The sequence below is a fragment of the Gluconacetobacter dulcium genome, from assembly GCF_014174165.1.
Lineage (GTDB): Bacteria > Pseudomonadota > Alphaproteobacteria > Acetobacterales > Acetobacteraceae > Gluconacetobacter > Gluconacetobacter dulcium.
The window spans coordinates 1-230,686 of the sequence record NZ_JABEQN010000002.1 but is presented as its reverse complement, the minus strand read 5'-3'; the positions used below and the strand labels follow the sequence as shown (position 1 = coordinate 230,686).

The following is a 230,686-nucleotide window of genomic DNA, read 5'->3' as shown; positions in this document are numbered from 1 at the left end:
CCCATGATCACCCCATCCTCGGTATGCGCCGTGGCCACAAGGTCGGGCGGCAGCGTACCGGGTTCGACCGTCAGGCTGTGATAGCGGGTCGCCATAAAGGGATCGGGCAACCCTTCGAACACGCCACTGCCATCATGAAAGACCGGGCTGACCTTGCCATGCATGGGCACCGGTGCCCGGACCACAGTGCCGCCGAAGACCTGCCCGATGGCCTGATGCCCCAGGCAGACGCCGAAAATCGGTACATGACCCGCCGCGCGGCGGATCAGGTCGCAGCAGATCCCGGCTTCGTTCGGCGAACGCGGGCCGGGCGACAGGACGATTGCCTCGGGCTTCAGCGCCATTGCCTCGTCAACCGTCAGCGCATCGTTGCGCCGTACGTCGCACCGTTCCCCCAGATCGCCCAGATAATGGACGAGATTGAAGGTGAAACTGTCGTAATTATCGATCAGCAGGATCATGGCGACATGATGGCCTGCTGTTCCAGCCCGGTCAAACAACAGTTCAGAATTTCATCGAAATAATACGTACCGTCCAAAATTGGATCGTTTGTTACGAACATCGGGCGAGAACGTATAATTTTATAACAAAATAGACAGTGCGGTCAGTCCGCATTGCCTCCGCGCGCGAACCGCACCGCCGCTTCGGCCGCGCGGAACAACGCGCGGGCCTTGTGCTGGGTTTCCTCGTATTCCGCATCGGGCACGCTGTCGGCGACCACGCCGCACCCGGCCTGCACATGCATCTGCCCGTCCTTGACCACGGCCATCCGCAACCCGATGCAGGTATCCATTTCGCCATTCGCACCGAAATAGCCGATGCAGCCGGCATAGGTGGCGCGGCGGGTCGGCTCGACCTCGTCGATGATCTCCATCGCCCGGATCTTCGGCGCCCCGGTCAGCGTGCCGGCGGGAAAACCCGCGACCAGCGCATCCAGCGCCTCCAGCCCCGGCCGCAACGCGCCTTCGACATTCGACGAGATATGCATGACGTGGCTGAACCGCTCGATCACGAATTTCTCCGTCACCTTCACGCTGCCGACCGCGCAGACCCGCCCGACATCGTTGCGGCCCAGATCGATCAGCATCAGATGCTCGGCCAGTTCCTTGGGGTCGGCCAGCAGATCCCGCTCCAGCGCCAGATCCTCCTCCGCCGTGCGGCCACGAGGCCGGGTGCCGGCCAGCGGCCGCACCGTCATCCGCCCCTCGCGCAGGCGCACCAGGATCTCGGGCGACGACCCGACGAGCGTGAACCCGTCGAAGGCCAGGTGGAACAGGAACGGCGCGGGGTTGATGCGGCGCAGCGACCGATACAGCGCCAGCGGCGGCAGGGTGAACCGGGTCGAGAAACGCTGGCTGGGCACGACCTGAAACGCATCGCCGGCCGCGATATAGTCCTGGATGCGCCGAACCATCGCGCAGAACGCCTCGCGCGTGAAGTTCGAGCGCGGCGGCTCCAGCGGGCCGGTATAATCCGGCCGGGTCTCATGCAGCGCCAACGGCTCCGACAGCGTCCGCCGCGCCAGCGCGATCAGGTCTTCCGCCGCCTGCCACACCTGTTCGGGCGCGCGGTCCGGGCTCGGGCGCACCGGCGCCGTCAGGATCAGTTCGTCCCGCACCGTGTCGAAGATGGCGAACAGGCCGGGGCGGATCATCACCCCCTCGGGCAGGTCCAGATCGTCGGGCGGGCTGTCGGGCAGATGCTCCATCTGCCGCACCATGTCGTATCCCAGATAGCCGAACAGGCCGGCCGTCATCGGCGGCAGCCCCGCCGGCAACCCCATCCGGCTGTCGCGGATGATCGCGCGCAGCGAATCCAGCGGCGCCTCCGCAACCGGGACGAAACCGGCAGAATCACGGTCGGGCGCACGATTGACCGCCGCCTTCCCGTCATGGCAGCGCCAGATCAGGTCCGGCAGCAGGCCGATCACCGAATAGCGGCCCCGCGCCACCCCGCCCTCGACGCTTTCCAGCAGAAAGGCGTTGCGGGCCGGACTGGCATCGGTCGCGCCGGCCAGCCGGGACAGGCGCATATAGGCCGAGACCGGCGTCAGCAGATCGGCGGCCTCCACACTCCAGACCACGCTGCCCTCTCCCCGTCGCAGGGCGGACAGCGCCGCCTCGCGTTCCTCAAGGGTCGGCGCGGCGGGAATGGTCTGAACGATGGTCGTCACGGGCTGGTCTCTCCGGCGCCGCCAGTCCCGCTCACCGAGGCCAGGGCCGATTTCAGGGCACTCATATTGGTCTTGGGCTTGACCACCTGCTGAAGGGCCGCGGCGTAGGACATCCCGATATCATCCGCCAGCGCCTGCGACATGGCGCTGCGGATACGCCCGACGCGCATCGCCTCCTTGTCCGGCGCGGGATGGGTAATCGCGGTCAGCGTCGCGACATAAAAACCGTCAGGCCCATCCAGCATCATCGTCTGCCCCGTCTTGTCGAGGCGGAAAGCCAGTTGCGCCAGTTCTTCGGGCACGCCCTCCACCGCCTGTCCACGCGCCAGCGGCGCCGGATGCTCGACCGTCTGGCCGGCGGCAGCGGCCGCAGCCGCGACACCGCCATGGTCCTTGGCCGCGACATACAGCGCGGTGGCCGCGACATTGGCCGCATGGCGGCGGGCCTCGTCGTCCCAGGCGGCGCGCACCTGCGCGGCGGCCGCGTCGAAGGGCTGGACCTGCGCCGGTATGATGCTGTCGATCGCGACCGCGTACCAGCCATTTTCCGGCCCCTGGACCAGCGTGGGGTTCGCCCCCTTCGCCTGGCTGAAGACCCTCTCGATGATCGCCTTGCGCAGGGCGGGCGATGCCGGGATCGGCGCGGTCTCTCCCCCCTGGGTCATGCCCTGCGCGTTCAGCGTGCCGGCGATGGCCGCCGCGCCGAGATTGTCGGGAATATGGTCCAGCCCGCCGCCGGCGATCGCGTCCTGGAGCTTCTGCACGCGCTGGCCGACCAGTTCCGCGGCCTGACCATGGGCGATCTGCTCGCGCAGTTCCTGCCGGGCGGCATCGAACGTGGTCACATGCGGCGGCGTAACCAGCGTGACCCTGAAGACGACCCAGCCGGTATCGACCTGCACCGGCCCCTGAAGGTTGGCGAGCGGAGCGGCGAAGACCAGCTTGGCCAGCCCCACCGAGGGAATGCCCACCTGGCGGACGTCATCCATCTGCACCGTGGCGGAATCCTTGGCGTCGGCCTGGATGCGGTCCCAGTCGGCGCCGGCTTTCCACTGGTCGGCGATGGCCTGCGCGCGTGCCTGGCTGGGCGCGGTCACGATCTGCACGGTACGGGTTTCCGGAACGTTGTATTTCGCGGCCTCGGCCTCATACAGCCGCTTCAGTTCGGCATCGGGGATCTCGACCGACTGCGCCACGCTGTCGGGCGACAGCACGACGATGCGCGCATGGCGGTATTCGGGCGTCTGAAACAGCCAGGAATGATTGTCGTAGAAGCGATGCAGTTGCGCCGCGTCGGGCGTCGGAACCGCCTGCGCGGTCAGCGGAAAGCGCACCATGTCGATGGTCCGGGTCTGGGCATCGAAATCGAACACGTGGCGGACCATGGTTTCCGGCGCGCGGGCACCGTTCTGGAGCGGTTCGACCAGCGCGCGCACGGCAAGGTCGGCGCGGATCAGATCGAGCAGGCGCTTTTCGGTCATGCCGATCTGCTGAAGGCGCGAATCGAACAGCTTGCGGTCGAATCGGCCGTCCGGTCCCTTGAAGGCCGGCAGCCCGAACACTTCCGTGCGCAGCGCGTCATCCGGCACGGTCACGCCCAGCCGCTCCGCCGACAACGTGATCTCGGACTGCATCATCAGCCGCTGCAACACCTGCTCCGCCGCCTGTCGCCGTGTCGCGACCGGCAATTGCGCCGGGTCGGTCATCCCTGACTGGCGGGCGACCTGCTGCAATTCGTTCTGCACGGCCGAGAGGAAATCCTCGGTGGTCACGGTCTGACCGCCCACCCGCACGATGACATCGGCGCGCTCGCTGCCGATATTCGACAGAACGTCGCCCACGCCCCAGCCGACAAAGGCCAGGAATAACAGGCCGGCGATAACGCGCCCCAGCCAGGAATCGACAAAGACGTGACGCAGGAAGGAAATCATGAACGGCAATATCCGGGCGAAGGCGGCACAAGCGACTATGGCGACCGGATGGCCGCCTTATTCGGCCGGGCACCATAAGGATACGGCCCGCGATTGACCAGAACCCTGTGCGCGGGTGCCGCGTTGGCGCGTGGCCATTGTGCTGACGCGGCGCGCATGGTGTACGGTAACGGCGACCGGGCGGCGCACACGGCCCCACAATACAAACAAGGGATCAAGCCACATGAGGCAGATGATCGTCGGCAACTGGAAGATGAACGGGCTCACAGCCCCGTCGCGTGACCTCGTGAGCGCGATCGCACAGGGTCTGGAAGCCATTCCCAACCCGCCGCCGGTGGTGGTCTGCCCGCCCTTCACCCAACTGGCGGCCACCGGCCCGCTACTGAAGGGCACCGGCATCGCGCTGGGTGCCCAGAACTGCCATCACGCGCCGTCGGGCGCGCATACCGGCGATATCTCGGCCGCCATGCTGGCCGAACTGGGCGTGGAATACGTCATCCTCGGCCATTCCGAGCGTCGGCGGGACCATGGCGAGCTCGACGAAACGGTGCGCGAGAAGGCCGTGGCCGCGATGGAAGCCGGCCTGACGCCGATCGTCTGCATCGGCGAGAGCGCCGACCAGCGCGCCGCCGGCGAGTATCAGGACGCCGTCGGCTGGCAGATCAAGGGCTCGCTGCCCGACAATTTCAACGGCATCGTGGCCTATGAGCCGATCTGGGCCATCGGCTCGGGCGTGCCTGCGTCGACGCAGGACATCGCGGACATGATGGGCTTCATCCGCGCCGAGCTCATGCGCCAGTTCGGCGAGGCCGGAAAGACCATGCGGATTCTCTATGGCGGGTCGGTCAATGGGCGCGAGGCCCCCGCCATTCTGCCGATCGCCGAGGTCGGTGGCGCGCTGGTGGGCGGCGCCAGCCTGAAGGCGGACGCATTTCTGCCGATTGTCCGCGCCGCCATTGACCTGTAAACGGTCGGTCTGCGCCGCCCTATCGGAAGTCGAGAATGATCACCGTCCTGCTTTTTCTGCACCTGTTCGTCACCCTGGCCCTGATCGGCACCGTCCTGATCCAGCGCAGCGAAGGCGGCGGCCTGGGTATCGGCAGCAGCCAGGGCATGGGCAGCTTCATGTCCGGGCGCGGGACGGCCAACCTGCTGACGCGCACCACCTCGGTCCTGGCCGGCATCTTCATGGTGCTGTCGCTGACCCTGGCGGTCATGAACCGGGGTGCGGCGACCGGTGGCGGCCATGACATCCTGGCCCAGCCGCCCGCTCCGACGGCCCCCACGCCCGCTCCGGCCGCCCCCCCGGCCCTGCCGGCGGCGCCAGCGGCCACGCACTGAAGAATGGGCTGCCTTCCCCACGGAAGGCAGCCTTTTTTTATCTCGGCAAACGCGATGGTTATTCGCTTTGCCCGGCAGGTCGAAACGGTGTAGGGAGGCCATCCATGACGCGGTTTGTATTCATCACTGGCGGCGTGGTCTCCTCTCTCGGTAAAGGCATTGCCTCCGCAGCCCTCGCGGCGCTGCTGCAGGCACGCGGTTACCGGGTCCGGCTACGCAAGCTCGACCCCTATCTCAACGTCGATCCGGGCACCATGAGCCCGTATCAGCACGGCGAAGTCTTCGTAACCGACGACGGCGCAGAGACCGACCTCGACCTCGGGCACTATGAACGCTTTACAGGCGTGCATGCCACCCGGGCCGACAACGCCACCACCGGCCAGATCTACTCGGACGTGATCGCGCGCGAACGGCGCGGCGATTATCTGGGTGCCACGGTGCAGGTCATCCCCCACATCACGGACGCCATCAAGGAAGCCGTGGTCGCGGGCACGGAAGACCTGGATTTCGTGCTGGTGGAAATCGGCGGCACGGTCGGCGACATCGAAAGCCTGCCCTTCCTCGAGGCCATTCGCCAGTTGCGCAATGACCTGGGCGCCGGGCAGACGATGTTCGTCCACCTGACCCTGCTGCCGTGGATTCCCTCGGCCGGCGAACTGAAGACGAAGCCGACCCAGCATTCCGTGAAGGAACTGCAGAATGTCGGCATCCAGCCCCAGATGCTGCTCTGCCGCTCGGACCGGCCTATCCCGGATACCGAACGCCGGAAGATCGCCAATTTCTGCAATGTGCGCCCGGAAGCCGTGATCGCGGCGCTGGATGTCGACACGATCTATGCCTGCCCGATCTCCTACCATGCCGAAGGCATGGACAACGAGGTGCTGCGCCATTTCGGCCTGCCCTTCGACCAGGAGCCCGACCTGTCACGCTGGCACCGGGCCCTGGACGCGATTCGCCACCCCGAGGGCGAAGTCCGCATCGCGGTCGTCGGCAAATACACGGCCCTGCTCGATGCCTATAAATCCCTGATCGAAGCCCTGCTGCATGGCGGCATCGCCAACCGGGTGCGGGTCAAGCTGGACTGGGTCGAGGCCGAGACGTTCGAAAAGTCGGAAGACGCGCTCGAAGCCCTGCACGATGTGCATGCTATTCTGGTGCCCGGCGGATTCGGCGAACGCGGCGCGGAAGGCAAGATCCAGGCCGTGCGCTTCGCCCGTGAGCATAACATTCCGTTCCTGGGCATCTGCTTCGGCATGCAGATGGCGGTCATCGAATGCGCCCGCAATCTCGCGGGCCTCCCCGATGCCTCCTCCACCGAGTTCGGCCCGACCGACGAGCCGCTGGTCGGCCTCATGACCGAATGGGCCCGCGGCAACGAATTGCTGCGCCGGCGCGAAGGCGGCGAGTTGGGCGGGACGATGCGCCTGGGCGCCTACCCCGCCAAACTGGCCGAAGGGTCGCGCGTCGCGGAAATCTACGGCCGGACCGACATCCGCGAGCGTCATCGCCATCGCTACGAGGTCAATGTCCATTACCGCGAGAAGCTGGAACAGACCGGCATGCGATTCTCAGGCATGTCGCCCGACGACATCCTGCCCGAAGTGGTCGAATACCCCGATCACCCGTGGTTCGTCGGCGTGCAGTATCACCCCGAACTGCTCTCCAAGCCGTTCGATCCGCATCCGCTGTTCTCCGGCTTCGTCGGAGCGGCGGTCAAGAAGATGCGCCTGGTATGACAGCCCCCCGCTCGCTCGCGATCGGCGATCTGCCGGTCGGCAATCACCTGCCGTTCGTCCTGATCGCCGGCCCGTGCCAGATCGAATCCGAAGCCCACACCATGGAAATGGCCGAGGCCCTGTGCGCGATCGCGCGCGAGACCGGGGTCGGACTGATCTATAAAAGCTCGTTCGACAAGGCGAACCGCACCAGCATCGGTGCGGCGCGCGGCGTCGGCATGGCCAGGGGGCTGGAGATCCTGGCCCGTGTGCGCGAGCGATTCGGCATACCGGTCCTGACCGACGTTCACGCGGCGGAGCAATGCGCAGCCGTGGCCGAAGCCGTCGACGTGCTCCAGATCCCGGCCTTTCTCTGCCGCCAGACGGACCTCCTGCTGGCGGCGGGCGAGACCGGGGCCGCGATCAACGTCAAGAAGGGGCAGTTCCTGGCGCCGTGGGACATGAAGAATGTCGCGGCCAAGATCGCCTCGACCGGCAACGAGCGGATTATGCTGTGCGAGCGCGGCACCAGCTTCGGCTACAACACGCTGGTCAACGACATGCGCGGCCTGCCGATCATGGCCGAGACCGGCTACCCCGTGGTGTATGACGCCACCCACTCGGTCCAGCAGCCCGGCGGCCTCGGCGGGTCATCGGGCGGCCAGCGTGAATACGCTCCCATCCTGGCCCGCGCGGCACTGGCGATCGGGGTGGCAGCCGTCTTCATCGAGACCCATCAGGACCCGGACCACGCCCCCAGCGACGGCCCGAACATGATCCCGATCAGCGAGATGAAGCCCCTGATCGAGCGCCTGGCCGGCTACGACCGCCTGACCAAGACTTTCTGAGCAATCCGGCCGACACTGGGCGCGGGCGGCGAGTCCGCCCGCGTGCAGTGCCGAAAGACTGTCAGGACAGACTGACCAGCATCGCCAGCCCCAGGCAGGCCATGAAGACGGCGGTAAGCCACAGCCGCAGGGCCAGATAGCCCGAAGGCAGTTCTCCCCGGCGCCACGCCGCCCGCTCTGCCAGAAACAGCCCGAAAAATCCCGCCAGCAGCACAGCCAGCCCGAACGGGACATGGCCCAGAAAAGTTGCATGGCAGGCCAGCCAGCCGACCGGCAAGGGCAAAGCCCCCATCAGCAGCCGCCGATTGTCAGGCCCCGCGTCCAGACGCGTCCCCATGATCACCATGGGTCGGTCCAGCGCCAGCCCCCAATGCACGGCGCCGCTGAAGGCCAGCACCAGGGCTGCATATTCCACCAGCCCCATGGTCATGCCCGGCACCGCGTCGGAGGAAAACAATCCTCCGACCGCGAAGACGATGGCTGGAATCGGGCTGACAATTCCCATCAGAACCGTTGGAAGCGGCAGGCGTTTCATGTTCATCTTCCTCCTGCCCTGCTATTATCGCTTGGCTCGCCGCCTGCCCATGATACCGATCACAGGCGGCAGGAGAATTTTGCCTGGCATGTCGGGATAGCCGCGAGGACATCCCGATCACCGTTGCACGTCGCGGCCGATCTGCAACGGGCCCAATAGTCATAAACCGAGGAAGCAGACCCATGAGTGCTATCGTCGATATCGTCGCGCGCGAAATCCTGGACAGTCGCGGCAACCCGACCGTGGAGGTCGATGTCGAACTGGCGTCCGGCGCGAAGGGCCGGGCCGCCGTCCCGTCGGGGGCATCGACTGGCGCGCACGAGGCGGTCGAACTGCGTGACGGCGACAAGTCCCGTTACGGCGGCAAGGGCGTGCTGAAGGCGCTGGAGAATATCGAGGGCGAAATCCTCGAAGCCCTGCAAGGCGCCGAATCGGCCGATCAGGTCGCGATCGACGAAGCGATGATCGATCTCGACGGCACCCCCAACAAGGCCCGGCTGGGTGCGAACGCGATCCTGGCCGTCTCGCTGGCGGTCGCCAAGGCGTCGGCCGAGGAATTGCAGGTTCCGCTCTATCGCTATGTCGGCGGCGTGTACGCCCGCACCCTGCCGGTGCCGATGATGAACATCGTCAATGGCGGCCAGCATGCCGACAACCCGATCGACATCCAGGAATTCATGATCCAGCCGGTGGGCGCGCCCACGCTGGCCGACGCGGTGCGCGTGGGGTCCGAAATCTTCGCCCAGCTCAAGAAGAACCTGTCGGCGGCCGGCCACAACACCAATGTCGGCGACGAAGGCGGCTTCGCCCCCGGCCTGAAATCGGCCGACGAGGCCCTGGGCTTCATCACCAAGGCCGTGGAAGCCGCCGGCTACCGTCCGGGCGAGGATGTCACCTTCGCGCTGGATTGCGCCTCGACCGAATTCTACCGCGACGGCCGCTACGTCATGGAAGGCGAAGGCAAGAGCCTGGATTCGGCCGGCATGATCGGCTATCTGGCCGACCTCGTCGCCCGCTACCCCATCGTGTCGATCGAAGACGGTCTGGCCGAAGACGATTGGGAAGGCTGGGCCGCCCTGACCGCCACCCTGGGCAAGACGGTCCAACTGGTCGGTGACGACCTGTTCGTGACCAATCCGGAGCGCCTGCGTCGCGGCATCAAGGCCGGCGTCGCCAATTCGCTGCTGGTCAAGGTCAACCAGATCGGCACGCTGAGCGAGACTCTGGAAGCGGTCGAGATGGCGCATCGCGCGGGCTACACGGCGGTGATGAGCCACCGTTCGGGCGAGACCGAGGATTCGACCATCGCCGACCTGGCGGTGGCGACCAATTGCGGGCAGATCAAGACCGGCTCGCTGTCGCGCTCCGACCGGACCGCGAAATACAACCAGCTGATCCGGATCGAGAACGAACTGGCGACCGCCGCCCGCTATGCCGGCCGCACGATCCTGAAGACCGCCTGAAGACTTCGGCCCGATTCGGCGGCATGGCGCGGAAAACAGTTTCCCGCCGCCGCCGAATCGGGAATAGTACAATACTGACTGGTAGCCTGCTGAGATGGGAGAACGACTGACCATGCAGATCGGCCGGATTGTGCGGCGGACCCTCCGTATGGTCGTCCCCCCTTCCCTGTTCATCGGCCTGACCGCCTATTTCGGCGTCAACGCCATGCAGGGCGACCATGGCATTCACAGCTATCAGGCACAGTTGCACCTGCTGGACGAGGCCCGCGCCGCACAGATGGACGCGGTCTCGGAACAGAATGCCTGGACCCGCCGGGTCAGCGGGTTGAAGGAAAAGGCGCTGGACCGCGACACGCTGGACGAACGGTCACGCGCAATGCTCAACTTGGCGCGCCCCGACGAACTCGTCATCCCCTACGGCCCGCACGACCGGCTGTTCTAGCCGGCTGTCTGCAACGTCATCCCGCCGACGATCCTGGGGTGAATTTTCCGCGCTTCGCAGCATTCTCGCTCGGCGGGCCGGCTGGTCGAACAGCCGCAACCAAGCGCATGCGCGAACACAGGCCCTGAAACAAAAAAGGCCGGCCACCCCGCAGGGTGCCCGGCCTTTTTTCGACCTATCCCACGCGAAACGCGCGGAATAGAGCGGATTATTTGATCTTCGCTTCGCGGAAGGCCACGTGCTTGCGCGCAACGGGGTCGTATTTCCGCATCTCGAGCTTGCCGGTCTGAGCACGGGCATTCTTCTTCGTGACGTAGAAATACCCGGTGTCCGCCGACGAGACGAGCTTGATCTGAATGGTGTTGGTCTTGGCCATGGAATCCTCAGCACTGCTCCGCCGCTGCTGGAACAATCAGGTGCAGCAGTGGTTCAAGTCGGCGGAAAATGCGCATACAGAGCCCCCAGGTCAAGCGTTAGTCGCACGAATCGAGCAGATATGTGTGCAGGCCCGTCGAATAAGGGAGAATTGGGACCGATGCTGAGTGTCGCCGAAGCCCAGGCACGTATCCTGGCAGACCTCGTACCCACGGGGCCTGAACTGGTACCCCTGGCTGATTCCTGGGGGCGAATCGTCGCTGCCGACATCGTGGCCCGGCTGGACAACCCGCCGGCCGATGTCTCGTCCATGGATGGCTATGCGGTGCGGGCAGCCGATTGCGCGCCGGGCGGCGTCCTGTCGCTGGTGGGCGAGAGCCCGGCGGGCCATCCCTTCGCCGGTCAGGTCGGCCCCGGTGAAACCGTGCGGATCTATACCGGCAGCCTGGTGCCCGATGGCGCCGACGCGATCCTGATCCAGGAAAACGCCCAGGAGGATAAAGGCGCGGTCACGGTCACCGTTCCACCGGGTTCCGGGCAGTATATCCGCCGCCGGGGGCAGGATTTCGCCCAGGGGAAGGTCGTCGTCCCGGCCGGACGGGCACTGACGGCGCGGGATATCGGGCTGGCGGCGGCGGCGAACCATGCCTGGGTTCCCGTGCGCCGACGCCCGGTCGTGGTCATCCTGTCCACAGGCGACGAAATCGCGCTGCCCGGCGAGCCGATCGCGCCGGGCGGCATCGCCAATTCCAACACCCCGATGCTCGCCGCCCTGGTGCGCGCCTGCGGCGGCGTTCCGGTCATGCTCCCGTCCGCACGGGATACCGCATCGGATATCGCCCGTCTGGCCCAGGGAATCGAAACCGCCGACCTGCTGCTGACGGCAGGGGGCGCCAGCGTCGGCCGTTACGACCTGGTGCAGCAGGGGCTGGAGCAGATCGGGCTCTCGGTCGATTTCTGGAAGATCGCCATGCGTCCCGGCAAGCCGCTGATGCATGGCCGGATCGGCCGGGTGCCGGTCCTGGGGCTGCCGGGCAATCCGGTGGCCGCCCTGGTCTGCGGCCTGGTCTTCGCCCTGCCGGCGATTCGCACGCTGGCCGGGCACACGGCCCCGCACCTGCCCGAGGATATGGCGATCCTGGGCGGCGACCTGCCGGAGAACGACCGGCGGGCCGATTATCTGCGCGCCACCCTCTCCCGCGCGCCGGATGGCGGCCTGATCGCGACGGCCTTCAGCCGCCAGGATTCGGCCATGCTGCACACACTGGCCAGCAGCGACGCCCTGATCATGCGTCCCCCTCACGCCCCCTCCGCACGCGCGGGCACGCCCTGCCGGATCATCAGGCTGGACACACTCTCGATCTGACCACCCATTTCCATAACGGCAATGATACGGCAATGATATTGACGGACGGGCGGGAACCAATATAGAACACAACAAGGCGGTTTCCTGTTTGTTCCCTTCTGTTGACAACGGATTGGCCGACTGACGGAACGACTGGGTCACGGGGTGCCAATGCTGACGCGCAAGCAACATGAACTGCTGCTGTTCATCGACCGGCACCTGAAACAGACGGGGTTCTCCCCCTCCTTCGATGAAATGAAGGATGCGCTGAACCTGCGATCGAAATCCGGCATCCACCGGCTGATCTCGGCGCTGGAGGAGCGGGGTTTCCTGCAACGTCGCCATCACCGCGCCCGGGCGCTGGAAGTCCTGCGCCTGCCGGAAATGGCCTCGCCCGCCACGCCACGGGAGCCTGTCGGCGCCCCCATCGCGACCAGCCCGGCGCCAGAGGCGGTCGATCATTCTTTCGTGCCCAATGTCATCAAAGGCGATTTCGCCGGCCGGCTGGCGGGCGCCCCCATCGCGACCGATGCCGAGGCGGTCGGCCTGCCGTTCTACGGCCGTATCGCCGCCGGTCAGCCGATCGAGGCATTGCGCGAGACCGGGGCTCAGGTCTCGGTACCGATCAACCTGCTGGGCCGTGGCGATCACTACACGCTGGAAGTCGCCGGCGATTCGATGGTCGAAGCCGGGATTCTCGACGGCGACACCGTCATCATCCGCCGGGGCGACACCGCCGATAACGGACAGATCGTGGTCGCACTGATCGACGATCAGGAAGTCACGCTGAAACGGCTGCGTCGACGTGGCAGCACAATCGCCCTGGAACCCGCCAACGCCCGTTACGAATCACGCATCGTGCCGTCCGACCGGGTGCGCATCCAGGGGTCATTGGTGGGTTTGCTGCGCCGTTATTGATGACGGTGTTAAGCAGCCTTTGAAATATCGGCGGCAGAGCCTCGGGCCTGCCGGCTCTGGCAAATTGTCAGGCTTCCCGAACCATCAAACAAAGACCAAAGAAAACACCACAGACCTGCCGCGCGAAGCGGCAGGTCGTCAGTGTGGTCAGTAAGGAGCCGGTCCCATAGGTCCCGCTCCATAGGCGTTCGCGATCACGTTGGAAATAATGCCCGTCGCCAGGGCCGTCAGCAGAAACTGGTTTCCATACTGGACCCAGTAATATCCGGGCGGCGGCGCATAAAGGCCGCGATAACGCCGCCAATCCTGCACCTGCCACATGCCCGAACGCGGGCCGTCATAGCGGTCCCCACGTCTCCACATCCGACCGCCGCCATATTGCGGACCGCGACGGTCATAGCCAGGCCCCCTGCCCGGCCCGCCACGTCCATCATACGCACCAGGCCCACCACGACCGCGATTGTCACCCCGATCGCCCGGCCCGCCGCGCCCGTCATATGCGCCAGGCCCACCACCGGGGCCACCACGACCGCGATTGTCACCCCGATCGCCCGGTCCGCCACGCCCGTCATACGCGCCGGGCCCACCACCGGGACCGCCACGACCGCGATTATCACCCTGGCCGCCCGGCCCGCCACGCCCGTCATATACGCCCGGCCTGCCACCAGGACCGCCGGGACCATCCGGAGCACGCTGCGCGTCAGCAGTAACCGACGCGCCCACAATCAGACAGCCCAGAACCAGGCCGGTCACCAATTTTGCTTTCACCGGATTCTCCTTTTACTGGCACGGATCATGTTGCCGACTTGTGGCGAAATCCAGACGCAATCCCGCATCCCGCGTTACAAGATGTCTGGAAAAAAGCGTGGCACAGCCACCCCGACCGTCACGTCCGCCCACACGCCCGGCACGCGGCCGGGATCGCCCAGCCGATCGGCTTCCCGATATCAGAGCGCCGCGAACGACGGCAGCAGCCTGGCCAGTTCATCGACCTGCGCCGGGCCGATCCGGTCCAGATGGGGAAATTCCGCCAGCACCCGCGCGCCGCCGAACAGGGTAATGGCGCGTCGCGCCTCGGGGGACGGCGGCCCGTTCAACACCACCCCGGCAATGGCAATTCCCCGCCGACGCAGGGCCTGCAAGGTCAGCAGCGTATGGTTGATCGTCCCAAGCTGGCTGCGCGCGACCAGTACAACCGGCAGCGCGAAGCGGGCGATCAGGTCGATCATCATGCACGCCGGCGCAACGGGCACCATCACGCCCCCCGCCCCTTCCACGACCAGCGTCCGCTCGCCCCGCGCGGCGGGCAGGCGCAACGCGGCCGTATCGAGCACGATATTTTCCCGCTCGGCGGCGTCGAAAGGCGAAAGCGGCGCGGCCAGCACCGCGGCGGGTGGATGAAGGCGCGCCGGCTCCAACCCGGCCAGCGCCGCCACCGTCACGCTGTCCGCGATGTCCTCGGCAATTCCGGTCTGGAACGGCTTCCAATACTCAGCCGCCCAGGCACGAACCAGACAGGCGGATACCAGCGTCTTGCCGACACCGGTATCCGTGCCCGTCACGAAGACTCCCTTGCGTGCAGGCGTCCGAAACAGGCCGTAGCCGACCCCGTACGTCACCGTCACGCCCGACGGCGTCTCCAGATCGCGCAGCAGGCGGCGCATCATACCCGGCGCGACCGGCCGCACCCCCTCACGCGGCAGCGAGGCGCCGATCTGGCGCAGTTCGCGCACGAAGGCCAGCGCCGTTTCCGGACGATCGAGAATCGTCTCGACTTCCCAAAAACCCTGCCCCCCGCGCGGCCAATCCTCCGCCAGCCGCTCGGGGGCCGGATAGGCCGGAATCGCGCACTCCTGGCCCGCCGCCGCATGGACACGCCGCCACTCGTCGAAGCTGCCGGCGCAGAGGGTGGAGAACGCCATCATGCCGCCGGGCGCCAGCATGGCGGCCAGTCGCGCCAGAGTCGCGGCGCGGTCCGTAAACCACTGCATCGACAGGCTGGAACAGATCAGGTCATACCCCTCGCCTGCCGCTTCCGGCGCCTCGGCATCCAGCACCAGGGCGCGCACGTCGCCCTGCCCATGCTGGCCCTCAAGACGGCGAAGGGCACGGTCGCGCATTTCCGGTGCCAGATCGCTCACCGTCAGGTCCGCATCGGGAAACAGGCGGCGCAGATGCTGGCTCAGAAACCCCGTGCCGCATCCCAGTTCCAGAATGCGCGTAGGCGCGCCGCCGGCGGCGGCAATCCGTTCGGCCAGCCGCGCGGCCACCAGCCGCTGCACCCGCGCCGCATCGTCATATGTCTCAGCCGCACCGAAACGGGCGGCGATCCGCTGCTTGCGCACGCTCATGGCCGGCCCGCTTCCGCCATCAGGCCAGCGATCGCGGCGGCGCATCGGTCGGGATGGGTCAGCGGCAGCAGATGCCCGCCCCCCTCGATCCATTCGACCGGTATATGGTCGCGGAAGCCAGCCTCGACCATCGCGGGCGGGGCAATCGGGTCTTCCCCGCCGGCCAGCACGCGAATCGGCGGCAAAGCGGCACCCGCCTCCCCGTCCAGTACGCCGCGCGCGTCGGCATCCCGCAGCAATTCCAGCGCCCAGTCCAGCCGCGCCGCCCGCGCCGGACCCGGTGCTGGCGTCGCGATTCCCGCGCGCCCGCGAAAGGTCGCGACCACATCATCTGGATGCTGCTCCAACCCGCGCATCATGCGCTCGATCACACGACGCGGAATGCCCTGCGGATAATCGGACGCGGCGCCGAACCGGGCGAAACCGTTGATCAGCAGCATCCCGACGCAATCGGGGGACGGATTCAGCAGCAGCCACAACGCACCCAGCGAATGGCCAACCGCCACATGCCGTCCTGCCGGCCGCGCCGTCATGTTCTCAGGCCCGAAGAAGCCGAAATCCAGCATCGTCGTCTCGACCCGGCCCAGCCGCGCCCGGACAGGCTGCCAGAAATCCGGCGTGAACCCCCAGCCATGGACAAGGAACAGCGCCGTCGGCGCCGCATCATCATCGGACAATGCCATGCTCCCGCGCCCCTTCGTCGAGCGCCCGTAGCAGACGGTCGAGCATCCCCTCATCATGCGCCGCACTCAACGCCAGCCGGATACGGGCCGTCCCAGGCGGCACGGTCGGCGGCCGGATCGCGCCACCTAGAATGCCTTGCGCGGCCAGCGTGCGGGCCAAGGCAAGCGCCTGCCCGGCATCCCCCACCATCACCGGCACGATCTGCGTGGAGGACAGGCCGGCGGACCAGCCCCGCCCCCTCAGTTCCGTCCGCAAATGCGCCGCCAGAGACGCCAGATGGCTGCGCTCCGCATCCAGTGTCGGCACCAGATCCAGCGCGGCGTCGATCGCGCCCAGCAGGGCGGGCGGCAGCGCGGTGGTATAGATAAAGCCCGAACACGTACTGACCAGCCAGTCGCACAGCGCGCGCGAGCCCGCGACATAGGCACCGAACCCGCCCAGTGCCTTGCTGAAGGTGCCCATCACCAGATCCACACCGCCGGCCTCGGCGGAAAGGCCCCTTCCCTCCGGCCCCAGCACGCCCGTCGCATGCGCCTCGTCCAGATACAGGAACGCCTCATACCGACCGGCCAGCGCCTTCAGGGCGGCGACATCCGCCCGGTCGCCATCCATGCTGAACACGCTTTCGGTGATGATAAAGCGCAGGCCCTTCCGGTCGCGATGCCGCTCCAGCATCTGTTCCAGATGGCCGAGATCGTTATGGGCAAACCGGATCTGACGGATACCGGCTGCCTGACAGCCATGATGCAGGCTGGCGTGGTTCAGCCGGTCGGTAAACACCACGGCCGGCGCGCCGGTCGCTTCCACCGACAGCCGGAACAGGGCCGGCAGGATCGCGGCATTGGCCTGCCACCCCGATGCCAGCAGCAAGGCGGCCTCGGTCCCCTTGAAGCGCGCGAGTTTGTCCTCGACCAGCCGATGCTGTTCGCTCGTTCCCGTCACCAGGCGTGACGCCCCGCTGCCGGTACCGAACCGCTGCGTCCAGTCGATGGCACGCGCCGTCAGCGCCGGATGGACGGACAGGCCCAGATAATCGTTGGACGAGAAATTCAGCAGCGTCGCGCCATCACGCCGGACCAGCACGGGGCCGTCGCGCTCCACCGGCCGCAGATCGCGCCGCAGATGCGTGCGGGACAGTCCTTCCAGCGCGGTCTGGAAAAATGCATCGAAACGGGTCATGAAGCGATGGTTTGTGCCGGACCCTATGGGCCGGGTCAATTCCAGTCTGCCGTCCGTTCCCCAAGGAGAACATGCCCCATGACCGGACCGGACTGGTTCGACGCCGGCCTGCCGCATATCTGGCTGCCCTACACCCAGATGCGAACGGCCTCGCCCCCCATACCCGCCATCGCGACGGACGGCTGTCGGATCAGCCTCGCCGACGGGCGCGAACTGGTGGACGGAATCGCCTCGTGGTGGACCGCCTGCCATGGCTACAATCACCCCCATATCCGTCAGGCCGCCATCGACCAGCTCGCGCGCATGCCGCACGTCATGTTCGGCGGCCTGGTGCACGAGCCCGCGTTACGCCTGGCCCGGCGCCTCGCGGACCTGCTGCCGGGCGATTTGGAGCGCGTCTTCTTTTCCGATTCCGGTTCCGTCGCGGTCGAGGTCGCGATCAAGATGGCGATGCAATACTGGCTGAACCGGGGCCAGTCAGGCCGAACCCGCCTGGTCGCGTTTCGCGGCGGCTATCACGGCGATACGCTGGCCACCATGGCGGTGTGCGACCCGGAGGAAGGCATGCACAGCCTGTTCGCCGGCATCCTGCCCCAGCATTTCATCACCGACCTGCCGCGCGACGACCACACGACCGCCGCGCTGGAACAGTTGATGGAAACCGAAGGGCAGCGCGTGGCGGCAATCCTGGTCGAGCCGCTGGTCCAGGGCGCGGGCGGCATGCTGTTTCACGACCCCGCGACCCTGCGGCGCCTGCGCGACCTTGCGGACCGCCACGGCGTGCTGCTGATCCTGGACGAGATCTTCACCGGTTTCGGCCGCACGGGTACCATGTTCGCGTGCCAGCAGGCGGATATCGTGCCGGATATCGTTACCCTGTCGAAGGCCCTGTCCGGCGGCACGGTGCCATTGGCCGCCACCGTGGCGCGGGCCCATGTCTTCGCGGCTTTTCTGTCGGATGACCCGATGCATGCGCTGATGCATGGCCCCACCTTCATGGCCAACCCGCTGGCCTGCGCCTGCGCCAATGCCTCGCTGGACCTGTTCGAACGCGAACCGCGCCTGGAACAGGTCGCGGCGATCGAAGAGCAGATGCGCGATGAACTGGAGGCATGCCGCCACCTGCCCGCCGTGCGAGACGTGCGGGTCATGGGCGCGATCGGCGTGGTCGAACTGGACCGCATAAACGACATGAACCGCCTGAAAGCCAGGCTGGTCGACCAGGGCGTGTGGGTGCGCCCGTTCCGTTCGATCGTTTATCTCACACCGGCTTTCACGGTGACGAAGGCGGAACTGGCCCGGCTGACGGGCGCGATCCGCACCGTGCTGGCCGAAGCCCCCTGAGAGCCTGACCGAACATGCGCGCTGGCGGCGTGTCCCCCGTGCGTGTCCTGCGCTTCGGTGCTCATGGCCATCAGGGCCACTCCGCTCCGATGCTCGGAAACACATTTCGGGCGCGGCCCGAAACAGGCCGCTCTCGCTCGCCAGCCCACATGTTCGGTCAGGCGCTGAGAGGGTAAAGGCACGGACCGGCGTTTACCGCCGGTCCCCGGATCAATCAGGCTTCGACGGGAGCCAGTTCGGAATCCGACCCCGGACGGTTTTTCTCGACCGTCGCTTCCTCGCCGCCATCCTCGGCCGCTTCGTCGCCATCCGTCACCGCCATCGGGCGCTGGCGGACATGCCGCTCCTGGCGTTCCTGCTGGTTCTGCTGCGCCGCCTGGGTCATGGCGTTCAGAATGCGGAAATAATGTTCGGCATGCTGGAAATACGCTTCGGCCATAACGCGGTCGCCCGAACCGCTGGCATCACGCCCGAGTTGCAGGTATTTTTCAAACAATTGCTGGGCGGTGCCACGAATACGCAGATCCGGCCCATTACTGTCGAACACATGGTTACGATTGAGGGGGATCTGGCCGTTCTGCTGGCGTACACTTCCGCCATTGCTGCCGCCCGAACGATGGTGCCGGCCCCGCATGCGTTTCATGTTCATAAGCTGTCGCAGCACTTTCCTGTTAACGGTCGCTCTTTGCCTGCGCCCGCCGGGGCCAACCATCCCCTATTGTCATTCTGAGTGCCTGGCGTGCAGCCCGGCATCTGATCCTGCGGCATCATGCAACGACCCAGGTCCCTGCACGCACCCGTGCGGTCATTTCCGTTTTCATGCATTCAGGATCGGTATGCGGCATCTCGGAAAGGTAAAAACCCCCGTCCGCATTCCATCGGTAATCTATGCCCTTATATCCGCTCTGCCAAATGGTTTTTTACTCCATGGCAGGGGAGAAAACCGGTTTGACGGCGATCCGGCGCGCATTCCCCATGCATCGCGAATGCCTCTCCACCCAGTCCGCTCCGCTCCGATGCCCGAAACCACAGGGCGACACCCCCATCGCGCGGCATTCCCGCCCATCGGTCCCTCTTCCCGAAAAACCGCTCACGTCCGCCGATGCCGCATCACGACCGCACGCGGAATCCCCCCCAGATCGGCGCGAACATCCACGATTTCCAGCCCTGATTGCCGCGCCAGCGCCGGCATGCTGTTGTCCTGCCCGATCCCGATTTCGAAAACAGCAACCCCATCATGCGCCAGAAGCATGGGTAAGGCACCGGTCAGCAACCGATAGGCATCCAGCCCATCCGCGCCGCCATCCAGCGCGCGCGCCGGCTCATAATCCCGGACATCCGCCATCAGGCCGGCCAGATCGCCCTGCGGAATATAGGGCGGATTGCTGAACACCACATCGAACACGCCGCGAATCGACGCGGCCCAGTCCCCGGCCAGCATCGCGCATCGCCCCTCCAACCCGGCCCGCCGGGCATTCCGCGCGGCCAGGCGGGCAGCGTCGGGCGCGATATCCACCCCTACCCCCCAGGCCGCGCCATACTCGCTCAATGCCGCCAGCAGCAGGCAACCGGTCCCGGTTCCCAGATCGAGCACGCTGCGGACCTGCTCGCGATCGGGGCAGTGATCCAGCAGGGCCTCGATCAGCGTTTCGCTATCGGGGCGGGGAATCAGGGTCGCGGGCGAGGTCTCCAGCTCCAGAGACCAGAAACCGGCGCGTCCGGTAATGTGCGCCATCGGTTCGCGCGCCGCACGGCGCCGCACGGCCGCCAGAAAACCGGCCCGCTCGGAAGCGGTCATCCGCGTGCGCGCCAGCAGGCCCGCCAGATCGGTGCCAAGAACGTGGGCCATCAACAGCCGCGCCTCGCGACGCGGATCGTCCACGCCGGCATCGCGCAATCGCGCCCCACCCCAGCCAAGCCATGTCCGCAGATCCGCCTCATCGCCCGGCACCGCCAGCGCATCCTCTTTCATTTCAGGCGAAATCCGTCCTACTCTGGCACCATGATGCCGCAGTCCCGTTCATGGAAAATCCTTATCTTTCTTGGCGCGGGCGCGGTCCTGGCGTCAGCGTCCCAGCCTGCGCTGGCCGGCACCTTCACCGTCGTCGACGGTCGCGCGGACAATGAGATTTCCGAAATCTCCCGCCTCTATGTCGATGAACAGCTCGCCGCCACGATCCGGCTCGACGCATCGGCGCCGCAACGGGCCGTTCACGTCGAAACCGCCGCCGGGCGCCTCAACCACACCTATGCGTTATGCGGCGAAATTACCATACGCACGCCCGATGGCCGGACGGAAACGCACGAGGTCAATGGCGGCGGCATCCTGCACCATCCGGAAGGGCGCACGCTGAACGCGCTGGGCACTCGCAACTTCACCGAATTCTATCTGGCCGACCCGGACGACCCCTCGGTGGTCGAGCGCCAGCCCGGCCGCTCTGAAATCTGCTCGGTCCCAACGTCCTGAACCCCTGCTGAAACTGCGCGCAGGCACCGATCCGACGTGTGTTTCAAGCCAGATCCTGCAACGTCGTTATAGGCCCTCGGCGGCCAGCAGGCTGGCCTGCTCGTCCTGGATCAGGGCGTCGATGAATTCATCGAACTCGCCCAGCATCACGCGGTCGATCTTGTAAGCCGTCAGGTTGATCCGGTGGTCGGTCACGCGGCCCTGCGGGAAATTGTAGGTCCGAATCCGTTCCGACCGGTCCCCGGTCCCCACCTGCGACTTGCGGTCGGCGGCGCGGCTGGCATGGGCGGTGGCACGCTCGCGCTCGTACAGCCGCGACATCAGGATCTTCATCGCCTTGGCACGGTTCTTGTGCTGGCTCTTTTCCTCCTGCATCGCCACCACCACGCCGGTCGGCAGATGGGTGATGCGCACAGCACTCTCGGTCTTGTTGACATGCTGCCCACCGGCACCAGAAGCGCGATAGACATCGATGCGCAGGTCGCTGTCATTGATCTGGACATCGACCTCGCCCGCTTCGGGCAACATGGCCACCGTCACGGTCGAGGTATGAATACGGCCCTGACTTTCAGTCGCCGGCACGCGCTGCACGCGATGCACGCCCGATTCGTATTTCAGGCGGGCGAATACCCCGCGCCCCGCGATGGTGGCCATCCCCTCGCGCAGGCCGCCCAGTTCCGATTCGTCAAATTCCATCACTTCAAAACGCCAGCCACGCAGGGCGGCATAGCGGCGATAGGCATCGAACAGTTGCGCCGCGAACAAGGCGGCCTCGTCCCCCCCGGCGGCGGGGCGGATTTCCAGGATGGCGCTGCGCTCGTCGGCCTCGTCGCGCGGCAGCATGGCAATGCGGATATCCTGGCGCAGTTCCGCGATCCGGCCGCGCAGATCGCCCAGTTCGGCCTCGGCCAGTTCGCGCATTTCCGGGTCGGCCAGCAGCGATTCGGACTGAATCGCTTCCCGCTCCGCCTGACGCAGCGCACCGATCCGGCTGACGATGGGCTCCAGTTCGGCATATTCGCGCGATGCCTTGCTGAACGCCTCACCCACCAGCCCCTGGGCAAGCATGTCCTGCAATTCTTCCGACCGGCCAACGATCCGGTCCAGCCTGTCGTCAAGACTCATGGTTCAGCAGCCAACCGCCCCGGCCAGATAGGGCGCGACCGCGTCCAGCGCCAGTTCGTTCTGCGCCCCTTCATCCAGCGCCTTCACCTGGGCCACGCCGCGCGCCACTTCGTCATCGCCGATCAGCACGGCATGGGTGGCGCCGATGCGGTTCGCCCGTTCCATCCGGCGCTTGGCATTGCCGCGATAGGCGATTTCCGCGCGCACACCATGGGCGCGCAGGGCCTGCAACAGCGTCACCGCCGCACCGTTGGCGCCCTCGCCCAGCGGCACCACCGCCACGGGGCGCGGCGCTGCCGGCGCGCTGTCCAGCAGCAGAGCCAACCGTTCGATCCCGCCGGCCCAGCCGATGGCCGGCGTGCGCGGGCCGCCCATTTCGGCCACCAACCCATCATAGCGGCCACCCGCCAGCACCGTGCCCTGGGTGCCCAGCTTCTCGGTGACGAATTCAAAGGTCGTGTGCCCGTAATAATCCAGCCCGCGCACGATGCCGGGATTCTCGCGGAACGGCACGCGCAGCAGATCCAGCGCCGAACGCAGATCATCCCAGAACGTCCGGGCTTCATCGGTCAGGAAGGCGCCGATCAGCGGCGCATCGGCCACCAGCGCCCGGTCCTGCGGCGCCTTGCTGTCCAGAATGCGCAGCGGATTGCGCTCCAGCCGGGCGCGGCTGTCATCGGACAACTGGTCCTTGAATTCGGTAAAATAGGCGATCAGCGCGGCACGCCAGGCGGCGCGGCTCTCGGTATCGCCCAGCGTGTTCAGTTCCACCACCGTGTCGTCGGCGATACCCAGCGCCTTCAGGATGTCCCGCCCCATGGCGATCACTTCCGCATCGGCCAACGCCTCGGCCGCGCCGATCAGTTCGGCGCCGATCTGGTGGAACTGCCGATACCGTCCCTTCTGCGGGCGCTCGTAGCGGAACATCGGCCCGGCATAGAACACTTTCTGCGGCAGGGACTGGGTCAGGCCATTGGTCACCAGCGCGCGGCACACCCCCGCCGTGCCCTCGGGCCGCAAAGTCAGGGATTCACCGCCCCGGTCCTCGAACGAATACATCTCCTTCGACACCACGTCGGACGTATCGCCCAGCGAGCGCGCGAACACCCGCGTATCCTCGAAGATCGGGGTAGACCATTCATCGAAGCCGTACAGGCCCGCGATGCGCCGCGCGGTATCCACCACATGGGCATGGCGCCGCTGCCCCTCGCCGATCAGGTCATGGGTACCACGGACGGGTTGCAGGCTGCTCACGGATCGATGTTCCTGTTTTCTGAATCACTTATGTGTTCCGCCCCAAACGGGGCGGAACACAACAAAGGACGGTAAATCTTCACCCCCCGACCCGCCGGGGTCGGGCGCGTCCTTACTGGGCGGCGACGACCGCCTCGGCGGCCTTCGCGGCCTCTTCCTCGGCACGCAGGATCTCGGCCTTCTTCTCGACCATCTCCACGATGTGCTCGATCATCGAATCCGCCGCGATCGTATGGTCCTGCCGGCCGGCGGCGTAGACCATGTGGCGGCCCGAACCACCGCCGGTCACGCCGATATCCGTCATCAGCGCCTCGCCGGGGCCGTTGACCACGCAACCGATGATCGACAGCGTCAGCGGGGTCTGGATATGCGCCAGCCGTTCTTCCAGCGTCTGCACGGTCTGGATCACGTTGAAGCCCTGCCGCGCGCAGGACGGGCAGGAAATGATCTTCACGCCGCGATGGCGCAGACCCAGCGACTTCAGGATGTCCCAGCCGACCAGCACTTCTTCCTCGGGCTCGGCCGACAGCGACACGCGCATGGTATCCCCCACGCCGGCCCACAGCAGGTTGCCCAGCCCGATGGACGATTTGACCGTGCCGGCCCGCTTGCTGCCTGCCTCGGTGATGCCGATATGCAGTGGGTGGTCGCACACTTCGGCAAGCTGCTGATAGGCGGCCACGGCCATGAAGACGTCCGACGCCTTCACGCTGATCTTGAATTCGTGGAAATCGTGATCTTGCAGGATCTTGGCATGTTCCAGCGCGCTTTCGACCAGCGCCTCCGGGTTAGGTTCGCCATATTTTTCCAGAAGATGCTTTTCCAGCGACCCGGCATTCACGCCGATACGGATCGAACAGCCGTAATCCTTGGCCGCCTTCACCACCTCGCGCACGCGCTCGGGGCTGCCGATATTGCCCGGATTGATGCGCAGGCAGGCCGCGCCGGCCTGCGCGGCCTCGATCGCGCGCTTGTAGTGAAAATGGATGTCGGCAACGATCGGCACATTCACCTCGCGCACGATCTCGGCCAGCGCGGTGGTGCTTTCCTCATCGGGGCACGACACGCGGACGATATCGACGCCCGCCAGTTCCGCCCGCCGGATCTGCGCGATCGTCGCCTCGGCGTCGGTCGTCAGCGTGTTGGTCATGGTCTGGACGGAAATCGGCGCGTCGCCGCCCACCGCCACCTTGCCTACGTGAATCTGCCGCGACTTGCGCCGTTCGATATACTGATAGGGACGATAGCTGCTCATTGTCTGCCCTCCGGATGAGGCGATGATAACATTGTTCTATCCGCCGGCATGACGGCGCGCCGCCTTTCCGTGCATGCTTCCTGCCAAAAACCGGTCCATTTGGCCAGACCGGACGCGACCGCTCCCGGCCCTTTCACTGTCCGCCGGCCGCTGGCGGCGGCTTGGGCGCCTGCGGCTTCACGGCACTTTCAGCCGGCCGAGGCGGCGCGGATTTTGCCGGCTGCGCCGCCGGAGCCGGCACCGATGCCACGATCGCGCCGCTGCGGACGGCATCGCGCGTCAGCGGCAGGTTGCGCCGCACCGCGCCATTCCGTCCCAATGGCTGCGTCGTCACGCCATCGGCGCTGACCACCAGCCCCCCGGCATTACCCACCGTCAACAGAAGATCGGTCTTGTCCTGCGGCACGGACCAGCTCTCGCCTGCCTGCAGGATATGGTCATAGATCACGGACCCGCCAGCAACCCTGACCTGCACCCATGTCTGGGCCGAGGCCGTCAGAACGATCTGGCCAGGCGCCGTTCCCGCTGCCGGAGCCGCAGGAACGGGCGCCGGGGCCGTGCCCGGAGCAACCGGCTGCGCCACCGCAGGCGTACCGGCAGGCGCCGCGGCATCATCCGGGCCGCCAGGCGTTGCGGCCGGTGCACCCGGCTCGGCATGACTCCCCGGCACCGGCGTGGGTTCCGCGGGGAGATCCCCATCGGTGATCGCCGATTTCTCCGCCCCCGTCAGCGGCCGTGGCGGAATGGGCGCCCGTTCCGGCGGCAGGACCGACGCCACCTGCGGCGAAGTCGCCGCCTGGCGCGTCATGCCCGGAATGGCCGAAAAAACGGAAGGAACAGGTTGCGGCGGCGCGGACTGGCCACCGGTCATGCGGTACCAGCCGATATAGGCCAGCACGATGATCACCCCCCCCAGCAGCACCATGACGCCGACCGGCATCGCACCGCTGGCGGCCGGAGCCGGAAAGGACAATTCGGGCTTGCAGTCGATTGTACCCCGCGCTTCGCTTTTAAAGCGCGCGACCAGCGCCTCGGCATCAAGGCCGAGCGCCTGGGCATAGGTGCGCAGAAAGCCGAGCGTATAGACGTTCCCCGGCAGGTCCTTCACCCGGTCGTCTTCCATCGCTTCGAGAAAGGCCAGCCGTATTCGCAGCCAGGCTGCCACATCGGGTAACGCCCAGCCAAGCTGCTCGCGCCGTGCCCGCAGCGTCGGGCCGACATTCCCGGCGCCTGCCGAGGCCCGCGCGCCGGAATCGTTCAGCGTCGTCCGGCTGTCCTCACCACTCACGACTCACCCGTTACCCTGTCACGCCGAACGAGGGCATCGACGGCCTGCTCAACCAGTTCGGCAATAATGTCCGCAACCGGCTGGACCGAGGTAATCATTCCAACCGACTGCCCCGCCATGACCGAGCCGTTTTCCACATCGCCCTCGATCACCGCCCGGCGCAGCGAACCGGCCCAGAAATGTTCAATGTCGAGCTGGGCGGCCTCTTTCGTCAGGTCGCCCTCCAGATAGCGGCGAATCGTCTCGGCCTGATGGCGCAGGAACGCCCGCCCCCCCTCGTTCGACAGTCCGCGCACGGGAATGACGGGAAAACGCTCGTCCAACTGCACCGATGTCACCGCGTCCCGCGCGTTGGCACGGACGAAGGCGGCCTTGAAGCGTTCATGGGCGATGCTTTCCGCCGACGCGGCGAAACGGGTGCCGAGCTGCGCGCCGGCCGCCCCCTGCTCCAGATAGGACAGAATGGCCTCGCCCCGCCCCAGCCCGCCGGCCACGAACACCGGGACCGAGCGAATGTGCGGCAGCACTTCCTGCGCCAGCACGGTCAGCGAGACCGGCCCGACATGCCCGCCGGCCTCGGCGCCTTCGATCACCAGCGCATCGACGCCCATGCGGACCAGCCGCTTGGCCAGCACCAGCGCCGGCGTGAAGGCAATGACTTTCGCGCCCCCGTCTTTCAGCGCGCGGATCGCCGGCCCCGGCGGAATGCCTCCCGCCAGCACCACATGCGACACCCCTGCCGCCAGACAGACCCGGACCAGATCGTCCAGACGCGGATGCATCGTAATCAGGTTGACGCCGAACGGGCGGCTGGTCAGCGCCTGTGTCGCCGCGATTTCCTCGGCGAGCCGATCGGGCTCCATCGCACCGCAGGCCAGCACGCCGAAGCCGCCGGCATTGGAAATGGCCGAGACCAGATGCCGCTCGCTGACCCACGACATGGCACCGGCCATGATCGCGACCTCGCTCCCGAGGAAGGCCGTGCCGGCCGCCCACAGTCGGTCCAGGCGGGCGCGGGCGGCCGCCCGTTCCGTGGCGTCGCCCGGCGATTGCGTCACGAGGGTTTCCATCGCCATCAGGCCGCCGCGTCGAGGCCGTAGGCCGTGTGCAGCGCCCGCACGGCCAGTTCGGTATATTCCGACGCGATCAGCACCGAGACCTTGATCTCGCTGGTCGAGATAACCTGGATATTGATGTTGCGGTCGGACAGGGTGCGGAACATCAGGTTGGCCACCCCGGCATGCGAACGCATGCCGATCCCGACCACACTGATCTTCACCACGTCGTCATCCGTCACCAGTTCGCCATACTGAATGACATCCCGCGCGGCTTCCAGCGACTGGATGGCCCGCGCCAGATCGCTCTTCGACGTGGTGAAGGTCATGTTCGTCAGGCCGTCGGCGCCGGTGCTCTGCACGATCATGTCGACATTCACGTTCGCCGCCGTCAGCGGGCCGAAGATCGCGGCCGCGATTCCGGGCCGGTCCGGGATCCGCCGCACCGACAGCTTCGCTTCGTCGCGCGAATAGGCAATGCCGGCGACCAGTTCCTTTTCCACGATCTCGTCCTCATCCACCACTAATGATCCGGGCAGGTTGTCTTCCGACGGGGCGGGGCCATCGACGAAGCTCGACAACACCTGCACGCGCACCCGTTCCTTCATTGCCAGTTCGACGCTGCGGGTCTGCAACACCTTGGCACCGACCGACGCCAGTTCCAGCATTTCCTCGTAGGTGATCTTATCCAGCTTCCGCGCCCTCGCAACAATGCGCGGGTCCGTGGTGTAGATTCCATCGACATCGGTATAGATGTCACACCGGTCGGCCCCGATGGCGGCCGCGATGGCGACGGCCGAGGTATCCGATCCGCCGCGCCCCAGCGTCGTGATCCGCCCATCGGCGGCAACCCCCTGGAAGCCGGCAATGACCGGCACCTGGCCGGCCTGCATGCGCACCACCAGCGCCTCACCGTCGATCGAGGCGATACGCGCCTTGCCATGCGCCGCATCGGTGCGCAGCGGGATCTGCCAGCCCAGCCACGACCGGGCCTCGACCCCGATGGTCTGCAACGCGATGGCCAGCAGGCCGCTGGTAACCTGCTCGCCGGTCGCGACGACGGCATCATATTCCCGCGCATCGTGCAGCGGCGACAGTGCCTGGCAATAGCCGACCAACTGATTGGTCACGCCCGACATGGCCGAGACCACCACCGCGACCTCGCACCCCGCCTCGACCTGTTTGCGCACTTTTTCCGCCACCGCGCGAATTCGGTCCAGATCGGCCACAGAGGTGCCACCGAATTTCATGACGATCCGCGGAGTGTGACGGGACATCGAAAGGGCTCTCCAGTTCGGCGCGCGGGCCGTTCCAGCCCATCCGGGGCCTCTGGGGCGTCGGACGGGGCATTGCGGTTATCTGCAAGGCGCGTCACATACCCTTCCGCCGCTGCGCCGTCCAGCGGCAGAAGCCAGATGGAGAGGTGCAGACGCCATGCAGGTCAACGATTCGGTCCATTCAGACGGCCCGTCCGTCGTTCCGGACGAAATCGCCCGCTTCAGCGCCCTCGCCGATCGCTGGTGGGACCCTTCGGGCCCGATGCGGCCCCTGCATGCCATGAACGGCCTGCGCCTGGACTGGGCGCGGCGCCATCTCCCCGCCCCGCGCGCCGGGGAATCCGCGCCCGTGACGCGCCTGCTGGATATCGGCTGCGGCGCCGGCCTCGCCAGCGAGGGCCTGGCCCGCATGGGCTATGATGTGCTGGGCCTGGATGCTTCCGATGCCGCCATCGCGGCCGCCCGCGCGCATATGCTGGCCCATCCGCTGCCGCCGGGCGCAGGCCCGCTCGCCTACCGCGCCGGCAGCGCCGAGGATCTGGATGCCGAGGGCACGCGCTTCGACGCGATCACGGCGCTTGAAGTCATCGAACACGTCGCCGATCCCGCCGCCTTCCTGCGTCTGCTGGCCGGCATGGTCGAGCCCGGCGGCGTCATCATCGTCTCGACCCTCAACCGCACGCTGCGCTCGCTGGCGACGGCCAAGATCGGGGCGGAATACATTCTGCGCCTCCTGCCGGTCGGCACGCACGAATGGCGCAAATTCATCACGCCGGCCGAACTGGGCACCTATGCCGGCCAGGCCGGATTGCGGGTGTCCGACATCGCGGGCATGGCCCCCGGCCTCAGCGGCTGGCGCGAAAGCCGGGATCTCGGTGTCAATTACATCGCCAGCCTCGCCGTGCCGGAATAAGCCGTCAAAGCTGGAGGAAAGCAAACGTCGTCGGGCTGCCCACGGCGGTGAAATGCCAGGTGAAGTCCAGCGCGCCGGTTACGGGATCGACCCGGAACGACGTGACGGAATCGCTGCGCTGGTTGGCACAGAACAGAAACGTGCCCGACGGGTCGAACATCATGGCCCGTCCATAATCCGCATGCATCCACACTTCGTCGATCAGCGTCAGCAATCCGTCCGGACCCACACGGAAAACGGCCATGGAATCCCCCAGCCGGTTCGACGCGTACACATATCGTCCATTGGGTGACAGCAGGATTCCCGCCGCCAGCGTGCTGCCCTGGAAATAGGACGTGACGGTGCTGACCCGCTGCTGCGGCGTGATCACGCCGGTCGCGGGATCGAAGCTGGCGACGACGATCTTGGAATCCTGTTCGCACAGAATGTAGAGCGTCCGCCCGTCATGGCTGAAGGAGAAATGGCGTGGCGCCGACCCCGGCATCAGGGAGAGGAAAGGCGTCGCGGCCGGTTTGAGCTTGCCCGTCGCCAGATCCAGCGTCCAGACATAGACCCGGTCCAGCCCGGCATCGCAGGCCAGGACGAACTTTCCCGACTGGTCGCTGGCCACCATATGGACATGCGGCCCCGAATGGTCGCTGACCGCGAAATTGCCGGGCGGGTTGTCCTCGGCCCGTTCGGGCATGCGCGGACCGGAATTCTTCACGATGTCCGTCGGCTCGCCCAGGCTGCCATCCGGCCGGATGGGCAACACGCCCACGCTGCCGCCGACATAGTTGGCCACCAGGACATACCGGCCGGAATGATGGACGCTGAGATGGGCCGGCACCGCCCCACCCGAGGATACGACATTGAGCCGGGTCAGTTCACCCGACAGCCGATCGACCGCGAACGCGGTGACGCTACCATCATGCCGTCCGTTGAAATCGTCGATCTCGCTCAGCGCGTACAGGAAACGGTTATCGGCGGAGAGCGTGATGAAAGACGGGCTGGCAATGTCCGTAAAGGTCGAGATCGGTGCCAGCGCGCCGGTCGCGGGGTTCATCTCGAACAGCGCGATGCCCTGCCCGTTCCCCGCCCCGCCAGGCGGCGCATGTTTGTTGTAGCCGCCGATATAGCACAATGTCCGCGCCCTGGCCGGAATGGCGGCCCTGACGGGCCACGATGCCGCAAGAGGAATACCCGACGCGGCCAACCCGGCCATCAGGCCGCGTCGTGAGATGATTGAGGTCATGTCGCTCACGAATCCAGTTGAGAAAGAGACGGCTCACTGCATCAGGCAGCGCGCTCCGATCGCGCCGTCATAGCGTGTCCATGTATGGGTTTCGCCAAACAGGGGAATGCCCACATAGCCTCGGAGTTTCAGTACGCCGTCACGCGGCGACCAGATCTGGGCCTGGTAGACCTTCCCGCTGTCCGGATCGAGGATATGCCCGTTCCAGCGGCCGGCATCGTCGGGATCGGGAACGAATCCGGTCAGCATCAGCAGGCCGCATTCCGATGTCCCGTCCTTGGCCTTCGGAATGTCACCGGTATAGCGCATGCCGACCAGCCGACCGCAGAGTTCACCGCCGCAGGCCCGGATATCGAAGACACCGTCGCGCTCGCGGGTAACCCATTGCCCCAGCACGGGCGAGGGATCCCGCACCGCGACACTCTCAGCCGCAGACGCAGCCGCCGAAAGCGGATGGCCCGCCAGCAGGCCCAACATTCCCATCATGGCGCCCAGGGCGGCCAGCGACCGCACGCCCCGGCGCTTCCCCTGCGGGGAGCGGGTCACGTCGGCCCGTCGGCTTGTTCTGTCATGCATGCGTTCCACCTCGACTTCCGGCCTCCGGGCCCGGCTCCCTTTCCAGCGTCCGATCAACCGTCCGCACGCGGGACCCACGGTATGGCCATGATCTCCACGCCCTCCTCGACCAGGCGATCACAATCCTCTTCCGATGCACGTCCGTAAATGCCGCGCCGTTCGCCATCTCCTTGATGGATCTTCAACGCTTCCTCGGCGAATTTATCGCCCACATTCTCACATCGTTCCTCGACATACTGCCGGACGCGCTGCATCGCGGCCATCATCGCGGCCGGAATGGCAGCCCCGGCCGGAGGCGCCGGCCGCGCCGTTTCCGGCACGCGCGCCGGCGCGGTCCGCACGGCCGGCGCCATCAGCGCCCGCACAACGTCCGACGTGCCGCATTGCGGGCAGGAGAGCAGGTTGCGGCGCGCCTGATCGTCGAACGCGGCACTGCCGGGAAACCAGCCCTCGAACTCATGCCCCGCGTCACATCGCAACTGATAACAGATCACGCGCGCCCCCGGTGTCCGATCAGGCCGCCTGCAGCAGCGGATCAAGGTCTCCCTGCCGTTCCAGCGCCATCAGGTCGTCGCAGCCGCCGATATGCCGCCCGTTGATGAAGATCTGCGGCACCGTTGTCCGACCGCCCGAACGCTCGCGGGCCTCGGCCCGCTCGGGCGTGCCGTGCAGGGCGCGGATCTCAGTGAATGGCACGCCCTTCTGTTGCAGCAGGCGCACCGCGCGCACGCAATAGGGGCAGCCTGGCTGGGTATAGATTTCGATGCTGGGCATTCCGACCCCCGAAAAAGAAAAGTAACCGATTCTGAAGACATAGCGCATTTGTGCCGTGGCACTATACCGTTCGCATCATGCGCCGGTCGTTCTCCCGCCGTCCGATCCCATCCGCGCGGGATCGGACGCACGGGCCGCCACCAGCACGTCCACCGAAACCGCGCCCGCCGCCAGAACCGCCCGCGCACAGGCGCCCAATGTTGCTCCCGTCGTCATCACGTCATCGACCAGGATGACGCGCCGGCCTGCCAGCCGCTCCCGACGCGACGGGCGGGCGACGATCGCCCCGCGCAGCACCTCATGGCGCGCCGCCGCTCCCAGGCGGGCCAGCGCGGGCGTCCCGCGCACGCGCTGCAAGGCATCCGGCACCACCGGCAGATGCGCGATCCGCCCGATCGCCACCGCCAGCAGCCCGGCCTGATTATAGCGGCGACGGAACAGCCGTCCCCTGTGCAGCGGCACAGGCACCAGCAGATCGGCTTCGGCCAGCAGCTCGCGTCCGGCCCGCACCATATGCCGGGCCAGCAGCGGCGCCAGATCGGTACGATCGGCATATTTCAGCCGCAGGACCAGCACGCGCGACCGTTCGTCATAGATCATGGCGGCCCGGCCGTTCCGCCATGACGGGGGATGGTCCAGACACGGCGCACAGCTACGCCCAGCACCGCCAGGAGCCGACGCCGAAAAGGGCTGGCCACATCGCGCGCAGCATGGCTCGGCGATAAAGCGCATGGCGCGGAAGCAGTCGGGGCACAGCAGGCCGGCACGATCGACCGGCTGATGACAGGCCGGGCAGTCAGGTGGCAGAAGAAGGTCGAGCATACGGGCCGCCATGCGCCGTGGCAGACCACGCGCCTCGCCATGCGCCGATCGGGTTTCCCCCGCGTCCCGTGTCGTGCCAACCATCACGCAATGGTGCCATTGGCATCGCCCATCCGGAAGGGCACATGCGAGCCATGAACGATCCCGTGATTTTCGACCGCGCAGCCGTGCGCCGTCATCGCGATCGCGCCGCCCCTCTGGTGCACGCGGTCGCACCGATCCTGCAGGAAGCCGCGGACCGGCTGCTGGACCGGCTGGACGACACGACCTACCGCTTCAGCGCGGCGCTGGATATCGGCGGTCGCGGCGTGGTCGCCCCCCGGTTGCGCGCACGCGGGATCGAGCGCGTCGTGTCCTGCGACCTGTCGCCCAGGATGGCGCAGGTCAATGGCGGAACCGTCCTGTGCGCCGACGAGGAATGGCTCCCCTTCGGCCCCGGCTCCTTCGACCTGGTGGTCGCCAACCTGTCGCTGCACTGGGTCAACGACCTGCCCGGCGCGCTGGCGCAGATCCGCCACGCGCTGAAGCCCGACGGGCTGTTCCTCGCCAGCGTGCCCGTCCTGCCGACCCTGGCGGACCTCCGTCGCGCCCTGACCGAGGCCGAATGCACACTCACCGGTGGCGCTGCCCCAAGGGTCTCGCCCTTTCCCGACCTGAAGGACTGCGCCTCCCTGTTGCAGCGCGCAGGCTTCGCCCTGCCGGTCGCGGATGTGGAAACACTGACGCTCGCCTACCGCACGCCCATGGCCCTGCTGCGCGACCTGCGCGCCGCCGGCGAGACCAACGCCCTGAAACTGCGCAGCCGCCAGATCCCCGCGCCCGCCCTGTTCGCCGCCGCCCTCGCCAGCCTGACGCCGGAGGCAGACGACGCCCTTCTGTCCGTTCCCCTGCGCGTTGCCATCATGACCGGCTGGGCACCGGCGGCAAGCCAGCCCCAGCCACTCCAGCCCGGCGCCTTCACGATCTCGCTTGAGAGATGCGATCAAGAAAATTGAATAACAAACTGAATTTATAATAAATTCAATCCGCGCATGTCCTCATCCGGCTGGCCGCCCGTGCAAACAGCCTCCTATCCGCCGGTCACGCTCATGTGCCGGCGCATGGCGGCGGGATCATCCGCGCGCCGCCCGATGACGAAATCATGGCCCTTCGGCTTGCGCAGGATCGCCGACTGCACGAGGTGCAGCAGGTCGGCATCGCTGGCTCCGTCCCGCAGGGGTTGCCGCAGGTCCGTCGCCCCTTCATCCCCCAGGCACGGATAAAGCTGCCCGGTGCAGGACAGACGCACCCGGTTGCAGCTTTCGCAGAAATTATGGGTCATGGGCGTGATCAGCCCCAGCCTGCGCCCGGTTTCGCGTACGCGCAGATAGCGCGCCGGCCCGCCCGTGCGCTCGGCCAACGGCTCCAGCGTCCAGCGCCGCGACAGGTCGGCCCGCACGGCGGAGAGTGGCAGATAGCGATCGGTGCGATCCTCGCCTGTCTCGCCCATCGGCATGGTCTCGATCAGGCAGAGATCGGCGCCGATTTCACCACACCAGGCCAGCAGCGTGTCGAATTCATCGTCATTCACCCCCGCCATCGCCACGGTATTGATACGGATCGCCAGCCCCGCCAGCCGTGCCGCGCGCACACCCGCCAAGGTCTGGTCGAGAGTCCCGCGCCGGGTAATGCGATGAAATTTTTCAGAATCAAGGGAGTCGAGGCTGATATTGACACGCCGTACACCCGCGCCGGCCAGCATCCCGGCATGCTCGGCCAGCCGCGAGCCGTTGGTCGTAACGGTCAATTCATCCAGATGACCATTCCCGCCGGACCGGTGCAGCCATTGCCCCATGGCCTGGAAAAAATCGCCGACATCCCGCCGCACCAGCGGCTCTCCCCCGGTCACGCGCAGTCGCGTCACCCCGCTGCGGATAAAGGCGGCACAAAGCCGCTCCAGTTCCGCATAGGTCAGGATCTCGGCCTTGGGCAGAAACGACATGGTTTCGGACATGCAGTACACGCAGCGCATGTCGCATCGGTCAGTGACCGAAACCCGCAGATAGGTCACAGTCCGACCGAGAGAATCGAGGAACGGCGTACCCATGCCAACCCTTCAGGAAACGACCGTCAGCATGACGACCGACGCATCGATCAGCATCTTGCCCTGATCCTCGAAATTGACCGTCACCCGATGGGCAATGGCCGACTGCACCTGCCCCAGCCCCCATTCCGGATGATCGGGATGGCGGACGAACTGCCCAGGCTCCAGGAAAGAACGGAAAGGCAGCGCATCGGCCATGCGGCAAGAACCTCCGGAAACCAGCCGCCAATCCGGGCCGAAGGCAACACATGGCGGCAAAGATGGCCAAACAGGATACCAGCCTGAACCGGGATATTCAAAGACCGCGTAGCGCATACGGCCGGTTCAGTGGCTTCCGCCGGAAAAATCGGGCGCCGCCACGCCTGACCGTTCGAGTTGCACGGTCAGGGCCGCCTTCAGCCGATCCAATCCCTCAGGACTGGCGCTTTCCGCCCGCGCGACCAGCATGGCCTGGGTATTGGAGGCCCGCAGCAGCCACCATCCATCCGCGCCAGTCACCCGCACGCCGTCGATCGTCGTCATGTCGGCGCCTTCGTCGGCCAGTCGCGCCGCAACGTCTTCGATCACCACAAACTTGCGGGCATCGGCGCAATCGAACCGCAATTCGGGCGTACTGACCATCTTGGGCAGCGCGTCATGCGCCGCCGACAATGCCGTCTTCATCCGGGCAACGACGCCAAGCAGGCGAACCGCCGCATACAGCCCATCATCGAACCCGTACCACCTGTCGGCGAAGAAGAAATGGCCCGACATCTCGCCGGCCAGCGGGGCACCGGTTTCCGCCATCCGCGACTTGATGGGCGAATGTCCACTGCGCCACATCATCGGCTGCCCACCAGCCCGGCTCACCTCATCGAACAGAACCTGACTGGCCTTCACATCGGCGATGATCATGCTGCCCGGCCGTGCCTCCAGCACGTCACGGGCCAGCAGGGCCAGAATCTGGTCGCTCCACCAGATTTCGCCCCGATCGTCCACCACGCCGATCCGGTCGGCATCGCCATCGAAGGCAATCCCGATATCGGCGCCGATATCCCGTACCGCAGCAATCAGTTGCCTCAGGTTCCGGGGAATCGTCGGGTCGGGATGATGGGCCGGAAAACGGCCGTCGATCACACCGTTCAGAATGGTATGCTCACCCGGAACATGCCGCACCAGTTCGGCCAGAACCTCGCCAGCGGCACCATTTCCGTTGTCCCAGACGATTTTCAGCCGCCGCTCGCCGCCATCCCAGCCACGCGCCAGCCGCTCGACATAGTCCGCCTGAACATCGACATCGCGCACGCTGCCGACCCGCTCCGGCACCACGTCGCCGCGCGCGGCCATGTCGCCCAGTTCGCCGATACGGGGGCCGAAGAAGGACTGCCCCCCCAGGATCATCTTGAATCCGTTGTGATCGGGCGGATTATGACTGCCGGTGACCATGACCGCCCCGTCAGCCTTCAGGCTGGCGGAGGCGAAATACAGCATCGGCGTCGGCCCGCGACCGACACGCAGCACCTCGACCCCGGAAGCGACGGCCCCATCGACCAGGGCCGCCTCCAGTTCGGGCGAGGATAATCGGCCATCATATCCGACAGCGACGGTGCGCCCCCCCTCACGGGCCACCACGCTGCCGAAAGTCCGGCCAATCGCATAGGCGTCGCGCGGACCGAGGGTCGCGCCCACGATCCCCCTTATGTCGTATTCGCGCAGGCTCGTCGGATCAAAACCGTGCGCGAACGCCTCCATCAGCCAGTATAGTTCTTCAGGAACGCCCGCACGGAATCCCCAAGATCCGGCCGGTCGATCGACATCGCGATCTGCGCTTCCAGATAGCCCAGCTTGTTGCCGCAATCGAAACGCTGCCCTTCATAGCGCAGCCCGTGGAACGGAACATGCCCGATCGTCTTGGCCATCGCGTCGGTCAACTGCACTTCACCGCCCGCGCCACGCTCCAGCTTGGACAGATGCGGCATAACGTCGGCCGTCAGGACATAGCGCCCGATGATGGAAAGGTTGGACGGCGCTTCTTCGGGCTTGGGCTTCTCGACCAGCCCCGTCACCTCGACCACACGACCATCGTCCTTGCCGGTCTTCAGGATACCGTAGCGGCTGGTATGCTCGCGCGGCACCTCGGTGACGGCGACGACATTCCCCCCGGTCTGGTTATAGGTTTCAACGAGCTGCTTCAGGCACGCCACATCGCTCTTCACCAGATCGTCGGGCAGCAGGATCGCAAACGGGTCGTCGCCGATAAAACTGCGGGCACACCAGATCGCATGGCCCAGGCCCAGCGGCTCCTGCTGGCGGACGGCAATCAGCGCCCCGGCTTCGATGGTGCTGGGTGCGAGAGCGTCCAGCGCATCCTGCTTGTTGCGCTCGCGCAGCGTCGTCTCCAGTTCGAAGGCGACATCGAAATAATCGATCAGCGAGTCCTTGCCCCGTCCGGTAATCAGGCAGAACTCCTCGATTCCGGCGGCACGGGCCTCGTCGATGGCGTATTGGATCAGCGGCTTGTCGACGACCGTCAGCATTTCCTTTGGCATGGCCTTGGTCGCCGGGAGGAAACGGGTGCCGAGACCGGCGACCGGGAGTACGGCTTTTCGCAAGGGTTTGATCACAAGCGTCACCTTCGATCCATCGTTGAAAATCAGAACATTCGAACACGTCACGACTGTACGCGGCGCATGAAACAACGACCGCGCTCACAATTCGTTCTAACCGATAAACGGGAAAAAAAAATGACTTAAGTGAGGCAAAATAACATGATGGGTCAAAAGGATGCCGATGACGATGCGTGCGGAAACCCCATGCGGGCAGCCATTGCATCACCTGTGCGGGCATAAAATCAGCGCGAGCACCCGGCCCCGGCGAATGGAGCCAGCGTTTCGTTTGCCCTGTTTTCCGTTCTGATTTTCATCATAAAGCCAATCGAGCCGGGCTGGCCGGCCTGTCGATTGGTGCGGTCGAGAAGACTCGAACTTCCACGGGGTTACCCCCACAAGCACCTCAAGCTTGCGCGTCTACCATTCCGCCACGACCGCACCGTGACATCGGTTACCGCCTGAGCGATACCGTGTTGACGGAAGGCCGTATAGACGATGCAGGTTCGAGGGGCAATGACCGAAAAGACAATTCTGTGGAATTCGAGCCGGGTGCCGGTTCCCTACCCCGACGCGATCGCCGGGATGGAGCGACAGGTGGCGGGAATCCGCGACGGCAGCCTGCCCGAGCGGGTCTGGCTGCTGGAACATCCTCCCACCTACACGGCCGGCACGTCGGCCAGGGACGCGGATCTGTTCAATCCGTCCGGCTTCCCCACCCACGCCGCCGGCCGGGGCGGGCAATGGACCTATCACGGGCCGGGCCAACGGGTGGCCTATGTGATGCTGGACCTCACCCGGCAGCAGGGCACGGTCCCCCCGCGCGACCTGCGGGCCTATGTCCACGCGCTGGAGGAATGGCTGATCCGGACATTGCGCCATTTCGACATCACGGGCGAACGGCGCGCGGACAGAATCGGCGTCTGGGTGGTCGATCCCCTCACCGGGTCCGAAAGCAAGATCGCGGCCCTGGGGGTGCGCGTCACGCGCTGGACATGCTGGCATGGCGTGGCCCTGAACGTGGCGCCCGACCTGAGCCATTTCGAGGGCATCGTGCCCTGCGGCATCCGCGAGCACGGCGTCACCAGCCTGCACGCCCAGGGCCGCACCGTAGACATGGCAACGGTGGATGAAGCCCTGCGCGCCGAATGGCAGGGGCTCTTCGGCAGCATCCCAACCCCGATCAGCGCACTCTGACCCCGACCGGACGCGCTAATTACAGCGGCGCGTCCAGCGAGAAGAAACCGGGGGGGAAGTCCGTGCCGGTCCGCACGTCGGTCAGATGCAGGCGCGTGCTGTTATGGCGCGCGTCCAGCAGGTCGATCGCCACCAGCGACAACTCCCCGGCGAAATCGGCAAATCCCAGCGTCAGCAGTCCCTGCGACGGGTTGTCACTGCGGGCCATCGAAATCTGCAACACATTGGCGCCGTGCCGAATCGCGGTGACCTCCACGGCCCCCCCCAGATGCACCGGCGTGGCCAGCAGCAGCCCCAGGGGCTGGTGCGAGAGGTTCATGCGCGTCACCGACTGGCGCTGCGCGTCGCGAAACACCAGGTGCCCCCCCGCCGCAACCAGCCGCATGGTATGCGGCGTCCGGTAATCCAGGCGCAGATTGCCCGGATCGTAGGAGAGCGTGCCCTCCCCGACGCCGCCATCCGGCCAGGTCTGGACAACACTGGCGGTCAGGCCGCGCGTGGTGTTCAGATACCGCTCGACCCGCGCCACGTCATGCCCGTCCACGACGCCCGGCGATGCCTGACAGGCCGCGACGGCCAGCGGCGCGGCCAGGAACAGCCGGCGCGAAAGCGTGCCGCCACCGCTCATGCGCCGGCGATCCGGGCCTGCTCGGCGGGGGTGCGCAATGTCAGCGACAACGCATGCAGGCCCGAGGCGAATTCGGGCGCCAGCAGGTCATGCACCAGGCGGGAGCGCTGCACCCGCGCCTGCCCGTCGAACGCCGCGCTCACCACCAGCACATTGAAATGCGTCTCGCCCCCGGCAGCGGCACCGCGCATTCCGGAATGGCCGGCATGACGGCCGCTATCGTCCTCGATTTCGATCAGGCTTGGGGCCAGGTGCGTGCGGATCGCGCGGGCGATCCGGTCCACCCTCTTCTCCTCGGCCGGAGAAGGTGCCACATGCGGATGGTCTGTGCCGTTCACTGTTCCCGTTCCCTCTTGCTGCTGACGCGCTTGGCTCTTGCACGAATACGGTTCGAACGCACATAACGCCAGATGATGACCCGAAAGAACACACGTCACCGGGCTTTCGACCCCGATCCGGATGCGCCGGCCCGGTGCTGCGACATGGCCGGCTGTGACGAGAGCGCCGGCTACCGCGCGCCGAAATCACGCGACGCGCTGAACGAATATTTCTGGTTCTGCCTGCCCCATGTGCGCGAGTACAACGCGCGGTGGGATTTTTACAAAGGCATGTCGCCCGGCCAGATCGAGGCGCATATCCGCGATGACGTTTCCTGGAACCGCCCTTCCTGGCGGCTGGGCCAGCGCGCCGGCCGCCTCGGCCCGGACGATTTCATCGACCCGATGGATCTGATGGACGGCGCGCGCCGTCCAGGCCCACGGACCGGCACCCCGGCCCGCCCCGAGATGCCCGAGGCCCTGCGCCAGCCGCTGGACATGATGGGCCTGGACTGGCCGCTGTCGATGGACGCACTGAAAATGCGCTACAAGGATCTGGCGCGACGGCACCACCCCGATGCCAATGGCGGCGACCGCCAGTCGGAAGAACTGCTGAAAAGCATCAATGTCGCCTACACCACCCTGCGCGCCCACCTGACCTCGGCGCGCGAAGCCGATCTGGAACGTACCGCGTAGGCATGGCCTTGCCGGCGATAGCGTCTATAGTGGCACCGGAAACGTCGAAAGAACGCGTCAGGCACCGGAAACCGGGTGTCGAAGACAGGAAGCCAGAGACCAGAACAGGATGCGGGACAACGCCACATCATGGCGTGTCCGGACCTACCAGCCGTGACGGATGCACCCCCAATGAATGACCTTGCCACCCTGACAGCCGGCGCCGTGGACGAGAACGGAGAGGCGCTGCCGCCGATCTCGGCCCTGTCCGGCGCGCCCGACCTGATGGTTTCGGCCCGCGAAGTATTCGGCATCGACAGCGACCTGCAAGTTCCCGCCTTCTCGGTCCGCACCGACCATGTGCCGGATGCCGACCCCACCTACCGTTTCGACCATGACACCACGCTGGCGATCCTGGCCGGCTTCGCGTTCAACCGCCGGGTCATGATCCAGGGCTATCACGGCACCGGCAAGTCATCGCATATCGAGCAGGTGGCCTCGCGCCTCAACTGGCCGTGCATCCGCATCAATCTCGACAGCCACATCTCGCGCATCGACCTGATCGGCAAGGATGCGATCGTGCTGCGCGACGGCAAGCAGGTGACGGAATTCCGCGAGGGCCTGCTACCCTGGGCCCTGCAACGTCCCTGCGCCCTGGTGTTCGACGAATATGATGCCGGCCGCCCCGACGTGATGTTCGTGATCCAGCGCGTGCTTGAAATCGAAGGCCACCTGACGCTGCTGGACCAGAACCGCGTCATCCGCCCGCATCCGTATTTCCGCCTGTTCGCCACCGCCAACACGGTCGGCCTGGGCGATACGACGGGCCTGTATCACGGCACCCAGCAGATCAATCAGGGCCAGATGGACCGCTGGAACATCGTCACCACGCTCAACTACCTGCCCCACGCCCAGGAAACGGCGATCGTACTGGCCAAGATGGGGATCGACCCCAACGATGCGCCGGCCCGCAAGCGGGTCGAAAGCATGGTGGCGCTGGCCGACCTCACGCGTTCGGGCTTCATCGCGGGCGATATCTCCACCGTCATGTCGCCGCGCACGGTGATCAGTTGGGCGGAGAATTACCGGATCTTCCAGAACCTGGAATTCGCGTTCCGGGTCACCTTCCTCAACAAATGCGACGAGGCGGAGCGGCAGACGGTGGCGGAATATTACCAGCGCTGCTTCAACGTCGACCCCACCGGCACCGCGCCGCGCGCGCGCTGATCGGCCAGCGCCATGCGCGACCGCAAGAACGACGCCCTGTCCGCCCGTCAGGCCGCCGCAGAACGGACGGATGCGTTCAAGCGCGCGACCGTCGGCGTGCTGCGCGCGCTCGGCGGCCGCGCGGATGCCGATGTTATCTTCCAGAGCGGCCCGATCCCGGCCGCCGCCGCCGTCAGCGGCGAGCATGTCCGCCTCCCCCAGCCCGGTCCGACCCTACAGGAAGCGGATATCGACCGCGTCCGGGGCGCGGCCGACGCGGCGGCCCTGCGGCTGCGCCATCACGACGCAGCCCTCCATGCCGTCACCCGGCCCGAACCGGCCGATGCCCGGGCGGCGTATGAGGCGCTGGAACAGGCCCGCGTGGAAAGCGTCGGCGCGCGCCACATGGCCGGCGTCGCGGCCAATCTGCGGCACAAGGTCGAACGCGACTATCGCGACAGCGGCTATGACCGCGCCGACCGGCGCGAGCAGATCCCCCTCCCCGTCGCCCTCTCCCTGCTGGCGCGCGAGACGCTGACCGGCGAACCGGTGCCCGATTCCATGCGCGCGATCGCCGATCAATGGCGCACGCATCTCGGCCCCTCCGCCCAGCGCGCCCTGGCCGACATGGCGGCCGCGCAGGACGACCAGCGTGCCTTTTCCAAGGCCGCCCGACGGCTGCTGGTAGCCTGCGACCTGATCGAAGGCGAAGCCGAGATCGAGGAAGACCCGGACGGCAGCGACAACGCGTCGTCCGACGAAACCGACGACAAACCTTCCGATTCGCCCGAGGACCAGTCCCCGCAGAACAAGGAGGATACGTCCGGACTGGAAGAGGACGAATCCGGCCTCCAACCCCAGTTGGCCGAGGGAACAGGCACGGGCGACGAAGATGCCGACGACACCGAATCCGGCGAGGCGGCCGGATCGGAGGAACCCGGTGGCCCACGGGGCGCCGAAGACCACACGGCTGGAGACGCCACGACCGCCTACCACGCCTTCACGACGCAGTTCGACGAAGAGATCCCGGCCGAGGACCTGTGCGACCCGGAGGAACTGTCGCGCCTGCGCCAGCAGCTCGACCAGCAATTGCTGAGCCTCCAGGGCGTGGTGTCGCGCCTGGCCAACCGCATGCAGCGCCGCCTGCTGGCCCAGCAGACCCGCGCGTGGGAGTTCGACCTCGAGGAAGGCATCCTCGATGCCGGCCGCCTGTCGCGGATCGTGGTCAATCCCACCCTGTCCCTGTCCTACAAGCACGAACGCGACACCGATTTCCGCGATACGGTCGTCACGCTGCTGATCGACAATTCGGGCTCGATGCGCGGCCGCCCCATTTCGGTGGCCGCCATGTGCGGCGACATCCTGGCCCGCACGCTGGAGCGGTGCGCGGTGAAGGTCGAAGTCCTCGGCTTCACCACCCGCGCCTGGAAAGGCGGCCAGAGCCGCGAACGCTGGGTGGCGCAGGGCAAGCCCCCCAATCCCGGCCGGCTGAACGACCTGCGGCACATCATCTACAAATCGGCCGACATGCCGTGGCGCCGGTCGCGCAAGAATCTGGGCCTGATGCTGCGCGAGGGCCTGCTGAAGGAAAATATCGACGGCGAAGCCCTGCTCTGGGCATGGAAGCGCCTTCAGGGTCGGCCGGAAAGCCGCAAGATCCTGATGGTGATTTCCGACGGCGCCCCGGTCGATGACAGCACGCTCTCGGTCAATCCGGGTTCGTATCTGGAGACGCATCTCCGCCAGGTCATCGCCCAGATCGAAAATCGCAGCGGCGTCGAACTGGTGGCCATCGGCATCGGCCATGATGTCACGCGCTATTACCGGCGCGCGGTCACGATCTCGGATGCCGAGGAACTGGGCGGCACGATGATGCAGGAACTCTCCGACCTGTTCGACGAACGCGCCCCCACCCGCCGCCGCGCCTGACGGCGCAGCCGGCGGAAGGCCCTATACCGGACCGGACGGCCCGGTATAGGCGCCCGGCGGCGGCCGGTCGATCGGCGGCGCCACCATCAGCGCCTCATGGCCCGCCAGGGACGAGACATGGGCCAACCGTTCGCGCGGCAGCGCCTCCGGACATTCGTCACGCATGAAGACGATGATCTTCTCGCGGATCTCGCACCGCAGGTCCCAGCTCACCAAGGCCGACCGCGCACTGGCGATGACCCGGATGGTCATGACATGGGCGCTGCAATCGGCCACCTGAACGTCGAACACCTTGCCGTCCCACAACGCGCTGCCATGCACGATCTCACGCAGGCGCGCGCGGATACGGTCCATGGGCGCGTGAAAATCGACATACAGAAACACCACCCCGATCAGCGCCGCCGAATTATGGGTCCAGTTCTGGAACGGATTTTCCAGGAACCATGAAATCGGCACGATATGCCGCCGCCAGTCCCACACCCGCAGCACGACATAGGTGGCGGTGATTTCCTCCACCCACGCCCAGTCGCCATTGATGATGATCAGGTCTTCCATGCGGATCGGCTGCGTCATGGCGATCTGCATGCCCGCGATCAGGTTCGTCAGCAGCGGCCGGGCGGCGAGGCCCACAACCACCGAGGCCGCACCCGCCGAGGCAAACAGGCTCAGCCCATATTCCCGCACCGATTCGAACGTCATCAACGCCGAGCCGACCGTCAGCAGTCCCACCAGGATATCCGCCATGCGCCGCAGCACGCGCACCTGGGTCATGTGGGTGCGCAGCAGGATATCGTCACGGTCGTCCGTGCCGGTAATGCGCGCCAGATAGGCATCGGAGAGAATGCGCATCGCCACGATCGCGGCATACCCCACCATCAGCACGAACAGCACCAGCAGCGCATGGCCGCCCCATTGCATGGTGCGGTACGAAAAGCCCGAGGCCGGCAGCGCCGTCGCCACGAAGACGATCGCCAGCATCACCCGCGCCGGGCGCTGCATCGCCATCGTGAACAACCGGATGAACGCGCCCTTCTTCTGTCCGGGAATGCGCAGGACCAGCTTGGTCATGATCCGACTGCATATCTCGGCCATCAGCACGGCCGCGCACAGCACCACAATCGAGGCCATGGTGCCGGGCAACCAGTCAAAGGAGATACGAATCTGGGTCAGAAGGTCGATAAAGGCGTTTTTCACGAATCCGGGTTCACTCTTTCCATGGGGGCGACGCGGGCTGGCGATGGCCTGAATGGCGCCATATCAATGGGGACGAGGTGCTTCTTTAACCACGATGGGAAGCCTCACTTCAAACGTCATCCGTGGGTTGACTTTGCCCGGACGGGGCGATATTTCCCACGTCACCGACGCGATGGCGGCGTAGCTCAGCGGTAGAGCAGGGGAATCATAATCCCTTGGTCGGCGGTTCAAATCCGTCCGCCGCTACCATCGGTCGGTCTTTCCCTTTCCTGCGGTGCCTGTCTCAAAGCGCCAGTGATGAACCGCCGCACAGCATCAGCTTCGCGGCCGCCCGTGATATGCAGTATCGCATTGGCCGGCACCAGAAAGCTATGCCGGGCGCCGCGCATTGGCAGGCCCGGCATGCAACCTCGTGGCCTCCCCCACTCAGGGCGAAACGCCCCCCCGAGCAACCGCGACATCCCGGGCCGTCACATGGCCCTCCCGATTCCCGAAATGGCTGATGGCATAATTCGCGATGTCGGCCAGATCCTGGTTCCGATATTCCGGCCCGAACGCCGGCATGACCATCGCGCCATGCGCGGTTTGCAGAGTCCCTCCCTCGACCATGGTCCGGACCAGATTCCGCCCGTCGATCTCGCCCAGGCTGCGCGCCCCCCACAGGGCGGCGAAATCGACCTGCCGTCCATGCCCGTCCGTCAGATGGCACCCGGTGCAGGCCCCGGCAAACAGCCGCTCGCCATTGCTGTGGATCGGCGCCAGTTGAGCCAGCGTCTCGGGCGAAACGACCCCGATGGTCTCGTCCGACCGCCGCGCCGGCAGGCTGCGCAGATAGGTCACCATCGCCGCGACATCCTCGGGCGTCAGAAACCGCAGGCTGTGACTGACCACATCCGCCATCGGCCCGACGGCCGTCCCCCGCCCGTCGGCATGGCCCGTGGAGAGATACGCCGCCAGTTGCGTATCGCTCCACGCCCCAATGCCGCTATCGACATCCGACGAGATATTATAGGCCAGCCACCCATCGATCATGGCCCCGGCATAGGATTTCGTCATCGATAGCGCCTGGAGCATGGTCCGGGGCGTATGGCATTCGCCGCAATGACCGGCCGCCTCGACCAGATAGCGCCCCCGGTTCCAGGCCGCCGTCCGCGCCGGATCGTCCGGCAGCGGGCCGGACGGGCGATAGAGCAGGTTCCACCCGATCATCGCCAGGCGGATATTATAGGGAAACCGTACCTGATTGGCCGGCGCCGGCGCATGGACCGGGCGCAGGCTCATCAGATAGGCGCGAATGGCGCGGACATCCTCCGCCGTCATCTTCGCGTAGGACGCATAGGGCATGACGGGATAAAGATGCCGCCATCCCGGCCCCACGCCGCGCCGCACGGCCGAATCGAACTGCGCGTCGGTATAGCGCCCGATTCCGGTCTCCGCATCGGGCGTGATGTTCGGCGCATAGAGGGTGCCGATCCCCGGCAGGTCGAACGCGCGCCCCCCGGCGAAGGGCACGCCCCCCGGCTTCGTGTGGCAGACCTCGCAATCCGCCGCCTGTTCCAGATAGGCGCCACGCCGCACCAGATCGGCATCCTGCGCCTGCGCCGTGCCCGCCAGCACAATCCCGGCCAGCACCGCCGCGCCGGCCACCCGGCGCCCGAAGCGCATCACGAAAGCACGGCTCATGCTTGCGGCCCCGTCAGCGGCAACCGGCGATAGCGGCGGCCGGTCGCGGCGGCCATCGCATTGGCCAGAGCCGCCGCGGCCGCGGCGGTTCCGGTCTCGCCAATGCCGCCGGGGTCCTCGGTGCTGTCGATCAGATGCACCTCGATGGCGGGGGATTCGTTCATCCGCAGGACCCTGTATGTGTTGAAGTTCTTCTCCCGCACCCGCCCGTTTTCCAGTGTCACCTCGTTGAACAGTGCGGCACTCAGGCCGAAGATCAGCCCCCCTTCGATCTGCGACACCACCTGATCGGGATTGACCACCCGCCCGCAATCGACGGCCACCACGGCACGACGCACCCGCACGGTACCCATCGTCGACATTTCGACTTCCATGACCGTGGCGAGGTACGACCCGAAGACATATTGCAGCGCCACGCCGCGCCCGACGCCCTCCGGCAAGGTCGTCCCCCATTCCGCCTTCTCGGCCGCGAGGTCCAGAACCGCGCGCGCACGCGGTCGGTCCCCCGTCATGCGGCGGCGGAACGCCACCGGATCGACCTTCGCGCTGGCCGCCAGTTCGTCGATAAAGCTCTCGATGACGAAGACCCCGCGCGTGCCGCCGACCCCACGCCACCATGCCGTCACCACGCCCGGCGTCTCGCGCCGCGCGTAATCCAGGAACATGGCCGGGATGGCGTAGGGCGTCTCGACGGTGCCGACCAGCAGATCGTCATCCACGCCATTCGGCAGCAGGGCCTCGGGCGCCCAGCGGGCAACGACCGCCGGCCCCACGATGCGGTGCGACAGCCCGACCAGTTTCCCGTGGGCGTCCAGCCCGCCGACCAGATGATCGACATAGGCCGGGCGGTACCGGTCCATCGTCAGATCCTCCTCGCGACTCCAGATCACCTTGAGCGGATAAGACACCTGGCGGGCAAACTGCACCGCCTGCGTGACATATTCATGCTCCAGCCGCCGCCCGAAGCCACCACCGATATACTGGTTGTGCAGAAAGACCTTTTCCTTCGGCAGGCCCGTCACCTCGGCCGCCGAATCGCGGGCGCGCATCGGCACCTGGGTCCCGACCCAGACATCGCATCGCTCGGGTGTCACATGCACCGTGCAGTTGATCGGCTCCATCGGCGCATGCGCCAGCAGCGGCTGCTGATACACGGCCTCGACCCGCGTCGCGGCCCCCCTGATGGCCATCCTGGCATCGCCCTTGGTGTTGGCGACGATGGCCGGCCCTTGCAGCGCTTCATGCAATTGCCGATAGACCGTCCCGGTGGACACGGTGGCATTGACGCCTTCATCCCAGGTGATCGCCAGGGCCTCAAGCCCCTTGCGCGCCGCCCAGTAATGGTCGCCGACCACACAGACCGCATTGCCGATCGTCAGCACCTCCCGCACGCCCGGCACCTGCCGCGCCGCGCGGTCATCGACATGCAGCAGCACACCCCCCATCACCGGGCAGGCCGCGACGGTGCCGATCTTCATGCCCGGCTGCTGGATGTCGATGCCGAAGGTCGCCGTGCCGTTCACCTTCGCCGGCCCGTCGAGCCGATGCTGGGCATGGCCGATCAGGCGAAAGGTCGAGGGGGCGCGCAACGCAACCGGGCCGGAGGGAACCGGCAGCGCCGCCGCCTCCACCGCCAGCTCGCCATAAGTCAGGGTCCGCCCGGTGGGCACATGCCGCACCACGCCAGCCTCGCTCTGGCACGACGCCGGCTCGACCACCCACCGATCGGCCGCCGCCCGGATCAAGAGCGTCCGCGCCACCGCGCCGGCCTCGCGCAGGCTCTTCCAGGTCGCGATCGTCGAAGTCGAGCCGCCGGTGGCCTCCGTCCCCAACGCCTTGGTGACATACGCCTCATCCGCCGGCGCGGCCTCGATCTGGATCTGCTCCAGCCCCACATCCAGTTCCTCGGCGATCAGCATCGCCTCGCCGGTATAGATCCCCTGCCCCATCTCCACATTCGGCAGGATCAGGGTAATGCTGCCATCCGGCGCAATCCGCACGAAGGCATTGGGCGCGAACGGGCCGGTCTGGTCCTCCACGATCCGCGTCACCGTCGCCGCGCGCGACCGCGCGCGCGGCAGCACCACCGCCATCAACAACCCGCCGGCCCCGGCCAAAGCCCGGCGGCGCGAAACGGCAATCGTCGTCATCGCCATCAAACCGCTCCGGCCACGTTACGAATGGCCGCCCTGATCCGCCGATAGGTACCGCAGCGACAGATATTGCCCGACATCGCCTGATCGATCTCGTCGTCGGAGGGGTGCAGATTGCTTTTCAGCAGCGCGATGGCCGCCATGATCTGGCCGGGCTGGCAATAGCCGCACTGGACGACATCGATCTCCAGCCAGGCTTTCGTCACCTCCGCCGCCACCTCGTCCTCGGCCAGCCCCTCGATCGTCGTGACCGGCCGCTGGCCCACCAGCGAGGCCGGCAGCGAACAGGCCCGGACCGCCTTGCCGTCGACATGCACGGTGCAGGCCCCGCACTGGCCGATCCCGCAACCGAACTTCGTGCCCGGCAGCCCCAGCACATCCCGCAGGACCCACAGCAGCGGCATGTCATCGGGAACATCCACCTGATGCGCCGTACCGTTTACCTGCAATGTCAGCATACAAATCCTCCGGACCAGACAAACCGGGGCACGGACTGGCGATTACCCACCAGTCCGCCGCACCGCCATCAGAACAGTATCGAAACGACCATATCCCCGCATCCCTTGAAATCAGGGAGACGGCCCCTGCTGATGGTCCGGCCTGTCGGCCGATTCGGGCAGCGCGTCCGCCAGGTCGGCCGTCGCCAGCGCGATCGCATCGTCAGACGCTCTCACAACGGCGCTGTCGCCCGGCAGCAACGCGACGCCGGAGCGTTCGGTCGTATGCCGCTCCCGCGTCAGTTCATCGAGGTTGGCCAGAATGTCGGGGTACTCGGCCACCAGCCGGCGGAAACGGCGCGTGCTGATGGTCAGGAACTGGCCGAACTGCAACGACCGCGTCACCGCCCGCGCCGGCATGCGCGACAGGGCTTCCTCCGCCCCGATCACATCGCCGGCCCCGAACCGCACGTCATGTTCGGGAAAATGGGTTTCCGCCAGCCCGGCACTGATGAAATAGACGGTTCGCACCCGCCGCCCACGCCGATACAGCCGCTCGCCCGGCGAGGTGAAATGGATAGAAAATTGCGGCGCGATCGCATGCAGCACTTCATCCGACAGGCCATGGAAAACCGGCAGCGCGCGCATCCGCGCCTCGATCCCCGCCTTGATGTCGAAGACCAGCGGCGCACCCAGATGTCCGCGCCGCCGCTCGACATCGCGATGAAGTTCGCGGTGCAATTCGTCGCTGATCAGAGACTCCGATAGAAGGGAGTCATATTCCTCTCCTTCCAGCCGCAACGAGACCTGTTGCAGCAGGCGCATTTCCAGCGCCTCCGAATAGCCCTGATAATGCAGCCGCAGCGTATGCAACGCCTCGTTCAGCAGCTTGCGCTGCCGCTCCAGCACCTCGCCGACGATTTCGCCGATGCGGCTGCCCAGCGTCGGCTCCATGCGCGTGCGCATGAAGCGGATCAGCGACAGCGAGACGAAATAGCTGATCATCAGCATCTCGAACCGCTCGGTCATGCACGACATCAGCGGCTGGTCGAAATGGAAGCCATGATGGATCGCCTGCGCCAGCCGGAACCGCAGCGACGGCCGCAGCCGCCGGCGCAGCGCGCGCACATAGCCGAAACGCCCCTCCAGCCGGGCACCATCGACCATCGCTTCGGCCGAGCGTAGCAATGTCTCCATCACCGGGCGCGACAGGCCCTGGATGCGGAACAGGTCCAGCAGGATCGAGCGTTCGCGGTTCGCGATCACGATCAGCGCCAGTGTCACCCTCTGCCGGTCGCCCAACGCGGTGTCGAACGTATTGGCCTGCTCCTCTTCCTCCACCTGCCGGCCAAGCTGGCTGATGACGGTGTCCGACACCGCGCGGGAGAAGCCCAGTTCCTCGGCGACCTCGCTGGTGCGGTCGCGCACCTCGCCCAGCCCGATGCCCAGCACCTGATGCCGCAACGCCTGGTCGATCGGCGAAAGCTGGTCGAGCTTCAGGAACAGCACCAGATACCGCAGCGTGGTGCCGTTGACGAACAGCGTAATCAGCACGAACCCGGTCGCGATGATCCCGATGAAATGCGCGACCGGGGTCGAGACATGCTGGTTCTCGGTCACCGCCAACGCCAGCGCCAGCGTGATCGCCCCCCGCAACCCGCCCCAGACCATCGTGATCTTGAAGGGCGTGGGCACCGGCGGCGACAGGCGCGTGGCCGCCAGCAGCGGCAGCAGGCCGAACACCACCGCGCCGCGCGCCAGCAGCCCGGCCCCCGTCGCCAGCAGGATCAGCACGCAATCCCAGCGCGTCATGCCCACCAGCAGCCGGGGCACCAGCATCGACGCCAGAACGAACACCAGCGACCCGGCCCAGAACACAAGCTGCTGCCAGAGTTCGTTGAGAAAGCGCCATGTCTGCGGCCGAAACGTCGAAGGTCCATAGACCGACATGGTCAACCCCGCCGACGCGGCGGCCACGACGCCGGAGAACCCCAGAAACTCGTCGCAGAGAATATAGACGATATAGGGCAGCGCCACGGTCAGCGTAATCTCCGCCGCCGGCGCCGCGCCGATGGTGGTGATCATCAGCAGCGTCAGCCGCCCGAACAGCACGCCCATGACGATGGCGCCGATGAACGAGACCAGGAATTCCAGCAGGGCGCTGCCCGGCGCGATGCTGTGATGCGAGGTCACGGCCGCCAGCAGCAGCGAGAAGATCGAAATCGCCGCCGCGTCGTTCAGCAGCGCCTCCCCCTCGACCAGACGGGTCAGCCGGCTGCTGGCCCCGATATCGCGAAAGATTCCCGCCACCGCCGACGGGTCGGTGGTCGCCACGATCGCCCCCAGCAGCAGGCAGACCGAAAGCGGCAGCCCGGCAAAGGGAAACAGCGCAAGCCCGATGGTCGCGGTCGAGACCACCACCGCCACCACCGCCAGCAGCAGCACGGTCGCCGTCTCATGCGCCAGACGGCGCACATCGATGGCCAGCGCCCCCTGAAACACCAGCGCGGGCAGGAAGATCAGCAGAAAGGCTTCACTGTTCAGCGGAAAATCCAGCAGGGTCTCGGCCGCGCCGTTGAACAGTTCGGTATAGGACGACCGCAACACCAGGTCGGCGCTGCCACCCAGCACGATTCCCGCCAGCGCCAGCAGCACCGTTTCCGAGATTTCCAGGCGTCTTGCGACCGGCTGAACCGCGCTGACGACCACCAGAAGCGCGGCGATCGCCAGAAGAACCGCAGCCAGACCTGTCACCGCCATCCGTTAACTCCCTGTCGTCCTACGCCCGGCCCATTCATCATGGCCCGAGAGTATGACATTCCGATGGCCTTCCGGCCCCGCGATGCGGCGCCGGTGCCCTCGCCCGTGCTCATGCCCCGAAAAAGCATACCGGCCGGTTACCGGCAACGGCACCAGACGGTCACGTTATGCTGCCGTCCTGAAACACGGCGCCCTCAGCCGTGGCCGCCAGCCACGCCCGGACCTGCGCCTCGGGGTCCGGCTGGCCGATGAAGTCGGACACGGCGGAAACGCAATCCGCCCCGGCCGCGATGCAGGATGCCACGCGCGCCAGCGTAATGCCACCGATGGCGACCAGCGGCACCGACCCGACCAGCCGCTTCCACTCCCTCAGCCGCTCCACACCCTGCGGCCCCCAGGGCATCTTCTTCAGCCGGGTCGGCCAGACCGGGCCGAGCGCGACATAATCGGGCCGCACCGACAGGGCACGATCGAGTTCACCGGTGGAATGGGTACTCACGCCCAGACGAATCCCACCAGCCCGAATCGCCGCCAGATCGGCATCGTCCAGATCTTCCTGGCCCAGATGAATGAAGTCGATTCCTTCATCCAGAGCGAGGCGCCAGTAATCATTCAGCACCAGGCACACGCCATGGCGCGCGGCATGGGCACGCGCGGCGCGGATCTCCCCCAGCAGCACGGCGCCTTCCAGATCCTTGACGCGCAACTGGATCAGCCGCGCCCCGGCCCCGCCCAGACGATCGACCCACACCGCCCGATCGACGACCGGATAGATCCGTGACGGCAGGCTCATGCCAGCACCGCCCGGCCCAGCACAGGGGTCGAAGGCGCCGCCATGTCGCGCTGCTCCATCGGGTCGGCGGCCCGCGCGATCAGCCCGGCCTCGACCGCCAGCCGAAACGCCGCCGCCATCCGCGCCGGATCGCCCGACTGCGCCACGGCGGTATTGATCAGCACGGCGTCATAGCCCAGTTCCATCGCCTGGGCGGCGTGAGACGGCAGGCCGATCCCCGCATCCACCACCAGCGGCACATCGGGAAAATGCGCGCGCAATGCCCGCAGGCCGAACACATTGTTCAGCCCCTTGCCGGAGCCGATCGGCGCCCCCCAGGGCATCAGCACCCGGCAGCCCGCCCGCAACAGGCGCTCGGCCCCGACCAGATCCTCCGTCATGTACGGAAAGACCTTGAATCCATCCTCGCTCAGGATTCGCGCCGCCTCGACCAGCGCGAACATATCGGGTTGCAGCGTGTCCGATTCGCCGATGACTTCCAGCTTGATCCAGTCGGTCTCGAACACCTCGCGCGCCATGTGGGCGGTCGTCACCGCCTCCTTCACCGTATGGCAACCGGCGGTATTGGGCAGAACCGGCACGCCCAGATCGCGGATCAGCGACCAGAAAGCCTGCCCCGCGCGACTGCCGACCGATTCGCGCCGCAGCGACACCGTCACCACCCCCGCCTGGGCCGCCCGCACGGCATCGGCCAGGATTTCGGGCGACGGATATTGCGCCGTCCCCAGCATCAGGCGGGACGACAGTTCGGTACCATAGAACAGCATGGGTCTATCCCCCCTGCATCGGGGCCAGGATCTCGATCCGCGCGCCCTCATCAATCGTCCATGACGCCCGGCGCGATGCCGGGACGAACGCGCCATCCACCGCCGTCGCCACCCTGGCGTCGCCATAGCCCAGTTCATCCAGCAGGCCGGCCAGGGTCGCCGTCGTGACCTCGCGCGGCTCCTCGTTCACCAGTATCCTCAACGTCTTTCCTCCCCGCCCCGTTCGCCCGTCGCCCCGCCAAACCGTCAGGCGGCGGGGCCGCCGAACACGATGTCGCCCACCTGCCTGGCCCGCGAAGGCGACAGCAGAAAACCATGACGATACATCCCGTTCACATGAACGGTGCGCCCTTCCACGGTCACGGCCGGCACATTGTCCGGATAGGCGGGCCGCACGCCAACGCCCGTTTCGACGATTTCCGCCTCACCAAAGGCCGGATGCAGCACATAGGCGGCGGTCAGCAATTCCACCATCGAGCGCAGGGTCATGCTGGCCAGACTCTCGCTCTCCACCATCGTCGCCCCCACCATGAACAGATGGTCCGCCCTGGGCACGATGTAAACCGGTATCCGCGGATGCAGCATGCGGACCGGCCGGCTCAGCGTCACCTCATGGCAGCGCAGCAACACCATCTCGCCGCGCACGCCACGCAGTCCGGTCAAGCGGTTTTCGGCGGCGATTCCCGTGCAATCCACCACCCAGTCGGGCCGCGCGCCATGCCACGGGACTTCAGCCATGCGTTCGGCCGGCGCATTGACAACGATCGTGCCGCCCAGCGCGACCAGTCGCGCACGCAGCGCCCCCAGCGCCTCGCGCGGGTCCAGATGCCCCTCTTCGGGAAAGAACAGCCCCTTGTCGAACCGCCCCTCCAGATCGGGTTCCAGTTCGGCGATGCGGGCACCATCCACGGTCTGGAAATGGCTGGTTCGCCGTGCGAAACGCGCGATATCGCCCACATCGCGCGGCGGGGCCAGCACCAGCGTGCCATTCCGCGCCACGTCCGGCACATGGGCGGCCCACCATTCGACCGATTCGAGCGAATCGCGCGTCACTTCCGGCGGCGCGGATTCGGCCTCGCACCACGGCGCCAGCATCCCCCCCGCCATCCACGACGCCCCGGAGCCCTCGCGGCCACCAATCTCCAGCAACACCACGTCGGCGCCGCGTTCCGCCAGCGTCACCGCGCTGGTCAGGCCCGCCACGCCGGCCCCGCGCACCAGAACGCGCGGCCGTCCGCCGGATTCCATTTTCGTCATGGATATCGCTCCCTTCCCGCCACCGGGCCAGCCGGCGGTTCGGGGCGAGAGGATGTTGCCTCCGCCGGCCGAAGACAACACCCGTCAGCGTGCGACCTGCACCGAGCGTCCCAGGGCCATCCGGCTATTCGACGGTCACCGACTTTGCCAGATTGCGCGGCTGGTCCACATCCGTCCCCTTCAGCAGGGCGACTTCATACGCCAGCATCTGCACCGGAATCGTCTGAAGCACCGGAGCGGTAAATTCGCTCACCGTCGGCAGCGCAACCACGATTTCCGCCAGATCGCGCAGGCGCGGCGCGCCCTTCGTGTCGGTAAAGACCAGCAGCCGCCCCCCTCGCGCACGGGCTTCCTGAAGGTTGGACAGCGTCTTCTCGAACAGCCGGCCCGAAGGCAGCGTAGCCACGATCGGCACGGTATTGTCGATCAGCGAGATCGGCCCATGCTTCATCTCGCCCGCCGCATAGGCTTCGGCATGGATATACGAGACCTCCTTCAGCTTCAGCGCCCCCTCCATGGCCACCGGAAAGGACGATCCGCGCCCCAGATACAGCACGTCGCGCGCCCGTGCCACGACCGCCGCCATCTCGCGGATCGCCGGCCCCTGGTCGAACACCTCGTTCGCACGGCTGGGCAGGTCCAGCAGTTCCGTCACCAGTTCCTGCTCCCGCGCCTCCGACAGCGTTCCGCGCGCGCGCCCGATCGCAATCGTCAGGCACGCCAGCACCGAAAGCTGGGCGGTAAACGCCTTGGTACTGGCCACGGAGATTTCGGGTCCGGCAACGGTCCCCAGCACGATGTCGCTTTCGCGCGCCATCGTGCTCTGCTCCACATTCAGCACCGAGAGAATATGCTGCCCGCGCGCCCGCATGCCGCGCAACGCGGCCAGCGTATCCGCCGTCTCGCCAGACTGCGAAATCAGCAGGCCCAGCCCCCCCGGCGTCAGCGGCGGATCGCGATAGCGCAGTTCGCTGGCCACATCGATATCGACCGGCAGCCCCGCCACCGCTTCCAGCCAGTAACGGCCGACCAGCCCGGCATAAAAGGCCGAGCCACAGGCCGTCACCACCGCACGCGGCAGCGACGCAAGGTCGAACGGCAGATCCGGCATCATCACCCGCCGCGTCGCGGGGTCGATCAGCCGCTGAAGGGTCTGCCCGATCACCACCGGGTGTTCGTGCAGTTCCTTTTCCATGTAATGGCGATAACCGTCCTTGCCGACCGAACCGGCGATCAGCGCGGTCACGCGTACCGCGCGCTCCACCCGCTCGCCCGAGGCGTCGAAGAATTCCGCGCCCTCCGGCGTCACCACCACCCAGTCGCCATCGTCCAGATAGGCGATGCGGCGCGTCAGCGGCGCAAGGGCCAGACTGTCGGAACCGAGAAACATCTCGTTCTCGCCATAGCCCACCACCAGCGGCGCCCCATGCCGCGCACCGATCATCAGGTTGTCATGCCCGGCGAAGATCATCGCCAGCGCATAGGCCCCTTCCAGCCGGCGCAGCGTGGCAAACGCCGCCTCGCGCGGCGGCAACCCCCGCGCCAAATGGAAATCGACCAGTTGCGCCACGGTCTCGCTGTCGGTCTCGGTCACGAAGACATGGCCGGCCTGCTCCAGTTCGCGGCGCAGTTCCTCGAAATTCTCGATGATGCCGTTATGCACGATCGACACGCGGGCGGTGGCGTGCGGGTGCGCGTTGTTCTCGGTCGGCGCGCCATGGGTGGCCCAGCGCGTATGGCCGATGCCCGTCACGCCCGCCAGCGGCTCCCGCGCCAGCAACGCCGCCAGATTATCCAGCTTGCCCGCCGCGCGGCGCCGCGCGATCCGCCCGTCCACCAGCGTCGCGATGCCGGCGGAATCATAGCCGCGATATTCCAGCCGCCGCAGGGCATCGAAGATGATCGGTGTGGCGTCCCTGCCGCCGACGACGCCGACTATGCCGCACATCACCCCTGCTCCTTCTTCTTGCGGCGCAGGGCATCGCGCAACGCCGCCCCCCGACCGTCCTTGTTCTCCTGCCGCGCGCGGCCGAAGGCCAGCGCGCCGGCAGGCACGTCTTCGGTCACGACACTTCCCGCCGCGACCAGCGCCCCGTCACCGATCGCCACCGGCGCCACCAGAATCGCATCCGACCCGATAAAGCACTCCGCGCCGATTTCGGTACGGTGCTTGAACACACCGTCATAATTGCAGGTAATCGTCCCGGCTCCGACATTGGTTCCGGCCCCGATCGCCGCATCCCCCAGATAGGTCAGATGGTTCGCCTTCGCCCCGGCACCAAGCGTCGTCGCCTTCAACTCGACGAAATTGCCGACATGCGCCGCCGCCCCCACATCGCTGCCCGGCCGCAGCCGCGCATAAGGCCCGATCAGCGCCCCCGGCCCCACCACGCAACCTTCCAGATGGCTGAACGCCCGGATCTCCGCCCCGCGATGCACCCGCACCCCCGGCCCGAACACCACATGGGGCTGTACCAGCACATCCGGCTCGAACACAGTATCGGCCGACAGAAAGACCGTCTCCGGCGCCACCAGCGTCACACCCGCGTCCATCGCCGCCGCGCGCAGGCGTTTCTGGACGCAGGCTTCGGCCTCGGCCAGTTCGGCGCGGGAATTGATGCCGCGCAATTCGTCCTCGGGCGCCTCCACCGCGCGCACCTGCTCCCCTTCGGCAACGGCCAGCGCCACCACGTCGCCCAGATAATATTCGCCCTGCGCGTTGTCGTTGCGCACCATCGACAGCCAGCGCCGGAAGGTCGCGGCCTCGGCGCACAGCACGCCGGCATTGCACAGACCGATCGCCCGCTCCTGCGCGCTCGCATCCGCCCATTCCACGATCCGCTTTACCAGCCCGTCTTCACTGACGATCCGGCCATAGCGGCCCGGATCGCGCGGCCGCATCGCCATCAGCGCCAGCCCGACACCGGGCGTTGCCCGGCAGGCCAGCAGGTTGCGCATGCTCTCCGGCGTGATCAGCGGATTGTCGCCATACAGCACGGCCACATCGCCGTCACCGAACAGATCCGCCGCCTGGGCGGCGGCATGGGCGGTGCCCAGCCGATCCGCCTGCACGACGACCTGATGCGGCGCCGCCAGCGCGGCCACCTGCTCCATCCCCGGCCCGACGACGACCACGATCCGGTCGAACACCGTGGCCGCATGATCCAGCAGGTAGCGCAGCATCGGCCGGCCGGCGAGCGGATGCATCACCTTCGGCTGGGCGGACTTCATGCGCGTTCCCATTCCCGCCGCCAGGATGACGGCGGTGGCGGGGCGTCGGGCGGTCAGGTCCGCGGGCGTCGCGGACAGAGGCGGGGCATTCATGTCATGCGGGTAGCGGGCGAGGATCGGCCCTGTCAAATAAAGGGTGATCCAAGGCCATCACTTAGGTTTACCAATTACTGCATCCAGCCCGAAAGGCCCGGTGTCAGGAGAAGCCCATGCCATCACAGACCCCACCCCGCCTCGCCGTTTTCGACATGGACGGCACGCTTCTGGACAGCCTGCCGGACCTCGCCGCCAGCGCCGACCGCATGCTGCAAAGCTACGGCCTGCCCGGCATCGCGCCCGACCTGGTGCGCGCCATGGTCGGTGACGGCGTGGCCGCGCTGGTGCGCCGCCTGCTGGCCCATGCCGGCGAGGCCGCAACGCCGATCGACGCCGTTGAGGCCGTGCAACGCTACATGGCCGACTACACGCCCCGCTCCACCGAGCAGTCCCGCCTCTTCCCCGGCACCGACTACGCGCTCAAGACCCTGCGGGCGCAGGGCTGGCGGCTGGCGGTCTGCACCAACAAGCCGGTCGCCGCCGCCACACGCATCATCGACGCGCTGGGGCTGGAAGGCGTGTTCGACGCCATCGGCGGCGGCGACAGTTTCTCCGCCCGCAAGCCCGACCCCATCCACCTGCTCGGCACCATTCAGCAGGCCCACGGCACGCCGCTGCGTTCCGTCATGGTCGGCGACCATCACAACGACATCGCGGCCGCTGAAGGGGCCGGCGTACTCGCTATCTTCGCCCTCTGGGGCTATGGCCGCCCGGAGATGGAAGCCGGCGCCACGGCAGGCGGCGATTCCATGACCGAAATCCCGCACCTCGCCGGCGAATTAATTCCAGCCTGAACAGGGGGCGTCAGAAAACGCCCTAAGCGGCATCCGGCAACAGCATCACCGTCAAATGTCCCAGCTTCGGATGGTCGAAGGCGATGCGGACGATCGTCAGCCCATCGCCCGGCACATCCTGAAACCAGACCGAGCCGTTCACGGGCTTGCGGGCCGCCGAACCCGGCCCGTCGCTCTTGCGGAACCCGGCAATCTGCATGTCGCTGAAATCACAGCGCAACGCCGCGCCCTGATAAGGCTGACGGGAATCGCGCGCCATGTCCTGCATGCCCACCGTATGGGCATCCATCCGCAGCAGCCGCGCCCCATCGAACACGGTCGCCGACCCGTCGCACTGATGATGCGCCCGCACCGCCTGTTGCAGCCGCATCAATGCGCTGAGCGAATCCATCGCCGGTGCCAGATCGGCGGCCGGAATCGGGTCGCGACTGGGCTCGGGCGGGGTCTGGAGCGCGATATGCGTCTGTCCGCCGCTGTAATCCAGCACGACATGCCGATCCTCGCCGCGCGAATAGCCCGCACTGTCATAGGTCAGCGGCTGCACCCCATCGGGCACGAAACGCCCCGTCGCCTGCGAGGTGACGTTCATATGCACCAGCAGCCCCAGCAGGCCGCCGCTGCGGATCGTCGACCGCACGGCATAACCATCCGGCGTCACGGCATAGCGCGCCGCAATCGTCAGCGCCCGAAAGCCGTGATTGAACACGCCATAGGTATGGACGATCTGCCCGGACGCGGGCGCCTCCGCCGCCTGAACAACCGGCGTCCACGCACCGAGCATGGCCGCCAGAGCCAGCGCGGGAAGTCCCCGCGCCGCGATCTTACGTGACAGACGCATCACTGCTCTCCACGACACAACATAATGGAAATCGCCTGCCTCAGACGTCCAGATTGGCAACCTTGAGCGCATTGCCGACGATGAAATCCCGGCGCGGCTCCACAACGTCGCCCATCAGGGTCGAGAAGACCTGTTCGGCATTCTCCACATCCCCAACCTTCACCTGCAACAGCGTGCGCATGGCCGGGTCCAGCGTCGTTTCCCAGAGCTGGGCATCGTTCATCTCGCCCAGCCCTTTGAAACGGTTGATCGAAAGCCCACGCCGCCCCTGCGCCAGGATACGTTCGTACAGCGAGGCCGGGCCGGCGGAGGTCCGTGCCGTGCCATCCAGCGTCAGTTCGACCGACGCCGCGAAATCGGCCCCAAGCCGCTCCCCGCGCTCGGCCAGCCAGCGAACCTCCGCACTGCGCAGCGCCGCCGCGTCCAGGCGATAGATTTCGCCCACACCGCGCACACTCCGCGCCATTTCCAGCCCGGATTCCGCCGTGGCGGTCACCTTCCAGCCCCGCTCATTGGGCAGCGAAACCTCGTCGAGCCGCGCCTGCAAGGTCGGCACCCGCCCCTGCACCACCTGCGTGTCGGCACTCAGCGCGCCGGTCACCGCCGCCTGTTCCAGAATCCAGATCGGCGCCCGCACCGACAGGCGCTGGATCGCGCGCGTCACATCGCGGATAAAGAGCACTTCAGCCGCCAGTTCCGCCCCCTGGAGCACCCGCCCGTCGGCATAGCGCATCGACGCATTGGCCAGCGCCTTGTCCAGCAGATACTGCTCCAGCGCCGCGTCATCCTTCAGGTAGCGTTCGTCATTGCCCCGCTTGGCGCGATAGAGCGGCGGCTGGGCGATATACAGGTGCCCGCGCTCGATCAGTTCGGGCATCTGGCGGAAGAAGAACGTCAGCAGCAGCGTGCGGATATGCGACCCGTCGACATCCGCGTCGGTCATGATGACGACGCGGTGATACCGCAGCTTGTTGATCGAAAACCCGCCCTGGTCCACGTCGCCCCGGCCGATCCCGGTCCCCAGCGCGGTAATCAGCGTGCCGACTTCGGCCGAGCCCAGCATCCGGTCGAAGCGCGCGCGCTCCACGTTCAGGATCTTGCCCTTCAGCGGCAGGATCGCCTGAAAACGCCGGTCGCGCCCCTGCTTGGCGGTGCCACCCGCCGAGTCACCCTCGACGATGAACAGTTCCGACTTCGCCGGATCGCGTTCCTGACAGTCCGCCAGCTTGCCCGGCAGCGACGAGACATCGAGCACCCCCTTGCGCCGCGTCAGTTCGCGGGCACGCCGCGCCGCTTCGCGCGCCGCCGCCGCATCCATCACCTTCGCGACGATGCCACGGGCCTCTTTCGGATGGGTCTCGAACCAGTGGGCGATCATGTCCGCCGCCGCCGCATGCACCACGGGCTGCACTTCGGAGGAAACCAGCTTGTCCTTGGTCTGCGACGAGAATTTCGGGTCCGGCACCTTCACCGACAGCACGGCCGTCATGCCCTCGCGCATGTCCTCGCCCACCAGCGACTGGTTGTCCTTCTTGCTGGCGTTGCTTTCGGCATATTTGCCGACGACACGGGTCAGCGCCTGCCGGAACCCGGCGAGATGCGAGCCACCGTCGCGCTGCGGAATATTGTTGGTGAAGCACAGCATCGTCTCATGGAAACTGTCGTTCCACGAAAGCGCGAACTCGACCTTGATGCCGTTTTCCTCGTTCTGGAGGCTACCGGTAATCGGCGGATCGACGATCGAACTCTTCCCCCGATCCAGCCACGACACGAAGGCGGACAGACCGCCTTCATAGTGAAAATTCTCCTCGCGCGTCGGCGTATGCCGCTCGTCGCGCAAGATGATCTCCAGGCCGGAATTGAGAAACGCGAGTTCACGCATCCGCCGTTCCAGGATGGCGAAATCGAACTCGGTGATCTTGAAGGTCCCGACGCTCGGCTTGAACGTGACCTGGGTGCCGCGCGGCTCGGCACTCGGCCCGATGATCGCCAGCGGCGCATCGCGTTCGCCATGCTGGAAGCGGATCATGTGCTCCTGCCCGTTGCGCCAGATCCGCACTTCCATCCACTCGGACAGGGCATTGACCACCGCGGCGCCCACACCGTGCAGGCCGCCCGACACCTTGTAGGAATTCTGGTTGAACTTGCCGCCGGCATGCAGCTTGGTCAGCACCACTTCGGCCGCGCTGACTCCCTCCTCGATATGCATGTCGGTCGGGATGCCACGCCCGTTGTCGCGCACCGTCACGCTGCCGTCGCCATTCAGCGTCACGATGCAACTGGTGGCGAATCCGGCCTGGGCCTCATCGACCGCGTTATCGATGATCTCGAAGGCCATATGATGCAGGCCCGACCCGTCATCGGTATCGCCGATATACATGCCGGGCCGTTTGCGAACGGCGTCCAGTCCCTTCAGGACGGAAATGGAAGCGGCATCATAGTCCGATTCTTCGGGCAAGGTCCCGCTCATGTCCGCATCGGGTTTCTGAGCGGGATTGGATGGATCGGACATACCGGGCAGATGCTCCAGACAGGATCGTGGTCGAACGCCACGATCATACAGGCTTCGGGTCCATCGAACCAGCATCGGCCGGGGGAATTCCCCCTTCGGGCCGAAGCACTCCGTCCGACAGCGTGCAGAACGCCGCGCGACCGCGCAGCGGGTAAAACAGGTCGGCATCGGTCCCGGTCATCAGAACCGTGCCGTCAAATCCGTCGAGACTGCGAAAGAGCGCCTCGCGCCGCCGCTCGTCCAGATGCACCAGCGGCTCGTCCAGCAGGATCACCGGCCCCTCTCCCCGATGCCGCGTCATCAACGCCGCATGGGCCAGCACCACCCCCAGCAGCAGCGCCTTCTGCTGGCCGGTGCTGGCCTGCGCCGCCGGCCGGCCGCTGGCCCGGTCCGACAGCACCATGTCGGCGCGGTGCGCGCCCATGCCGGCACCGCCCCGCGCCGCATCCGCCGCCCGGCCGGCCGCCAGCCGGTCGCGCAACCAGTCCTCCACCGCCAGCGCCGGGCGGCTGCGCAACTGCTCCGCGATCGGGCACAGCAGGTCGAGCCGCGCCGCGGGAAACCCTTCCGGCGCCCCCAGCCCCCCTTCCGCGTTCAGCCGATCCGTCAGCACCAGCCGCGCCGCCGTCGCGGCCACGGCATGCCGCGCCACCGAATCCTCCAGCGCCGCCAGCCACGCCGCATCGGCACGTCCCCCGGCCAGCAGCCGATTGCGCTGCGTCACCGACTGGTCATGAGCCGCCAGTTCCCGCGCATGGCCGGGCTCCAGCGCCACCACCAACCGGTCCAGAAACCGCCTGCGGCCAGGCAACCCGTCCTGAAACAGCCGGTCCATCTGCGGCGTCAGCCACACGGCCGAGAGGGAATCGGCCAGCGCCCCTCGCCCGCGCACGGCCTCGCCGTCGCGCCGAAAGGCCCGGCGTTCGGGCCGCACGGGATCGCTGCCGGTGGAAAGGTCGGACGGCACTCCGTCCGGCGCGACGAAACGCGCCGCCACACCCCATAATGGCGTGCCGTACCGCGCCATCTCGGCACCGCGCGCGCCACGCAGGCCCCGCCCCGGCACCAGCAGGGACAAAGCCTCCAGCAGGTTGGTTTTCCCGGTGCCGTTCTCGCCGGTAATGACATTGACCGGCGCATCCGGCCGCCAGACCAGACGCGCGTAATTCCTGAAATCCGTCAGCGCCAGCCGCTCGAGGCGCGCCATGATGCGGCCAGCGCCCCCGCGATCAGACCCGCATCGGCATCAGCACGTACAGCGCCGAGGGGCTGGCGACATCACGCACGATGGTCGGGGCGGAACTGTCGGAAAACAGGAATTCCACGTCACGGTCGATCTGGTCGGTAATGTCGTTCAGATAACGCGCCTGGAAGCCGATCTCCATCGGGTCGGCATCGTAGGTCACGTAGTTCTCGTCCAGTTCTTCCTTCGCCGTCCCCTGGTCGGGGCTGATCGCCGAAAGCGTCAGCAGATTGCGCCCGATCGAGAGTTTGACGGGCCGCGAGCGTTCCTGGCTGATCGCGGCGACGCGGGCAACGGCGTCGGAGAAATCCTTCTTCCCCACGCGCAGAACCCGGTCGTTGCCACGCGGAATCACCCGGTCATATTCGGGGAAGGTGCCGTCGATCAGCTTCGAGGTCAGCGTCACCGGCCCCACCGAGAACTGGATACGGGTGTCGGACAGACCGACCACCACATCCTCGGCGCCTTCATCGAGCAGCTTGCGCAGTTCGGCGATCGTCTTGCGCGGCACGATCACGCCCGGCATCGCCTCCGCCCCCGAAGGAACCTCGGTCTCGACCCGCGCCAGACGATGCCCATCGGTCGCCACCGCACGCAGCATCGGCCCGGTATCGCCGGCGGCAACATGCAGAAAGATGCCGTTGAGATAGTAGCGCGTCTCTTCGGTCGAGATCGCAAAGCGCGTGCGGTCGATCAACCCGCGCAGCACCGCGGCCGCCACCGTAAAGCGGTTGGGCAGATCGCCCGCCGTCATCGACGGAAAATCGTCCACATCCAGCACATTCAGGCTAGTGGTGTACCGCCCGGCCCGCAATGCCAGCGGCGCATCGCCGCCCGCATGGTCCAGTTCGACCCCCACCCCGTCAGGCAGCTTGCGGACGATCTCATGCAACACGGCGGCAGGCGCGGTCACGGCACCATTGCGGGCCGTCTCGGCGCCGATTTCCTCGACCACCGCGATTTCCATATCGGTCGCCGTCAGCGTCAGCCGACCATCCGCGACATTGATCAGAACATTGGCCAGAATCGGAATGGTATTCCGCTTCTCGGCGACACTCTGGATATGCGCCAGAGCCTTCAGCAATGTCGCGCGGTCAGCCTTCAGCTTCATAGGTACAGACTCTCCTTGCCCGGCATACGCCACCGGGATCATGGCCGCCCCGGCTACCCGCCCGGACTGCCAGATATGACCTTCGGTCCCGTGATTCTAGCAGTCCCCGCCCGGCCGCGCAAAGCCCCGCCGGGCGATCCAGCGGCGGCCCGTCAGCTTTCCAGCATGCGGCGCAGCAGTTCGACATCCTCGGCGAACGCGGTATCCCGCTCCATCAGCTCGGTCACTCGCGCCACCGCGTGCATGACGGTCGTATGATCGCGGTTGCCGAACTTGCGCCCGATTTCCGGCAGAGACCGGCTGGTCAACTGCTTGGCCAGATACATTGCCACCTGCCGGGGCCGCGCCACCGCGCGCGCACGCCGGGCCGAGGACATGTCGGTCAGGCGGATGTTCCAGTGCTCGGCCACCTTGCGCTGGATTTCCTCGATCGTCACCCGCCGGTCATGGGCCTTGAGGATATCGTGCAGCACATCCTGCGTCGCTTCCAGCGTCACCGGCCGGCCGAACAGATTGGCATGGGCGATCAGGCGGTTCAGCGCGCCCTCCAGTTCCCGCACGTTCGACGTAATCTTGTGGGCCAGGAATTCCAGCACCTTGGCCGGCACCGCGACACCCGACGCCGCCGCCTTCGATTCCAGGATCGAGATCCGCAGTTCGAAGGTCGTGGCATGAATGTCGGCCACCATGCCGCATCCCAGCCGCGTGCGCAGCCGGTCTTCCAGCCCCGACAGGTCGGACGGCGACTTGTCGGCGGAAACCACGATCTGCCGCCCGGCATCGACCAGCGCGTTGAACGTATGGAAGAACTCTTCCTGCGTATTATCCTTGCCGATCAGGAACTGAAGGTCGTCGATCATCAGCACATCGACCGAGCGAAGCTGTTCCTTGAATTCCATCGTCGATTGCGAGCGGATCGCGGCGATAAAGCGGTACATGAATTTCTCGGCCGACATATACGCCACCGAGACCTTGCCGCCCCGCGTCAGTTCCGAGCCGATGGCATGCATCAGATGCGTCTTGCCCAGCCCGACGCCCCCGTAGAGGAACAGCGGATTGAAACCGGGGCTGGACGGCCGCTCCGCCACCCGGCGGGCGCAGGCATAGGCAAATTCGTTAGGCTTGCCGACCACGAACGTATCGAAGGTAAAACGCGGGTCCAGCGGCGCGGCCAGGTCATGCCGGCTCAGCTCGCTGCGCGCCTCGGCCACCCGCTCGTCCACGGCGGCAACCGGCGCGGCATCGGCCGAACCGCCACCCTCGCCCGCATCCGCCGGATCGGCAACCGGCTCAGCCCGCCCAACCTGCAATTCCACCCGGCGGATCGACGGCAGTTCGGCATTCCACAGCGCACTCAGCCGGTCGCCATACTGCGTACGCACCCAGTCGCGCAGAAAGCGGGTCGGCAGATTGAGCGTGATCTCGTCGCCATCGACCGGACCAATGCTGATCTGCTTCAGCCAGGTGCGATACTCGACCTCGCCAACCTCGGCTTGCAGGCGTGAACAGATCCGCGACCAGTGGATGTCGAGAACATTCCGGACCGACCGGGCTTCCGCGACGGCATCATATCCACTGAGTTCGCCCGTCATGTTCCATCCCGGTCCCATGGAGACGGTACCCTTCCGATCATGCGGAAGATCCGTCCCTGCGTTTTCCGTCTCCGTCATACCGATGATCCCACGCAATCCACCTGCCGCCAGCCCGCCACGCAAAGGAAAACAAGCCTCCCTTGCCCGGCACCAAAAAAGGCGCGGCCACGATGTCCTGCTCAGTCGTCTCGGAATGAAGAAGCAGAAGATAGGTCACCGGCCCGATCGAGGCAACGGAAAACTGGGCCGGCGGAACGGGAAAATCTCCCCCGCCACACACAACAGCACCAGTCACGGGAACCTGAAGCAATCAGCCGGAACTTTTACACAAAAAGCAAAGGCCGCTCCCCTCCTTGAAAGAGAGGAACGGCCTTTTGCCGAATTCTATGCGTCTACTTGCCGGATTTCAACAATACCAGCCGACGCAGACAATCAAGCCGCGACGAGCGCCTTGATGCGCGCCGACAGGCGCGAAATCTTGCGGGAAACGGTGTTGGCGTGGATCACGCCCTTGCCCGAAGCGCGCTGCATTTCCGGCTGGGCCGCACGCAGGGCGCTGGTCGCCTCTTCCTTGTTGCCCGAGGCGATCGCCGCCTCGACCTTCTTCACGAAGGTGCGCATGCGCGAAACGCGCGCCGTGTTGCGCGCATTGCGGCGCTCGTTCTGACGGATGCGCTTACGCGCGGAAGCAGTGTTCGCCATGTTTCTCAGTTCAAAAATATGGTTACGAGGTCCGTCGCCGGCAGGCCTCGGACATCCAGATCAGGGTGGCGATCTAGTCCAAGCCCTCCACCCCCGTCAAGACAACTCTTCCGCACGGCAGGAAATACTGCCATGCCAATCAACCGGCCGCGATCGGCGCGCCGACGGGAAGCACCTGCCGCCGAGGGCAGAAGAAGGTCGAACGTCCCGCCTGCTCGATCCGCACCACCCCACCGCAGACCTTGCCGCCAGGGCAATCCGGGCATCCCTGCCCCGCACGACCATAGACCCGCCAGGCATGCTGGAAATAGCCCAGTTCCCCATCCGGCTGCGCATAGTCGCGCAGGCTTGATCCGCCGGCCGCGATGGCCTCCTCCAGCACCGCGCGGATCGCCTCGACCAGCCGCGCCTCCTCGGGCGCGTCCAACCCGCAGGCCATCCGCGCCGGATGGATGCCGGCGCGGAACAGGGCTTCGGAGGCATAGATATTCCCGATGCCCGCCACCACCGACTGGTCCATCAGCGCCGCCTTGATCGAGGTCTTCCGCCGCGCGATCGCCTGATGCAGACACGCCTGCGAAAATCCGTTCCCCAGCGGCTCGGGGCCGAGTCGGGCCAGCAGCCGATGCGTTCCCTCATCCGCCGTCGGCATCATATCCACGGTGCCGAAGCGCCGTGGGTCGATCAGGCCGAAATGCGTGCCATCCGTGGTTTCGAACGACAGATGCTCGTGCCGGTCGGGCGCGGGCGCCTTGCCGGGCAGCGACAGCAGCACCCGCCCGGACATGCCCAGATGCAGCAGCATGCTCTCGCCCGTATCCAGCCGCATCAGGATATATTTCCCACGGCGGGCAAACCCGCGGATCCGCGCGCCTTCCAGCCGCCGGGCGAGGTCCGGCGGAAAGGGCGTGCGCATCCCCTCGCGCCGCACCGTCACACGGGCGATCGTCCTGCCATCGAGATGCAACCGCATCCCACGCATCACTGTTTCGACTTCAGGGAGTTCCGGCATGAGTGGATCTGAGGTTATATCCCTGAACCATGACCGACAATACCAAGCCCTCCGCCATCCCCGACGCCGCCGGCGCCCCTCCCTCCGGCGCGGAGACGACCGATTTCGGCTTCCGTGACGTGCCCCTGGCCGAAAAGAAGCCGATGGTGCGCGCCGTGTTCGACAGCGTGGCCACCCGCTACGACATCATGAACGACGTCATGTCGCTGGGCATCCACCGGGCCTGGAAGAAGATTTTCGTCACCGAAATGGGCGCCCACCCCGACCTCACGCTGCTCGACCTGGCGGGCGGCACGGGCGACATCTCGTTCGGCTGGCTGCGCGCCGGCGGCGGCCGGGCCATCCTGTCCGACATCAATGCCAGCATGCTCTCCGTCGGGCGCAGCCGGGCGCTGGAACGCGGGCTGATCTCCAGCCTGACTTTCGCCGTGGTGGACGCCGAGGCCATCCCCCTGCCCGACCGCTCCGTCGACCGGGTCACGATCGCCTTCGGCCTGCGCAACTGCACCGACAAGGACGCCGTGCTGCGCGAGGCCCGGCGCGTACTGCGTCCGGGCGGGCGTTTCCTGTGCCTCGAATTCTCCCGCGTGCAGGTCGCGGCCCTCTCGCCGGTCTATGACGCCTGGTCGTTCCATGTGCTGCCGCGCATGGGTGCCGCCATCGCCGGCGACCGCGAGAGCTACCAGTATCTGGCCGAGAGCATCCGCATGTTCCCCGACCAGGAAACCCTGGCCGGCATGATGCGCAATGCGGGGCTGGAACATGTGACGGTCCGCAATCTGTCGGGCGGCATCGCGGCCATCCATTCCGGCTGGCGGATCTGACGATGCAAGCCGCCCCCGCCCCGATCGGCGGCCGCACGGTCCTGCTGATCGTGTGCGGGGGAATCGCCGCCTACAAGACGCTGGAACTGATCCGCCTGCTCACGGGCGCGGGCCTGCGCGTGCGCACCGTGCTCACGGCGGCCGGCCGGCAGTTCGTGACCCCGCTCAGCCTCCAGGCCCTGACCGGCGAAAAGGTGTACGAGGACCTGTTCTCCCTGACCGACGAGAACGAGATGGGCCACATCGCCCTCTCGCGCTCCGGCGACCTGCTGGTGGTCTGCCCCGCCACCGCCGACATCATGGCCCGCATGGCCGCCGGACTGGCCGACGACCTGGCCAGCACGCTGCTGCTGGCCACCGACAAACCGGTGCTGATCGCCCCGGCGATGAATGTCCGCATGTGGGAACATCCGGCCACCCAGGCCAACCTGGCCACCCTGCGCGCCCGCGGCGTCGCCGTGGTCGGGCCGGAAATCGGGCTGATGGCCTGCAACGAAACCGGCCCCGGCCGCCTCGCCGAACCACCCGCCATCGCCCAAGCCATTCTCCGCCACCTCGCCGGCACGGCCGCTCCCGGCCCGCTCGCCGGCCGGCACGCGCTGGTCACCGCCGGCCCGACCCACGAACCGATCGACCCGGTCCGCTACCTCGCCAACCGCTCTTCCGGCCGCCAGGGCTATGACATCGCCACGGCCCTCGCCACGCTGGGCGCGCGCGTCACGCTGGTCAGCGGGCCGGTCGACCTGCCTGCGCCGGCGGGCGTCACCCTCCACCGGGTCGAAACGGCCAGGCAGATGCTGGCCGCCTGCCGAGACGCCCTGCCCTGCGACATCGCGGTGTGCGCCGCCGCCGTCGCCGACTGGCACGTCGCAAGCGAAGCCACCGGCAAGATCAAGAAGACCACCGGCGCCCCACCCCCGGTCCTGACGCTGGTGCCCAACCCCGACATCCTGGCCGAACTCTCCACCCCCGGCGCCAGCCGCCCCGCCCTCGTCATCGGCTTCGCCGCCGAGACCGATACGGTCGAGCAGCACGCGACGGCCAAGCGTCAGCGCAAGGGCTGCGACTGGATCGTGGCCAATGACGTGCGGCCGGAAACCGGCATCATGGGCGGCACGGAAAACGAAATCACCCTGATCACCGGCGACGGCGCGGAGCACTGGCCCCGCATGACCAAGCAGGCCGTGGCCACCCATCTGGCCGACCGGATCGCCGCCTTCTTCCCCCCCGTTTCCGCTACCGGCCGGAGTGCCTCATGACCGCCCCCATCGTTTCCGTCGCCGTCCGCCGCCTGCCCCACGCGGCCGACCTCCCCCTTCCAGGCTACACCACGGCGGGCGCCGCCGGCATGGACCTGCTGGCGGCGGTGCGCGAACCGGTCGCACTCGCCCCCGGCGCCCGCCTGCTGGTGCCCACCGGCCTGTGCATCGCCCTGCCGCCCGGTTATGAATTGCAGATCCGCCCGCGCTCGGGCCTGGCGCTGAAGCACGGGATCACCCTGCCCAACACGCCCGGCACGATCGACGAGGATTATCGCGGCGAAATCGGCGTCATCCTGCTCAACACGGGCGATGCGCCGCTGGACATCACGCGCGGCATGCGCATCGCCCAGGCCGTGCTGGCCCCGGTGGTCCGCGTCGCCTGGCAGGAAACCGAGAGCCTCGACGAAACCTCCCGCGCCTCGGGCGGCTTCGGCAGCACCGGCACCGCCTGACGGGCCGGCGGCATTGGGCAGACAGGAAAGAGGCTCATGACGGCGCGTTGGCTTCCCGCCTTTTTATCCCGCGACAGCCGGCCCAACCTGTTCGACCTGGCCGCCCTGCTGTGCATGCTGGGGCTGGCCGTGCTGCTGGCCACGGCCGGGCGCCACATGCTGGCGCCCATCACGGCGCCCAATGCCGCCGTGATCCATCTCGATCCCGCCTGGCTGCCCGGCTATGCGGTGCGCACCACCCTGCGCATGTTCGCGGCCCTCGGCGCCTCGCTGCTGTTCACCTTCACCTACGCCGTCTGGGCCGCCAAGAGCCGCCGCGCCGCGCTGATCCTGGTGCCGGTGCTGGACGTGCTGCAATCGGTGCCGATCCTGGGCTTCCTCACCTTCACGGTCGTCTTCTTCATGGGCCTGTTCCCCGGCCGCATCCTGGGGGCCGAACTGGCGGCGATCTTCACCATCTTCACCAGCCAGGCCTGGAACATGGCTTTCAGCATGTACCAGTCGCTCCGCGCCGTCCCGCCCGATCTGGAGGAAGTCGCCCGGGGCTTCGGCCTCACGTCCTGGCAGAAATTCTGGCGGCTGGACGTCCCCTTCGCCGTGCCGGGGCTGGTCTGGAACGCCATGGTCTCCATGTCCGGCGGCTGGTTCATGGTCGTCTATTCCGAGACGATCACGGTCGGCAACACCGATATCCTGCTCCCCGGCATCGGCTCCTATGTCGGCACCGCCATCGCCCAGCGCGACCTGTGGGCCGTGCTGTATGCCATCCTGGCCATGCTGGTGGTCATCCTGGCCTACGACCAGTTGCTGTTCCGGCCGCTGGTCGCCTGGTCCGCGCGCTTCGGCGCCGCGTCGTCGGATGCCACCCCGGCGTCGGACCCGTGGATGCTGGTCCTGCTGCGCCGCACGGCACTGCTCCGCCGCATCACCGACGCCATCGGCGACGGCCTGACCGCCATCGGCGGGCTCCCCCTGGGCCGCCGCCCCCACGAGGTCCGCCAGGGCCCCATCCTCCCGTCCCGCCTGCTCGACTGGGGCTGGACCGCCCTGCTGGCCGGGCTGAGCCTGCTCGCCCTGTGGCAGGTCTGGATCTATGCGCGGGCCACCTTCGCACCGCTTGAACTGTTGCATGTCGTCGAACTCGGCACGTTCACGCTGCTGCGGGTGGTGTCCATGGTCCTGCTGGCCTCGCTGGTCTGGGTACCCGCAGGCATCTGGCTGGGGCTCGACCCCACCCGCGCCCGACGCACGCAGTTCGTGGCCCAGTTCATGGCCGCCTTCCCGGCCAACCTGTTCTTCCCCATCTTCGTCGTGCTGATCGTCCACTACCATCTCAGCAGCGATATCTGGCTCACGCCGCTGATGATCCTCGGCACCCAGTGGTATATCCTGTTCAACGTGGTCGCCGCCGCATCGTCCTACCCCGCCGACCTGCTGGAGGTCGCACGCAGCCTTCAGGTGCGCGGCCCGCTCTGGTGGCTGCGGGCCGCCCTGCCGGGCATCCTGCCGCACTACATCACCGGCGCCATCACCGCCTCCGGCGGAGCGTGGAACGCCGCCATCGCCGCCGAGGTCGCAAGCTGGGGCAGCGACCATCTGGCCGCCCACGGGCTGGGTGCCTATATCGCCCACGCCACGGTGGCGGGCGACACCGCCCATGTCGGGCTGGGCATGACGGTCATGGCGGCGTTCGTCCTGCTGTTCAATCGCGCGGTGTGGCGTCCGCTGGCCGATTACGCCCGCCGCCACTTCGCCTTCGTCTGACCATCATCCGGGACCGCGCCATGACCCTCTCGCCTTCCCCCTCGGCCCCCACGCCCCAGGTCGAGGACCAGGAGGACCTGATCCGCGTCATCGACTGCCGCCAGGCCTACCACAAGGGCGGCGCGGCCGATCTTGTGGTGCTGGACGACGTGACGCTCAGCCTCCGCTCGGGCGAGATCGTCGGCCTGCTGGGCCGCTCCGGCTCGGGCAAATCGACACTGCTGCGCATCGTGGCCGGCCTGCTCCCGCCCACCGAAGGCAGCATCCTGTGGAAGGGCCGCCCGGTCTCCGGGCCGGTCCCCGGCATCGCGATGGTGTTCCAGTCCTTCGCCCTGTTCCCATGGCTGACAGTGCAGAAGAACGTGGAGCTGGGGCTGGAAGCCAAGGGCATCGCCGCCGCCGAGCGCGACCGCCTGGCCGAAGCCGCGATCGACCTGATCGGCCTGGGCGGCTACGAAAACGCCTATCCCAAGGAATTGTCGGGCGGCATGCGCCAGCGCGTGGGTCTCGCACGGGCGCTCGTCGTCCAGCCCGACCTGCTGCTGATGGACGAACCCTTTTCGGCACTGGACGTCCTGACGGCGGAAAACCTCCGCACCGACCTGATCGAACTGTGGGCGGAGCGCAAGCTGCCGGTCAAATCCATGCTGCTGGTCACCCACAATATCGAGGAAGCGGTCCTGATGTGCGACCGCATCCTGGTCTTTTCCTCCAATCCGGGCCGCGTGGCGCACGAACTGGCGGTCCCCTTCGCCCACCCCCGCAACCGCGAAGATCCCGCGTTCCGCCAACTGGTCGACCAGATCTACGCGCTGATGACCCGCCGCGCCCCGATCGTCTCCGAAGCCGAACTCCCCATCGGCGAAACGGCGCCGCAGCCCACGGCACCGATCCAGATCGCCCTGCCCGACCTGCCGATGAACACGATGGTCGGCATGATGGAAACCCTGGCCGCCGACCCGCTGGACGGAAGGGCCGACCTGCCGCTCCTCGCCTCGCGCCTGCAACTGGCGCTGGACGATCTCTTCCCGCTGGGCGAATCGCTGCAATTGCTGGAATTCGCCGAACTGGAGGATGGCGACATCCTGCTGACGGCCGAAGGCGCGCGCTTCGTCCAGAGCAGCCACGACGAACGGCGGCAGATCCTCTGGCACAGCCTGCTGCACAACGTCCCGCTGGTCCGCGTGATCCGCTCGGTGCTGGACGAACGGCCCAACCACCGCGCCAGCGCCGAGCGGTTCCGCGAGGAACTGGAAGACAGCATGTCCCCCGACTACGCCAAGCAGACCCTGCAAACCCTGATCGGCTGGGCGCGCTACGCCGAACTGTTCGATTACGACGAGGAAGCGGACCAGCTTTTCCTGGACGACGAGACCGAATAACCCCCTGCGATCACGAGCGGGCCAGCGCCAGCCGGTCGAAGAACAGCCGCCGCACCTTCGCCACCTTGGGCGCGATTACCGCAGCGCAATAGCCGCGCTCCGGATGCTTGGCGAAGTAATCGTGATGATAGGGTTCGGCCTCGTAGAACGTCGTCAGCGGCTGGATCTCGGTCACGATCGGATCGGGCCACAACCGCGCCGCCGCGATTTCGTCACGCACCGCACGCGCCACCCGCTCCTGTTCCGGCGTCGCGTAAAAGATGGCCGAACGATATTGCGTCCCCACATCCTCGCCCTGCCGGTTCAGCGTCGTCGGGTCGTGGATGGTAAAGAAAATCCGCAACAGATCGGCATAGGACAGCACATCCGGATCGAACGTTACGCGGACAAGTTCGGCATGGCCGGTCCGGCCGGTGCACACCTGCTCATATGTCGGGCTCGCAACATCGCCACCCGCATAACCCGGCACCACGTCCTCGATACCGGCCAGTTCACGTAACGCCGCTTCGGTACACCAGAAACAGCCACCCGCCAGATAGGCGGTTTGCCAGGATGGGTCATGCCCCTTCGTCGCGTTCGTCATCTCTCTCTCCCGTGCCGGATTCGCACCGTCTCCAAGGAAGATGTGCCCTCCCGGCATGGATTGAAAGAGAAGCACTCATGACGAAGGGAACGTGACAAGGGTCAGGCCAGATACCCCAGCGCCGCCTCCACCCTGGCCCGCTCGCTCTGGAACTGCGCCAGACGCTCGCGATTTTCCTCGACCACCTCAGGCTTGGCGCGGGCAACGAAATCCGCATTCCCCAGCTTGCGCTCGACCTTCACGATCTCGCCATCCAGCCGGCCGCGTTCCTTCTCCAGCCGCTGCCGCTCCTGGTCCAGGTCGATGATGCCCGCCAGCGGAAGCACCAGCGTCGCCTCGTCCACCACAAGCTGCGCGGCCCCGCGCGGCATCTCGCCGGTCAGCGGCTCAACCTCCGACACCCGCGCCATACGGCCGATCGCCTCCGCCCAGCGCGCCGCCCGCGCGATGGTCCGGTCATCGGCATCGCGCAGCAGCACCGGCGCCAGACGCGAAGGCGGCACATTCATTTCCGCCCGCACGGTCCGGATCGCGGAGATGAAGCGCACCACCCAATCCAGTTCCGCCACGGCCTCGGCCGCATCCGCAGGGCGTTCCGGCACCGGCCAGGCCGCCGTCATCAGGCTGCCACGCGCCCCGAAACCAAACTGCACCCACAACTCGTCGGTCACGAACGGCATGATCGGCTGCAACAGCCGCAGGATCAGCCCCAGCACATGCGCCGCGACCGCCCGGATCTCGGCCGCCAGAGCCTCGTCCGCACCATTGAACACCGGCTTGGCGAATTCCAGGAACCAGTCACAGAAACAGTTCCAGACGAACCGATAGCAGACGGCGGCATATTCATCGAACCGATAGGCTTCCAACGCCGCGTCGGCATCGGCCACCGCGCGCGCGGCCTCGTCCAGCAGCCAGCGGCCCAGCGGCGAAGTCACGCTCTCGGGCCGGAAATCCGCAACCGGAGCCACGCCATTCATTTCGCAGAACCGCGCGGCATTCCAGATCTTGGTCACGAACGACCGGTATTCCTCGATCCGCTTCTGTCCCAGTTTGACATCCCGCCCCAACCCGGTCAGCGCACAGACGGTAAAGCGCAGGGCATCGGCACCGTACTGATCGACCATATCCAGCGGATCGATGCCGTTGCCCTTGCTCTTGGACATCTTCTGGCCGCGCTCGTCACGCACCAGCCCATGGATGAAGACGGTGCGGAACGGCACGTCCTTCATGAAATGCAGGCCCATCATCATCATCCGGGCCACCCAGAAGAAGATGATATCGAACCCCGTCACCAGCACGTCGGTCGGGTAGTAACGCGCCAGATCCGCCGTCTTTTCCGGCCAGCCCAACGTGGAAAACGGCCACAGCGCGGACGAGAACCAGGTATCCAGCACGTCCTCGTCGCGCGTCAGCACCTCGTCGCGCCCATAATGCGCCCGCGCCTGATCCAGCGCCTGCGCCTCGTCATGCGCCACGAACACATGCCCGTCCGGCCCGTACCATGCTGGAATGCGATGCCCCCACCAGAGCTGGCGGCTGATGCACCAGGGCTGGATATCGCGCATCCAGGCGAAGAACGTGTTCTCCCACTGCTGCGGCACAAAGCGCACCTGCCCGGTTTCCACCGCCGCAATGGCGGGCCCGGCCAGCGTCGCGGCATCGCAATACCATTGCGTGGTCAGGCGCGGCTCCACCACCGCGCCGCTGCGCTCGGCATGCGGCACCTGGTTGCGATGCGGCTCGATCTTTTCCAGCCAGCCCAGACGCTCCAGTTCGGCGACCACGGCCTTGCGGGCCTCGTCGCGCCCCAGCCCTTCCAGCCCGCGCGTAAAGGCAGGATCGGCCAGCCCCTCCACCGCATGCAGGTCGTCGGCGATTTCCGCCAACGTCACGCGCGCGTCCTCGTCCAGCACGCTGGGCATCGCCAGTTGGTGCCGCCGCCCGACCTCGAAATCGTTGAAATCATGCGCAGGCGTAATCTTGACCGCGCCGCTGCCCTTCTCGGGGTCGGAATAGCTGTCGGCCACGATGGGAATCCGCCGCCCGGTCAGCGGCAGCACCACAAAACGCCCCACCAGACCGGCGTAACGCTCGTCCTCGGGATGCACCGCCACCGCCATGTCGCCCAGCAGCGTCTCCGGCCGCGTGGTCGCAACCGTGATGGTCCGCCCTTCCGAATCATCGGCAACGGGATAGCGGATATACCACAGGCTTCCCTGCACCTCGCGGTTATCCACCTCCAGGTCGGAAATCGCCGAGCGAAACGCCGGGTCCCAGTTCACCAGCCGCCGGTCACGATAGATCAGCCCCTCGCGATACAGGGTGACGAACACCTCCAGCACCGCCTTGGACAATCCCTCATCCATGGTAAAGCGCTCGCGCGGCCAATCCAGCGAGGCGCCGAGGCGCCGAAGCTGGGTCGTGATGCCACCGCCCGATTCACCCTTCCACTGCCACACGCGCTGCTCGAAGGCTTCCCGCCCCAACGCCTGCCGGCTGGTACCTTCCTTCTGAAGCGTGCGCTCCACCACCATCTGGGTGGCGATGCCGGCATGGTCGGTACCCGGCTGCCACAGCGTGTCCCGGCCCTGCATCCGCCGCCAGCGGATCAACGTGTCCTGCAACGTCATGGTCAGCGCATGGCCCACATGCAGTGTGCCGGTCACGTTGGGCGGCGGGATCATGATCGTGTAAGGCTGCGCGCTGCTGCCCGGCACGGCCGAGAACGCGCCTTCGCGCTCCCATTCCGCATAGAGGACGGGTTCGATCTCGCCGGGCGAGAAAGACTTGTTCAGCATCGCAAAACCAGACCTGAGCATGAAGGACAATGGCCCGGACAGGGTTCACCCCGCCGGTCCGCCGCTTATAGCGAACTTAGCCCCGAAAGAAACGCCGCGCGTCGAACCGCCGCCGACACACCCTGCCAGACACGCTTTCAGCGCGTCATCAGGGGGCTCGACCCTTCATACGACGCGCCGAAGGGCGCCAGATAAGTCCCCGTCACCGGATCATGATGCGGGTCCGGCTCGCCGCCGCCTAAACGGAACGTGCCCAGCGGACCGAGCGGAATACCGAACTCATCGTCCCCGGCCGGCTTGCGGACCTGCTCATCGGGAACCGGCGCGGCTTCATAGACCGTCCGTTTGCCCACGACATCCACCCGCTCTCCCCCGCCATCCGGCAGCGATGAGGCGGTGAAGGACGATGCCACCGGCGCGGCCCGCGACGGAATGGCGACATAGAGATTGGGGTCGAAGGGTCGCCGCACCGGTCGCGCGGCGACAGCACCCGAAGCCGCCGACATCACGAGCACCAGCAGGACCATGTTTCGGCGCGCCATCCCGGCCATGTCGTCCCCCGGTCACCATTACCCGGCAGACGCCGGAAGAGCATCACCGCCCCGGCTGGTTCTCCGCCCGATCGCTTATTCCCCATAGCTGGTCCTTGACGGCCTTGTAATAGGCGGTCTCGTCATAGCGCGGCACGTCCAGCTTCAGGTCCTGCGCCGTCAGCCGGCCGATGGCGGCCGCCACCCCATAGGATGCGGTCACGAGGTTGCTCAGGCTCTGCACCAGCGCCACCTGCGCCTGAAGCAACGTCTGCTGCTGCTGCAACACTTCCAGCGTGGTACTGGTGCCGACGATCGCCTGACGTTCGACCCCCTCCAGGGCAAGGATGTTTGAGGAAATGGCGATCCGGTTGCTCTTGATCGCCGCCGTATAGGCCACCAGTTGCTGCCAGTTCGACGAGGCAAGCTGCATGGCCGCCCGGCGTTCGATATCCACCGCGCGATGCGCCTCGGACACCTGCTGACGCGCCTGCCGCACGGCCGCATATTCCGACCCGCCCTGATAGAGCGGAAACTGGATATTCACCGTCGCATATTTGTCGTCCATCAGAGAGCGGCCGCTACTCTGGTTGATGGCCCGCGAATAGCTCGCCTGGGCGGAGATTTTCGGCATGATCGCGGACAAAGCGACGCCGACCGCATCCTTCTGCGACGCCTCGGTAAACAGCGCCCCGATGACGTTCGGATTGTTCTGCACCGCCTGGGCGATCGCCTCGTTCTGCGAACGCGCCGGCAGCACCAGCGGCTGCGGCGGCACCAGATTGGGCGGCGGCGACATGCCGATCACCTGGGCATAGGTCGCCTGGGCGGTCTGCAAGGTGCCCTCGGCCTCCTGCCGGGCGGCGCGGGCACTGGCCAGGGCCGCTTCGGCCTGCGCCACGTCGGTCCGCGTAATTTCACCGACCCGGAACCGCTCCGAGGTCGCCCGAAGCTGCTCCTGCAACACTTTTTCGTTATTGATGTTGAGTTGCAGCAATTGTTCGTTCTCGATCACGCCCACATAGGCGCTGACCACGTCGCTGAAGACCTGCTGCTCGGTCGCGATCAGCCGTGCCCGCTCGGCCATCACCGCATTGACGGCCTTGTGAGTGCTCGCCGTCGTCCGCCCGCCAGAATAGAGCGGCTGCGAGATCGTGACCCCGGCGGTATAACCCGGAACGTCATATTTCCGGTCATACCCGGCATAGCCATCCTGTGCCGAAACGCGATTGACGCCGGAGAAATAGCTCATGCCGGCGTTGCTGGTCACGGTCGGCCGCCAGCCGGCCAACGCCGTGGGCACCTGTTCATCGGTCGCGCGCAGGGTCGCGCGTTCCTTCTGCAAGGTCGGGTTTGTCAGGTAGGCCGCCGCCATGGCCTCCTGCAACGTATGGGGAACGAAACTGGGCGAACCGCTACCGTCATAACGCTGCGCCCACGCGGCCGAACTGCATAACAGGGCAGCCAGACCCGCCCCGATTCCGCATCCGCGCTTCATTCGCCCCTCCCCTGGAAATGCCATCCGGGGTTGGGTATCGCATTTCCAGGTAAAGAATATGTCAAACGGTTTCAGGCGTCAGAACGCGAAGGCAGGCGCCGGCTCCAACTCAGGCAGCAGGGGCAGCGCAACGTCGAATACAGGCCGCGTCGCCAGCCCGCTTGCCGAGGCTTCCCCGATGCTGGCCGTTGCTACCCCACCTTCGGGCCAGATCACACAGACAATCCTGCCATGCGGTGCAAGCTGCCCTGCCAAGGCCGACGGCACCGCACGCACCGCACCGTCGATCAGGATCAGGTCGAACGGCGAATCGCCCGCGGCACCCGCCGCCAGCGCACCATCCCGCCACACCACATCCGGCGCCTCGGCGGCGCAGAAGCGCCTGCCGATCGCGCTGAGGGCCGCATCCGATTCCAGCGCCACGACCTTCAGGCCCAGGCGCGCCAGCAGGGCCGCGATGTATCCGGTCCCGGCCCCCACCACCAGCGCGCGCTGCCCGGCCTGGGGCTCGCCGATCTGAACCATGCGGCCGGCAATCCGCGGTTCGGTCAGCACCCGCCCGTGGCCCAGCTCCAGGCTCTGGTCGGCATAGGCGATGGCCCGCAGCGAATCCGGCACGCAGGCTTCGCGCGGCAGCACACGCATGGCGGCGACGATTCGCGGATCATTGATCTGCACGGGGCGGATCTGCGCATCCACCATCCGCTGCCGCGCGGCATCGTAATCTAGGATGGCATCTCCAGGCGCGGACTGGTTCATGGCGTTCCCTTCGCAACGTAACCCACGGCACGGGCCCCATCATCGGTGGTTCCCTGGGGCATTTCCCTAGCCTGAGCCCGTTTTATGTCCCCAGGCGCCATCTGCCTAGCAGGCCCATTGCACACAACGGCTTGACCAGCGCGCTCAGAGCGTGGATATAGCCAACGCACCATGTCGGGTCCGGTGGCAGAATGGTGATGCAGCGGACTGCAAATCCGCGTATGTGGGTTCGATTCCCGCCCGGACCTCCACCCGACTTTTTTCGCTGGTCACACTCACGGGAAATGGTTCGCCGTCTCCCGCACAATCAATTTCGATATGTGAACAGGCCGGTATATCGCCCCATTTCGTTGTCACCGGAAGCGAGCCACTCGGCCAGCCCCGATGCCCCATCGAAACCGTGAGGCTACGTTCATTCACCTGCCTGTATAGGTGGTCAGATTTCCCGAAAGACCGTCAATACGTATTTTTATTTTTACACAGAACAATATAAACTGTCATGAGGATAATTTTAAGATCAAGACAAAGCGACCAATGATTAATATAAAAAAGGTCGTAACACAGCCGCCTCTTGGCATCCACAAGGGTTTTCACCTCTCCCCGGCATCCTTTGACCTGGGCCAGCCCCGTAATGCCGGGTTTTATCTTATGCCGGCTCAAGTAATTTTTCACGACATCTTCATATAATCCACCGTCGACCTGCATCGCGGCAACATGTGCACGGGGGGCGACGATCGACATCTCCCCCTTCAGCACATTCAACAATTGCGGCAGTTCGTCGAAAGAATAGCGGCGCAGATAGCGGCCGACCCGCGTCACCCGAGGATCGTCCCGCACAGTTCGCTTCGCTCCGGACGGGTCAGCCTGTTCGGTGCGCATGGTCCGGAATTTGAGTACCCGAATAGGCTTCGAATTAAATCCATAGCGGGTCTGCGTGAAGAGGATCGGTCCTCGACTGTCACATTTGACCAGAATACATATCATTACAAAAAGTGGCGAGAATATAAAAAGCAGTAAAAAGGACAGTACCCGATCTTCCAGGAATTTCACAAAAAAATTCCAACCAGACAAAGGCTGCTTTTCCACGAGAAAGACGGAGAACTCAGACTTTCCCAACACTTCCCCGTCTATCTTGTCTTCGCCATGCTCCTGAACAGCCAGATAAATATCCGCTGGTATCACCCGTATTTTCTCAAAAATACTCCTGAACCGTTCCTGGCTCAGCGAAAATATAGAAATGATGATAATATCCGGCAGGTTCTCCCGGCAGAAAATCAGAAGATCGTCCAGATTGCCCAGAAAGGGAACGACGTGAGCGAGATGACCAAGCCGCCCCACACGATCGTCGAAAATCCCCCGAACCTCATAATGTTCCGGAAACTGCAAAAGCCGACGGGCCATCATTTCCCCGTCGGGCGCGCCTCCCACGATCACGACACTCCGTCGCCGTGCCAGTGGATTACTACCGGACGGAAACGGCGATTGATGGACATCGGATGCGGAAATACGTGCGGCGAGATGGGCAGCTTCCGCCCGAAGATCGAACATGTCAGCCAAGGCGCAGAAGATCCTCGCAAACGGCGACACCGAAGCCAAACAGCGCCCGGACATATCGCCCGGTCAGACGTCGAGGTTCCAGGCAGATTCTCCATAACCATTCAAGATTAAGGCGCTGAACAAGGAACGGGGGCGTTGGCAAAAGGCCCAGGGCGACGAGCAACGACTGTCCGATACACAACGCCCAGCAGGGCGGCAGGTCCGCCCGATGCCTGCTGACGAACAGCTCGCTCCGCGGGGCGCCGACGCCCATGAACAGCAGGGTCGTCGCATGATCGCGGATCAACCGTGCCAGAGAACCCGACAGGCCCGGATCGTTCTCAAAGCCGACAGGCGGCACGTAAAAGGCAAACTGGTCCTCCATCCCATGCGCGCATGCCCACTGGCGGGCAACCAGCCCCGTGCGCTCACTGTCAACGACGGCAAATATCCGATGTTTTTTCAGGGCTTCGGGCATCGCGAACAGGTCTTGGGTAATTTCACGCCCAGTCACCCTGCCCGGCAGCCGCAAACCGCGACACCGTGCATAATAATAGAGCGGAAAACCATCGCAGGTCAGGATCTCCGCCTGCTCGCAAGCCTTACGGAATTCACCGTTCTCCCGCATGAGCGCGACATGCTGGATGTTGGGCGTCACGACCAGATGGACACCTTCTTCCGGCGATGGCACGTGCTCCGCAACAAGACGCACGATTTCTGTCTCTGAAAGAAGGGTAAAATGCAGGCCGAACAGTGGCCCAAGCGATTGAGGAACAGAGACAGGCATAAATTTCAAGCCTTCAACCATGCCTGATTAGAATAATTTATCACCGGGCTCGATCTCGATATAGAACATATTGTGCATTTATCATAAATATCCCCATTGAAATATGAATTTACGGCGTAACAACACGCAACGCACTGCTGAAGATATTTTTATCAATAGCAACCAAGAAGAACAGTGCATTGGTAAGTATAAGGTCTTTTATCAAAATTACGACCTTCGATATGATATTGGCTTGGCGCATAACTATCGAGCGATTCAAACGAAACGCGCGCATGAAAATCGATGTTACTGGAATAGGTCGTCTGTCCAAGCGTAGTGGCAAACCCTTGGAAGGTATGCCCTGTCCCCGGATCAGCGCCCATGATGACACTATTATGCCCTTCATGGGCAACAATTATGCGCGCGCCATCATTGAGATTTTCACAGGTCTGGAACTTCGCGGGGCCATAACAGCGCGCGTGTGCCGTGAATGGCAGGACGGCAACAACAGCCATCAGGCCCGTCAGAACAGGCAACACCACATTCCGGAATCCCGCGCGCATCAGCATTTCACCTCCCAGACGCATTTCCCATCCTGATCGCACGTCCGTTTGGGCGGACAATGGCTTCCAGCCGCAGGCAGAATATCTGGAACGATCGAGGCTCCGCTATCAATCGGCACAAGCGGAGGAAGCTCCTGTGGTTCAGGTGGGATCAAGTCATAATTATTTGCACATTGCGGCGTATGTTTGCACCGCCCCTTCGTGCAGTCCCATATCCATTTGCATTCCTGCCGGCCAACTGGCTGGGCATGAGCCCGCATATCAATGCACGGCACGATCACAGCCATGGAAATCGCGAGACCTGGCAGGATCAGCCAGCGCGAGCGATCCATCAGAAGAAAACGCCAACGACATGCCGAAGCGCGCCGGCCCACTGATTCGGCACCGCGCTCATGAGCACCCTCCGCTCCACGATTCCAGGAATCATTCAATTCCACTCTAGCAGCACTCTTGGCCGTAGCCACTTCATCTCTGGCACATTCACCCCCGAAAAGAAACCGGGGGGAGATCATCCGCGCTACACGGCCAAGCCGGTAAAATATTCCGTACCGTGGCCGCAGCACATTAAAGTACCTCCACGGAAGTGCCGGGCTCCGTCAAAGCGCGATCCAGAATAGGGTTGCGACGAGACGAAAGAAAAATGCAAGTCGCGCAGTTGCCCGCCACTTCCCCTATATAGGCACCATCATCCGGATATAACAGAGCCTATCCAGCACAGGCCCGTTCCACGTCCCGTTCCTCGATTTTGTCACTTCATCGCATTTTAACGAACGCCTATGTTCGCTCTCCCGCGTCATGAATGGCCGGGCACCTGTCACGCCTCCCCTTTTTCCTCGGCCGGCCTCGCAACAAGGCATGATTCGTCCATGCGCTTCCTGATTTCCCTATCCGATCAAATTCTCGGTGCCCTGCTGACATTCATCGTCAATCTCTGGATGGCGCGCGAAGGCGGGCCTGATGCCTATGGTGTCTATGCTTTGTGGCTCGCCGTGGCCTGGATCAGCGGAGCCGCCCAGTCGACGCTGGTCACCTCACATCTCGCGGGACTGAATGCATCCGATCAGGAGGAAAGGGAAACCGCTGAACGTTTCTTCCTGACCATCCATATTTTATTTGTTTTCGCCGCCGCTGCGATCACCGCGGGCGCCAGTGCCATCCTGCTCCATCGCAACAGCCCGTTCCACGCGTCAAGCGCCGTTTTTTTTGTTCCATTTTTTCTTATATATCAATATACTAGAGCATTATTCTTTGCTCATCACAGACCGGATTGCGCAACCGCGCTCACAGCGAGCACCTTGTTCCTTTTCATCGGCATGGCATCTGTCTGTTCGTTCTATGGATACGCACCCACGCCTGATATCGGGCTGGCACTCGCAGGCACGTCATATGGTATCGTGGCGCTGATCTGGCTGGTCGGCTTCACAAAGGGCCGACGACCGCTCGTTCAGTGGCAGGCGATCCGCCCGCATCTTCATTATCTACGGAGTTCCGGCTGGATTCTGCTTGGCGCCGGATCGTCGGAATTAACCAATCGATTGTTCAGCTTCGTAACCGCCGGACGCTACGGCGCGAACTCCCTCGCCATGCTGTCGGCCACGCAGGTCGCGATCAGGCCGGCCTGGATGCTCAGCGCGGCCTGGTCATCCGTCAGTCAGCCGCAGCTCGCCAGATTGTGGCGGGATCACAATCATCGACGTTTTCTGGCCGTGCTTGGGGCAGGACTCCTTTTCCCGCTTCTCGGCAGCCTGCTCTGGACCGGAGGCGTGGAACTCGGCTGGCCCGAGATCTCGCGGCTCCTGTATAAAGGACGCTACGAGCGGAATGGTCATCTCATCCTGCTCTGGGGATGCAACGTCGTTCTGGGCGGCCTGTCAGCCGTTGGCGGCACCGCCATGCTCGCCATGAAACGATATCGCTCCCTGGCGATAACCGATGTCCTGGCCGCGCTCACGACCTGCGCGTGCATGGCAGCACTCTCCAGGAATGCCGATTACTCCCTGGTCATCGTCGGAACGCTTGCCGGCCAGGCCGTCCAGTGTCTCAGCATGGCCCTCTATTTGAAGGGCGCCCTGCACGATACCTCTCACGCGGAACAAGCGTCCCCGCCATCATCCACGTCAGAGAACGGCGCTCCCCAATCCGGCCTGATATCCGTCCGGCCGACGACCCAGCGATAGACACACAATATTTGCTCTGCCTTGCGGGGCCAGGCAAAAAATCTGCGCGCGCGACGCATGCCGCGTTCCGCGCGCCCGACAAGCTGGGCAGGGTCGGCGACAATACCTGCCAGAATATCGCGCAGGTCGTGGACAAGGCCGGATCGCTCCTTCATCTGGAGCAGAAAGGCACAGTCCGGCGACGCCAACTCTCCCGGTCCGCCATAATTGACCACGATCGGCACCACCCCCATGGCCATCGCTTCCAGAACGACCGCGCCGCCGAATTCCCGCAACGACGGAAAGGTCAGGATATCCACCCCGACAAGATGCTGCATCGAAACGCGGTGACAACACTCGCCCAGGAATCTGACACCGGTTTCAATCCCCAGATCCGCGGCCAATTGCCTCAGCCGTCCATTTTCCGGTCCATCCCCGATGATGTCCAGCGTCAACCGGCCTGAAGCGATCAGCGCAGCGGCGGCCTCAAGCAACAGGTCGCACCCCTTGTAAGGCACGAGGCGTCCAATGAAGATCGCACGCAGCGGACGCGCCACATAGGCATCGGCCGTCCGAACCGGCGGCGTGGGGAAACGTGCCGGATCGTAACCGTTTTCGGGCAGATAGATCGTCTTCGCACGCCATCTCCGCGGGATTTCAGCCAGGGCGCTGCGTCCACCGACGATGATCGCATTCGCGGCTTCACGAGTCCGCCGATAGCCCGGCAGCAGCTTGAAGACATCCCGGAAACGCGAAAATCCTTCCCGTTCGTTATGGCGAAGTTCCGGATACTGCTTCGGCCAGGCCAGGCCACCATTAAGCGGTCCCAATACAAACGGCACCTTCAAACGCCTGCACCGCGAGGCAAGCGGACTGGGCACCGCGGGACTGACGGGCGTCACCCGATGAACGACATCGAACTGTCCGCTCCGAAGCCGGCGCCGAAATCGGCGCCATGCCAGATGTTCGAATAAAAGGTAGGAGGGAAGCGTCAGGGCCATCAGCAGGGTCCATCCGCGCCCCTTCCCACTGATGAAACGGACCAGCCGAACCATAGGTTCGAAGACGAATTCCGTGTCGATCGCGGTAAAATCGTCTCCTTCTTTCAACCCTACCCGGCGAAGGGCGGCAACATTGCGGGTCCGCGTGACAAGATGCACGTCGGCAAGCCGTGCCACCGCCTGATAATGCGACCAGCCGACCAAGGGCACGCTGATCCATTCAGGGTTGCACGATTCAGCAAGCATCAGGACGCGCGGACGCCACGAGGAGCCTCCGCCCCCAGCCATCGTCTTCAACGCTTCTGTAGGAGCCATGGACATTCAGGAGAGTCTCGCAGGCTGTTTCATATGATTCAAGGCATTCCTCCCGGCAGGGCGCGCAACAAACCCGGCATACCGCCCCATGCTCGCGCCCGTTCCCGAATTGACGGCACAGCACCCATGCCCTCTATTTGGCGGACCTTGAACCCAACGGGTAAAGCATGGATCATTTCCCGTGGAAGCGCGCTGTGGGAAATGTGCAAAACGCATTGTCTCCCGATAGATGCCTTCTCTCCACGCAGATCTCCCAATGGAACGTAACGCATGGCGGCTGTCCCCGACATCTCGATCGTCATCTGCACAGTCGATCGCAGAGAATTGCTGCTCAAGGCAATCCGCTCCTGTATCGCCCAGGCATCGCCGACGGGCCCGACCTTCGAAATCATTATCGTGGACAACAGCGCGAAAGGCACGACACGCGACCTCCGGACTTTTTTTCAGTCGGCTTCAATACCGCTCCACTGGATAGAAGCGCACCCCGCCAATATCGCCGTGGCGCGCAATGCCGGTATCTCGGCATCCTCCGGCGGTGCCGTAGCCTTTCTTGATGATGACGAGGAAGCCGGCCCCGACTGGCTCGCTCATCTCTTTTCGATCATGCAGGAAACCGGCGCCGACGCAGTCGTTGGCGCGGTGCGCCCCAATCCGGCCGTCCAGCCCCCATCGTGGGATCCAGACGCCAGCATATTCGGCCGACAATGGGACAGGAAGGATGGAACACCGGTCTTCCCGGCCGGCCCGAACAAGACGCGCGCCTTCTCGATCGGTACCGGCAACAGCCTGTGGCGACGCAAGACATGCTTCACCGATCAGAGCGTTTTCGACGAGCGATTCGGCCTTTCAGGCGGTGAAGATATCGACCTTTTCCAGCGACTGTATAGACGCGGCCGCCGCTTCGTGTGGTGCGGCAGCGGGTACGTCTACGAATATGTTCCCCAAAATCGCATGACGTTACGCCACCTCGCCGAGCGTTCTTATTGTGGCGGGCAGATATACGCCGTTACGACCATCCGAAATGCCCGGAGCGCGTATCTGGCTGTGCTTCATCTGAGCATACAGGGGCTCTTGCAAAGCATTGCCTGCCTCTTCGCCCTTCCGGGGGCCGCGGCCGAAAGCCTCTGGGCCAGAAAAGGAACCTCCCCACGTCTCGCGATGCTGATCTTCAAACTCGCGGCCGCCGTGGGAAAGATCACATGGTTCAAGAGACACGCCCTTTACTGACAGGACACGCGCATCGCCGCAAATAATGCAGCCATCCCCGAGATGTCGAAGCGAAAGCGCGCGAATCCAGTCAACCCTTCAGTAATCCTGCAAAACTTCTCCTATTGAACAGATTAAATTTCAGTATGACGTTAATAAGATATCGTTCGGTATGCGTAATTTTAACGAGCGGCGGAGGAGATCCCGGCATCGCACTGGCACACAACATCAAGGCGATTCGGTAAGGAACCCAATTGACCAGATCGTGATAAAGTAACCCCGACTGGCCTGAGTCCCGAACATGGAGCGACAGGGACGCAACCTGCCGCATCGCGACCTGACACGACAGATATGCCAGAAAATATTCTGGATATTTAATTTTTTGAAGAATGTCCTGATAATCCGACCGTGCCTTTAGATGAAAAAAATACGCATCAGCACCAAACTGTACTATTTTCTTTAATTCATCCAGCCAGGCGCAAATCAATTCATCTTCCGGAAGGGCCGCAATCAACCAGTTTTCGAGTATAGGAAAATTAGGGTTTACCGTAAAACACGCTGAAAAATATCCGACAAAATTATACGCCCCTTCACAAAATTTTTCTTCAATCCAGGAAAAATTTTCAAAGACGATGCTCGTCGCGTCAATCCATATCCCACCATAGCGCTTGATCAGTTCCAGCCTGATCAGGTCTGCCCGCGTAACAGCCGAAAGACCAGGCTGCGCATTCATATAGTCGTCTATATAATGCGTTACCGTCTTTCTATTCAGAAATCGAACGTCAAAATCCCTGTTGAGGTCACGTATTCGGCTCACTAAAATATCTATATATTCCGGATAGTCGGGGTCGTCCCAATAAATCCAGACAATTCGCGGCAGCGGTCGCCCCCCTCCCGCCTTTTCAGGAAAAGAAATATAATCAATATTCGTTCGCTCAGGTGCGCCACGACGATACCATAGTGGAAAAAGAACAAGGTATATTAAAAAATTCGCAGCTTTTTTTACCTTTTTCATCAGCCTGCGTGACAATTCCGCGGCTTTCTCCCGCCCCCCGAACATCCCCAGCACGCGAAAGGAAACCGGATTGTCACGCATGAAATCAGCAAGCCCTTGTCATCGCATAAGCAGCCCAGTTTCCCCACGGCTGGACCGATATCCGCATCAGGTCAATAAAAGACGCTCGAACCCATATTGTAGTTGAACGTCTTGTTGAACGGCACGCTTTTGTCCAGATACTGATCGATAAAGATGTCGAACGAGGCAATCTCGGTCTTGGGCACATAGACCAGGTCGCCTGGCTGAAGCATCACCCGGTCGCGCGTATCCGCCGTATTGAGGTAATGTCGCAAATCGACCGTCCGCATCATCGGACGCCCGTCGCCCCTGCGTCGGATCACGATTGTCTGCGCCAATTTTGCGGAATCGATGGCACCGCCAGCGGTCACGACGGCCTGCATCGCATCCGTGGCGCCCTTTAGCGGATAAATTCCCTGCGTCTTGACCTCTCCCCCCACATAGATCTGCGCCGCCCCGTAGCTGTGGATAAGGACATCGAATGACGCTTGGCGAAGATAAGCGCGATATCGTCGCTGAAGGTTTTTTTTCAGTTCGACAAGACTCAGGCCCGCAGCATCGACGGCCCCCAGCAGCGGCGCGGTGATCGTACCGTCAGGTGCGATTGAGAGTTCATTTTCATTGAGTTCTGGGTTAAGCGTAAATTGTAAGGCTACCACATCTCCCGGAGAGAGCCGGTATGGGACTGGATCATTGGTCCATGGAGCAAAGTTACGGGCGCTATGAGGTTTCGGATCGAGATGCTGGACACAGCCAGCGAAACACACGGCAAGCAGCACGACAGGCAACCGGCGCAAGAATGTCACAGCCAACATGTCCCTTCAGAACGCAATGTATTTCTCAATAAGCCGTTCCTTCTTCAAGGGCAATCGGCTCGGCAAGCGGAATGGGAGCCTTCAGGAGACTTCCATGATCTCCCTGATCGCGCTTTCATGGTGCAAATCGACTTGAGGGCGCCATCAAGCACTTCAATTCCGAGTGGAGCGCCGACTGTGGGGATCGTGACCGCCGACAACGGCATCGTGTCTGTTGGTGACCTGGCATCAATGACGGTTTTGACGCAACCAGCCAAATATGATTCTGCCGAACTGAGGGCGTCATGAAGGAATCCTTCCAACTACGCCTGACCAACAGATCGATGTCGTATGCGCGGCATTCGGCGAGAGATATCCTGGCGGCGCTGTTTTATTATAAAAAGAGCGTTTTTTTTCCGCGCTTGTGCCTCTCGTATTAAGTCTGCTCGCCATCCTCGGAGCCCATCGGATCTATACAGCGCAGGCTCGCCTGCTGATCCTGTATGGTGGCGAATATGTCTTCCACCCGATCGGGCAGGAGAATGGCGGCGATGTCGCGCTCGATCGCAATCAGATTATCCAGGGTGAACTGGAAATCATTCAAAGCCCCGCCTTGGCCGCACGCGTGATTCAGGATGTCGGTATCCGGCGCCTCTATCCGGAGATGCCCGATACCCCGCTGGGGGAACAGCAGGCTGCGACACGCCTGCTCAGGGATCTCCGCGTCGACGGCGTTCCTCAATCCAATATTATCGAAGTCTCACTGCGCAATCGCGACCGACAGGTCGCTCTTGAAGCGCTGGACGTGATCATCCATGATTATATCATTTATCATGGTGAAATTTTCATGGGCAATCGCGACAACGGGCCGGCGCGACTGGTCGCCCAGATGGCCGCCCGCCTGAAAGATGCCAACGACAAGATCGTTGCCTTCAGTCTGGCGCACAATATCAGCGACCTCAATCAGCAGACCAGCATCATCCTGCGCAGGGCGGCCGATCTGGCCGACGAACAGACCGGCATTGACAGCGAAATCGACAATCTCGATGCCCAGACCAAAGTCCTGAATGGAACCTTGTCGACGCTTCCATCGCGAATCGAACTGTTCACGGAGACAGATATCGGGCAGGCGCGGAAAACATTACTCGATCGCCTGCTACGACTGCGGATTCAGCTTGCCGACGTGAGGCAACGCTATAAGAACACATTCCCGCTTGTGGTCGACATTCGCCATCAGATCAGGGAGATCGAAATACAACTTCGGAAATCGCCCGCCCGCGAGACGAATGTGAAGCGCAATGGAACCAGCACCATATACGAGGAGCTGAAACAGCAACAGGTCCTTCTGGAATCCCGTGCAGCGGGCCTGCGTTCCAAACGCGATGCGGTAACGAATGACCGGAATGCACTTCAGTTGCGTCTGGCCGAGTTGACCCAGCTATCGGGCCAATATCGTGATCTTCAGACAACGCGCGATACGCTCGCCGACAGCTACAAAACACTCGAAAACAATGTCGAAGCCACAACCTTGAGTTCCTCTCTTTCCCAATTGGCCAGCGCAAACATCCGGATTGTTCATCCCCCCAATGCACCGCTTCAGGGGTCGACACTCAGACTGCCGCTTCTGGGAATGGGGCTCATGCTCGGGCTTGTTGCAGCAGTCGGCATGCTTGCTTTCCGGGTCGTGACCCAGAAGATTTTCGTCACCGTCCGCGATGTCGAGCATGGCCTCCACGTACCCGTACTTCTGTCCATTCCTCTCTATGAGAAACAATGAACTGTGAACGGCACAGCGTCTTCCCCCCCTCCTTCCGTTGGCAATGCGTCCACGTTGCCTCCCCATCTGATCCTTGAGACGGAAATAAAGCGGCTGCTTTATATGCTGCCGCGTCAAAAGAGCAACGCGATTGTCCTTCAGTTCATCGCAACACAATCCGGAATCGGGACCACGAGCGTCGCGCGTGATTTCTCGGTCGTATCCGGCGGCGATATGGGTGTTGAAACCCTTCTCATCTCGCTTGACGGCCCGATCGGTTCTTTCGAAGAGTCAATCGTCCGCAAATATTATATTCCTGCCTCGCGCCTGATCGCTCCGGCCAGCAGTGCTTCCGATGCGCAGCCGGACGGCGACTGGCTTCAAGTCCGAAAGGTCAAAGATTCTTCGCTCAGCATTGCGATGCCGTCCACCGACGCGCAAAAACATCCGATCGATTGGATTGAGCAGATCAAAAAATGGAAGCCTCGTTATGAAGTGATTTTCATCGATGCTCCTCCCCTTCGGGCATCCTATCTGGGCGTCGCTCTTTCTTCCTACATCGACGCATCCATTATCGTCATCGGTGCTGAAGAAACAAAAAAAAGCGAGGCAAAGGATCTTATCTATAGAATTGAAGAAGTAAAAGGCAACATACTAGGCGCCGTATTCAACAAACGTCGCTCTCACATTCCCAGCATTCTTTATCATCTTCCCATATGATTTTGCATCCCTTGGAACTCGATAGATTTCTCACTGATTTTGGAGACGGCGCCGTGCTGCTTCCAATCGTAGGTGTTTCTATCATTCTATTTGCCGCTTTCGGATGGATGCGTGGCGCCATCATCTGGGGAGCAATATCAGGAACTGCGCTCGCCGTACTGATGCTAGCCAAACTCGCTGGACTGGAGTGGGCCTATCTTTCCGACAGTCTGGGCAGGCCCCTTAGCGTCAGTGGTCACGTCTCCGCGGGAACGGCGATCTACGGTAGCCTCATCAACATTCTAATCTTCCGGAAAAAACGCCTTTTCCCTTTCTACCTGCCCGTTCCGGTTGTCATCGCTTACATGTTTTCATACACACGCCTCGTCCTTCATTCTCATACGTTGCCTGAAGTCCTGTTGGGGGGGGCACTCGGCATATCGGTGGCCGTGGCGTCAACATGCCTGCTCGTCCCGATGCCCCGTCGCGTAATCCTGCCGACATTTGCCGTCCTGACGATCGTTATCTTTTCTTTCTATGGATATCACTCCGACACAGAAATCATGCTTCAGACCGATTTTTCCAAGTGGGCTCCATCATTCTAGAACCTGCTAAAGCGGTTCCTCTTTGAATGCGTGCATTCAAAGAGGTAACCACGGTCGCAAAAACAATAAACTAGCGCTTTTTCTTCGCCCCGGTATTCGACGGAAATACTCATACTCCCCTGAAGCGTGCAAATACCCCCCAGGCGCGGACCGTGCTTCGATGTCTTCATTGACAAAAAATATGAAACGGAAGATCGATTACGGCCTGTGCGTGCTCGTTATCGAAACAAGTGCACACCATTTCTACCGTGATATCCGCCTACGTCGTCGTGCCCGCGATCAGGACAGCGGTGCTCGGCGGATATATTCAGGACCATCAGAAAAGCGAGAAACCTGACTGGAGCATTTTCATCGAAAATCGGTTCGATGGAAATGCTCTGGTTTATTGTTTTGCAAGCATCTTCACCTATCTGAATGCACGCATTCAAACAGGATCTGCTCTAGCGTCCATATCTGTGCCGGGCTGGTGCTCTGATCTGAAACTCTTCTTCTTCTGCCCAAGGCGCGCACGCTCATCATCCGAAAGCACCCCATCCTCGTCGGATTTCCGGTATAACTCCCATTTTTCCAGATCAAACGCGATAAAATAGAAACAAACCATAATCATGCCACTACCGGTAAACAGGTTTGATTCCGTAAAATTATGAATGATCAATGCAAGCATAAATGAAAAATGGAATATCGCCGTTTCCGGACTAAAGAAAGCCGAGGCCCTCTTGTCTCTATGTCTATTATATTTGATCGCTTTGAAGCTCAGATAAAGATACCGCCCCACGACGAATATTCCCAGAACAAAGCCTACGCATCCACCTGTTGCCAAAAGATCCAGATAACCATTATGGGCTTCGTTAATATTTGCCTCACTTCCGAACCACATCGATGTCTTCAAGCTCGGTTGCAAAGAAGGCTTGATTGACCAGAAAGACGAATATCCAGCCCCCAAAATGGGTCGCTGAGAGATCTCATCCAACATGAATGACCAGATGTCAGTGCGGCTCGTGAATGTAATTCCCTGAAGAACCGACCATATGTCCTGCCCGCTCATGGCACACCAGGTCATGTAGGCAAGAATACTCATCCCGATGATGCCCACTGCAAATGCGGCCACAAAAATCTGCATCACCTCAGAGGCTGTTCTCAGACGATATCCCGCAGCCAGCAGCATCGGCATCAAGAGAACGATTACAAGACTTGTCTTCGACTTCGTCGCCAGCAATAGGCCGAACATCAGCACGCATTCCGCGACGTAAACCCACCGCCTCCCTGTCGAAAGCCATGACAGCAGAAAGGAGCCCGTCGCAAGAAGTCCATACATCATGAGCAGACCAGCCGAATTCTTCTGCTCCTGAAACCCCGCCAGCCCTTCACTGGTCATCGCATAGCCTGGCCGGGCGATCCAGATCAGCAGATCCGCCACCGCGCCGCCAAAGCATATGAAAGCGATACATTTATGGAGGGTCTGGGCTTTTTTTATGGTCGTAACGAGGCTGGCCGCCACGAGGATCTGGACCCAGGCAAATAGAATGCGGCGTGCCGAAGTTGACGGATCCAATGCCCACGTAGCGCTTAGCAAAAAATAGACATGCAGCCCGACGAGCGGCCACGCCGCCAACAAGAGGCGTCGTAATTTCTGACCGGAGGAAATTGCAAATGGAAGGCATGCCGCAAAAAAAGCCAGCCAGATGAAGCGATTGACAGGACTTACATATTCCTGGTTCATCTCCGAAGCGAGGGGCGCATTTCTGTCGAAACTCGGAATGCCGATGATGACATATCCAAACACGAGCAGCAGAATGAGCACCGCGAATTGCTGGGGTCGTCGGGTAGGAGCATACTCTTTAAGAACGGAAGCTGGTTCTGCCATCATAAGTTCTTTATGCCCAAGGGGTCTGTCAAATTCAAAAACAATCGTTCCTCGCGCAAGCCTGTGAAGGAATTGGCAAGCAGATGATAGAGGCAGGACAGTCGGGAGCCCCTGATCATACCCCACATGTCAGCATCGTGATCCCATGCTTTGATCGCCTGGCCCTGCTGGAACGCACCATCACAGCCTGCCTGTGTCAGGTGGTCGATGCTGGCGTTTCATGGGAGATCATCATAGCTGACAATCACCCTGCCCGCCTGGCACGTTCCCTGGTCGCGACATTCCACAGCGATATCCCGTTACGGCACGTCGAAGCGGGCGAGCGCAATATCGCCGCCGCACGCAATATGGGCATACAGGCAGCAAACGGCGCCTTCATCGCATTCGTCGATGATGACGAGGCGCCCGAGCCGAACTGGCTCATGGCCCATTACCGATGCCTCCTGCGCACCGGAGCCGATGCCAGTTTCGGAGCTGTCTACCCGATTTTCGAAAGAGGCACTCCACCGTCATGGGATCCGCAGGGCCGTTATTATACGACCGATTTCGGTCTGCCGCCCGATACCCGGATCGATCCTTTGAAATGGTTTCCTCCCCGCCCCAGGGGCGTCAGCACGGCAAATGTCATGCTCAAACGCTCTTCTTGTCTGGCGCAGAGCAAACCGTTCGACGAAGAATTTGGAAGGACCGGCGGCGAAGATACAATGCTGTTGCTCCGTCTCGCCAGAGACGGAAGACATTTCGTCTGGTGTCCGGATGCCCCGGTCATCGAATTCAACGAGAGCGGCCGACAGAATTTCCGCTATATGTGCCGCCGCGTCCAACGCAGTTCCAGGCATTCAGCGGAAGTCCGCGTCGCGATCAGCCAGCATAAAATCATAACGCGGATGAATATTTATTTCATCGCACTCGCACAGATGTCGGCTTTCGGCATTTTATGGATGCTGCGCCGAAAACCATCGGACATGCTGCAAATCTGCAAGGCGACCGGAAAGCTCGGTTTCGCGCGGCTTGAATTCATACCCGAATGAATGACCAGCCAACCTCTTACGTTCAGAATAGAACGCGGCAGTTCTCCCAATGGAGCAAACCCTTGGAGCCTGTCAGGCCATAAGCACGGCATACACCGCGCTTATGCGCGACACATCAGAGCAATCCCGCCAGCCGGCGACGATGCCATCAGAGCCGTCTTTTAAAACTCTCAGTTGCAGACCCAAAGAAACATCAGGTTCTCAACATTTCATGCAAGAGCATGAAAGTCTTTAACCTGAGTGCTTCAACTATGCCAACGACCAAATCGTCGTTGGCGTCCCGTACGGGATTCGAACCCGTGTTACCGCCGTGAAAGGGCAAAACTTAGCCTTGGACAACTGCGGGCTCCGTGGTTATCGCGTTGAACTCACACACTTATTATGTCATCCCCCGTCACCCATTGTCACCCTAAAACACCTCCGTTGTGGCTCAAAAATGGCTCATGATTTTGGCCGAGGATTTTGGCTCAAGCGGGATTTTTGAGTTTAAGCGCAAATCGGCGCTAATAGGACTGTTGCATGTGGCTGTTCGGAGCCACGCCCTATGAGGAACGCAACATGACTGCTTTCGATCCGCATCTGTCTCTCGTCCCGCGCGGGCCTCGCGCCGACGATCTGAGCATTTAACGCAAACAGGCGGCTGGATCACCAGCCGCCTGCCGCGCAGTCAACAACAATCAAGGTCCGCGTTCCTCTGAGCTTCCCGGCCACTGGAACGAGATGTCTCCCATTGTATGCGACCTCCGTGCATGTCGCAAATTTGGGGACGGACCACCGAGGTCCGCGCTATGGCTCGACGCCCCTTCGCTTCTTTCACCGAGTTGGCGGCCCCCCTGGTCGGCCGCAAGACCGGCATCGACTATGACCTGCAAGGTAGGCTTGCAGCAATGGACGCCCATGTTTTGCGTATCATGCAGCTTTCTGGAATTAAGACGCACACACACAATGGCCGCGACATCTACAGGATAAGTGAAGTCACGCTCCACGTGGAGAAGATGCCGCAAGAACGTCTGCGCCGCACGCTACTTATACCTTCACAGGCTTACGGACTGCGGCGCGAGCGGGGCGATGAACTGCGCTTTTATGCTGAGAATTACCTGCGGACGCCACTTTGTTCAGGCACGTTCACCTGCTCGGACATGACCCCCATCGGGGGCGACCTAGTTGGAGATATGAAGCATCTACGCGGCCAAATTAATAAAATGTTGAGATGGTGTCAAAGAGGGCCATTCTCTGGCTATGGCTTTGATGTTTTGATGCTAGCGAACGATTTCGCCTTCCAGTTTCGTCCTCTGACCGGTGTATTCGTCAACGGACACGTCAATTTCTGTTACACGATGAAGTCTCCTATGCCGCCTGAAATCTGGGAAGACTTCCGCCGCGCCGTTCGGGAGAAGTTTGACCTTGGGTTCTACGTCACTGGTCCCGTGACCGACCTCTCAACGTTACTCGATTACATGACGAAGTTATACAAGGCCAAGCGAACCCGGACCGACGAAATCTTATTCTCCGACCTGTCTGATGATGTCGCCGCCTGGTTTCTAGGACAGGTCGATCAGATGTGGAACCTGACGCCGTTGTCTGGTTTCAAGGCGTTCCGTGCTGGCCTCAAGACGGACAAGGAGAGGGTGGTCCGTAAGCGCGCCGTGCCGGTCAGGAAGCCGGTCAGGATGACGGATGGCCAGGTCGTCGAGGCACTGGTGCCACCTCGGCCCCGCGAGCACAGCCTTGTCGTCGCCAAGCGTTTATCACCCCGCATCCTGGCTGGCGCGGACGACTCGCCGTTCCCGCCTGGCTTCGTCGAGGGTCCGCCAAGGGTTCGTTATGAAGATCAGCATGTTGGCGACCCTGTGTATGCTAATTCCGCCAGCCATTCCGACATCGCATCGAACCGTGAAGCCGCCGCCGCCTCGCCGCTGGGAGCGACGCCCCCCTCTGGGGGGCTAGCATCGGGGGCCTGTCTGTCGCCTGGCAATTCTGTTTTGGATCAAGGGCTTGACGGGTCTGTGTATGCTAATTCCGCCAACGGTTCCGATTTCGCAACGAAGAAGTCACGCGGCCATGTCGAGAACCTTGTGATCGCCCGCGAGCGCCCCTCGCCGACCATGGCTGGGATTTGGGAGACCTGGACTCAGGTCATGAACCTGACGTTGAGGCCAGAGACAGAGGAAGGTGAGCGAGGGTTGGCGATCCTTCTTAGGCATCACCGGCAGGCGGTGGGTCAGGCTCGGGCTAATGGATGGAAAGGCAAGGTCGGCGACCCTCTGGCGCGACTGGCTGCCGGTCTTGCCGCCGCCGAGACCCATATTCCTGATGATCAGAGCCTTTTTATGCACGCTAATTTCGCAACTCAAAACGATATCGAAACGATTTCTGAGACCATACCGCCATCGTCGATTCCAGCGCCAGCCGAGGCCGCTCCGCTGCCTTCCCAGTATCGTCCGCATTCGGATGAGGACGTGGCTGCGGCCCGTTCCGTCCTGCCTCCTGAGGTCCTGTCTCGCGGCCTTCCCGACGTGTATCTTGTCATGTTGGCAAACGGCCAAAGAAGAGAAGCTGAAATAGCTAAACTGCCGTCAAGTATTGGGCGGCATTAGGGTTGTCTTGGTTCGTCATTCTTCCTTTTCTGTTTCTGATGGTTGTCGTTCTGTTGTGTGTGTTGATCGTCTATGCCGAAAAATGATTTGGCGGCCTTCCACTGTTCGTTGTTTTGCTGCTTCTTCTCTGCACGCTCAGCCGCCCATTGCGTTTTGCGTTCTGCTTGTCTCTGTCGTGCCTCGGCCTCGCGATCAGCGATCGTCGTCGACTGGTCAACAGCAACCTGAGCTATTAGTTTTGTGCGGCGTTCTTGATACGCAATCTGTCCGTCTGTGGGTTTAGCGATACGACGCATGAATGCCTCGGCAGCCGATTGTGCAGCCTCGCGCAGCATATCGCCCGCGATCTTTGCTCTTTGAAACGCCTTGCGTGCTGCGGTCTGCGGATCGTCGCCGTCTTCGTCAGCGAGTTCAGACAGTTGCTGAGACAGGGACGCGGCTCTAGCGGCAGATGAAGCGGCCCGCTGCATCGCTGATATTGAGTTATTGCGTGCGCGCTGTGCTTCGTTATGCAGCATTGCGGTCAAACGATCGTTTCGTGATGCAGCGATGTCTAGTCCACGAGCAACAGATTTCGCAATGTAGGCTTCGTCTTTAGCTTTACGCTGCTCATCGCGCGCCGCTTTGACTGCACGTCGTGCCGCAAGTTTTTTTTGGAACGCCGCCATTCTTTCCGCCCTTTGACGAAGACGAAGTTCAGATGGTTGATTTGTTTTGCGTTCGATTGCTGTTGCAGCGGGTCCCAGATGTTGTGATGGTGCGTCATCAATTCCACGGTCTGCGTGCGATCTATGGTCGATACGTTCTGTGGACCCCGCGAGTTCCAGGGCGTGATTGACCATGTCGGCCCATTCCCGGCGGATGCCCTTCATCTCTTGCATCGTGGATGGCAAACCGCGCCTCTGGCGTTCTCTGTTCTCAAGCTCGAATGTGGCCTTGGCGCCGAATATCGGTTTGCCGCCGTTTTCGATGGTGACGATCCGGGTCGTCGCCATGAGGTGAGCATGATGGTTGCGATCGTCTCCGGTCCGGCTCGGCTCGTGGATGCAGATGTCAGTCGCTACGCCATAGCGTTCGTGCAGCATCTTCGCGAATTCGGCGGCGAGGCGCTGTCGATCTCGGGGTGATAGCTCGGCTGGTAGAGCCAGGAGCCATTCGCGAGCCGTTCGACCATCTTTCCGCTTCTCTGCTGCCTCCGCAGCGTTCCACAATGTCTCGCGATCGACGCGCTGGTTGCCAACACTGCAAGCCGTCGCAACGACGCCGTTTTTGTTTCTGTAATCGTGAATCTGGCCGGTGCGCTCGTCGGTCAGTTTCTCAGCAGATCGGTAGGCGGCAGCGGCGACGGCGGATCGTCCGGCTGATCGAGAGATTGGTTTGCTGGACAGGGACATGATCGCCATCGCTGTTTCCTCTGTTCCGCCGCCGCAGGTGACCGACGCCGCTGCGTCGCACGTCGAGTCCGCCAGGACTCGTAAGTGCGCCTTTGTCTCGCTTGCGCTCGCCAAAGGAATGGCCGTCGTCGGCTATAATAGCATGTCACCAGTTATGGAGCGGCGAAGTGGAAAAGTCGGTTGGACGTTTAGAGCGAGCGAAACAGCGGCTGACGCAGGCTCAAGCCCGATACGAGAAAGTGTCGTCGGTCGAGAGCCAGAAGGCACGGAAAGAGGATTTGAGGCGAAAGATCATCGTCGGTGGTGCCGTCTTGGCGATGGTGGATTCAGACGATCGTGCGGCGTCTCTGCTGAATGTTGTGATTGATGGTCTGAAGTCGGATCGGGACAAGGCGCTGTTCAATGTCAGCGCCACTTGATGATGACAACGACGACGCTGTTCTCGACAGAACAACGTTGTTGTTCGTCGGCTTGGTCGAGGCGCTCGACGCCGACCGGCAGGCTAGACAGAAGCTGGCGATTGTCGGCGCGGAACAGGCTGCGAAACAGGCCGCGATCCAGGCCGAGGCCATCAAGATCGTGAGGATGGCCGGCAAGATCGCGCGCGTCTCGGAACAGGCGATGACGCGACGTCCGGTCCTGCCGCTGCTGGTCGCGGGGCTGGTCGGTGCGGCGATGGCGTTGGTCGCGGCTGGCGGCGGGTATGCCGCCGGTCGGCTCGGGATGTGATGTTACGCGCGGCGTAACAACGTGGTGGATGTTGCGCCGCGCGTAACTCAATGGGAGATGAAACGATGGGACGCATTGCGGAACTGGCCCATGATGCTGAGACGCGGCGTCAGCAGCAGGATCAAGACCTGTGGGAATGGGAGATGGAGAACTCGTGCCCGTCGTCAGCGCCAGCGCCTTCGGCGGCTGCCACGCGAAGCGTGGCAGCGGGGGAAGGGCGGTGCCACGCAGTGGCAGGCGCCAGGGAAGGGCGTGGGGCTTCACGAGCGAAGCTCGTGCTGGACGAAGACGACGATGTCCCATTCTGAACGTCTCATTAGGGCAGGGTCGTATGAGATGATTACGATGCAGGCGACAATCATCATTTTCTGTCTCACACGGATTGAAATCTCTTTTTGAGATACCATCTCAATGAGGTCTTAGATTCTATGGAGCTGGGCATGAGGATCGGATATGCTCGGACCAGCACGACGGAGCAGGCGGCGGGGTTGGCGGCGCAAGTCCGTGATCTCGAAGCGCAGGGATGCAATCGGGTCTTCGCGGAACAAGTGTCAGGCACCATCACTGTCAGGCCGGAACTGGAGGCGGCCATCGACTATCTGCGCCAAGGCGATGCGTTGGTGGTGACGAAGCCCGACCGCTTGGCGCGATCGACGACGGACTTACTGTCGTTCGTGCATCGGGTGCAGGCCAAGGGCGCTGATCTGGTTATCCTGTCTATGGGGGGGCAGCCTTTGGATACCAGCAGTCCGACCAGCAAGCTGACGCTGACCTTGCTGGCAGCCGTAGCCGAATTCGAGCGCGACATTATGAAGGAGCGGCAGGCGGAGGGGATCGCAAAAGCGAAGGCTGAAGGAAAATATCGCGGACGCAAGCCGACCGCGCGCGCGAAGGCCGTCCATGTCAGGGCGATGTCAGCCGAAGGTGTCAGTCCTACCGAAATCGCGAAGCGGCTGGGGATCGGTCGGGCTTCGGTCTACCGGTGCCTAGAGGTCGCGTGATGAACGGCTTCCGACGGCCTGCCATAAGCGCATGTTAGACCGGCAGCTATGCGGGAGGGGAGGAAGCGGAATGTTTGGTTCGGGTCTGCGAGGGTAGAAAAGCTGCCATTCGCACTACCGTCCTTCATGAGAGCTATACGCCCCGATGTCGCGAAGACTTAAGGCCGACAAGAGCGGCCCAAGCCCACCTCCCCCCCCCTTGAGTGATCTAAACAGCAAGATCCTGAGCAGTCAGTTCGGCAATTGTCGCCAACTGCTGAGCCAAAGCCGAGGGTGCCGCCTGCAACCATGATGCCGCCGTATCGGTCGAAATCAGTTCTCGGGAAGCGGCAATAGCTACCAACCCGGAGAAGCGCCCACGACGACTAATAGGAACGCCGGCGACGGGAAAATAGTCCGCCGTCCAGTTCTCGTTTGTTGTCCAATAATCATCAGGTGGCGGAAGCTGGTTAGATGCGACATGCCGGGTATCGACCTCGGCACCCCAGTTGCGCGAGACATTCGCGATGTGATACTTCGCGGCCGTTGCGCCAACGCCGAAGCGTTTCATGAGCTCGATCACCTGATCAGTCGGACTTGCACCACGCTTGACGATTTCGATTACAGCCTCACGCGGTGCCAGAAAGGAAATGGCGAAGGCATTAGCACGCGCCTCTACTTCGTCGCCGCCGCCGGCCTCGGCAGTGCGCAAGTCATCGTAACGGTCGACATGAAGGCGGCGCAGACGAGCTGGTGGATCCCAAAGCAAATGGCCAAGCTCGTGACACAAGGTCATCCGCCTCACCCAGACATTCTGGTTGTCACCTTCAGTATTGATGACGATCCCTCGATCGTCACCATTAACTACCGTTGCGCCTGCGAAGGCCGCTCCCATTGCGGCCTGAATCAGCGGAATCCCCAGTTGATCAATGAGCTCACGCACTGATGGGATTGGGGCAAGTGGATCTAAGTTCAGCAGGGTGCGCGTTCGTTCTGCCAGATCATACCCCCGGCGCCATACTGGAGCATAATAATCATCGCTCGCATCAAAGTGCTTGAGTATATTCGGAACAACACCAAGCTCGACCGCGAGCAAGTTTTGCCGCGATATCGTCCACGCCGCCTCCGCAAGCTTGAGCACCAGGGAGGGTGAGAAGCGTACGTTGTGTCCGGCACTCCCGAGCGTCCGCAGGCGGACTGCTAATTGCTGGTCGGCGCTCGCATCTGGTCGGACGCCCAGTTGCTCATCGTTGAGCCCAAGAGTTTGGGCAAGGAGTTGCAGGCGACGAACCGGCGAGATCGCCCCTAGCTGCTCAGCGCGCCGCACGTCGTTGACCGTAAGCATGCTAGCCCGAGCCACCTGCTCTTGCGTGAGTCCGAGCCTCACACGCTGCTCCCGCAGCGAGCGCGCAGGCTCATCAAGACTGACACTAATGACGGTCGCACCCTCATCGACCGCCTCGCGGAGTGCAGCGTAGCCGAATTGTTTTAATGCCCACCGAGCGGTCATGCGTGGTCCGGTCGCAGCGGGACGGTCGGGGGAAAGTTGCGACTGACTTCTGACAAAACGACGTGGGGAACTGGCGGCCCGATCTTCTGGTGTATCGCCACACGACTCCAGACCGAACACGCGGTCAAGTTCGGCCTTCAATGGGAGATTCATTTTACCCATTGCGGCAGACGAGACCCAATACGAAAAGGCCACGCATTTTCATCGTCCCACCCGTAACTCCACACCCCATAGCCCGAATTCTTAAACGCCCTAGCGACCGCAGTCATCTCTTCTTTGCTACGTGGACCATAACGACCTGAACCTCCGTCAAGCGCAACTGCATCGTTCTCGACAAAGACGAGCTGGCCGCCGCAATGCGCAGGACGAGCGCCTGTGAGATTGCTATGCTTGATTTCTTTCCCGTTGAGCGTATCTGCAAAGCCGCCGCATTCCGGCGCATGGACAACATCTTCGGCGCGCACGACCCACAAGCGCAACTTCGGATGATTTTTCATTAGCATCGGCGGCTCACCCTCAGCGACCTCGCCCGTCCCGTCGCGCCATTGTTCGAGCCCATCAGCGCTTGTCATCTCACGACGTTCGTCCTCATGACCTACGGGGGGACATTCTCTTTCCGGATAGGTGTGGCGAAATCGGTCAAAGGCTTGCTTCGTTTTGCTCAAAAAGATCGTCTTTCTAATCGAATCTATCTAGCAGGAACCAAGTTAGCTAGCTCCAGTTGTATCAATCCTACCCTTAGGCTCGAAAATGTAAACATAGCAATCGGCAGGCGCTTCTCGCTGGATGACAGCTTTCCCAAGCCTCGCGCTTGGAAGTAGCCCTACTACAGCCATCCCAACCCGCCCGGGGTCAGCACTTGAAATCTACGTCCGGTTTTGGAATGGTACATGTCCCGACCGGGTGACCGAGATGAGGGCAGAAGCGGAAGAGGGCTGGACATCCACCGCGATTCTCGCCATCGCAGGGGCCGCACGCATAACCGCCCCGCGCGACCATGGCTGCTCCTCTGCTTCATGAGCAGACAGGATCGCCCGACAAATAGTTGGTGCTGACGCCGAGCGAGCGAGGACCGGGAGCGGCGTAAGGCGCGAAGTGTCGGCGTGAGGGCGTGGTTACCACAGGATTTTAGCAAGCAGCGACAGAGCGGCTATCGCGATCGACAATAACCCCACCGCGAGCATTGCGCCGAAGCACGTCCGTCCTTTTCGTGGCCGACCTGGACCGCGCTTGATCACTGTCGCGGGCGCCACGTCTCCAACCTTGGCGCCAATGAACGCATCCAGGTCAGAGACACGAAAGCGGCGGTCACGCTTGCCGAAGCTGAACGATTTGGGTCCGCAGCCGAGCCACATCAGATTCCGCAGGCGCCCATGGGAGACGCCCAGATACTCGGCGGCCTGCTTGTAGTCCATCACGGCCGGCAGACGGCGTGACTCGTCTTCCTTACTCGTCATCGTCGCCTTCCTCGGCGGCGATGATGCCGGCCAGCCGCTCAGCCTCCTCGATCTGCTTGCTGATGGATTCCGGGACCGGCTGATAATACCGGTCCAGACTCTTCAGATCACGATGTCCCGTGACCCTCTTGAGGTCCAGCGGGTTCGGCAGCAGACGCGCGAGGCGGCTGGTCGCTTCGTGGCGCAGGTCATGGAACGTCAGGTTGTGGAGCCCGGTGCGTTTGACCATCCGCCCGTAACGCATGCTGAATGTAGACTCTTTGCCTACGCTGAACACGCTGTCGCCGGGCTCCGGCGGCGTCTCGTATGTGTCCCGTTTCTCAAGCAGGAGTCGCCTTGCTCCCGGCGTCAACGGGCGGATTTCAGGGCCTTGTTCTTCCTGGGTCTTGTGCGTCTTGGTCTTGCCGGACTCGCCCCCCAGCTTGATCAAGCTGCGTTCGATATCGACATCGCACCATCGCAGGCCGATCGCCTCACCGCGTCTTGTGCCCTGCTCGATCGACCAGCGGACCAGCCACACATCGTCCGGATAGACAGAGTCCGAGACAGCCACGATCAACCTATCGAACTCCGTCTTCCCGTCCTTGTCCTTGTCTTCGTCGAGCCGTCTATTGCGCTTCTTGTCCGCACCTTCCGGCCGCTTCACGAACCGTCCGGAGGCGTAGTTGACGATGGAGGTATCCCACTCGCTGATGGCGTGCTGGATGACCGAGGCAAGTAGGTTTAGACGTTTGACGACCGTGGCCGGGGAATAGTCGGCAGACATCATCCGATCCCGGAAGCCGCGCACATCCGCCAGGCAGAATTTGGACAGCCGGACTCCAGGCAGATCCTTGTCCCGGAGAATGGCCGGGATATGCCCTGTCAGGTCAGCGCCACGCCCATCCATGCACTCCTTGGCATACCTGTCCACAAGGTCGCCGATGGTCTGCTTGTCGAGCGCGCTGGTGTCCTTGAATTGGCCGAGTTCGACCTTGGCGGCGGTCTCGTTGAGCCACCGTCGAGCCAGCGCGGCGGTCGAGAAGGTCTTGCGGTAGCGCTTGCCATCGACTTGCTTGCGAGCCTGATACTGCTTAGGGCCGCGGCACGAGATGCCAGCCGGCAAGGTCTTACCAGTCGCAGGGTCTATGTCCCCCTTGGCCCTGGTCACGGCCTGATCTCGTGTTTTATCGCTGCTGCTTGCCATGTCGCGAGGATAGCATCCTCCTCGCGATGGCTCAAATCTGGCTCAAAAACCCAAATTTTATCATGCCGTTTCCTCGAAAAACTCAAGGAAATCAATGGCGTCCCGTACGGGATTCGAACCCGTGTTACCGCCGTGAAAGGGCGGTGTCCTAGGCCTCTAGACGAACGGGACGTTGGACGAGGCAGCTTCTATGACATCGCGAGAGGGGACGCAACCCACCCGAAGCAGGAAAATTGGTTTGCGGCACATTTTTTCCAAGTGCGAAGCTTTTCAGGCGATTACGGAGCAGGCACGGCCTGCGGCGCCGCCGGGCTCATGACCAGCCGGCCAACGATTCGTCGGTTCTGAACGTCCCACAGCAGCACCCGGTCGGGGCCACCGCCGCCAGTCAGCGCCACCGCCAGCACCCCTTCCCGCTCCCGCGTCATGCCGCTGACATGCGTGCCGGCGGGTTCGCCCAGCACCAGTTCGCCATCATTTCCCGCCGCCACCGCCAGCGCGGCCGGTTCAGCGTCGAGCCCGGCAATCGCCGCCGGCTTCGGATGAGATATCCGATGGACCAGCACACCGACCAGCACCAGAGAGCCCACCGCCAACAGCACCCCCATGCCGATCACGGCAGCCAGCAACCCCCTGGAGGCCGCCACGCTCGTTCCCGGTCCACTCACGCCCTGTCCATTCATGATTGTCTTGATCCAACTTGGCCCGGCATGATGTTCCGGCCGGGCGATTTCCGTTAAGAGCCGTGCATGACCGACGACACGCCCCCCCTCCGCGTCAGCGCGACCGAAGAGCATACCGGCCAGCGAACCGACCGCTTCCTGGCCGACGCGCTCGATACGCTGTCCCGTTCGCGCGTCAAGGCGCTGATGGAAGCCGGTCACGTACTCCGCGACGGCCAGATCCTGCGTGAGCCCGCCGATCCGGTGCGGCCCGGTCTGTGTTATGAAATCAGGGTTCCGCCGGCAATCCCCGCCACACCCCAGGCCCAGGACATCCCCTTCGCCATCCTGTACGAGGACGCCGACCTGATCGTGCTGGACAAGCCCGCCGGTCTGGTGGTGCATCCGGCACCGGGCAACGAGGACGGCACGCTGGTCAACGCCCTGCTGGCCCATTGCGGCGACAGCCTGACGGGAATCGGCGGCGAGCGACGCCCCGGCATCGTCCACCGCCTGGACAAGGATACGTCGGGCGTCATGGTCGTGGCCAAAACCGAACAGGCCCACAAAGCCCTGTCCGACGCCTTCGCGACCCGCGATATCGACCGCACCTACCTGGCCCTGGCATGGGGATTGATGACTCCCGCCAGCGGCGGATTCGAAGGCGCGATCGGCCGCGACAAGCGCGACCGCAAGCGCATGGCCGTGGTCACCCACGGCGGCAAGGCGGCACTGACGCATTACCGCACCCTCTCCACCCACCATGGCGCGCTCAGCCTGGTGGAATGCCGGCTGGCGACCGGCCGCACCCATCAGATCCGCGTCCATTTCTCGCATGGCGGCCACCCGCTGGTCGGCGATCCCGTCTATCTGCGCCGCATCCCCGCCGCCGCACGCACCCTGCCCGACGACGCGAAACGCGCCGCACTGGATTTCCCGCGCCAGGCCCTCCACGCCGCGCGCCTGGGCTTCACCCATCCCCGCACGGGCGAAGCCATGCTGTTCGAGACCGCCCCGCCGGCCGATTTCAAGGCGCTCATGGCAAAGATTGCTTAGTTTTAAGGCAATATCCCAGGAGCTTCCTTGACGCTCCCAGACCGGGCCGATAGGCTTGGTCCATGCTTCGACGGGTGACGCTACCGTCGGAATGGACGTCCCGCGACGGTGCGGCCCTCGGAGGGGGTGCCACGCGGGGACGTGAAGTCCATCCACGCGTCATACGGGCCGGCCATGCAACCCTGTCGCCAGATGTGCCTTTAGGACATCAGCGGGACATGGCCTCCCTCAGGGAAAAGGAGTCCGACCAATGGCCTCTTCAGTTCTCAATGTTGGTCCCGAGACCAACCTTTCAAGGTACCTCCAGGATATCCGCAAGTTTCCGATGCTCTCGCCGGAAGACGAGCAGCGTCTGTCGCGGAGCTGGCGGGACAAGGGCGATACCAAGGCCGCGCATACGCTGGTCACCTCGCACCTGCGCCTCGTCGCCAAGATCGCGATGGGATATCGCGGCTACGGCCTGCCGCTGGGCGAACTGATCAGCGAGGGCAATATCGGGATGATGCAGGCGGTCCGCCGCTTCGACCCCGATCGCGGCTTCCGGCTGGCGACCTATGCGATGTGGTGGATTCGCGCCGCGATCCAGGAATATATCCTGCATAGCTGGTCGCTGGTCAAAATGGGCACCACCGCCGCCCAGAAGAAGCTGTTCTTCAATCTGCGCCGCCTCAAGGGCCAGATGCAGGCCATCGACGATGGCGACCTGCAACCCGAACAGGTGAACCAGATCGCCAAGTCGCTGGGCGTGCCGGAACAGGACGTGATCAACATGAACCGCCGGCTCTCGGCGCCCGATCACAGCCTGAACGCCCCCCTGCGCGCCGATAGCGAAGGCGAATGGCAGGACTGGCTGGTCGACGACCACGACAACCAGGAAGAGACGCTGGCGGAAAGCGAGGAATTCAGCGGCCGCAAGGCCCTGCTGGACAACGCGCTGAAAACCCTGAACGCGCGCGAACGGCATATCCTGACCGAACGCCGACTGAAGGACGAACCGTCAACGCTGGAAGATCTGTCGCACACCTACAACATCTCGCGCGAGCGGGTGCGCCAGATCGAGGTCCGGGCCTTCGAGAAGGTGCAGGCCGCGATGAAGGCGGAAGTCGAAACCCATCGCGGCGCCAGCGCGGCCTGACCGCCCGGCAAGACCCCGACAAAAAAAGGGCCGGACCATCACAGGTCCGGCCCTTTTCGCATGGGCGTCAGCCCTCGAAGGGGTCGCGCATCAGGATAGTGTCGTCACGCTCCGGGCTGGTGGAGAGCAGCGTCACCGGCGCTTCGACCAGTTCCTCGATCCGGCGCACATACTTGATCGCCTGCGCCGGCAGATCGGCCCAGGAACGGGCACCACGGGTGCTGTCGGTCCAGCCTTCCATCGTCTCATAGATCGGGGTCACCCGAGCCTGCGCCGCCGGAGCCGACGGGAAGCTGCGGATTTCCTTGCCGTCCAGCTCATAGCCGACGCAGACCTTGATCTCCGGCAGCCCGTCCAGAACGTCCAGCTTGGTCAGCGCCAGCCCGTTGATCCCGCCGACGCGCACCGCGCGACGCACCAGCATGGCGTCGAACCAGCCACAACGGCGCGGACGACCGGTCACGGTGCCGAATTCATGCCCGCGCGTGCCCAGCGTACGCCCCATCTCGTCATGCAGTTCGCTGGGGAACGGCCCCTCGCCCACGCGCGTCGAATAGGCTTTGGCAATCCCCAGCACGAAACCGACCGTACCAGGCCCCACGCCACTCCCCGTCGCCGCATTGGCCGCGATGGTGTTGGAACTGGTCACGAACGGATACGTCCCATGATCGACATCCAGCATCACCGCCTGCGCGCCTTCGAACAGGATGCGGCGGCCGGCCCGGCGCGCGTCGTCCAGCAGATCCCACACCGTGTCCATATAAGGCAGCACGCGGGGCGCCAGCGCATTCATGTGATCAAGCAGCGCGGCCTTGGTAAAGGTCGGCGCCCCCAGCCCGGCCAGCAGCGTATTGTGATGCAGCAGCAGTTCGTCCAGCTTCCAGTCCAGCGTCTCCGGCTCGGCCAGATCGCACAGACGGATGGCCCGACGCGCCACCTTGTCTTCGTAGGCCGGGCCGATCCCACGCCCGGTGGTCCCGATCTTGCGCGCACCACGCGCCTCTTCGCGGGCACGGTCGATCGCGCCATGTACGGGCAGGATCAACGGCACGTTCTCGGCGATGCGCAGCGTCTCCGGCGTCACCTTCAGCCCCTGCGCCGTCACACGGTCGATCTCGGTCAGCAGCGCCTCAGGATCGACGACAACGCCATTGCCGATCACACCCATCTTGCCACGCACCAGGCCGGAGGGCAGCAGCGACAGCTTGTAGGTCTGGTCACCCACCACCAGCGTGTGGCCGGCATTGTGCCCACCCTGGAAACGGACGACGATATCCGCCCGGCTGGCAAGCCAGTCGACGATCTTGCCCTTCCCCTCGTCACCCCATTGGGCGCCGATCACGGTGACGTTGGACATCAGAAGCTCCTCAGAAAAACGATCCGGCCGGAACGCAACACAAAAGGGGCGGCACCGGCCGCCCAGCCGCCCGGCTTAACAGGCGCGTCAGTTCAGCGCCACCACTCCGTCGCCGGCCACGATCATATCGCATTCCAGCCGCCGCGCCTCGGCCTTGCTGTCCGCGACAGGCACCAACCCATCGACGGTCGCATACCCCTCGGCCCGCAACCGCTTGCCGACTGCCGGATCGCAGTCCACGGGCAGAAACACGCGTACCCGGCCAGCCCTGGCGGGCGCCGCCCGCAGCAACGCCTCAGGCCGCAGCGTCAGGCCACAGGCCGGCTCGTCATTATTGGACACATAGCGTCCACCACGACCCAGCTCTTCATGCTGCCCACGCGCATACACCGTCACACAGACGCCGGTATGATAATGCAGCCCCCGGAATTCGACCGGGTCAACGGTCAGGCGGATATCCGGCACCCGCGCCGTGATCGCGGCAAAGGTGGCGGCCAGACGCTCGCTCAGCACCCGGACAGGCGCGGGCAGCACCAGGCCGCCCAGCACCGACAGCGCCCGCTCGGCCGGCCCGGCCGCATGCAGCAACTCGGTCAACACCGGCGCCAGCCCACCGGCCAGCTTCGCCACCGCCGCCGCATCCTTGCGGTCCAGCGCCCGCATCAGCGCCTGCCGCTCGGCAGGGGTAAAGCCCACTTCCGCAATCAGCGCCGGCACCAGCGGCGGCATCGTCAGGTCGAACGACACGCCGGGCACACCCAGTGCCGCCAGCGCCTCGGCCCCCAACGCCACCACTTCGGCATCGGCCTCGGGCGTATCCGGCCCGATCAGTTCGATACCGGCCTGCGAAATCTGCCGGTCGCTCTCCCGCGCTCCACCACTCGCCTGCACACACAGCCCGGTATATGAAAGGCGCAGCGGGCGCGGCGCATCGGCCAGCCGCGTCGCGGCAATCCGCGCGATCTGCGGCGTGATATCGGGCCGCAACGCCATCATCCGCCGCGTATCCGGGTCCATCAGGCGAAAGGCCTGATCGGCCACCGCCGCGCCGGACCCGCTCAGCAGCGTATCCTCGAACTCCAGCAGAGGCGGCTTCACCCGGCTGTAGCCATGCGAAGCAAAGACCCGCATCAGGCTTTCCATACCGGCGGCCTCGGCCTCGGCATCGGAAGGCAGCAGATCGACAAAGCCTGCGGGCAGCAGGGCAGGATTGGGAGGCGGATCGTCCGTCATGCGCGCGCCTATATCATCCTTGCGGCCATTCGTCAGCCCACGCGCCAGATCAGGCGAACTCTGAGCGCACTTGGGCTTCGGCCCAGTCCAGCCACGGCATCAACGCACGCAGGTCATCGGCCTCCACGGTCGCGCCGCCCCATAGCCGCAGCCCCGGCGGCGCATCGCGATAGCTGCCGATATCCAGCCCCACGCCCTCTTCTTCCAGCAGACTGACAATCCGTTTGGCCGCCTTGGCCTGCGTCGCCGCATCCAGCGCCACGAACCAAGGCGCCACAATGGTCAGGCAGATCGCGGTGCTGGACCGCTCGGCCGGGTCAGCGGCCAGAAACGACGCCCAGCCGGACTGCGCGACCCAGTCCGCCACCACCGCCAGATTGGCCTGGCTCCGGGCAATCAGCGCCGGCAGCCCGCCAATGGCCTCGGCCCAGCGCAGCCCGTCCAGCGCATCCTCGACACAGAGCATGGAAGGCGTATTGATCGTATCGCCCTTGAAGATACCCTCGATCAGCCGCCCCTTCGCCGTCAGGCGGAAAATCTTCGGCAGCGCCCGCGGCGGCGGTGCCGCCTCCAGCCGGCGCACCGCGCGCGGCGAAAGGGCCAGCATGCCATGCGCGGCCTCACCGCCCAGCACCTTCTGCCAGGACCAGGTCACCACATCCAGCCGATCCCACGGCAGATCCATCGCAAAGGCGGCCGAGGTCGCATCGCAGATCACCAGCCCGTCGCGCTCCACGGGAATCGGCGCGCCATCGGGAATACGTACGCCCGACGTGGTGCCGTTCCACGCCAGCACCACGTCATGCGCCCAGTCCACCTGCCCCAGATCCGGCAGGCGGCCATAATCGGCCTCCAGCACCCGCGCGGCCGGCGCGTGCAACTGGTTGATGATATCGTCCGCCCACGTCGCCGAAAAACTCTCGAACGCCAGCACATCGACCGGCCGTTCGCCGACCAGCGACCACAGCACCATCTCCACCGCGCCGGTATCCGATGCCGGCACGATCCCCAGTTTCCAGTCATCCGGCAGGCCGAGGATGGCGCGCGAGCGGGTAATGACCTCGTTCAGCCGGGCGCGACCCTCGGGCGCGCGATGCGAGCGCCCCAGCAGCGCGCCGGAGAGCGCATCCAGGGACCATCCCGGACGCTTGGCGCACGGGCCGGAGGAAAAACAGGGATTGGCGGGGCGCACGCCCGGCTTCGCGATCGCGTCGGGAGAGAGAGCAGACATCATCCGGTCCGGAGAAATGGTACGAGAGAGGGGACTCGAACCCCTATGCCTTGCGGCGGTCGATTTTGAGCCGACTACGTCTACCGTTCCGTCACTCTCGCCTGCGGGCCTCCTTATCAGCAAACCGGGCCGGCAGGCAATCGCGCAGGAACGATCAAACGACCATCTGGCAAACGACCATCCAGCAAACCATCACCCGGCGCGGGGCGCCGGCGCCGCCAGCCCCAGCATCAAGGCGATATTCTGGATCGCGGCGCCCGAGGCCCCCTTGCCCAGATTGTCCAGCCGCGCGGTCAGCACGGCCTGCCGCCGCGATTCGTTGGCATGAACCCGCAATTCCATCAGGTCGGTCCCCGCCAGCGTCTCGGCGGAAAGGTCTGGCATGGCCTCAGCCACGCTGATCCGATCCGAACCGGCATAGAAATCGGCCAGCACCGCCCGCAGGTCACCCCCCGTTGCCGGCACGGCCAACATATCCAGATGCAGCGGCACCGAGACGATCATCCCCTGCGGAAAATGCCCGACCGACGGCACGAAGACGGGCGCACGGGTCAGCCCGGCATACCGGGTGATCTCGGGCAGATGCTTGTGCTCCAGCCCCAGCCCATACAGCAGGAAAGCCGGCCCACCGTCGTGCTCATGCGCCTCGATCATCGCCCGGCCGCCGCCGCTATAGCCACTCACCGCATTGATCGTCAGCGGCGTATCAGGCGCAAGCAGCCCCGCCTCGACCAGCGGCCGCAACAGCCCGATCGCCCCGGTCGGATAACAGCCGGGGTTCGAAACCCGCGCCGCCCCCGCGACCTGTGCGGCGCACCCCGCGCCCATTTCCGGAAACCCATAAACCCAGTCCGGATCAACACGAAACGCCGTGCTGGCATCCAGCAGACGCGGCGCCCGGCCACCGGTGGCCGCGATCTCCGCCGCCATGGCCGCCGCCTCGCGCGACGCCGCATCGGGCAGGCACAGCACCACCAGATCGACCGATTCCATCATCGCACGACGGGCACCGGCATCCTTGCGCTGCTCCGGCGCGATCGAACGCACCGTCACCGGCAGCGCGTCGAGGCGCTGGCGAATGCCCAGCCCCGTCGTGCCCGCCTCGCCGTCAATGAAAACCGTCGCCTGTCCGTCCATGATATCCCCCATCCTGGGCGCGGGACTATAATCCCGCTCCGCCCCGCCAGCCAGAGCTTCCAGCCCCGTGCCACGCTGGACGCGCCCGCCACACCGGTGCAGAGAGAAAACGATCCCGCCGATACCAGCACGGAGCCCCCGGATGTCCGACGCCGCCCAGGCCCTCTCGCGCCTTCTCGACATCATGGCCCGCCTGCGCGACCCGGTCAGCGGCTGCCCGTGGGACCGCGCGCAGGATTTCGCCTCGATCGCCCCCTACGCGATCGAAGAAGCCTACGAGGTCGAAGACACCATCGCCCGGCAGGACTGGGCCGCCCTGCCCGACGAACTGGGCGACCTGCTGCTCCAGGTCGTCTATCACGCCCGCATGGGCGAGGAGGCCGGCCTGTTCGATTTCGCGACCGTCGCCAGCATGATCGGCGACAAGATGGTCCGCCGCCACCCCCACGTCTTCGGCGATGCCGCCCTGGCCCCCGGCCAGTGGGAAGACGGCAAGGAACAGGAACGCCTCGCCCGGCGCGAGCGCGGCACGCTGGCCGGCATTCCCACCGCCCTCCCCGCCCTGCTGCGCGCGGGCAAGCTCTCGGCCCGCGCCGCCCGCGTCGGATTCGACTGGCCCGAGGCGAAGGATGTCGCCGAAAAGGTGGATGAAGAAATCGCCGAACTGAAAGTCGAACTCGATTCGGGCGACCGCGACCGAATCGCCGACGAACTGGGCGACGTGCTGTTCACCCTCGCCACCCTGGCCCGCAAGCTGGACCTCGACCCCGAAGCCTGCCTGCGTCAGGCCAACGCCAAATTCACCCGCCGCTTCACCGGGGTCGAACAGCATCTGGCCGAACGCGGCATGACCCCGGCCGACAGCACCCTGGCCGACATGGAAGCCGCGTGGCAGGCCGTGAAGCGGCAGGAACGCAAAGCCTGACCGGAATCAGCCCGGGTCGAGCAGCAGGTCCCGCAGATCCTGCCAGCTTGCCCGATCGGGGGCATAAAGCAGCCCCCCGGCCCGATCGGTCACGCAATAGGGCGATCCGTCGAAATGGGCACAATAGCCGCCAGCCTCGCGATGGATCAACCAACCGGCCAGATGGTCCCACGGCATGGTGCGGTTGAAGAGCAGGAAATGGCATTGCCCATCCACCAGCATCAGATATTCCTGCGCCGCGCAGCGGAAATCCCACGACCCCATCACCCGTGGCAGATTGCGGGCCACGAGGTCGCGCAAGGGGCGCGGCAGATAACGCCACGAGGCATTGCCGCACATCTCGGCCGCCGGCACCGGCGGCGCACAGCGTAACGGCCGCTCGGCATCGTCCGCTCCCACCAGCCACGCCCCTTCGCCGCGCACCGCCAGCGCGGCGATATTACAGATCGGGTCCAGGATCGCCGCCCCGATCACCTCGCCCCGCCGCAGGATCGCCACCATGACGCCGAACAGCGGCACCCCCGCCGCATAATTCGCCGTCCCGTCGATCGGATCGATCACATAGGCCAGATCGGCGTCTTCGATGGCGTCCATCAGGTCGGGCCGGGCGCAGACGGCTTCCTCGCCGATCACCACCGCACCGGGCGAAAGACGCAGGAAAGCGGCCGTCATGTCATGTTCGGCCGCTTCGTCGGCCACCGTCACCACATCCATCTTGCTGCTCTTGCAGCGGATGGCATCCGCGCCCAGATGGCGGAAGGACGGCATGATCCGTTCCGCCGCCGCCTGCCGCATGATGTCCAGAACCGTGCGCATATGCGCGCCCGAAACCGCGACCGTCATGACATTGTCTCCCCTTCCCGGCCATGCGGCCCGGGCGGGCGCCTACCGGTCGCGATTGGCCAGTTGCTGTTCGAACCGGGCGCGATCGGCCGGCAGCAGCCGCACCGTCACCACAATAGCCTGCTCGCCGTCATCGCGCGACGTTACTTCGCCATGAGCATACAGCCATGCCAGCAACGCACCGTCCTTCACCGGAATGGTGTAGTCGACGATTTCCATCGCTTCGGTCAGGCGCTGGTCGATCGCCGCCAGCAATTCCGGCAACCCGTCGCCGGTCATCGCCGAAATCGCGACGCTCCCGGCCCGTACCGGCACCGCGTCGCACCCGCCCAGCAGGTCGGCCTTGTTCTGCACCTCGACCACCCGCCGGCGCCAGTCGGTCTCCAGCGTCCCGCTGTTCGCCATGCCTTCCAGCACCTCTTCCACATCGGCGCGCTGCGCCGTGGTGTCGGGGTGCGAGATATCGCGCACATGCAGGATGATATCGGCCTCGGCCACCTCTTCCAGCGTCGCGCGGAACGCCGCGATCAGTTCCGTCGGCAGGTCGCTGATGAACCCCACCGTATCGGAAAGGATGATCCGCCGGCCCGACGGCAGCCGAATCCCGCGCATCGTCGGGTCCAGCGTCGCGAACAACTGGTCCTGCGCATAAACGGTCGCCCCGGTCAGGGCATTGAACAGGGTGGATTTGCCGGCGTTGGTATAACCGACCAGCGCCACGACCGGAAACGGCACCCGCCGCCGCGCGGCCCGATGCAGCCCACGGGTGCGCCGCACCTGCTCCAGTTCGCGCTTCAGCCGCACGATGCGGTCGCCGATCATCCGGCGATCGGCCTCGATCTGGGTCTCGCCCGGCCCGCCGAGAAAGCCGAAGCCACCACGCTGCCGCTCCAGATGCGTCCAGGTCCGCACCAGCCGGCTGCGCTGATATTCCAGATGGGCCAGTTCGACCTGAAGCGAGCCTTCCTTGGTGGCGGCGCGCTCGCCGAAAATATCCAGGATCAGGGCCGTGCGGTCGATCACCTTGCAGCCCAGCGCCTTTTCCAGGTTCCGCTGCTGCACCGGCGTCAGGCGGGTATCGACCACCACGACGGCGACCCGATCCTCCTGCACCGCCTGGCGCAGCGACTCCACCTGGCCGCTGCCCAGCAGCGTGGCCGGCCGGCGCGCGCGCAGCAGCAGCACCGCCTGACGCACGATCACCAGCCCGATCGACGCCGCCAGACCCACGGCTTCTTCCAGCCGGGCTTCGGCGGCGCGAACCTCGTCCTGACGGTCAGGCCGCTCCCAAGGCAGGATGACGGCCGCCCGCGTGGGCGACTGCGCCACGGGTACGTCAGACGAGATCGGATTCCCCCGTCAGATCCTTGTCGGACAGATCCACAGCCGCGCCTTCGGGGCGCGAGGGGTCGAACAGCATGACCGGCGTCGCCGGCATCACGGTGCTGATCGCGTGCTTGTAGACAAGCTGCGTGTGGCCATCACGGCGCAGCAGGACGGAAAAATTGTCGAACCAGGTGATGATGCCCTGCAACTTGACACCATTGACCAGAAACACCGTAACCGGCGTCTTGGAGCGCCTGACATGGTTGAGAAAAACATCCTGAACGTTCTGCGTAGGTTCTTTTGCCACGGTTGGGCCTTACTTGCTCTGTCGGCGAAGACGAACGCCGCGCAAGCCGCTCCGTTCCCCGCCAATAATTCGGTTGGCCCTCTCTAGCAGGCCCTTCCCCAGGGGGCAAAACCTCATCCTGCGCCCCGCTCGTCGGACGTCACGCCCAACTGCTTCAACTTGCGGTGCAGCGCGCTGCGCTCCATGCCCACAAAGCCCGCGGTGCGGCTGATATTGCCGCCGAATCGCAGCAACTGGGCCTGGAGATACTGGGTCTCGAACAGGTCGCGCGCCTCGCGCAGCGGCAGGCCCATCACGTCGGCGGCCGGGTCGAATTTCAGCAGCGTCGGCGCCCCCTGCCCCACCTGCGGCGGCAGCATCTCGGCGCGGATCGGATCGGTGCCGTTTCCCGGCATCATGATCAGCAGCCGCTCCATCAGGTTGCGCAACTCGCGCGAATTGCCGGGCCAGTCATAGCTCTGCAAGGCCGCGATGGCATCGCCCGACAGGTCGCGCAGCGGCAGGCCGGCATTCTCCGCCGCCCGGTGCAGGAACATCCGCGCCAGACCCGGAATATCCTCGCGCCGCTCCCGCAGGCTGGGCACGCGCAGCGGCACCACCGCCAGCCGGTAATACAGATCCTCGCGGAACCGCCCGGCGGCAATCGCCTCCTGCAAGTCGCGATTGGTCGCCGCCAGCACGCGGACATCGACCTTCACCCGCGTGGCCCCGCCCACGCGCTCGAAACTCTGGTCCTGCAACGCCCGGACGATCTTGCCCTGGGTCTCGATCGGCATGTCCGCCACTTCGTCCAGCAGCAGCGTGCCCCCGTGGGCGCGCTCCAGCACGCCGGTGCGCCGCCCGCTGCCGTCGGCGGTGCCCTCGATGCCGAACAGTTCTTCTTCAAAGCGGCCCGGCGCCAGCGTGGCGCAGTTCAGGGCGACGAACGGCCCCTCGGTCCGGCGCGACCGGGCATGGATCATCCGCGCCGCGACCTCCTTGCCCGCGCCGGCGGCCCCCGAAATCAGCACGCGCGAGCCGCTGGGCGCCACCCGCTCGATCTGGTTGCGCACGGCGGCAATGGCCGGACTATCGCCGAACAGCGTCGCCTCGGCGCCCGCGCGCAGCCGCAGCTCCGCGTTCTCCCGCGCCAGACGCGAGGCCTCCAGCGCCCGGCGGACCACCAGCAGCAGACGATCGGACTGAAACGGCTTCTCGATAAAATCGTAGGCACCGTGCTGAAGCGCGGCCACGGCCGTCTCGATCGTGCCATGGCCGGAAATCATGATCGTGGGCACGACCGGTTCCTCGCCCTGGATCGCCTGGAGAATGCCCAACCCATCCAGCCGCGACCCCTGCAACCAGACATCCAGAATGACCAGTGACGGCCTGCGCGCCCTAAACGCGCTGATCGCCGAATCCGAATCCCCCGCCAACCGCGTCTCGTATCCTTCGTCCCGAAGGATACCCTCGATCAGCAGCCGGATATCCGGTTCGTCATCAACGATCAGGATTTCATGCGCCATGCTCGTCCTTTACCGGCAGTACCAAGATCGAAACAGCCCCCCGCCCGTCTGGCCTGTCTTCCAGACGGATACTTCCCCCGTGATCTTCCAGAATTTTCTTGACGATCGCCAGCCCAAGCCCGGTCCCCTTCGGCTTGTGGGTCACATAGGGCTCGGTCAGACGCCGCCTGTCTTCCTCAGGCAGACCGATCCCATCGTCGACGACCGCGATGTGCGCGGCCGTGCCTTCGATACGCAAGACAATCCGGACAGCGCCGACCGATCCGGCCGGGCGATCGGCAGCATCACCATCTTTCGGAAGCATTGCAATGGCATCGGCGGCATTTTGCAGCAAATTGGTCAACGCCTGCCCGACCAGCCGCCGGTCACAGGACACGATCGGCCCATGATCGGGCAGGTCGGTCTCGTACCGGATCTCGGGATGCGCGTTGCGTTGCAGGATCAGGGCCTCGCGCACGATTCGCGACAGGTCCTCGGGCCGCATGATCGGCTGCGGCATCCGCGCGAACGCCGAGAATTCGTCCACCATGCGCCCGATATCGCCCACATGGCGCACGATCGTATCGGCGCACTGGCTGAACGTCTCGGGGTCGGAGGTGATTTCCCGCAGGAAACGGCGCTTCAGCCGTTCGGCCGCAAGCTGGATCGGCGTCAGCGGATTCTTGATCTCATGCGCGATCCGCCGCGCGATATCGGCCCACGCCGCCTTGCGCTGGGCGGCCTGCAAGGCCGTGATGTCATCGAACGTCACCACATACCGGTCAGGCGCCCCCCCGGTGGTCTCACTCCCGATCCGGACCAGCAGCGTACAGGCCTTCGTGCCCGATCCCACATGGATCTCGCCGGTCCACACCCGGTCGGGCGCACTGGCCGCCTCGTTCAGCATCGGGCCGAACTCGGGCACCACATCCACCAGATGCCGCCCGACGGCGGCCGTCAGATCATGCTGCAACAACACGCTGGCCGCCCGATTCGGCAGTTCGATCACCTGTTGCGCATCCAGCCCGATCACCCCGGCCGACACGCCCGAGAGCACCGCCTCGGTAAAACGCCGACGCTCGTTGATCTGCCCATAGGCGATCATCAGTTCGGACCGCTGGCTGGAAAGCTGGTCGGTCATGCGGTTGAAGGCGCGCGACAGGCTCGACACCTCGTCATGCCGCTCGCCTTCCGGCACCCGCACCTTCAGGTCGCCATCGCTGATCCGCTCCGAGGCCAGGATCAGCAGCCCCAGCGGCCGGGCGATCTGGTTGGCCAGCACCAGCCCCACCAGCACGGCGGCGAAGAGCACCAGCAACCCCACCAGCGCGAAGATCAGCACGAAGGTAAACTGGATCTTGGACCGGTTCCGGTTCAGCCGCTGATAATCGGCCACCACCATTTCGGTCTTGTGCATGTGGTCGAGAATCGACGGATCGACCGGCCGGGTAATCACCAGCATCAGCGCCGGCGTATCGCCCAGCGAAATCACCGCCCGCACCGTCTTCTCGTCCGGCGAATCGAGAATCGCGATCTCGTTGGTCCGGGCCATCATGGTGGCCGACGGCGGCGGCAGGGCCTGCATGTCGCCCGCCCGGCTCATCAATCCGCCCTTGGCCACCACCGTATTGGTCAGCGGATCATAGATCACCGCCTCGTTCAGCCCGCGCAGGGTCGCCTGCGAATCCAGCACCTGATCCAGCGCCTCGGGGTCATGCATCAGGTCCGACCCCGACCCTTCCAGGCTGTTCGCGGCCCCGGCGAGGTAATTGGCCAGCGAGAACGCCTCGGTCCGGATATTGGCGTTATGCTCCTGCAGATACCCGCGCGAAGCCTGAAGCGCCTCGTTCAGCGCCGTGTTCACCCGGTCGCTGAACCAGATCTGGATGCCGTAATGAAAGAAGACGGCGGCAAACGTACCCACCACCACGGTCGGCGCCACCGCGACGATGCCGAACAGCGTGACAAGCCGCACATGCAGCCGCGCCCCCGCCAGACCGCGCCGCCGGTCGGCCATCACCCGCCCCAGCCGCTCCGCCAGCGCCAGCGCCAGCAGCAGCAGCACGAGGAAGTTGAGGATGAAGATCAACGCCTGGATGTGCGGATAATGCGTCACCGACATCCCGCCCGACAGCACGACGAAGGTCGCGACGCCGAAGCATAGCGCCAGCGCCACCAGGGCGATGGCGACATTCCGCCGGGCGAGCAGGCCGAACAGCCCGCGCATCAACCCCATTCCCGACGCCAGCCGTCTCAGATTGAAACCGTGCCGCGGGGTCAGCACCAGATTGTCGCCCAACGCATGAAAAGACTCATGGCCGTCAGCTTACGCCGCGAACGACCGGTATTTCCAGATCCCGTATCTTCTTGCGCAGGGTATTGCGGTTCAGGCCCAGCATCGCCGCGGCCTTGATCTGGTTGCCCCGCGTGGCGGCCAGCGTCATCTGGATCAGCGGCCGTTCGACCTCGGCAATCACCCGATCATAGATATCGTGCAGCGGCATGCCATCCTGTCCCGCCGCCAGAAAATGCCGGATATGCCGGGCCACGGCATCCGCCAGCGGTTCCTTGGCCAGAATCTCCGGCGCTTCCGCCTCCTGGTCGTGCGATGCCGCTTCCGCCAGTTCCTGGTCCACCAGGTCCGCCGTAATCGTCTCCTGCGGATACAGGGCCGCCAGACGGCGCATCAGGTTTTCCAGTTCGCGCACATTCCCCGGCCAACGACTGGCCTGGAGGCGTTCGATCGCCCCATCGGCCAGGATCTTGGCCGGCAACCCGTCCTCGCGACTGCGATCCAGAAAATGCCGCGCCAGCAGCGGAATATCCTCCACGCGCTCGCGCAGCGGCGGCAGGCGAATCGGCACCACATTCAGCCGATAGAACAGATCCTCGCGAAACGTCCCGGTCCGGATCGACTGGCGCAGATCGCGATGCGTGGCCGCGACGATACGGACATTGGCCCGAATCGGCTGCCGCCCGCCAACGGTGGTAAACTCGCCCTCCTGCAACACGCGCAGCAGGCGCGTCTGCGCCTCGGGAGGCATGTCGCCGATCTCGTCGAGAAACAGCGTCCCCCCCGCCGCCTGCTCGAACCGGCCCGGATTGCGGCTGGTCGCCCCGGTAAAGGCTCCCCGCTCATGCCCGAACAACTCGCTCTCGATCAGTTCGCGCGGAATGGCCGCCATGTTGACCGCCACGAACGGCCCACCCCGCCGGCGCCCGTAATCATGCAGCGCCCGCGCCACCAGTTCCTTGCCGGTGCCACTTTCGCCATTGATCATCACCGTCAGGTCGGAGGTCGTGAGCCGCGCGATGATGCGATAGATATCCTGCATCGCCATCGACCGACCGATCAGCGGCATCCGCTCCTCGGATTCGAGCGGCGCCGCCGGCTCGGCCAGCGTGCGGGCCGGCGCAGCCAGCGCCCGCTCCACCACCGCCAGCAATTCCTTCAGGTCGAACGGCTTGGGCAGATATTCGAACGCCCCGCGCTGGGTCGCCTTCACCGCCGTCATCAGCGTGGATTGCGCGCTCATCACCAGCACGCGCATGTCCGGCCGCGCCCGCTTGATGCGCGGAATCAGGTCCAGCCCGTTCTCGTCGGGCATCACCACATCGGTAATGACCAGATCGCCCTCGCCCTCCTCGATCCACTGCCAGAGGGTGGCGGCGCTGGCGGTGGTGCGCACCTGATAACCGGCGCGCCCCAGCGCCTGGCTGAGAACGGTGCGGATGGAACGGTCGTCATCAGCAACAAGAATGGTCGGAAGGGGCATACGAAATCCGGTCTCTCACTCGAAACGGGCAACAGGGAATAGACATTCAAGGAACGCAAAATACCGCCGCGCGGCGTCGCGGGTCAGGGGTGCGTCCGCCCCTCCGCCACCACGGGCAGGTGCAGCAGGACTTCGGTCCGACCGGGGCGACTGTTCACCTCGATCACCCCGCCATGATCGCCGATGATCTTGCCCGCCAGCGCCAGCCCCAGCCCGCTTCCCCCCGCCTTGGTGGTCAGGAAGGGCTCGAACAGATGGGGCCGGATGCTGTCGGGAATCCCGGCCCCGTTATCGCGCACCGACACCACCAGCGGCAGTTCGACGCGCTGCTCCATCCCCGGCACCGCCAGACGCACGCCATGGCGATAGGCGGTACCGAGCGTGATTTCGCCCTTCCTGCCCTCTCCGGCAATGGCTTCGGCGGCATTCTTGACCAGGTTCAGCAACACCTGCACCAACTGGTCGCGATTCCCCCACACCGGCGGCAGCGACGGGTCATATTCCTCGATAAAGCGAATATCGGCCGCGAACCCCTTTTGCGCCAGCAGCCGCACATGCTCCAGCACCCGATGAATGTTCACCGGCCGCCGCTCCAGCGGCTTGTCGCTGAAAATCTCCATCCGGTCGACCAGGTCGCGGATACGGTCCGCCTCATCGCGGATCAGCACCGCCAGTTCCCGGTCACTTTCCGAGACCGATCCCTCCAGCAACTGCGCCGCGCCCCGGATGCCCGAGAGCGGGTTCTTCACTTCATGCGCCAGAATCGCGGCCATGCCCGAGACGCTACGCGCAGCGGAGCGGAAGGTAAGCTGCCGATCCAGCGCCCGCGCCGCCGACGAATCGTGAAAGGTCAGCAGCACCCCGTCCGGATGCTCGGCCACCAGCGTCCCCTGCACGGTAATGCCGCTGCGATGCAGCCGCGGCCCGTCCAGATTCAGCTCATGCTCCGCGATCGTCACCCCATCGCGCCGCACCTGCTCCACCAGCAGAAAGATCGGATGGTCGGACGCCAGCACGTCCGAAAGATGCATCTGCTCCAGATGCTGGCTGGACATGCCGAAGAACGGCTCGGCCGCGCTGTTGACGTGGCGGATACGGTTCTTCTCCCCCACCAGCATCACCGGCAGGGGCATGGCATCCAGCAGCGCCGCCCCGTCCGGCCGGGGCAGCGCGTCGGGCGGCAGGCTCGCTTGCATGGGCATCAGGCCGCCTGGGCGGCGTCCTGGCCGCCCGACACACCGCCCCGGCGCTCCCGGCCCGACCCGGCGGCAATCTGGCGGTCGTAGAAATCCCCGATCATGGCAATCGCCACCGCCGCCTCGTCCACCTTGTTGATCGCGGCCCGAAAACCCGCCGAATCCGGCAGGCCGGCCGAGTACCACGACACATGCTTGCGCGCCAGGCGCAGGCCCGGATGCGCGCCGAAATGCGAAAGCATCATGTCGTAATGCTCCAGCACGATCGCCTTTTCTGTCGCCAGATCCGGGTCCGGCACCTCTTCGCCGGTCGTCAGGGCATGCCCCACCTGTGCCAGGAACCACGGCCGGCCATAGCAGCCACGCCCGATCATCACCCCGTCGGCGCCCGACTGCGCCAGCGCCCGCCGCGCGTCATCGACGGTCAGGATATCGCCATTCACGATCACCGGCAGCGAAACCGCTTCCTTCACCGTGCGGACAAACGCCCAGTCGGCGGTCCCGGTATAGAATTGCTGCCGCGTGCGGCCATGCACCGTAACCATGCGGATTCCGGCCTGCTCCGCCATCCGCGCCAGCACCGGCGCATTCAGGCTGGCATGGTCCCAGCCCATGCGCATCTTCAGCGTCACCGGCACGTCCACCGCCCGCACCACGGCCTCCAGCAGCCGCCCTGCCAGCGCCTCGTCGCGCATCAGCGCCGAGCCCGCCTGCTGGCCCACCGCCACTTTCTTGACCGGACAGCCAAAATTGATGTCGATCATGTTCGCGCCGCGATCGACGGCAATCCGCGCCGCCTGCGCCATCGCCTCGGGCTCGCAGCCGGCAAGCTGCACGGCATTCGGCCCCTCATCGTCCGCCACTTCGGCCATGCGCAACGTCGCCTGATTCTCGCGTACCATGGCCCAGGACGCGATCATCTCGGACACCACCAGCCCCGCGCCCAGGCGGCGCGCCAGGCGGCGGAACGGCAGGTCCGTCACGCCCGACATCGGGGCGAGAATCACCGGGGTGCGCAGCACCACACCCCTCCCCAGATCGACAGGACGCAACAATTCGGACAACATGGACGGCACTACCCCCATCTGGGCTGACAGATCATGCCTTCGCCTCGCGGCGCGACACCGGGATGGACGAATTTCCAGCATGGATGCTCAGGATTTAAGCAGAATATCGACTTTGAAAGCATCACGCAATCGCGATAGCAGCCAAACGGGACGGAAACGGAGCGGCCGAGGCCCGAAACAAATGCGTCCCGGCGCTTGACGGCGCGGGGCGTCCGCCGCATTGCTCCGCCATGCGTGTTGCAGCCATTCTTCTTGCCGCGGGCGTGGGCCGACGTTTCAGCGCCACGACGGCATCGCCTGTCGCCAAGCAGTATCTGACGCTCGGCGGCCGGCCCATCATCCGCCACGCGGCGGATGCCCTGTCTCCTCATGTGGACCTGCTCCAGCCGGTCGGCGACACCGCCGCGCTGGCCGAAGCCCTGCACGGTCTGGACACTCTCCCCCCCGTCGCCGGCGGTGCCAGCCGGCAGGAAAGCGTCCGCGCGGGGCTGGAGGCGCTGGACCGCCTGCCGGCATCCGAACGCCCCGACCTCGTGCTGGTCCATGACGGCGCCCGCCCCTACGTCCCCGCCGAGGTCACGCGGGCGGTCATCGCGGCCCTCACCAGCCATCCCGGCGCCATTCCGGCGGTGCGCGTGGCCGACACGCTCAAGCGCGGCCATGGCGGCGTCATCACCGCCACCGTCCCGCGCGACGATCTCTATCGCGCCCAGACCCCCCAGGGCTTCCGCTTCGCGCTGCTGCGCGACCTCCATCGCGGCGCCGCCGCCACCGACGCCACCGACGACGCCGCCCTGCTGGAAATGGCGGGCCATACGGTCGCGCTGGTCGCCGGTTCGGAAGACAATATCAAGCTGACCTACGAGGAAGATCTGATGCGCCTGGAACGGCTGATCGGTCCGACATTGCTGCCGCGCACCGGCATCGGGTACGACGTGCATGCCTTCGCCGAGAACCGCCCGCTGATCATCTGCGGCATCACCGTGCCCCACGATCGCGGCCTGGCCGGCCATTCCGATGCCGATGTCGGCATCCACGCCCTGTGCGACGCGATCTACGGCGCCCTGGCCGAAGGCGATATCGGCCGCCACTTCCCGCCCAGCCAGAACGAGTGGAAGGATGCCGACAGCGCGCGCTTCCTCATCCATGCCGGCCAGCGCATCCGCGACCGTGGCGGCATGCTGGTCAACGCCGATGTCACGCTGATCTGCGAACGCCCCAAGATCGGCCCGCATTCCGAAGCGATGCGCCAGCGCCTCGCGGACCTGCTGGAGGTCGACATCGACCGCATCTCGGTCAAGGCCACCACCTCCGAACGACTAGGCTTCACCGGCCGCGAAGAAGGCATCGCCTGCACCGCCAGCGCCACAATCCTCGTCCCCTGAAGCCTGCCCGGAAATGCGCGCTGGTGGCGATCCGGCGCGCGTTTCCTGCGCTTCGCTGCTCACGGCCGTCAAGGCCGCTCCGCTGCGATGCTCGGAAACACACGCCGGCCGTGCCGCTACGCGGCACTCTCGCTCACCAGCCCACATTTCCGGGCAGGCTTCCCACCCCCCGGCCTGAGCGAACGCCATAATCTCGTGCACGGCCATCAAGGCCGCTGCGCGGCACGCTCGCTCACCAACCCACATTGCCGGGCAGGCGTCCCGCGCCCCGACCCGTGGCAATACCGGACTTTCGCCTAATTCAGCCGTCGATTGCCATGATGACGACGACGACGGGCACGATCGCCAGCAGCACCCAGGCGCCCATGGCACAGGTCGCAACCCAATGGGCGACACGCTGCCGCACACGGCGCGACGAACCGGCATGATCAATCTGGCCTTTCGATGCCCGGTCGATCTCATGCGCGGCAATCCCCGGCATTTCCGAAAGCGGCCGCAAATCGATCAAAGCCATGCGCTCACTCCTGAGTCGTCGTTGTTCTCCGTCCCTTCTACAGCGAAGCTCTGTAACAAAGTGTTTGGCTCGGTGTCGGAACGCAAGCCGGAAGCTGCCGACACTTTATGGCGGTTCCATGACCACCCGAGCCGTTACGAATCGGCGTGCAACAACGCCAGAAACGATGCCGCGTCCTTGACATCCAACGCCAGCCCCTCCAGACGCGCACCCTGCTCGGCATCCTGCCCCCAGAGTTCCATCTGGGTCCGCTCGTCCAGCGTCGCGCAGGCCATGGCCTGTTCCGCCGTCAGCCGTCCATCCACCAGCGCCAGCCCCAGCACCAGACTGCCCAGCGCCGGCACAGCCACGCCCAGCGCGGCCAGCGCCCCGTCCGCCAGCCCCTCAAGCACCGATTGCAGCCCCGCCAGCGCCTCGGGCGGCTGATCGACCGGCATCACCCCGTCGGTGCTCCGCAACGCGACACCATATCGGGCACGCAGCCATTCCAGCCACGGGTCCCATTCCTGCTGCTGGCGTTCGACCAGCAGCGCCGGGTAGCGCACGCGGTAACACAGCAATTCATGGCGGGCGTATCCCAGCAACACACCGATCACAGCCGCCCGATCAGGCGCGATGCGCTCCAGCATCGTCCCCGCGATCCGTGTCAGCCGCAGATCGGACGGCGCGAAATCGCCCCCCTTCCCGCCGCCACCCGCCGCCTGCCATTCCCCAGCCAGGGCCTCGGCCAGCGCCCGGCTCCCCACACGCAGCACCGCCCCACCCGGCAGACGCACCGGCCGACCATCCAGCCGGACCGCAAAACCCTCGGGCTCCGACACCACCTCGGCACGGTCCCAGAAACGCCGCCGCGTGGCGGCGGCAGGGGCGGAAGAACGGGGCGTCACAGGCGTATCACTCATCGAAACAATCCAAGCCCACGCAGAATATTCATCACTTTCGGCGCTTTGGCCTTCGGCGCGGCATCCGGCGCCGGGCCGGGCTGTTCCTCGCGCGCCGCCTTCAGCGCATCGGGGCACGGATCGCCCATCGCCGCCGACGGCCCGATGGTCAGCATGAAGCGATGCCCCGGCCCCGCCGCTTCCGGCCGGGGCTGCGGCGCCCGGATGGTGCCGGCCACCACGATCGGCATCGAGGCGCCGCTACCGCCGATCAGCAATTGCGGCATCAGATGCAGGTCCAGGTCCTGCTGCGCCAGACCGATCGTCCCATGGCCCGTCATCGCCAGCCGAAAGGTCTGCAACCCGATCGTATCCAGCGCCGCCCGCCCGTCACCCAGCGTCATATGCACGCCCAGACAACGCAGCGCGACCGAAGTCCCCCGTGTGGCGGCCGAGGCATCCGGCCCCAGCAGGCGGCCCAGCGTATTGCCGTCAATCTGCCCCCTGACCATCGACAGACCCAGATGCCCGCCCAGATTGTCGCGCAGCGCAGCACGATCATTCCCCTGGGTCTGCACGCTGCCGACCAATTGCAGACTGCCGCGCAGCATCGGCGTCAGATCGAAAGCCTGGGCCAGCCAGTCGGCCGGCAGCACCAGCGTCCGCACATCGGCCGACAGGCGCGGCACCGCCCCCGACGCATCGACGGACAGCACGGCATCCAGACTGCGCCCCACGCCATCGGCATGCAGCGGATCAATCGTCAGATGCCCGCCCCGCAACACGAAATGGGCCTCGGCGGCATGATAATCCTCGTCATACAGCCGCATCCGGTCCGCCGTGAGGTCCAGATCGCCATCCATCTGCCGCAGACGCTCGAACGGCAACGGCGCATCATCCGCTGCCCCCTCCCGCACCGCCGATGGCGCGCCTCCATCACCCGATGGCTCCGCGGCCGGGGCGGCGGCACGCACCGTATCCACATCCAGCCGGCTCGCATGCAGCCGTCCGTTCAGCAGCGGAACCCCATTCGTCCCCCCCTGCCGGAGAAAAGAGAGGTCCCCATCCAGCGTCATCTGCGCCGAATCCAGCCGCAGGTCCGTCAGCCGGATATCGGCCCCCCCCCGAACCGCCAGATGCGCATCGGCCGTCAGATGATCCAGCACCAGATTGCCCGGCAGCGACAGCCGACCGGCGGTCAGATGACCGTCCAGAGCCGACTGTCCGCCCCCGACCGTTCCTCCCAGCCGCAGACTCCCACCCGCGACATCCACCACCAGATCCAGCGGCATCGCACTGCCCAGAACACTGCGCGCGGCGGCCAATGTCTCGGCCGGCGTCCCCAGCGTGCCATGCAGCGCGAACGGCTGGCCGGCATAATGCCCGGCGGTCTCGATCGCCACATGATCGGCCGGCGTCGGCGCATCCACCGCCAGCCGATCCAGCACCAGCCCACGCACCACCGGCACACTGCCGATCGCCCCGGTGCGCAGCCGCACCTGCCGCAGACCCGGCATGGGCGCGGTGTCCGACCCCAGATCGACCACACGCGCCGTCAGGTCGATATCGTGGACATCAGGCAAACCCGCATGCACGAACAGGCGGTTGAGATCCGCCAGCCGCCCGATCGCCAGATGCACCGCCACATCATAGCCACGCAGACGCATGGGGTCGGAGAGGGTACCGTCCAGCGTAGCGGACCCCGCATCCCGCCCCTCAATCCGCAACGAAGCCTGCAAGCGCACCGGCCATGCCGAACGCTCCGCCGCGAAAAGCTGGCCGACCTGCCCCGACACGCTGACGATCGCGGAGGAATCCCCCTGCCGATGCCCCTGCATTTCGATCGTGGGGTTCGCCCCGGTCAGCCCCGACAGATCCAGGCTGTCCAGCGTCACCGCCCCGCTGGCATGGGCGCGCCGATCGTCCCAGCGCAGATCGGCATCCCTGACCCGCACGCTGCAGATACGGACCCGCCATGGGGTCGAGGGGAAAGAAACACCCCCCGGCGGGCTGTCCGATTCGGCTGGGGGCTGCATCTGCCAGTTCGCGCGCCCATCCGCCATCCGCTCCATCAACAGGTCGGGATGGGTCAGGCGCACATCTTCCAGCCGGATTTCGTGCCGCAACAGCGGCAGCAGCGCCAGCCGCGCATCCAGTTCGGTCGCCGTCAGCATCTCCGGCCGCGCCCCGCCCGGCATGTCCGACAACGCCAGATCCCGAACGGACACCGACGGGTAAGGCAGCAGATGCACCTGCACCGCCCCCACCTTCAGTACACGGCCGGTCTGGTGCCACACCGCCGCCACCGCCTTCTCGCGCAACCCGACGGGATCAAGCCGCATCCACGCGCCCATCACGCCGGCGCCCCCCAGCAGCACCAGCACGACGAACAGCCTCAACAGGCGCAGGAGACGGCGCTTCGGTCGCGGCGGCTTCGGCTCCCCTTCCAACACGACCGGCAGCATGGCTCAGCTCCGCCGAGGCGCCGGCGTCGCGCCGGCGGTAAAACCGAGTTGCCGGAACGTCTCGCGCATGTGGGCCGGCAATTCCGCCGACACCTGCAAGCGCCCGCCCGCCGGATGCGGCAGATCCAGCGACCGCGCATGCAGATGCAGCCGGTCGACGAACCCTTCGGGATGCGCGGCCTCCCCGCCATATTTCGGATCACCCAGAATCGGCGTCCCCAGCGCCTCGCAATGCACGCGCAACTGATGGGTCCGCCCCGTCAGCGGCGACAGCGCCAGCCAGGACAGACGACGCCCGGCGGCATCCAGAACCTCGTATTCCGAAAGAGCATGGGCCGCGTCCTCATCCTTGCGCGACGCCACCACCGTCAGCGCCCCCGGCCCCGCTCCCAGCCGGGCCAGCGGCTGGTCGATCACCCCGCTGGCCGGCGTCGGCCGACCGACCACCACCGCCCAGTAGGTCTTGCGCACATCGCGCCCACGGAACGACGCCGCCAGCTTGGCCGCCACACCGGGCGTCCGCGCCAGCAGCAGCAGCCCCGAGGTATCCCGGTCGATCCGGTGCACCAGACGCGGGCGCGGATCGTCGTCATTGTCCTTCAACGCATCCAGCATGCCGTCCACATGGTGGACGATGCCCGGCCCGCCCTGCACCGCCAGCCCGGCCGGCTTGTTCAGGACGATCACCTGCGCATCGCTGTACAGCACCATGCCGCGGATCTCGCGCACCGTCCGCTCGTCCAGCACGGGCCGGGGCGGCGGCGCCGGGCGCGCGGCGGCAGGGATCGGCGGCACGCGCACCGTCTGCCCCGGCACCAGACGGGTCGCGGTATCGGCACGCTTGCCATCCACCCGCACCTGTCCCGTGCGGCACAGTTTCTGCAACGCCCCCTGGGTCAGATGGGGATAATGGCGGCGAAACCAGCGGTCGAGGCGGATATCGGCTTCGTCATCGCTGACGGTCAGGGTCACTACACTCATGACTGACGGCTTTCCCGCAGTCTGGCCCACCTGTCCAGCCGTCGCGCGATTTCAGCCTCGAATCCCCGCCCGCTGGGGCGATACAGCGATTCGCGCCGCATCTCGTCCGGGAAGTAATTCTGGCCGGAAAATCCCTCTTCGCTGTCATGGTCGTATTCATATCCCTTGCCGTAGCCGAGATCCTTCATCAGCCCGGTCGGCGCGTTCAGGATATGGGCCGGCGGCATCAGGCTGCCGGTCGCCTTCGCCAGCCGCCGCGCCGCCTTGTAGGCGGTATAGACGGCATTCGATTTCGGCGCGGTGCCCAGATGCACCACCAGTTGCGCCAGCGCCAGTTCCCCCTCGGGCGAGCCGAGTCGCTCATAGGTCTCCCACGCCGCCACCGCCAGCGGCAGCGCCTGCGGATCGGCCATCCCCACATCCTCGGCCGCGAAGCGGGTCAGCCGCCGCGCGATGAAGCGCGGGTCCTCTCCCCCTTCGAGCATCCGCGCGAACCAGTACAGCGCCGCGTCGGGGTCCGAGCCCCGCAGCGATTTATGCAGCGCCGAAATCAGGTTGTAATGTTCCTCGCGGTCCTTGTCGTACAATACGGCCCGCCGCGCCAGCAGCGCGGACAGCCCCTGCCCGTCCAGCGGCGGCCCCTCCGGCAGCGCCAGCACCTGCTCGACCATGTTCAGCAGATACCGCCCGTCGCCATCCGCCATGGCGCGCAGCGTCGCCCGCCCATCCGCGGTCAGCGGCAGGTCCCGTCCGCTCTCGGCCTCGGCCCGGCACAGCAGCCGCTCCAGCGCGTCATCATCCAGCCGCCGCAGCACCATGACCTGGCAGCGCGACAGCAGCGCGCCATTCAGGGCGAAAGACGGGTTCTCCGTCGTCGCCCCCACCAGCACCACCGTCCCGTCCTCGACCACCGGCAGAAACCCGTCCTGCTGGGCACGATTGAAGCGATGGATCTCGTCCACGAACAGCAAAGTGCCCTGCCCGATGGCCGCCCGCTGCCGGGCCTCCTCGAAAGCCCGCTTCAAATCCGCGACCCCCGAAAACACGGCCGAAATCTGCACGAAGCGCAGCCCCGCCGCGTCGGCCAGCAGACGGGCGATGGTCGTCTTGCCCACCCCCGGCCCGCCCCACAGGATCAGGCTGGCAAGCGTCCCCCGATCCAGCATCCGCCGCAGCGCGCCATCCCGCCCCAGCAGATGATCCTGCCCCACCACCTCGTCCAGCGATGCCGGGCGCAGCCGGTCGGCCAGCGGCTGCGTGCGCGGCGGCGCCGAACGCCCACGCCGCCCGGCCGGATCATGCCGGGTCTCGACAGCCGCCGGACCACCGAACAGATCCCCGCTTCCCCGCTCATCCCGCCTGCCTGTCATGCCGCCCCGCCTGCCCGTCCCGCATCATATCCACGCCGTTGTCCTGTTCGATATCACGGCCATGGTCCCGCACAGAAATGGGATCGCCGCGAGGCCCCTGCCATACCGGCCCGACGGCAAAGCGCTCAGGAGACGCCGCCGGACCGCATCCCCGGCCGCACCCGCCGAAGCCACGCCGCCACCGCCAGCGCGGCAAAGGGCCGGAACAGCAGCCGGTCGGGCACCAGATTACGAAAATGAATGATCACGCCCGAGATCACGGCGACGATCAGCCCGATGGCGGCCATCTCCGTCACCAGATTGCCCCATATCGGCCCGCGATAGAGCGACTGGTGCAGGTCGAAGAACAACTGCCCGCCCGATGTCTCGCGCGCCGTCAGCACGGCGCCGTCACGCGGATCGAGCACCGGCCCGATAAAAGCATGTCCGTCGTAATGCAGGATGCGCAGCACCGGATCGCGTGCCGACGGCAGGTTGACGAACGCCACCACCCCGGTCTCACGCAACGCCCGTACCCGCTCGCCCGCGCGATCCAGCGCCTCGCCGGTCATGGCGACAGCGGGCAGCGACGCTAGTTCCGGCTGCATCCAGCGGGTGATTTCGGTGTCGAAGAGGGCCAGCGTGCCGGCCGTAAACACCACGACCAGCACCAACCCGCCGACGAAGCCGACCCACGCATGCAGCCAGCCCATGCGAAGGCGCAGGATATCGCGCATCAGCAACCGGTCAGATGCAGAAGCGGCACGGCAAGCACCACGATGACGGAAGCCCCCGACCGGCGCCCCGGTAGCGCGAACAACACGACGATCAGCAACGGCAGCACCGCCACCGCAAGGCTCTGGAGCAGAATCGCCTCGCCTCCGATTCGCCCGGAGGCCAACGAGACCAGTCCCAACGCGCCCAGATAGGCAGTGGCCGCGACCGCAATCAGCCGTCCCAGCCATCGCTTCCATATCCCGCCCGCTCCGAACCGTGCCGTGTCGCGAGATTTGAGAGTCATTCGCATGTGTCTTTCAGGCAACATTCGGTCTGGAGAATACCACGGAGACGACTTCATGGTCCGCGCCGTATTGCGACATATTCTCATTTGCGTCTATGTGTCGGCTCCCTTTACGGCTTGTCAATGAGGCCGCCTGTGTACATTCGACCGCTTTCCGCCTTCTTCCGCCGCACGACGGCTTATTCAACGATGCTGATGTTGTCGGTATCGATACCGGTCGCCGCATCGGCCCAGGATCAGGCGCAGGTCCAACCCCCCCTCCGAAAACCCGAAAAAATCACCGCAGCGCCCGCAACGGCCACCCAGACCGGCACGACGCGCCAGACAGGCCCATCCGACGAGCAGATTGTCGTGCTGGCCCGGCGCCGCAACCAGATGGAAGTCATCTCCGGCGGCCAGCTCGGCGTCCTCGGCACCAAAAAGGGCCTGGACGTGCCCTTCAACGTCCGCAGCTACACCTCGGCCCTGATCCTGAACCAGCAGTCGCAGACCCTCGGCCAGGTGCTGGAAAACGACCCGTCGGTGCGCACCACCTATGGTTACGGCAATTTCTCCGAGCAGTTCGTCATTCGCGGCTTCCCCGTCTATGGCGACGACGTGTCGATCAACGGGCTCTACGGCATCGTGCCCCGCCAACTCGTCTCGCCGCAGCTTTACGATCAGGTGCAGGTACTCAACGGCGCCAGCGCGTTCCTCAACGGCGCGGCCCCCGGCGGCTCCTCCATCGGCGGCAACATCAACCTGATGTTCAAACATGCCGGCGAAACCCCGCTGACCCGCCTGACCGGCGACTATGAGAGTGCTGGCATGGGCGGCGGCAATATCGATGTCAGCCACCGTTTCGGCACCGACAACCAGTTCGGCGTGCGGATCAATGTCGCGGGCAAGAGCGGCCAGACGGCGATCGACCTGGAACGCCGCCATTCGGTCGCCGTCGGCGGCGGCTTCGACTGGCGCAGCCGCGACGGCGCGACCCGCGTGACGCTGGACATGGATTACGAAAACCAGGGCGTCAACCAGGGCCGCCCCGGCGTGCTGCTGGGCGCGGGCCTCACGCACGTTCCCCGCACGCCCTCCCCGTCAAGCAATTACGGCCAGCCCTGGACCTATACCGAGCTGAACTACATCTTCGGCATGCTCAACGTGGAGCATGATTTCTCGAAGCACCTGACGGCCTACGCCGCCTTCGGCGGCCTCGGCGGCAACGAGAAGGGGAATTATTCGACCCTGACCGTCACCAACGCCGCCACCGGCGCGGCCAGTGCCGGTTCGATGTACGTGCCCTACGTGCAGACCAACGAAAGCACCCGCGCCGGCATCCGGGCGCATTTCACCACCGGTCCGCTGAAGCACGAAATCAACGCGGGCGGCTCCGGCCTGTGGTCGGAGAAGGACACGGCCTATGCGTTCGCGCTGACATCGCTGGCCACCAACCTCTACCACCCGACATTCTACCGGCAATCGGCCCCCGAGACCTTCGTGGGCGGCAACGTCAACAACCCCCGTAAGAACGGCTACACCCGCCTCTACAGCCTGTTCTTCTCCGATACCGTGTCCGCGTTCGACGATCGCGTAGCCCTCACGGCAGGCTTCCGCTACCAGAACATGCTGGTGAACGATTACGGATACGGAAACTACTTCACCCGCTACAATCAGGACGCCTTCACCCCCGTCGTCGGGCTGGTGGTGCATCCCACGCGCCAGACCTCCCTCTATTTCAACCGGATCGAAGGGCTGGCGCAGGGCCCGCAGGCATCGGGCAACGTCATCAATACCGGGCAGGTGTTCCCGCCCTACCAGACGGTGCAATACGAAATCGGCGCGAAATACGATATCGGCCGCTTCAACACCACTCTCGCGCTCTACCAGATCGCACAGCCCAACGCGTACGCGGTGCCCTACGGCAATGGCGGGCAGTCCATCTTCTCGGTCGACGGGCAACAGCGCAATCGCGGCATCGAATGGACGGTCAACGGCGAGATCGTGAAGGGCCTGCGCTTCAACGGCGGCACGGCAATCATCGACGCGAACCAGCGGCGGACCGCGCTTGGCCTGTATGACGGCAACCGCGCCATCGGCGTGCCGGGCTACACCATCAACGCCAACCTCGAATACGACCTGCCGTTCCTCAAAGGCGGCACGCTGACGGGCCAGGCCATCCGCACCGGCCATCAATGGGCCGACAACGCCAACACCCTGAAGGTCCGGGGCTGGACACGATTCGACCTCGGCGCGCGCTATACGTTCCTGGTGGACCACAAGGCGCTGACCGCCCGCTTCGGCGTCGAGAATCTGGCCAACACCCGCTACTGGGCATCGGCCTTCGGCGGCTACCTGCTGCAAGGTATGCCCCGCACGTTCAAATTCTCGATCACGGCGGACCTGTAATCCCCGCTGATGGATGGTCACGTTCCGGTCGATGCGACGGATCAAATCTCGCGTTCCGGACGAACCGCCCGAAGCATGCTAGCTTTTCAGACCATCGCGCGGCCCGGCGCAAAAGCCGGCCGCGCAGCATTCGAGGAGGAAACGATGGCGTATTCATGCAGGAACTGGGTCGCGGCCCTCGGCCTGGGGCTGCTCGCCCTTCCGATGTCCGCCTACGCGGCCGACAAGGTGACGGGCGACCTCAAGGGCAGCGACGGCGCCTCCCACGGCACGGTCGAGGTCACCGACGCGCCCAAGGGCGTCATCCTGCGCATCACCGCAACCGGCCTCACACCCGGCTGGCACGGCGTGCATTTCCACGAAAAAGGCGCCTGCACGCCCCCCACGTTCAAGAGTGCCGGCGGCCACGTCCATGCGCACGATGTCGCCAAGCCGGTCCACGGCCTGCTCAACGCCAATGCCAACGATGACGGCGACCTGCCCAACATCCATGTAGGCCCCGACGGCACCGCGACGGTCGAGCTTTATTCCACTCTGGTGTCCTTCAAGGGCGACGGCGGACGCCCCGCCCTGCTCGATGCCGACGGCTCCTCGGTGGTCATCCACGCCAAACCCGACGACTACCAGACCCAGCCGATCGGCGGCGCCGGCGATCGCGTGGCCTGCGCGGTCCTGGCCCAGTAAGCCACCGCAGCGCGGTCGGGATGAGGCAGGTTGAACCTGCCTCATCCCCTCCGATTCGGCCCGGCTATCTCCCCGGATGCACGTTCCCGTAGGACGGCGCACCCAACCCCGGACATGAGCAATCGGACCCCAGCGGCACCTGAGTCGGCAGATGGCAGGTATAGACACCGGCCTTGCAGAGATATCCGTATCCGGCGATCGGCGTGCCCGGCGGCGGCGGATACCCCTCCGCCACACCAGTACACCCCGCCGGCACAACCGCCAGCCCTGCCAGAAGCAGGAACATCCGCCCCCGCGCAACCAGCAGGCGCGCAATCAGATCAGTCGCCATTCCATCCTCCCGTCCAAGAACCATGCGAATCCTGAAACGGCTGGCGGGACCAACGAGTTGCGCGCCCCGCGATCAACCCTTTTCGGCGATCGCGCGACCCGCCGCATGGCCGCTGGCCCAGGCCCACTGAAAATTATAACCGCCAAGCCAGCCCGTCACATCCACCGCCTCGCCCACCGCATAAAGGCCGGGCACCTCCCGCGCCTCCATGGTGCGCGACGACAGGGCGCCCGTATCAATGCCCCCGCGCGTCACCTCGGCCTTGGCATAGCCCTCGCTCCCGGCCGGCATCAGGCGCCAACCGGCCAGCACCTGCCCCAGACGGTTCAACGCCGCGTCAGGCACATCGCCCACCGGCCGGTCCGGCAGGTGGCGCGCCGCCATCGCCTGGGCGAAACGCTGCGGCAGGAAACCGCCCAGCATCGTCCGCCCCTCCACCCGGGGCCGCTGCCGCTTCGCCTCGCGCAACACCGCACCCGCATCGCATCCAGGCAACAGGTTCAGGCAAATCTCCCGCCCCGGTTCCCAATAGGACGAAATCTGCAGGATCGCCGGGCCGGACAGGCCGCGATGGGTAAACAGCATCGCCTCGCGAAACCGCTTGCCGCCACACTGTGCCTGCACGTCCAGCGAAACGCCGGCCAGTTCGCGCGTCCATCCCTCCCCGGCCGCATCCAGCGTCAGCGGCACCAGCGCCGGAGCGGTCGCCGTCACACCCAGCCCGAACTGCCGCGCAATCCCATGCGCAAGACCGGTCGCCCCCATACGCGGGATCGAAAGCCCCCCAGTCGCCAGCACCAGCGCCGGCGCACGGAACACCCCGCGATCGGTCTCCACCCGGAACCCCTCGCCGCCGCTCACCCCCACGATCCGGTGCGACAGGCGGATATCCACGCCACCGGCCGCGCATTCCGCCAGCAGCATGGCCACCACCTGCCGCGCCGATCCGTCGCAGAACAATTGCCCCAGCGTCTTCTCATGCCAGGCAATGCCATGGCGGCCGATCATCTCCAGAATGTCGGCGGGCCTGAACCGCGCCAACGCCGATTTGGCGAAATGCGGATTGCCGGAGAGAAACCGCCCCGGCTCGGTATCCAGATTGGTAAAGTTGCAGCGTCCGCCGCCCGAAATCAGGATCTTGCGCCCGGCCTCGGCCACATGGTCCAGCACCACCACGCGCCGCCCGCGCTGACCGGCCGCCAGCGCCGCCATCAGCCCGGCCGCGCCCGCGCCCAGCACGATGGCGTCCGTCTCGATCATCAGGGACATCGCGCGATCAGAAATCGAGGTCGGCGTAATGATCCGGCGGCACGATCCCCGTCACCCGGTCGTTCAGCAGCGCGCGGAAACACGGGCGGGATTTCATCCGGGCGTACCAGTCCTTGGCCGCCGGCGCCTTGGTCCAATCGACATCGTTGATGAAATCCAGGCACGACAGATGCGCGGCGGCGGCGAAATCGGCCAGCGAGAGCGTCGGTCCCGCCAGCCATTTCCGCGTCTCGGCCAACCAGTCCAGATAAGACATATGATAGCGGATATTGGCATACCCCGCCCGCAGCGCGTTGCCGTCCGGGTTGCCGCGCCCCGCGATCCGCTTCATCACCTTCTCATGCAGCAGGTTCTGCGTCACTTCGCTGGCGAATTTCTCGTCGAACCACGCGACCAGCCTGCGCACCTCGACCCGCTCGGCCAGCGTGCGCCCCAGCAGCGGCGTGTCGGGATAGGCTTCTTCGAGATATTCGCAGATCACCGACGAATTGGGGATCGAAAGCCCGTTTTCCTCGACCAGCATCGGGACGGTACCGGCCGGGTTGACCGCAAGATAGTCGGGCCGGCGTTCCCAGACCCGTTCCATCATCAGTTCGAACGGCAGCCGCTTCTCGCCCAGCACCAGACGAACCTTGCGACAAGAGGGCGAAAGCGGAAGATGATAGAGGATACGCATTCTACCAGTTTATGCCATCGCAACACGCCGCGCCAAGAGCCCTTGCACGCCCGGACGGAAATCGGCGCCCGAACGCGCGGATCGCTCGACAGCGCCCCGTTCTCACGGTAGCTGGTACGGGCTCCCTTCCCAGCAAACGTGAAGGTCCGTGACGCCCTTGTCCGACGAAACCCGCCCGCTTCCCCGCATTCGCGCCCGTGGCCGCTCTTTCCTGGCGCTGGTGCTCTCCCCCGAAGCCGAACTCGATGACTGGCTGCGCGGGCTGGATGCCCAGATCGCGCGCTCGCCTTCCTTTTTCGTAGGCAAGCCGATCATTCTCGATCTCGGGCTGCTGGCGGGCGATGCCGAAGGGCTGGCGGAACTCTATCCGGCCCTGCTGGAACGCGGGGTCAGGATCATCGGGATCGAGGGCGCCGATCCGGATTGGCCGGCCGTCGCCGGCTGGGACTGGCCCATGGCATTCGAGGGCGGCCGCGCCGCCGGCACGGTGGAACTGCCCGACGAAGACACGGACGGCACGGCACCCGCCGCCGTCCAGCCGGCAGGGCCTCCCTCGGCGCTGGTCGTCGAGGGGCCGGTGCGATCCGGGCAGTCGGTCCAGAACCCCGACGGCGACGTGGTCGTCATCGGGTCCGTGGCATCGGGGGCCGAGATTTCGGCGGGCGGCTCGGTCCATGTCTACGGCACGCTGCGCGGGCGGGCGATCGCCGGCATGGGCGGGCAGACCGGGGCGCGGATCTTCGCCGGCGTGATGAAAGCGGAACTCCTGGCGATCGACGGCTATTATATGATTGCCGAGGAGATCGACCCCGCCCTGAACGGTCGCTCCGCCCAGGCGATGCTGGAAGACGATACCCTCGTCGTCCGGCCCCTGAACTGACGAACATTCCGCTTTCCCGTTGCCCTCACCACATTTCCGCCACTAGATTCATATTCAAGACGTTGCCGCAGAATGGCAGGTCCCGACATAAGGAAACACGCGTATGGCCAAGGTGCTGGTTGTCACTTCGGGTAAGGGCGGTGTGGGCAAGACCACATCGACCGCTGCCCTCGGCGCGGCACTGGCCCAGACCGGGAAGAACGTCGTCGTCGTCGATTTCGATGTCGGATTGCGCAACCTGGATCTGGTGATGGGCGCGGAACGCCGCGTGGTGTTCGACCTGATCAACGTCGTGCAGGGCGACGCCAAGCTGGCCCAGGCCCTGATCCGCGACAAGCGGTTGGAAACCCTCTCGATTCTTCCCGCCTCCCAGACCCGCGACAAGGACGCCCTGACCCCGGAGGGCGTCGCCCGGGTCATCGAGGAACTGCGCGAGAAATTCGACTGGGTGATCTGCGACAGCCCCGCCGGCATCGAGCGCGGCGCGCAACTGGCGATGTACCACGCCGACCAGGCGGTGGTGGTGACCAACCCCGAGGTCTCGTCGGTGCGCGACAGCGACCGCATCATCGGCATGCTCGACAGCACCACCGAGCGCGCCAAGAAGGGCGAGAAGATCGACAAGCACCTGCTGCTGACACGCTACGACCCCGCCCGCGCCGCGCGCGGCGAAATGCTGCGCACCGAAGACGTGCTGGAAATCCTGTCGATCCCCCTGCTGGGCATCATTCCCGAAAGCGAAGAAGTTCTGCGGGCATCGAACCTCGGCATGCCGGTCACGTTATCCAATCCGACCAGTGCGCCGTCCCGCGCCTATTTCGAAGCGGTGCGCCGCCTGGAAGGCGAGACACTGGATGTCAGCGTGCCGACCGAACGCAAGGGCCTGTTCGACTGGCTGTTCAAGCGGAGTGTCGCATGAGTTTTCTGGCCTCATTCTTCGGACGAAAAACCTCGGCCCCCGTCGCCCGTGACCGTTTGCAGATCCTCCTGGCGCACGAACGCGCCGGCGAAGGCCAGTCGGAACTGATCGCCACGCTTCAGGAGGAAATCCTGGAGGTCATCAAGCGGCATATCTCGGTCGATCAGGACAAGGTCCAGATCAAGATGGATCGCGGCACAGGCGTCTCGATGCTGGAGATCGACATCGAGGTTCCCGAAACCAGACCGGCGGTCAAAACCGCCTGAACGGGCGCTTTCCAGCCGGGTCCGGCCTGACCGGCCCCGGCCACCCCACGGTCACCATCCCTGACGAACCCGCTCCGCATAGGGCACATCCTGGCGGCCCCATATTCTGATGGCGTTACCCAGCACCAGCAACGCCAATATCTGGATATGGCGGCCGTACCAATCCAGCATGTCCAGGCAGAACGGCACCTGGAACCCAAAGCCGCCCACCATCAGGCAATCGCCCGCGATGATGACGACGACCGTCGCCACACCAACGGTCGGCGCACGATATCCCCCCTCACGGCTGGTCCCGCACCATACCTTGCGACAGTAACGGCTCGATCCAGCTCCGCGCATAATCCGCATCGACAATCAGCGCGCGGGTCGCGGCCTCCGGATCATGCGCCCGCAACGCGGCGATCAGGTCCTCATGGGGGTGGCGCATCCCGGCCGGCCGCGCGGGCGGCGCGGTACGGGCCAGCGCATAAAGCGGCCCGATCCGCGCCCACAGGTTATGCAGGATATTCGCCGTCAGCGGCAGGTCGGCAATGCCCGCCAGCATGGCATGGAAATCGGCATTCCCGGCCGCCATCATGCCTTCATCCTGCCGCGCGCAGGCAAGCTGGAACTGTTCATGCACGTCCGACAGCGCATCCAGTTCCTCAGCCGTGGCCCGCAAAGCCGCCGCCTGGATCAGCCGGCTTTCCAGATCGACGCGCAGCGAATGGATTTCGCGAAAACTGGCGGGCGTGATGTCGGGCACAACCGCCGTATTGCGGTCGTTCAGGTCCAGCGCCTGCTCCGATACCAGCCGCAGCAGGGCCTCGCGCACCGGCGTGGGGCTCAACCCCAGCTCGGCCGCCAGCGGGCGCAGCACCAGCCTCTGGCCCACCTTGTAGCGGCTGCGGATCAGCCCGCCGCGAATATATTCATAGGCTTCGGCACTCAGCGCCCGCCGGCCATTCTCCATCGCCGCGGGGCTGGGCCACGCCGCCTTCTCCGCGACATGCCCCCGCCCTTCAGGCAAAGCCGCCACACGCTCCATCACCTCACCCTCGTCCCAATCCTTCATCATCTCGTTACACCACGTCCTCGATAAACATGGACTGGCGTTCGAGGAAATCGCGATACGGGCCTTCCGTCCGTTCCAGCACGCTCACCGGCCCATCCTGCACGATCCGGCCATGATCCATCACCACGATGCGGTCGAAATCGCGCAGGGTAGAAAGCCGGTGCGCCACCGCAATCACGGTGCGCCCCACCTTCAGACGATCCAGCGCCTCCTGCACGCGCTGCTCGCTCTCGCTGTCCAGCGCGCTGGTGGCCTCGTCGAGGATCAGGATGGGCGCATTGCGCAGAAACGCGCGCGCAATGGCAATTCGCTGCCGCTGGCCACCCGAGAGCTTGACGCCGCGATCCCCCACCTCGGTCTGGAAGCCCTCGGGCATCGCGTCGATAAAGTCGCGACACCCGGCGGCGATCGAGGCCGCGATCACCTCGTCATCCGTCGCATCCGGCCGGCCGTAGCGGATATTCTCCATCACCGACCGCCGCAGCAGCGACACATCCTGCGGCACCACCGACATGCAGGCCCGCAGGCTCGCTTCGTCCAGGTCGCGCAGATCGACCCCGTCGATCTGGACCGCGCCCCCCTGCACGTATCGCAGACGCTGCACCAGCGCCAGAATCGTGCTCTTGCCCGAGCCCGACCGCCCCACCAGTCCGACCCGTGTCCCGGCCTCGATCACCAGATTGAAATGCGACAGCACCGGCGCGCCACCCGGATAGGCGAACATCACGTCGCGAAACGCGACCTCGCCCCGCACCGGGCCGGCAAAGCCGCGCGCATTCGGCGAATCGACCATCTCATGCGGCACCAGAATGGCCGAGAGCGCCTCGTCCAGCCGCGCGATATGCTGGATTGTCTCCACCAGCGCCACAGCCAGATCGCGTGTGCCATGCAGGATCATGAAGCCCAGATTGGCCACCATCACCACGTCGCCGATGCTGGCGCGGCCCAGATGCCACAGCATCACCACCCAGAACAGCAGCCCGGCCGTCAGCACCGCCGTCAGCACAGCATGCACCAGCCGCAGCTTTTCCATGTAGCGCAGCGACCGGCCCCGCGCGCCCATCTCCTGGCGCATCGTCTCGCCCAGGCGCAGCCGCTCATAGCCTGTCATGCCGAAGGACCGGACCAGCGGCAGGTTATTGACGATGTCCAGCATCTCGCCATCCACGCGCGCCGCCTCGGCGGCATAATGCTGGTGCATGCCCCGCCCGCCGGCCGCCATGCGGAACATCAGCAGGCACAGCCCGGCCGACAGCGCCACGATCACCCCCGCCATCACCGGGCTGATCGTCAGCAGCAGGCTGACCGACAGCGCCACGTTCAGGCAGGGCGGCAGCACGTTCCACGCCGCCAGATTCTCCAGCGTGAAGACCGACATCGAAGCGGTGGAAATGCGCGTCGCCATGGCGCCGGACATCCGGTCGGCGAAATAGCCGGCGGAATGGCTCGTCAGATAGCGGAACAGGTCGCGCCGCACGTCACCGGTCATGTCCACGAAAGCATAGGTGGCGAACCACCCGGCCACCCGCCACGACATGTTGTCGAAGGCAATGACCACGACCAGCGCCACCACGGCGTTCCAGACGGGCGGCATGTCTCCCACACCGTGCGCGGTCATGGTATCGACCAGGAAGCGGGTGGCATAGGTGGCCCCGACGGTGCACGCCACGGCGACCATGACGGAGAGGAAGATCACGGCATGCAGCAGCGCATGACCCCGCGCATAGCGGAAGACGAAGGCAAGCGGCCGGCCCGGATAATGAACCAGCTGATCGTCTGAAATGGTGGTCCTGGTCTCAGTCGCCAAAATCGGCTGCCCTCTCTGCTGCCGGCCTGTCCGGTCGTCGTGACGCGCGGAAAGTTCCACACCCTGAAACGTTTATCTATCCGGATCGTGGGCAGGAAAGATAGGCTCTCCCTGCCCATCCCCGCAGATGCCGGGCAGGTCGGCCCGTCAGACGGAACAACCTTTATCGCGCATCGTTCCACCTGGTGCCGCAGCCCGCCCTCCGGCGTGCCATTGATTTGCCGTTTCCCGATGCCACGCTAGCATCCCCTGTCCATTCATGCGGAAGAAAGAAGTGACCAGCCCCATGCGTATCGCCCAGATCGCGCCGCTCCATGAAGCCGTACCGCCCAAACTGTATGGCGGCACCGAGCGTGTCGTGTCTTTCCTGACGGAAGAACTGACGGCCATGGGCCATGATGTGACCCTGTTCGCCAGTGGCGACAGCGTGACCTCCGCCCGGCTGACCGCCTGCTGGCCCCAGGCCCTGCGCCTCGACCCCGCGATTCGCGACCCGATCGCGCCGCACATGCTCATGATGGAGCAGGTCGCCCGCGCGGCGGAGCAGTTCGATATCCTGCATTTCCATATGGATTACTGGCCCTTCACCTATTTCAGCCGCCAGCCCACGCCGATGCTCACCACGATGCACGGTCGCCTGGACCTGATGGAACTGCAACCGGTCTTCGACGCCTTCCCCAAGGTGCCGATCGTCTCGATCTCCAACAACCAGCGCCTGCCGCTCCCCCAGGCCCATTATGTGCGCACCGTGCTGCACGGCCTGCCTGAAAAGCTGCTGACGCCCCAGCCCGGCCCGCGCGACTATTTCGCCTTCCTGGGCAGGATCTGCCCGGAAAAAGGCGTGGACAAGGCAATCCGCATCGCCCGCGCCCTCAACGTACCGCTCAAGATCGCCGCCAAGATCGACAAGGTGGACGCCGAATATTTCGAGCGCGAGATCGTCCCGATGCTGGGCGAGGGCGTGGAACTGATCGGCGAGATCAACGACCGCCAGAAACCCGCCTTCCTGTCGGGCGCGCGCGCCCTGCTGATGCCGATCGACTGGCCCGAGCCGTTCGGCCTGGTGATGATCGAGGCCATGGCCTGCGGCACCCCCGTCGTCGCCTTCCGTCGCGGCTCGGTCCCCGAGGTGCTGGAAGACGGGCTGACCGGCCTGATCGTGGATGACGAGCGCGAGGCCATCGCCGCCTGCGCCCGCCTGCCCGAAATGCAGCACGACCGCATCCGCCAGCGATTCGAGGAACGCTTCACCGCCCGCCGGATGGCCGAGGACTATCTCGACATCTACCGCCAACTGATCGAGGCCAAAAAGACGGCCTGATCAGCCACGGAAGCCTGACCGGACCAGCGCGCCGAATCAACCCGGCGCGCCCACCCGGTCAGGCGCGCCGCCGCAACGCCTCGCCGGCCAGCGCCTGCCGCCCCAGCGCAATCAGGGGCAGCACCGCCCCGGCCAGCGAGACCGCCTGCCATCCACCATGATGAAACAGGGCGGCCGCCAGCACCGAACCCGTCGCGCCGCACAGAAACACGATGGTCATGAACAGCGCGTTCAGCCGTCCCCTAATCTCCGGCCGCAGCAGATAGATCGCCCGCATGCTGATCACCTGGTTGGTCTGCACCCCGGCATCCAGCACGATCGCCGCGACCGCCAGCGGCACCAGCGCATGGGCCGCGACGGCCGCCAGCCCCAGCGCGAATCCGCCCGCCACCATCACCATGGCCCCGGTCGTGGCCGCATTCGTCAGCCCCCGGTCGGCCAGCCGCCCGGCCACCGGGGCCGCCAACGCACCACCCGCCCCGGCCAGCGCGAACAGGGCAATGCCCGTCTGCCCCAGATGAAACGGCGCCGAGGCCAGTTGCAGCGGCACCGCCGTCCAGAAGATATTGAACGCGGCGAACACCGCCCCCTGATAGAACGCCCGCCGGCGCAGCAGCGGCGTCTCGCACAGGATACCGGGCAGCGAGGCGAGGATATGCCCGTAGGTCAACCCGTCATGTACGGGCTGCCGGCGCGGCAGGCCCCGCGCCAGCGCCACCATCAACACCAGCGTCATCGCGCACGACGCCAGGAAGACGGCATGCCACCCGGCATGATCGGCCACGACGCTGGAAAACGGCCGCGCCAGCATGATCCCGCCGATCAGCCCGCCCATCACCGTGCCCACCACCCGCCCGCGATCCTTCTCGGCCGAGAGATGCGACGCCAGCGGCACCAGCACCTGGGCGGCGGTCGCGAACACGCCGATGGCAAACGCCATGACCAGAAACGCCCAGGTCGAGCGCGCGAAGGCGGCGGCCAGCAGCGTCAGGGCCAGCCCGCCCAGCGCGGCCAGCACCAGCCGCCGATTCTCCACGATATCGGCCAGCGAAACCAGGCCGATCATGCCGCAGCCATATCCCAGTTGGGTCAGCATCACGATGCTGCCCAGCCAGGCCGGCGCCAGACCGATATCCGGCCCGATCAGGCCGATCAGCGGTTGCGCATAATAGATATTGGCCACCACCAGCCCGGCGGCACAGGCGATCAGGCGAATGATCCCGGCCCCGGCCGGCACGAAAGAGGCGGAGGAAACAGTCATCTCGTCATCCCGAATCACATGACGGAACTCTATCCCCCGAAAGACGGTATTGCCAAAATCCGGACCAAAGCCCGCACCGATGGCCCCGCCCCCCAACGGTCAGGCCCCTAATCCGCCCACCTCCCCAACCGGGGCAAAGCGCATGGCTCCCTCGTCCTGCATTCCGCCTCCCGCCAGGAATCGTTCCATCCTGGCGCGAAAGGCCGGTGTCGCGGTCCCACCGGCAATCTCAAAATGCCGATGCGCCTGCGCCGTCCGCCCCTCGGCCAGCAGGAAGCGCCCCAGATTGAAATGTCCGCGAAAATCCCCGCCCTCGGCGGCGCGGACATACCATGCCCGCGCCTGCGCCAGATCGCGCGTCACGGCCCACCCGTCTTCATAAAAGCCGCCGATGATATTGAACGATTTACAATGCCCGCGCGCGGCGGCCCGCCGCAGCCACGCCAGCGCCCGCCCATGATCGGGCGGCCCGTCCCACCCCAGGGTCAGCCCGGTGGCGTAATTGTACATGCCCCAGTCCAGACCGGCGCAGGCGGCCCGCCGATACCAGCGCATCGCCTCCGCCGGGGTCGGGGACATGCCCCACCCCAGTTCGCAGCAGCGCCCGACCATGTTGCACCCCATGGCGCTGCCCTGCCGCGCCGCCGCCAGAAACCAGCCCAGGGCGCCGCGCGGGTCGCGCGGCAACAGCACGCCATCCAGCAGGATCTGCCCCAGCACAAGCTGCGCATCGGCCACCCCGCCGCCAGCCAGGTCGCAGATCGTCGCAACCCCGGCCGTCACCGCGTCCCCTCCGGCCCGCGGCCCGGCGGCACCATGCAGCATGGCAGCCCGCCTGCTCAGAAATGCGCGTTCAGATTGACCATCGCCGTCCGCCCCGGCGCCTGCATCGCATAATGCGTGGTGTAGGCTTGGGTAAAATAGCGCCGGTTGGCCAGGTTCTGGATGTTGAGCTGAAGCGTGTAGTGCGTCAGGAACCGGTAGCTCGCCATGACATCGAACCGGTAATAGCCGGGAATGAATTTCGGCGCGGTAGGGGAATCCGTGCCGTAGACCTTGGCCATGTAATAAACGCCACCCGCGATCGTCAGCGGCTCGATCGGGCGATAGGTCGTCCACAGCGCCAGACTGTTCTCCGGGGTGTTCGGCGCATGCCGCCCATCCATCACCCCGGCGGCGGCACCCGCGCCCCCCGCCTTCAGCAGCCGCGCGTCCAGATAGGTAAAGCCGCCATTGATCGACCATTTGCGGGTAATCTGCCCGTTCACGCCAACCTCGAAGCCCCGCACCCGCTTGGTCCCGCCATTGTCGATCCCGCCCGTCGCGGTGGTGATCTTGAAGTTCGTGGCGTCGATCTGGAACAGCGCACCGGTCAGCAGCAGCCGGTTATGCAGCACGTTCCACTTGGTGCCGACTTCGATCGTCCGGTCACGCTCGGGCTTCAGCACGGCCCCCACATTGCCGCTCCGGTCGGCGCCCAGGCTGATATCGTCCGATCCCTGCCCCACCGAATTGCCCGGCGGAATCGCCGACGTGGCATACGACGCATAGATCGACCCGTTGGAACGCGGCTTGTAGACCAGCGCGCCCTGATAGGTGAACAGATTGTCCCCGCGCCCATACTCGCTCGTCGCCGTGCGATAGGTGCTCTGCACATTGTCGTAGCGCAGGCCGACATTGGCCTGAAGCTGCTTCAGCAGCGTGATGGTATCGAACAGATAGACGGCCTTGGTATCGAAGCGCGTGCTGTTCGGGTTGCCGGCATGTTTCAGATCGCCCGTCCACAGGTCGTTCGGGTTCGGATCGAGCAGCGACGTGCAGGTATGCGACGAAAAGGCCAGCGCCGTCGCGCAGCGGGTGAAGTTCGTCCCCGCCCCCACGTTCTGGCCATTCACGATGGCCAGATAATTGTCGTTCTTGCCCTGCTCGCGGGTAAACTCGGCCCCCGAGGCAAACTGGTTCCTGAAACCCGCCAGATCGAACGATCCATAGAAATCGGTCTGGTTGGTCGCCGTATCGAAGGTCGAGAAGCGGCTGTTCAGGCGGCGATAGACATAGCCGTAATAGATATTGCCCTGGCTGTCGTCGGGCATCGTCCAGCGGTCGTTCTGGGTCGTTTCGGAATAGCGCGTGGTATTGCGCAGATGCAGCGTGCTGCTGAAATCATGCTCCAGCCGCAGCGTCCCCATATCGATGCCATCCTGGTTGGAATCACGATTTTCCAACCCGTACCAGGTATCGAACGGCACCTTCACCGGCGCGCCGCTCCCCGTCCCCAGCACCCGCGCCGCGCCATCCGAACGCCGGTTGAAAGGCGGATTGCTGTAGGGAATGCCGACATCGGGCAGGTCGTCATTCTGCATGTGATAATACATCACGGTCACGCGGTTGGCCGTCCCCAGCCCGAACGATAGCGACGGCGCCACGCCGAACCGGCGATAATGGGTCGGCCCGCGCCCGGCCACCCCCTGGTCGTCGCCCATCAGGTTCAGGCGGAAGGCCCCGCTCTCCGTCACCCGCCAGTTGCCGTCGAACGTGCCGCGCTTGTAATCGGCATTGCCGAAACCAAGATTGGCGTCGATCGCATTCTTCAGCGTCGGCATCTTGCTGTTGATCAGCAGCGCGCCACCGGCACCGCCGCGCCCGGCAATGGCGCCGGAATCACCTTTCACGACCTCGATCGATTCGACATTGAACGTCTCGCGCGACTGCGCGCCGACATCGCGCAATCCATCGACAAAGGTGCTCGACTGCGCATCGAACCCGCGCAGGAACGGCCGGTCGCCCACCGGATTACCGCCCTCGCCCGCCCCCATCGTAATGCCGGGCACATTGCGCAGCGCATCGGCCAGCGTGTTCGAGGCGGTCTGGCTCAACAACTGGCGGGAGATGATCGAAACGCTCTTGGGCGTATCCAGCAGCGGCGCGGTGAATTTCGGCGACATGTCACGCCACTGGCCCACAACCTCGATATGCTCGTGCCGGGGATTGGCGCGCTCTTCCTGCGCCTTTTTCTTTTCCTCGTCGGTCAGCCTGTCCGCCGCCGCCACGCCCGGCGTCGCGGCCAGCCCCTGGCCGCCGATCATCGCCATCGCCAGCCCACACAGCACCTGACCGCCCTGGGGCGCCACATGCCGTGCATTACGCCATTTTCCAGTGACACCCATTCGCCCAGGTTTCCTCGACATGAAACATGAAAATGCGACATATTCGCATTAAGCAGTGATGTTTCATGAGAGATACAAGGCGTCAAGGAAGCTAATTAAGACAAAAAATGTCGGGTTTCCCGCAAGCCGGAAACACCCGCCGCAAGCAGCGCCGAAAACGATGCCCCGCCCCCTGCCGACCGCGGGAGTCCAGACCGTGCACAGCCCCCCGATCGCCCCTATCAGGCCACGATCTTCCTCTTCCAGTAATCCCGCAGAGACATGAGAGTCGCATTGGCGGCGCGCTCCCATTCATAGCGCACGGAAGCACCGATCACATGCGGGCGAAGAACAGGAGGCTGCCCAAAGCTTGCAAGCATTTTCGCGGTGCCGACAGAGGCAAAACTATCGAAATCGAATGTCAGCGCCTTTGCCGAAGCAAGCTTCAAAGCCTCCCATATCAGGAGCATGTTCGCCCCCGGTATGGATGCATTTCGATCACGCGCCGACAGCCAATAATAAAGATTCTTCTCATCCCAGATCAATACTGACGAAGAGACCTGTTTTTTCTTTTCGTCGTAGGCGCTGATGACGCACGCCCTGTCATGCCGCAGGCAGGCTTCGAAGAGTTTCGCCATCGTCGCAAAATCATGCCTGTTTTCCGACGCCGACTGATCGACCAGGGACATGCGAATGAACGCTTCAATGTCCGCGCTTTGAGTAACCTCAAGTTTTTGAGACGCCGATCGGATCAGGTTCCGCGTCTTCTGGTCACATTGCTCCAGGACGACACCGGGCGTCACATCCGGCGCTATGCGGAAGGTAAATTCATTTCTTATCTGCAACCCGCAGATCGAAAAAGCGAATGCGGAATCGTCCGATGGATCGAGACGAATTTTCAGATGATCGTATTTCGGAAGCTTCCGGATAAGCTCCGCGACGATGTTCCGTATCTTCTGCCCTCTACGAAACGGCTTGGAAGCCGGAAGGAAGAAGCGCGGCCCCAATGTTCTCGTATAAGGGGGAGGAATTATATACCGCATCCCCAAATGCTTTTTCCGACAATAATGAAAATCCGAGACGATATTTCCCCCATTTCTTATTTCCAGGGTCTCGTAATTTCCATCGGTCGCGGCGTCCATCCACCAGTTTTCATGAAATATCGAATGCTCGACGGAAGGGTAGGAAACATCGGGGGAGGATGACGACATTAACATTTTGCTAACGACTCAAGTTTGTATCTTTATATGTCTATTGATACAGAACGTATCGAAATGTATCATATGACAAATATTTTATAGTCGTCAATGATCCGCCCCTTCACGACGAATGATCGGCCCGCGCCGCGACACCGAACGATCGGCTCGTCACCGGCCAGCGAACTTTTTCAAACAAATAATTGATTTTATTTATTAATTCTTGGCGCACGTTTCCACCACGCCTCCAGTTGCAAGACCGCACGCGCGTCCGTCCGGCTCGCGACCGCATGGCGGGCGGGGCGTGCGACCCGTTTCCAATGTAACAATTGTTACCCGACCCGCCGACGGCAAGCCTGCGAAACGCCACAGCGCGCCGGCCTCACGTACCTGAAACGCCACCATCGAGGAACGCGCGACCGCAAACCACCCACGACCGCCCGGCGCATATCGTCCGGCAGCACAGACCCGCCCCCTCCCGCCGTCATGACCGTTGACAGGCAAGACGCGGCACGCGCGACACACAACCGATTCAAATCGTAAAAAATGACGATCCATCCGCCCAAGATACGTGCGGACAGAGCAACGCGCGAACGATATCGCGCCACCGCCCCGCCAGACCGTGGCACGGTGTCTCACCAGACGCGGCAACCAGACAGGCGCGTCCTCACCCACCCGCAAGGCCGGATCGCAACGGCCGTTCGGGCGCCTCTGTCGCCACGCAGGCGCGATCGCGACAACCCCCGTCAGCCTGCGCGCGCCCGATCATCGCCCTCCGCAAGGCTTTTCAGAAAACCCGGCCGGACGACCTTCTGTTTCCAGCGATCAGAGTTCACACCATTGGCGCATGAGATTATGATAGCAGTTCACCAGTTCCAGTACGGCGGGGTCGTCATCCGGCAGGCGCGAGCGCAGATCCATGATCGTACGATCGAGGTCGAACAGAATCCGCCGCCGCTCCACATCCCGCACCATCGATTGCGTCCAGAAAAACGACGCCCAGCGACTCCCGCGCGTGATCGGGGCCACGTCATGCAGCACCGTGGTGTCGTAAACGATCATGTCGCCGGCCGGCAGCTTGATCTCCTGCACGCCCGACGCATCATGAATCCGCAACGCGCCTCCCTCGTATTCCTCCGGGTCGGTCAGGAAGAGCGTGGACGACACATCCGTGCGGATGCGCATCCCGCCTGAATTGGGGATCGGCCGGATGGCATTGTCCACATGCGCGCCGAACGACATGCCCTCGTCATAGCGGTTGAACAGCGGCGGCACGACACGCAGCGGCACGACAGCACTGTTGAACAGCGCGTTCCGCCCCAGCGCACGCAGCACGATCTCACCGAGCGACCGATGCAGCGGATGGTCCAGCGGAATCTGCAGATTATGCTTGGCCGACGCCGATTGCGGCCCCGCCGTCACCTTGCCGTCCGCCCACGGCGCGTCGGCCAGCGCACGACGACAATGCAGGACTTCCTCGGCCGAAAGAACATCGGGAATATGCAGCAACATGGCAGTCTCGATCAGGGAGCAGGCCCGGCCGACCATGGACGGCCGGCATGGACAACATGGCGAAGCTGCTGAATAGCCACATTGCAACAGATTATCAATTGCACAATTATTCCGCCCATGGTTTGTAACCGTCGATTGCCAATCGTTACGGGTTCCAGCACATGCGGATTGTCCATGCCCTGAAGAAGAAGGCCACCCGCCGGCGCCGATCAGACCGGGAAACACCCCCCACCCTGCCCGACGTCATCGAGGCGATCCGCACCCGCGCGGCGCAGGGCCATGTGGCGGAACAGGTACGCTGGGGCGATATCCTGCTCGACAGCATCTATGTGCCGCGCGACCCGGCCCAGGCACGGCAATGGTACGAAATCGCGGCCTCGGCCGACTACGCGCCCGCCCATAACATGCTGGGGCGCTGCCATCATTTCGGCTGGGGCGGCCCGCCCGACCTCCCGGCCGCCGCCGCCAGCTACAAAAAGGCCGCCGATCTCGGCGATCTCTGGGGCTGCTACAATCTGGGCATCATGACCATGCGCGGCATCGGCATGCCGGCCGACCTGCGCCGCGCGCTGGAGCTGTTCCGCAGCGCCGCCGAGCGCGGCCACGCCAAGTCGATGAACCTGGTCGCCCGCTTCACCGAGGAAGGCTGGCACACCGAACGCGATCCCGCGTTGGCCCTCCAATGGTATCGCCGCTCGGCCGAAGGCGGCGATTATCGCGGACAGCATAATTACGCCACGGCCCTGCTGGCGATGGGCGACCGCGCCCAGGCGCTCGAGTGGTGGTGGCGCGCGGTGGGCGATGCAACCTCGGACGTGCTGCTGGCCATGGCGCGCACCCTCCACACACTCGGCCCGGACGGCGACCCCGCCCTGCTGCAACAGGTGCACGACCGGCTCGATACCCTGGGCATCCCGCACCCCGTACCGGCCTGATCCCGCACAGGCCGGCCACCCTACCCCTGCCGCAGACGCGCCAGCACCCGCGTCGCGGCCACGGGCAGGCCCCGCTGCTCCACCCGGCCCCCACTGACCGGCCGCCCCGCCCCGGTCGTCCCAGGGAAAGAGAGCGGCAGCCCCCGCACGGCCCGCGCGGCGAGAAACCCGAAGCACTGGGCCTCCAGCGCATCGCCATCCCACCCCACCGCCTCGACCGGCGCCACGGCGGCCCCCAACGTCTCCCGCAATCCGTCCATCAGCACCGGGTTATGGCGCCCCCCACCGCACACCAGCCAGCGACACGGCTGAAACGGCAGCGGCAGACTGGCCACGGCCCGCACGGTAAAGGCGGCCAGCGTCGCCGCCCCATCGGCGGGCGAAAGCAGCGCCAGCAGATCCATCGCCCGATGAAACGCCAGCCGATCCAACGATTTCGGCGCCGGCCGGGCAAAGAACGGGTCGCCCATCAGGCGCGCCAGCACGGCAGCATCGACCCGCCCCGCCCGCGCCAGCGCGCCGTCACGGTCACAGGGTACGCCGGTATGCCGCATGGCCCAGTCATCGAGCAGCGCATTGCCCGGCCCCACATCGCAGGCCAGCAACGCCCCATCCGCCCCGATCAGCGAGACATTCGCCACCCCGCCGATATTCAACACGGCCAGCGGGCGCGCCATCCCCCGCACGAGCGCCTGATGAAAGACCGGCACCAGCGGCGCCCCCTCGCCTCCCGCCGCGAGATCGGCGCTGCGGAAATCATGCACGACCGGCACCCCGGTTTCCAACGCCAGCAGGCCGGCATCACCGATCTGCCAGCTTCGTCGCTCCGCCGGACGATGCAGGATCGTCTGACCATGAAAGCCGATCAGCTCGGCCGGCCAGTCCAGCGCGCGCACGGCCGCGACATGCAGCAGCGTCAGATCCCGCTCGACGGCCAGCAGTTCCGGGTCATCCCCCGGCAGGCTCAGGCTCCCCGCACGATCGAGAATGGCACGGGTCCGCGCGCGCAACTCGGGCGGGAAAGGAATGGTCACCGTCGGCCCGGCCGCGCCGACCGCAACGCCGTCCGTCTCGATCCCGGCGGCATCCACCCCATCCAGCGACGTGCCGCTCATCAGACCGATCACACGGACCATAGGCCCCACCCCCTGCGCAACAGCGGCAAGCCTATCCCACCCAGCCATATTCCGGAACCGGGCCACCACCATCAGAGATAGCGCAGGCGAACCTCGTTGATGGCGTGCGACCGCGCCTTGCGCATGATCAGCCGCGCGCGTTCGCGCGTCGGCAGAATATTGGCTTCCAGATTGGGCAGGTTGATCCGGTTCCAGATCCGCCCCGCCACCTGCCCGGCCTCGGCGGGCGAAAGGTCGGCATAATGATGGAAATAGGATGTCGGCTTGCGGAACGCGGTGCGCTGCAACAGCAGAAACCGCTCCACGTACCACGATTCGATATCGCTGGTGGTCGCATCCAGATAAATCGAAAAATCGAAATAATCCGACGCCACCATCGACCGGTCGGTACCGGTCTGCAACACGTTCAGCCCCTCGAAGATCAGGATATCCGGCCGGTCCACCGTCTGGAACCGGTCAGGCACGATGTCATAGGCTTCATGCGAATACAGCGGCACTTCCTGCAACCGCTCGCCCGCCTTCACGGCGGCGAGGAAGGCGATCATCCGCCGCAGGTCGTAGCTCTCCGGAAAGCCCTTGCGCTGCATCAGGCTCCGCTCTTCCAGAACCCGCGTCGGCAGCAGAAACCCGTCCGTCGTCACCAGATCGACGCGCGGATGGTCCGGCCAGCGCGACAGCACGGCCTGAAGCAGCCGGGCAAAGGTGCTCTTGCCCACCCCCACGCTGCCGGCAATCCCGATGATGAACGGCACCGAAATGCGCGGACAGCCCAGAAACGCACTCTCCACCATGCTGTTCAGGCCGCGCGAGGCCATCACATACAGGTTCAGCAGGCGTGACAGGGGCAGATAGACCTCGGCGATATCCGCCATCGACACGGGCTCGTTGCGGCCGCGCAGCGCCGCGATATCCTCTTCCGACAGCGAAAGCGGCACATTGGCCCGCAACGCCGCCCACTCCGCGCGCGAAAAATTCAGATACGGAAGCGGCGGATCGCCATCACGCGACACCGACCCCCAGGGGGGCATACGGAGCATCATGGATCTATATCCGCGCCGGACAGATGCCGCCGGGTCTCGTGCCAACAACCGTCATGAATCCGCTTCCCCCGGATGGGCCATCATTCCGGCCTCATTCAGCGCGGCGTAACACCAACGGTTGGGGCGATCCAGTGGACCGCACGCCCCCACCCGGCCGATCCGGCCAAAAAACGCTGAAAACCGCCATATTCCGCCACGCTCATGACAGAGACGTGACCCACGGCCGCCAAACTAACGCCCGCTCGTCGTCTGCCCACGGTTACGGGCGCCATAACTCACCTGCGTGTCGGGGATAACGTAATGGCCGCCCTCTTCCTTCTCGCCGTCATCGCCGGCGGCATTGGAATCGAACCCGGACGCGATCATCTGCATGCCCCAGGCATCGGGAAGCGGCTGGTAGTCGGGCTGCCGCCCCGCCGGCGCGGCAGACATGGGCTGCGACCCGTCCGCGTTCTGCCTGCCATCGGCCGATGCCGTCTTCTTGGCATAGCCCGGCCGTTCCTGCCCGCTGAACAGGGTCAGCGGCGGCACATCGATCGACTCTCCATCCGGCCGCTTGAACCCGCAGGCCGTCAGACCGGCCAGCAGAGCCAGCAAGGCAAGGCCGCGCGGCCCCGCCTGCCGGCTTATCGCCCCGCGCCGGTCACTCGGCGTCGGCAACATCCTGTTCACCGGGGGACACCAGCATCGCCTCGGCCACCACGCCCGCCTGCTCGCGCACGCGCCGCTCGATATCCGCCGCCATCTCAGGGTGCTCGCGCAGGAACTGCTTGGAATTTTCCCGTCCCTGGCCGATCCGCTGACTGTCATACGAGAACCAGGCTCCCGATTTCTCGACAATGCCCGCCTTGACGCCCAGGTCGATCAATTCGCCCATCTTGCTGATCCCCTCGCCATACACGATGTCGAATTCGACCTGCCGGAACGGGGGGGCCATCTTGTTCTTCACCACCTTGACGCGGGTCTGGTTGCCCACGACCTCGTCCTTGTCCTTGATCTGCCCGATCCGGCGGATATCCAGGCGCACCGAGGCATAGAATTTCAGCGCGTTGCCACCCGTCGTCGTCTCCGGGCTGCCGAACATGACGCCGATCTTCAACCGGATCTGGTTGAGGAAGATCATCATGGTGTTGGAGCGGGAAACCGTCCCGGTCAGCTTGCGCAGCGCCTGGCTCATCAGCCGCGCGTGCAGGCCCACATGGCTGTCGCCCATGTCGCCTTCCAGTTCCGCGCGCGGCACCAGGGCGGCAACGCTGTCCACCACCAGCACGTCGATGGCGCCCGAGCGCACCAGCGTGTCGGCGATTTCCAGCGCCTGCTCGCCGGCATCCGGCTGGCTGATCAGCAGATTATCGACATCCACCCCCAGCTTGCGGGCATAGCCGGGGTCCAGCGCGTGCTCGGCGTCGATAAAGGCGCAGACGCCGCCCTTCTTCTGGGCTTCGGCGATCGCATGCAGCGCCAGCGTCGTCTTGCCCGAGCTTTCAGGCCCATAGATCTCGACGATACGGCCACGCGGCAACCCGCCGATCCCCAGCGCGATATCCAGCCCGAGCGAGCCGGTGGACACCACATCCACCGCCTCGTTGGCGCGCTGGCCAAGCCGCATCACCGATCCCTTGCCGAACGCGCGTTCGATCTGGCTCAGCGCGCCTTCCAGCGCCTTGCTCTTGTCAATGCCCGGTGCCTGCGCCATCGCCCTCAATCCCGTTCCGATATCATGAAAACCCCGGGTTCTCCCCGCCATACCCCGGCGGTCCCGCTCAGACAAAACTAGAACAAAACATGATCATCCACAAGCGGCACACCCACGCGGCCGATCCGTCAGTCCGACCCCACCGACAGGCCGGCCGACCGCGCATCGGTGCCGCCGGCGCAGCTTCCCTCGCCGCCCGGCAGGCCCGCCGGGCAGGAAATGGCATTGATCCGCCCATCGGCCGTCACCGGCCGCGCCCCCGGCTTCTCGCCGCCCAGAACCTGCTTCATTTCGGCGGCAACCGCGTCGGCGGCATCGTTCTGCCCCGATCCCGTCACGGCAGCCCGGAACCGGTTGCCCTCGCTGGCGATGGCGGCCGTCAGCAACGGCGGCGGCAGGCGCTTCGGCGAAGCGCCCATCACAATGCCCGTGCCACCGGCGACCCGGCCGATACCGAACAGATTATCCATCGTCAGACTGCACGCCACGGCCCCGCCATGCCGATCGACCACGGCAAACGAGGTCGAGGCCGGCAGATGCGGCAGGCTTCCCCCATTGGGGACGGCGCCGGAATCGACCACCGCCTGCGCCCGCGCCACCAGTTCGGCACCCGACTGCACCCCGGCCGCCTGGGCGCGCCACGCAGCCACCGCCGACTGGCCAACCCGGTCGCTCGCGCCTCCCGCATTCAGGGCACGGAACGCCACCGCACTGCCCAGCCCGCCATCGGCGGGCGGCGGCAGGAAGCCGACCGTCACCTGTCCCGCACGCACAGTCAGCGGATCGGTCTCCGTCGGCACGGCGGCGCGCAGGTCCGCCACGGTCAGGCCACCGCCCGCCCCCTGGCTTCCGGCGACGAACGAGCGCGCCAGCGCCCCGTTATACAGGTCGCCCACCCCCATGCTCCTGATCTGTTCCAGCACGCCGGTCAGGCGCTGCTGCACCAGGGTGTCGCCCTCCGCCAGCACCTTGCCGTCGCCCCGGCTGAAGATCGCCCGCGCGCCCGGATCGGCCAGCAGCGGCCGCTGCACGGCCGCGAGGTCGGTCGCCAGCGCCCGGCTGACCGAGATGCCGCCGCGCGCCAGTTCCAGCGCCGGGGTCAGGGTTTCGCCAAACTCCACGCTGCCATAGCGCAGGTGCATCAGATACAGCCCGCGCGCCAGCGTCGGCACCGCCGCCGGGCGGTCGACCGGCGCGCCACCCGGCTCCGGCGCCGTCGATCCCGCGACCGGCAGGAACAGGAACGCCCGCCCGCCGCCGGAATCGCCGGGCCGCCACGCCAGACAGGCCCCGCCCCCGCCCAGCGAGGCCCGAGACGGCAGCGTCACCGCCAGCGTCATCCCCAGCGCCGCCGCGGCGTCAGCCGCATTGCCGCCCCGCGCCAGAACATCGCGCGCCACCATGGCCGATTGCGGCTCGTCCGAGACGACATTGCCGATATAGCCGGTCAGATAGGTCGGCCCTTTCGGGCTGTCGGAGCCACTGCCGAACAGGACCTGGCTGGCGGTCCTCACGGGGTCGTTGAATGTCTTGACCGAACATCCGCCAAGCGCCGTCGCCAGGACCGTAGACAGCAGCAAGGCCCCGCAACGACGCAACGGGTGGTTCAGGGGACGTTCACGCACGCACAGATTCTCCATTGCCGCCGTCATGCCCCGGCACGAAAAGCCCGGACTATCCGGAATTAGCGGTCTTCTGGAGCATCGGCAACTCGCCATCTCCCCGCCGCCCTTCCGCACCCCCCCATTCTGCTCTACAGACACCCTCCAACACCGCCCGATACGAAACCCGAGCGCCGGAGGCCGCCCTTGTCATTTTTCTCGTCCCGCAGCCTCCCCGGACTGCGCACGGCCCTTGGACTGCACACGGCCCTTCCGGCCGGCATCGGCCTCATGCTGGCCCTGTCCGCGCCCGCCTCCGCCCGCGCCGACGACAGCTTCACCCCCGCCCAGCGCAAGGAAATCGTCGCCATCGTCCGCGACGCGCTGAAGACGGACCCCTCGATCCTCTCCGACGCGATCACCGCCCTGCGCGCGGGCGCCGAGGCGCAGGAGCAGACCCGCACCCGCGACGCGCTGCTCGCCCACCGCGCCGCCCTGACCACACCCGCGCCGACCGACGCGATTCTCGGCGCGCCCGATGCCCGGACCACGGTGGTCGAATTCTACGATCCCCGCTGCCCCTACTGCCGCAAGGTCCTGCCCGACCTCGACCGTCTGGTGCATGACGATCCCAATGTCCGCATCCTGGAAAAGGTGATTCCGGTGCTGGGTCCGGCCAGCGTGCTGACGGCGCAGGCCATCGCCGCCGCCGCGCTGCAAGGCGGTCACGACGCCTATTTCCGCATGCAGCGCGCCGTCATGACCGACACGACGAAGCCCGACACCGCCCGCATCCGCCTGCTGGCGAAACAGGCCGGGCTCGACGCGGACCGCCTGGTGGCCGACATGGCCGGCCCCGCCGTCGCCGCCACCCTGCGCGCCAATGCGGAACTGGCCGAGGCCATCCACCTGGAAGGCACGCCCACCTTCGTCTTCGACGCCCGCTACGTCATCCCCGGCGCCGTCGATTACGACGGCCTGAAGGCCGCGATCGACAAGACCCGGCGCAACTGACCGCCCGCCCTCCACCCCTGCCGGCTTCCTGCCGGCAGGGCCGCGCCATCCCCCGCTACCCGCCGTTCGCGCCAACCCGCGCGATCACGCTCTCGACCATGGCCGCGCGCCGGCGATCGATCGTCCAGATATGGTCGGGATGCAGAACGTCCCAGTCGAACGCCTGACCATTGGTGGGCAACGGCAGGGTATCGAGATGGACCAGCCGCCCGCCCGCCTCCGGCAGCGCCAGAACATAGAGTTCCATCCGGTCGTGACCGGTCACATAAAGCCGGCCATCCGCTCCCCATCGCCCGCCTGACGAACTGAAATGGCCGAACCGCTCCAGCACATCCTGCGGAAACAGCCACGCTTCCTGGCGGACGAACCGCGAATCCATCCGCACCAGAACGGTCGATCGATGGTCGCGCGGCGCCTCACCGCCCTCGCCGTCATAATTGGCGAAACAGGCCCACCAGCTTCCTCCGTGCCAATCGATCCAGGTCAGCGACCCCAGACCTGGCCCGAAACTGTGCGACCGCACATGCCGCAACGTACGCGCATCGAACCACTCGACGGAACTGGTCATCGGCGTGTTCGGATAGTTCGACATCGCGCAGACCAGTTCGCCCCCCATCACCTGGCAACTGTTGATATGGATATAAAGGGCAGGATCACCCTCCCACGATCCGACGCGCTGCCCCGTCGCACGGCTATATCGACCGATGCGCCGGTTCTGCACGGCGTAGAGAAAGGCGGCATCGTTGGCGACACCCTGCGTCGCCTCCGGCGCCGGCACCACCCGAACGATTTCAGGCGCCTGGACGATAGGCACCGGGGCGACAGGCTCCGCCGCGACAGCCCCCGTCGCAGTCGCCACCGTCCCCAGGGCCACGGCCAAGGCCCAGCATGTTTTCCGCAACACCCTGTCTATCCTCACATCTTCGGCTGAAACCGCACGCCGAACCAGAGGCTCCGCCCCGCCGGATGCATATCCTGGATCAGGTTCGCGCTCGGCCCCATCCGGGTCTGATACCCTTCATTGGTCAGGTTCTGCACCTGACCCGTCACGGAGATCCATTTATTGATCCGATAGCTCAACTGCATGTCGAGCTGCGCGCGCGGCTGCATCCACATATCGAGCCAGTTCGCCGAACCGGACGTATAATAAAGATATTTTCCAGTCATGTTGTAGGCGAAGCGCGCTTCGAAATTCCGGTCCGAATACAGCAGCGACGCATTGTAGATATGGTTCGGCTGGTTCGCCAACCCGCCCATCCGCCGCTGCGATCCGTCGCTCATCTGCTCCTCGAACCAGCCTTGCAGAAAGGTCGCATTGAACGAAACACCGAAATTCTTCAGCACCCCCGGCAGAAACCCGAACTTCTCCCGCACCAGTTGCAGTTCCAGCCCGCGCAATCCGGCACCCGAGGCATTGAGCGGCTGCGAAATAATGGCCTGTTCGGTAATCCCGTTCATCGTGGCCGTGCCAAGCGTGCTGCGGGTATAGATCGCATCATGGATATCCTTGTAGAACAGGCCGAGCGACAGCATGGTGTCGCGCCCCGGATACCATTCGTAGGCCAGATCGTAATTCCATGAATGCAAGGGCTTCAGGTTCGAATTCCCCTGGGAAATCGAATAGGTGCCATTGCTTTCCGAGGTCGTGGTGGCCCCGCCGATCTGGTTGTAGTTCGGCCGCCCCATGGATTCCGTAAAATCAGCCCGGATCTTCATGCGCGGAGTAATCGTGAACGTCGTCAGCACCGAAGGCAGCATGTAATCATACTGCGCCGTGCGGGTCTGCGGCAGATATTGCGTCGTCCCCCCCGATGTCACGGCATTGATGTTGGAGACGTTCGTAAACGTATGATCCCAGCGAAAACCGCCATGAATCGCAAACCAGCTATTCTGCCATCCGGTCTGGAAATACAGCGCCGTAATCGATTCCATCAGGTGATAATACGCTTCCTTGTTGGTCGGGGTCTCGTCCAGCTTGCGAAACAATTCCGGATGATTGTCCAGCACGGCATGCGCCTTGGCCGGATCGACATAGTAATATGTCAGTCCCGGCGCCGAGAATACCGAACCGGTCCGGGGGGTGATGTAATTCTGTAGGCTTCCGATCTCCTGCGGGGCATTTCCCGCCATCGGCGCCCAGTCATTGTATGTTTCGGTATGCTGGACATTGGTCATGGTCTGCGTGGCCCCAGCACCCAGCCAGAACCCGCGCCCCAGATCCCAGTGCCAGTCACCGCGCAGAAAGCGCAGCTTCGTCTGCAAGGAATATTGATAATCCCTGAAATAGCGCGGCCCGTAATTGTTCAGATCGTTCGCCGCCGCCAGGTCATTGAAATAAATCGAAGGCACGCCACCCGTCACGGTATAATTGTACCCATAGGGCGCGGAATAGCTCGTCTTGTCTTCAGAATTACCGGTATTGCTGTATTTCATGCCGGTATTCCACTTGAACATCCAGTTCGACAGATGGTCCTTGGCTTCCGAGTCCGCCGCCACGAGGTCAAGCTTCATATGGTTCGTGATGTCATAATGAAGATTGCCATTCACGAAGAACGTCTGATGCGTTTCCGGCTGCACGGAGTCGCCAAACTGATACTGCCCCAGCGTCAACGCGCCGGTATCGGGCGTCGCTCCGGCAATCCAATGACCTGACGGCATCGAAAGCGCCTCATTGCGCGTTTCCTGATCGACAGCGTGAAAATAGCCGCCGGACAACGCCATGGACAGGCGCGAGGTCGGCCTCCACTGCAATTTCCCGTTCAGGCTGTAGCGTTTGTAGGCATCGTCGAACGCATAATCCTGCACACGCACCGGCACGGCGGCCGCGCCGGGGGCATGGGCGGCGGCGTCGGTATTGACAGGATTGCCCGAGGCCGCACCCGAAGCCCCGTAATACGCCCATCCATCGCCCGACGAATCCCCCGGCAGAATGGCATGTGCCGCCGAGTTGAGTTCCTGATAACTCCCGGCCAGGACCAGGCCGAATTCGCGATTCTTGCCGAACACGCGGGTAACGGTTCCATCCACGCGCCAGTTCTCGCGACGCGGCTCCACGACGGTGCCAGACTGGTTGTTCCAGCCGCCAAGCAACTGCACGTCGGCGGAATTTCCGTATTCATAAGCACTTTTCGAGAGCATATGGACCTGCCCACCTAGCCCCTGCGGATCGTTGTAGGCATCGATGGTCTTGAGAACCTGCAATTCGCCGACCAGGGAAGACGGAACCAGATCCAGCCGCATGCCGCGCTGCGGTGACGTGACATTGTCCGCCGATGCCAGTTGGGCGCCATCCAGCGTGATCAGATTATAGGAATTATCCAACCCGCGAATGGTCACGTTCTCCATCTGGTTGTCGGAGCGGCCGTCATTCTGGCTCGGCAGGACCGAAATACCCACCATCCGCCGCGCCGCCTCGACAATCGTCAGGTCGGGCGCCGAGCGGATCTGCTGGGCGCTCAACGTATCGAAGATCTGGTCGCTCGTCCGCTTGGTCAGCGTATTGTCATGGACCGCCGAAACGACGATCCGCTCGCCATCGGGTTTCACCGGCTCCACACCACGCGTCGCCCCCAGTATCAGAACGGAATCATGCCGCGACTGCACGACAAGCCCGGTGCCCGCCAGAAGATGCGCCAGCGCCTGCTCGGCGCTCATCACCCCATGGACGGCATGGGCCTGTATCGTCCGGGCCGTTTTATCACGCAGCATGACCTGCATGTCCGCCTGCCGCCCGAAGATAACGGCGGCACGGGAGACGGGCATGGCGTCGATATCGAACCGGCGCGCCTGGGCACGGGCAGAGGCGAGCGAAAGGCCGAGCGTCAGTCCGGTAGTCGTCAGAAGAATTGCAGCGAAACGCGCATGCGGGAACGATGAATGCGACACGGTTTTTCATATCCATCAATGATACGTTCCCCTACTCGATCCCGCAGAGCGCAAAACCCTCCTCTCAAAACCCCCTTATTTTTATTAAGCTTTTCTGACAGAAAATCTTCAGCCTCCAAAAGGCGGCAAGTCCGTGTCAGCGCAGTTCCAGCCCCCGCCCGGACAACACCAGCCTGACATGAAACATGCGGCAAAGACTGCGGGCGAAGGTCTCGGGCTCGGTCGCGAAAAAATCCCGTCAATCCGCTGACGCGACAGCGCCGCGCTGGAAGAGAAGATTTTTCTATCGTTATAGAAATTGATCCGTCTGATCGCCTCGCCGACCGGCGTGGCCCGCAATTCCAGCCGCCCGTGGCTCCAGGCAGAGACGTAATCCAGGTCATCCGCGCTCAGGCTTCCCTCCTCCCACATGCCGGAGGGAGACAGCCGGACCCATTGCGCCCGGCGCAGCCTGCGCACGGGCTGCCCGGCACCACCCCGCAGCCGGGCGTCTCCATCCAGCAACAGCACGCTTTCCCCGTCGGCGTCCCAGCGCATCACGAGCGATGCCGCCACGGTGTCCAGTTCCACCCTCCCGGCCCGCACCGAGATCGGCCCCTGCCGCCAGTCCACCCTGACACGCCCGGCCAGAAGATCGGCATGGATCCGATCACCGCGCTGAAGACAAAGAAACTGCGAGGTCCGATCGAGGCGAAAATCCCCGCCGGCCAGTCGAACAGGCTTCGGCAATTCCGAACCGGAGCGAAAAAATCGCACCGGCTCATACGCTTCGGCCGGCCCGACCGTCGCGCCCAGCGTCGCGCCGACCAGCAGCGAAGCCGCAACCGATCCCACCATCCGGCGCCGCCCCACGAAACCGGGCGGAACAGGGTCCTCCGCCGGCACCGTCCCCTCGGGAACCCGAAAAGCCGCAACGCGATCGGCCGAACGCCACAGCGCCTTCGCCCGCAGGAAGGCCCCCCGATGCCGGCTGTCCGCAGTCAGCCAGGCATCCAGTTCCCGAGCGGCCTCGGGCGCAAGCGCGCCCCGATCCAGCCGCACGATCCAGGCGAATGCCGCTTCATCGACCGGATGCGCGCATGTCTCACCATGTTCCGGTATCGCGTCGTCGTGTCGCGCGAACATCCCCGCCATCAGCAGGCCGTTCGCCGGAGCCAGGCTCCCTGAACATGCCATTGAGCGCACGCAATGCCCTGGCCAATTGTTTTTCGACCACGCTTTCCGACACACCCATGCGCTGCGCGACCTCGCGCTGCGATAATCCGTCGAGTTTTCTGTGCAGGAGAATGTGGCGACAACGCTGCGGTAGCTCCTCGATGAACGTGTAGAGACGGGCAAGCTCCTGCCGGGCGCCGAGCGCCCGCTCGGCATCCGCCCCGTCATCCACGATGCTTTGCGCGTCGAAATCCGTCAGCGCCGTGATGGAAATAATGCGTGAGCGCCGATAGTGGCGCAGCACCACGCTGCGGGCGACCGTAAACAGGTAGGCGCGCGGATTGCGGATACCGGCGATATCGGCCGTAATCATCGCCGCGTAGCTGTCCTGGACGATATCGTCGATATCGATATCCCGAAACCGGCGCAGCCATGTCCGCAAGGCGGCTTCATGCGGCAGAACCTGACTGGCGACCCAGGAGATTCGCTCGTCATCCGAAGGCAGCATCCCGGTCCCCGCACGAAGGAATCCATACTCCCCGTCCCGGCGGCCCGATCCCGGACGCCCAGGAAACAGCACGGAAACTGTGGAAAGGTGTTGGCGGAAACTAGAACAAAGTTCGCAAGAGCAATGTTGAAATTATGATGACAATCGAATCTGGCGGAAGGAAGAATAATTCGGCACCTGACCAGGGACGCACACAGGCGGCAATCCGTCCCGCATCCTCGATCAGGCTCCTGACAGACCTTTCAAGACCGGTCATAAACGGCGCGGGCCGCCTCGATCGCCGCCCCCGCCGGCGGCACATACCCCTCGGCACGCAGCACGGCATCCAGCGCGCCGAGCGTGATCAGCACCTTGTGCCGCATCGCGTTGTAGCCCATCGCCCCGATCCGCCAGATTTTCCCCGCCAGAGGCCCGAACGCGGTGCCGATCTCGATCTCGAACTCCCCACGCATCCGCGCCCGCACCCGCTCGCCATCCACGCAATCGGGAATATACACCCCCGTCACGTTGGTCATGCGGCAGGCATCCTGCCCATACAGCGTCAGCCCCATCGCCCGCAGCCCGGCACTCATCGCCGCGCCCGCCGCCCGATGCCGCGCGAAACGCGCCTCCAGCCCTTCTTCCACCATCACCCGCGCCGCCTCGCGCGCCGCATACAGCATGCTGGTCGCCTCGGTATGGTGGTTCAGCCGCTTCTCCGACCAGTATTCCATAATCATCGCCAGATCGAAGTAATTCGACCGGATCAGCGCCCCCGGCCCCTCGTCCAGGTCCGCGCCGCGTATCCCCGCCTCGACATGCCGCCGCTTCATGATATGCGCCGCCGCCCGGTCGGAAATCGTGATCGGCGAAGACCCAGGCGGCCCACCCATGCATTTCTGCAAGCCGCCCGTCACCACATCCACGCCCCACGCATCCGTCGCCACCGCCATGCCGCCCAGCGTCGCCGTGGCATCGACATAGGACAGCACGCCATGCCGTCGGCACAGCGCGCCCACCCCGTCCAGCGGCTGGGCCATCGTCGTCGAGGTATCGCCATGGATCGCCGCGAACACCTGCGGCCGATGCGCCACGATCGCCGCCTCGATCTGCTCCAGCGTCGCCACCTCACCCCAGGGAATATCCAGCGTGCGGATCTCCGCTCCGATCCGCTGCCCGATCTCCGACAGCAGCAGCCCGAACCGCCCGGCCTGCACCACCAGCAGCCGCGCCCCCGGCTCAACCAGCGACACCAGCGCCGCCTCGATCCCCGCCCGCGCCGTGCCGTCCACCAGCAACGTCCACCGGTTCTCCGTCATAAACACGCGGCGATACAGCGCCATCGTCTCGTTCATATACCCCGTCATCTCCGGGTCGAACTGCCCCAGCATGTCCGCCGACATCGCACGCAATACGCGCGGATGCACATTCACCGGGCCAGGCCCCATCAGCAGCCGATGCGGCGGGTCAATCTGTCCGAACACCCTGGCTCTCCTTTTCCCTCGGCCCAATCCCGGCCTCTCGCCGCTCATGCACACGGCAAGAAACAATCCGAATCCCGTACAATCTTGTATACAAGACTACCCGAAACACAATCGGAATCGCCCGTCAGCTTACGTGCCCGATCCCTGCAACGCGGCTTTCAGATGGTCCAGCCGGCTCGCCGCGCTGCGATAATTCAGCGCCTTTTCGACATGCCGGAGATGGACATCCATCAGGCGCGCGGCCTCGGTGGAGTTCCCCTTTTCCAGCGCGTCGATAATCCCGCCATGCTCGCCGCAGGATTCGTGCGCGTCGTGTGACGACTGATACAGGGCGGCAATCAGCACCGTGCGCGTCGTCAGGTCCTGCAACAGCGATGCCAGGACCGGATTGCCTAGCGTCTCGGCCAGGCAGACGTGAAAATGCCCCAGAAGATAACTGCGCTCCGCCCGGTCGCCGCTGGCAATCGCTTTCTGCTCAGCCCGCACATGGTCGCGCAATGCCCTGATCATCCCCGGACTGGCCCGGTCCAGCGTCACCAGCATACCCACTTCCAACGCCCGCCGCGCATCAATGGTATGCCGCGCCTCCTCGACGGAAGGCTCGATGACGAACCAGCCCCGCCGCGCGGAAACCTCCACGATCCCCCGCGCCTGAAGGCGCATCATCGCCTCGCGCACCAGCGTGCGCGACACGCCGAAAATCTCCGACAGCTCCTTCTCGCCCAGACGTTCGCCCGGCGCGATACGCCCGGAGAGCGCCGCATGGATAATGCGATCCTCGATCAGGTGCGGGTTCTTGTGTGCATCTTTTTCGGCTTCATCTCGCATACAAGGAAGTATGCGCAGACCGATGCGGTTCGGCAATCGCCATCATGCCGGAGCACGACAGACAGCCTCCGCCACGCGCCACCCAACGGAGATTATTTTTTATTCAATTGCCCATCGAAATGAACAATGCATGGGCATAAAAACAATGCCCCATCAATGCCCAGCCAAAAAGACGTTTTTTAAATCATTAAAATCAACATATTAAGTCATTTTGTAAATTTTTTGTCACATTCAAATTCCCGCGCATTTTTCGAAAGCGTTTCGTTCCGGATTGTTTTAAATCTTGTATGCAACATCGCTTCTAAAAAATCCTTCGATTTGTAGACCAGACTAAAAGACAATTTCATATGTGAAATTATAAACCCCACGCCATCTCCAGCCACCAGGCTCCATCGCCCAACCAGCAGGGCCAGACCAGACAAGGAAGTCAGACATGCTCCTCCCGTGCCGCGCCGCGCTTTCATTCCGGAAGCAGGCCATCATGACCAGTGTCCTGGCAGGCGTCATCCTGCCGCTGCCGGCCCTGGCCGACACGAGCGGACAGACCCCGCCCGCCACCGCGCCGACGCGCGCCAAGCCCCCCGCATCGACCGAAGCCGTCATGGTGTCCGCACGCCGGGGCGCGAGCGGCGCCGGCCAGCACAATGCCCATTCGGAAACACTGATTTCCCGTCAGGAACTGGCCAACCGCAATATCCGCGTCATGACCGACATCCAGCGCGTGGCACCCAACCTCACCATCCAGCCGTCCTTCGGCTCGGGCGCCCTCAACTTCACCCTGCGCGGCGTCGGCCTCATGGATTTCACGCAGAACAACACGCCATCGACCATGCCGTATCTCGACGGCGTGGCGCTGCCGGTCTCGATCATGACGACGGGCATGATGTTCGACCTCGACGACATCTCCATCGCCGCCGGTCCCTCGGGCTACACCCACGGCCAGGCCACCACGGGCGGCGAAATCGACTTCCATACCGCCGATCCCACGCACCAGTTCCACGCCGGCATCACCGAAGACATCGCCAGCTACGGCCGCAACCGCGTCGAAGGCTACGTCTCCGGCCCAATCTCCCGCTCCGTGTCGTTCCGCATCGCCGGCCAGTCCATGACCGGCGGCGGCTACCAGCACAACGCGGCTGGTCAGGGTTTCGGCAACGCCAATCTGGGCGCCCTGCGCGCCAAGCTGAAATGGGATATCGACGACACGTCGAACCTGGTCATCGGCGGCCACTGGACGACGGACCAGTCGGAATACGCCTCCGGCCACAATCTCTACAATTCCTACCATGTTCCGGTCACGCAGGACCTCTACCAGACCGAATGGGGCCTGGACCCGCGTTTCGCCAAGATCATCGGCATCGACGGCAGCAACACCAAGCCGCGCGAGGACAACATCTTCTGGGGCGCGAACGTGCGCTATACGAAGAATTTCTCGTGGGGCCGCCTGTCGACCATCAGCGCCTACGAGATGGCGGACGAGCACGAACTGACCAACCAGACGGATTCGATCCTGTCCTACGGCAACATGTTCCGCAACAACCAGACGAACGTGTTCTCGCAGGAAGTCAAACTGGAATCGATCGATCCCAATGCCCGCTTCCATTGGGAAACCGGCATGTATTACAGCCGCTCGCGCATGGCGCAGAATTTCTGGTACGATTCATCCGACCGCCCCGGCACCACCCCGCTGAACGAAACCCGCTACCGGCAGAACCAGCAGAATTTCAATCAGTACGTGCAGCTTTCCTACCGCATCCTGCCCAAACTGCGCCTGATCGGCGCGATCCTGCATGAATCCGACGACCGGCAGATGCTCAACGTCACCAGCACGAACTACAACCTCGACACAGGCGCCACCGAGGGCAAAACCAATTTCGGCAGCAGCGGCGCATTGAGCAACCAGTTCGGCGGCCGTGTCGGCGCGCAATACCAGTTCACGCGCAACATCATGGGCTATGTCATGTTCAGCCGCGGCTTCAAGCCGGGCGGCTTCTCGGCCAACATCACGCAGCAGGCCGCCCAGCTCCGGCCCTTCAAGCCCGAACAGATCCTGACCTATGAAGGCGGGTTCAAGACCATGCTGTTCGACCGCCGCCTGCGCCTCAATGCCGCCGGGTTCTATTACGACTACCGCGACCAGCAGATTCTGGGCACGGTCCTGGTCCCGCCCTACGGCGTACTGGGCGGCTACGTCAACGCCCCGCGCTCCTACATCTACGGCGCGGAGTTCGACGCCGAGGCCCACCCGTTCCACGGCATGGTCCTGACGCAGAATTTCGGCTACCAGAACGGCGTCTACACCCAGTTCCAGAGCCTCAACCGCTCGGCCACCACGGCCAATTTCGCCGCCACCGGCGTCTGGCAGGCCATCAACACCAATTACGACAACGTCAATATGGGCCTGGCCAACCTCACCCTGTCGGGTGCCGCCACCTACACATGGAATGTCTTCCGCGACTACCGGATGACGTTCGACGTCGATTATTCCTATCGCGGCCGCCAGACCCAACCGCAATATATCGGCCAGACCGGCATCTATCGTTCGCCGGCCTATTTCCTGGTCAACTCGTTCCTGACCTTCGCGGCACCGAAGCAGCATTGGTCGGTCACCGTCTACGGCCAGAACCTTGCCGACCGCCGCTACTGGCTGTCGGCCGGCACCCAGGCCACTTTCTACGGCGTCATCCCCGGCATGCCGCGCTTCGTCGGCGCACGCATCAACTACACCTACTAAGCCGCCCCGAAACGCCCTCCCGTCACCAGCAAGGACCCCACCGGATGAGCGAGACGACCCTCCCCGCGACACATGCCGCACCCACCGCGCACCCCGGCATGTTCCTCCAAGTCGTCATCGCCACCCTGCTCGGCCTGGCACTGGGTGTCTTCGCGCCGGGACTCGCCGCGCAGACACGCTGGGCCAGCGACCTGTTCCTCCACCTGATCGTCATGGCGGTGGGGCCATTGCTGTTCTGCATCGTGGTCACCGGCATCGTCGGCGCCGGCTCCCTGCGCACGGTGGGGCGCCTGGGCGCCAAGGCGCTGCTCTATTTCGAGGCGATGACCACACTGGTCCTCCTCGTCGCGGTCGGCATCGCGATGCTTCTCCAACCCGGTCGCGGCATCGTCTTCACCCCCACGGCCGACGACACCCGCGTCATCTCGTCCTACGCCCACAACGCCCACGTCATGCACGAAGGCGGCATCACGGAATTTCTGCTGGGCCTGATCCCCCACACGCCCGCCGACGCCTTCGCGCAGGGCAACGTGCTCCAGATCCTCTTCTTCGCCATCCTGTTCGGCTGCTGCCTCAGCCAGATCGGCGAAGCCGGCGCACCGATCGTCCGCCTGATCGACGCCCTGTCGGCCCTGTTCTCGCGCATGATGCGCTTCATCATCGCGCTGGCGCCGCTCGGCGTCTTCGGCGCCATGGCCACCACCACCGCGCGCTACGGCCTGGGCGCGATCGGGCACCTCGCCGCCTTCGTGGTCCTGTATTTCGCGGTCATCACCCTGTTCATTCTCTGCGGACTCGGCCTCTGCCTGCGCCTGTCAGGCGTCAGCCCGATCCGGTTTTTCCGGTATTTCCGCACCGAATTCGCCATCACCTTCGCCACCACGGCGTCCGACGCCGTACTGCCCAGCATCATGGCCAAGCTGGAACAGCTCGGCGTCGACCGCCAGGTCGTCGGGCTGGTGGTCCCGGCCGGCTATTCCTTCAATCTCGACGCCCTGTCGATCTATCTGGGCCTCGCCGTCATCTTCCTCGCCCAGGCCACCGGCACGGTCCTGAGCGCGTGGCAGATCATAATCATGCTCGCAACGGCCTTGGTCACCTCCAAAGGCGCCCACGGCGTCCCCGGCATCGCCATCGTGGTGCTCGCCGCCACCCTGTCCGCCATTCCCTCGATCCCCGTCGCCAGCCTGGTGATGCTCCTGGCGGTGGACTGGTTCATCGGCATCGCCCGCGCGGTCGGCAACCTGGCCGGCAATTGCGTGGCGCCGGTGGTGATCGGCGCCTGGGAAGGCAAGCTGGACCGCAAACGCGCCGCCGAAATCCTGAGCCGGGCATGACCGACACCATCCTGATGGATGCCGAAACACTGGCATCCCGCGTCACCGCCGCCTTACTGGCCGCCGGCGCCTCGCCCGACTCCACTGCCGCCACGACCGAGGCGCTGATGCACGCCTCGCGAACCGGCATCGACAGCCACGGGGTCCGACTGGCCGCGCATTACGCCGCCATGCTACGCGCCGGCCGACTGAACCGCACACCGCACCTGACGATCCGCCGCACCGCCCCGGCCACCGCCATGCTGGATGCCGATGACGGACTGGGCCATTACGCCTGCGCCCGCGCCATGGATCTGGCCGTCGAAATCGCGACGGAAACCGGCGTCGGCGCAGTCGGCATCGTCCGCTCGTCGCATTGCGGGGCCGCCGGCGCCTACGCCCTGAAGGCAGCAGAAGCCGGAATGATCGGCCTCGTCACCAGCAATTCCGACGCCAACGTCACGCTTTTCGGCGGCACCCTGCCCTTCCACGGCACCAACCCGATCGCCATGGCCGCCCCCGTCACCGGCCAGCCACCCTGGCTGCTCGACATCGCAACCTCGTCGATCCCCTTCAACCGAGTCCGGCTCTACCGGTCACTGAACCGCCCCCTTCCCACCGGGGTAGCGGCCGACTCACAGGGCCATGAAACCACCAATCCCCACGCAGCACACATGCTGCTGCCGCTCGGCGGCCCGGATTACGGCTTCAAGGGCGCGGCACTGGCCGGCATGGTCACGATCCTCTCGGCCGTCCTGACCGGCGCCACGACCGACGCGGACATGATTCCGATGACGGAGACCGACGACCGGACGACGCCCCGCAATGTCGGACAGTTCTGTCTTGCGATCGACCCGGCACGCTTCGTCGGCCGCACGGCCTACGACCGGGCAATCACCAGCTACCTGGACCAGCTTCGTACCGTCCCGCCCACCGAGGCCGATCACCCCGTCATGGCACCGGGCGACCGCGAATGGCAGACCGCCCGCCACCGCGCCACGCACGGCATTCCGATAGACCCCGATACACGGCGCTTCCTCGGCCTCTGACCCGCCAGGGCTAGAACCGGGAAAGAACGATCAGGCCGCCGCTTCCTCGTGGCGGGCATTGATCCGCAGCAGAGTCCCGAGCGCCGAGACCATCTCGTCCATCATCTCGTCCGTATGGTGCGGCCCCGGCGTCAGCCGCAACCGCTCGGTCCCGCGCGGAACGGTGGGATAATTGATCGGCGTGGCATAGAGCCCGAAATCCGCCAGCAGGCGCCGGCTGATCTCGTTGCAACGATCGGCATCCCCCACCGGGATCGGCACGATATGGCTCGGCGTGGACATGAACGGAATGCCAGCAGCGGTCAGCTTGGCACGGAAGGTCGCCACGCGCTCGAACATCTTCTCACGGCGCCAGCCCTCGCGCCGCACCATGCGCACGCTGGTCAGCGCGGCCGCCACCACCGACGGCGGCAACGCGGTGGTGAAGATAAAGCCCGACGCGGCGCAGCGCAGATAATCGATCAACTCCGCCGACCCGGTCACGTAGCCGCCATGGACGCCGAACCCCTTGGCCAGCGTGCCCTCGATGATATCCACCTGATCGGCCACGCCATCACGCTCGGCCACGCCGCCACCCTGCGAGCCGTAAAGCCCCACGGCATGCACCTCGTCCAGATAGGTGATCGCGCCATATTTGCGCGCCAGCGCACAGGTGGCACCGATATCCGAGACATCCCCATCCATCGAATACACGCTCTCGAACGCCACCAGCTTGGGCGCATCCTTGGGCGCGGCGGCCAGCTTGGCCTCCAGATCCGCCAGATCGTTATGTTCGTAGATAACGCAGGTCGCCCCCCGCGCGCCCTTGATGCCAGCGATCATCGAGGCATGATTCTGCCGGTCGGAAAAACAGATCCACCCCGGCATGCTGGTCAGGATCGTCTGCAGGCTGGCCTGGTTCGACACATAACCGGAGACGAACAGCAGCCCGGCCTCCTTGCCATGCAGGTCGGCCAGTTCGGCCTCCAACGCGGCATGCAGCGGACTGGTGCCGGCGATGTTGCGGGTGCCGCCGGCTCCGGCCCCATGCTCGCGGATCGCGGCGATCGCGGCTTCGGCCACCGCTGGCTCCACGCCCATGCCCAGATAATCGTTGGCCGACCACACCACCACCTCGCGCCCCACGGGCGGCTCGGCGGCAGGGGTCGTCACATGGTCATAGACGGGATAACGGTCCGCCTGGCGCGCCAGCGGCGTAAAGCGGCGATATCGTCCCTGTTCGCGGATACCGTCGAGAGATTCCCGGCAGAAACGGTAGAAAGGATGCCGATCCGCGTCGATACTGGGCACTCTGTCATTCTCCTGCGACGCCGCTGCGGGCTCACAGGCCCGCACGGCCGTCATCACCAAGGTCGATCCGCCGATATGGCCGCGGATCACGATCCCATTTTATCGCACATACACCCGGACAGCGCCGGTGGTCATCGACGAATCCGACATGGCGGCCATTTCCACCTGTTCCGGCCTTGCGCCGGCGGCAACGATCGCCGCCGCCACATCCCGGCCATAGGTGGCCGTGGCCTGACGCATGGCCAGGGCCTCCTGCTCCGGCGTCGAACCGGCAGGGACCATGATCCTTACCGTGAACAGCACGTTCGGCTTGCGCGCCAGTGCCCGCGTCACGGCCCCTTGCAACGCCGGGCGCCACTCACCCTCGGGCGTACCGGCACGGATATCCACCAGCGGCGGCACCGGGCGCGGCGCGGGCGGCGCGGGCGGATAATGCGGCACAGGCGGCCGGCTGGCACGCGGATCGAAGGTCCGCTGATCCACAAGGTGGCAGCCGGCAAGCCCGGTCACGCACAGGGCGGACACGGCCATCAGGGTCGAAACGGAATGAAGACGATGCAGCATGGGCCGCCACGGTTACAGCATCCACGATACGGAGCAAGAGTGTTGCCACCGACAAGCCCCCCGGATCGCATCGCGCTTGCGAAGCCTCCTGCACGATCCTATAGCCGACAACGACAGTTTCGCCGCCAGCCGGCCCGAACGGCCGGCCTTCAGGACGCCTTGCCCCATGCTCCGCGCGCAGACCCACACCGCCCAAGAGCTGGACGCGCCGCCCGCCGACGCCCCGGCCGAACCGGCGACGCGCGAGACGATTCATGCCCTGCGCGATGCAGTCCGCACATTCATCGGTGCCCGTCTGGACGACCCTGCCGAAGCGGCGCAGGCCGGGGCAATGGCCGTGCCCGCCTGCATATTATGGAACCAGTTCCTGCGCTTCGACCCCGCCAGCCCCGACTGGCCCGACCGCGACCGGTTCGTCGTCTCGTCCACCCGGCACCGGCCGCTGCTGGATGCCCTGATGCGCCTGGCCGGCCAGACGGTCGCGCCCGACCCCGCGCCGGTCGAATACGGCGCCCACCCGGCGGTGGAAATGGCTTTCGGCCCCAGCGGCCAGGGGCTGGGCGCCGCCATCGGCATGGCGCTGGCCGAGCGGCAGCTCGCGGCCCGTTTCGGCCGCTCGATCGTCAATCACCGCATCTGGGCCTTGTCCTGCGGCACCGAACTGGCCACCGGCGTGGCGATGGAGGCCGCCTCCCTGGCAGCCCGGATGCGGCTCGACCGCCTTACCGTCTTGTTCGAAATCGCTCCCCATGAGGAAGATGAGGCCGAAGACACCCTCGCCCGCTACGCCGCGACCGGATGGATGGTCCGCAAGGTCGCCGCAGACGACCACGACGCCGTGCAGGCCGCCCTTTCAGCGGCGATCCGCTCGCGCAAGCCCTCGGTCCTCGCCTGCTCCGCTCCCCCCCGTTCCACGCCGACCGGCCCCGCCGCCGGGCCGGCACCCGATCTTTCAACGCTGCTGTGGGCCCGTGCGGCCCGCCGTGGCGCATCTGCCCGGCGATCCTGGCTGCGCCGGCTGGTCAAGCACCGGCAGCGCGCGGAATTCGAACGCACGGCCGCCCGCCGCCTCCCCGCCTTCTGGCGCGAGGACTGGCTGCGCGCATGGCACAGTTCCACCCTGCCCGCGATCCTGCCCGATTCCGGCCACGACACCACATTGAGCTACGGGCGTCAGGGGCTGGACATCCTGCGCGATCTGGTGCCGGAAATGCTCTGCCTGTCCTCCCGCCGTGGCCGCGAACGTACCGAGGCGATGCCGGTCGACCAGACGCTGCCCGATTGCGGCACCCTGGTCCACGGACTGGCCGCCCTGCTGAACGGAATCGCGGTGCATGGCGGGCTGGTGCCCTGCGGGGCGATCACCTTCGTCGCCATCGACCGCATGCGCCCCGCGCTGCGTTTCGCGGCAATGATGCGCCAGCAGGTGATCTACCTGCTGACCGACGACGGGCTGGCCCTCAGCGAAGACGGGGCCGGCTGGCTGCCGGTGGAGCAGTTGGCCAGCCTGCGCGCCATGCCCAACGTCCTGGTCTTCCGCCCCGCCGACCGGCGGGAGACGATGGAATGCTGGGAACTGGCGCTGCGCCGGGCCGACGGCCCCAGCCTGATCACCCTGTCGCCGATGGCCACGGATGCCAATGCCCCGCCCGATTTCCGCCAGCGCCGCCCGCACGACGGCAGCGCCCGCGGCGGCTATGTGATGGAGGAGGCACGCGGCCCCCGCCAGGTCACGCTGATCGCCACCGGCAGCGAGATGCTCATCGCCCGTCAGGCCCTGCACCAGTTGGTGCGCGACGGCATCAGCGCGGCCCTGGTCTCGCTCCCCTGCTGGGAACTGTTCGCCCGGCAGGATGCCGCCTACCGCGAACAGGTGCTGGGCAATGCCCCACGCATCGGCATCGAGGCCGCGTCGGGATTCGGGTGGGACCGCTGGCTCGGCCCGCACGGCGCCTTCATCGGCATGGAAGATTTCAGCGAGGCCGCGCCATCGGGCGAACTGTATCGCCGGCTGGGCATTACAGCCGAGAGGATACACGAAACGGCGCTCCGCCTGGTCAGCGAGACGGGACGTGACTTTCAGTCGCCTTCGGGGCAGAAAGCGGATGGCTACCGCGCACGGTCCGCTGCGGGTGGCAACACATAGCCGGGGCCGGTTTTCCGGCCGGAACGGCTGAATATTCGGGAGAGAAATAGAATGGCTGTCAAAGTCGCAATCAATGGCTTCGGGCGTATCGGTCGCCTGGTTCTCCGCGGAATCATCGAAAGCGGCCGTACCGATGTCGTGCCGGTGGCGATCAACGACCTGGGCAGCGTCGCCGACAACGCCCACCTGCTGACCTATGACAGCATTCACGGTCGCTTCCCCGGCGAAGTCCGGGTCGAAGGCAACAGCATCATCATCACGGCCAACGGCCGCACCTACGCGCCCATCGCCGTCTCGGCCGAAGCCAACCCGACCAAGGTGCCGTTCGAAGGCGTGGACGTGGCCATGGAATGCACAGGCCGCTTCACCAACAAGGAAAAGGCCGCCCACCTGATCGAGGCCGGCGCGCGCAAGGTCATCATCTCCGCTCCCGCCAGCCATGTCGATGCCACCATCGTCTACGGCGTGAACCAGGACACGCTGACCAGCGACATGACGGTGATCTCCAACGCCTCCTGCACCACCAACTGCCTGGCCCCGGTCGCCAAGGTGCTGGACGAGGCGTTCGGCATCGAATGCGGCTACATGGTCACCATCCATTCCTATACCGGCGACCAGCGCACGGTGGACACGCTGCACAGCGACCCGCGCCGCGCCCGCGCGGCGGCGATGAACATCATCCCGACCTCCACCGGCGCCGCCCGCGCGGTCGGCCTGGTGCTGCCGCACCTCAAGGGCAAGCTGGACGGCACCGCCATCCGCGTCCCCACCCCCAACGTCTCGCTGGTTTCGCTCGATTTCGTGCCGACCCGCACCCCGGCCTCGGTCGAGGCGATCAACGACGTGATGCTGAAGGCGGCGTCCGAAGGCCCGCTGAAGGGCATCCTCGCCTACAACACCGCCCCGCTGGTCTCGTCCGATTTCAACCACTCCATCGCGTCCTCCACCTTCGACGCCACCGAAACGGCGCTGATCGACGGCGGCAAGCTGGTGCGGATCTGCAGCTGGTACGACAACGAGTGGGGCTTCTCGAACCGCATGTCCGACACGGCCGCCGTCTTCGGCGCGCTCTGATGGCCACGCTGTCCTTCAAGACGCTGGACGCCTTGCAGCCCAAAGGGCGCAAGGTGCTTCTGCGCGCCGATCTGAACGTCCCGGTACGGGACGGCCAGATCACCGACCTCACCCGTATCGAGCGCCTGGCCCCCACCATCCGCGAACTCGCCGACAAGGGCGCGCGGGTGATCGTGGTCAGCCATTTCGACCGCCCCAAGGGCCAGCGCGTGCCCGCCATGTCGCTGGAACCGATGGCGGCCGCCCTGGGCAAGACCCTGGGCCGTCCGGTGCGCTTCGCCGAGGACTGCATCGGCCCGGTGGCCGAGCAGGCCGTCGCCGCGATGCAGGACGGCGACGTGCTGGTGCTGGAAAACACGCGCTTCCACGCGGGCGAGGAAAAGAACGACCCCGACCTGTCGAAGGCCCTGGCCGCCCTGGCCGACGATTACGTCAATGACGCCTTCTCCGCCGCCCACCGCGCCCATGCCTCGACCGAAGGGGTGGCCCGCTTCCTGCCCTCCTTCGCCGGCCGGCTGATGGAAGCCGAACTCAACGCCCTGAACATCGCGCTGGAAAACCCGGCCCGCCCGGTCGGCGCGATCGTCGGCGGCGCCAAGATCTCGACCAAGCTCGACCTGATCGGCAATCTGCTGGACAAGGTGGACATCCTGATCATCGGCGGCGCGATGGCCAACACCTTCCTGGCCGCCAAAGGCGTCGGCGTCGGCAAGTCGCTGCAGGAAGCCGACATGCACGACACGGCCCGCGCCATCATGGAAAAGGCCGCGAGCAAGGGCTGCGAGATCATCCTGCCCGTCGATGCGGTCACGGCCACCGAATTCCGTGCCGACCCGCCGACGAAGACGGTGCCGGTGGACGCCGTTCCCGCCGACGCGATGATCCTGGACGCCGGCCCGGAAACGGTCCGCCTGCTGACGGAAAAGATCGTCGGGCTGAAGACGCTGGTCTGGAACGGCCCGCTGGGCGCGTTCGAACTGCACCCGTTCGACAACGCCACCAACCTGCTGGCCGCCGAAGTCGCCCGCCGCACGCAGGCTGGCCAACTGACCAGCGTGGCCGGTGGCGGCGACACGGTCTCGGCCCTGCGCCATGCCGGCGTGGCGGACGAAATGTCCTACACCTCGACCGCCGGCGGCGCGTTTCTGGAATGGCTGGAAGGCAAGACCCTCCCCGGCATCCAGGCCCTCAGCGAACTGTCGGAGCGGATTCTCCCGCTCTGACCGAACGGAGGCGATCCGGCATCAGGCCGGGTCGCCTTCGCCTTCCGTCTTTTCCCCGCCTTCCGGCGACGACAGCCTGATCGACGGCCCGACCAGCCCATTGGCGAACGCCTCGGCCGAAAACGGCCGCAGATCCTCGGCCTGCTCGCCCACACCCACCGCATGCACCGGCAGCCCGAACGTATCGGCCAGCGCCACCACAATGCCGCCGCGCGCCGAACCATCCAGCTTGGTCACGATCAGCCCGGTGACGTTCACCAGTTCCTTGAACACCCGCACCTGCTCGATCGCGTTCTGCCCGGTGGTCGCATCCAGCACCAGCAGCACCGAATGCGGCGCGGTCTCGTCGAACTTGCGCATCACGCGGATGATCTTGGCCAGTTCCTCCATCAGCGCGCCCTTGTTGTGCAGGCGTCCGGCGGTATCGATCAGCAGCAGGTCCGCGCCTTCGGCCCGCGCGCGCTTCAGCGCGTCGAACGCCAACCCGGCGGCATCCGCGTTCGGCGGCCCGGCAATCACCGGCGCCCCGACCCTCTGCCCCCAGACCTGAAGCTGCTCGACGGCGGCGGCGCGGAACGTATCCCCCGCCACCATCATCACCTTCAGCCCCTGCTCGCCATAGAAGCGCGCCATCTTGCCGATGGTCGTGGTCTTGCCGTTGCCATTCACGCCGACCACCAAGGCCACATGCGGCTTCAGGTTCGGATCGGGCACGAACGGCACCGCCACAGGCTCCAGCACACGGGCGATTTCCGTCGCCAGCGCGGTGCGGATTTCCTCATCCGTCACCTCGGTGCCGAAACGCGAACTGCGGAAGGATTCGATCACCCGCGCCGCCACATTGGGGCCGAGATCGGCCGCGATCAGCAGATCCTCCAGCTCCTCCAGAGCGGCGTCGTCCAGCTTGCGGCGCGTAAAGACCGCGGCGATCCCGCCGCCCAGTTTCTGGGTCGATCGGGACAGGCCCGCCTTCAGGCGGGAAAAGAAGCCAAGTGCCATGTCAGAGGATTTCCGCCACCAGACCGTTTTCGTCAACCGCCGTCGCCCGCACGGCGACGATGCGCCCGGCTTCGGCCGCACCCTCCGCCAGGCGAACCGGCGCGAATTCCTCGGAATGCCCGCTGGTCGCGGTTTCCAGCAGCACGTTCAGCGTCCGCCCCAGCAACCCTGCATGATAGGCCCGCGCCGCGTCCTGCCCCGCCGCCCGCAGCCGCGCCGCGCGCTCGCGCCGCAGCGGCACCGGCACGGCCGGCATCTTCGCCGCCGGCGTCCCTGGTCGCTCGCTATAGGGAAACACATGCAGGTAAGGCAGAGCCTGCCCGCGCACGAATGCCAGCGTCTCGTCGAACAAGGCGTCGCTCTCCGTCGGAAACCCCGCGATCACGTCGGCCCCGATGCCCAGATCCGGCCGACAGGCCCGCGCCCGCTCGATCACACCGACCACATCGGCCACCAGATGCCGCCGCTTCATCCGCTTCAGCACCATGTCCGACCCGGCCTGAAGCGACAGATGCAGATAGGGCATGAAGCGCCGCTCGCTCTCCAGCAGGCGCCACAGATCCTCGTCGATCTCCACCGGATCGACCGACGACAGGCGCAGCCGCTCCAGTTCCGGCACCAGCACCAGCAACCGGCGGCACAATTGCCCCAACGCGGGTTGCCCCGGCAGGTCGCCACCCCACGAGGTAATATCCACCCCCGTCAGCACCACCTCCCGGTAGCCCGAGGCGACCAGCGCGCGCACCTGCTCCACCACGGCACCCACGGGGACCGAACGCGAAGGCCCCCGCCCGAACGGAATGATGCAGAAGGTGCAGCGATGGTCGCACCCCTGCTGCACCTCGACGAAGGCACGGGTCCGCCCGGCGAATTCGGTCACCAGATGCGGCACCGTCTCGGTCGCGGCCATGATGTCGGAGACCGCGCGCCCTTCCCCCAGCGCCGCCGGCGTCCAGCTTGCCGCCTCCAGCTTCTCGCGGTTGCCCAGCACACGGGCCACGCCGGGCAGCGCCTCCCACCGCGCGGGGTCGATCTGCGCCGCGCAGCCGGTCACGACGATCCGCGCATCAGGCCGGTCGCGATGCGCGCGGCGGATCGCCTGCCGCGCCTGGCGCTCCGCCTCGGCGGTGACGGCACAGGTATTGACGATGATCACATCGTCCAGCCCCGCCGCATGGCCGCGCATCACCTCGCTCTCATAGGTGTTCAGCCGGCAACCGAAGGTCAGGATCTCGGGCGGCTTGCTCATGACGGATACGCCTCGGGGTCGAACGACCCGACGAAGCTGGTGGTCGCCGGCCCCGTCATCAGCACATGCCCATCCTCTTCCCGCCATGTCACCGACAGCGCGCCACCATCCATCTCCACCCGGCAGGTACGCGCCACCAGCCCGCGCCGTACGGCATTGACCACGGCGGCACAGGCGCCCGACCCGCAGGCCAGCGTCAGCCCGCTCCCCCGCTCCCACACGCGCAGCCGCATGGCAGCGCCCGACAGGACCTCCGCGAACCCGATATTCGCCCGTTCGGGAAACAGCGCATCATGCTCCAGCAGCGGCCCCGCCACGACCGGATCGAGGTCCAGACGATCGGCCAGGAAGAAGGTCGCATGCGGATTGCCCATCGACACCGCCGCCGGATCGCCCGGCAACGGCAGATGCAGCGTATCCGCCGGCTCCGCCAGAGGCACGTCGCGCCAGTCCAGCGCCGGCGCGCCCATATCCACGCTCACCAGCCCCGCCTCGTCCACCCAGGCCGGCAGCAGCCCGGCGCGGGTCTGCAACACGCTCTGCCGGCGCCCCTCACCCCGCCACAACAGGTCGGCCACGCAGCGCGAGGCATTGCCGCACGCCCCGGACTCGCTGCCGTCGGCATTGAAAAAGCGCACGAAAACATCCGCTCCCTCGCGGCAGGCCGGGCGCAGCACCACAAACTGGTCGCACCCGATGCCACGATGCCGGTCGGCCAAGGCGGCAATCCGCGCGGGCGTCAGCCCATGGCGTTCCACGCGTTCGTCCACCACGACAAAATCGTTGCCAAGGCCGTGCATCTTGCTGAAGGGGGTCATCATGCGCGCCTTATACGGCAGGCGCCCCGCTTATATCAAAGGAAACGACCGGGCGCCCCGCGCTGCAACACCTCGATCCTGTAACCATCCGGATCGACGACGAAAAAGAACCGCCCGACCACCTGCCCCCTCAGCGCCAGTTGCTTCACCGGCAGCGGCGACAACCCCTCGCGGACGAAACGCGCATGCTCGGCATCGACATCGGCGACCGAAACCGCCAGATGCCCATAGCCGTCGCCCAGATCATAGGGCCGGTTGCGGTCGTGATTGACCGTCAGTTCCAGTTCGAACGTCTGCTCGGCATTGGAGAGATAGATCAGGGTAAAGCTCTCGAACGCCAGCCGGTCGGCCACGACCAGCCCGAAGGCCCGTTCGTAGAAAGCCAGCGATGCGGCCTCGTCCCGCACCCGGATCATGGAATGGATCAGCTTCGCCATCGTTTCGGGTTCCTTCCCGGCATGTCTCACCCTGCGCGACATATCGGGCCGGGCAGTACACGGTCCAGCCCCGTCTGTCCGCAGGCAATAGAACCACCCAATGGTCGAATGACTATTGATCCGATATATGAATATGTCTTATCGTTTTCTGATAAATGCGGGACAAAAACTAAAAGAAATTATTATTTACCTTTTCCGAGAAATGTTTTGACATATTCCTGAAGCCTGACCCCTCATTGCGATTGTCCCGAATGCAACTGCCCTCCTCGTCGTTGAAGCGGTCCCTGCCGCTGTTCCTGCTGTGCTGCTCCATGCTGGTGCCACCCGCCGCCCATGCCCAAGGCCATGGCCCGGAGGAAGCCGAGGCGATCGAGGCGATGGAGAACCAGATCTCCCGCATCCAGGAGCAGCAGCTCGAACTGCAGAAAGACCTGATGGCAATGCGCCGCGAACTGGCGCAGCACCGGGCACGCATGCATCTCGGCCATCCCGCGACGACGAACGAGGTCGCCGCGCGCGAGCACGCATTCTCACCACACGGCATCGAGGGGGCCAGACAACTGGCCCGCAATAGCGCGATGCCCACGCCGACCACGGCGGCCCATCATCTCTATCCCGGCGAAGTTCCCACCCCCACCATCGGGGAAGACACGCCCACCTACGCCGCGATCGTCGCTCACCGCGACGAAGACATGGTCAACCGCCTGGCCGACAACAATGTCGGCCCCCACCCGCGTGAGACCGCCGGCGCGCAGGCAACCGGCGCGCTGGGCGATCACGGCGTCTTCCATGTCGGGCCAGTCACGGTCATCCTCGGTGGCTATTTCGACACATCGGCCGTCCTGGAAAACCGCCACGTCGCGTCGGGCACATTCAATTACTGGACGGCGATGCCCTTCCCGCGCGACGCCAACTACCACCAGAACAATTTCGAAGGTAGCCCGCGCTACAGCCGGTTCTCGCTCATGGCCCGCGCCAATATCGATTCCCACACCACCGTATCCGGCTTCGTCGAAACCGATTTCGGCGCCGGCGCCGAAACGACCAACCCGTACGAGAGCAACGCCTACGTCCCCCGCCTGCGCCAGGCCTATCTCAGCTACGACGATACGCTCGAAGGCACTCACCTGCTGATCGGCCAGGCATGGAGCCTGCTGACCCCCGGCCGCGCCGGCATCGTCGCCCGGCAGGAAAGCCTGCCCGAGACCATCGAATCCTCGATGCTGGCCGGCCAGACCTGGACCCGGCAATGGCAGGCCCGCTACGTCCACGAGCTGCTGCAGCACCGGCTCTGGTTCGGCCTGTCGATCGAAAATCCGGCGACGATCTACGACACCACGGGCTTCGACAACAATAACGGCTCGGTGCCGCTCCCCAATGGCGGCACGGCCACCATCGGCGCCAACGGCACGGGCCTGACCGAATTCACCACCAATTACTCCGATGAAATCGCTCCCGACGTCATCGGCAAGATCGCGTGGGACCCTGCCTGGGGCCATTACGAGGCCGAGGGAATCGTCCGCTTCCCGCACGACCGCGTCTTCGCCAACGGCACGGGCCACAACAACACCGCGATTGCCGGCGGCGGCGGCGGATCGGCGGTGCTGCCGCTCATCCCCCACAAGCTCGAAATCCATCTGGCCGGCCTGGCCGGCGTCGGGATCGGCCGCTATGGCTCGGTGCTTCTGCCGGACGTCACGCTGAACGCCCAGGGCAAGCCGAAGCCCCTGCCCGACGCGCAGGCAACGGCGGGAATCGTCGCCCATGTGAATCCGCGGATCGATGTCTACGGCTATTACGGCATGCAGCGGTCCGGCCGGAGCTACTTCTCATCCGGCGGCTCGGCCTATGGCTACGGCAATCCGATGTCTTCCAATGCCGGATGCGCAATCGAGATGTCGCCCCTGGCCTGCACGGCCAGCATCCGCTCGGTGCAGGAATTTACCGTCGGCGCATGGTGGCGCTTCCTCAAGGGCCGCTACGGCACGGTGGAAGTCGGCACCCAGCTCGCCTACTCGCGCCTGGAAACGTGGAAGGCCATCGGTGGCGCCCCCTCCACCAGCATGAGCCAGATCTTCTTCGATTTCCGCTACCTGCCTTTCCAGTAACGGCCCACGGCCCCGCCGCCATGCCCGGCCCGCATCGCCGGGCCGGCATGGGGCGAGTTGCACCAAATGGAAAAACGGAGGATGGTCCCGCGGATCGGACCACAGGACGAAGGAGGATACGGTCATGCGGGACAAGGCATTGCGTATTCTGGCGGTATCTCTCACCCTCGGCGCCCTTTCGGTACCGACTCTGGCGCTGGCGCAGGAAGAAGACGGCCCGAAGAGGCCCACGATGCACCAGTTGGCCACCACGCCGCCGGTGCCCAGCGCGCACAAGGATTTCAGCCAGTTCCGCTACCGCCCGGCCGGCGATAAGGTGGTGGAGCAGTCCGATGCCAACCGGCTCCTGTTCTGGACCCAGCAGGGCTCGCCCGACGGCTACGCCGAACGACGCGGCAATGCGATCTTCTACTACGACCGCACAGGCAAGGCCGTGCGGGTGCAGGAACTGCCCTTCGACGAAAACTGAGGCATCCGTCTCCGGTAGGCCACCCGCCCTATCCGCGCCCCCTCCGCCGCCGATAACACCATCTGGTCAACCGGGACCAGACCGTCATCACCGGCATGCACAGCCGCAGGAACATCGGCGAGCATAAGAACAGCGGCGGAAATATCCTGTCGATGATGGAGGGGAAATGCTCCTCCTTCCGGCCCCGCGCCGCCGCCAGTATCCAGGCGGCCGCCCGCTCGGGCGCCTGCGGCCAGGACATGAAATTCAGCAGCGACCCACCCTGTTCCATCTCGTCGCGGAACATGGACGTATCGACGCTGCCCGGAAACACCGACAGCACATGAATGCCCCTGGGCCGCAACTCCTGCGCCAGCGCCCGCGCAAAACCGCGCAACCCGAATTTCGACGCGGTATAGACGGCACTTCCCGCCAGCGGAAAGACACCGGCCATCGAATTGACGAACAGGATACGCCCTCCGACCGCGATGTTCGGCAGCACCTCCTGCGTCAACAGGATCACACCGGTCAGATTCGTCTCCACCTGCCTACGGACACGCTCACTGTCCAGCACACCCACCGTCTGGGGCGAAATCGTGCCGGCACAGGAAATAAACAGGTCGATTCGCGGGCAGGCCCTCCGGATGGCCACCCCCGCTGTCGCGATCGCCCCCGCATCCATCAGGTCGCACGTCACGGCCATATCCGCCGCGATATCGGCGGGCATATCCGCCTGACGCGACAGAATGACGACCCGACACCCCTCCTGGCGAAGCTGACGGCACAGAAACCGTCCGATTCCGCCCGTCGCACCGCTGATGACAACGGTCTTCCGGCGGGAATTTTCACTTTCCTGGGGCAAGCCAACCGCCCTTCCTGCAATGATAGCAGGCCCCTATATCAGGTCTCCCGCCCCCGCACGAGGCCGGGGCCGGCAAGCCCCCTCACCCTCCCGCCTGCCCTCCGGCAAACCGGATAGGGAGCGAGCACAGAACCAGAAGCGCCCGCGCGATGCAGGAAGTCACCCCCCGACCACGACCGTCGCCGTAGTCATGACCGTCCGGAACCGCACACACGCGGCACGACAGGCGGCACGGCCGCGTCCACGCCCACCTGGCGGTTCAGCCGGACATCCCCGAACACTCTTGCAGCCTGCTCTTCCGGCGCAATCACATCTCCGAAACCGGATTGAAGCGCCATCGGGCACACGCCACCTCCCCTGCATCGGATACAGGAGGCAAACCATGCGTATCCCCTCCAAACCGGTGCCGGCCGAGGCGATCGAACTCGTGGATCAGCACGGCCCGGACGGCCTGCTGATCGCCCGTACCCAACTCGCCCAGGCACGCGACGCTGGCGACGACATCCGGGCCGCGCGATGGCAGACCCTGAGCGACGCCATCAGCGCCCTTCTGGAAGATCGAAAATCCAACCGGGCCGGAGAACATGCGGCCGCCCACATGGGCACCCTGCATGGATAACCGCCTTGTGACCCTTATTTATATATTTGTTATTGTCTGTTTACATGGAATGCCCGAGAAAAATTCCCAACGGTTGCGAAGATCCGGGCTGATCGGACAGCCCCGGCGGCCGATACGGAGACTCTCCTCATGACCCCTCTCGCCAATCCTGCACCCCTCGGCCTCGCCGGCTTCGGGATGACGACGATCCTGCTCAATCTCTGCAATGCCGGTTTCCTGCCGCTCAATTCGTCGGTGCTGGCAATGGGAATCATCTTCGGCGGCGCGGCCCAGATCCTGGCCGGACTGCTCGAATATCCCAAGGGCAACACGTTCGGGCTCACGGCCTTCACGTCCTATGGCGCGTTCTGGATTTCTCTCGTCCTGCTCGTCATCCTGCCGAAACTCGGCCTGATCCCGGCTGCGAGCGCGCCGGCCATGGCGGCCTATCTGGCGCTCTGGGGCGTCTTCACGGGCTTCCTGTTCATCGGCACGCTGCGGAGCAATCGCGTGCTGCAATTCGTGTTCTCGTCGCTCACGCTCCTGTTTTTCCTCCTCGCGCTGGGCGAATGGACGGGCAACCTCATCATCACCCGCATCGCGGGATATGAGGGCCTGCTCTGCGGTGCCGCCGCCCTGTATCTCGCCATGGCGGAAGTGATCGAGGCCCAGTTCGGGCATCCCGTCCTGCCCTCCGGCATCCCGGCCCCGCGGCCCGCCCGGCACGTCACAGGCGTCCCGGCCTGACCCGCAAAACGCCGTCTCCCCGCTCCGGCGGCACGATAATCCGATAACGACTTCCACCCTGCCTTTCTCCCTCCGGGGCCAGAAGGCAGGTTTTTTTTATTCCCGCCGCGCCATACCGCCCGCCACTCCTTACGGATCGCGCGTTTCCAGCCTACATTGCGGCACCATGACCGATCTTCCGCACGCTCCCCTGCTGACCGTCGATACGCATATCGACATCCCCTGGCCCGACCGGGGCGATTTCACGCAGGACACCGACTATCGCCATGTCGACCTACCCAAGCTGCGCCGGGGCGGCATCGCAGCCGCCTGCCTCGTCGCCTATGTCGGCCAGGGCGCCACCGACCCGACCGCCCACGCCGCGATCTCCCGGCAGGCCCTGGCGATGCTCGATGCGATCAACCAAGGCGTCGAAGGCGGCCCGGCGCGAATCTGCCCGCTGGCGGCGGAGATCGAATCCGCGTTCCGCGAGGGCATCACCGCCATCGTCCCGGCAGTCGAAAACGGCTATGCGATGGGCGAGGATCTTTCCCTGCTGGCGCAGTTCCGCGCCCGCGGCGCGCGCTACATGACGCTGACCCACAACGGCCATAACGCCCTGGCGGATTCGGCCCGCCCGATGGCCTTCCTCAGCGACCCCGAATCCCGCCATGGCGGCCTGTCCGGCCTGGGCCGCGAGGCAATCGCCGAAATGAACCGGCTGGGCCTGATGGTCGATATCTCCCACACCGCGCGCAGCACCATGATGCAGGCGGTGCGCCTGTCGCGCAGCCCGGTCCTGGCGACCCATTCCTGCGTCCGCGCGCTCTGCGACCACCCGCGCAACCTGGACGACGAACAGCTCGACGCCCTGCGCGATTGCGACGGCGTCATCCACATCACGGCGGTGGATGCCTTCCTGCGCCCGCGCGAAGTCCGCGCCCAGCGACCGGTCAGCGTGGCCGATTATGTCGATCATATCGACTATGTCGCCAACCGGATCGGCGTGCGCCATGTCGGCATCTCGTCGGATTTCGACGGCGGCGGCATGATCGAGGGCTGGCGCAACGCCGCGCAGTCCCCCGCACTGACGGCGGAACTGCAACGGCGCGGCTACGACCGGGACCAGATCGCCCAGATCTGGGGCGGCAATTTCCTGCGCGTGCTCCGCGCGGCCGAGGCCGTCGCCACGGCGTGAGATCACGCCCGCGCTAGCCCTCGCCGGCCCGAGCGTCTATACCCGCCGGGATTCTGCATCAACCGAACAGGACGGAACATGACCGCCAGCACGGACTATAAGGTACGCGACATCGCTCTCGCGGAATGGGGCCGCAAGGAAATCGCGATCGCCGAGGGCGAAATGCCCGGCCTGATGGCCCTGCGCGAGGAATTCGGCGCCAGCCAGCCGCTGAAGGGCGCGCGCATCGCCGGCTGCCTGCACATGACGATCCAGACCGCCGTGCTGATCGAAACCCTGACCGCCCTGGGCGCCACGGTCCGCTGGTCGTCGTGCAACATCTTCTCGACCCAGGACCACGCCGCCGCCGCCATCGCCGCGACGGGCGTGCCGGTCTTCGCCTGGAAGGGCCTGACCGAGGAAGAGTTCTGGTGGTGCATCGAGCAGACCATCACGGGCCCGGACGGCTGGACGCCGAACATGATCCTCGATGATGGCGGCGACCTGACCGTGCTGATGCACGACAAATATCCCGAGATGCTGAAGGACGTGCGCGGCCTGTCCGAGGAGACGACCACGGGCGTGCACCGCCTGTGGGAAATGGCGAAGAAGGGCACGCTGGCCGTGCCGGCCATCAACGTCAATGACAGCGTCACCAAGTCGAAGTTCGACAATCTGTACGGCTGCCGCGAAAGCCTGGTGGACGCGATCCGTCGCGGCACCGACGTGATGATGGCCGGCAAGGTCGCCGTCGTCGCCGGCTACGGCGACGTGGGCAAGGGCTCGGCGGCGTCGCTGCGCAATGCCGGCTGCCGCGTCCTGGTCACCGAAGTCGATCCGATCTGCGCCCTACAGGCGGCCATGGAAGGCTACGAGGTCGTGACGATGGAAGCCGCCGCCCCGCGCGGCGACATCTTCGTCACCTGCACGGGCAATGTGGACATCATCACCGTGGACCACATGCGCGCGATGAAGCACCGCGCCATCGTCTGCAATATCGGGCATTTCGATTCCGAGATCCAGGTCGAGGCCCTGCGCAACTTCACCTGGGACAACATCAAGCCGCAGGTCGACGAGGTCATCTTCCCCGACGGCAAGCGCCTGATCCTGCTGTCCGAGGGCCGTCTGGTGAACCTGGGCAACGCCACGGGCCACCCGTCCTTCGTCATGTCGGCGTCCTTCACCAACCAGACGCTAGCGCAGATCGAGCTGTGGACCGCCCCCGAGGGCAAGTACGAGCGGCAGGTCTACACGCTGCCCAAGCATCTCGACGAGAAGGTCGCGGCCCTGCACCTGGCCAAGGTCGGCGCCGAACTGTCGAAGATGTCGGAGAAACAGGCGGAGTATATCGGCGTTCCGGTCAACGGGCCGTTCAAGAACGACCTGTACCGCTACTAAGGCCCGGCGCCGCCTGGGGGCAATGCGCGCCCCAGGCGGCACCGATAGCCGATACGAGGAGAGTCCGCGCATGAGCATCTTCGGCACCATCCTGTCCACGATCTTCGGCCACGCCGGAGCCACCACCCCGGCCGCCGCCCAGGCCACCGCCCCGTCCGCCCCGCCCCCGGCCGCACAGGCCCCCGCACCTGCGGCACCGGCCACCCCCTCCGCCCCGGTAGACGTCGCCGCCATCCTGACCGACCTGGCCGCCAAGGCGCCCCAGCCGCTCAACTGGCAGCAATCGATCGTCGACCTCATGAAGCTGCTGGGCCTGGACAGTTCGCTGGCGGCACGCAAGCAACTGGCCGGAGAACTGCACTACACCGGCGACACCAACGACTCCGCGTCGATGAATGTCTGGCTGCACAAGGCGGTCATGCAGAAGCTGGCCGAAAATGGCGGCAAGGTTCCCGACGACCTGAAATAATCCGGCGCGGATGACGGGAATGGCATGACAGACGGCTCGATCGACAGCGCGACCGACGGCGTCCCGCCATGCCCCGAGGACATAGAGCGGACCGGCGACACCCTCTTCGCCACAGGCCGAGGAGAAGACGCGGTCCGCCTGTTTCTGGACGTGACCACCCGCCATCCCGACGACTGGCGGCTCGCCGTCACCGCCGCCACGATCATCCTGCGCCACAGTTCCGCCTACGACCTTGTCGAGGCATTCCTGCGTCCCGTGCTGCATCGGTGGCCGGACACGGTCCCCGCATGGGGCCTGCTGCTGCATGTCCACGTCGTACGCGGCGACCTCGCGGGTAGCCACGCCCTGTTCGCCGAACTGCTGGGCCGCTACCCGGACGAAAGCGGCACGCTCTGCGAGGCCATGTCCACGGCCCTTCTCCAGGCCGGCCACCCGGCGGAAAGCCTACGAATCCTGCTACGATGTTTCGAAAACGGCATCGTCACGCCCACGCTGCTGAAAAACATGGGCATCGCCCTCTTCTGCCTCGACCGGTCGGCGGAAGCCGTCTCCTGGTACGAGAAAGCCGAAGCCCTCGCCCCGACAGACTACGGAATCACGTTCGGCCATGCCTGCGCGCTGATCAAGGCCGGCCGTCTGGACGAGGGCTGGCCGCGCTATTTCAACCGGCACCTCACCCCCGACGACCGGGACGCATGGTATCTGTCCCTGCCCCGCCTGTGCCCCGGCGATGCGGTTGCCGGGCGCGGTGTCGTACTGTTTCAGGAACAGGGGCTGGGCGACACCATCCAGTTCATCCGCTTCGTACCCGACCTGCTGGCAAAAGGGGCGCACGTCACGATCGTCGTGCCCCGCCCCCTGGTCCGCCTGCTGGCGCAATCCTATCCGGCGGCCAAGGTGTGCGAGACAGGCACGCTCGCGCGGCAGAACGGCTACGATTACGCCGCGGCCATCCCCGACCTGCCGCACATCGCCGGGGCAACATCCTTGTGGGACGTTCCGGCACCAATCCCCTACCTGCACCCCGATCCCGACGATATCGCCCGCTTCGCCACCCTGCTGCCGGAACGCCGCCCGCGTATCGGCCTGGTCTGGGCGGGCGAGTGGCGGCCGCAATCCATTCACGCCCTCGTTGACCAACGCCGCTCGACGACGCTGGCAACGATGGCCACGGCCCTGACGCCCGTCGCGGCAACGCTGGTCAGCCTTCAACTGGGCGCGCCCCGGCAGGAAATCGCGGACTGGACCGGCCAGACATTGTGCGACCCGATGGGCAGCGTGCACGACATGGCCGACACGGCGGCGATCATGGCCAGTCTCGATCTCGTCATTTCGGTCGACACCGCACCGCTGCATCTGGCGGGCGCGCTGGGCTGCCCGGTCTGGATGATCAGCCGCCAGGACGCCTGCTGGCGCTGGGGGGACGCCATCGGCCGGTCACCCTGGTATCCGACCATGCGCATCTTCCGGTCGCGCGAGGCCACCCTGGCCCCGATCCTGAAGGAGGCAGGCATGGCCCTGCGCACCTGGGCGAGGAACTGGAGACCCGCACGAAAAACCTGACCGCCCGACGGATCACCGCTCATGGGATTGCAACCTGCATGCACCCATGCCAAGTGTGCGCTTGCATTGCGAGCGGTCCCGGATATCACGATGCCCGACACGATAGCCCAGACCGAATTGTCCCTCGTCGATACGCCGCAGAGCGATGCGGCGGATGGTCTGGTCTGGGCGGTTTCCTGCGTCCCCGGACACCGGCCGGTGCAATTGTCGCCCCAGCAGGCGGCCGACCACCTGAACAGCCGCCCCCCCCATACCGAAGACGCCGAAACCACCCCCGCCACGACCGAAGAACGGCCCGCCGGATGGGTCTGGCTGCATTACGATGTCGTGCATACGGCCAGCCGGGCTCGGGTCGAGGCCATCGCCTGCCTGACCGAGGAAGCCCGCATCACCCTGTCGGGCACCGACCGCAGCACCCGGCTGGAGGCCGACGGCGACATCGTCTACGGCGCCCTGCCCGGCTTCGACGACAGCATGACCGACGACGACACCAGCGTCTCGGCCTGGCGTTTCGCGGTGCTCCCCGACCTGCTGATCACCACCCGGCGCCACCCCGTCCCGGCACTGGGCGCCGCCTATCGCTGGCTGCAACGCGACGACGGCCCCCGCACCCCCGCCGAGATCGTGGACCGCACGCTGCTGGAATTCGCCGACAGCGTGCGTCGGAACATCGCCATGCTGGACGACCAGCTCGACCGCGCCGAAGATCTGCTGCTGACCCTGGACCAGCACACCGATTTCGGCCGCATCAGCGGCCTGATCGGCAAGGTGCGGCGCCGTTCGACCGAACTGCGCCGCGTGATCTCGCCGGTCGACCGGATCTTCCACAACGAGGATCTGGAACTGCCGGAATGGGCCGAGGACGATATCCGCGACCGCTCGCAGCGCCAGATTCATGCGGCGCTGGACGATCTGATGGCATTGCAGGACCGCGCGCGTTCGTTGCAGGATGAACTCGCCTCGGGCCAGGCGGAAGAAACCAACCGGCGCCTGTACACGGTGTCGGTGCTGACGACCCTGATGCTGCCGGCCACATTCGTGACCGGATTCTTCGGCATGAATACCGGCGGCATGTTCCTGGCAAGCGGCTCCCTGGGCACGGTAGAGGCCGGCGGCATCTGCTTCCTGTTCATGGTCGTCGCCTGGCTGCTGCTCAAATTCACCAAGCTGCTCTGAAAGCCAGCCCGCGATCGCACCCGCCCCCGGGTACTGCCGGACAAAGATAACCGTTTCGAAGCGAAGGACCCCCGTCATGGACAGCCAAACAGAAACCCAGACGCACGCCGGGGAACTGGACGGCTTCCCCGTCGCCGCGAAATCCCTCCTGTCGGAACGCCGCCTGCATACGCTCAAACAGGGCGACATGTTCGGGGTCTTCGACCAGACGGGCGATATCCTCTACGGCGACGGCATCGCCGACGGCCTCTATTTCCACGACACGCGCTATCTGTCCGGCCTGTCGATGAGCCTCCAGGGTACGCGCCCCATCCTGCTGTCCTCGACGGTGCGCGAGAATAACGTGATGCTGTCGGTCGACCTGACCAACACGGATATCGACGGCCCGGACGGCCGGCACATGAATCACGACCTGCTGCATGTGCGCCGGTCGCGCTTCCTGTGGAACCGGGTCTGCTACGAGCGCGTCGAGATTCGCAATTTCGATGTCGAACCCCGCACGGCCCTGCTCGACATCCGTTTCCTGGCCGATTTCGCCGACCTGTTCGAGGCACGCGGCTCCACCCGCCCCCGACGCGGCACGATGGCCGCGCCGGAGGTCGGCGAGGCCGAGGTGAAACTGTCCTATGACGGTCTGGACGACCGGCGCCGCACCACCATGCTGCGCTTCTGGCCGCCGCCGGCCGAACTCACCGCCCAGCACGCCACCTTCCGCTTCGACCTGCCACCGGGCCAGCGCGTGCTGATCCATTACGAAATCGAGTGCGATCCCACCGAGCGGCACGAAGCCCAGCCCAACCGCCGCTTCCTGAGCGGCGCGGTCGAGGCGCGGCGCGCGCTGCGCCTGTCCTCGTCCCGCGCGGCGGCCATCGCGACCTCGAACGAGATCTTCAACGAGGCCATCCGCCGCTGCATCTGCGACATCTACATGCTGCTGACGGACAAGAAGACCGGCCCCTACCCCTATGCCGGCGTGCCGTGGTTCAGCACCGCCTTCGGCCGCGACGCCCTGATCACCGCCATGCTCACTTTGTGGCTGGACCCGGAAATCGCGCGCGGCGTGCTGGCCTACCTCGCCCGCCATCAGGCCCACACCGAAGACCCGATCGCCGACGCCGAGCCCGGCAAGATCCTGCACGAAGTGCGGCACGGCGAGATGGCCGAACTGGGCGAAGTCCCGTTCCGCCATTACTACGGCTCGATCGATTCCACGCCGCTCTTCGTCATGCTGGCCGGCCAGTATCTGGAACGCACCGGCGACGTGGCGCTGATGACGACGATCTGGCCGAACATCGAACGCGCCGTCGAATGGATCGACCGCTACGGCGACCGCGACGGCGACGGTTTCGTCGAATATGGCCGCCGCAACAAGGACGGGCTGATCAACCAGGGCTGGAAAGACAGCTACGACAGCATCTTCCACGCCGACGGCACCCTCGCCGAAGGGCCGATCGCGCTGTGTGAAGTCCAGGCCTATGTCTACGCCGCGCGCCGCGCCGCCGCGACCATCGGTCGTCGCCTGGGCCGCACCGCCTATGCAGACCGGCAGGACCAACTGGCCGACGCCCTGCGCGTCGCCTTCAATGACCGGTTCTGGATCGAGGAACTCGGCACCTACGCCCTGGCGCTCGACGGCCACAAGAACCCCTGCCGCGTCCGGTCGTCGAATGCCGGGCATATCCTGCTGACCGATATCGCAACCCCCGACCGCGTGCCGCGTCTGGTCGCCGGGCTGATGCACCGTTCGTCCTTCTCCGGCTGGGGCATCCGCACCATCCCCGAGGGCGAGGCCCGCTATAATCCGATGGCCTATCACAACGGCTCGGTCTGGCCGCACGACAACGCCCTGATCGGGCTGGGCTTCGCCCGCCACGGCTATCGCGACGAGGCCGAGCGGCTGTTCCGGGGCATGTTCGACGCCGCGTTCCATACGGACTTGCGGCGCCTGCCGGAACTGTTCTGCGGCTTCACCCGCAACCGCGCGGAAGGGCCGGTGCGCTACCCGGTCGCCTGCTCGCCGCAGGCTTGGGCGGCCGCGACATTGCCGGCCCTGGTCCAGTCGGTCCTCGGCCTGAGCTTCGACCCGACGGCGGTCGCCGTGCATTTCCAGCGCCCCCGCCTGCCCGATTTCCTGGAACAGATGACGCTCTACAACCTCGAAGTCGGCGGCGACAAAGTCACGGTGCGCCTGGTGCGCGTCGAAGACGAAGTCGCGATCAACGTCGTCCAGCGCACGCAATCCATCCAGGTGCAGATCACGAACTGACCACGGGCGAGGCCGGTGCGAAAAGCCGGCCCCAACGTCCCCATGCTCCGACAGGCCGACATGATCGCTACGGCAACGCGATCATGTTGCGCGGAAGTACGGCGTTCTATAAAGATTTAGGGCATATTCTTCCTCTCTGACCTGAACTTCCGCCCAGGAGTGGCACGCGCTCACGATGAAGATGGCCATTCTCACGTCCGAAACGGGGTCCGGTCCCTATTTTCGCCATAATCGGCGCCAAATTTCTGCCTTTCCCTCGGCGCTCCCCTCGCGGAACTCGCGCCCGTCCCGGATGAACGCCCGATGACCCGACAGAAGCAGGCCCGCCCCACCCGTCCGTCCCGGCGCGCGACGGAGCGCGCGTGCGACCTGTCGGAACGAGCACAGGGTCGGCTCGCCATCCGTGTCGCGGGCGCGGTCGGACTGGCCGGCCTGCTGGCAGCCTGCGCCACCGATCCGGGGCAACATGCCCCGGTTATGCAGGAAGCCGCGGAATACCGGGCTCACGCCAAATCCTTCTACGCCCCGCCCGGCCCGCCCGACGATCCGTGGGGCCCCTATATCATGGAAGCCTCCAAACGATTCGACGTGCCGGATACCTGGATTCGCTCGGTCATGCAGCGCGAATCCGGCGGCCAACTCTTCCGCAACGGTCAGTTCGTCACCTCGGCCCCCGGCGCGATGGGCCTGATGCAGCTCATGCCGCCGACCTATGACGAAATGAAGGGCCAGTACGGGCTGGGCGACGATCCCTTCAATCCCCGCGACAACATCATGGCCGGCACCGCCTATATCCGGCAGATGTACGATATCTACGGCTCCCCCGGCTTCCTGGCGGCCTACAATACGGGTCCCGGCCGGCTGGACGACTTCCTGCTGCACCACCGGTCGCTCCCGCGCGAAACCCGCAACTACGTCGCGGCGATCGGCCCGCAGATCGCCGGCATCACCCCCAATGTCCGCTCGCAGGCCGACCTGATGGTCGAAGCCCACGATGTCGCGCGCGGCCATGTCTATGCCGCCGCGCAGACCAGCACCGAAACCAATTCCGTCCGCGCCGCCTGGGCCCACCGCAACGATCATCAGGGCAGCAGCAACGACAGCCAGCCGATCCAGGTGGCCGAGGCTCCGGCGGAGGCCACCGCCTCCCCGGCGCCGGCCTATACGGCGTGGAAGGCCGTCGCCCCCGCCGGCCAGGGCACGTCGGCCGATGCCGTCCGCGCCGCCTGGGCCTCCCGCGCGCAGTCGGAAGCTACCGACAGCGCAACGGCCTCCGCGTCCCCGGCACCCGCACCTGTCGCCATCGCATCCGCCGCACCCGTTGCGGCCCACTCGCCCGCGCCCCAGCCCGCCTCGTCCGCCGGGCACGGTTTCCAGCTCGTCCGCCCCGCCATGGCCGAGCCTGCGCCGCTGCTGCGACGCGGCAGCCTGGCGCCGGCCCAGCGTGACTGGGCGATCCAGGTCGGCGCGTTCGGCACGGCATCGCTGGCCTCTCAGGCCACGGGTCATGCGCGCAGCCGCGCCGCCGGCGTGCTGGCCAGTGCCCGCCCGCAGGTCGCCGGCATCCACGCCCCCCACGGCATGCTCTATCGCGCCCGGCTCACCGGCCTGTCGCATGACGCTGCGGTCGAAGCGTGCCATCGCCTGTCGACGGGGTCGGACAATTGCGTCATCATTTCGCCTGACTCGCGGTCCTGATCGCACGCCTCCCGTTGAAAGGTCCGCCCATGCTCCGCTCCGCCCTCCTCCGTCGCGCCACCCGGTTGAGCATGGTGCTCCCCGTCGCCCTCACCCTGTCGGGCATCACGCTGCTGTCCTTCTCCGTAGCCAAGGCCGCGTTGCCACTGGGTAGCACGGCGCCCCTGTTCGACACTCCGGCCAGCCTGGGCGGCAAACAGTTCAATTTCTCGCTGGCCGAGGCCCTGCATAAGGGTCCGGTGGTCCTGTATTTCTATCCGGCGGCCTTCACGCGCGGCTGCACCATCGAAGCCCATGATTTCGCCGACGCGATGGACCAGTTCAAGGCACTGGGCGCCACGGTCATCGGCGTCTCGATGGACAAGATCGAAACGCTGGACCGCTTCTCGGTCAGCGAATGCCGCAGCCGTTTCCCCGTCGCTTCAGACCCGGCAGGCAAGATCGCCAGTTCCTACGATTCCAAGATGAAACTGCTGCATTACGCCAACCGCACATCCTACGTGATCGCGCCGGACGGCCATATTCTCTACGCCTACAGCGCCATGGCCCCCGAAGGCCATATCAGCGGCACCCTGGCCGCCCTGCGCGCCTGGAAAGCGGTCGGATCCACCACGCCCACGCCCCAGCACTGACGCGCTGTCGCAACCACGCCCGGCCTCCACCAGGCCCCATTGTCCATCAGCTTCTCAGGGAACGGATTTCGCCGTTCCCATGACGGCCAGACACCGATCCCGCACCACGCGCAACCCGTCGTCACGCACCTTCCGCAGGGCGGCACGGCTACGCCGGATATACCCTTTCAGGTCTGGCACTTCATCATGCATGAATGGGTGGGCGCACACCCGCGCCGGGTCCAATGCAGGCGTCGCCGGGTCCAGCAGCGGCAGAACAAGGCGCGGCTTCTGCGGCAACGCCAGGGCAAGCGCCGCCGAGACCGCAGCCCCGCTATCCGCATCCAGCCCCGGCCCCATCGCCGGCACCAGCGCCAGCCACGCGGGGTCCGCCGCCGCGATCCCGTCAGTCACGGTATCGAACGTATCGGCGTCGTCCAACGCGCCCAATGCCTGCGCCGCACCATCGGCCCGGATCGCGGCAGCCACGCTGGCAGGCGTCGGCGCGCCCGAAGCCGCCGGTTGAGCCGCCCAGGCAGGCGACCGGGCGAGCAAAGCCGACAGAACAAGACAAGGGAGCAATCCGGATTTCGTCATCACATGATCATGAGCGAAGCCAGACGCTTTGAAAAGCCGGCGTTCGCGCCCTCACCGGCCCACTCCCTCCGGGTCCAGCACACGGATAACGGCCCGCGTATCCCGCCCCACCTGACGCATGCGGTCGGCAACAAGCCGCGTCATCGCCGGCTGCTCCGCCACGACATCGGCAGCCGGAAAAGTCCTGACCAGTTGCGCATCAAGCTCATCCGCCACAGCGGCGGATTGCGCCGACACGATCTCCCGCACCGACGACGTCCCCAACCGCTCCAACGATCCGTCATCGGACGTATCACGCAACGCCGCCAGCAGCGGATCATCCATGTCATGCGCCCGATAGGCCGCCGACATCCGACGATATTGATAAGTCTCCAGCACGATATGCCGATTGGTCACACGGCTCACCGCGGCAACCTGCGGGCCATGTATCCCCAGCATATCCAGCGCCCCGATTCCGACCATCGTCAGCGCCCCGACACCGGGCAGCACGCGCGCATGATAAGGCTGCGCCAGATCCTGCACGTAATGAATCGCCCAGCCGGCAAACCGCCAGCCCCAGTAAGGATGCCCCTGCGCAAACGCAAAGCGCGACAGCGTCATGAACAGATGAATCCGCGCTTCGGGATAGGTGCGCTGAAGATACCCAGCCGCCCGATAGACAAGGCCGCTCTCGTGGTAGAACCCCATATGGAACGGCGCCTGCGTGCCATATGCCAAATGCGGATTCCCAAACGGCTGCGCGCCATAACCGTAGCGTCCACCCTGCGCCGAGCCACTATCCGCCCACAACCCGATATCCAACCCAAGATCTGGCTCATTCGTCGCGGTCGCCACCACATCGGCCACCCGCAAGACATCTCCTTCCCTCACCCGTTCCAGAGAACCAGCCTCCGTATCCTCCAGACTTTTCAGGACGCTCGCGGAAGACCAAGGCAACACACGCTCCGCCGGCACCCCGACACCCGGCGGCCGCTGGACATAAAGATCCAGCATCATCCCCTCATTCACCCGGATCGCCTGTACAAATCCGGTCCTGAGCGACGCGGCATCCTTCCCCACCGCCGATGTTCCCCCAAACCGCAGAGCATCCGGACGCGGCGCATAAAATGGCAGATGCGCCCGCGCCCAAATCTCCTCCCCCTCCAGCGCAGCCGGCAAGCGATCGGACACATCGCCCAGAAACGAACCCAGCGTCTCCGCGGTGACCACACGCTCGGCCATGCCCGGCATCACTGCCACGGCCTGCCAAGTACAAAGTGGATGGTTACTCCACCCCAGCGCCGCCGATGGCAGAACAACAACAAGAATACCCAATATTCCGCCGCGCCTTACCCAGGAACTTACCCGGCGGTTCATCAGGGATGCGGCACCAGCCAGCATGGTTCATCCTTCGGCAAGAAAAGCCGGGCCAAAGCGGATCATCCTCGCCCACCCGATCGCCACAGGATAACGCGCACATGCCGCCCCGTCGTCACGCCCGCGTCCCCATCATCAAACATTCAAGAACACACCAGAGAGGCGAGCAAAAAAGCAGTCGCCTTTTCGTATCGGATTGCGACGACGCCTATATCGCTTCGCCGCACGCTCGCTGGGCAGGCCGACTTTTCCTATAGCCTGTCAGCATGAAATCCCATCAGGACGATTCCGGATCGCAATCGCCTTCTTTTCAGAACGCCTCAGGCTACGGGTAACGAAACCGTGTTCGCCTCATGGCGGAAAACTGCGCCGTCCCAGGGTTCAAAAATCATACCCAGAACGTTCCGTTACCAGGGCCAAAGAGGGCGTCCCGCCGGAAATGTGACATTTTACCCCATGACTCTGACGGTGTTTCCGTTGGCAGATACCCGCACCGTCATCACCCTGTGGGTCCGGGAGAGGAGTATTTTTCATGACATCCAATGGCCTGCCGCGCGGCATCGACCATGTCGGCATGACCGTGCCCGATCTCGAAGCCGCCTCGACGTTCTTCGTGAATGCGTTCGGCGCTGTTCCGCTCTATGACAATCTCAAGCGCACGCAGCCACCGTTTTCCGGTCCGGATACTGAAAAGACCCTGGGCCTGGTCAAGGGCACGCAGGTCGTGGCGATGCGCATGATGCGTCTGGGCAATGGCGCGAGCCTGGAATTGTTCGAGATGCAGGCGCCGGAACAGGCAAAGCCAGCACGGGCGAGCGATCTGGGCCTGCAACATTTCGCCGTCTATGTTGACGACATCCAGGCCGGAGCCAAACGGTTCACGGATGCAGGTGGCGTGCTGCTGACGGAACCGGGCAAACAACTCGGGATTGAAGAAGGAAAAGGAAATTTTTTCTGCTACGGACGCACGCCATGGGGCATGACGATCGAACTCCTCTGCACACCGGATCGCAGCGGCTTCGACACGATCGAACCGCAACCCCGCTACATACCGCCACCGCGCTGAACAAGACGTTCCTGACAGGCTCCGCGCACATTCGATCAGACGCTCAGATCATCCCCTCACTCTGCGCGGAGTCCACCACCACCAGCGCATCCCCCGCAATCGGCGAAGGCGTGCGATCTCGCGGCAGCAAGGCCCGAAAGCGGCCATCATAACTGGCCGCCTGTTCATATTGCACGTCCAGCAGTCCATGCCGATCCATAAAACGGTTCAGCGCCGCCGGAATGCGCACGCACCCTTCCGAAGCCGGATGCCCCAACCGCGCCTCCAGAAAATCCGGGTCGGTCGCATGAATTTCCAGCCTGATCTGCCCCTGCTCCCGGTCAGCCCGCCAGCCCTTCACCGCCCATTGCCAGCCCATATCCCACACCCGCATGCCGCGCGCACCCAATCCGCGGATACCATGCTCGTTGCGCGTTCCCTCGGCACGATAGCCCAGCCGATCAGGCGAATTGATGAACACCCCGGTCGGCGTCAGGTAATAATATTTACGCCCCGCCTGCCCGGTCGAAACCCGGGTTCCTCCCAATACCACCCACGCATCATCATCCGGTAGCGCAAGCACAAAGCAGACCCGCTGCACACGCGGATTACGATCCACCACCATCAGCACCTGCGCCCGGTCGATCGTCATTTTGTCCCGCGCCAGTTGCGCCCGTGCCATCGCAACCCATCGGTCGGCATCCCTGGCCGATACCGTCTGAAAATGCGGAATCTCGCGCCGCATGGCCATAAGCAGATGCTGCGCCTCGGCCCTGGCGGCCTCGTCATCCAGCGCCGGCAGGGGCGGAATATCAAGCGCGGGAGCAACCTGCTCCGCTGGCGCGCCCGTCGGCGCGGGCGCGGCCGGAGGCACCACCGCCTCGGGAAGCAGCGGCATCGGGTCGGCCAACGCGGCCCCGGTCGCGAACAGGAGGAAAAACACCGCCAGGAAACCGGCCCCTGAACCCGCCACCGGAAAATCTGTCCGCATGCTTCCCCTCTTCGCCGTGGGCTGCCAGCGGCATCGTACGAGTGTTCCCGCCCCGCCAACACCACCCACCCGCGATCCTGACGCTTGAAAAGCCCCGACGTTCCCCGACCCGAGACCGGAGAATAGCGGTTTTATCCGCAGTGTTGCTCAATCCTCACGGATCATATCATGCGCCATCCTCATTTCTGGCATGCAGCCCTTCTTACCCTGCCCTCAACGAAGCAGCCGGCGGATTGGCCGCAGCCCTGGCCGACTGCCCAAGCACGGTCAGCAGCGCGATCAACCCCGCCCCACCGGCCGCGATCGCGAAAGGCCATGGTGTCAGCGCAATCCGCTGATCGAACCCCGACAGCCACCGGCTCATGAACACCCACGCGACCGGCCAGGCGATCACGTTCGCAATAAAGACCGGCCGCAGAAACTGGCCCACCAGCAAGGTCAGGACCTGCCGACGATCCGCTCCCAGCACCTTGCGCACCCCGATCTCATGCCGGCGACGCGACACGTTGAACGACGACAGGCCGAACAGTCCCAGACAGGCGATGCCGATCGCCACAGCGGAACCGATGCCGAACAACACACCGTAATTCTGGTCGCTGCGAAAATCGTCGGCGAATATATCGTTCACCCCCTGAGCCGAGAACGGGACATCCGGCGCAATGCTCGCCCACGCCGACCGCAGACGCGCCATTTCCTCGGCCTGTGACGCCCCCTCGTAACGGATGATCGCAGCAGCCTCGCCAAACGACCCCGAACGGCCGTAATACAGCAGCGGACGCATCGGCTCATGCGCGCCACCAAACCGGATGTCGTCGATCACCCCGATGATGCGATAGGTTCGCCCACCCCAATCCTCTCGCAATTCCTGCCCCACCGCCGCCTCCGGCGACGCAAAGCCGAACCGTTCCGCCGTCAGGCGCGAAATGACGATGCTGCTCCCCGCCCCTTCCTGCTCCCGCCCAGCGTGATAATCACTGCCCTGATGGACGTCGAACAGGCGCCCCGCGACCAGCCTCGCCCCGATCGCCTCGAAATATCCCGGCGTGGCGCAACCCCACCAGACAGGGAGCAGACTGCCGCCGCCCGGACGACGATAATCGTCACTGTCATCGGTGTGGTGAGGATACATGTCCGATCGCGTGGCGATCCGCACCCCCGGCACCTCGCCCAGCCGGCGCACGATCTCCTCCTGCCGCGCCGTCAGGCTGGCATCCGCCAGCGCATCGACGACGATCACACCTTCCTTGCTGATTCCGCGATCGAGCACGCGAACGAACGCCGCCTGGTCGGTCATCACGATCGTGCAGACCGCCAGCACGATGGCAAATCCGAATTGCAGCACCACCAGCACGCTGCGCAACATGCTCTCGATCCGTCCGCCCGCCGGCATCCGGCTGGCCGCCAGCACCGCCGCCGGACGGAACGACGACAGCACCAGAGCGGGATAGATCCCGGCAACGATCCCCACGACCAGCACGATCAATACCGATACCGGCAACACGAAGCGCCAGTCGAAACCGACAGTCCACCCGCCCAGCATGTTGACCCAGCGCAGCGAGAGTTCCGTCAGCGCCAGCCCCACCAGCACCGACACCCCGACCAGCATGATCGCGTCACCCATGAAGCGCGCGATCAGCGCCGCGCGGGTCGCCCCCAGCACCTTGCGCATCGCCACCTCACGCGCCCGCAGCCCCGACCGCGCGGTGGCCAGATTGACGTAATTCACGATCGCGGTCGCCAGCGCCGCCAGCCCGACCAGTCCGAGGATATCGATCAACCTGCGGCTGGCCCCACCCTCCCCGATCGACGCATTATGAAAATGCACCGCGCGCAGCGGTACCAACGTCAACCCGCCATCGCCATAGGTGAAACGGATCAGGCTTTCCTTCCAGTTTCCGGGGTGCCGATACGGGTATCGGCGCAATCCGGCGGCAATCCGCGGCACCGCCGCAGGATCGTCAATTCTGACCCATATATGCCCCCACTGGCTTCCCCAATTGCGAAATGGCCATTTATCCATCCAGGAACTCGGAAAAACGGCGATGATCCTGAAATCGCTGGTGGCATTGGGCGGCGTGTCGGCCACGATGGCCGACACCACACTCTCGTCATGACTATTGTCGATCCGCATCCGGCGACCGATCGCATGGACGGTGCCGAAATATTTCCGCGCCATCGTGGCCGACAGCACCACCTTGCCGGGCCCATCGAGCGCGGTCGCCTTGTTCCCTTCCAGAACAGGCAGATCGAAGACCGAGAAAAAATTCCGGTCGGTCAATGTCACCGCATCGCGTCCCAGCACGTCCCCGGCCCGCACGGGCACGTGACTTTCGAAAACGCGAACCGCCTGGCTGATTTCCGGAAAATCCTGCTCCATGAAAGGAACGGGCACGAAACTGATATAACTCGATTCATAAGGCGCCCGCCCGGCCGGGCGAAAAACATCATCGACCTGATAGATACGCGACGCACCGGGCAGATAGCTGTCATACCCGTATTCGTACCGCACGATCAGCATCATCGTCAGAAAGACGGCAACACCCAGCCCCAGTCCCAGCAGGTTGATCGCCCCATAGCCCCCATGCCGGGGCAGAATTCTGAAACCCGACGCAAACATCACTTGCTCTCCCCTGTCGGCCCGGAGGACCAGCCCACCCGGTCGAGCGCGGCAATCGGTGTCTGAAGCGGCTCCCACCCGCGCGTCCGCGCACGATGCAATGCGGCCCCGCTGTCGTAATGCTGGACACCGGGCAACAGGTCGCGGGCCTGCAACCGCCCGATCGCGGCCAGCAGCTTCGCTTCGGCCACAATCGTGTCATGGCGACTGGTCGCCAGATCCACCTGCGCGGCCCGCAGATTCTGGTCGGCATACAGCACGTCGGTCGTGCTGCGCAGCCCATAGCCATATTCGACCTGATAGCCCTTCAGCGTCGTTTCGCCCGACCGCACCTCGGCGGTGCCGGCCTGGATCGCCTGCAAGCCGTTCTCCACCGCCCGCCAACTGGTCACCACATCCTGCAACGCCACCCGCCGGGCCTGCTCCAGATTCTGCCGCGCCTGCTCGTCCTTGTCGCGCGCCTGCCGGATCTGCGCATTATAAAGGTCGCCATTATAAAGCGGCTGCACCAGCGACACGGTACCACTGACCTGCTCCGAATATTCATGCCCCCGAAACGGCGCCGCCGGCCCCACGGTCCCCAACAGCCCCTGCACCTGGATCTGCGGCCCCCATTGCGACCGCGCGGTATCGATATCCGCCTCGGTCGCCGACTTCATCTCGCGCGTCTGCGCCAGTTGCGGATTGGCGGCGATAGCCTCCCTGACGGCCTGCTCGATCGAAGGCGGCAGGCCCGGCAACCCCTCCGGCATGGTCAATTGCGCCGGCATGACGCCGATAACGGCGCGGAAATTCGCCTCCGACGCCGCCAGCGTCGCCCGTGCCTGCGTCAGCGCCACTTCGGCGGACCGGCGGCGCGTCTCGGCCTGCTCCACATCGGTGCGCGTCACCTGCTCGCCCGGCGCGCCCCCCAGATTATAGCGCGAGGTGATCAACCGCACCTGCCGCACCAGCATCTCCAGGTCGGCCACACGCACGTCCAGCACGTACCGATCGCGCAACACATCCATGTAGGCACTGATCGCGGCGGTGAAGACCTGCGATTCCGTCAGGCGCAGATTTTCACCCTCGGCCCGAGACCGCGCATCCGCCGCCCGCACCTGGTTGGCGACATGGCCGAAGGAATACAGCGTCTGCTTGGCCGACACATAACCTTCGGCGTAATTCGACGTGAAGGTGCCCAGCGCGAAGGCGCTGGTATAAGGCCCCTGCTGATAGTTCGCATCCATGTTGACCGACACGGTCGGCCGCCATCCGCTGCGCGCCTGCGCCGAATTCTCGGTCACGGCCCGCTGGTTCGCCTGCTCGCCCAGCAATGTCGGATTGCCGCGATAGGCCAACCCGAGCGATTCCTGGAGCGTCTGCGCGGCGGCGGGCGACATGGCGGCCAGCGAAAGACCGAACGCCACGACAAGCCCGGCCGAAAATCCGCGCCGATGCACGCGCACGGCCCGCGGGGTGGCGTCCCCCAGATCAGATTTCCGATCAGGCTCCAGATAGACACGCATGGCGATCACTCCGCCCGCAAGGCCCGCGCCGGTTCGGCACGCGCCAGATGAAAGGTCTGTCCAAGGACGGTGAAAATGGCGATGGCGAACGCCCCGGCCACCGCGATCACGAAATGGGCCGGCGTCAGCGCGATCCGTTCGTCGAATCCCGCCAGCCATTGCCGCATCAGCACCCACGCCACGGGGCAGGCCAGCAGGCACGCCACCGCCACCGGCCGCAGGAAATCGCCCAGCAGCAGCGTCACGATCTGTCGCCCGGACGCCCCCAGCGCCTTGCGGATGCCGATCTCATGCACCCGCCGCGCGGCCGCGAACGCCGCCAGCCCATACAACCCCATGCAGGCGATCAGCAGCGCCGCCACCGCACCCAGCGTAAAGATCCGCCCCCGCCGCTCGTCGCCGCTGTAATAGGTCGCCATCCGCGCATCGACGGCCGAAAACTCGCCCGGCACATCCGGCAGAACCGCCGTCCATGCCCGGTTCAGCCGCCGCACCATGTCGGCCGCCGCCACACCCTGGAACCGGACGGCAGGAATGGGCTCGGTCAGCGGACGCCGCGCAAGCGCGTTGAAGAACATGATCTCGGGATAGATCGCCTGGCGCGGCGATTCGAAGCGCACATCGTCGATCACGCCGACGATCCGGGCCGTCGTCCCGCCGGTCCCGATTATCTTGCCGATCGCCTCGGCGGGCGACGCGAACCCGAAGCGCCCAACCGCCATCCGGTTCAGGACGGCACTGGCCGTATGGGTCGCCATGTCCTCACGCGCCGGCAAGTCGTCCATGCCCCGGGACGCATCGAACCAGCGCCCGGCCAGCAGGCGCGGCCGATACACCTCGAAATAGCGTGTCGTCACGAAATCCTGGAGCAGATGCACGCGCACCGGCCCGGCCGGCCCGTCATAAGTGAAGATCGACCGGGTCTTGTTGTCGGGGCTCGGCGCCAGTTCGCCGAAACTCGCCGCCGCCACGCCGGGCACCGCACGCAACGCATCCAGCATCCTGCGCTGGGCGGCCAGGTCCTTGCCCGGCATCGCGGAGCCGATCAGCAACCCGGACCGCACATAGCCCGGATCGGCCGTCCGCATGAAATCCGTCTGGTGATTGATCACCAGCATGCAGATCACGATCGTGACCGCAATGCCGAACTGCCCGGCCACCAGCGCATCGCGCAGCCGCGCCGCCCCCCGCCCGCCCGACGGCATCCGCGCGGCGGCCAGCACGGCGGCCGGCCGATAGCCGGACAGCACCATGGACGGATAAAGCCCGCTGGCGAAACCGCAGAGAACGACGATCGGCGGCAGCAGCATCCCGACCAGCCCATAGCGGAGGGCAAGCGCCTCTCCCGTCAGGCTCGCCACCTCGGGCACCAGGATTTCGCACAGGACAAGGCCCAGCCCACCGGCAATGACGGCCACACACATCGCCTCGCCCATGAACTGGACGAACAGCACCCGCCGCGACGCCCCCAGCGTCTTGCGGATCGCCACCTCACGGGCACGCAGCCCGGCCCGCGCGGTGGCCAGGTTGACCGCATTGGCACAGGCCAGAGCCAGCGCCAGCAGCCCTATCAGCCCGATACTGTCGATAACCGTCCGATCCACCCCGTCATCGGCATACAGAACGTGGAAATCGCTGAAACGCGCGCCCTGCAACGGTGCCAGCGACAGCGCGTACACCGTCTCCGGATGCCCACCCAGCGCATTGGCGTCGCTCTCCGCCCCCGCGGCATGGCGCACGACGAAATCACGCATCCGCCCGTTCACGGCAGCGATGTCGCCCGGCCGACGCAGCTTCAGATAGATCGAGCCGCAATCGCTCCCCCAGGACACGAAGCAGGACGCATTCATATCCGTCGCGGCGAACGGCACCAGCATCTCGATATCCGAGAGAAAATCCGGCGCCGTCCGGCGCGCCAGCACGCCGGTCACGGTATGGTTCACTGTCACCCCATTGCTGCTCACGACCGGCACCGTGCGTCCCATCACATCCGTCGTGCCGAACAGCCGGATCGCGGCGCGGTCCGAAAGCACCAGCCCCTCCGGCCGCGCCAGGGCGTCGTCCGAACGCCCATGCAGCAGCGTCAACCCGAAGACGCGAAAGAACGAAGGATCGGTCACGCGCGATACAAACGACGTGAAACGTCCGTCCCGCACCGTATTCAGCGCGGCCTCCCGCAATCGCGCCGCCGCCTCGATTTCCGGAACATCCTGTTCCAGAAAAGGCAGGGCATGAAACGTGACGGACGCGTACTCCCCCGACGCGACACCGGGCAAAGACCAATGGGTATCGACGCGCGCCAGCCGGTCCACATCGCGCAACCCGGCATTGAAATCATATTCGTAATGCACCAGCAGGCTCAGCGTCAGAAACACGCCGATCCCCAGCGCAAGCCCGAACATATTGAGCCCGACATATAGCGGATGCCGCCGCGCCTGGCGCGCGACGCTTCTCAGAATGGTAGCAAGCACGCGATGCCTCCTCAGCCCGCATCAGGGCAAAAGGCCACGCTCCCCGCCACGGCGGAAAGCACGACTGGAATAAGAGCGGATGTCGTCATGTCGGTTACTGCGCCCGCAGCGCCCGCGCGGGCTCGGCGCGCGCGACACGGAGCGTCTGTCCCAGCACCGTCAGCGTGGCGATCAGAAACGCCCCCGCGATGGCAATCAGGAAATGCAGCGGGCTGAGCGGCACGCGCTGGTCGAAGCCCGACAGCCACGACCGCATCAGAACCCACGCCACCGGGCACGCCAGCACGCAGGCCAGCGCCACCGGCCGCAGGAAATCGCGCAGCAGCAGAGCGGCGATCTGCCCGCCCGAAGCCCCCAGAGCCTTGCGGATGCCGATCTCATGCACCCGCCGGATCGCCGAAAAGGCCGCCAGACTATACAGCCCCATACAGGCGATCAGCAGCGCCACCACCGCGCCGAGGGTAAAGAGATGCCCCCGCCGTTCGTCACCCGTGAAATACATCTCCATCCGCTCGTCGGCGGGCTGGAAAGAGCTGGCCAGTTCCGGCCGGACCGAAGCCCATGCCCGGTCCAGCCGCTGCGCCATCACGGCGCGCGTGACACCCTGGAAACGAACGGCCGGAATGGGGTCCACGAACGGCACCCTGGCCAGCGTGTCGAAGAAGATGATCTCAGGCGAAACCGGGTCGCGCGGCGAGACGAAGCGCATGTCGTCCACCACGCCGATGATCCGCGCCTTCAGCCCATCGTTCGTGAGAACCTGCCCGATCGCCATCCCGGGCGTGGCGAAACCCAGCGTCGCAATCGTCTTGGCATTGACCACGACATTGAAACTGCCCGTTCCATCGCGCAGATTATCGGCATCCGGCCCCTCGTCCTGCCCACGCGCGGGGTCGAACCAGCGCCCCGCCAGCAGGCGCGGACGATAGACCTCGAAATAACCCGGCCCGACCCGGTCGAACAATATCTGGATGTCGACCGGCCCGTTCGGCCCGGCATATTTATAGGCCGAGCGGGACATGGAATGCGGCCTCGGCTCCAGTTCCCCGAACCCGATCGCCGCGACACCGGGCACCGAGCGCAATGCGTCCAGCATCCTGCGTTCCTGGGCTGCGTCGTTGCCGCGCAGCGGCTGGCCGATCAGCAGGCCGGATTTGACATAACCCCGGTCCGCGTCGCGCATGAACGCGGTCTGCCGGTCGATCACCAGCGTGCAGATCACGATGGCGACCGCAATGGCGAACTGCCCGGCGACCAGGATATTGCGTAACCGCGCGGCCCCCCGCCCGCCCGAGGGCATGCGTGCCGCCGCCAGCACCGCCGCCGGGCGATAGCCGGACAGAACAGTGGCCGGATGAAACCCGCTGGCCAGGCCCGTCAGCACGACGACCACCGGCAGGGCCGCCAGCACGAACCCATATGAAACGGTCACGGCCTCGCCCGTCAGGCTCGCGATCTCGGGGGTCAGGATCTCGCACAACACCAGCCCCACGATCCCGGCAAGGGCGGTCACGAACAACGCCTCGCCCATGAACTGCGCGAACAGCAGGCGCCGGGTCGCGCCAAGCGTCTTCCGCACGGCAACCTCCCGCGCACGCAGCCCGGCGCGCGCGGTCGCCAGGTTCACGGTGTTGGCGCAGCCCAGCACCAGGGCCAGAAACCCGATCAGCCCGATCGCATTGACGACGTTCCGATCCACGCCATCCTCGGCGTCGTCCACGCCGGCATCGTGAAAATGCGCCTCGCGCAGCGGCACGACCACGATTTCATAGATTTTTTCAGGGTGCGGGCCGATGGCGACATGGTCACCCGCCGCCCCCGAAGCATTGCGTATGACGAAATCGCGCATCCGCGCACGGATGGCGCCGATATCCTCCGGCTTTTTCAGGCGCAGGAAAACCTCGCCGCAGGACGAACTCCAATGCAGGAAGCATGACCGCGTCCGGGCTTCCTCGGGCGGAATGGGCACGACCATCTCGGCATTCGCCAGCAGGTTAGGTCCGGTTACGGACATCATGATTCCGGTCACGACATGGACCGATCGCGTCCCCGACCGGTTGAGCTCCATGCGCCGCCCCAGCACGTCGAGCGTGCCGAACGCCTTCATCGCGGCCTTTTCGGACAGCACCAGCCCATCCGGCTGCGACAGCGCATCGTCCGCGACCCCGCGCGACAGGCCGATTCCGAAAACCCGAAAGAATGACGAATCCGTTTCGTATCCGTTGAATGCCGTAAATTGCCCGCCTTGCCCGGTCCGGAACGTCGTCTCCAGCAAAGGCACCGCATCCTCGATTTCCGGAAAATCCCGGCGCAGGAACGGCAGGGCATGAAAGGTCGCGTCCGCTTCCTCCATCGGTGCGACGCCGGCCTCGGTCCATCGTTCGTCCAGCCGCACCAGCCGCTCGGCATCCGGCAGGCCGGCATTGAAGCTGTATTCATACCGCACCAGCAACGCCAGGCTCAGGAAAACGCCAATCCCCAGCGCCAGCCCCAGAAGATCGAGCCCGACATAAACCGGGTGCCGCCGCGCCTGCCGCAGGACACCGCGCACGATGGTCATCAGCATCGCCGACACTCCCCTGATCCCGACGGAGACCGCTCAGATCGCATTGCGGACCGAAATCACGACCTGCCCGTCCAGCATGTCCACGCGGCGTTTCGCCAGGTCGGCATGGCTGGGCGAATGGGTGACCATCACGATGGTCGCCCCCTCGTCGTTCAGGCGCTGGAGAATATCCATCACCTGCGCGCCGTTTTCGGTATCGAGGTTACCGGTCGGCTCATCCGCCAGGATCAGGCGCGGCTCGCCGACGATGGCACGGGCAATCGCCGCGCGCTGCTGCTGCCCGCCCGAAAGCTGCGAGGGATAATGCCGTGCCCGATGGGCAATCCCCACATGGTCCATGGCATGCGCCACCCGCCGCCGCCGCTCGGCCTTGGGCATCCGGCGATAGATCAGCGCAAGCTCGATATTCTCCTCGATCGTCAGTTCGTCGATCAGATTGAAACTCTGGAAGACATAACCCAGGTTTTCACGCCGGAATGCCGCCAGCGCCGCCTCGCCCAGTTCGGTCAGTTCCTGCCCGCCGAAGGAATAGGAGCCCCCGGTCGGCCGGTCGATGGTGCCGAGAATGTTCAGCAGCGTGGACTTGCCGCAGCCCGAAGGGCCCATGATGGCGACGAATTCGCCCGCCTCGATACCAAGCTCGATATCGAGCAGCGCCGTCGTCTCCACCTCGTCGGAGCGATAGAGGCGCTGGATGTGGGAAAGGGAGATCAGCATGTCCGTTGCATTCCGTTCGTTGCGTGGCCGTTGGTCAGTGAATCGAAAGATGATTGAAATTCTTGTAGGAATTATAAGACGAGACGATCACGCGGTCCCCCGCGCGCAGCCCGCCCGTCATTTCGACCTGCTCGGGGTTACGCCGCCCGGAGGTAATCGCCACCCGGTCGGCGCCATGCCCGTCCGGCGTCACGACAAAGGCCGCCGACCCGCCCCCGGCTTCCAGCCAGGCGCCGTTGGGCAGCACCAGCGCCGGATGCGTCTCACCCAGCGTAATCCGCACATCCACGCTCTCGCCCCGGCGCAACCCGGCCGGCATCGCCCCGTCGAAGGTCAGTTCGGCGCGGAACTGCCCGTTGGTCACCTGCGGATGCACGCGCGTCACCGTCATCGCCGCCTTGGCGTCGCCGATCTCGGCATCCGCCCGCTGCCCGACCGAGACCCGGCCCAGATAGAATTCGTCGATATCGGCATCGAGGCGATATTGCCCCTCGCTGTCGATCTGCCCGATCCGGTCACCCGCCTTCAGCGATTGCCCCGGCTGAAGGTCGAAATTCGTCAGCCGTCCCGCCACCGGCGCGCGCAGCACCAGCGCGCCCAGACTGTCCTCCACCACTGCCAGATTGCTGCGCAGGCGCTGCGCCTCGCGGTCGATCTCGTCGCTCTGGCGGGCCGCGACCGCCATGTCCTGCGTTCGCGCCGCATCCAGCCGGGCCACCCGGTTCGCGTCATAGTCGGCCTCGTCGCGATAGCTTTGCAGGTTGGCGTCGGATTCGAACCCCTGCCCATGAAGCTGTTCGTGAATCTCCAGTTCCCGGCGCGCTTTCAGCAGATTGTAGCGCGCCTCGCCAAGCTGGCTTTCCTCGCTGGTCCGCGTCTGCTGCAACGCCAGCCGCTGCGCGCTGACCGCGCCCAACTGGCTGGCGATCTGCGCCTCGCGGGACGTGACATCGAGCTGAAGCTGCGGGTTGGTCAGCCGCGCGAGAATATCGCCCCTGGCCACCAGCACGCCGTCATGCGCCACGACCTCCGACACCTCGCCACCCTGCACCGCGCCCACATAGGTCACATGCAGCGGCGCCACACTGGCGCGCACGGGAAGATAATCGAGAAACGGCGCCGAGCGGACGGTCTCGATCGTCAACTGGTCATTGCGCACCGACAGCGTGCCGGAGGCCGGCACCATCCGCCACACCATCGCCCCGGCCGCCACCACGGCCACCGCCGCCCCCCAGCGCACCGCGCGACGCATCCGCACATGGTGGCGCGGACGACGCACCGCCCGATCCATCCCGCCACCGGGCAGCGGACGGGTCGGCGACGGCACGGCGTCGGGGGATGAAATCGGTCGGTCCATGCTCTGTTTCCCTCGTTCGCAAACAGTGTATGGTACCCGAACGGATTTTTATCCCATTGTAAAACAACGATGTTTTTCGGATCACTCCCTCTCCCTGTCCGCCAGCGGACAAACTGTCCGAAACCGGACAGCCGGGCAGGCCTGTCAAGACGGATATCCGCACGACCGCGAAACGACACAAAACGAATCGGGAGCACCCACACCATGACGGACCCGGCCAACCCGCCAACGGTCCTCTTCGTCGACGACGATACCGACATCCAGTCCGCCGCCCGCCTGCTGCTCACACGGCGCGGCTTTCGCGTGCTCCCGGCCCACGACGCGGCGGAGGCCCTGACCCGCGTCGCCGCCGACCCGATCGACCTGGTGCTGCTGGATCTGAATTACGCACCGGGCGCCACCACCGGGGCGGAAGGGCTGGCGCTGCTGCGCGACCTGCACGCGCTGCGTCCCGCCCTGCCGGTCATCGTCGTCACGGGCCATAGCGGGGTGGCCATCGCCGTCGCCGCCATGCGCGAAGGCGCCACCGATTTCGTCATGAAGCCATGGCATAACGAACGGCTGGTCACCCTGCTGCACGACACGCTGGACCGCCTGCGGCGCGAGGCCGGAACGATGGAAGCGGATTCCGAAACCGGCGAACCGGTCCTGATCGCGGTTTCCGGCCCGATACGCACGGCCGTCGCCCTTGCGGACCGCATCGCGCCCACCCGCGCGCACATGCTGCTCTCCGGCCCGCCCGGCAGCGGCAAGACCCTGCTGGCCCGCCGCATCCATGCCCGCTCGGGCGACACCGCGCCACCGGTCATGCTCGACGCCGAGGGCCTGTCCACCCTCCCCCCCGGACGCGGCACCTGGATCATGCGCGGGATCGAATCCCTGCCGCCCACGCTCCAGCGCACCCTGGCCGACAGGCTGGACGACGCCGCCCCGCCACGCATCCTCGCCCTCTCCTCCCTGGGGGCGGAGGAGCTTGCCGCCCGCCTGCCGCCACGGCTGTGGCTGCCCCTCGACGCGGTGCGCGTCACGCTGCCGCCGCTGGCCGGCCGCCAGGACGACATTCCCGCACTTGCCGCGCATTTCCTGCATTATTTCGCCATCCGCCACGGCCTGCCCGAACCCGCGCTGGACACGGCCTCCCTCGACGCCCTCCATCTGCGCCCCTGGCCGCAGAATATCCGCGAACTGCGCGCGGCGATGGAGCGGATGGTGGTCCTGGGCGACGCAGCCGCTCCCCTGCCCGGCGACAGCACACACACGCAGGACGCCCCCACGCTGGCCCAGTCCGAACAGGCGCTGATCGAGGCCGCGCTGCGCCGCCACGGGTTCAACGTCTCGCACGCGGCGCGCGACCTCGGGCTCACCCGTCCCGCCCTGTACCGCCGCATGGCGCGCTACGGCCTGTAATGCGCGCCATCCGCAGCTTCGCGGTCTGCATCGTCCTGGTCGCGGGCGCCTGCCTGCTGGCGCCGCGCGCGCTGGCGGCCGGCCTCTATGCCACCGCCACCCTGCTTACCCTGGCCGCGCTGGCGGCAACGCTGATCCATGTCGGCCTGCTGGCCGCCCTGGCCCGGCGCCCCGTGCGGGTGGAAAGCGCCATCGTCCGCCCCTCGGACCGCGAGCGCCTGCGCAACCGCGCCCTGCTGGACCACGCTCCCATCCCCCTGCTCTACCGCACGGGCGACGGCGCCTTCCACGCCGCCAACCGCGCCGCCCGCCGCCTGTTCGGCACCGAGGACCGCCTGCCCGCCGACACGGCCGCCCTGCTGGGCACGCCGTCGCCCGAACGCCGCGTCGTGCGCATTCCCACAATGCAGGATGCCCCGCCGCGCACCTTCGCCCTGGCCGTGGCGCAGGGCAGCGGGTCAGGCGGCGTCACGCATTTCCTGGCCCTGACCGATATCGAGGCGGAACTGAACGCCGCCGACGCCCGCACCCTGCGCGACCTGCTCCAGATCCTCGGCCACGAGATCATGAATTCGCTCACCCCGATCATCTCGCTGGCCGAAACGGCGCACGAACTGGCCGCCCCCCCGCTCGACCCGGCGGCGGCGGAGACGATCCGCGAGGCCCTGGGCACCATCCTGCGCCGCACCCGCGGGCTCGACCGCTTCGTGCAGGGCTATCGCGACCTGGCGCGCCTGCCGCCCCCCGACCCGCGCCCGACCGACCTGCACGACCTGCTGCGCGGACTGGGCGCGCTGTTCGGCGCCCGCTGGGGCCACCGCATCCGGCTGGACACCACCATGCCGCCCCGCCGCGTCATCGTGCGCCTCGACGTGGCGCAGATGGAACAGGCCGTGCTGAACCTTCTCACCAACGCGGCGGAAGCCGCCCTCGCCACCGCCGATCCCGCCGGCCCCACCGTCTGGCTCCAAGGCCACGCCACATCGACCGGCATGGTCATCGCCATCCGCGACAATGGCGCCGGCATCGCGGACGCCCACCGCGACGCGGTCTTCCGCCCGTTCTTCTCGCTGAAGCCCAACGGCAGCGGCATCGGCCTCAGCCTCGCCCGCCAGATCGCCCTGGCCCATGGCGGCTCGCTCACCCTGGAGCCATCCCGGCCCGACACGCCATGGCGCACCGCGTTCCTGCTCAGCCTGTAGGAGCCCGCCCGGCGGAATATTATTTTGACTCCATATCATTCTTGTCCGATAATAATTACAGGTCCGCTCCATACAGGTTTTCCGTCAACGGCGACGGATCGACCAGGCGCGGTCAGAAACCACACGACGAGACACCGGAAAGTCAAAGACGGCTTTCATGCCCGCAGAGGGCGCGTCCTCCTGATTGCAAGGCGGACGCTGGATGCTGCACCGTGGACAAGGGATTTTTCAAAGCCGGTCATCCGCGCACGCTGCTTGCGGCGTTTCTCTATTTCGATGTGTCCTTCATGGTCTGGGTTCTGCTCGGGCCGCTGGGCATCGCCATCGCCCATGACCTGCATCTCAATGCCGGGCAAAAAGGTTTTCTGGTCGCCATACCGGTGCTGGCCGGCGCGGCATTCCGCGTCGTCGCCGGCGCGCTGGTCGATCGTTTCGGCCCCCGCCGGGTCGCCATCGCCATGCAGCTTCTCGTCATCGCCGGCCTCGCCGCAAGCTGGATGATCGCCCCCCACAGCTATGCGGGCCTGTTTCCCGTCGCCCTGGTCCTGGGCGTGGCCGGCGCCTCCTTCGCGGTCGCGCTGCCCCTCGCGTCGGGATGGTACCCGCCGCACTATCAGGGCACGGCGCTGGGCATCGCGGGCGCGGGCAATTCCGGCACCGCGCTCGCCGCCCTCTTCGCGCCGGGGCTGGCCGTCCTTTATGGCTGGGTGAACGTGCTGGGCCTCGCCACCCTCCCGCTGGCCGCCGTGCTCTGCGCCTTCCTGTTCCTCGCCAAGGAACCGCCCCGCCGCCCCTCCGCCGGCCTCGTCGCCTGGCTGCCGGTGCTCAGGAAAGCCGATTGCTGGGCATTGATGTTCTTCTACGGCGTCACGTTCGGCGGCTTCGTCGGCCTGGCCTCCTTCCTGACGATCTATTTCAACGACCAGTACGGGCTGGCGCCGACGGTGGCGGGCAGTTGCACGGCTCTGGTCGTGTTCGTCGGCTCCTTCGTCCGCCCGCTGGGCGGCGCGCTGGCCGATCGCGTCGGCGGCGACCGCGCGCTGTGCATCCTCTACGCCGCCGCCGCCGTCATCTTCGGCCTGATCGGCAGCGGCCTGCCCACCATCTGGCTGGCCTTTCCGGCCTTCTTCGCCGGGATGCTGGTGCTGGGGCTGGGCAACGGCGCCGTCTTCCAGCTCGTGCCGACCCTCTTCCCCCGGCAGGTCGGTATCCTGACCGGCCTGGTGGGCATGAGCGGCGGCGTGGGCGGGTTCTACCTCGCCTCGTCGCTCGGCGCGGCGCGGCAGGCAACAGGGTCGTACGGCCCCGGCTTCCTCGCCTTCGCCGGCATCGCCCTGCTCGCCCTCGGCTGCGTGTCGGTCTGCCGCCGACGCTGGAAGACCATATCGGTCCGGCCGCTGCCCGACAGCACGGAACTTCCCGCCGCCCTCTGATCCTCCTTCGAGACACGGACCCCGAACGTGCCCCATGAACAGACCGGCGCGCGCCCGACACGCGCCATCGTCCGATCGCCCGTCCGATCGCCCGCCCGCGCCGCCAACACGGCGCTGCTGGCCGCCGCCCTGCTCGCGCGCCCGGCCCACGCCGCCACGCCGGCCGACCACGCGGCACCGACCGCGCACAGCCAGCAGACGGCCGCCGGAAAGACCGCACCCTCCCGCAAACAACCGCCCCATACCCGCGACTGGGGCGTATTCAATGCCGCCAAAAGCGCCGCCGCTGGGTTCGGCGCCGTCAACGGCTTCGGCCAGGCCCGCTGGGCGGAGGACTGGAGCGACCTCGCCACCGCCTCTCCGGCACGCCGGAGGCAGGACTGGTTCAATCGCCTCAAATATATCCGCCTGACCGACAAGGGCGATATCTGGCTGTCGATCAGCGGCGAGGAACGCCTGCGCTACATCTTCGAAAACCAGCCGATGATGGGCACGGCCGGCAAGACGAACGCCAGCCGCATCCTGCTGCGCACCATGTATGGCGCCGACCTGCATCTCGGCGAGCATATCCGCGCCTACGCCGAATTTCTCTGGGGCGTCGGCGGCGGCAGCAATTATTACGGCTATCAGGCCGGCACCCAGCGCGAACGGCTCGACCTCCAGCAGGGCATTCTGGAGGTCAAGGGCAACCTGCTCGGCGCGAAGATGGGCGCCATCGGCGGCCGACAGGTCTTTCTCGATGCGCCGATTTCCATGCAGTCGGCCCGCGACCTGCCCAACGTGCAGCAGACATGGGATGGTTTCCGGGGCTACGCCGTCTGGAAATCCGTCCGCGTCGACCTGTTCGATTTCATGCAGACCAACAAGCTGCCGCGCAATGTCTTCGCCGACGGCACCAGCTACAACGCCCGGATGTACGGCGCCTACACATCGACCGCCCTGCCCTCCTTCTCGTTCCTGGGGCAGAAGACCCACATCTTCGCCGACGTCTTTTTCCTCGGCTATCTCTTCAACGGCCCCGCCGCCGCCCTCCCGGCGGCGCAGAGCGGCAAGGCGCAGCCCGGCTCGACCCGCCGCGACAATATCGGCACCCGCCTCTGGGGCACCGCCGGCCCCTTCGATGCCAGCCTGACGGGCGTATTCCAGGGCGGCGAATTCCGCCCGGCGGGCAATGCGGGGCCGACGCGCGCGGTGCGCGCCTACGCCGTCAACGGCGTCGCCAACTGGAACGGCGGCACCCTGCCCGGCAAACCCACCTTCGGCATCCAGGCCGACCTGTTCTCGGGGGGCTCCTACCACAGCAAGGACGGCGCCGTCGGCACCTTCGCCACGCCGTATTTCCCGCTCCCATACTACAACGATGTCACGCTGGCCGTCACCTCGCAGAACCTCGTCGGCGTGGGTCCGGTCATCACCGCCACCCCGCTCTCCACCGTCCACCTGCGGCTGCATGTGCCGGTCTTCTGGCGCGAGAGCACGCAGGATGCCGTCTACGGCACGGGAAAGATCTATTCCTGGCGCAACACGCTCCATGGCGGCTTCATCGGCGTCACGCCCCAGGCGCAGCTCGCCTGGAATTTCGCACCGCACTGGGCCTGGACGCACGACATCGCGGGCTTCGCCGCCTCGCACGGCATGCGCCAGGCGGGGGCGAAGAGCGGCGTGTTCTACATGCAGACCGTGGAATTCAAATTCTGACCACACGGCCCGCGCGCGACAGTACGGCGCACGCAACGGCACAGCGCACGCGACGGCGCGCAAGACGGAAGGACGCACCATCATGACCAGCACCGGCACCATCGTCATCATCGGCAACGGCATGGTCGGCCATTACTGCGCCGAACAACTGGTCATGCACGGCCTGCACGAACGCCACGCCATCCACGTCTTCGGCGAGGAACTGCACGACGCCTACGACCGCGTGCATCTCACCGCCTACATGACCGGGCAGGACGCCGCCGCCCTGGCCCTGCACAGGCAGGATTTCCATACCGCCCACGGTCTCACCCTGCATCGCGGCGTCCGCGTCACGGCGATCGACCGCGCCGCCCGGACCATCGAGAGCACCGAAGGCACCCTGCCCTACCACACGCTCATCATCGCAACCGGCTCCACACCCTTCGTGCCGCCCGTGCCCGGCAACAGCGGCACCGCCGGGCTGGTCTATCGCACGCTGGACGACCTGGACCTGATCCGCGCCGCCGCCGACGGCGCATCCCGTGGCGTCGTCATCGGCGGCGGCCTGCTGGGGCTGGAAGCCGCCAACGCGCTGGCCGGGCTGGGGCTGTCCACATCGGTCGTCGAATTCGCCCCGCGCCTCATGCCCGTGCAACTCGACGACGCGGGCGGCCAGGCCCTGAAACAGCGGATCGAGGCCCTGGGCATCGCGGTGCTGACCAGCCACGCGACGCGCGAGATCGTGGCCGGGGAAACATGCCGCCACCGCCTCGTCTTCGCCGATGACAGCGTTCTGGAAACCGATCTGGTCGTCTTCTCCGCCGGCATCCGGCCGCAGGACCGTCTGGCCCGCGCCTGCGACCTCGCCATCGCCCCGCGCGGCGGCATCGTCATCGACGATTCCTGCCGCACGTCCGATCCCGCGATCTTCGCCATCGGCGAATGCGCCGCCTGGAACGGCCAGGTCTTCGGCCTGGTCGCGCCGGGCTACGCCATGGCCCGCACCGTCGCCGCCCTTCTCGCCGGCGAAGACGCCACATTCGGCGGCGCGGACATGTCCACCAAGCTCAAGCTGCTGGGCGTCGATGTCGGCTCCATCGGCGACGCCCACGGCGCGACCGCCGACAGCCGCAGCTATCGCTTCATCGGCGAGGCCGACGGGTCATACCGCCGGCTGGTCCTGTCGGGCGACGGCGCGCGCGTGATCGGCGCGGTGCTGGTCGGCGACAATTCCTATTATGATACGATCCTGCAATATGTGCAGAACGCCATCAAACCGCCCGCCGACCCCGCGGTGCTGATCCTGCCGCGCGGCGACGGCGCGGACCTGCTGGGCGCCGACTCCCTGCCCGACACCGCCACCATCTGCTCGTGCCACAACGTCACCAAGGGCGCGATCCGCGCCGCCATCGACGCGGGCTGCACCGATCTGGCCACCCTGAAATGCGACACCAAGGCCAGCACCGGCTGCGGCGGCTGCACGGCGCTGCTGAAGAGCGTATTCGAGACCGACCTGGAAGCACGCGGCATCACCGTCGATCGCAGCCTGTGCGAGCATTTCTCCTATACCCGGCAGGAGCTGTACTCCCTGGTCCGCGTGCACGGACTCCAGACATTCGAAGACCTGATGGCGCATCATGGCAATGGCGGCCTCGGCTGCGACATCTGCAAGCCCGCGATCGGCTCGATCCTCGCCTCGGCCTGGAACAAGCCGATCACCGACCCGCTCTACATCCCGTTGCAGGACACGAACGACACGTTCATGGCCAACATGCAGAAAAACGGCACCTACTCGGTGGTGCCCCGCATCGCCGGCGGCGAAATCACGCCCGACAGGCTGATCGTTCTGGGCCAGGTCGCGAAGAAATACGGGCTCTACACCAAGATCACCGGCGGCCAGCGCATCGACCTGTTCGGCGCCCAGCTTCACCATTTGCCCGACATCTGGACCGAACTGCTCGATGCCGGCTTCGAAACCGGCCACGCCTACGGAAAATCGACCCGCACCGTCAAATCCTGCGTCGGCAGCACATGGTGCCGCTACGGCGTGCAGGACAGCGTAGGCAAGGCGCTGGATCTGGAAAACCGCTACAAGGGCCTGCGCTCGCCGCACAAGCTCAAATTCGCGGTCTCCGGCTGCACGCGCGAATGCGCCGAGGCGCAGAGCAAGGATGTCGGCATCATCGCCACCGAAAACGGCTGGAACCTCTATGTCTGCGGCAATGGCGGCATGCGCCCCCGGCACGCCGAACTGTTCGCGACCGACCTCGATGCCGAAACGCTGGTCCGCTACATCGACCGTTTCCTGATGTTCTATATCCGCACGGCGGACAAGCTCCAGCGCACCTCCGTCTGGCGGGAAAATCTCGAAGGCGGGCTGGACTATCTGCGCGATGTCATCATCCACGATTCACTGGGCATCTGTGCCGAGCTGGAACGCCAGATGCAATCGGTGGTGGACCACTATCATTGCGAATGGCGCGACGCGCTGAACGACCGCGACAAGCTCAAGCGGTTCCGCACCTTCGTCAACGATACCCGCCCGGACCCCAATATCCGCACCCTGCCGGAACGCGATCAGGTCCGCCCCGCCGACAACCTGCCGGAAACCGCGCCCGAAGCCGGCCCCGCCGACTGGACCGACCTGTGCGGCCAGACCGACCTGGTGCCCCGCTCCGGCGTCGTGGCCTGGCACGACGGCAGCCAGATCGCCCTGTTCTACCTGCCCGAAACGGACGGCGCGCCCGCCCATGTCTACGCCATCGACAACCACGATCCGTTCTCCAACGCCAACGTCATCGGGCGCGGCCTGATGGGCGACCTGAAAGGCCAGCGGATCGTGGCCTCCCCGCTCTACAAGCAGCATTTCCGCCTGGAAGACGGCCAGTGCCTGGAAGACGCCGCCATCCGCCTGCGAACATGGGATGCCCGCCTGCACGACGGCACGGTGCAGATCCGGGCGAAACTCCCGGCGGCGCCGGCCCTCGTCCCCGCCTGAGGCAGCATGGCCAGGGAAGACATCCGCTCCGTCTGCCCCTATTGCGGGGTCGGCTGCGGCCTCATCCTCGAAGTGGAAGACGGCACGATCGCGAAGGTGCGCGGCGACCCCGCGCACCCGTCGAATGCCGGCCGGCTGTGTACCAAGGGCAGTTCGTGCGACAAACCCCTGTCCTCGCCCCAGCGTCTCGCCCACGCGGCACTCAGGGCGGAACGCGGCGGCGCGGCCACGCCCGCCCCGCTGCATCAGGCGATCGAGGCCACCGCCCGGCGCCTGCGCGCCATCCTCGACACGCACGGCCCCGACGCGATCGCCTTCTACGTCTCCGGCCAGATGTCGCTGGAAGCGCAGTATCTGATCAACAAGCTGGCGAAGGGCTATGTCCGCAGTCAGTATATCGAATCCAATTCCCGCCTCTGCATGGCCGCCGCCGGCAGCGGCTACAAGCTGTCGCTCGGCGCCGACGCCCCGCCCGGCAGCTACGAGGATTTCGACAGTACCAACCTGTTCTTCGTCATCGGCGCGAACATGGCCGATTGCCACCCGATCCTGTTCCTGCGGCTGATGGATCGCAAACGCGCGGGCGCGAAGCTGGTCGTCGTCGATCCCCGCCGCACCGCGACGGCGGACAAGGCCGATCTGTATCTTCCCATCCGTCCCGGCACCGACCTCGCCCTGCTCAACGGCCTGCTGCACCTGCTGGTCCGCGACGGCGCCATCGACAGCCGCTTCATCGCCCAGGCGACCACCGGCTGGGACGCCATGCCCGCCTTCCTGGCCGACTACCCGCCCGAAACGGTGGCGGACATCACCGGCCTCCCGGTCGCCGATATCCTGACCACGGCACGCTGGATCGCCGAGGCGGGCGCGTGGATGAGCCTGTGGACCATGGGCCTCAACCAGAGCCTGACCGGCACATGGAACACCAATGCCCTGTGCAACCTGCACCTGGCCACCGGCACGATCTGCCGCCCCGGCTGCGGCCCGTTCTCGCTGACCGGCCAGCCCAACGCCATGGGCGGGCGCGAGATGGGCTATATGGGGCCAGGCCTGCCCGGCCAGCGCAGCGCGCTGGTCGCCGCCGACCGCGCCTTCGCCGAACGGCAATGGGGCCTCCCGCCCGGCACGGTGCGCGAAGCCGGCGGCAACGGCGCGATCGCGATGTTCGCGGCGATGGAACGCGGCGCAATCCGCGCCTGCTGGGTCATCTGCACCAACCCCGTCGCCACCGTCGCCAATCGCAACCACGTCATCCGCGCCCTGCAAGCCGCCGAATGCGTGATCGTGCAGGACGCCTTCGCCGACAGCGAAACCACGCGCTACGCCGACATCCTGCTCCCCGGCGCGCTCTGGGCCGAGGCCGACGGCGTGCAGGTCAATTCCGACCGCACCCTGACGCTGGCCCGCAAGGCCGTCGCCCCACCCGGCGAGGCCCTGGCGGATTGGGAGATCATCGCCCGCGTCGCCTGCGCCATGGGCTTCGCGGACGGCTTCTCCTTCACCTCCGCCGCCGAAATCTTCGCCGAGGCCAGCCGCTTCACCAATCCGGCGACCGGCTACGACATCGCCGGCATCAGTCATGACCGCCTGCGCGCCGGCCCCGTCCAGTGGCCGGCCCCCGAAGGCGATACCCTCTCCCGCCACCCCATCCGCTACCTGCCCGCACCGGGCGCCCCGCCCGTCTTCGCCACACCGGACGGCCGCGCCGTCTTCCATGCCCGCCCATGGATGCGCCCCGAGGAATGGCCGGACGAAGAGTTCCCCTTCGTGCTGAACAGCGGCCGCCTGCAACATCAGTGGCACACCCTCACCAAGACCGGCCGCGTCGAAAGCCTCAACCGCCTCAACCCCGGCCCCTTCGTCGAGATCGCCGCCGAAGACGCCCGCGCGCTCGGCCTCCAGCGGGGCGATGCCGTCCGCGTCACCTCCCGCCGGGGCAGCGTCACCCTGCCCGCGCGCGTCACCCAGGCCATCCGCCCCGGCACCTGCTTCGCCCCGTTCCACTGGAACGACCGTTTCGGCGACGACATCGCCGTCAACGCCGTCACCTCCGATGCCGTCGATCCCGTCTCCCTCCAGCCCGGCTTCAAGCTCTGCGCCGTCGCGCTGGAACGCATCGCGGCCTCCCCTCCCGCTCTCCGGCCCGAAGGACAGAACGACATGCCCCCCGGACAGATCGCCCGGCATCTCGGCCTGGCCACACCCGCGCCGCCCGCCCTCGCCGAAGACGCCAAAGCCTGGCTGGCCGGCTTTCTCGAAGGGCTGCGCCTCGCCCCACCCGCCCCCGGCATCGTGCCGCTGCTCCCCGCCGGGGCGCCGCTCGACCCGCTGGCCCGCGCCCATGTCGGCGGCCTGCTGGCCGGCCTCTACAGCCGCGGCACGCCCGATCCCGCCACCCCGGCCCCCTTGGCCCCGGCATCGCCACCACCCGCCATCCGCGTCTGGTGGGCCTCGCAGACCGGCCGTGCCGAGGCCCTCGCCGCCACCGTCGCCACCTGGCTGCGCGAGGCCGGCCACACGGTCGCCCTCGCCTGCCTCGATCAGTGCGAATCCGGCGATCCAGGCCCCGGCCGGGCCATCTTCGTCGTCTCCACCTTCGGCGACGGCGACCCGCCGGATTGCGCAACGCCGTTCTGGAACGCCCTGCGCATGCGTGAGGCCCCGTTGCCGGGCCTCACCTGCGCCATCCTCGCGCTGGGCGATTCCTCCTATGCCGGTTTCTGCGGCTTCGGCCGCGCGCTCGACACGCGCCTCCGCGCCCTCGGCGCCACCATGCTGCTGGACCGCACGGACTGCGAACCGGATTTCGACGACACGGTGGCGGCATGGCGCGGCACCCTGCTCACCGCCCTCGGCACCCACGCCGCCCCCGACATCACGGCCAAAACCCCCACCCCCCTCTCCGCGCCCGCCATCGGCACCCGCGACACGCCCGCCATCGCCCGCCTGGTCCTCAACGAGCCCCTGTGCACCGGCACAACCGACTTGGTTACATCCGACAAGGACACCCGCCGCATCGGCCTGGACCTGGGCGCGACCGGCCTCACCTGGCAGCCGGGCGACGCGCTGGGCATCTGGCCCTGCAACCCGGCCGCCCATGTCGAGGCCGCGCTGGCCGCCCTGCGCCTGCCGGAGGAAACACCGGTCGTCCTGCGCGGCCACGGCACCGTGGGGCTCCGCGAGGCCCTGCGCCGCCATCTCGACCTGTCGCGCCCCAACCCGGCCATGCGCGCCGCCCTGGACTGTGCCGAGGGCGGTTTTCTTCCCCACCTGCTGCGCGACGCGGCGCTCAAGGTCACGGCGCAGGACATCCCGCCCCTGTTCCGGCGCATGCAGCCCCGCCTTTATTCCATCGCCTCCTCGCCCAGGGCCTCGGGTCGCGTCGTGGAACTGACCGTGGGCGTCAATCGCGACCCGTGGCCCGGTCTCTGCTCCAACTGGCTCGCATCGCTTGCCGATGGCGGCGAGGTGCCGGTGTTCCTCCAGCCGACCTCGCATTTCCGCCTGCCGCGGGATGACGAGGCCCCGATCGTCATGATCGGCCCCGGCACCGGCATCGCCCCCTTCCGCGCCTTCCTTCAGGACCGCGCGGCCCGCAAGGCGCCCGGCCGCAACTGGCTGTTCTTCGGCGAACGCCATGCGGACCAGGGATTCTATTACCGGCAGGAGCTGGAGTCCTTCCGCGCCGACGGCTGCCTGACCCGGCTGGACACCGCCTTCTCGCGCGACCAGTCGGCGCGCGTCTACGTACAGGACCGCATGGAGGAAGCCGGAGCGGAATTGTGGGACTGGCTGCGGGCCGGCGCCTTCGTGTATGTCTGTGGTGACGCCGCCCGCATGGCACGGGATGTCGATGCCGCCCTGCACAGGATCGTCGCCCGTCATGGGGGCCTGTCCACCTCGGACGCCACCAGTTTCATGACCGCACTGACGCGGGAGAGCCGCTATCTGCGCGATGTCTATTGATGCCGATTGACAACCCGTCCGATCCCCTGGGCCGCACGGCCCGCCCGCCGATGACCGTCCTGGTCGCCGACGCGAACACGCGCCGCGCGCGGGCCCTGTCGGACGATCTCCGGGCCGATCCCTCCCTGCGCGTGCTGTCCGTCCCCGCCGGCACCGCCCTGATCGACGCCGTGCGGCAGCATCATCCGGACGTGGTGCTGGTCGATATGGGCCGCGCGGACCGCGACGCGCTGGACAGCATCCGCGCCCTCACCCAGCCGGCGCTCGAACGCCCCGTCGCCCTGTTCGTCGACAGGGACGACGTGGACCTGATGGAAACCGCCTTCGATATCGGCATCTGCTCCTATAACGTCCTGGAAGCACCGCCCGACGACGTCAAACCCCTGCTGCGCGCCGCCATCGCCCTCTATTCCCGCTTCAAGCGCACGCGCGGCGAACTGACCGAAGCCCAGCGCAAACTGGCGGAACAGAAACGCATCGACCAGGCGAAGAGACTTTTCATGAAGACCGAAAACACCACCGAGGATCAGGCTTACCGCTGGCTTCGCCGCCGCGCCATGCAGGAATCCCGGCGCATCGCCGCCGTCGCCGCCGATTACCTCGCCGCCCATGGGCAGGGTGACGAATCATGACCCGTGCCCTGCGCATCGGCCTGCTGCGCCTGACCGACAGCGCGCCGGTCGTCATCGCCCGCAATCACGGCCTGTTCGCCCGGCACGACATCGCGCCCGAGATCGTGCTCTCCCCCTCCTGGTCCAATATCGCCGACGGCCTGGCCTGGAAAACCCTCGACGCCGCCGTAATCTTTCCGCCGCTCGCCATCATGACGGCCCTCGGCCGGCGCGGCCACGCCGCATCCCTGCGCCCGCTCTGCACGCTCAGTCGCGGCGGCAACACGCTGGTCCTGCGCGGCACCAACCCGCTCGCCACCCCATGGCCGGCCGGCGCGGAGGGCAGACAGGCTTTCGACCGGTGGCAACAGTCCATCGGCCGCCGTCCGCGCCTCGCGGTGGTCCATATGTATTCCACCCACCTGCTCATCCTGCGCCGTTTCCTCGGACAGATCGGGGTGGAGATGGACAGCGGGATCGAGCTGGTCGTCATGCCGCCCGCCGATATGATCAGCGCCCTGGCCGATCGCGCCATCGACGGCGGCTGCGTCGGCCCCTCATGGGGCACGGAAGCCTGCCTGCGCGGCCTCGGCTTCCTTGTCGGCGGCTCCTCCACCGTCATGCCGTTTCATCTCGAAAAACTGCTCGTCATTTCAGACAGGATCGCCGACAGGGCCGACCGCGTCAAAGCCGCCCTGCGCGACGCCGTGGCCTATTGCCGGGCGCCGGACAACCGGCACGCCCTGGCGCAGGAACTCGCCCAGCCACCCGAGAAGGGCGGCCTCGCCCTGCCCGCCCGCGCGACCCTTGCAACATTGGACGAAAACACAACGCCCGAACCCGTCACCTTCGTCGCGAAAGAGGCCACACATCCCGATTTCGCATGGATCACGCAGGACATGCTCGATCTCGGCTGGATCGATGAAGACGAACGCCAGATCCTGGGGGTTTAGGGAAGAGCGCACGATGTGCGACACTCCCGTTCCAGATCGTCCCATTGCCCGAGCCAAGATCCATTCATGAAGCGTCTCCCGATTGTGTCTTGCCTGTCCGCCATGCTGGCGGTCGCCCTTGCATCGGGCCGCGCGCAGGCCGCCGGCGAGACGGCCGGCGGCCCGGCCGCCCTGGTCGCCCCCCGCATCGGCACCGGCGGGCCGGGGCACACCTTTCCGGGGGCGACGGTGCCCTTCGGCATGATCCAGCCTTCTCCCGACACCGCGATGCCGGACTTCCACCACGCCTATGACTGGGCCGGCGGCTATCAGTACAACGATCCCACCATCATGGGCTTCTCCCACACGCACTTCTCCGGCGCGGGCCATTCCGACCTCGGCGACGTGCTGCTCATGCCCATCTCCGGCGATGTCAGGATGGAACCGGGCGACCCCGCCAAACCACAGAGCGGCTATCGCTCACGCTTCCGCCACGCCACCGAAATCGAGCATCCCGGATATTACGCCGTAACGCTGGACGACTATGCCATCCGCGCCGAACTCACCGCCGGCCCGCGCGTGGGCTGGCACCGCTACATGTTCCCCGCCGACAAACCCGCCCATGTGCTGCTGGATCTCCGGCCCAGCATCTACGACTATCCCGGCAAGGTCCTGTGGACGCGGCTGCGGGTGCGCGCGGACGGCACGGTAACAGGCTGCCGCACCACGCGCGGCTGGGCACCGGGGCGCACCCTCTGCTTTGCAATGCGCTTCTCCCGCCCGACGACCGCCCGCATGCTCTACAATCGGGAAACCAACGTGCCCTATCGCGGCTTTCGCGGGCCGGGCAACGCGCCAACAGATCAGACCGTGCAAAACGGCCGCGCGGTCGAAGCGGTCTTCGATTTCGGCAAGCTGAATGGCCCGCTGGAAGTCAAAGTCGCGATCTCTCCCGTCAGCGAAACGAACGCCATCGCCAATCTCGATGCCGAAGGCCAGGGCTGGGATTTCGACGCCCGCCACGCCGACGCCACCGCCGCATGGAACCGCGCCCTGTCGGTCATCGAAGCCTCCGGCACGCCGGACCAGCAGACGCAGTTCTACACCGCGCTCTATCACGCCATGCTCGCCCCGACCCTGAGCATGGACACCAACGGCGACTATCGCGGCCCGGATCAGGAGATCCACAAGGCGCGGGGCTTCGGCTTCTACTCCACATGGTCCACCTGGGATGTCTATCGCGCCCAGCAACCGCTCATGGCCCTGCTGCGCCCGGACATGAGCACGCAGTTCGTGCGTTCGCTGATCGCGGCCCAGCAGGCCAGCCCGGTGGGCGTCCTGCCGGTCTGGTCCTATCAGGGGCTGGAGACATGGTGCATGACCGGCTACCACGCCGTGCCGATCATCGCGGACGCCTATCTCGCCGGCGTACGCGGCTTCGACGCGGACGCCGCATTGAATGCCATGGTCGCCTCCGCAACGTCACCCGTCTACGGCGACCTGACGGACTACATCAAGCTGGGCTACGTCCCGATCGACAAGGAAGCCGAAGCCGGCTCCAAGACACTGGAATACGCCTATGACGACTGGTCCCTCGCCCGGATGGCCCGCGCGATGGGCAAGACGCACATTGCGGAAGAATTTGAGAAACGCGCCGGCAACTGGCGCAACGAGTGGGACCCCAAGACCGGCTTCCTCCGCGCCCGCCTGAGCACCGGCGCATTCCACACGCCCTTCGACCCCACCGCTGCGGCCTATGGCAGCGACTATACCGAGGGCAATGCGTGGCAATATCTGTGGTTCGTACCGCAGGACGTTCCCGGCCTGATCGCGACCATTGGCGGCAACGCGACCTTCATCGCAAAGCTGGACGAGCTGTTCGATACGAAAGTCGATCCCGCGCAATTCAAAAATGTCGAGGATATCAGCGGCCTGATCGGCTGGTACGCCCACGGCAACGAGCCGAGCCACCACATCGCCTATCTCTACGATTATGCCGGCGCCCCATGGAAGACGCAGCAGCGCCTACGCCAGATCATGGAGAGCCAGTACAACGCCCATCCCGACGGCCTGGCCGGCAATGACGATCTGGGCCAGACATCGGCGTGGTACCTGTTCACCGCGCTGGGCTTCTATCCCGTCGCACCCGGCAGCAACGACTACACGATCGGCCGCCCGTTCCTGTCAAAAGCGGTGATCCACCTGCCCCATGGCCGCACCTTCACCATGACGGCCGACCATCTGGACGCGGATCACCCCTATGTCGCGTCCGTAACCCTCAACGGCAAGCCGCAGGACCTGCTGCACCTGCGACATGCCGACATCCTCAAGGGCGGCGCACTGCATTTCGTCATGCAGGCCCAGCCGAAACAGCCTTGAGTCCATACAGGTCCGCAATCGCCCGAGCCGACAATATGTCGCCGGCCGGCCCGTCAGCGACGATCCGCCCTTCACGCATCAGGATCGCGCGGCCAAAAATCCGCGCGGCGCGCAACGGGTCGTGCGTCGTGGCCAGAATGCCATAGCCCTCGGCCGCCAACCGGCGCAGCAGGTCGGACAGGCGCTGCTGCTGCCCGTAATCCAGACCGGTCTCCGGTTCGTCCAGCACCAGCAGGCGCGCCCCCTGAACCAGCGCCCGCGCGATCAGAACCGCCTGCCGCTCACCCCCGGAGAGCGCGGCATAGGACCGATCCGCCAGATGGCCCACGGCAAGCCTCGCCAACGCCTGTTCGGCGGCCTCACGATCCGCCGCCGGCACAACCGGCGCCAGCATCGTCCCGCCGGCCAACCGCCCCAACGCCACCACATCGCGCACCCGATAGGGAAAGACGACCCCATGCCCCTGCGGCACGTACGCCAGATGGGTCGCCAGCGCGCGTCGTGTCATACCCGAAATGGACCGCCCGTCGAGCAGCACCCGCCCCGACACGGGCTGCAACAGCCGCAGGACCAGCCGCAGCAAAGTGGTCTTGCCCGTCCCGTTCGGCCCCAGCAGCGCAACCATCTCGCCCCCCCTTATCGCGAACGAGATCCCCTCCAACACCCCTCGCCCACCCCGCGCGAATGAGAGGCGGTCAACCACCAGTTCGGTCATTCCACCCACCCACGCCGGATCAGCCGCAGCACGCAGAGAAACACACCAACCCCCAGCAGGTCCGCGATCAGCCCGATAGGTATCTCCTCCACCGACACGCACCGCGCCAGATCATCGCAAACCAGCAGAAATATGCCGCCAATACAGGCACTAAGCGGCAATACCCGCGCATTGCACGGCCCCGCCAGCAACCGAGCGACATGCGGCACGATCAACCCGATCCAACCAATCATCCCCGCCACGGACACGGTCACCGCCGACAACACGGTCGCAACCGCGATCACCCCATAACGCAACACCCCAACCGGCACGCCAAGGGTCCGCGCCTCGTCATCACCCATGGCCAATGCATCCAGCATCCGCCCACAAAGCGTAAGTCCCACAACGCCGATCGCGACCGGAACCGCCATCACGACCACATCGGCTTCCGTCGCCTGCGTCAGGCTACCTAACAACCAAAAAACGATATCTGGCAATTGCTTATCAGGATCGGCCACATATTTCAGCAGCGACAGCAGCGCGGTAAACAGCGCCGTGCTGACCAATCCGCCAAACACCAGCATCAGCATCGACGCCGCATCAAACAGCCGCGCCACCCCCACCGCCGCCGCAACGGCAACAGCCCCTCCCGCGAATGACAGCAGATGCATGCCCATAGGCGAAGCCCCGCCCACGATCCCCAGCGCAGCCCCAAACCCCGCCCCCGCCAACACCCCAAGCAGCCCAGGCGAGACCAGCGGATTACGAAACACCGCCTGAAAACCCGCCCCCGAAACCGACAAGGCAGCCCCCACAACCACCGCGCCGGCCACCCGTGGCAAACGCGTCGCGAACAGAATGGAATGCAACAGAGTCCGCCGCGTCTCGGGCATCGCCCCGTCACGGCCCAGCAGCACCGTCATCAGTTCACCCTGCGGCACTCGGTACCGACCAAGTCCCAGTGACACCACGACAAGTACCAGCAATCCCCCCAGCGCCACACCCCACAGCGCGCGCTCGCGCCATACATTCATGGTGCGCTATCAGGTCCCTTGGCTGCCAGGATGCGCGCCGCATCGGAGGCAGGCAGGTCATATCCAAAAAAATCATGATAAAATCGGGTCGTTTCAGATATCATATCTAGCTTCGCGAAACGATCCGGATATAGGATTTGCGCCGTCCACAGAAGCTGGAGCGGAAATTCCACTCCATAGCGGTCCCATGGAAACACCCCCGCCGGATTGCGATAGACCCGCTCCCCTCGCACCGCGCGCAGCCCGGCCCATTGGGCAGCGGCGGGATCAAACACGCCAGCATCGCTCCCCAGAATGATAATGTCTGGATCCCATACCGCGATCTGTTCAACGGAAACTGGGTGCATATTGCCAGAAATATCGGCCGCGTTCCGCCCACCAGCCCGTGTGATCCACTCGTCGATAATCGTGTGTGTACCGTCAATCTTCAACGGAACCAACGACTGGATATGCAACACACGCGGACGGCGGGACTGCGGTATGTCAGTCACCGCCGCCGCCACCCGGTCCCGCGTCGCATCCAGCATCGCCACATAGCGCCCGGCAATCTCATGAGCGCGCGGATCACCCAGCACCTCCGCCGTCAACGCCACCGCCTGCCGCAACGACGTCTCATCGGTAAATCCCGCCTGCACCACCGGCAGCCCGATCCGCCGCATCGGCTCCAAAGCCAGTGAACCATTGGAGACGAACGCGACATCCACACCGGCATGGCGCAACATCTCCACATTCGGCACCGCCCCGACCACACCCGTAGCCCGATGCAGTTCCTGTGCCACGCGATACATCCACGGCCGCGTCTCCGGCAGGTCGTTGGTCACGGCGATACGCCCGCCGGCACCCAACATGATCGTCACGGCATTGTGCGCAAACCACAGATCGGCGATCCGGACTGGGTGATCCGGCGCAACCACACTCCGCCCCACCATATCCACGACTGTCCGTCCCTGCCCGATCGCAGGCCAGACAACCCACGAAGCCACAGCAAGAATCCGCAAGCTGACACATGGTCTCATTTCCGGCCCTCTATTTGACAGTGGACTATATCCCGTCAGACAGATCCGTCACCCCACGTTAATCTACTGAACCGCCCCGGGTTTACCGGAGAGTAAAACACTCAAAGGATGAGCCCTATGACGACCCAGAAATTCACCCCTGCCTATCCTGCTGAACTTCGAGAACGCGGAGTTCGGCTTTTTCGAGAGCACCGAGGTGACTATGCCAGCGACAATGCGGCTTACAAGGCGATTGCACCGAAGCTTGGTTGTTCTCCGGA

The 230,686-nt window shown here is 65.4% G+C and carries 197 protein-coding genes and 5 tRNA genes (1 of these 202 cut by a window edge); 74 read left to right on the top strand and 128 right to left on the bottom strand.

Going from position 1 to position 230,686, the window contains the following annotated elements; genetic code table 11:
* The 3 genes from HLH25_RS02710 to HLH25_RS02700 form a co-directional block, all read right to left on the bottom strand.
* On the bottom strand, positions 1–461 hold the 5' portion of the coding sequence (locus HLH25_RS02710) for an anthranilate synthase component II (protein ID WP_182972595.1). The gene continues 136 nt to the left of window position 1, outside the view; 461 of the gene's 597 nt are visible here — the first part of the coding sequence; its start codon is at positions 459–461; its stop codon lies off the left edge, out of view.
* Between the two features lie 143 nt (positions 462–604).
* A complete protein-coding gene (gene trpE / locus HLH25_RS02705; RefSeq protein WP_375288947.1) occupies positions 605–2,173 on the bottom strand; it encodes an anthranilate synthase component I in 1,569 nt (522 codons plus the stop codon).
* Positions 2,170–4,104 carry a peptidylprolyl isomerase gene (locus tag HLH25_RS02700; RefSeq protein ID WP_182972594.1) on the bottom strand — a complete coding sequence of 645 codons (1,935 nt, stop codon included), beginning with the start codon at positions 4,102–4,104 and terminating at the stop codon, positions 2,170–2,172. Before HLH25_RS02700 ends, trpE begins: the two co-directional genes overlap by 4 nt.
* Before the next feature lie 223 nt (positions 4,105–4,327).
* On the opposite strand from HLH25_RS02700, the gene tpiA reads away from it, so the two are divergent.
* From tpiA to kdsA, 4 genes are all read left to right on the top strand, one after another.
* On the top strand, positions 4,328–5,071 hold the full coding sequence (tpiA, locus tag HLH25_RS02695; protein WP_182972593.1) for a triose-phosphate isomerase: 744 nt from the start codon (positions 4,328–4,330) through the stop codon (positions 5,069–5,071).
* A gap of 35 nt (positions 5,072–5,106) precedes the next feature.
* Positions 5,107–5,445 carry a preprotein translocase subunit SecG gene (gene secG, locus HLH25_RS02690; RefSeq protein ID WP_182972592.1) on the top strand — a complete coding sequence of 113 codons (339 nt, stop codon included), beginning with the start codon at positions 5,107–5,109 and terminating at the stop codon, positions 5,443–5,445.
* 104 nt (positions 5,446–5,549) lie between these two features.
* Positions 5,550–7,181 (top strand): CTP synthase, encoded by a 1,632-nt coding sequence (locus tag HLH25_RS02685; protein WP_182972591.1) that lies wholly within the window; start codon positions 5,550–5,552, stop codon positions 7,179–7,181.
* Positions 7,178–8,008: a 3-deoxy-8-phosphooctulonate synthase gene (gene kdsA, locus HLH25_RS02680; RefSeq protein WP_182972590.1), complete on the top strand. Its 831-nt coding sequence runs from the start codon at positions 7,178–7,180 to the stop codon at positions 8,006–8,008. Before HLH25_RS02685 ends, kdsA begins: the two co-directional genes overlap by 4 nt.
* Before the next feature lie 61 nt (positions 8,009–8,069).
* Here the strand turns inward: kdsA and HLH25_RS02675 are convergent, their stop codons facing one another.
* Positions 8,070–8,543 carry a DUF3429 domain-containing protein gene (locus tag HLH25_RS02675; RefSeq protein WP_182972665.1) on the bottom strand — a complete coding sequence of 158 codons (474 nt, stop codon included), beginning with the start codon at positions 8,541–8,543 and terminating at the stop codon, positions 8,070–8,072.
* A 182-nt stretch (positions 8,544–8,725) separates the two neighbouring features.
* On the opposite strand from HLH25_RS02675, the gene eno reads away from it, so the two are divergent.
* On the top strand, positions 8,726–10,006 hold the full coding sequence (gene eno / locus HLH25_RS02670; RefSeq protein ID WP_182972589.1) for a phosphopyruvate hydratase: 1,281 nt from the start codon (positions 8,726–8,728) through the stop codon (positions 10,004–10,006).
* A gap of 112 nt (positions 10,007–10,118) precedes the next feature.
* Positions 10,119–10,448, top strand: a complete 330-nt coding sequence (locus tag HLH25_RS02665) for an FtsB family cell division protein (protein WP_182972664.1) — start codon at positions 10,119–10,121, stop codon at positions 10,446–10,448.
* A gap of 208 nt (positions 10,449–10,656) precedes the next feature.
* On the opposite strand, the gene rpmG is transcribed toward HLH25_RS02665, so the two are convergent.
* Positions 10,657–10,824, bottom strand: a complete 168-nt coding sequence (rpmG, locus tag HLH25_RS02660) for a 50S ribosomal protein L33 (protein ID WP_114728317.1) — start codon at positions 10,822–10,824, stop codon at positions 10,657–10,659.
* A gap of 159 nt (positions 10,825–10,983) precedes the next feature.
* Between rpmG and HLH25_RS02655 the strand changes: the two genes are divergently transcribed.
* Positions 10,984–12,189 (top strand): molybdopterin molybdotransferase MoeA, encoded by a 1,206-nt coding sequence (locus HLH25_RS02655; RefSeq protein WP_182972588.1) that lies wholly within the window; start codon positions 10,984–10,986, stop codon positions 12,187–12,189.
* A gap of 150 nt (positions 12,190–12,339) precedes the next feature.
* On the top strand, positions 12,340–13,086 hold the full coding sequence (lexA, locus tag HLH25_RS02650) for a transcriptional repressor LexA (protein WP_182972587.1): 747 nt from the start codon (positions 12,340–12,342) through the stop codon (positions 13,084–13,086).
* A gap of 147 nt (positions 13,087–13,233) precedes the next feature.
* On the opposite strand, the gene HLH25_RS20140 is transcribed toward lexA, so the two are convergent.
* The 4 genes from HLH25_RS20140 to bioF form a co-directional block, all read right to left on the bottom strand.
* Positions 13,234–13,854, bottom strand: a complete 621-nt coding sequence (locus HLH25_RS20140) for an RcnB family protein (RefSeq protein ID WP_310889039.1) — start codon at positions 13,852–13,854, stop codon at positions 13,234–13,236.
* A 179-nt stretch (positions 13,855–14,033) separates the two neighbouring features.
* Complete coding sequence (gene bioD / locus HLH25_RS02640) at positions 14,034–15,437, bottom strand: dethiobiotin synthase (RefSeq protein ID WP_182972586.1); 1,404 nt, start codon at positions 15,435–15,437, stop codon at positions 14,034–14,036.
* Positions 15,434–16,114, bottom strand: coding sequence for an alpha/beta fold hydrolase (locus tag HLH25_RS02635; RefSeq protein ID WP_246401029.1), 681 nt, complete (start codon positions 16,112–16,114; stop codon positions 15,434–15,436). The genes bioD and HLH25_RS02635 overlap by 4 nt, the downstream gene beginning before the upstream one ends.
* Positions 16,104–17,300 carry an 8-amino-7-oxononanoate synthase gene (bioF, locus tag HLH25_RS02630; protein WP_182972584.1) on the bottom strand — a complete coding sequence of 399 codons (1,197 nt, stop codon included), beginning with the start codon at positions 17,298–17,300 and terminating at the stop codon, positions 16,104–16,106. The genes HLH25_RS02635 and bioF overlap by 11 nt, the downstream gene beginning before the upstream one ends.
* Before the next feature lie 78 nt (positions 17,301–17,378).
* On the opposite strand from bioF, the gene HLH25_RS02625 reads away from it, so the two are divergent.
* Positions 17,379–18,644: an adenosylmethionine--8-amino-7-oxononanoate transaminase gene (locus HLH25_RS02625; protein ID WP_182972583.1), complete on the top strand. Its 1,266-nt coding sequence runs from the start codon at positions 17,379–17,381 to the stop codon at positions 18,642–18,644.
* Positions 18,645–18,858: 214 nt separating this feature from the next.
* Here the strand turns inward: HLH25_RS02625 and HLH25_RS02620 are convergent, their stop codons facing one another.
* Both HLH25_RS02620 and prmC read right to left on the bottom strand, forming a co-directional pair.
* Positions 18,859–19,293: a DUF4167 domain-containing protein gene (locus HLH25_RS02620; protein ID WP_182972582.1), complete on the bottom strand. Its 435-nt coding sequence runs from the start codon at positions 19,291–19,293 to the stop codon at positions 18,859–18,861.
* Positions 19,294–19,734: 441 nt separating this feature from the next.
* Entirely contained in the window at positions 19,735–20,616 is an 882-nt protein-coding gene (gene prmC / locus HLH25_RS02615) for a peptide chain release factor N(5)-glutamine methyltransferase (protein WP_182972581.1), read from the bottom strand.
* A gap of 30 nt (positions 20,617–20,646) precedes the next feature.
* Here prmC and HLH25_RS02610 point away from each other — a divergent pair, with 30 nt between their 5' ends.
* Positions 20,647–21,111 carry a hypothetical protein gene (locus HLH25_RS02610; RefSeq protein WP_182972580.1) on the top strand — a complete coding sequence of 155 codons (465 nt, stop codon included), beginning with the start codon at positions 20,647–20,649 and terminating at the stop codon, positions 21,109–21,111.
* 66 nt (positions 21,112–21,177) lie between these two features.
* On the opposite strand, the gene prfA is transcribed toward HLH25_RS02610, so the two are convergent.
* From prfA to HLH25_RS02580, 6 genes are all read right to left on the bottom strand, one after another.
* The gene (prfA, locus tag HLH25_RS02605) at positions 21,178–22,236 is read right to left on the bottom strand and encodes a peptide chain release factor 1 (protein ID WP_182972579.1); all 1,059 of its coding nucleotides are present in this window, start codon (positions 22,234–22,236) and stop codon (positions 21,178–21,180) included.
* A gap of 3 nt (positions 22,237–22,239) precedes the next feature.
* Entirely contained in the window at positions 22,240–23,490 is a 1,251-nt protein-coding gene (hisS, locus tag HLH25_RS02600) for a histidine--tRNA ligase (RefSeq protein ID WP_182972578.1), read from the bottom strand.
* Between the two features lie 112 nt (positions 23,491–23,602).
* Positions 23,603–24,745, bottom strand: a complete 1,143-nt coding sequence (ispG, locus tag HLH25_RS02595; protein WP_182972577.1) for a flavodoxin-dependent (E)-4-hydroxy-3-methylbut-2-enyl-diphosphate synthase — start codon at positions 24,743–24,745, stop codon at positions 23,603–23,605.
* A 133-nt stretch (positions 24,746–24,878) separates the two neighbouring features.
* Positions 24,879–26,033 carry a helix-turn-helix domain-containing protein gene (locus tag HLH25_RS20455; protein ID WP_310889040.1) on the bottom strand — a complete coding sequence of 385 codons (1,155 nt, stop codon included), beginning with the start codon at positions 26,031–26,033 and terminating at the stop codon, positions 24,879–24,881.
* Positions 26,030–27,109, bottom strand: a complete 1,080-nt coding sequence (locus HLH25_RS02585; protein ID WP_182972576.1) for an NAD(P)H-dependent flavin oxidoreductase — start codon at positions 27,107–27,109, stop codon at positions 26,030–26,032. The genes HLH25_RS20455 and HLH25_RS02585 overlap by 4 nt, the downstream gene beginning before the upstream one ends.
* Positions 27,109–28,365: an aspartate kinase gene (locus HLH25_RS02580; protein WP_182972575.1), complete on the bottom strand. Its 1,257-nt coding sequence runs from the start codon at positions 28,363–28,365 to the stop codon at positions 27,109–27,111. Before HLH25_RS02580 ends, HLH25_RS02585 begins: the two co-directional genes overlap by 1 nt.
* Positions 28,366–28,522: 157 nt before the next feature.
* Between HLH25_RS02580 and ubiG the strand changes: the two genes are divergently transcribed.
* Positions 28,523–29,278 (top strand): bifunctional 2-polyprenyl-6-hydroxyphenol methylase/3-demethylubiquinol 3-O-methyltransferase UbiG, encoded by a 756-nt coding sequence (gene ubiG / locus HLH25_RS02575; protein ID WP_182972574.1) that lies wholly within the window; start codon positions 28,523–28,525, stop codon positions 29,276–29,278.
* A gap of 4 nt (positions 29,279–29,282) precedes the next feature.
* On the opposite strand, the gene HLH25_RS02570 is transcribed toward ubiG, so the two are convergent.
* The 5 genes from HLH25_RS02570 to HLH25_RS02550 all read right to left on the bottom strand — a co-directional run bounded on the left by HLH25_RS02570 (position 29,283) and on the right by HLH25_RS02550 (position 32,684).
* The gene (locus HLH25_RS02570) at positions 29,283–30,512 is read right to left on the bottom strand and encodes a lactonase family protein (protein ID WP_182972573.1); all 1,230 of its coding nucleotides are present in this window, start codon (positions 30,510–30,512) and stop codon (positions 29,283–29,285) included.
* A 33-nt stretch (positions 30,513–30,545) separates the two neighbouring features.
* The gene (locus tag HLH25_RS02565; RefSeq protein ID WP_246401025.1) at positions 30,546–31,088 is read right to left on the bottom strand and encodes a DUF2147 domain-containing protein; all 543 of its coding nucleotides are present in this window, start codon (positions 31,086–31,088) and stop codon (positions 30,546–30,548) included.
* Between the two features lie 53 nt (positions 31,089–31,141).
* Complete coding sequence (locus HLH25_RS02560; RefSeq protein ID WP_182972572.1) at positions 31,142–31,582, bottom strand: DUF1178 family protein; 441 nt, start codon at positions 31,580–31,582, stop codon at positions 31,142–31,144.
* A 19-nt stretch (positions 31,583–31,601) separates the two neighbouring features.
* Positions 31,602–31,862: a glutaredoxin 3 gene (gene grxC, locus HLH25_RS02555; protein ID WP_182972571.1), complete on the bottom strand. Its 261-nt coding sequence runs from the start codon at positions 31,860–31,862 to the stop codon at positions 31,602–31,604.
* 75 nt (positions 31,863–31,937) lie between these two features.
* Positions 31,938–32,684, bottom strand: a complete 747-nt coding sequence (locus HLH25_RS02550; RefSeq protein ID WP_182972570.1) for a ComF family protein — start codon at positions 32,682–32,684, stop codon at positions 31,938–31,940.
* Between the two features lie 134 nt (positions 32,685–32,818).
* Between HLH25_RS02550 and HLH25_RS02545 the strand changes: the two genes are divergently transcribed.
* Entirely contained in the window at positions 32,819–33,679 is an 861-nt protein-coding gene (locus tag HLH25_RS02545) for a methyltransferase domain-containing protein (protein ID WP_182972569.1), read from the top strand.
* 74 nt (positions 33,680–33,753) lie between these two features.
* Here HLH25_RS02545 and moaA read toward each other — a convergent pair whose 3' ends face one another.
* The 5 genes from moaA to HLH25_RS02520 all read right to left on the bottom strand — a co-directional run bounded on the left by moaA (position 33,754) and on the right by HLH25_RS02520 (position 37,793).
* A complete protein-coding gene (gene moaA, locus HLH25_RS02540) occupies positions 33,754–34,770 on the bottom strand; it encodes a GTP 3',8-cyclase MoaA (RefSeq protein WP_182972568.1) in 1,017 nt (338 codons plus the stop codon).
* 9 nt (positions 34,771–34,779) lie between these two features.
* A complete protein-coding gene (locus HLH25_RS02535; RefSeq protein WP_114728273.1) occupies positions 34,780–34,965 on the bottom strand; it encodes a DUF3553 domain-containing protein in 186 nt (61 codons plus the stop codon).
* Between the two features lie 126 nt (positions 34,966–35,091).
* Entirely contained in the window at positions 35,092–36,498 is a 1,407-nt protein-coding gene (gene pgmG / locus HLH25_RS02530) for a phosphoglucomutase/phosphomannomutase PgmG (RefSeq protein ID WP_182972567.1), read from the bottom strand.
* Entirely contained in the window at positions 36,498–37,370 is an 873-nt protein-coding gene (gene galU, locus HLH25_RS02525; RefSeq protein ID WP_182972660.1) for a UTP--glucose-1-phosphate uridylyltransferase GalU, read from the bottom strand. Before galU ends, pgmG begins: the two co-directional genes overlap by 1 nt.
* Positions 37,371–37,707: 337 nt before the next feature.
* Positions 37,708–37,793: transfer RNA gene (locus HLH25_RS02520), tRNA-Leu, on the bottom strand.
* Between the two features lie 57 nt (positions 37,794–37,850).
* On the opposite strand from HLH25_RS02520, the gene lipB reads away from it, so the two are divergent.
* Positions 37,851–38,549 (top strand): lipoyl(octanoyl) transferase LipB, encoded by a 699-nt coding sequence (lipB, locus tag HLH25_RS02515; protein WP_182972566.1) that lies wholly within the window; start codon positions 37,851–37,853, stop codon positions 38,547–38,549.
* Positions 38,550–38,568: 19 nt separating this feature from the next.
* On the opposite strand, the gene HLH25_RS02510 is transcribed toward lipB, so the two are convergent.
* Both HLH25_RS02510 and HLH25_RS02505 read right to left on the bottom strand, forming a co-directional pair.
* Positions 38,569–39,177 carry a LolA family protein gene (locus HLH25_RS02510; RefSeq protein ID WP_182972565.1) on the bottom strand — a complete coding sequence of 203 codons (609 nt, stop codon included), beginning with the start codon at positions 39,175–39,177 and terminating at the stop codon, positions 38,569–38,571.
* Positions 39,174–39,515, bottom strand: a complete 342-nt coding sequence (locus HLH25_RS02505) for a BolA family protein (RefSeq protein ID WP_375272394.1) — start codon at positions 39,513–39,515, stop codon at positions 39,174–39,176. Before HLH25_RS02505 ends, HLH25_RS02510 begins: the two co-directional genes overlap by 4 nt.
* Positions 39,516–39,587: 72 nt before the next feature.
* Between HLH25_RS02505 and HLH25_RS02500 the strand changes: the two genes are divergently transcribed.
* The 3 genes from HLH25_RS02500 to cobT all read left to right on the top strand — a co-directional run bounded on the left by HLH25_RS02500 (position 39,588) and on the right by cobT (position 43,304).
* Positions 39,588–40,190, top strand: a complete 603-nt coding sequence (locus HLH25_RS02500) for a J domain-containing protein (protein WP_182972564.1) — start codon at positions 39,588–39,590, stop codon at positions 40,188–40,190.
* Positions 40,191–40,361: 171 nt separating this feature from the next.
* Positions 40,362–41,396 (top strand): cobaltochelatase subunit CobS, encoded by a 1,035-nt coding sequence (gene cobS / locus HLH25_RS02495; protein WP_182972563.1) that lies wholly within the window; start codon positions 40,362–40,364, stop codon positions 41,394–41,396.
* A 12-nt stretch (positions 41,397–41,408) separates the two neighbouring features.
* Positions 41,409–43,304: a cobaltochelatase subunit CobT gene (gene cobT / locus HLH25_RS02490; RefSeq protein ID WP_182972562.1), complete on the top strand. Its 1,896-nt coding sequence runs from the start codon at positions 41,409–41,411 to the stop codon at positions 43,302–43,304.
* A 21-nt stretch (positions 43,305–43,325) separates the two neighbouring features.
* On the opposite strand, the gene HLH25_RS02485 is transcribed toward cobT, so the two are convergent.
* Positions 43,326–44,498: a mechanosensitive ion channel family protein gene (locus HLH25_RS02485; protein ID WP_182972561.1), complete on the bottom strand. Its 1,173-nt coding sequence runs from the start codon at positions 44,496–44,498 to the stop codon at positions 43,326–43,328.
* 174 nt (positions 44,499–44,672) lie between these two features.
* Here HLH25_RS02485 and HLH25_RS02480 point away from each other — a divergent pair.
* Positions 44,673–44,747, top strand: a tRNA-Met gene (locus HLH25_RS02480).
* Between the two features lie 177 nt (positions 44,748–44,924).
* On the opposite strand, the gene HLH25_RS02475 is transcribed toward HLH25_RS02480, so the two are convergent.
* The 10 genes from HLH25_RS02475 to glmU form a co-directional block, all read right to left on the bottom strand.
* On the bottom strand, positions 44,925–46,181 hold the full coding sequence (locus HLH25_RS02475; RefSeq protein WP_182972560.1) for a cytochrome c: 1,257 nt from the start codon (positions 46,179–46,181) through the stop codon (positions 44,925–44,927).
* Positions 46,178–48,331 carry a xanthine dehydrogenase family protein molybdopterin-binding subunit gene (locus HLH25_RS02470; protein WP_182972658.1) on the bottom strand — a complete coding sequence of 718 codons (2,154 nt, stop codon included), beginning with the start codon at positions 48,329–48,331 and terminating at the stop codon, positions 46,178–46,180. Before HLH25_RS02470 ends, HLH25_RS02475 begins: the two co-directional genes overlap by 4 nt.
* 5 nt (positions 48,332–48,336) lie before the next feature.
* Complete coding sequence (locus tag HLH25_RS02465; protein ID WP_182972559.1) at positions 48,337–48,792, bottom strand: (2Fe-2S)-binding protein; 456 nt, start codon at positions 48,790–48,792, stop codon at positions 48,337–48,339.
* A 111-nt stretch (positions 48,793–48,903) separates the two neighbouring features.
* Positions 48,904–51,531, bottom strand: coding sequence for a cation:proton antiporter (locus HLH25_RS02460; RefSeq protein WP_182972558.1), 2,628 nt, complete (start codon positions 51,529–51,531; stop codon positions 48,904–48,906).
* 160 nt (positions 51,532–51,691) lie between these two features.
* The gene (locus tag HLH25_RS02455) at positions 51,692–52,324 is read right to left on the bottom strand and encodes a thiamine phosphate synthase (protein WP_182972557.1); all 633 of its coding nucleotides are present in this window, start codon (positions 52,322–52,324) and stop codon (positions 51,692–51,694) included.
* The gene (locus HLH25_RS02450) at positions 52,321–53,091 is read right to left on the bottom strand and encodes a thiazole synthase (protein ID WP_182972556.1); all 771 of its coding nucleotides are present in this window, start codon (positions 53,089–53,091) and stop codon (positions 52,321–52,323) included. The genes HLH25_RS02455 and HLH25_RS02450 overlap by 4 nt, the downstream gene beginning before the upstream one ends.
* Positions 53,092–53,095: 4 nt before the next feature.
* Complete coding sequence (gene thiS / locus HLH25_RS02445; protein ID WP_182972555.1) at positions 53,096–53,293, bottom strand: sulfur carrier protein ThiS; 198 nt, start codon at positions 53,291–53,293, stop codon at positions 53,096–53,098.
* 44 nt (positions 53,294–53,337) lie between these two features.
* Positions 53,338–54,348 carry a glycine oxidase ThiO gene (gene thiO / locus HLH25_RS02440; protein WP_182972554.1) on the bottom strand — a complete coding sequence of 337 codons (1,011 nt, stop codon included), beginning with the start codon at positions 54,346–54,348 and terminating at the stop codon, positions 53,338–53,340.
* A 124-nt stretch (positions 54,349–54,472) separates the two neighbouring features.
* Positions 54,473–56,296: a glutamine--fructose-6-phosphate transaminase (isomerizing) gene (glmS, locus tag HLH25_RS02435; RefSeq protein WP_182972553.1), complete on the bottom strand. Its 1,824-nt coding sequence runs from the start codon at positions 56,294–56,296 to the stop codon at positions 54,473–54,475.
* On the bottom strand, positions 56,296–57,672 hold the full coding sequence (gene glmU / locus HLH25_RS02430) for a bifunctional UDP-N-acetylglucosamine diphosphorylase/glucosamine-1-phosphate N-acetyltransferase GlmU (RefSeq protein ID WP_182972657.1): 1,377 nt from the start codon (positions 57,670–57,672) through the stop codon (positions 56,296–56,298). Before glmU ends, glmS begins: the two co-directional genes overlap by 1 nt.
* Positions 57,673–57,788: 116 nt before the next feature.
* On the opposite strand from glmU, the gene gph reads away from it, so the two are divergent.
* The gene (gene gph, locus HLH25_RS02425; RefSeq protein WP_182972552.1) at positions 57,789–58,469 is read left to right on the top strand and encodes a phosphoglycolate phosphatase; all 681 of its coding nucleotides are present in this window, start codon (positions 57,789–57,791) and stop codon (positions 58,467–58,469) included.
* Positions 58,470–58,491: 22 nt separating this feature from the next.
* Here the strand turns inward: gph and HLH25_RS02420 are convergent, their stop codons facing one another.
* The 7 genes from HLH25_RS02420 to mutM all read right to left on the bottom strand — a co-directional run bounded on the left by HLH25_RS02420 (position 58,492) and on the right by mutM (position 67,479).
* A complete protein-coding gene (locus tag HLH25_RS02420) occupies positions 58,492–59,307 on the bottom strand; it encodes a DUF3108 domain-containing protein (protein WP_246401022.1) in 816 nt (271 codons plus the stop codon).
* Positions 59,308–59,347: 40 nt separating this feature from the next.
* Complete coding sequence (gene gyrB, locus HLH25_RS02415; RefSeq protein WP_375288948.1) at positions 59,348–61,819, bottom strand: DNA topoisomerase (ATP-hydrolyzing) subunit B; 2,472 nt, start codon at positions 61,817–61,819, stop codon at positions 59,348–59,350.
* Between the two features lie 43 nt (positions 61,820–61,862).
* A complete protein-coding gene (gene recF / locus HLH25_RS02410) occupies positions 61,863–63,026 on the bottom strand; it encodes a DNA replication/repair protein RecF (protein WP_182972550.1) in 1,164 nt (387 codons plus the stop codon).
* Positions 63,027–63,048: 22 nt separating this feature from the next.
* Positions 63,049–64,173 carry a DNA polymerase III subunit beta gene (dnaN, locus tag HLH25_RS02405; RefSeq protein ID WP_182972549.1) on the bottom strand — a complete coding sequence of 375 codons (1,125 nt, stop codon included), beginning with the start codon at positions 64,171–64,173 and terminating at the stop codon, positions 63,049–63,051.
* Between the two features lie 152 nt (positions 64,174–64,325).
* Positions 64,326–65,765, bottom strand: a complete 1,440-nt coding sequence (gene dnaA / locus HLH25_RS02400) for a chromosomal replication initiator protein DnaA (protein ID WP_182972548.1) — start codon at positions 65,763–65,765, stop codon at positions 64,326–64,328.
* 432 nt (positions 65,766–66,197) lie between these two features.
* The gene (gene rpsT / locus HLH25_RS02395) at positions 66,198–66,467 is read right to left on the bottom strand and encodes a 30S ribosomal protein S20 (protein WP_114728253.1); all 270 of its coding nucleotides are present in this window, start codon (positions 66,465–66,467) and stop codon (positions 66,198–66,200) included.
* Positions 66,468–66,606: 139 nt separating this feature from the next.
* The gene (gene mutM, locus HLH25_RS02390) at positions 66,607–67,479 is read right to left on the bottom strand and encodes a bifunctional DNA-formamidopyrimidine glycosylase/DNA-(apurinic or apyrimidinic site) lyase (RefSeq protein WP_182972547.1); all 873 of its coding nucleotides are present in this window, start codon (positions 67,477–67,479) and stop codon (positions 66,607–66,609) included.
* 29 nt (positions 67,480–67,508) lie between these two features.
* Between mutM and HLH25_RS02385 the strand changes: the two genes are divergently transcribed.
* Genes HLH25_RS02385 through HLH25_RS02365 form a run of 5 tightly spaced genes read left to right on the top strand, consistent with a single transcriptional unit; the run spans position 67,509 to position 73,163 of the window.
* Positions 67,509–68,303, top strand: a complete 795-nt coding sequence (locus HLH25_RS02385; RefSeq protein ID WP_182972546.1) for a class I SAM-dependent methyltransferase — start codon at positions 67,509–67,511, stop codon at positions 68,301–68,303.
* A gap of 2 nt (positions 68,304–68,305) precedes the next feature.
* A complete protein-coding gene (coaBC, locus tag HLH25_RS02380) occupies positions 68,306–69,562 on the top strand; it encodes a bifunctional phosphopantothenoylcysteine decarboxylase/phosphopantothenate--cysteine ligase CoaBC (RefSeq protein ID WP_182972545.1) in 1,257 nt (418 codons plus the stop codon).
* The gene (gene dut / locus HLH25_RS02375; RefSeq protein WP_182972544.1) at positions 69,559–70,017 is read left to right on the top strand and encodes a dUTP diphosphatase; all 459 of its coding nucleotides are present in this window, start codon (positions 69,559–69,561) and stop codon (positions 70,015–70,017) included. The genes coaBC and dut overlap by 4 nt, the downstream gene beginning before the upstream one ends.
* A 36-nt stretch (positions 70,018–70,053) precedes the next feature.
* Complete coding sequence (locus tag HLH25_RS02370; RefSeq protein ID WP_182972543.1) at positions 70,054–71,781, top strand: ABC transporter permease; 1,728 nt, start codon at positions 70,054–70,056, stop codon at positions 71,779–71,781.
* A 20-nt stretch (positions 71,782–71,801) separates the two neighbouring features.
* The gene (locus tag HLH25_RS02365; protein ID WP_182972542.1) at positions 71,802–73,163 is read left to right on the top strand and encodes an ABC transporter ATP-binding protein; all 1,362 of its coding nucleotides are present in this window, start codon (positions 71,802–71,804) and stop codon (positions 73,161–73,163) included.
* A gap of 10 nt (positions 73,164–73,173) precedes the next feature.
* On the opposite strand, the gene msrA is transcribed toward HLH25_RS02365, so the two are convergent.
* The 5 genes from msrA to HLH25_RS02340 all read right to left on the bottom strand — a co-directional run bounded on the left by msrA (position 73,174) and on the right by HLH25_RS02340 (position 79,331).
* A complete protein-coding gene (gene msrA, locus HLH25_RS02360; protein ID WP_182972541.1) occupies positions 73,174–73,746 on the bottom strand; it encodes a peptide-methionine (S)-S-oxide reductase MsrA in 573 nt (190 codons plus the stop codon).
* 101 nt (positions 73,747–73,847) lie between these two features.
* Positions 73,848–76,544 carry a valine--tRNA ligase gene (locus HLH25_RS02355; protein WP_182972540.1) on the bottom strand — a complete coding sequence of 899 codons (2,697 nt, stop codon included), beginning with the start codon at positions 76,542–76,544 and terminating at the stop codon, positions 73,848–73,850.
* Positions 76,545–76,681: 137 nt separating this feature from the next.
* Positions 76,682–77,086 (bottom strand): hypothetical protein, encoded by a 405-nt coding sequence (locus tag HLH25_RS02350; protein WP_182972539.1) that lies wholly within the window; start codon positions 77,084–77,086, stop codon positions 76,682–76,684.
* A gap of 52 nt (positions 77,087–77,138) precedes the next feature.
* Positions 77,139–78,572: a TolC family outer membrane protein gene (locus HLH25_RS02345; protein ID WP_182972538.1), complete on the bottom strand. Its 1,434-nt coding sequence runs from the start codon at positions 78,570–78,572 to the stop codon at positions 77,139–77,141.
* Between the two features lie 78 nt (positions 78,573–78,650).
* Entirely contained in the window at positions 78,651–79,331 is a 681-nt protein-coding gene (locus HLH25_RS02340) for a protein-L-isoaspartate O-methyltransferase family protein (protein WP_182972537.1), read from the bottom strand.
* A gap of 177 nt (positions 79,332–79,508) precedes the next feature.
* Here HLH25_RS02340 and HLH25_RS02335 point away from each other — a divergent pair.
* Positions 79,509–79,582 (top strand) — tRNA-Cys (locus tag HLH25_RS02335).
* Positions 79,583–79,787: 205 nt separating this feature from the next.
* On the opposite strand, the gene HLH25_RS02330 is transcribed toward HLH25_RS02335, so the two are convergent.
* The 3 genes from HLH25_RS02330 to HLH25_RS02320 form a co-directional block, all read right to left on the bottom strand.
* Positions 79,788–80,879 (bottom strand): exopolysaccharide biosynthesis polyprenyl glycosylphosphotransferase, encoded by a 1,092-nt coding sequence (locus tag HLH25_RS02330; protein WP_246401057.1) that lies wholly within the window; start codon positions 80,877–80,879, stop codon positions 79,788–79,790.
* Position 80,880: 1 nt separating this feature from the next.
* Positions 80,881–81,675, bottom strand: a complete 795-nt coding sequence (locus HLH25_RS02325; RefSeq protein WP_220791649.1) for a WecB/TagA/CpsF family glycosyltransferase — start codon at positions 81,673–81,675, stop codon at positions 80,881–80,883.
* A 131-nt stretch (positions 81,676–81,806) separates the two neighbouring features.
* Complete coding sequence (locus HLH25_RS02320; protein ID WP_220791648.1) at positions 81,807–82,202, bottom strand: hypothetical protein; 396 nt, start codon at positions 82,200–82,202, stop codon at positions 81,807–81,809.
* A gap of 860 nt (positions 82,203–83,062) precedes the next feature.
* Here HLH25_RS02320 and HLH25_RS02315 point away from each other — a divergent pair.
* A complete protein-coding gene (locus HLH25_RS02315; RefSeq protein ID WP_182972533.1) occupies positions 83,063–84,373 on the top strand; it encodes a lipopolysaccharide biosynthesis protein in 1,311 nt (436 codons plus the stop codon).
* Here HLH25_RS02315 and HLH25_RS02310 read toward each other — a convergent pair.
* The gene (locus HLH25_RS02310) at positions 84,280–85,599 is read right to left on the bottom strand and encodes a glycosyltransferase family 4 protein (RefSeq protein ID WP_220791647.1); all 1,320 of its coding nucleotides are present in this window, start codon (positions 85,597–85,599) and stop codon (positions 84,280–84,282) included. The two genes, HLH25_RS02315 and HLH25_RS02310, sit on opposite strands and share 94 nt — an antisense overlap.
* A gap of 339 nt (positions 85,600–85,938) precedes the next feature.
* Between HLH25_RS02310 and HLH25_RS02305 the strand changes: the two genes are divergently transcribed.
* On the top strand, positions 85,939–86,895 hold the full coding sequence (locus tag HLH25_RS02305) for a glycosyltransferase family 2 protein (RefSeq protein WP_182972532.1): 957 nt from the start codon (positions 85,939–85,941) through the stop codon (positions 86,893–86,895).
* A 70-nt stretch (positions 86,896–86,965) separates the two neighbouring features.
* On the opposite strand, the gene HLH25_RS02300 is transcribed toward HLH25_RS02305, so the two are convergent.
* Together HLH25_RS02300 and HLH25_RS02295 are read right to left on the bottom strand one after the other, a co-directional pair.
* Positions 86,966–87,970, bottom strand: coding sequence for a capsular polysaccharide synthesis protein (locus HLH25_RS02300; RefSeq protein WP_182972531.1), 1,005 nt, complete (start codon positions 87,968–87,970; stop codon positions 86,966–86,968).
* A gap of 71 nt (positions 87,971–88,041) precedes the next feature.
* On the bottom strand, positions 88,042–88,764 hold the full coding sequence (locus HLH25_RS02295) for a polysaccharide biosynthesis/export family protein (RefSeq protein ID WP_182977184.1): 723 nt from the start codon (positions 88,762–88,764) through the stop codon (positions 88,042–88,044).
* Positions 88,765–89,167: 403 nt separating this feature from the next.
* On the opposite strand from HLH25_RS02295, the gene HLH25_RS02290 reads away from it, so the two are divergent.
* The 3 genes from HLH25_RS02290 to HLH25_RS02280 are packed head-to-tail and all read left to right on the top strand — an operon-like array spanning position 89,168 to position 91,803.
* Entirely contained in the window at positions 89,168–90,520 is a 1,353-nt protein-coding gene (locus HLH25_RS02290; protein WP_182972529.1) for a GumC domain-containing protein, read from the top strand.
* Between the two features lie 3 nt (positions 90,521–90,523).
* Entirely contained in the window at positions 90,524–91,219 is a 696-nt protein-coding gene (locus HLH25_RS02285; RefSeq protein ID WP_182972528.1) for a P-loop NTPase family protein, read from the top strand.
* Between the two features lie 11 nt (positions 91,220–91,230).
* Positions 91,231–91,803: a phosphatase PAP2 family protein gene (locus HLH25_RS02280; protein ID WP_182972527.1), complete on the top strand. Its 573-nt coding sequence runs from the start codon at positions 91,231–91,233 to the stop codon at positions 91,801–91,803.
* 424 nt (positions 91,804–92,227) lie between these two features.
* Here HLH25_RS02280 and HLH25_RS02275 read toward each other — a convergent pair whose 3' ends face one another.
* Entirely contained in the window at positions 92,228–93,604 is a 1,377-nt protein-coding gene (locus tag HLH25_RS02275; RefSeq protein ID WP_182972526.1) for an O-antigen ligase family protein, read from the bottom strand.
* A 146-nt stretch (positions 93,605–93,750) separates the two neighbouring features.
* Between HLH25_RS02275 and HLH25_RS02270 the strand changes: the two genes are divergently transcribed.
* Together HLH25_RS02270 and HLH25_RS02265 are read left to right on the top strand one after the other, a co-directional pair.
* Positions 93,751–94,698: a glycosyltransferase gene (locus HLH25_RS02270; RefSeq protein ID WP_182972525.1), complete on the top strand. Its 948-nt coding sequence runs from the start codon at positions 93,751–93,753 to the stop codon at positions 94,696–94,698.
* A 788-nt stretch (positions 94,699–95,486) separates the two neighbouring features.
* Positions 95,487–97,295, top strand: coding sequence for a hypothetical protein (locus HLH25_RS02265; protein ID WP_182972524.1), 1,809 nt, complete (start codon positions 95,487–95,489; stop codon positions 97,293–97,295).
* Here the strand turns inward: HLH25_RS02265 and mobQ are convergent.
* Positions 97,292–98,698, bottom strand: coding sequence for a MobQ family relaxase (gene mobQ / locus HLH25_RS02260; RefSeq protein ID WP_182972523.1), 1,407 nt, complete (start codon positions 98,696–98,698; stop codon positions 97,292–97,294). The genes HLH25_RS02265 and mobQ overlap by 4 nt on opposite strands.
* 158 nt (positions 98,699–98,856) lie before the next feature.
* On the opposite strand from mobQ, the gene HLH25_RS02255 reads away from it, so the two are divergent.
* The 3 genes from HLH25_RS02255 to HLH25_RS02245 all read left to right on the top strand — a co-directional run bounded on the left by HLH25_RS02255 (position 98,857) and on the right by HLH25_RS02245 (position 100,419).
* On the top strand, positions 98,857–99,108 hold the full coding sequence (locus HLH25_RS02255; protein ID WP_182972522.1) for a mobilization protein: 252 nt from the start codon (positions 98,857–98,859) through the stop codon (positions 99,106–99,108).
* The gene (locus HLH25_RS02250; RefSeq protein WP_182972521.1) at positions 99,092–99,418 is read left to right on the top strand and encodes a hypothetical protein; all 327 of its coding nucleotides are present in this window, start codon (positions 99,092–99,094) and stop codon (positions 99,416–99,418) included. Before HLH25_RS02255 ends, HLH25_RS02250 begins: the two co-directional genes overlap by 17 nt.
* 440 nt (positions 99,419–99,858) lie before the next feature.
* Entirely contained in the window at positions 99,859–100,419 is a 561-nt protein-coding gene (locus HLH25_RS02245) for a recombinase family protein (protein WP_041249777.1), read from the top strand.
* A 208-nt stretch (positions 100,420–100,627) separates the two neighbouring features.
* On the opposite strand, the gene HLH25_RS02240 is transcribed toward HLH25_RS02245, so the two are convergent.
* The 6 genes from HLH25_RS02240 to HLH25_RS02215 all read right to left on the bottom strand — a co-directional run bounded on the left by HLH25_RS02240 (position 100,628) and on the right by HLH25_RS02215 (position 105,234).
* Positions 100,628–102,049 (bottom strand): ImmA/IrrE family metallo-endopeptidase, encoded by a 1,422-nt coding sequence (locus tag HLH25_RS02240; protein ID WP_157864093.1) that lies wholly within the window; start codon positions 102,047–102,049, stop codon positions 100,628–100,630.
* Between the two features lie 8 nt (positions 102,050–102,057).
* A complete protein-coding gene (locus HLH25_RS02235) occupies positions 102,058–102,480 on the bottom strand; it encodes a hypothetical protein (protein WP_012226113.1) in 423 nt (140 codons plus the stop codon).
* Positions 102,481–103,023: 543 nt separating this feature from the next.
* A complete protein-coding gene (locus tag HLH25_RS02230) occupies positions 103,024–103,365 on the bottom strand; it encodes a helix-turn-helix transcriptional regulator (protein WP_012226117.1) in 342 nt (113 codons plus the stop codon).
* The gene (locus tag HLH25_RS02225; protein ID WP_012553142.1) at positions 103,355–104,551 is read right to left on the bottom strand and encodes an integrase; all 1,197 of its coding nucleotides are present in this window, start codon (positions 104,549–104,551) and stop codon (positions 103,355–103,357) included. The genes HLH25_RS02230 and HLH25_RS02225 overlap by 11 nt, the downstream gene beginning before the upstream one ends.
* A 95-nt stretch (positions 104,552–104,646) precedes the next feature.
* Positions 104,647–104,722: transfer RNA gene (locus tag HLH25_RS02220), tRNA-Glu, on the bottom strand.
* 107 nt (positions 104,723–104,829) lie between these two features.
* Positions 104,830–105,234 carry a hypothetical protein gene (locus HLH25_RS02215; RefSeq protein WP_182972520.1) on the bottom strand — a complete coding sequence of 135 codons (405 nt, stop codon included), beginning with the start codon at positions 105,232–105,234 and terminating at the stop codon, positions 104,830–104,832.
* Positions 105,235–105,300: 66 nt separating this feature from the next.
* Between HLH25_RS02215 and HLH25_RS02210 the strand changes: the two genes are divergently transcribed.
* Positions 105,301–106,269 (top strand): RluA family pseudouridine synthase, encoded by a 969-nt coding sequence (locus HLH25_RS02210; RefSeq protein WP_182972519.1) that lies wholly within the window; start codon positions 105,301–105,303, stop codon positions 106,267–106,269.
* Between the two features lie 250 nt (positions 106,270–106,519).
* Positions 106,520–107,404 (top strand): RNA polymerase sigma factor RpoH, encoded by an 885-nt coding sequence (rpoH, locus tag HLH25_RS02205; RefSeq protein ID WP_182972518.1) that lies wholly within the window; start codon positions 106,520–106,522, stop codon positions 107,402–107,404.
* 67 nt (positions 107,405–107,471) lie between these two features.
* On the opposite strand, the gene HLH25_RS02200 is transcribed toward rpoH, so the two are convergent.
* The 5 genes from HLH25_RS02200 to argC form a co-directional block, all read right to left on the bottom strand.
* Positions 107,472–108,761, bottom strand: coding sequence for an adenylosuccinate synthase (locus tag HLH25_RS02200; RefSeq protein WP_182972517.1), 1,290 nt, complete (start codon positions 108,759–108,761; stop codon positions 107,472–107,474).
* An 87-nt stretch (positions 108,762–108,848) separates the two neighbouring features.
* On the bottom strand, positions 108,849–109,994 hold the full coding sequence (locus HLH25_RS02195) for an ATP phosphoribosyltransferase regulatory subunit (RefSeq protein WP_182972516.1): 1,146 nt from the start codon (positions 109,992–109,994) through the stop codon (positions 108,849–108,851).
* A gap of 49 nt (positions 109,995–110,043) precedes the next feature.
* Positions 110,044–111,225 carry a phosphoserine transaminase gene (locus HLH25_RS02190; RefSeq protein WP_182972515.1) on the bottom strand — a complete coding sequence of 394 codons (1,182 nt, stop codon included), beginning with the start codon at positions 111,223–111,225 and terminating at the stop codon, positions 110,044–110,046.
* 17 nt (positions 111,226–111,242) lie between these two features.
* Positions 111,243–111,326, bottom strand: a tRNA-Leu gene (locus HLH25_RS02185).
* Between the two features lie 91 nt (positions 111,327–111,417).
* Positions 111,418–112,362, bottom strand: coding sequence for an N-acetyl-gamma-glutamyl-phosphate reductase (argC, locus tag HLH25_RS02180; protein ID WP_182972514.1), 945 nt, complete (start codon positions 112,360–112,362; stop codon positions 111,418–111,420).
* A gap of 142 nt (positions 112,363–112,504) precedes the next feature.
* Between argC and mazG the strand changes: the two genes are divergently transcribed.
* Entirely contained in the window at positions 112,505–113,287 is a 783-nt protein-coding gene (gene mazG / locus HLH25_RS02175) for a nucleoside triphosphate pyrophosphohydrolase (RefSeq protein ID WP_182972513.1), read from the top strand.
* 6 nt (positions 113,288–113,293) lie between these two features.
* Here mazG and HLH25_RS02170 read toward each other — a convergent pair whose 3' ends face one another.
* The 8 genes from HLH25_RS02170 to dusB form a co-directional block, all read right to left on the bottom strand.
* Positions 113,294–114,130, bottom strand: coding sequence for an inositol monophosphatase family protein (locus HLH25_RS02170; protein ID WP_182972512.1), 837 nt, complete (start codon positions 114,128–114,130; stop codon positions 113,294–113,296).
* Between the two features lie 42 nt (positions 114,131–114,172).
* Positions 114,173–115,459, bottom strand: coding sequence for a GTPase HflX (gene hflX / locus HLH25_RS02165; protein WP_182972511.1), 1,287 nt, complete (start codon positions 115,457–115,459; stop codon positions 114,173–114,175).
* A gap of 7 nt (positions 115,460–115,466) precedes the next feature.
* Positions 115,467–115,763, bottom strand: coding sequence for an RNA chaperone Hfq (gene hfq / locus HLH25_RS02160; protein ID WP_182972510.1), 297 nt, complete (start codon positions 115,761–115,763; stop codon positions 115,467–115,469).
* Positions 115,764–115,876: 113 nt separating this feature from the next.
* The gene (gene ntrX / locus HLH25_RS02155; protein WP_114727678.1) at positions 115,877–117,268 is read right to left on the bottom strand and encodes a nitrogen assimilation response regulator NtrX; all 1,392 of its coding nucleotides are present in this window, start codon (positions 117,266–117,268) and stop codon (positions 115,877–115,879) included.
* The gene (locus HLH25_RS02150) at positions 117,258–119,474 is read right to left on the bottom strand and encodes a sensor histidine kinase NtrY-like (RefSeq protein ID WP_182972654.1); all 2,217 of its coding nucleotides are present in this window, start codon (positions 119,472–119,474) and stop codon (positions 117,258–117,260) included. The genes ntrX and HLH25_RS02150 overlap by 11 nt, the downstream gene beginning before the upstream one ends.
* Before the next feature lie 94 nt (positions 119,475–119,568).
* Positions 119,569–121,023, bottom strand: a complete 1,455-nt coding sequence (ntrC, locus tag HLH25_RS02145; RefSeq protein WP_182972509.1) for a nitrogen regulation protein NR(I) — start codon at positions 121,021–121,023, stop codon at positions 119,569–119,571.
* A gap of 83 nt (positions 121,024–121,106) precedes the next feature.
* Positions 121,107–122,225: a two-component system sensor histidine kinase NtrB gene (locus HLH25_RS02140; RefSeq protein WP_375272366.1), complete on the bottom strand. Its 1,119-nt coding sequence runs from the start codon at positions 122,223–122,225 to the stop codon at positions 121,107–121,109.
* A complete protein-coding gene (gene dusB / locus HLH25_RS02135; protein ID WP_182972508.1) occupies positions 122,225–123,286 on the bottom strand; it encodes a tRNA dihydrouridine synthase DusB in 1,062 nt (353 codons plus the stop codon). Before dusB ends, HLH25_RS02140 begins: the two co-directional genes overlap by 1 nt.
* A gap of 230 nt (positions 123,287–123,516) precedes the next feature.
* Between dusB and HLH25_RS02130 the strand changes: the two genes are divergently transcribed.
* Complete coding sequence (locus HLH25_RS02130; protein WP_182972507.1) at positions 123,517–124,671, top strand: bifunctional 2-C-methyl-D-erythritol 4-phosphate cytidylyltransferase/2-C-methyl-D-erythritol 2,4-cyclodiphosphate synthase; 1,155 nt, start codon at positions 123,517–123,519, stop codon at positions 124,669–124,671.
* 301 nt (positions 124,672–124,972) lie between these two features.
* Here the strand turns inward: HLH25_RS02130 and HLH25_RS02125 are convergent, their stop codons facing one another.
* The 7 genes from HLH25_RS02125 to HLH25_RS02095 all read right to left on the bottom strand — a co-directional run bounded on the left by HLH25_RS02125 (position 124,973) and on the right by HLH25_RS02095 (position 131,882).
* A complete protein-coding gene (locus HLH25_RS02125) occupies positions 124,973–125,185 on the bottom strand; it encodes a hypothetical protein (RefSeq protein WP_182972506.1) in 213 nt (70 codons plus the stop codon).
* Positions 125,186–125,319: 134 nt separating this feature from the next.
* Positions 125,320–126,087, bottom strand: coding sequence for an ATP12 family chaperone protein (locus HLH25_RS02120; protein WP_182972505.1), 768 nt, complete (start codon positions 126,085–126,087; stop codon positions 125,320–125,322).
* Entirely contained in the window at positions 126,084–128,531 is a 2,448-nt protein-coding gene (locus HLH25_RS02115; protein WP_182972504.1) for an AsmA family protein, read from the bottom strand. Before HLH25_RS02115 ends, HLH25_RS02120 begins: the two co-directional genes overlap by 4 nt.
* 3 nt (positions 128,532–128,534) lie before the next feature.
* Entirely contained in the window at positions 128,535–129,512 is a 978-nt protein-coding gene (locus tag HLH25_RS02110) for an RluA family pseudouridine synthase (RefSeq protein ID WP_182972503.1), read from the bottom strand.
* A complete protein-coding gene (locus HLH25_RS02105; RefSeq protein ID WP_182972502.1) occupies positions 129,509–130,882 on the bottom strand; it encodes a replication-associated recombination protein A in 1,374 nt (457 codons plus the stop codon). The genes HLH25_RS02110 and HLH25_RS02105 overlap by 4 nt, the downstream gene beginning before the upstream one ends.
* Before the next feature lie 125 nt (positions 130,883–131,007).
* Entirely contained in the window at positions 131,008–131,598 is a 591-nt protein-coding gene (locus tag HLH25_RS02100; protein ID WP_182972501.1) for a PepSY domain-containing protein, read from the bottom strand.
* Positions 131,598–131,882, bottom strand: coding sequence for a hypothetical protein (locus HLH25_RS02095; RefSeq protein WP_182972500.1), 285 nt, complete (start codon positions 131,880–131,882; stop codon positions 131,598–131,600). Before HLH25_RS02095 ends, HLH25_RS02100 begins: the two co-directional genes overlap by 1 nt.
* A gap of 189 nt (positions 131,883–132,071) precedes the next feature.
* On the opposite strand from HLH25_RS02095, the gene HLH25_RS02090 reads away from it, so the two are divergent.
* The gene (locus HLH25_RS02090) at positions 132,072–134,270 is read left to right on the top strand and encodes a TonB-dependent receptor (RefSeq protein ID WP_246401012.1); all 2,199 of its coding nucleotides are present in this window, start codon (positions 132,072–132,074) and stop codon (positions 134,268–134,270) included.
* Between the two features lie 144 nt (positions 134,271–134,414).
* Positions 134,415–134,954, top strand: coding sequence for a superoxide dismutase[Cu-Zn] (gene sodC, locus HLH25_RS02085; protein ID WP_182972498.1), 540 nt, complete (start codon positions 134,415–134,417; stop codon positions 134,952–134,954).
* 64 nt (positions 134,955–135,018) lie between these two features.
* On the opposite strand, the gene HLH25_RS02080 is transcribed toward sodC, so the two are convergent.
* The 3 genes from HLH25_RS02080 to fzlA form a co-directional block, all read right to left on the bottom strand.
* Positions 135,019–135,285 carry a hypothetical protein gene (locus tag HLH25_RS02080; RefSeq protein WP_246401010.1) on the bottom strand — a complete coding sequence of 89 codons (267 nt, stop codon included), beginning with the start codon at positions 135,283–135,285 and terminating at the stop codon, positions 135,019–135,021.
* A 72-nt stretch (positions 135,286–135,357) separates the two neighbouring features.
* Positions 135,358–136,545 (bottom strand): BaiN/RdsA family NAD(P)/FAD-dependent oxidoreductase, encoded by a 1,188-nt coding sequence (locus HLH25_RS02075; RefSeq protein WP_375288953.1) that lies wholly within the window; start codon positions 136,543–136,545, stop codon positions 135,358–135,360.
* Positions 136,546–136,561: 16 nt separating this feature from the next.
* Complete coding sequence (gene fzlA, locus HLH25_RS02070; RefSeq protein WP_182972496.1) at positions 136,562–137,230, bottom strand: FtsZ-binding protein FzlA; 669 nt, start codon at positions 137,228–137,230, stop codon at positions 136,562–136,564.
* A 157-nt stretch (positions 137,231–137,387) separates the two neighbouring features.
* On the opposite strand from fzlA, the gene minC reads away from it, so the two are divergent.
* From minC to minE, 3 genes are all read left to right on the top strand, one after another.
* Positions 137,388–138,110 (top strand): septum site-determining protein MinC, encoded by a 723-nt coding sequence (gene minC, locus HLH25_RS02065; protein ID WP_182972495.1) that lies wholly within the window; start codon positions 137,388–137,390, stop codon positions 138,108–138,110.
* 103 nt (positions 138,111–138,213) lie between these two features.
* Positions 138,214–139,029 carry a septum site-determining protein MinD gene (minD, locus tag HLH25_RS02060; protein ID WP_182972494.1) on the top strand — a complete coding sequence of 272 codons (816 nt, stop codon included), beginning with the start codon at positions 138,214–138,216 and terminating at the stop codon, positions 139,027–139,029.
* On the top strand, positions 139,026–139,295 hold the full coding sequence (minE, locus tag HLH25_RS02055) for a cell division topological specificity factor MinE (protein ID WP_182972493.1): 270 nt from the start codon (positions 139,026–139,028) through the stop codon (positions 139,293–139,295). Before minD ends, minE begins: the two co-directional genes overlap by 4 nt.
* Before the next feature lie 51 nt (positions 139,296–139,346).
* Here minE and HLH25_RS02050 read toward each other — a convergent pair whose 3' ends face one another.
* The 3 genes from HLH25_RS02050 to HLH25_RS02040 form a co-directional block, all read right to left on the bottom strand.
* The gene (locus HLH25_RS02050) at positions 139,347–139,547 is read right to left on the bottom strand and encodes a hypothetical protein (protein ID WP_182972492.1); all 201 of its coding nucleotides are present in this window, start codon (positions 139,545–139,547) and stop codon (positions 139,347–139,349) included.
* Between the two features lie 28 nt (positions 139,548–139,575).
* Positions 139,576–140,247, bottom strand: coding sequence for a GntR family transcriptional regulator (locus tag HLH25_RS02045; RefSeq protein ID WP_182972651.1), 672 nt, complete (start codon positions 140,245–140,247; stop codon positions 139,576–139,578).
* A 109-nt stretch (positions 140,248–140,356) separates the two neighbouring features.
* On the bottom strand, positions 140,357–142,156 hold the full coding sequence (locus HLH25_RS02040) for an ABC transporter ATP-binding protein (protein ID WP_182972491.1): 1,800 nt from the start codon (positions 142,154–142,156) through the stop codon (positions 140,357–140,359).
* A 286-nt stretch (positions 142,157–142,442) separates the two neighbouring features.
* Here HLH25_RS02040 and HLH25_RS02035 point away from each other — a divergent pair, with 286 nt between their 5' ends.
* The gene (locus tag HLH25_RS02035; RefSeq protein WP_182972490.1) at positions 142,443–143,477 is read left to right on the top strand and encodes a glycosyltransferase family 4 protein; all 1,035 of its coding nucleotides are present in this window, start codon (positions 142,443–142,445) and stop codon (positions 143,475–143,477) included.
* Positions 143,478–143,535: 58 nt separating this feature from the next.
* Here the strand turns inward: HLH25_RS02035 and HLH25_RS02030 are convergent, their stop codons facing one another.
* The 5 genes from HLH25_RS02030 to HLH25_RS02010 form a co-directional block, all read right to left on the bottom strand.
* Positions 143,536–144,738, bottom strand: a complete 1,203-nt coding sequence (locus HLH25_RS02030; protein WP_182972489.1) for an MFS transporter — start codon at positions 144,736–144,738, stop codon at positions 143,536–143,538.
* Positions 144,739–144,837: 99 nt separating this feature from the next.
* On the bottom strand, positions 144,838–145,563 hold the full coding sequence (locus tag HLH25_RS02025) for a tetratricopeptide repeat protein (protein WP_182972488.1): 726 nt from the start codon (positions 145,561–145,563) through the stop codon (positions 144,838–144,840).
* Between the two features lie 14 nt (positions 145,564–145,577).
* The gene (locus tag HLH25_RS02020; RefSeq protein ID WP_182972487.1) at positions 145,578–147,905 is read right to left on the bottom strand and encodes a TonB-dependent receptor; all 2,328 of its coding nucleotides are present in this window, start codon (positions 147,903–147,905) and stop codon (positions 145,578–145,580) included.
* A 221-nt stretch (positions 147,906–148,126) separates the two neighbouring features.
* Positions 148,127–149,026, bottom strand: a complete 900-nt coding sequence (locus HLH25_RS02015; protein WP_182972486.1) for a GNAT family N-acetyltransferase — start codon at positions 149,024–149,026, stop codon at positions 148,127–148,129.
* 879 nt (positions 149,027–149,905) lie between these two features.
* Entirely contained in the window at positions 149,906–150,592 is a 687-nt protein-coding gene (locus HLH25_RS02010; RefSeq protein WP_182972485.1) for a Fe2+-dependent dioxygenase, read from the bottom strand.
* A 161-nt stretch (positions 150,593–150,753) separates the two neighbouring features.
* On the opposite strand from HLH25_RS02010, the gene HLH25_RS02005 reads away from it, so the two are divergent.
* Positions 150,754–151,527 carry a tetratricopeptide repeat protein gene (locus HLH25_RS02005; protein WP_182972484.1) on the top strand — a complete coding sequence of 258 codons (774 nt, stop codon included), beginning with the start codon at positions 150,754–150,756 and terminating at the stop codon, positions 151,525–151,527.
* 20 nt (positions 151,528–151,547) lie between these two features.
* Here the strand turns inward: HLH25_RS02005 and HLH25_RS02000 are convergent, their stop codons facing one another.
* The 5 genes from HLH25_RS02000 to HLH25_RS01980 all read right to left on the bottom strand — a co-directional run bounded on the left by HLH25_RS02000 (position 151,548) and on the right by HLH25_RS01980 (position 157,039).
* Entirely contained in the window at positions 151,548–152,642 is a 1,095-nt protein-coding gene (locus HLH25_RS02000; protein WP_408869944.1) for an anhydro-N-acetylmuramic acid kinase, read from the bottom strand.
* 92 nt (positions 152,643–152,734) lie between these two features.
* On the bottom strand, positions 152,735–153,703 hold the full coding sequence (gene coaA / locus HLH25_RS01995; RefSeq protein ID WP_182972482.1) for a type I pantothenate kinase: 969 nt from the start codon (positions 153,701–153,703) through the stop codon (positions 152,735–152,737).
* A 231-nt stretch (positions 153,704–153,934) separates the two neighbouring features.
* On the bottom strand, positions 153,935–154,366 hold the full coding sequence (locus HLH25_RS01990; protein ID WP_246401008.1) for a hypothetical protein: 432 nt from the start codon (positions 154,364–154,366) through the stop codon (positions 153,935–153,937).
* Entirely contained in the window at positions 154,347–155,399 is a 1,053-nt protein-coding gene (recA, locus tag HLH25_RS01985; RefSeq protein ID WP_182972481.1) for a recombinase RecA, read from the bottom strand. Before recA ends, HLH25_RS01990 begins: the two co-directional genes overlap by 20 nt.
* Before the next feature lie 128 nt (positions 155,400–155,527).
* Positions 155,528–157,039 carry a gamma-glutamyltransferase gene (locus tag HLH25_RS01980; protein WP_182972480.1) on the bottom strand — a complete coding sequence of 504 codons (1,512 nt, stop codon included), beginning with the start codon at positions 157,037–157,039 and terminating at the stop codon, positions 155,528–155,530.
* A 168-nt stretch (positions 157,040–157,207) separates the two neighbouring features.
* Here HLH25_RS01980 and HLH25_RS01975 point away from each other — a divergent pair, with 168 nt between their 5' ends.
* On the top strand, positions 157,208–158,014 hold the full coding sequence (locus tag HLH25_RS01975; RefSeq protein WP_375288950.1) for a DsbA family protein: 807 nt from the start codon (positions 157,208–157,210) through the stop codon (positions 158,012–158,014).
* Positions 158,015–158,069: 55 nt separating this feature from the next.
* On the opposite strand, the gene HLH25_RS01970 is transcribed toward HLH25_RS01975, so the two are convergent.
* From HLH25_RS01970 to HLH25_RS01940, 7 genes are all read right to left on the bottom strand, one after another.
* A complete protein-coding gene (locus tag HLH25_RS01970) occupies positions 158,070–158,918 on the bottom strand; it encodes a hypothetical protein (protein ID WP_220791646.1) in 849 nt (282 codons plus the stop codon).
* Between the two features lie 11 nt (positions 158,919–158,929).
* A complete protein-coding gene (locus tag HLH25_RS01965; RefSeq protein WP_182972479.1) occupies positions 158,930–161,899 on the bottom strand; it encodes a TonB-dependent receptor in 2,970 nt (989 codons plus the stop codon).
* A 108-nt stretch (positions 161,900–162,007) separates the two neighbouring features.
* Positions 162,008–163,033, bottom strand: coding sequence for a DUF4880 domain-containing protein (locus HLH25_RS01960; RefSeq protein WP_182972478.1), 1,026 nt, complete (start codon positions 163,031–163,033; stop codon positions 162,008–162,010).
* Positions 162,984–163,562: an RNA polymerase sigma factor gene (locus tag HLH25_RS01955; protein ID WP_182972477.1), complete on the bottom strand. Its 579-nt coding sequence runs from the start codon at positions 163,560–163,562 to the stop codon at positions 162,984–162,986. Before HLH25_RS01955 ends, HLH25_RS01960 begins: the two co-directional genes overlap by 50 nt.
* Positions 163,563–163,804: 242 nt before the next feature.
* The gene (locus tag HLH25_RS01950; protein ID WP_246401043.1) at positions 163,805–164,989 is read right to left on the bottom strand and encodes a pyridoxal-phosphate-dependent aminotransferase family protein; all 1,185 of its coding nucleotides are present in this window, start codon (positions 164,987–164,989) and stop codon (positions 163,805–163,807) included.
* A 165-nt stretch (positions 164,990–165,154) separates the two neighbouring features.
* Complete coding sequence (locus tag HLH25_RS01945; RefSeq protein ID WP_182972475.1) at positions 165,155–165,853, bottom strand: GntR family transcriptional regulator; 699 nt, start codon at positions 165,851–165,853, stop codon at positions 165,155–165,157.
* 206 nt (positions 165,854–166,059) lie between these two features.
* Positions 166,060–166,317 carry a hypothetical protein gene (locus HLH25_RS01940; protein WP_182972670.1) on the bottom strand — a complete coding sequence of 86 codons (258 nt, stop codon included), beginning with the start codon at positions 166,315–166,317 and terminating at the stop codon, positions 166,060–166,062.
* A gap of 17 nt (positions 166,318–166,334) precedes the next feature.
* Between HLH25_RS01940 and HLH25_RS01935 the strand changes: the two genes are divergently transcribed.
* From HLH25_RS01935 to HLH25_RS01925, 3 genes are read left to right on the top strand one after another with little or no spacing between them, the layout of a single operon-like run.
* On the top strand, positions 166,335–168,587 hold the full coding sequence (locus HLH25_RS01935) for a TonB-dependent receptor (RefSeq protein ID WP_246400999.1): 2,253 nt from the start codon (positions 166,335–166,337) through the stop codon (positions 168,585–168,587).
* Between the two features lie 44 nt (positions 168,588–168,631).
* A complete protein-coding gene (locus HLH25_RS01930) occupies positions 168,632–169,924 on the top strand; it encodes a cation:dicarboxylate symporter family transporter (RefSeq protein WP_182972473.1) in 1,293 nt (430 codons plus the stop codon).
* Positions 169,921–170,952 carry an Ldh family oxidoreductase gene (locus HLH25_RS01925; protein ID WP_182972472.1) on the top strand — a complete coding sequence of 344 codons (1,032 nt, stop codon included), beginning with the start codon at positions 169,921–169,923 and terminating at the stop codon, positions 170,950–170,952. The genes HLH25_RS01930 and HLH25_RS01925 overlap by 4 nt, the downstream gene beginning before the upstream one ends.
* Positions 170,953–170,982: 30 nt before the next feature.
* On the opposite strand, the gene hemA is transcribed toward HLH25_RS01925, so the two are convergent.
* Positions 170,983–172,296, bottom strand: coding sequence for a 5-aminolevulinate synthase (hemA, locus tag HLH25_RS01920; RefSeq protein WP_182972647.1), 1,314 nt, complete (start codon positions 172,294–172,296; stop codon positions 170,983–170,985).
* 45 nt (positions 172,297–172,341) lie between these two features.
* A complete protein-coding gene (locus HLH25_RS01915) occupies positions 172,342–172,806 on the bottom strand; it encodes a hypothetical protein (RefSeq protein ID WP_182972471.1) in 465 nt (154 codons plus the stop codon).
* Between the two features lie 166 nt (positions 172,807–172,972).
* Here HLH25_RS01915 and HLH25_RS01910 point away from each other — a divergent pair, with 166 nt between their 5' ends.
* From HLH25_RS01910 to HLH25_RS01900, 3 genes are read left to right on the top strand one after another with little or no spacing between them, the layout of a single operon-like run.
* Positions 172,973–174,952: a transketolase-like TK C-terminal-containing protein gene (locus HLH25_RS01910; RefSeq protein ID WP_182972470.1), complete on the top strand. Its 1,980-nt coding sequence runs from the start codon at positions 172,973–172,975 to the stop codon at positions 174,950–174,952.
* Between the two features lie 51 nt (positions 174,953–175,003).
* Complete coding sequence (gene gap, locus HLH25_RS01905; protein ID WP_182972469.1) at positions 175,004–176,026, top strand: type I glyceraldehyde-3-phosphate dehydrogenase; 1,023 nt, start codon at positions 175,004–175,006, stop codon at positions 176,024–176,026.
* Positions 176,026–177,249: a phosphoglycerate kinase gene (locus HLH25_RS01900; RefSeq protein ID WP_182972468.1), complete on the top strand. Its 1,224-nt coding sequence runs from the start codon at positions 176,026–176,028 to the stop codon at positions 177,247–177,249. Before gap ends, HLH25_RS01900 begins: the two co-directional genes overlap by 1 nt.
* Before the next feature lie 21 nt (positions 177,250–177,270).
* Here HLH25_RS01900 and ftsY read toward each other — a convergent pair whose 3' ends face one another.
* The 4 genes from ftsY to HLH25_RS01880 are packed head-to-tail and all read right to left on the bottom strand — an operon-like array spanning position 177,271 to position 180,752.
* The gene (gene ftsY / locus HLH25_RS01895) at positions 177,271–178,248 is read right to left on the bottom strand and encodes a signal recognition particle-docking protein FtsY (RefSeq protein ID WP_182972467.1); all 978 of its coding nucleotides are present in this window, start codon (positions 178,246–178,248) and stop codon (positions 177,271–177,273) included.
* A 1-nt stretch (position 178,249) separates the two neighbouring features.
* Entirely contained in the window at positions 178,250–179,497 is a 1,248-nt protein-coding gene (gene mtaB, locus HLH25_RS01890) for a tRNA (N(6)-L-threonylcarbamoyladenosine(37)-C(2))-methylthiotransferase MtaB (RefSeq protein ID WP_182972466.1), read from the bottom strand.
* Complete coding sequence (dapF, locus tag HLH25_RS01885; RefSeq protein WP_182972465.1) at positions 179,494–180,318, bottom strand: diaminopimelate epimerase; 825 nt, start codon at positions 180,316–180,318, stop codon at positions 179,494–179,496. Before dapF ends, mtaB begins: the two co-directional genes overlap by 4 nt.
* Before the next feature lie 32 nt (positions 180,319–180,350).
* The gene (locus HLH25_RS01880) at positions 180,351–180,752 is read right to left on the bottom strand and encodes a VOC family protein (protein ID WP_182972464.1); all 402 of its coding nucleotides are present in this window, start codon (positions 180,750–180,752) and stop codon (positions 180,351–180,353) included.
* A gap of 251 nt (positions 180,753–181,003) precedes the next feature.
* Between HLH25_RS01880 and HLH25_RS01875 the strand changes: the two genes are divergently transcribed.
* Together HLH25_RS01875 and HLH25_RS01870 are read left to right on the top strand one after the other, a co-directional pair.
* Entirely contained in the window at positions 181,004–182,860 is a 1,857-nt protein-coding gene (locus tag HLH25_RS01875) for a hypothetical protein (RefSeq protein ID WP_182972463.1), read from the top strand.
* Between the two features lie 124 nt (positions 182,861–182,984).
* Positions 182,985–183,329, top strand: coding sequence for a hypothetical protein (locus HLH25_RS01870; RefSeq protein WP_182972462.1), 345 nt, complete (start codon positions 182,985–182,987; stop codon positions 183,327–183,329).
* Between the two features lie 28 nt (positions 183,330–183,357).
* Here HLH25_RS01870 and HLH25_RS01865 read toward each other — a convergent pair whose 3' ends face one another.
* Positions 183,358–184,170: an SDR family NAD(P)-dependent oxidoreductase gene (locus tag HLH25_RS01865; protein WP_182972461.1), complete on the bottom strand. Its 813-nt coding sequence runs from the start codon at positions 184,168–184,170 to the stop codon at positions 183,358–183,360.
* 382 nt (positions 184,171–184,552) lie between these two features.
* Between HLH25_RS01865 and HLH25_RS01860 the strand changes: the two genes are divergently transcribed.
* From HLH25_RS01860 to HLH25_RS01815, 10 genes are all read left to right on the top strand, one after another.
* Entirely contained in the window at positions 184,553–184,789 is a 237-nt protein-coding gene (locus tag HLH25_RS01860) for a hypothetical protein (RefSeq protein WP_182972460.1), read from the top strand.
* Positions 184,790–184,918: 129 nt separating this feature from the next.
* Entirely contained in the window at positions 184,919–185,515 is a 597-nt protein-coding gene (locus tag HLH25_RS01855; RefSeq protein ID WP_182972459.1) for an acetate uptake transporter, read from the top strand.
* A 166-nt stretch (positions 185,516–185,681) separates the two neighbouring features.
* The gene (locus HLH25_RS01850; RefSeq protein ID WP_182972458.1) at positions 185,682–186,692 is read left to right on the top strand and encodes a dipeptidase; all 1,011 of its coding nucleotides are present in this window, start codon (positions 185,682–185,684) and stop codon (positions 186,690–186,692) included.
* Between the two features lie 78 nt (positions 186,693–186,770).
* Complete coding sequence (gene ahcY, locus HLH25_RS01845; RefSeq protein ID WP_182972457.1) at positions 186,771–188,069, top strand: adenosylhomocysteinase; 1,299 nt, start codon at positions 186,771–186,773, stop codon at positions 188,067–188,069.
* Between the two features lie 70 nt (positions 188,070–188,139).
* Entirely contained in the window at positions 188,140–188,538 is a 399-nt protein-coding gene (locus HLH25_RS01840) for a DUF3597 domain-containing protein (protein WP_182972456.1), read from the top strand.
* Between the two features lie 24 nt (positions 188,539–188,562).
* Positions 188,563–190,101, top strand: a complete 1,539-nt coding sequence (locus HLH25_RS01835) for a tetratricopeptide repeat-containing glycosyltransferase family protein (protein WP_220791645.1) — start codon at positions 188,563–188,565, stop codon at positions 190,099–190,101.
* 90 nt (positions 190,102–190,191) lie between these two features.
* Positions 190,192–191,277, top strand: coding sequence for a CorA family divalent cation transporter (locus HLH25_RS01830; RefSeq protein WP_182972455.1), 1,086 nt, complete (start codon positions 190,192–190,194; stop codon positions 191,275–191,277).
* 76 nt (positions 191,278–191,353) lie between these two features.
* Positions 191,354–193,543 carry an amylo-alpha-1,6-glucosidase gene (locus HLH25_RS01825; protein ID WP_182972454.1) on the top strand — a complete coding sequence of 730 codons (2,190 nt, stop codon included), beginning with the start codon at positions 191,354–191,356 and terminating at the stop codon, positions 193,541–193,543.
* Between the two features lie 303 nt (positions 193,544–193,846).
* Positions 193,847–195,241, top strand: coding sequence for a lytic transglycosylase domain-containing protein (locus HLH25_RS01820; protein ID WP_182972453.1), 1,395 nt, complete (start codon positions 193,847–193,849; stop codon positions 195,239–195,241).
* Between the two features lie 71 nt (positions 195,242–195,312).
* Positions 195,313–195,873 carry a peroxiredoxin gene (locus tag HLH25_RS01815; RefSeq protein WP_246401042.1) on the top strand — a complete coding sequence of 187 codons (561 nt, stop codon included), beginning with the start codon at positions 195,313–195,315 and terminating at the stop codon, positions 195,871–195,873.
* 54 nt (positions 195,874–195,927) lie between these two features.
* On the opposite strand, the gene HLH25_RS01810 is transcribed toward HLH25_RS01815, so the two are convergent.
* Complete coding sequence (locus HLH25_RS01810; protein WP_114727736.1) at positions 195,928–196,449, bottom strand: hypothetical protein; 522 nt, start codon at positions 196,447–196,449, stop codon at positions 195,928–195,930.
* Between the two features lie 51 nt (positions 196,450–196,500).
* Complete coding sequence (locus tag HLH25_RS01805; RefSeq protein ID WP_182972451.1) at positions 196,501–197,829, bottom strand: hypothetical protein; 1,329 nt, start codon at positions 197,827–197,829, stop codon at positions 196,501–196,503.
* Positions 197,830–198,337: 508 nt separating this feature from the next.
* Here HLH25_RS01805 and HLH25_RS01800 point away from each other — a divergent pair.
* A complete protein-coding gene (locus HLH25_RS01800; protein WP_182972450.1) occupies positions 198,338–198,871 on the top strand; it encodes a VOC family protein in 534 nt (177 codons plus the stop codon).
* A gap of 43 nt (positions 198,872–198,914) precedes the next feature.
* Here the strand turns inward: HLH25_RS01800 and HLH25_RS01795 are convergent, their stop codons facing one another.
* The 7 genes from HLH25_RS01795 to HLH25_RS01765 all read right to left on the bottom strand — a co-directional run bounded on the left by HLH25_RS01795 (position 198,915) and on the right by HLH25_RS01765 (position 211,077).
* The gene (locus HLH25_RS01795; RefSeq protein WP_182972449.1) at positions 198,915–199,841 is read right to left on the bottom strand and encodes a L,D-transpeptidase; all 927 of its coding nucleotides are present in this window, start codon (positions 199,839–199,841) and stop codon (positions 198,915–198,917) included.
* 202 nt (positions 199,842–200,043) lie between these two features.
* A complete protein-coding gene (locus HLH25_RS01790) occupies positions 200,044–202,458 on the bottom strand; it encodes an ABC transporter permease (RefSeq protein ID WP_182972448.1) in 2,415 nt (804 codons plus the stop codon).
* Positions 202,458–203,966 (bottom strand): TolC family outer membrane protein, encoded by a 1,509-nt coding sequence (locus HLH25_RS01785; RefSeq protein WP_246400979.1) that lies wholly within the window; start codon positions 203,964–203,966, stop codon positions 202,458–202,460. Before HLH25_RS01785 ends, HLH25_RS01790 begins: the two co-directional genes overlap by 1 nt.
* A gap of 5 nt (positions 203,967–203,971) precedes the next feature.
* Positions 203,972–206,437 (bottom strand): ABC transporter permease, encoded by a 2,466-nt coding sequence (locus HLH25_RS01780; protein ID WP_182972447.1) that lies wholly within the window; start codon positions 206,435–206,437, stop codon positions 203,972–203,974.
* 94 nt (positions 206,438–206,531) lie between these two features.
* Positions 206,532–209,003 carry an ABC transporter permease gene (locus HLH25_RS01775; RefSeq protein ID WP_182972446.1) on the bottom strand — a complete coding sequence of 824 codons (2,472 nt, stop codon included), beginning with the start codon at positions 209,001–209,003 and terminating at the stop codon, positions 206,532–206,534.
* A gap of 33 nt (positions 209,004–209,036) precedes the next feature.
* Positions 209,037–209,720 (bottom strand): ABC transporter ATP-binding protein, encoded by a 684-nt coding sequence (locus HLH25_RS01770; protein WP_114727742.1) that lies wholly within the window; start codon positions 209,718–209,720, stop codon positions 209,037–209,039.
* 34 nt (positions 209,721–209,754) lie between these two features.
* The gene (locus tag HLH25_RS01765; protein WP_246400977.1) at positions 209,755–211,077 is read right to left on the bottom strand and encodes an efflux RND transporter periplasmic adaptor subunit; all 1,323 of its coding nucleotides are present in this window, start codon (positions 211,075–211,077) and stop codon (positions 209,755–209,757) included.
* A gap of 204 nt (positions 211,078–211,281) precedes the next feature.
* Here HLH25_RS01765 and HLH25_RS01760 point away from each other — a divergent pair, with 204 nt between their 5' ends.
* From HLH25_RS01760 to HLH25_RS01720, 9 genes are all read left to right on the top strand, one after another.
* Complete coding sequence (locus tag HLH25_RS01760) at positions 211,282–212,484, top strand: sigma-54-dependent transcriptional regulator (RefSeq protein WP_182972445.1); 1,203 nt, start codon at positions 211,282–211,284, stop codon at positions 212,482–212,484.
* On the top strand, positions 212,484–213,686 hold the full coding sequence (locus HLH25_RS01755) for a sensor histidine kinase (protein WP_220791644.1): 1,203 nt from the start codon (positions 212,484–212,486) through the stop codon (positions 213,684–213,686). Before HLH25_RS01760 ends, HLH25_RS01755 begins: the two co-directional genes overlap by 1 nt.
* Positions 213,687–213,898: 212 nt before the next feature.
* The gene (locus HLH25_RS01750) at positions 213,899–215,119 is read left to right on the top strand and encodes a nitrate/nitrite transporter (RefSeq protein ID WP_182972444.1); all 1,221 of its coding nucleotides are present in this window, start codon (positions 213,899–213,901) and stop codon (positions 215,117–215,119) included.
* 66 nt (positions 215,120–215,185) lie between these two features.
* Positions 215,186–216,817, top strand: a complete 1,632-nt coding sequence (locus tag HLH25_RS01745; protein ID WP_182972642.1) for an alginate export family protein — start codon at positions 215,186–215,188, stop codon at positions 216,815–216,817.
* An 82-nt stretch (positions 216,818–216,899) separates the two neighbouring features.
* Positions 216,900–219,794 (top strand): nitrite reductase large subunit NirB, encoded by a 2,895-nt coding sequence (nirB, locus tag HLH25_RS01740; RefSeq protein WP_182972443.1) that lies wholly within the window; start codon positions 216,900–216,902, stop codon positions 219,792–219,794.
* 6 nt (positions 219,795–219,800) lie between these two features.
* Entirely contained in the window at positions 219,801–223,760 is a 3,960-nt protein-coding gene (locus HLH25_RS01735) for a bifunctional nitrate reductase/sulfite reductase flavoprotein subunit alpha (RefSeq protein ID WP_182972442.1), read from the top strand.
* Positions 223,760–224,392: an ANTAR domain-containing response regulator gene (locus HLH25_RS01730; RefSeq protein ID WP_246400975.1), complete on the top strand. Its 633-nt coding sequence runs from the start codon at positions 223,760–223,762 to the stop codon at positions 224,390–224,392. Before HLH25_RS01735 ends, HLH25_RS01730 begins: the two co-directional genes overlap by 1 nt.
* Positions 224,389–225,324 carry an ABC transporter substrate-binding protein gene (locus HLH25_RS01725; protein WP_182972441.1) on the top strand — a complete coding sequence of 312 codons (936 nt, stop codon included), beginning with the start codon at positions 224,389–224,391 and terminating at the stop codon, positions 225,322–225,324. The genes HLH25_RS01730 and HLH25_RS01725 overlap by 4 nt, the downstream gene beginning before the upstream one ends.
* A gap of 66 nt (positions 225,325–225,390) precedes the next feature.
* On the top strand, positions 225,391–227,682 hold the full coding sequence (locus tag HLH25_RS01720; RefSeq protein WP_182972440.1) for a GH92 family glycosyl hydrolase: 2,292 nt from the start codon (positions 225,391–225,393) through the stop codon (positions 227,680–227,682).
* On the opposite strand, the gene HLH25_RS01715 is transcribed toward HLH25_RS01720, so the two are convergent.
* The 3 genes from HLH25_RS01715 to HLH25_RS01705 are packed head-to-tail and all read right to left on the bottom strand — an operon-like array spanning position 227,654 to position 230,339.
* Entirely contained in the window at positions 227,654–228,397 is a 744-nt protein-coding gene (locus HLH25_RS01715; RefSeq protein WP_182972439.1) for an ABC transporter ATP-binding protein, read from the bottom strand. The genes HLH25_RS01720 and HLH25_RS01715 overlap by 29 nt on opposite strands.
* Complete coding sequence (locus HLH25_RS01710) at positions 228,394–229,410, bottom strand: FecCD family ABC transporter permease (RefSeq protein ID WP_182972438.1); 1,017 nt, start codon at positions 229,408–229,410, stop codon at positions 228,394–228,396. The genes HLH25_RS01715 and HLH25_RS01710 overlap by 4 nt, the downstream gene beginning before the upstream one ends.
* Positions 229,407–230,339, bottom strand: coding sequence for an ABC transporter substrate-binding protein (locus HLH25_RS01705; protein WP_246401034.1), 933 nt, complete (start codon positions 230,337–230,339; stop codon positions 229,407–229,409). The genes HLH25_RS01710 and HLH25_RS01705 overlap by 4 nt, the downstream gene beginning before the upstream one ends.
* Positions 230,340–230,686 lie beyond the last annotated feature (347 nt).

Coding starts and splice junctions, on each gene's coding strand:
- pgmG (WP_182972567.1), bottom strand. CDS start 36,498: ATGGAGGCGTTCGCGCACGGTTTTGATCCGACGAGCCTGCGCGAATAC.
- dusB (WP_182972508.1), bottom strand. CDS start 123,286: ATGTTGTCCGAATTGTTGCGTCCTGTCGATCTGGGGAGGGGTGTGGTG.
- cobS (WP_182972563.1), top strand. CDS start 40,362: ATGAATGACCTTGCCACCCTGACAGCCGGCGCCGTGGACGAGAACGGA.
- HLH25_RS02550 (WP_182972570.1), bottom strand. CDS start 32,684: ATGCTCGACCTTCTTCTGCCACCTGACTGCCCGGCCTGTCATCAGCCG.
- HLH25_RS02210 (WP_182972519.1), top strand. CDS start 105,301: ATGACCGACGACACGCCCCCCCTCCGCGTCAGCGCGACCGAAGAGCAT.
- mazG (WP_182972513.1), top strand. CDS start 112,505: ATGTCCGACGCCGCCCAGGCCCTCTCGCGCCTTCTCGACATCATGGCC.
- dnaA (WP_182972548.1), bottom strand. CDS start 65,765: ATGACGGGCGAACTCAGTGGATATGATGCCGTCGCGGAAGCCCGGTCG.
- rpmG (WP_114728317.1), bottom strand. CDS start 10,824: ATGGCCAAGACCAACACCATTCAGATCAAGCTCGTCTCGTCGGCGGAC.
- HLH25_RS02140 (WP_375272366.1), bottom strand. CDS start 122,225: ATGCCCATGCAAGCGAGCCTGCCGCCCGACGCGCTGCCCCGGCCGGAC.
- HLH25_RS02460 (WP_182972558.1), bottom strand. CDS start 51,531: ATGGCGGTGACAGGTCTGGCTGCGGTTCTTCTGGCGATCGCCGCGCTT.
- HLH25_RS02470 (WP_182972658.1), bottom strand. CDS start 48,331: ATGACGACGATTGCCGTTTCGCGCCGCCGGGCTTTGGCCGGGGCCGGC.
- HLH25_RS01805 (WP_182972451.1), bottom strand. CDS start 197,829: ATGCTGGCTGGTGCCGCATCCCTGATGAACCGCCGGGTAAGTTCCTGG.
- HLH25_RS02030 (WP_182972489.1), bottom strand. CDS start 144,738: ATGACTGTTTCCTCCGCCTCTTTCGTGCCGGCCGGGGCCGGGATCATT.
- HLH25_RS02120 (WP_182972505.1), bottom strand. CDS start 126,087: ATGAGTGATACGCCTGTGACGCCCCGTTCTTCCGCCCCTGCCGCCGCC.
- dut (WP_182972544.1), top strand. CDS start 69,559: ATGACCGCCCCCATCGTTTCCGTCGCCGTCCGCCGCCTGCCCCACGCG.
- HLH25_RS01825 (WP_182972454.1), top strand. CDS start 191,354: ATGGACAGCCAAACAGAAACCCAGACGCACGCCGGGGAACTGGACGGC.
- HLH25_RS01925 (WP_182972472.1), top strand. CDS start 169,921: ATGACCGACACCATCCTGATGGATGCCGAAACACTGGCATCCCGCGTC.
- HLH25_RS01815 (WP_246401042.1), top strand. CDS start 195,313: ATGGTGCTCCCCGTCGCCCTCACCCTGTCGGGCATCACGCTGCTGTCC.
- HLH25_RS02465 (WP_182972559.1), bottom strand. CDS start 48,792: ATGCTGACATTGCAGGTAAACGGTACGGCGCATCAGGTGGATGTTCCC.
- HLH25_RS01830 (WP_182972455.1), top strand. CDS start 190,192: ATGCCCGACACGATAGCCCAGACCGAATTGTCCCTCGTCGATACGCCG.
- HLH25_RS02510 (WP_182972565.1), bottom strand. CDS start 39,177: ATGAGCGGTGGCGGCACGCTTTCGCGCCGGCTGTTCCTGGCCGCGCCG.
- ftsY (WP_182972467.1), bottom strand. CDS start 178,248: ATGGCACTTGGCTTCTTTTCCCGCCTGAAGGCGGGCCTGTCCCGATCG.
- HLH25_RS02235 (WP_012226113.1), bottom strand. CDS start 102,480: ATGACAAGCGCTGATGGGCTCGAACAATGGCGCGACGGGACGGGCGAG.
- HLH25_RS01910 (WP_182972470.1), top strand. CDS start 172,973: ATGCTCCGCGCGCAGACCCACACCGCCCAAGAGCTGGACGCGCCGCCC.
- HLH25_RS01945 (WP_182972475.1), bottom strand. CDS start 165,853: ATGCGAGATGAAGCCGAAAAAGATGCACACAAGAACCCGCACCTGATC.
- HLH25_RS02125 (WP_182972506.1), bottom strand. CDS start 125,185: ATGGCTTTGATCGATTTGCGGCCGCTTTCGGAAATGCCGGGGATTGCC.
- HLH25_RS02200 (WP_182972517.1), bottom strand. CDS start 108,761: ATGTCCAACGTCACCGTGATCGGCGCCCAATGGGGTGACGAGGGGAAG.
- msrA (WP_182972541.1), bottom strand. CDS start 73,746: ATGACGAACGCGACGAAGGGGCATGACCCATCCTGGCAAACCGCCTAT.
- HLH25_RS02350 (WP_182972539.1), bottom strand. CDS start 77,086: ATGGCGCGCCGAAACATGGTCCTGCTGGTGCTCGTGATGTCGGCGGCT.
- HLH25_RS02075 (WP_375288953.1), bottom strand. CDS start 136,545: ATGATCGAGACGGACGCCATCGTGCTGGGCGCGGGCGCGGCCGGGCTG.
- HLH25_RS01730 (WP_246400975.1), top strand. CDS start 223,760: ATGCCGATTGACAACCCGTCCGATCCCCTGGGCCGCACGGCCCGCCCG.
- HLH25_RS02340 (WP_182972537.1), bottom strand. CDS start 79,331: ATGAACCAGTCCGCGCCTGGAGATGCCATCCTAGATTACGATGCCGCG.
- HLH25_RS02535 (WP_114728273.1), bottom strand. CDS start 34,965: ATGGCCGATGCGCTGCCTTTCCGTTCTTTCCTGGAGCCTGGGCAGTTC.
- kdsA (WP_182972590.1), top strand. CDS start 7,178: ATGACAGCCCCCCGCTCGCTCGCGATCGGCGATCTGCCGGTCGGCAAT.
- HLH25_RS02295 (WP_182977184.1), bottom strand. CDS start 88,764: ATGTTGGCTGTGACATTCTTGCGCCGGTTGCCTGTCGTGCTGCTTGCC.
- HLH25_RS02110 (WP_182972503.1), bottom strand. CDS start 129,512: ATGAGTGTAGTGACCCTGACCGTCAGCGATGACGAAGCCGATATCCGC.
- sodC (WP_182972498.1), top strand. CDS start 134,415: ATGGCGTATTCATGCAGGAACTGGGTCGCGGCCCTCGGCCTGGGGCTG.
- HLH25_RS02675 (WP_182972665.1), bottom strand. CDS start 8,543: ATGAAACGCCTGCCGCTTCCAACGGTTCTGATGGGAATTGTCAGCCCG.
- HLH25_RS01990 (WP_246401008.1), bottom strand. CDS start 154,366: ATGTTGCCGACGCCGAGTGACCGGCGCGGGGCGATAAGCCGGCAGGCG.
- HLH25_RS01710 (WP_182972438.1), bottom strand. CDS start 229,410: ATGAATGTATGGCGCGAGCGCGCGCTGTGGGGTGTGGCGCTGGGGGGA.
- HLH25_RS01835 (WP_220791645.1), top strand. CDS start 188,563: ATGACAGACGGCTCGATCGACAGCGCGACCGACGGCGTCCCGCCATGC.
- HLH25_RS02455 (WP_182972557.1), bottom strand. CDS start 52,324: ATGAGCCTGCCGTCACGGATCTATCCGGTCGTCGATCGGGCGGTGTGG.
- hemA (WP_182972647.1), bottom strand. CDS start 172,296: ATGACGGCCGTGCGGGCCTGTGAGCCCGCAGCGGCGTCGCAGGAGAAT.
- HLH25_RS01720 (WP_182972440.1), top strand. CDS start 225,391: ATGAAGCGTCTCCCGATTGTGTCTTGCCTGTCCGCCATGCTGGCGGTC.
- ahcY (WP_182972457.1), top strand. CDS start 186,771: ATGACCGCCAGCACGGACTATAAGGTACGCGACATCGCTCTCGCGGAA.
- HLH25_RS02035 (WP_182972490.1), top strand. CDS start 142,443: ATGCGTATCGCCCAGATCGCGCCGCTCCATGAAGCCGTACCGCCCAAA.
- HLH25_RS01755 (WP_220791644.1), top strand. CDS start 212,484: ATGCGCGCCATCCGCAGCTTCGCGGTCTGCATCGTCCTGGTCGCGGGC.
- HLH25_RS02150 (WP_182972654.1), bottom strand. CDS start 119,474: ATGCGCGGGCTGTTCGGCCTGCTCGCCCGGCGGAATGTCGCCATCGCC.
- HLH25_RS02010 (WP_182972485.1), bottom strand. CDS start 150,592: ATGTTGCTGCATATTCCCGATGTTCTTTCGGCCGAGGAAGTCCTGCAT.
- HLH25_RS01955 (WP_182972477.1), bottom strand. CDS start 163,562: ATGCTGCCTTCGGATGACGAGCGAATCTCCTGGGTCGCCAGTCAGGTT.
- HLH25_RS01795 (WP_182972449.1), bottom strand. CDS start 199,841: ATGCGGACAGATTTTCCGGTGGCGGGTTCAGGGGCCGGTTTCCTGGCG.
- HLH25_RS02025 (WP_182972488.1), bottom strand. CDS start 145,563: ATGCTGCATGGTGCCGCCGGGCCGCGGGCCGGAGGGGACGCGGTGACG.
- HLH25_RS02625 (WP_182972583.1), top strand. CDS start 17,379: ATGACCGGACCGGACTGGTTCGACGCCGGCCTGCCGCATATCTGGCTG.
- gyrB (WP_375288948.1), bottom strand. CDS start 61,819: ATGTCCGATCCATCCAATCCCGCTCAGAAACCCGATGCGGACATGAGC.
- dapF (WP_182972465.1), bottom strand. CDS start 180,318: ATGATGACCCCCTTCAGCAAGATGCACGGCCTTGGCAACGATTTTGTC.
- HLH25_RS02345 (WP_182972538.1), bottom strand. CDS start 78,572: ATGAAGCGCGGATGCGGAATCGGGGCGGGTCTGGCTGCCCTGTTATGC.
- HLH25_RS02500 (WP_182972564.1), top strand. CDS start 39,588: ATGATGACCCGAAAGAACACACGTCACCGGGCTTTCGACCCCGATCCG.
- tpiA (WP_182972593.1), top strand. CDS start 4,328: ATGAGGCAGATGATCGTCGGCAACTGGAAGATGAACGGGCTCACAGCC.
- HLH25_RS01850 (WP_182972458.1), top strand. CDS start 185,682: ATGACCGATCTTCCGCACGCTCCCCTGCTGACCGTCGATACGCATATC.
- thiO (WP_182972554.1), bottom strand. CDS start 54,348: ATGACGAAAATGGAATCCGGCGGACGGCCGCGCGTTCTGGTGCGCGGG.
- HLH25_RS02325 (WP_220791649.1), bottom strand. CDS start 81,675: ATGGTTGAAGGCTTGAAATTTATGCCTGTCTCTGTTCCTCAATCGCTT.
- HLH25_RS01860 (WP_182972460.1), top strand. CDS start 184,553: ATGCGTATCCCCTCCAAACCGGTGCCGGCCGAGGCGATCGAACTCGTG.
- HLH25_RS02355 (WP_182972540.1), bottom strand. CDS start 76,544: ATGCTGAACAAGTCTTTCTCGCCCGGCGAGATCGAACCCGTCCTCTAT.
- HLH25_RS01840 (WP_182972456.1), top strand. CDS start 188,140: ATGAGCATCTTCGGCACCATCCTGTCCACGATCTTCGGCCACGCCGGA.
- argC (WP_182972514.1), bottom strand. CDS start 112,362: ATGGACGGACAGGCGACGGTTTTCATTGACGGCGAGGCGGGCACGACG.
- HLH25_RS01725 (WP_182972441.1), top strand. CDS start 224,389: ATGACCCGTGCCCTGCGCATCGGCCTGCTGCGCCTGACCGACAGCGCG.
- moaA (WP_182972568.1), bottom strand. CDS start 34,770: ATGGGTACGCCGTTCCTCGATTCTCTCGGTCGGACTGTGACCTATCTG.
- HLH25_RS02330 (WP_246401057.1), bottom strand. CDS start 80,879: ATGTTCGATCTTCGGGCGGAAGCTGCCCATCTCGCCGCACGTATTTCC.
- HLH25_RS02300 (WP_182972531.1), bottom strand. CDS start 87,970: ATGCGTGACAATCCGGTTTCCTTTCGCGTGCTGGGGATGTTCGGGGGG.
- HLH25_RS02475 (WP_182972560.1), bottom strand. CDS start 46,181: ATGAGCCGTGCTTTCGTGATGCGCTTCGGGCGCCGGGTGGCCGGCGCG.
- minD (WP_182972494.1), top strand. CDS start 138,214: ATGGCCAAGGTGCTGGTTGTCACTTCGGGTAAGGGCGGTGTGGGCAAG.
- coaBC (WP_182972545.1), top strand. CDS start 68,306: ATGCAAGCCGCCCCCGCCCCGATCGGCGGCCGCACGGTCCTGCTGATC.
- HLH25_RS02570 (WP_182972573.1), bottom strand. CDS start 30,512: ATGACCTCAATCATCTCACGACGCGGCCTGATGGCCGGGTTGGCCGCG.
- HLH25_RS01800 (WP_182972450.1), top strand. CDS start 198,338: ATGACATCCAATGGCCTGCCGCGCGGCATCGACCATGTCGGCATGACC.
- HLH25_RS02265 (WP_182972524.1), top strand. CDS start 95,487: ATGGCTCGACGCCCCTTCGCTTCTTTCACCGAGTTGGCGGCCCCCCTG.
- HLH25_RS02270 (WP_182972525.1), top strand. CDS start 93,751: ATGATAGAGGCAGGACAGTCGGGAGCCCCTGATCATACCCCACATGTC.
- nirB (WP_182972443.1), top strand. CDS start 216,900: ATGACCAGCACCGGCACCATCGTCATCATCGGCAACGGCATGGTCGGC.
- grxC (WP_182972571.1), bottom strand. CDS start 31,862: ATGCCCAGCATCGAAATCTATACCCAGCCAGGCTGCCCCTATTGCGTG.
- HLH25_RS02565 (WP_246401025.1), bottom strand. CDS start 31,088: ATGCATGACAGAACAAGCCGACGGGCCGACGTGACCCGCTCCCCGCAG.
- HLH25_RS01935 (WP_246400999.1), top strand. CDS start 166,335: ATGACCAGTGTCCTGGCAGGCGTCATCCTGCCGCTGCCGGCCCTGGCC.
- cobT (WP_182972562.1), top strand. CDS start 41,409: ATGCGCGACCGCAAGAACGACGCCCTGTCCGCCCGTCAGGCCGCCGCA.
- HLH25_RS02310 (WP_220791647.1), bottom strand. CDS start 85,599: ATGCTTGCTGAATCGTGCAACCCTGAATGGATCAGCGTGCCCTTGGTC.
- HLH25_RS01760 (WP_182972445.1), top strand. CDS start 211,282: ATGACGGACCCGGCCAACCCGCCAACGGTCCTCTTCGTCGACGACGAT.
- HLH25_RS02095 (WP_182972500.1), bottom strand. CDS start 131,882: ATGACTCTCAAATCTCGCGACACGGCACGGTTCGGAGCGGGCGGGATA.
- minE (WP_182972493.1), top strand. CDS start 139,026: ATGAGTTTTCTGGCCTCATTCTTCGGACGAAAAACCTCGGCCCCCGTC.
- HLH25_RS01775 (WP_182972446.1), bottom strand. CDS start 209,003: ATGCTGATGACCATCGTGCGCGGTGTCCTGCGGCAGGCGCGGCGGCAC.
- HLH25_RS02170 (WP_182972512.1), bottom strand. CDS start 114,130: ATGACGGTCGCGGTTTCGGGCGCGCATATGCGCACGGTTCTGGACATC.
- HLH25_RS01765 (WP_246400977.1), bottom strand. CDS start 211,077: ATGGACCGACCGATTTCATCCCCCGACGCCGTGCCGTCGCCGACCCGT.
- HLH25_RS02000 (WP_408869944.1), bottom strand. CDS start 152,642: ATGAGCGGCACGTCGCTGGATGGGGTGGATGCCGCCGGGATCGAGACG.
- HLH25_RS01880 (WP_182972464.1), bottom strand. CDS start 180,752: ATGGCGAAGCTGATCCATTCCATGATCCGGGTGCGGGACGAGGCCGCA.
- HLH25_RS02685 (WP_182972591.1), top strand. CDS start 5,550: ATGACGCGGTTTGTATTCATCACTGGCGGCGTGGTCTCCTCTCTCGGT.
- ispG (WP_182972577.1), bottom strand. CDS start 24,745: ATGAGCAGCTATCGTCCCTATCAGTATATCGAACGGCGCAAGTCGCGG.
- HLH25_RS02100 (WP_182972501.1), bottom strand. CDS start 131,598: ATGCGCGATATCCTGCGCCTTCGCATGGGCTGGCTGCATGCGTGGGTC.
- HLH25_RS02320 (WP_220791648.1), bottom strand. CDS start 82,202: ATGCTGATGCGCGCGGGATTCCGGAATGTGGTGTTGCCTGTTCTGACG.
- HLH25_RS01705 (WP_246401034.1), bottom strand. CDS start 230,339: ATGGTGGGGCGGAGTGTGGTTGCGCCGGATCACCCAGTCCGGATCGCC.
- recA (WP_182972481.1), bottom strand. CDS start 155,399: ATGGCGCAGGCACCGGGCATTGACAAGAGCAAGGCGCTGGAAGGCGCG.
- secG (WP_182972592.1), top strand. CDS start 5,107: ATGATCACCGTCCTGCTTTTTCTGCACCTGTTCGTCACCCTGGCCCTG.
- dnaN (WP_182972549.1), bottom strand. CDS start 64,173: ATGAAGCTGAAGGCTGACCGCGCGACATTGCTGAAGGCTCTGGCGCAT.
- HLH25_RS01735 (WP_182972442.1), top strand. CDS start 219,801: ATGGCCAGGGAAGACATCCGCTCCGTCTGCCCCTATTGCGGGGTCGGC.
- HLH25_RS02580 (WP_182972575.1), bottom strand. CDS start 28,365: ATGTCCCGTCACACTCCGCGGATCGTCATGAAATTCGGTGGCACCTCT.
- HLH25_RS01820 (WP_182972453.1), top strand. CDS start 193,847: ATGACCCGACAGAAGCAGGCCCGCCCCACCCGTCCGTCCCGGCGCGCG.
- HLH25_RS01915 (WP_182972471.1), bottom strand. CDS start 172,806: ATGCTGCATCGTCTTCATTCCGTTTCGACCCTGATGGCCGTGTCCGCC.
- HLH25_RS02250 (WP_182972521.1), top strand. CDS start 99,092: ATGTCAGCGCCACTTGATGATGACAACGACGACGCTGTTCTCGACAGA.
- HLH25_RS01785 (WP_246400979.1), bottom strand. CDS start 203,966: ATGCGTGTCTATCTGGAGCCTGATCGGAAATCTGATCTGGGGGACGCC.
- HLH25_RS02700 (WP_182972594.1), bottom strand. CDS start 4,104: ATGATTTCCTTCCTGCGTCACGTCTTTGTCGATTCCTGGCTGGGGCGC.
- HLH25_RS02020 (WP_182972487.1), bottom strand. CDS start 147,905: ATGGGTGTCACTGGAAAATGGCGTAATGCACGGCATGTGGCGCCCCAG.
- HLH25_RS02225 (WP_012553142.1), bottom strand. CDS start 104,551: ATGGCAAGCAGCAGCGATAAAACACGAGATCAGGCCGTGACCAGGGCC.
- HLH25_RS02665 (WP_182972664.1), top strand. CDS start 10,119: ATGCAGATCGGCCGGATTGTGCGGCGGACCCTCCGTATGGTCGTCCCC.
- mutM (WP_182972547.1), bottom strand. CDS start 67,479: ATGCCGGAACTCCCTGAAGTCGAAACAGTGATGCGTGGGATGCGGTTG.
- HLH25_RS01940 (WP_182972670.1), bottom strand. CDS start 166,317: ATGAAAGCGCGGCGCGGCACGGGAGGAGCATGTCTGACTTCCTTGTCT.
- rpoH (WP_182972518.1), top strand. CDS start 106,520: ATGGCCTCTTCAGTTCTCAATGTTGGTCCCGAGACCAACCTTTCAAGG.
- HLH25_RS02420 (WP_246401022.1), bottom strand. CDS start 59,307: ATGCGTCTGTCACGTAAGATCGCGGCGCGGGGACTTCCCGCGCTGGCT.
- HLH25_RS01790 (WP_182972448.1), bottom strand. CDS start 202,458: ATGTTTGCGTCGGGTTTCAGAATTCTGCCCCGGCATGGGGGCTATGGG.
- HLH25_RS02195 (WP_182972516.1), bottom strand. CDS start 109,994: ATGACGGACGATCCGCCTCCCAATCCTGCCCTGCTGCCCGCAGGCTTT.
- HLH25_RS02315 (WP_182972533.1), top strand. CDS start 83,063: ATGCGCTTCCTGATTTCCCTATCCGATCAAATTCTCGGTGCCCTGCTG.
- fzlA (WP_182972496.1), bottom strand. CDS start 137,230: ATGCGTATCCTCTATCATCTTCCGCTTTCGCCCTCTTGTCGCAAGGTT.
- HLH25_RS01930 (WP_182972473.1), top strand. CDS start 168,632: ATGAGCGAGACGACCCTCCCCGCGACACATGCCGCACCCACCGCGCAC.
- lipB (WP_182972566.1), top strand. CDS start 37,851: ATGCAGGTTCGAGGGGCAATGACCGAAAAGACAATTCTGTGGAATTCG.
- prmC (WP_182972581.1), bottom strand. CDS start 20,616: ATGAAAGAGGATGCGCTGGCGGTGCCGGGCGATGAGGCGGATCTGCGG.
- mobQ (WP_182972523.1), bottom strand. CDS start 98,698: ATGGCGATCATGTCCCTGTCCAGCAAACCAATCTCTCGATCAGCCGGA.
- eno (WP_182972589.1), top strand. CDS start 8,726: ATGAGTGCTATCGTCGATATCGTCGCGCGCGAAATCCTGGACAGTCGC.
- HLH25_RS01870 (WP_182972462.1), top strand. CDS start 182,985: ATGCGGGACAAGGCATTGCGTATTCTGGCGGTATCTCTCACCCTCGGC.
- HLH25_RS01715 (WP_182972439.1), bottom strand. CDS start 228,397: ATGACCGAACTGGTGGTTGACCGCCTCTCATTCGCGCGGGGTGGGCGA.
- HLH25_RS01980 (WP_182972480.1), bottom strand. CDS start 157,039: ATGGAGAATCTGTGCGTGCGTGAACGTCCCCTGAACCACCCGTTGCGT.
- glmS (WP_182972553.1), bottom strand. CDS start 56,296: ATGTGCGGCATAGTCGGCGTCGTCGGCGGCAGGGACGCCACACCGATC.
- ubiG (WP_182972574.1), top strand. CDS start 28,523: ATGCAGGTCAACGATTCGGTCCATTCAGACGGCCCGTCCGTCGTTCCG.
- HLH25_RS02545 (WP_182972569.1), top strand. CDS start 32,819: ATGAACGATCCCGTGATTTTCGACCGCGCAGCCGTGCGCCGTCATCGC.
- HLH25_RS02115 (WP_182972504.1), bottom strand. CDS start 128,531: ATGCTGCCGGTCGTGTTGGAAGGGGAGCCGAAGCCGCCGCGACCGAAG.
- HLH25_RS01960 (WP_182972478.1), bottom strand. CDS start 163,033: ATGGCGGGGATGTTCGCGCGACACGACGACGCGATACCGGAACATGGT.
- HLH25_RS02105 (WP_182972502.1), bottom strand. CDS start 130,882: ATGACAGGCAGGCGGGATGAGCGGGGAAGCGGGGATCTGTTCGGTGGT.
- HLH25_RS02045 (WP_182972651.1), bottom strand. CDS start 140,247: ATGGAGAATGGCCGGCGGGCGCTGAGTGCCGAAGCCTATGAATATATT.
- ntrX (WP_114727678.1), bottom strand. CDS start 117,268: ATGGCGCATGAAATCCTGATCGTTGATGACGAACCGGATATCCGGCTG.
- HLH25_RS02305 (WP_182972532.1), top strand. CDS start 85,939: ATGGCGGCTGTCCCCGACATCTCGATCGTCATCTGCACAGTCGATCGC.
- HLH25_RS01950 (WP_246401043.1), bottom strand. CDS start 164,989: ATGGGGCCTGGCCCGGTGAATGTGCATCCGCGCGTATTGCGTGCGATG.
- HLH25_RS02215 (WP_182972520.1), bottom strand. CDS start 105,234: ATGAATGGACAGGGCGTGAGTGGACCGGGAACGAGCGTGGCGGCCTCC.
- gap (WP_182972469.1), top strand. CDS start 175,004: ATGGCTGTCAAAGTCGCAATCAATGGCTTCGGGCGTATCGGTCGCCTG.
- glmU (WP_182972657.1), bottom strand. CDS start 57,672: ATGAATGCCCCGCCTCTGTCCGCGACGCCCGCGGACCTGACCGCCCGA.
- bioF (WP_182972584.1), bottom strand. CDS start 17,300: ATGACCCGTTTCGATGCATTTTTCCAGACCGCGCTGGAAGGACTGTCC.
- HLH25_RS02610 (WP_182972580.1), top strand. CDS start 20,647: ATGATGCCGCAGTCCCGTTCATGGAAAATCCTTATCTTTCTTGGCGCG.
- HLH25_RS02015 (WP_182972486.1), bottom strand. CDS start 149,026: ATGGACGCCGCGACCGATGGAAATTACGAGACCCTGGAAATAAGAAAT.
- HLH25_RS01855 (WP_182972459.1), top strand. CDS start 184,919: ATGACCCCTCTCGCCAATCCTGCACCCCTCGGCCTCGCCGGCTTCGGG.
- HLH25_RS02005 (WP_182972484.1), top strand. CDS start 150,754: ATGCGGATTGTCCATGCCCTGAAGAAGAAGGCCACCCGCCGGCGCCGA.
- coaA (WP_182972482.1), bottom strand. CDS start 153,703: ATGATGCTCCGTATGCCCCCCTGGGGGTCGGTGTCGCGTGATGGCGAT.
- HLH25_RS02090 (WP_246401012.1), top strand. CDS start 132,072: ATGCTGATGTTGTCGGTATCGATACCGGTCGCCGCATCGGCCCAGGAT.
- HLH25_RS02450 (WP_182972556.1), bottom strand. CDS start 53,091: ATGCTGTTCTATGGTACCGAACTGTCGTCCCGCCTGATGCTGGGGACG.
- HLH25_RS01875 (WP_182972463.1), top strand. CDS start 181,004: ATGCAACTGCCCTCCTCGTCGTTGAAGCGGTCCCTGCCGCTGTTCCTG.
- HLH25_RS02080 (WP_246401010.1), bottom strand. CDS start 135,285: ATGGCGACTGATCTGATTGCGCGCCTGCTGGTTGCGCGGGGGCGGATG.
- HLH25_RS02365 (WP_182972542.1), top strand. CDS start 71,802: ATGACCCTCTCGCCTTCCCCCTCGGCCCCCACGCCCCAGGTCGAGGAC.
- HLH25_RS02190 (WP_182972515.1), bottom strand. CDS start 111,225: ATGTCTGCTCTCTCTCCCGACGCGATCGCGAAGCCGGGCGTGCGCCCC.
- bioD (WP_182972586.1), bottom strand. CDS start 15,437: ATGAGCGTGCGCAAGCAGCGGATCGCCGCCCGTTTCGGTGCGGCTGAG.
- gph (WP_182972552.1), top strand. CDS start 57,789: ATGCCATCACAGACCCCACCCCGCCTCGCCGTTTTCGACATGGACGGC.
- HLH25_RS02620 (WP_182972582.1), bottom strand. CDS start 19,293: ATGAACATGAAACGCATGCGGGGCCGGCACCATCGTTCGGGCGGCAGC.
- lexA (WP_182972587.1), top strand. CDS start 12,340: ATGCTGACGCGCAAGCAACATGAACTGCTGCTGTTCATCGACCGGCAC.
- HLH25_RS01770 (WP_114727742.1), bottom strand. CDS start 209,720: ATGCTGATCTCCCTTTCCCACATCCAGCGCCTCTATCGCTCCGACGAG.
- HLH25_RS02385 (WP_182972546.1), top strand. CDS start 67,509: ATGACCGACAATACCAAGCCCTCCGCCATCCCCGACGCCGCCGGCGCC.
- rpsT (WP_114728253.1), bottom strand. CDS start 66,467: ATGGCGAACACTGCTTCCGCGCGTAAGCGCATCCGTCAGAACGAGCGC.
- ntrC (WP_182972509.1), bottom strand. CDS start 121,023: ATGCCCCTTCCGACCATTCTTGTTGCTGATGACGACCGTTCCATCCGC.
- HLH25_RS01900 (WP_182972468.1), top strand. CDS start 176,026: ATGGCCACGCTGTCCTTCAAGACGCTGGACGCCTTGCAGCCCAAAGGG.
- prfA (WP_182972579.1), bottom strand. CDS start 22,236: ATGAGTCTTGACGACAGGCTGGACCGGATCGTTGGCCGGTCGGAAGAA.
- HLH25_RS02130 (WP_182972507.1), top strand. CDS start 123,517: ATGCGTGTTGCAGCCATTCTTCTTGCCGCGGGCGTGGGCCGACGTTTC.
- HLH25_RS02585 (WP_182972576.1), bottom strand. CDS start 27,109: ATGGCGATGGAAACCCTCGTGACGCAATCGCCGGGCGACGCCACGGAA.
- recF (WP_182972550.1), bottom strand. CDS start 63,026: ATGGCGCGCCTCGAGCGGCTGGCGCTGACGGATTTCAGGAATTACGCG.
- mtaB (WP_182972466.1), bottom strand. CDS start 179,497: ATGAGCAAGCCGCCCGAGATCCTGACCTTCGGTTGCCGGCTGAACACC.
- HLH25_RS02245 (WP_041249777.1), top strand. CDS start 99,859: ATGAGGATCGGATATGCTCGGACCAGCACGACGGAGCAGGCGGCGGGG.
- HLH25_RS01810 (WP_114727736.1), bottom strand. CDS start 196,449: ATGACGAAATCCGGATTGCTCCCTTGTCTTGTTCTGTCGGCTTTGCTC.
- HLH25_RS02230 (WP_012226117.1), bottom strand. CDS start 103,365: ATGACGAGTAAGGAAGACGAGTCACGCCGTCTGCCGGCCGTGATGGAC.
- HLH25_RS02655 (WP_182972588.1), top strand. CDS start 10,984: ATGCTGAGTGTCGCCGAAGCCCAGGCACGTATCCTGGCAGACCTCGTA.
- HLH25_RS02370 (WP_182972543.1), top strand. CDS start 70,054: ATGACGGCGCGTTGGCTTCCCGCCTTTTTATCCCGCGACAGCCGGCCC.